Genomic DNA, 230,686 nt, shown 5'->3' on the forward strand with positions numbered 1-230,686 from the left:
GACTGGCATTCGGTAAAAATGTCGTCCCAGTCCGCCTGTGCGTTGAGGTCATAGGTAAAGGTTTCGCTGAACCCCTGAGCCGTCGCGGCGCGGCGTACCGCATCCTGACTTTCTTCCAGCAAAAGAGGCTCATTGCCATAGAGCTGATAGCAAGGGCGCAGCCCCTCCTGGAGCTGCGCCGCTAGCTGTTCAGGGTAGATTCTGATCATTGAGCCGGTACGGCGCCTTCAAGCTGCGCTTCGTCATCGCTCTGATCTTTCCCCGTGGTCTGAACGGTCGCCAGCTTGCGCACCAGCTGTTGGGCCAGCTGTTCACGCATTTCCTGATAGAGCATATCTTGCTCATTATCTTTGGCTAGAGCAGTCAGTGGGTTATCGAAGAAGGAACGGAACGTCTTGGCGCTGATGCGGTAGACACCTTCATTTGGAATAACAATTTGTGCGCTAATGGTCATAGCTATTTGGTATTCAGCCGTAGTACCGGTCTGAAATATAGATACGGTCTCTTGGCTAGCTCCTTCGGTACCTAAGCGGAGAATTGGCAAATCTTTCCGCGTGTTGTCATTTACAATAGTTACGCCGCTCTGACGAAGCTGGCCGCGCACCGCGCGGGACATCGGACCGTAAGGGTCTCCGCCTTCCATAATCAGCGTTTGCAGGCTTTGCGGCACGCTGGTAGTGCCGCGCAGGCTAAATCCGCATCCGGCCGTGACCAGCACGGCGACGGACAGCAGGGCTGCAAGAATAGGATGTCGCATAGTAGCTCCTCGGGTTAACCCACAACCAGGTTTAACAGTTTTCCGGGCACGTAGATAGCCTTGCGGATCGTGACGCCATTCAGGTGCTTCGCCACCAGCGGATCGGCGATAGCCGCAGCCTTGACGTCCTCTTCGCTGATGTCCGCCGCAACGGTGATGCGGGCGCGCACTTTGCCGTTAACCTGAACGACGACCAGCTTGGCGTCTTCAACCATTGCATCTTGGTCGGCAACCGGCCACGGCGCCATGTCGATATCGCCTTCGCCGCCCAGCTCGCGCCACAGAGCGAAGCTGACGTGAGGCGTAAACGGATAAAGCAGACGCACTACGGCCAGCAGGGCTTCCTGCATCAGCGCGCGATCCTGCTCGCTTTCCTGCGGCGCGCGGGTCAGCTTGTTCATCAGCTCCATCACGGCCGCGATAGCGGTGTTGAAGATTTGGCGACGGCCGATATCGTCAGTCACTTTGGCGATAGTCTTGTGAAGTTCACGGCGCAGCACCTTTTGTTCTTCGTTCAGGCTGCTGACGTCCAGATTGCCGGTTGGGCCCTTGGCTAAGTGGTCGTACGCCAAGCGCCAGACGCGCTTGATAAAGCGGTTAGCTCCCTCTACGCCGGACTCCTGCCATTCCAGCGTCATTTCTGCCGGAGAGGCGAACATCATGAACAGGCGAACCGTATCGGCACCGTATTTTTCAACGATGTCCTGCGGGTCGATGCCGTTGTTTTTGGACTTCGACATCTTGGTCATACCGGTATAGACCAGCTCACGGCCTTCTTTATCGAATGCCTTAACGATGCGCTGTTTGTCGTCGCGCTCAACGGTGACGTCTTTAGGCGAAACCCAAATGCGTTCGTTAGTAGGCGAGGTGTAGTAGAACGCATCCGCCAGCACCATACCCTGACATAGCAAACGCTTGGCGGGCTCGTCGGAATTGACCAGACCGGCGTCGCGCATCAGCTTGTGGAAGAAGCGGAAGTACATCAGGTGCATGATGGCGTGCTCAATGCCGCCGACGTACTGATCGACCGGCAGCCAGTAGTTTGCCGCGGCCGGATCCAGCATGCCTTTGTCATACTGCGGGCAGGTGTAGCGCGCGTAGTACCAGGAAGACTCCATGAAGGTGTCAAAGGTATCGGTTTCGCGCAGGGCCGGTTGCCCCTGATAGGTGGTTTTTGCCCAGTTGGGATCGGCCTTGATCGGGCTTGTGATCCCATCCATCGTTACATCTTCCGGCAGGATAACCGGCAGCTCTCCTTCCGGCGTAGGCACTACGGTGCCGTCCGGCAGCGTCACCATCGGGATCGGCGCGCCCCAGTAGCGCTGACGGGAGACGCCCCAGTCGCGCAGGCGATAGTTTATCTTGCGCTCACCGATACCTAATGAAACCAGCTTGTCGGCAATGGCGTTGAACGCTGCGTCAAAGTCCAGTCCGTCGAATTCGCCGGAGTTGAACAGCACGCCTTTTTCCGTATTGGCGCTTTCTGACAGATCCGGCGGAGTACCGTCGGCGGCCAGAATAACCGGCTTGATGGGCAAACTATATTTAGTGGCAAATTCCCAGTCGCGCTGGTCGTGGCCGGGGACTGCCATCACCGCGCCGGTGCCGTAGTCCATCAAGACAAAGTTGGCGACCCAAACAGGCAGCTTTTCGCCATTGAGCGGGTGGATCGCGTACAGGCCGGTCGCGACGCCTTTTTTCTCCATGGTCGCCATGTCGGCTTCGGCAACTTTAGTGTTGCGGCATTCGTCGATAAAGCGGCTCAGCTCGGGGCTGTTTTTGGCCGCCTGAGCGGCCAGCGGGTGGCCGGCGGCGATAGCGACGTAGGAGACGCCCATAAAGGTATCGGGGCGCGTGGTGTAAACGGACAGCGCATCATCGCTGCCGTCAACGGCAAAGGTAATTTCAACCCCTTCAGAGCGGCCAATCCAGTTGCGCTGCATGGTCTTAACCTGCTCTGGCCAGCTTTCAAGCGTGTCCAGATCGTTAAGCAGCTGTTCGGCGTAGGCGGTGATTTTGATAAACCACTGCGGGATCTCTTTACGCTCGATAGGGGTGTCGCAGCGCCAGCAGCAGCCGTCGATAACCTGCTCGTTAGCCAGCACGGTCAGATCGTTCGGGCACCAGTTCACGGCGGAGGTTTTCTTGTAAACCAGGCCTTTTTCGTACAGCTTGGTGAAGAACCATTGCTCCCAACGATAGTAGTCGGGGTCGCAGGTGGCGAATTCGCGGCTCCAATCGTAGCCGAAGCCTAAAAGCTTCAGCTGGTTCTTCATGTAGTCAATATTTTCATAGGTCCAGGGGGCGGGGGCGGTGTTGTTTTTTACCGCTGCGCCCTCGGCCGGCAGGCCGAAAGCATCCCAGCCGATGGGTTGAAGCACGTTTTTGCCCAGCATGCGCTGGTAGCGGGAGATAACGTCGCCAATCGTATAGTTACGTACGTGACCCATGTGAAGTCGCCCAGAAGGGTAGGGCAGCATGGAAAGGCAATAGTATTTTTCTTTGGTCGGGTCTTCAGTGACCTGGAAGGTTTTCTTTTCTTGCCAATGATTTTGTACGTGAGATTCAATATCTTCCGGGCGGTAATGCTCTTGCATGGCGACGCGTCGTCCTTATATTTTATCAAAACCGCCGTCCGGCTATCGGCTGACCCATAGCGACGGCGTTCGTTTACGATATACAGATCGGTATAGGATAGCGGTAAGCATCGGACTCAACAATACTCTAAAGCGACGTAAATGCGCTTTGATGCGATTATTTGTTGGAAAAAGCGCCGGGAAGGTTCTGACGTGTGGGTCATAAAAAAGGCGCCGCTAAGGGCGCCCGTAGGATTAGTGCAGGATTTTTGCGAGGAAGTCTTTCGCACGGTCCGACTGAGGGTTATTGAAGAACTCTTCTTTTCTCGTATCTTCAATGATTTTCCCTTCATCCATAAACAGAATGCGGTGGGCCACCTTTTTGGCGAAACCCATTTCGTGCGTAACGACCATCATAGTCATGCCTTCATAGGCCAGCTCAACCATAACGTCCAGCACTTCGTTGATCATTTCCGGGTCGAGCGCCGAAGTAGGTTCATCAAACAGCATGGCGATAGGGTCCATGCACAGCGCGCGCGCAATGGCGACGCGCTGCTGCTGGCCGCCGGAAAGCTGGCTAGGGAACTTGCTTGCGTGGGCCGCAAGCCCAACGCGCTCAAGCAGCGCCATGGCTTTATGTTCCGCCTCGGCCTTGTTGCGGTTAAGCACCTTAACCTGCGCCAGCGTCAGGTTTTCAATAATGGACAGGTGGGGGAAAAGCTCAAAGTGCTGGAACACCATGCCGACGCGGGCGCGAAGCCGGGCCAGATCGGTTTTCGGGTCGTTAACGACGATGCCGTCAACCGTAATGGTTCCCTGCTGAATAGGCTCAAGTCCGTTTACGGTTTTGATAAGCGTTGACTTGCCTGAACCGGAAGGCCCGCAGACCACCACAACTTCACCTTTTTTTACTTCGGTGGTGCAGTCTGACAGTACTTGAAAACGGTCGTACCATTTGGAAACGTTCTTTAAGGAAATCATTAAACGGTTGTCCTTTTCTTCAAATAAGTAACAAGCATAGAAGCAGATAGGCAGATGACAAAGTAAACGAAACCGGCGAATAACACCATTTCGATTTCGGTTCCCGAGTTTTTACCAATGTTGCTTGCGCTGCGGAAGAAGTCCGCCACCCCGATGATATACACCAGCGAGGTGTCCTGAAACAGAATGATCCCCTGCGTCAGCAGCAGGGGCGTCATGGCTCTGAAGGCCTGCGGCAGAATAACCAGGCGCATGGACTGCCAGGGCGTCATGCCCAACGCCAGCGCGGCCGAGTTTTGGCCACGTGCGACGCTTTGCAGGCCCGCGCGGATAATCTCCGAGTAGTAAGCGGCTTCAAACAGCGAGAAGGCGACCACGGCGGAAATAAAGCGAATATCGGTCTGCGGCGACAGATTGAGATAGGTTTTCAGCACCTGTGGCACGATCAGGTAGAACCACAGCAGCACCATAAACAGCGGCACCGAACGAAAGGTGTTGACGTAGGCGGCGGCGATGTAGCTTATCCAGCGGAACTTGGGCGGCGCCAGGCGGAAAATGGCTAATGCCGTACCCCAGGCTATGCCCACCAAAATCGCGCTGCCGGCGATTTTAAACGTGACCCACATGCCTTCCAAAAGGTAAGGCAGGTTGGGAATTATCGTACTCCAGTCAAATTCGTACATGGCTTATCCTCCGAAAGTGCCCGGTAGACGAAGTTTCTTCTCGACGATTTTCATCACCCTGATAAGCACGGCGTTTATCAGCACGTAGGCAATGGTAACGGCCAGGAATGACTCATAGGCGTAGCCGGAGTAGTCCAGCAGCTTGCTGGCCTGAGCTGACAGCTCAATCAGGCCGATGGTCGAGGCGACGGCGGAGTTTTTTACCATGTTGAGCATTTCAGACGTCAACGGCGGTATCACAATGCGGTAAGCATTGGGCAACAGAACGTAGCGGTAAGCCTGCGGTAGCGTAAGCCCCATCGCCAGCGCCGCGCTTTTCTGGCCGCGCGGCAGCGCCTGAATGGCGGTTCTGACCTGCTCACAGACGCGAGCGCCGGTAAATACGCCCAGACAGCAGATGGAAAGAATAAAGAACTGGATATCGGGATCCAGTTCACCCTTAAACCAGCTGCCGATAGATTCGGGTAACAGTTCAGGAACCAGTAGGTACCAAATAAAAAACTGAACGATAAGGGGAACGTTGCGAAACAGCGCTACGTAAATGGTGCCAAGCGTGGACAAAAAGCGATTGGGCACCGTACGCAAAATGCCAAATAGCGATCCCAGAATGAACGCAATAATCCAGGCGCAAAAAGACAGCGCGATAGTGACCTGAAAGCCGACCCACAACCATCCCAGATAGGTTGTATCCCCGAACGGGGCCTGTTCCAGAAATATTCCCCAATGCCAATTACCAAACATATCTAAGCCCTTCTTTTTTCTTCTTATCAGCGCCCCTCGCCTTATGACGAGGGGCGCTAACCCAGAGACGGTAAGCGGTACGCCTGCCGTTAGTTCAGGGCTTTGTCGTTAGGTGCGCTAAACAGTTTTTTCATGTCGTCAGACAGGTCAAAGTTCAGGTTCAGGCCCTTGGGAGGGATAGGATTTTTGAACCACTTGTCGTAAGACTTTTCCGCCGCGCCGGACTTTTGCGCCTGAGCGATAGTGTCGTCCATCAGCTTTTTAAACTGCGCGTCATCTTTACGCAACATGCAGCCGTAGGCTTCAAAAGACTGAGGCTTGCCGACGATTTCCCACTGATCCGGTTTCTTCGACTTGGCTCTTTCACCGGCCAGCAGGGCGTCGTCGATCATAAAGGCAACGGCGCGGCCGCTTTCAACGGTGCGGAAGGAGTCGCCGTGGTCTTTGGCGCTGATAATGCGCAGATCGAGCTTCTCGGCGTCGTTCATTTTGTTCAGCAGCGCTTCAGAGGTGGTGCCGGAAGTGACAACGACGTTTTTGCCCTTAAGGTCGGCGAAGTCTTTAATTCCGCTGTCCTTGTTAACCAGCAGACGGGTACCGACGATGAACAGGGTATTGGAGAAATCGACCTGCTTTTGACGCTCTGCGTTGTTAGTCGTTGAGCCGCACTCAAAGTCGTAGGTGCCGTTTTGCAGCAGCGGGATACGGTTTTGAGACGTCACCGGAATAAGCTTGACCTGAAGGTTAGGCATATTCAGCTTTTTCTTCACCGCGTCAACGATGAGATTAGAATAGTCCTGTGAATAGCCTACGACGTTTTGCTGATTGTCATAATAAGAGAAAGGTACGGAAGATTCGCGGTGACCTACGGTAATCACGCCGCTGTCTTTGATTTTCTTTAGCGTGCCGTTGAGTTCTTCAGCATGGAGCGAAGTGCTTGTCAGGCCCATTAAAACCAGCGGCAGTACTAACTTGCGTAATTGCATGACTTACTCCTTCATTTTATCAGTGTGGTGTTTTTGCTGTGTTTCACAAGTCGACGAATTTGCCGCAAGTGATGTAATTAAAATGTAGTTTAATGATGCATTTGTGTAAAACGCATAACACTTCATTTACCTACGAAATGCACCAACAGTGAACGATTTCACAACTCTGCTCTTTATTGGTGCAATTCTGCACTTATAGAGTGCGACCCCGCTCAAGAACCATATCCGTTAAGGTTATTTTGGCCTTTTTGTTCAGGTTCATAGAGTATGTAGCAAGGCGTGTGCCAACTCTTATTGGTGTTATTTTCTTGTTAAATTAAGAAGTAAAGGAGCGTGATGGCATAGGGGCGTTAAGCATATAAACCAAAGCCCCTCGCCGAATGACGAAGGGCTTTGGTAGAACGCGCGATATAGGAATAGCTTAGCGGCGGCGAGAAAGCAGGAAAGAACCGCCGATGAATACCGCCGTCAGAAGCCAGACGGGAAGGCTGCCCCAGCGGGCATAAGGCGTAATGCCGGTTGTGGGCGCAACGTTAACTTCCAGCACTTGGCGCTTGAACTGCGGGATCTGCGCGATGACGTCGCCGCTGGCGGAGATCGCTGCCGTCACGCCGTTGTTGGTGCCGCGAAGCATTGGACGGCCAAGTTCCAACGCGCGCATGCGAGCCATCTCTAAATGCTGCCAGGGGCCGATGGAGTCGCCAAACCAGGCGTCGTTTGAAATGGTCAACAGGAAGTCGGTATCGGGCGTCCAGTTGTCTCTGACCTGCTCGCCGAGAATAACCTCATAACAAATGGCGCTGGTGATTTTATACCCGTTAGCCTCAATAGGGGACTGGCGATAGTCGCCGGAGCTGATAGAGGACATGGGCAGATCGAAAAACGCCGCCAGAGGCCGGAGAATGGACTCAAAAGGAACGTACTCGCCGAAGATGACCAAGTGGTGCTTGTTGTATCGATTATCGCCTTCATACCGATAAGGCTGTCGGTTGCCAAGCACGATAAGAGTGTTGTAATAGTTGCCGCCATCGCCGTTTTGGGCAATGCGGTAGTCAATAATGCCGGTTATCAGCGAGGTGTGCCTCTGGCGATAGCCTTCATCCAGCGACTTCAGGAAAGAAGCCTGCCGCATTTCTACATCGGGGATGGCCGCTTCCGGCCAGATAACGATTTTGGCTTTGCCGACGTAGGGTTCAGACGCGTTGACGTAGGCCTCAAGCGTAGGCAGCAGCTGGTTTGGCTTCCATTTTAGCGACTGTTCGATGTTGCCCTGCACCAGCGCCACGTCGGCTGCTCTTTCCGGCTGCTCGGTAAACCACTGAAGCTTTTGCAGCGGCCAGGGCAGGAGCATCAAGGCTACGGCAATAGCCGCCGGAACGATGCGGCGGCGAGAGGCCGCCAGCACCAGCAGACCGCTGACGGCCATCAAAAGGAAGGTTATCGCGTTGACGCCAAACAGCGGAGCTATGCCTTTGAGCGGGCCGTCGATTTGCGCATAGCCAAATTGAAGCCACGGAAAGCCGGTAAACACCCAGCCGCGCAGAAATTCGGTCACCTGCCATAGCGCGGGCGCGGCAAAAACCAGCCGCCATGCGCCGGCCTGCGGCCAAAACTTTGCAAGCAGCCAGGTAAACAGCATTGGGTAGAGCGACAGGTAGGCGGCTAACAGCAGCACCAGCCCTACGCTTGCGGGAAGAGGAAGTTCGCCGAATTGATTGATGCTGACGTAGACCCAGCTGACGCCGCTGCAAAAAAGCCCTAATCCCCAAAAAAAGCCGACGCCCATGGCGGATTTGGGCGAGCGGTTAAGCGTCAGGGCCAGCAGGGCGCAAAGCGCGACCAGAGAGGCTGGCCAGAGGCTAAAGGGGGAGAAGGCTAGCGTTCCGCTGGCGCCAAAAATAAACGCCAGCCCGAGGCGAATCGGGCGGCGGTCAAGAAAAGAGGCGTGAGTCATTTATAGATTAGTCTTCTAAATAGGGCTGCGGCGCTTCGTTGGGGATAGTGACGTGCACCTGAATAATGCGCCGGCTGTCGGCCATGGCGACTTTAAACTGATATCCGTCAACCGTGACGATTTCTCCCCGCGAGGGCAGGTGGCCCAGCGCCTGCATTACCAGACCGCCGATGGTGTCCACCTCTTCATCGCTAAAGCTGGTGGAAAATATGTCGTTGAAGTCTTCAATCGGCGTCAGCGCACGCACGGTAAACGTGTGGCGGCTCAGCTGGCGCACGTCGCGGTCTTCCACGTCGTCGTATTCATCTTCGATTTCGCCGACGATGAGTTCCAGAATGTCCTCAATGGTTACCAGACCGGAAACGCCGCCAAATTCGTCAATAACGATCGCCATGTGGTAGCGCTGTGAGCGAAACTCTTTAAGCATGCGGTCTACCCGCTTGCTTTCAGGGACAACGACGGCAGGACGGAGAACCTTATCAATGCTGAAAGTATCCGCATCCTTATTCATAAACGGCAGAAGGTCCTTGGCCATCAGGATGCCTTCTATATGGTCTTTATCTTCACTGATGACAGGGAAGCGGGAGTGGGCGGAATCAATAATGACCTCCAGACACTCCTCCAGAGACTGATTTTTCTTCAGCGTGATCATCTGGGAACGAGGGATCATGATGTCGCGCACGCGCTGCTCGGCGATGTCCATGACGCCTTCGAGCATATCGCGCGTGTCGGGATCTATCAGATCGTTCTGTTCTGAATCGCGAATCAGCTCGACCAAATCACCGCGGTTTTTAGGCTCGCCGTGAAACAATTGGCCGAGAAGAAGAGAGAAGAAGCCCTTTTTGGGGGCAGGACCTTCATTATTTTGAGAGTGATCGTCGCTCATGCAATATCAATTAGTTGGTTAAAATTCATCTTTTTCTGAGGCATAGGGGTCGGGATAACCCAGGCTCTGCATAATCTCAGTTTCTAAAGATTCCATTTCCTGCGCATCGTCATCGTCGATGTGATCATACCCTAACAGATGGAGGCTACCGTGGACAACCATGTGAGCCCAATGTGCAGTTAAAATTTTGTTTTGCTCTTGTGCTTCTTTTTCAACTACCTGGCGGCATATCACCAGATCGCCGAGCAGAGGCATCTCCATGCCCGGAGGCGCTTCAAAAGGAAAGGACAGCACGTTGGTCGGCTTATCCATTCCTCGGTAGGTATGGTTAAGCTCATGGCTTTCTTCGCTGTCCACCAAGCGTACCGTAACTTCCGCTTCGGCCTGAAAGGGCAGGACGGCGGCGTCCAGCCAGCGCTGAACGTCCGCTTCGTTCGGCAGGCCGTCCTGGCTTTCACAGGCGAGCTGCAGGTCTAAAATGACGTGTTCCATTAAATCTTTCACCTAATTTATTCTGAACCGGCGTTTGAAATGTACTGCTGCTCGCGCTTGCGCTGTTCCGCCAGCGCCTCTTTGCGCTTTTGCTCTTCGCTTTCCCACGCCTCATAGGCGTTAACGATGCGCGCGACGACCGGGTGCCTGACCACGTCTTCGCTGTGGAAGAAGTTAAAGCTTATCTCTTCCACGTTGGAAAGCACCTCAACGGCGTGGCGGAGGCCTGACTTCTGGCTGCGAGGCAGGTCTATCTGCGTGACGTCCCCGGTAATCACCGCTTTGGAGTTAAAGCCGATGCGGGTGAGGAACATTTTCATTTGTTCGATAGTGGTGTTCTGGCTTTCATCAAGAATAATGAAGGCGTCGTTCAGCGTGCGGCCGCGCATATAGGCCAGCGGCGCGACCTCAATCACGTTGCGCTCTATCAGCTTTTCCACTTTCTCAAAGCCGAGCATCTCAAACAGCGCGTCGTACAGCGGGCGCAGGTAGGGGTCAACCTTCTGGCTCAGATCGCCCGGCAGAAAGCCCAATTTTTCTCCCGCTTCGACCGCTGGGCGGGTCAGCAGAATGCGGCGGATGTCCTGACGCTCCAGCGCGTCGACCGCAGCGGCGACCGCCAGATAGGTTTTCCCCGTGCCGGCAGGGCCAATGCCGAAGGTGATGTCGTGGTCGAGAATGTTGGCGATGTACTGCGCCTGATTCGGCGTGCGCGGCTTTATCATTCCACGCTTGGTTTTGATGATCACCGCTTTACCATAGTCGGGAACCGACTCGGCGACCTGCTCCAACACGCCGGACTCTTTGATAGCCAGATGAATTTGGTCAGGTTCGATATCGGTAATGATGCCGCGTACCGGCGCGGTATCCACATAGAGGTTAAGCAGGATCTCTTTGGCGACGTTGACGCAGGAAGCCTTGCCGACCAGCTTGAAGTGATTGTTGCGATGGTTGATTTCGATACCAAGGCGACGCTCAAGCTGCTTGATGTTATCGTCAAACGGGCCGCACAGGCTCTGCAAGCGTTCGTTATCAGAGGGCTCCAGTACAACTTCCAAAGTATCAATCTTCAAATTGAACCTCGTTATGATTAAGAGTGTGAGGCATATCTGCCCTGATTATAGGTAAATAGCCGTCATTATTCATCGGGATTCGTCGAGCGCGCGCGTGGCGCGTTGTGGAAACGAGAGGAGAAGGCCGCATCAGCGGCCTTCCAAGAGGAGAGTTACGGCTGATAGTGGCCAACGCCCAGCTCGTCTTCTTTACGGGTTCTGGCGATCACCGCTTGCGGTGAATCTTGAACGCGCAGCCCCATTTCCGCTTCCGTTCTGACGACCTTGCCTCGTAGAGAGTTGGGGTAAACGTCGACGATTTCAACGTCAACAAACTTGCCCACCATGTCGGGCGTTCCTTCAAAGTTGACGACCCGGTTGTTTTCGGTGCGGCCGGAAAGCTCCATGACGCTCTTGCGGGAAGTGCCTTCCACCAGAATACGCTGAATGGAACCCTGCATGCGGCGGCTGTACTGCATCGCCTGCTGGTTGATGCGCTCTTGCAGAATATACAGGCGCTGCTTCTTCTCCTCTTCACTGACGTCGTCAGCCATATCGGCGGCCGGCGTACCGGGACGAGCGGAGAAGATGAAGCTGTAGCTCATATCAAAGTCGACGTCGGCGATAAGCTTCATGGTCTGTTCGAAATCCTGCTGGGTTTCGCCGGGGAAGCCTACGATAAAGTCGGAGCTGATGTGAATATCCGGACGCGCGGCGCGCAGCTTGCGGATAATTGACTTATATTCCAGCGCGGTGTGGGTACGGCCCATCAGGTTGAGAATTCTGTCCGAGCCGCTTTGTACCGGCAGGTGCAGGAAGCTGACCAGCTCGGGCGTATCTTTATAGACTTCGATAATGTCGTCGGTGAACTCAATCGGATGGCTGGTGGTAAAGCGCACGCGATCAATGCCGTCGATGCTCGCCACCAGGCGAAGCAGTTCGGCAAAAGAGCAAATGCCGCCGTCGAACGACGGGCCGCGGTAGGCGTTGACGTTTTGCCCCAGCAGGTTAACTTCCCTTACGCCCTGAGCGGCAAGCTGGGCTATTTCAAACAGCACGTCGTCGCAGGGCCGGCTGACTTCTTCGCCGCGCGTGTAGGGCACGACGCAGTAAGTGCAGTATTTATTACAGCCTTCCATAATGGAAACAAACGCCGTTGGGCCTTCCGCCTTCGGTTCGGGCAGGCGGTCGAACTTTTCGATCTCCGGGAAGCTGACGTCAACTACCGGGCTGCGGGTGCCGCGGGCGCGGTTTATCATTTCGGGCAGTCGGTGGAGCGTCTGGGGGCCAAAGATCACGTCGACAAAGGGCGCGCGCTGGCGAATGTGGTCGCCTTCCTGGGAGGCGACGCAGCCGCCAACGCCGATAATCAGGTCCGGCTTTCCTTCCTTGAACGTTTTCCAACGACCCAACTGATGAAAAACCTTTTCCTGCGCTTTTTCGCGAATCGAACAGGTATTCAGCAGCAGGACGTCCGCGTCTTCTGCGATTTCCGTCAGCTGATAGCCGTGAGTGCTTGCCAGCAGGTCCGCCATTTTCGATGAATCGTATTCATTCATCTGACAGCCCCAGGTTTTTATGTACAGTTTTTTCGTCATCGGTTTGTTACTCAGTGAAAGGCTTGGCATTAGACTCCTGCGAGCGAGCCGACCAATACGGCGCTAATTTCCGCGCAGGGCGCGTATTGTAATGGTTTGTTGTTCGCCTGACCAGAGATTGACTACATCCGTCACTGAAGCAAGCGTAAAAATCCGGTACACTTCGCAACATGATAGTTCAATGATGGCGTAATGACATGATTAACGATACGGCTAAAACTCATGATGCGATCGTCGTCGGCGGAGGTATGGTTGGCGCCGCGGCGGCCGTAGGGCTTGCGATGAGAGGGCGTTCGGTTGCGGTAATAGAGCATGAGACGCCGAAACCCTTTGTCCCCGACAGCGCGCCGGATATTCGCATATCGGCAATTGGCTGTAGGTCGGTGAATTTGCTCAAGCGGCTGGGCGCATGGGACGGCATTGCGGCGATGCGCACAGCGCCTTACCGCAGGTTAGAAACCTGGGAGTGGGATAACAGCAACGTCGTCTTTGACGCTCAGGCGTTGGCCCTGCCTGAACTGGGCTTTATGGTAGAAAACCGCGTATTGCAGCTGGGGTTATGGCAACAGTTCGAGCGCTATCCAAGCCTGCAGCTATATTGTCCCTCCCGCCTGGCTGACATGGTTCGGCCCGACGCTCAAAAAAGCGGCTGGGAACTTACTCTGGACAGCGGCGAGCGGCTTCGAGCGCCCCTAGTGATTGGCGCCGACGGCGCAAACTCCGCGGTGCGGGAACTGGCGGGGATTGGCGTTACCGGCTGGCAGTATCGTCAATGGTGCATGCTGATTCTGATAAAAACCGATTTGCCCCAGCAGGACGTGACCTGGCAGCGCTTTTACCCTAGCGGCCCGCGCGCATTTTTACCGCTTTCTGGCGGCTACGCGACGCTGGTGTGGTATGACGCGCCGGCGCGAATTCGCCAGCTGCAGGCAATGTCCCATGAGGCGCTGGCCAGAGAGATCCTTGTGGCGTTTCCCGAACGTTTGGGCAACGTTGAGGTACAGGGCGCCGGTTCATTCCCTCTGGTGCGCAGGCACGCCCAGCGTTACGTGAAGCGCGGCGTCGTTCTCATCGGAGACGCCGCGCACACCATTAACCCTCTGGCGGGGCAGGGGGTTAACCTCGGCTATCGCGACGTTGAAACGCTGCTTGACGTCTTGGCGGAAGAGGAAAAGCGTGAGGCAAAGGGTGATTGTGATGAGGCGCTGCGGCGCTACGAGCGTCGGCGCTACCCGGACAACCTGCTGATGCAGACCGGCATGGACGTTTTCTATAACGCGTTTAGCAACGATCTGGCGCCATTGGCTTTGGTGCGCAATCTTGGCCTTATGATGGCCGAGCGTTCAGGAAAGCTAAAGGAGAAGGCCTTGAGGTACGCGCTGGGGTTGTAGTTCTCAGACGGGAAGCCCCGGAAGAAAGACGTAAAAAAGCTCGCGTTAAGCGAGCTTTTTTACGTTTAGGCCAAAGCCTAAAAATATGGCTGGGATACCAGGATTCGAACCTGGGAATGGCGGGATCAAAACCCGCTGCCTTACCGCTTGGCGATATCCCAAAAGATACGATACGCGTTGAAAATAAATGGTGCGGAAGGCGAGACTTGAACTCGCACACCTCGCGGCGCCAGAACCTAAATCTGGTGCGTCTACCAATTTCGCCACTTCCGCAACGTCGTTATTTTCGCAGGAGTAAAAATGGTGGCTACGACGGGATTTGAACCTGTGACCCCATCATTATGAGTGATGTGCTCTAACCAGCTGAGCTACGTAGCCATTACCCTGCTTATCTTCAACAGCGTTGAGGGACGCATTATGCGTATCTCTTTCCCGTTCGTCAAGACGTACGTTGACGCTTGGCGCAGAAAAATGGTTAAAGCTGTTGACGAAAAAGATAAATGGTGAATATTTCACCATACGTATAGCCAAATACAGGATGCTAAACCGGGAAAATATAGAGGGAGCGATGGGAAGGAATGGCTGGGATACCAGGATTCGAACCTGGGAATGGCGGGATCAAAACCCGCTGCCTTACCGCTTGGCGATATCCCAACTTAAGATATATCCAAATACGTTCAACTTATTGAGCGCAAAAAAAATGGCTGGGATACCAGGATTCGAACCTGGGAATGGCGGGATCAAAACCCGCTGCCTTACCGCTTGGCGATATCCCAACTTAAGATACGATATGCGTTGAAGATAAATGGTGCGGGAGGCGAGACTTGAACTCGCACACCTTGCGGCGCCAGAACCTAAATCTGGTGCGTCTACCAATTTCGCCACTCCCGCGAATGGTGGCTACGACGGGATTTGAACCTGTGACCCCATCATTATGAGTGATGTGCTCTAACCAGCTGAGCTACGTAGCCATTCTTTTCGCATTACCTTCAACGGCGTTGCGGGGCGCATTATGCGTATCTCATGCACCATCGTCAACAAGTTTTTTCTCTTAATGGGGGATGTTGCGTCTGATTGTTTGGGTTATAACCGATATGATTATAAAAGAGGCGAATTGGCGCCATTTATTGCTCATTCACGAAGCGGCGGAAGAGGGTATTTCCGGCCTCTTCCGCCGCTTTATTTTCCGAGATTATTGTACTTTGTAGGCTGACTGGTGAACTCCTACGGCACGCCCCGATGGGTCGTCCATTTTCTTAAACGATTCGTCCCATTCAATCGCTTTGGCCGACGAACAGGCGACGGAAGGGCCGCCCGGAACGCACTCGGCGGCGCTGGGAAGGGGGAACAGCTCTTCGAATATTTCCCGATACAAGTAGGCCTCTTTTGAGGTCGGCGTGTTGTAAGGGAAGCGGAAGGCTGCGTTGGCCAACTGCTGGTCGCTGATTTGCTCAGCGGCGACGGCTTTTAGCGTGTCTATCCAGCTGTATCCTACGCCGTCGGAAAACTGCTCTTTCTGACGCCAGGCGACGCTTGCCGGAATGTAGGATTCAAAGCCCTCGCGAATAATGTACTTTTCCATTTTTCCGTTGCCGCACATTTTATCCTTAGGGTTAATGCGCATAGCGACGTCCAGAAACTTCTTGTCCAAAAACGGTACGCGGGCCTCAACGCCCCAGGCGGCCATAGCCTTGTTGGCGCGGGCGCAGTCGTACATATGAAGCGCCAAAAGCTTACGCACCGTCTCTTCGTGGAACTCTTTCGCGTCGGGCGCTTTATGGAAATAGAGGTAGCCGCCGAAGACTTCGTCAGCGCCTTCGCCCGACAGCACCATCTTGATGCCCATAGCCTTGATTTTTCTCGCCATCAGGTACATCGGCGTTGATGCGCGGATGGTCGTGACGTCGTAGGTTTCAATGTGATAAATCACGTCGCGGATGGCGTCCAGGCCTTCTTGCTCGGTGAAGTGGATTTCATGGTGTACGGTGCCCAGATGGCGCGCCACTTCCAGCGAGGCGGCCAGATCCGGCGACCCTTTCAGGCCGACGGCGAAGGAGTGAAGCTGTGGCCACCAGGCTTCGCTCCGCTCATCGTCTTCAATGCGGCGCGCGGCATACTTCTTGGTAATGGCGGAAATCACGGAGGAGTCAAGCCCGCCGGACAGCAGCACGCCGTAGGGCACGTCGGACATCAGGTGGCTTTTGACCGACTCCTCTAGCGCGTTACGCAGCGCATAGGCGTCAGTGACGTTATCTTTCACGCTGTCATAGCTCATCCAGTCGCGCTGATAGTAGCGGCGTATTTCGCCGTCGTCGCTGCAAAGGTAGCTTCCCGCAGGAAATTCTTTCAGGGTTTTACAAACCGGGACCAGCGCCTTCATCTCTGAGGCGACAAAAAAGTTGCCGTACTCATCGTACCCGGTATACATGGGAATGATGCCGATGTGGTCTCGCCCGAGCAGATAGCGGTTGCGTTCGCTGTCGTAAAGGACGAAGGCGAACATGCCCTGAAGGTCGTCAAGGAAGTCGACGCCTTTTTCCTGATAGAGCGCCAGGATCACTTCGCAGTCGGATTCGGTCTGAAATTCGTACTTGTCTTTTAGCTGACGGCGAAGTTCCTGATGGTTATAGATTTCGCCGTTAACGGCCAGAATGTGGGTACGCGCGGCGTTATACAGGGGCTGAGCGCCGTTGTTGACGTCCACGATGGAGAGGCGTTCATGGGCGAGAATCGCGCTGTCCGTTGCGTAAATGCCGGACCAGTCCGGCCCGCGGTGGCGCATCAGGCGAGACATTTCCAGCGCTTTTTTACGCAGCTCAATCGGATCGGACTTAATATCGAGTACACCAAATATTGAACACATAATTTCTCCCTTATTCTGTTGCCGTAATAAAAACTACACTGTTTGATAGTTAAGCAAAAAGCGAGCCAGATGCGCGTTGCGTACTGGAGACAGAGAAAAGCTGAAGCGCTTAATCATAATCATAGCCGCTTTGCACGGTAACGGTGCGTGAGAAGAGCAAAAATAGGGAAAGATGCGCCAAAAAGGGGCGCATCGAAAAGAAAAGGGCGTAGAGGTCGATCAGTCGGCGCTGTCGCCCAGCAGATGCTGAAGCAGGGAGCCGTTTAGCATGGCGCGCTTGACCAGCGCGAAAGAACCGATGGCGGAACAGTGGTCAAGCTGCGACGTCACTACGGGCAAATCCTGCCGGAAGTTGGGCAGAACCTGATGATCGATGCAGCTTTGGACTGCGGCAATCAACACCTTCTGGGCTTCAGTAATGTCTCCCGCGATGACTACCTTCTGCGGATTAAACAGGTTAACCGCCAGCGAAATGGCTTTCCCCAGCTGGTGCCCAACGTCTTCAATCACGTTGACCGCCAGATCGTCACCCCGGTTGGCGGCCTTACAGATAGCGGAAATGCTGCAATCTTCCTGAGTAAGCCGGCTGCTGTAGCCTTGGCTCAGCAGCTGACGCACCCGCTGTTCGATGGCGAGGTTGGAGGCGACGGTCTCAAGGCAGCCGAAGTTACCGCAGTAACAGCGCTCGCCCAGCGGGTTTATTTGGATATGGCCAATCTCGCCGACGTTGCGATTCTTACCGAGGAATATTTGCCCGTTGATAATAAATCCCGCGCCGGTACCCCGGTGGATCCGCACCAGCATGGAATCTTCACAGTCCTTGGTGGCGCCAAAATAGTGTTCCGCAAGCGCCAGGCTGCGAATGTCGTGGCCGATGAAACAGCTGACGCTAAAGCGATCTCGTATGGCCTGACCCAGCTGCCAGTCGCCGATGGAAATATGGGGCATGTATTTGACCACGCCGCTTTCCGGATCGACCAGCCCGGGAAGTGAAACGGCGATGGCGATAAGCTCGCGAATTTTGCTTGAGTAGGCATCGATAAAGCGGGCGATAGCGTCGAGCAGGCTGTCTTCAAGAGCCTGCTGCGTCCGCTCGGGAAGAGAATAGTGCTCTTCGGCCAACGCCTTACCGCCGAGGTTATAAAGGGCGATAGTGGCGTTGTTACGCCCGAGGCGAACGGCGACGCTGTGGAAATGTTTGTGTTCCGAAACGATAGAAACGGCGCGTCGGCCTCCGGTAGAGGCCTGCTGTTCAACTTCTTTAATCAGCCCTCGTTCAAGCAGCTGACGGGTTATTTTCGTGATGCTGGCAGGGGCCAGCTGGCTCAGTTCCGCAATTTGAATGCGGGAGATAGGCCCCTGTTGGTCAATGAGTCGGTAGACGACTGCGCCGTTGAGCTGTTTTACCAGATCGATATTGCCAATTTGACCGCCCGTCGTCATCCTTACCTCTGCTGTTGTTATGACCTGCTTTGGCCCTCGCTGAGACGGCCGTTTACCCAGGTATGCGTTATTTTGAAGTCGTGACTAAATGCGGTGAGGTTTGCGACCTTACCCACTTCGATGCTGCCTAATTGGTCGTCTACGCCGACTGCGCGTGCGGGATACAGCGCCGCCATGCGTAGCGTCTCATCCAGCGCGATCCCTACGTGCTGAACGCTGTTGGCGACGGCTTCAATCATGGTCAATGCCGAACCGCTGAGCGTTCCGTTAGCATCTACACATTTGCCATCGCGATAATATACGGGTTTGCCTGCAAAAATAAAATGGTCGATATCGGCGCCGGCAGGAGCGGTTGCGTCAGTGACTAATACCAAACGATCGCCTTTAAGCTTTTTGGCATTGCGAATGCTTGGCCAGGCGACGTGATAGCCATCCACGATAATGCCGGTATAGACTTCAGGCGTATCAAATATGGCGCCGATAAGGCCAGGCTCACGGCCTGCCAGATAGGGCATGGCGTTGTACAGGTGCGTTGCAAAGCCGATGCCGGCGGCAAAGCCTGCGCGTGCCTGTTCGTAGCTGGCGTTAGAATGCCCGGCGGAAACAACGATGCCCGACGCCTTTAATCTGCGAATAACGCGACCGTCAACCTGCTCGGGGGCCAGCGTAATTTTCGTAATAACGTCTGCGTTGGCGCACAGGTAGTCAATCATGGCGTCATCCGGTTTGCGGATAAAGTCGGGATTGTGGGTGCCCTTTTTAGCGACGTTAATGTAAGGCCCTTCAAGATGAAGGCCCAGCGCCTTGTTTTCATGGCTTTTAAGATAGCTACGCATCACGTCAATGGCGTGCTTCATGTAGTCATCGCTGCAGGTGATAAGCGTCGGAAGATAGCTGGTGCAGCCGGACTTCTCGTTAGCGCTCTGCATTATCTCGAGCGTTTTTTGCGAGATATTCTCCAGTGCGTCGTTAAACTGCACGCCGCCGCAGCCGTTAAGCTGAAGGTCGATGAATCCGGGCGCCAGGATCGCGCCTTTCAAGTCAACGATTTCGATACCGGTCGGAAGTTCGTTTAAAGGACAAACCTGTGCAATAAGGCCGTCGGCGATGACGACGGCGTGATTATCAAGAATATCATGGCCGGTATAAATCCGGCCGTGAGCTAATGCGTACATCGTAACCCCCCTGCAACAGGCTATAGCTTCTTAATGTTTTCAGCTTCCAGTTCACGGAAGTACTTCACGGTTTTCATCTTCAGTTCCATCGTGGCGGGTTCGTCGCAAACCAAAATAGATTTGGGGTGCAGCTGAAGCGCCGATACGGTCCACAGATGGTTGACGCAGCCCTCGACGGCGGCTTCCAGCGCCAGCGCTTTGTTCGGGCCGGTAACCAGAATCATGACCTCTTCTGAATCCAGCAGCGTACCGACGCCAATCGTTAGCGCGTATTTGGGCACCTTGTTCATGTCATTATCAAAAAAGCGCGAGTTGGCGATACGCGTATCTTCCGTTAGGGTTTTGATCCGAGTGCGGGAAGAGAGAGATGAAGCCGGTTCGTTAAACGCAATGTGGCCGTCATTACCTACGCCGCCCATAAACAGGTTTATTTTCCCGTAGGATTTGATTTTGTCTTCATAGCGCTTGCATTCGGCCTGCACGTCCTCGGCGCAGCCGTCCAGCAGGTTGACGTTTTCCGGCTGGATATCGATATGATTGAAAAAGTTTTCATACATAAAAGTGTGATAGCTTTGTGGATGCGCCTCTTTCAGCCCGACGTATTCGTCCATATTAAACGTGACGACGTGTTTAAAACTGACTTCACCCGCTTTATACAGTTCGATTAGGCGTACGTAAGTTTTTAGCGGCGTGCTGCCCGTAGGTAGGCCGAGAACGAAAGGGCGATCTGCGGTCGGCTTGAAGGCGTTAATGCGGTTGACGATATGACGCGCTGACCATAAACCGACATCCTGCGCGCTTTCTAATGGAATAAGTCTCATATAAGAACCTCTTGGCGACGTAACGGGTCTATACTTTTACGTGAAGTCATATGTGAAGATAACGCAACGCGTTGATGAACTGACTATAGCGCCTCTGTACTGATAGCACACGCTCTCACGCCGGTAATTGATATTTTGTATAATAAAATAAGTGGCGATGCATGGCCAGCATATTAGAAAAAATATTGACCAAATTGGTGATGTTTGTCACATAATCGAAGCTTTTAATTTGTGATGCAAAATATATTTTTTACACTATAAATCGGTTATACCTAATAGACCTATTCAGCATCGTCAACGGCGGCTGAATGTGTAATTCAGACCGACGTTGAGTATAAAAATAACGTCTCACTCAGGGTAAGCAGGGGGAAGCAAGGTGAATATACTTGGGTTTTTTCAACGATTAGGCCGATCGCTGCAGTTACCGATCGCCGTACTGCCCGTAGCCGCATTGCTGCTACGATTCGGTCAACCAGACCTGCTGAACCTGCCGTTTATGGCGCAGGCGGGCGGGGCGATTTTCGACAACCTGGCGCTGATCTTCGCCATCGGCGTCGCGGCCACGTGGTCTAAAGACAACGCGGGTTCAGCGGCGCTTGCCGGTGCGGTAGGGTTCTTTATCCTTACTAAAGCGACGGTGACCATTGAGGCCAGCATCAATATGGGCGTATTGGCCGGTATTATCTCCGGTCTTATCGGCGGTATGGTTTATAACCGCTGGAGCGACATCAAGCTGCCCGACTTTTTAACCTTCTTTGGCGGCAAGCGCTTTGTGCCTATCGCTACCGGCTTTTTCTGTCTGATTTTAGCCGGTATTTTTGGTTACGTATGGCCGCCGATTCAGGAAGGGATCCGCATTGGCGGTGAATGGATCGTAGCGCAGGGCGCGCTGGGCTCAGGCATCTTCGGTTTCGTTAACCGTCTGCTGATCCCAACCGGCCTGCACCAGGTTCTTAACACCATCGCCTGGTTCCAGATTGGTGACTTCACCAACGCGGCTGGTCAGGTGTTCCACGGCGACATCAACCGTTTCTATAACGGCGATGCCACCGCGGGGATGTTCATGTCAGGCTTCTTCCCGATCATGATGTTCGGCCTTCCGGGCGCTGCGTTTGCGATGTATCTGGCCGCCAAGCCGGAGCGTCGCCCAGCCGTCGGCGGCCTGCTGATGTCCGTTGCGCTGACCGCGTTCCTGACCGGCGTTACCGAGCCTATCGAGTTCATGTTTATGTTCCTGGCTCCGTTGCTGTATCTGGTCCACGCCATTTTGACCGGTATCAGCCTGTATGTTGCGACAGCGCTGGGCATTCACGCGGGCTTTACCTTCTCCGCAGGCGCTATCGACTATGCGCTGATGTTCAAACTGCCGGCTGCCAGCAGCAACGTTTGGATCCTGTTGGTGATGGGCGTAGTAGCGTTCGTCGTCTACTTTGCACTGTTCTCCGTCATCATCCGCGTGCTGAACCTGAAAACGCCGGGCCGTGAAGACGTTGTGCAGGACGAAACCTCACCGGAAAACAGCAACACTGAAGAAGGGCTGGCCGGACTGGCTAACGCCTATATCGGCGCGATTGGCGGTACCGACAACCTGACCGGCATTGACGCCTGTATTACCCGCCTGCGTCTGACGGTTAAAGACTCAGGGCTGGTCGATTCCGCCGCTGCTAAGCACTTGGGCGCTGCGGGCGTAGTTAAGTTAAATAAACAAAGCATTCAGATCGTCGTAGGCGCCAAGGCGGAATCCATCGCTGACAGCATGCGTAAACTGATTGCCTCCGGTAAAGCGCCGAAGGGTTCCGCAGCTCCCGCTGCCGTTAAGGCGGTAGAGAGCGCACCGGCGCAGGCCGCGGTTAAAAAGGCCGAGTCGACGCGCCTCAGTACGCTTGTTTCTCCGATTACCGGTGAAACCGTCGCCCTGAGCGAAGTGCCGGACGAAGCGTTTGCCAGCGGCGCCGTAGGCGACGGCATAGCCATTCGCCCGACGGATAAAATCGTCGTCGCTCCTGCAAACGGTACTCTGGTGAAGATTTTCGGCACCAACCACGCTTTCTGTCTGGAAACGGAAGACGGCGCGGAAGTGGTTGTCCATATCGGTATCGATACCGTTAAGCTGGAAGGTAAGGGCTTCAAGCGACTGGCGGAAGAGGGCGCGGAAGTGAAGGCCGGCGACCCGGTACTGGAGCTGGATCTGGACTACCTGAGCCTCAATGCGGCTTCCATCATCAGCCCGGTGGTGGTCAGCAACATCGACGATTTCAGCGGTCTGGCGGACGTTGCCAGCGGCCAAGTCGTAGCCGGACAGACTAAGCTCTTTGACGTTAAGGGCTAGTTCGTTACCCTCCGTTTAATGCGGAGTCTGAGCGGGAAGGCGAACCTTCCCGCTTTTTTTTGTTTGCAAAACGCCTGAAAATTTCCGTAGTCGCGTCATTTTTATCAGGAAATGTAACTAACGGTTGTGTCCTGAGGGGCGTTGTTAGATGATATATGGTTATACGTTGTGAGCGCTTTTGCATAGAGGAAAAAATAAATGAGTGAGGCCGAAGTCCGCCCGACTAACTTTATCCGCCATATTATTGATGAAGATTTGGCTTCGGGTAAGCACACTACGGTAGTGACCCGCTTCCCGCCCGAGCCGAACGGTTATCTGCACATTGGCCACGCCAAGTCCATCTGCCTGAACTTCGGCATCGCACAGGACTATCAGGGGCGCTGCAACCTGCGTTTTGACGACACCAATCCGGTTAAAGAAGACGTTGAGTACGTTGAGTCCATTAAAGCCGACGTTGAGTGGCTCGGCTTCCACTGGGACGGCGCGGTGCGCTATTCGTCCGACTACTTTGACCAGCTGCATAGCTACGCCATAGAGCTTATCAATAAGGGGTTGGCCTATGTGGACGAGCTGTCTGCCGAAGAGATGCGCGAATATCGCGGCACGCTGACTCAGCCAGGTAAGAACAGCCCGTATCGCGATCGCAGCGTAGAAGAGAATCTGGCGCTGTTTGAAAAGATGAAAAACGGCGAGTTTGCCGAAGGCGCCGCCTGCCTGCGCGCGAAAATCGATATGGCCTCATCGTTTATCGTTATGCGTGACCCGGTGCTTTACCGCATCAAGTTTGCTGAACACCACCAGACCGGCAATAAGTGGTGCATCTACCCGATGTACGACTTTACCCACTGCATTTCCGATGCGCTGGAAGGGATCACCCACTCGCTGTGTACGCTGGAGTTTCAGGACAACCGCCGCCTGTATGACTGGGTGCTGGATAATATCACCATTCCTTGCCATCCGCGCCAGTACGAGTTTTCTCGCCTGAATCTGGAATACGCCATCATGTCCAAGCGCAAGCTGAACCTGTTGGTGACGGAGAAGGTCGTAGAAGGGTGGGACGATCCGCGCATGCCGACGATTTCCGGCCTGCGTCGCCGCGGCTATACCGCCGCTTCTATCCGCGAATTCTGTCGCCGCATCGGCGTAACCAAGCAGGATAACAACGTAGAAATGGTGGCGTTGGAAACCTGTATCCGCGATGACCTGAACGAAAACGCGCCGCGTGCGATGGCCGTGCTCGATCCGGTGAAGGTCGTTATTGAAACGCTGCCGCAGGGACATCAAGAGAACCTGACCGTCGGCGTTCATCCGAACCGCCCGGAAATGGGCTCCCGCACCGTGCCGTTTAGCAATGAAGTCTATATCGATCGCGCAGACTTCCGCGAAGAGGCTAACAAGCAGTATAAGCGCCTGGTGCTGGGCAAAGAGGTTCGCTTAAGACATGCATACGTGATTAAGGCCGAGCGCGTCGAGAAGGACGCAGAAGGTAATATCACCACGATTTACTGCAGCCACGACGCAGCGACGCTGGGCAAAGATCCTGCGGACGGACGTAAGGTTAAAGGCGTCATCCACTGGGTTTCTGCGGCGCACGCGCTGCCGGCGGAATTCCGCCTTTACGATCGCCTGTTTAGCGTGGCGAACCCGGGCGCAGCGGACGACTTCCTGTCGACTATTAACCCTGAGTCGCTGAAAGTGGTTCACGGATTTGTGGAGCCCTCTCTGAAGTCGGCGAAGCCGGAGTTTGCCTATCAGTTTGAGCGTGAAGGGTACTTCTGTGCCGACAGGCGTCATTCAACGGCCGATGCGCTGGTTTTCAACAAAACCGTCGGGCTGAGAGATACCTGGGGCGCTTCGAACGCGGCCTGATCTCCTAATAAAGACAAAATACCCGCGGTTAACGCGGGTATTTTTTATCTAAAAAAGATTTTTTACGGGCAGAAACAACAACGCCGGCATTAGCCGGCGTTGTTTTTAGAAAGAACAGCTATCAATTCTTTGCGTCATGGGCGCTTTCGTCTTTACGACAGTCGCCGGAGCTGCACTTACCGTAAAGGTAAAGGCTGTGGTTAGTCAGCTTAATGCTGTATTTATCAGCGATTTCGCGCTGGCGCTGCTCGATAAATTCGTCGCTGAATTCGATAACTTTGCCGCAGTCCAAGCAAATCAGGTGATCGTGATGGTGCTTTTGCGTCAGTTCAAAAACGGATTTTCCGCCTTCAAAGCTGTGGCGAGTCACGATACCGGCGTCGTCAAACTGGTTCAATACGCGATAAACCGTCGCTAAACCAATTTCTTCGCCCATATCGATGAGTCTCTTATAGAGATCTTCAGCGCTGACGTGATGATTCTCCGGTTCCTGAAGAATTTCCAGGATCTTAAGGCGAGGAAGCGTCACTTTTAGTCCAGCTTTCTTCAGTGCGGTATTGTTGTCAGTCATGCGAGGTGTCCTAAATTCGGGCGCCGTGATACAGCCAGCGGGTACTTAACAAAAGTATAATGTATCATTATAGAGCCTGAGATGCGAAATGAAAACCTAATGAAAGCGCTGGAAAAACCGATAGTATCAATAGGTTTTACAAATAACTTTTCACCAGATCGCATATTCAACAGTTAAACTGCGTATCGCAATTTTTCATAATACGGCGCTTATGCTGCGAGCCTACCGGGGATAAGCTTCGCTTTGACTCACGCAGGACATAAACTCCCGCTCAAGAGAGTCAATGGGCAAGCTGCGCCCGATGATGACCAGCATGGTCTTACGTGCTTCATCCGCTCGCCATTCGCTGCCGTAGTCAAATCCTACGACGCGGTGTATGCCTTGAACGATAAGCCTACGGGGTTCTCCCGCAACGGCCAGAATGCCCTTATAGCGTAGCATATCGTTGCCGTATTTCTCGATAGCGCCTTCCATAAATGCGCCGATGCGCTTGATATCCACATCGCCAGTTTCAAAAACGTGCGACGTGATGTCGTCATTCCACGAGCGGGAGGCGTCAGACTGCTCCAGAGGACGGAATCGCAGCGGCGTAGCGCTGTTTTTCAATGAAGGCGTGAAGGTAGCGTTCAGGGTAAAACCTTCGTCCAGATTAAACGCCTCAATGCCTATCCACGCCTCTTTTTCCAACCTGCCGCTGCGGGCCTCGCACACTACGGCTCTGGCGTTGATCGCACGCAGGCGTTCAAGCAGCAGGCGTTTGGTTTCTTCATCTATGCGATCGAGCTTGGTTAAAATCAGTCGGTCGGCAAAACCGACTTGAGAAACGGCGACCCGGTGTTCACTAAGCTGTTTTTGCGCATGTTCTGCATCAACCAGAGTAATGACGGCATCGAGCATCAGGCGCTCCCTGAGAACGTCGTCAACGAAAAAGGTTTGTATTATCGGAGCAGGGTCTGCCAGGCCGGTTGTCTCCAGCAGGAGCCGCTCAAAAGAGAGCTTTCCTTCATCTCTCTGGGTCAGCAGGTTTTTTAACGCTTCCGTCAGCTCTCCGCGCACGCTGCAGCACACGCAACCGTTGGTTAATTCAATCACCTCAACGTCACCGCGTCGTTCCAGCAGGCCACCGTCGATGCCGACGGCGCCAAACTCGTTTTCTACAATAGCGATCTTTTCGTTGGGGTAGTTTTTTAACAGATGGTTGATAAGCGTCGTTTTGCCTGAGCCTAAAAAGCCGGTCAGTATCGTTACGGGAAGCGGGGAAAGGGCAGTCATAGCGGTAGTTCTACCTCCGAGTGATAGATTACGGCGGCCTGCATCAGGCCGCGTTCCTTAGCCGTTTGCGCACGTTGGTCATTATTTTAGTATCCGGCCTTGGTCTACATAAACAGCTAAGGAACGCGTCCTAGCAGCAGCGACCGCCTCCGGCGCCATAGCGGGCTTCCTGCCGCTCGCGGAAAAACTCTTCGTAGCTCATGACCTTCTGGTCAGGATGCGTTAAGCGCATGTGCTGAACGTAGGTATCATAGTCAGGTACGCCGACCATCAGGCGGGCTGCCTGTCCCAGATAACGACCTACTTTCGCCAGATCTTCAAACATAGCGTTGCCTTTTTTAGCGCGGGTTTAAGAAAGCAGCCGCAAAACGCACTGCGGCTGCTTTTAGGCTCTTAGTTTACATCAATAGTCAGCTTTGTGTCGCTGAACTTGGCAGAGGTTCGTAGGGCACCTCGTTGGCCGTTGGTTTCGGATTGGCGTTGGCCTTAAAGGCGGTGCGCAGGCCGAACACCACGATGCTTACCGTTATCAGCATAAACAGAATGGTTAATCCGGCATCAAGCTGGTTGTTGAAAATCAGCGCGCTCATCTGATCGAGAGACTTGGCCGGCGCCAGAATCTCGCCTTTATCCAACGAGGCCTGATACTTCTTGGCCAGCGCCAGGAAGCCAACCCGCGGGTTAGCGTCAAACACCTTTTGCCAGCCGGCGGTTAGCGTACATACCAGCAGGAAGATGGTTGGAATGACGGCAACCCAAGCGTATCTCTCGCGCTTCATCTTGAACAGAACGACGGCGCAGAGCGTCAGCGCAATTGCGGCCAACATCTGGTTGGCGATGCCGAACAGCGGCCACAGCGTGTTGATGCCGCCCAGCGGATCGACGACCCCTTGATAGAGGAAGTAACCCCATGCGGCAACGCACAGCGCAGTAGCGGTGACGTTAGCGGGTAAAGAGTCGGTACGCCTCATCGCAGGGACGAACGTGCCCATCAGGTCTTGCAGCATAAAGCGGCCGGCGCGAGTGCCTGCGTCAACGGCGGTCAGGATAAACAGCGCCTCAAACAGAATGGCGAAGTGATACCAGAAGGCCATCATGGCCGGGCCGGTGATTTGGCTTAAAATGTGCGCCATGCCGACGGCCAGAGTAGGAGCGCCGCCCGCGCGGGAGACGATGGACGCTTCGCCGACGTCTTTTGCGTACTGAGTCAGTACGTCAGGCGTAACGGTAAAGCCCCAAGAGCTGACGACCTGCGCGGCGGAATCTACCGTTGGGCCAAGCACCGCCAGAGGACTGTTCATGGCGAAGTAAACGCCTGGGTCGATAACGCACGCGGCGACCAGCGCCATGATGGCGACAAATGATTCCATCAGCATGCCGCCGTAGCCGATAAAGCGGGCGTGCGTTTCGTTTTCCAGCATTTTAGGCGTAGTGCCGGAAGAGATCAGCGCGTGGAAGCCGGAGATCGCGCCGCAGGCAATGGTGATGAACAGGAAGGGGAACAGGTTGCCTGCCCATACCGGGCCGGTGCCGTCGATGAACCGCGTCGTCGCCGGCATTTCCAGCGAAGGCGCAATAAAGACGATGCCGATTGCCAGGCCGACGATGGTGCCTATCTTCAGGAAGGTGGACAGGTAGTCGCGCGGAGCGAGCAGCAGCCAAACCGGCAGAATAGACGCAATGCCGCCATAGATAATCAGCGCCCAGGTCAGCTCCACGCCGTCCAGCGTGAAGTAAGGCGCGATAGAGGGGCTTTTGGCGACTTCGCCGCCGTAAATAATCGCCAGCATCAGCAGAATAAAGCCGATGATAGAGACTTCGCCGATCTTTCCGGGACGAATGTAACGGGTATAGATACCCATAAACAGCGCGATAGGGATGGTCACCGCAACGGTGAAGAATCCCCACGGGCTGTTGATCAGCGCCTTAACCACGATCAGGGCCAAAACGGCCAGGATGATAATCATGATCATAAACGCGCCGAACAGCGCGATAACGCCTGGAACCTGTCCCAGCTCGGCCTTGACCAGGTCGCCAAGAGAGCGGCCGTCGCGGCGGGTGGAAACGAACAGCACCATGAAGTCCTGTACGGCGCCGGCCAAAACGACCCCTGCGAGGATCCAGATCATGCCCGGCAGATAGCCCATTTGTGCCGCAAGCACCGGGCCGACCAGCGGGCCTGCGCCGGCGATGGCGGCAAAGTGGTGACCGTACAGCACATACTTGTTGGTTGGCACATAGTCCAGACCGTCGTTATGGCGATACGCGGGCGTCATGCGCGTGGCGTCAAGGGACAGCACCTTGTCGGCGATGAATTTGCTGTAATAGCGATATGCGATTAAATAAACAGAAACGGCGACTACAACGATCCAAAGCGCATTCACTTTTTCGCCATTATTTAAGGCAATAATAGCGAGCCCGCAGGCGCCAAGAATAGCGAGAGCGAGCCATATAATATGAGACGCTATGCTGCGCATAGGCGCTCCTCCTCATTTTTAATAAAGCGTTAAGGAAAATAAAAAGTAAAACTCGTCGTTACCCTAAATAAAATTTCCCAGCCAAAGACAGCAAATAAATCTATATGAATGCTGTTATAAAGCGGACTACGTTTAATCAAACTCCTCGTTAACCTTAGATAATACCTCCTGCTTTTTAAAGGTTGCTGTTTTGGGCTTAATCCTTTCAGGTCAAGCTTTCATAATAATGTTGTAAAATAAGCTGAACGTACCGTATCTCAAGCAACAGGCGCGGTATCCGCGCCTGTTGGTTTTCCCTAACCAAAATGAGGTAGCCTATAAATATAGACTGTGGTCTTATTTATTTCCTCTGATTTAGATCTAATGCGTGTCTATTATTCCCGTGCCGTTAGGCTTTTAATGATGGGGTAAATTAATACGCTATGTGAAATGAGTGTATCAGCAGTTTGCTAAAGTGATTTTGCACTTGCTCACAGGTTGGATAAATTTTTATTAGCCAATAAGCTGAATGCCCCTGTTTATTATGGGGTATTTCAATTTTTATTGATTAATTCAATTCAGGTAATAAAAGAGGGAATAACCATCCTTTTTGATAAGGATGATTATTCCATTTAGATATTTCGAAGAGGCTGCGTTTTTATCCCGAAACTGAAGGAATTCGCAGGAGTAAATCAGGCAAGATTCATTTCTTCAGAGATCTGCTTTACCCAGGCAGACACGCGTTCAGCGGTTAATTCCGGCTGACGGTCTTCGTCAATAGCCAAACCGATAAAGTGGTCGTCGTCGGCCAGGCCTTTCGATGCTTCAAAGTGATAGCCCGCCGTTGGCCAGTTGCCTACGATCGTCGCGCCGCGCGGCTCGATGAGATCGCGAATGGTGCCCATCGCATCGCAGAAGTACTCTGCATAGTCTTCCTGATCCCCACAGCCAAAGATAGCGACCAGTTTGCCTTCAAAGTCGATCTCTTCCAGCGTTGGGAAAAAGTCGTCCCAGTCGCATTGCGCTTCGCCGTAATACCAGGTGGGAATACCCAGCAGCAGGGTGTCAAAACGTTCGATGTCTTCTTTACTGCTTTTGGCGATATCGTGGATTTCCGCGACGCCTGCACCCAGCTGTTTTTGAATCATTTTGGCAATGTTTTCTGTATTGCCCGTGTCGCTACCAAAGAAAATACCTACGGTTGCCATAGTTGCGTTACACCTTTAAAAGTCAATATTTAAGACAATGTCTTTCGTAATATAACATCGTTGATGCCCATTGGCATCGTTAATCTGTCAGGCTATCAGGGATCGGGAATACACGACAAAAGGGCGCATTAGCGCGCCTGCAGGGACAGCAGGTTCTCTATGATTTCGCTGCGGTTGAGGTCCTGCTCTTGAGCAAGCTTGTCCAGCATCGCAACCGCTTCCTGTGAAAGCTTGAGTTCGACGCGCTTTAACCCTTTCATTCTGTCGCGGCGAAGCTGATTGCGCTTATTTATCCTCAACTGCTCATCGCGAGTCAGCATGCTGGTCTTTGGGCGACCGGGCCTTCTGTCGTCGGCGAAGAGATCGATAGTCGTGCGGTCTAACTGTTCTTTTGCCATAAACCTAACGTTAAAATCGAAATACAAAAGCAAAACGGCGTTTATTTACACAACGCCGCGAGTGAATCATTTTATTGCGACGCATCATAACGCCTGTCGCGCCGTATGCCAATGATTACTCTGAGGGGCCATCGAGCATAAACCGGCGCAGTATGCGCGTAACCTGCTGCGGCTTTTCGGCGTGGACCCAGTGGCCGCTGCCGGCGACGACGTAAGCGCGCGCACTAGGGAACTGGCGCGCAATGGCGTCGCGGGCGCTCTCCCGTATGTAAGGCGACAGCTCGCCGCGAATAAAAATCACCGGGCCGTTCCAGGCAGGGACTTCCTGCCAGCCGATGATGTCATCATAGTGCTGCCAAAGCGCCGGAACGTTGAAACGCCACGCCCCCTGATGAAACGACTTAAGCAAAAACTGGAGGACGCCTTCTTCCAGCCCGGCCGAGCGCATGACGATGGCCGCCTCGGGGCGAGTGGCTACGCCCGATTGAGTAACGGCTTTCAGCGCAGCGAAGACGTCGTCATGGTGGCGCTGTTGATAGGCGACGGGCGCAATATCGATAACGGCCAGTCGCCTGACCCTCTCTGGCGCCAGCGACGTTATCATCATAGCGACCTTGCCGCCCATAGAATGCCCAACCAGTATGACGTCTCTTAGTTCAAGCTGCTCAAGCAGGGCGAGCACGTCTTCGGCCATTGCGCGATAGTTCATGTCTTCCGACCAGGGCGAAAGGCCGTGGTTGCGCAGATCGACTTGTAAAACCTGATATGAGTCCTGCAGGTCTCGGGCCAGCACGCCCAGATTGTCCAGGCTGCCGAACAGCCCGTGAATTAATACGACGGTTTCGCCGCTTCCCTGAAGGCGATAGTTCAATTTCATGACCATTTCACAATTACGTTATTGTTAAGTTGAGCGATATCTCGTCATTCGTCGGCATAACCAAGCATAATTGAGAGTAGTCGCCTAGAGTATCGCGGACTGAATAGGTATAATTTACCGAAATCATTTAAAAAAGATTATAGGATAAAGATGAAAACTATCGAAGTTGACGAGGCGCTTTATCGTTATATCGCCAGCCACACGTTGCACATTGGCGAGAGCGCGTCTGAAATTTTACGCCGTATGCTTAACCTGCCGCCGGCTGATGGCGACGAAGTACCGATGGCAAACGTCGAAGCGCTGCCAGCGGTTTCCATTGAGCCTCCGGCCTCTCGCGAGAGCGCTTTTCGCCAGCGTCTAGCCGAGTGCCAGGCGGGCGAACAGAAAAAGGCAGTGGACCGCTTTCTCTTGATCTTATCCTCGCTGTACGGTCTCGATAAGTCCGGCTTTGCTGAGGCAACCGAGTCCCTTATGGGAAGAACGCGGGTCTATTTTTCTCTTTCTGAAGCGACGCTTTTGAAAAACGGACGTCACACCAAGCCAAAGAGCATTCCCGATACGCCTTACTGGGTGATTACCAATACTAATACTGAACGCAAGCGTAACATGGTTGAGCATATCATGACGGAAATGCGATTCCCGGAGACGTTGACCGGGGAAGTTTGTTCAATGATTTAACCTTTTCATCAGGGAGAGTGTTATGGCCAAGCACCCAAGGGCAGGGCAACCCGCCAGACAGAGTGACCTTATCAACGTGCCGCAGCTCATCGCGCAGTATTACGAACTGCAACCTGATTGCGACGATCCGGCCCAGGCCGTTAAGTTTGGCACCTCTGGGCACCGGGGATCGGCTTCACGTCAAAGCTTTAACGAGCTTCATATTTTGGCTATCGCTCAGGCCATCGCCGAAAGTCGAAAGGCGAACGGCATCCAAGGGCCCTGTTTTGTCGGAAAAGACACCCACGGGCTGTCTGAGCCTGCGTTTATTTCGGTGCTGGAAGTGCTGGCGGCTAACGGTGTTGACGTGATTATTCAGCAGAATAACGGTTTTACGCCGACGCCCGCCGTTTCTCACGCCATTCTTTGTCACAACCGAAGCGAGCGCGCCCTGGCCGACGGCATCGTCATTACTCCGTCCCACAATCCGCCGGAAGACGGCGGCATTAAGTATAATCCACCGAACGGCGGCCCGGCGGATACCAACCTGACTCAGTGGATAGAGCAGCGCGCCAACGATTTGATTCGCAGCGGCTTAAGCGACGTTAAGCGCGTTACGCTGGCGGCGGCGAAGAGAAGCGGCCATATTCACGAGAAGGATCTGGTTCAATCCTACGTCGAGCAGCTGCCGCAGGTAGTGGACATGGCGGCAATTCAGAACTCGAACCTTAAGCTGGGCGTCGATCCTTTGGGCGGCGCGGGCATTGAGTACTGGCAGCGTATCGGCGAGCATTACCGCCTTGACTTAACGCTGGTGAACGACGCTGTCGATCCTTCATTTCGATTTATGCATCTCGACCACGACGGCGTGATTCGGATGGACTGCTCTTCCGAATGCGCAATGGCCGGGCTGCTGGCGATAAAAAACGATTTCAGATTGGCGTTCGCCAACGATCCTGACTACGACCGTCACGGCATCGTCACGCCGAAGGGGTTAATGAATCCTAACCACTACCTTGCCGTTTCCATCGACTATCTCTATCAGCATCGCGCCCAGTGGGGCCGCGACGTCGGCGTTGGAAAAACGCTGGTCTCCAGCGCGATGATTGACCGCGTGGTGGCAAATCTGGGGCGTCGTTTAGTAGAAGTGCCCGTCGGCTTCAAATGGTTTGTCGATGGCCTGTTTGACGGCAGCCTCGGCTTCGGCGGGGAAGAGAGCGCAGGGGCTTCGTTCGTGCGCTTTGACGGCACGCCGTGGTCAACGGACAAGGACGGCATCATCATGTGCCTTTTGGCAGCAGAGATGACCGCCGTCACCGGCAAAGATCCGCAGGAGCACTACGAGCTGTTGGCGCAAAAGTTCGGCGCCCCCAGCTATAACCGAATTCAGGCTCCGGCTACTCACGCTCAAAAAGCCGTGTTGTCCAAGCTTTCTCCTGAAATGGTGAAGGCCGATACGCTGGCGGGAGATAAAATTATCGCTCGCCTGACGAATGCGCCCGGCAACGGCGCCTCGATTGGCGGCCTGAAGGTGATGACCGACAACGGCTGGTTCGCCGCGCGCCCTTCGGGGACTGAGGAGGCGTACAAGATTTACTGCGAAAGCTTCCTCGGCGACGCCCATCGCGAAAAGATTGAGCGAGAAGCCGTTGAGATCGTCAGCGACGTGCTGAGCGGCGCAGGCGCAACGTCGTAAAGGTTAATTATTAACCTTTTTTGCGTTTAATAAAACGGTGGTATTGTGAAAAGCCACCGTTTTATTTTTTCTGTTACTTATTGTTTTTCTCATACCCACCATTTTTATCCCCATAAAATAGTTATCTAATTTGATTTTTATTTTTAAGAAAATATTAGCCTATATTTTTCTTATTAAATATTTTTATCTGCATTTTGTGTTTTTTCATTCTTTGGCCTATATTTAATAAGGGTATTTATTTTATTGATTTATAATGATTTATTTTTAATTTTATTCTGAAATCGCCGTCTTTATTTATTGGTTTCATTTTTTATTCTATTTATTCAATGCTTACCACCTTTTTAAACGTGGTGAGTGATATTTGGGTGGCGAATTTAAGATATTGTTGTCATGGAACAAGGGATGTAAATGATGAAAAAACAATACGGCCGTCATAATCACGGTAGTTCTCTTAATCGGTTAACTAAAGCAATCATTATCGCTTTCCCCATGCTGGCAATAGGAATGGGTATCTCTCATGCCGCCGTGCCTTTAAACGCCGGGCAGGACGTTGCCGCAGCAGGGCTTTCTCTCGGCAATTACGATTTGCTCCTAAACGGTAACGTGACCTGGAATTCGGTGTTCAACGTTAACAGCGCTGCTAAGTCAAATATCAGCATCGACGGCAACGCGTGTACTATCGTTATTGGTAATTCTAATACGCAGCGATTGCTTAATATCACGCAGGCCGCCACTTCCATCAATATCAATAACGCGGTTATCACATCGGGCAGCTTTACCGGGCCGAGAAATGGATTGATTTTGATTAATGCGAATAACGCGACGCTTAACCTCAATTTAGAAAACACCGCGTTTAAAAACATTGGCCCAACGGACAGCGGCACCTACGCCTCTGCCGACTATGGGCCGATTTTAAATACGCGAGGTTCTTCTAATTCCGTGATGAATATCAGCGCTGGTACAGCTGGCGTTCTATTTCAGGGCAACCATGGGTTGGCCGATCAGCCGGGCGCCGTGGGCCTTTACAGCACCAACGCGATGAACTTTACCGGCAAAGTCACCTTTGATAGCAACTGGACCGCCAATTACGGCGGCGCAATCACCGTCTATGAGGCTAACGGCAGCAAGTTAACCTTTGCCGATGAGACGAATTTTATCAATAACCATTCCGCCGTTTTCGGCGGTGCGATTGACTATTGGGGCGGCGCTTCCGACACCAATTTTAACGGCAAGACGCTGTTTCAGGGGAACTACGTTTATGGTTCGCCGAGCACATCAAGCGATTATCCCGCTCACGTGACCGATCAGCACAGCAGGGGGGGCGCTATCAATCTGGGCTATAACGCAGCTGGCGCTAGTGGTCTCAACCTGAATTTTAACGGCGAGACGCAGTTTATCGGTAACTTCGTGGTTGAAGCTAAATCGGCTAAAAATGCCTTGGGTGGTGCGGTTAGTGCCTATGGTAACGGTACCAACCGCTTATATTTTATGAACTTTAACGGACCGACGACCTTCGACGGCAACTACGTCTATTCGACGGCGGCCAACGGCTATGGCTACGGCGGCGCCATTTACTACGACGCCGGTTCTACCGCCAACCTGACGCTGGGCCCCGGCTCCAGGCTTATCAATAACTATGCAAAAACCCTTGGCGGCGCTATCTACTTACAGACGGGTAATATTAATCTTAGCGCCGACGGCGGCGACATTGTTCTGCAAAACAACTATCAAAACGCTTTTTTTACCGATCCCGGCAACGGCTTTTTCAAGCCAGTCAGCGGTACGGGAGATCCTAACGCCGTCTATTTGGGAGGGACAGGAAGCCTGAACCTTTACGCCAGCGAAGGCTACGCCATTCGCTTTTATGACCCGATTGCTTCAGCCGCTTCGGCGTCGATTACGGTAAATAAAACGGGCGACGGCGAGGCGATTTTCTACGGCAACAACGATGCAATCCACAACTCTCTTATTACCACGAACACTACCGTCAGCGCTGGCGCGTTTTCGTTGGTCGACCGCGTCATTTACGGCGATAAAACTAAAGGCGTATTTACCGTTGCCAGCGGCGGTACGGTGAGTGGAAATAACGGCAGCACTCTGCGGGCTAACCTTGTCTCCGTAAACGGGGGCACGATTGCGGCCAGCGGGGGGATTTTTAACCTTGACGTCGGTAGCGGCGTTACCGTTACCGCAGGCCAGTTCAGCGGCTACGGCGCTATTGCTGCGCCGCTGATTTCGCTTGGCGCCAGCGGCAACATATCCAGAGGCAATGCGGACAGCGGTCAAGAGCTGATCCTTGATGCGGTGTTGACCGGCGCCGGCGGGCTTAACAACGTTGGCGACGGGACGTTGACGCTGACAAAAGTTAACGCCTATACCGGTGCGACGACGGTGAGCGCAGGCACGCTGAAGGCGGGTAATACCAACGTCATTCAGACCAGCAGCGGCTTGACGGTTAACGGCGGCGCGTTTGACCTCAGCGGGTTTAATCAAACGGTTAGCAGCCTTGCCGGCCTCGGTGGGCAAGTCATAACAACCGGCGGCAGCCAGCTGACGGTTAACGGTGCGGTGAACACCACCTACGCCGGCGCGATCGTGGGTAACGGCCGGTTGAGCAAGCAGGGAAGCGGCGTTCTGACGCTGACCGGCAGCTCAAGCGTGAACGAGGTAGAGGCGCTGGCGGGCGGTTTGACGATCGGCGGCGGCAGCGTTGTCGTACAAAATGCCGCGACCGTCAATAACGGCGCGGCGCTAACGGTCAGCAGCGCAGGCTCGTTAACGGCGGACGCTCTGTCAGTCGGCGCGTCGAGCGGCTCTTCGTCAATGGCGGCCAGCGGCGGATCTGTACTACAAACGAAACAGGTATCGATTGGTAAAAGCGGCGCCAGCGGCACCGTTACGCTCAGCGCCAGCCGTTGGGAAAACGAGGGCGGCAGCTTCATCGTTGGCGATGCTGGCGTCGGTTCGTTGAGCGTTAACACCGGCGCCAATCTTTCTCACGACGGCGTGCTTAACGTGGGCAGCGGCAGCGCTGGGAGCGGTACGCTAACAGTCGACGGCGCGAATACGCTGGTTCAGGTCAGCGATTTGGTTTTAGGCTCGACGGACGGCGCGGTTGGTCAGCTTAGGCTTGCGGGGAGCGCCGTACTACAAACCGAGAGCATGACGCGCCAGAGCAGCGCCAGCAGCGTCGACTTTAGCGGCGGTACGCTGCGGGCTGCTTCGGATAATAATTCTTTTATCGATGGTTTTACCAGCGGCTCTCTGGTGCTGAATTCCGGCGGCGTTACGCTAGACTCTAACGGCTTTACCATCGCGACCAGCAATATTTTCAGCGGCAGCGGAGGGTTAAACAAGGCGGGAGTGGGAACGCTGACGCTGACCGGCCTAAACGCCTATAGCGGATTAACGTACGTTACCGGCGGAACGCTGCGCCTGACGGATTCAGGCGCGCTGGGCAGCGGCAACGTAACGATCGATGCAGGCGCTGAGTTGTTTATCGATACGCCGACCGGCGGAAGCTACGCCTTCAATAAGCTACTCTCCGGCAGTGGCCTGCTTCATGTCGATCTCTCCAGCATCACCGATGGTTTCAGCTTCGGTAGCGGCGTCGGCAACGGCTTTAGCGGCGTCGTTCAACTCGGCAATAGCCTGTTTACTCTGGCGGGAACCGGAACCTCGGCGCTGACAAACGCCACGCTTCAGCTGGATGCAGGCAACACCACTGACGTCGGCGCCGGCGTGCAGGCTATCGGTGGCCTGAACCTTAACGGCGGCCTGCTGCGATTTAATAACTTTGCCAGCGGCGGCGTAATTTCCACGCAGACCCTGGCGCTCAATTCAGGCACCGTCGCTATCGACCCTGATGCCATCGTTGACTCAACCGGCAATCTGCTGGTTCAGGATGAAGGTCAAAACGTCTATCTGGTGAACGCCGGTAGCGTATCCGGTTCGGCCAGTAATCTGACGCTAACAAACCTCAGCGGCGGCGAGGTGGCCGATTCCGCCAACGTTATACAAGGCGGCGAGCTGGTGGCTGTTGGTGACTACGGCTTCTCGCTTAATAGCGATAGCGCCGGGCTTTATGCACACTACGCGCTGACTCAGCTCAACCTGCAAAGCGGAAAAACGCTGACGCTGTCCGGTGATACGGCAACGCCGAGCGGCGCAAACGAACTGCATGCGAAACTTATTGGCGACGGCGGCCTGCTGGTTAACGCCACCAATACCATCACGCTTAACAATACCGGCAATATCTATACCGGCTTAACGACCGTTGGCAGCGGTACGCTGGCGCTAGGCGCGAACGGGGCGTTAGGCCAGACTTCCGGCCTTGATATTCAAAGCGGCGCGACGGTTGATTTAAACGGATACTCGCAAACCGTTGGTGGGCTCAGCGGCGCTGGCAGCTTAAACGTCAACGCAGGTCAATTGACGACGGCGGGCAGCGGAACGTTCGGCGGTGTCATCAGCGGAACGGGGGCGCTGACGGTGAGCGGCGGTCTTCTTACCCTGACGGGCGGCAATACGTATAGCGGAAACACCACCGTTGCGTCCGGGGCTACTCTTCAAGTCGGCAACGGCGGAACGTCGGGCAGCTACGTCGGCAATATCTTAAACAATGGCGAAGTGATCTTTAACCGTAGCAATACGTCAAGCTATCTGGCGTCAATCGGCGGCAGCGGGAAAGTTACCAAAAGCGGCAGTGGAGCATTAACCCTGAGCGGCGCCAGCGATTATGCCGGAGGCACCACGATTGAATCCGGCCGGATTATCGCAACGCACGGCCAGACGCTGGGCAGCGGCGACGTTGATAACGCCAGCGGCGCGGTGCTGGAGCTCAATTTTGACGCCGATGATACGTTTGACAACGTGCTAAGCGGCGCCGGTGAGTTAATTAAGAGCGGCGATGGTAATGCGACGCTGACGGCGACCGGCTCTTCGCAGGGCATCGTTTCCGTTGAGAGCGGTACGTTAACCGTCGCCCAAAACGTGGCGTTCAACGCAGAAAACGTATACACCGGGGACGACGCGACGCTGGCGCTGTCTTCGGGGGCGACGCTGTCGCTCAGCGATACGCTGACGCAGGGGCCGTCATCAACGTTGGATATCGCTCTGGGCGGTACGACGCCGGTGATTACCGCCAATGAGGCAACGATCGGCGGCACGCTGAAAGTGTCCGGGCTAAGCCTCGGCGCGACGCCTGCAAAGGCCAGCCTGCTGGCTGAGTCTGACGTTACGCTGATTCATACGACGCAGGGCATCGTCGGCGACTTTGACCAATACGACTTCAGCGGTGCAAGCAGCTCCGTTGACTATCTGAGATTGACAGGGAAACTGGCGAACGGCGCGCTGGACTACAACGTCGGCTTCGGCCTCAACTGGCTGGCAGGGACGACGTTGGGCAACGGAATTTTTACTCTGACCAATGCTGCCGACGTCTTTGAGCTGGACGTCGCGCTGGGCAACCAGAGCGTTTCCGCCACCGGCTGGGACGGCAAGAGCCTGACCAAAGCGGGCAGCGGTCAGCTGATACTGTCTGCCGTCAACGGCTATACCGGCGATACGCGAGTGCAGGGCGGTACGCTTAAAACCACGGTGAATAACGCCTTTGTCAACAGCGCCAATGTTTCAGTGAGCAGCGGCGCGACGCTGAACCTGAACAATACTGCCCAGCAGGCTAACAACCTGTCCGGCGCGGGTGATGTGCAGTTGGGCAGCGGCACGCTGACGGTAAACAGCACCAGCGACAGCACGTTTAGCGGGCAGGTAAACGGCGGCGGTCGACTGATTAAAATCGGCACGGCAGCCCTGACGCTGAGCGGCAATAGCGATTATGCCGGCGGTACGTCTATCAGCGCCGGCAGGCTTATCGCCACCAGCGCCGCGGCGCTCGGCGGCGGCGTGATAAGTAACGGTATGAATGGCACGCTACAGCTGGATTTCTCCGGTAGCGGCATGTTGACTAACTGGCTGATTGGCAGCGGCGCGCTGGTAAAAACCGGCGGGGGCGCCGCAATGCTAACCTCAAGCGGCTCTTCGCAGGGCGCCGTCTCCGTGGACGCGGGAACGCTGACCTTCGCCCAAAACGGCGCGTTTAACGCCAACAGCCTGGCGACCAAAAGCGGCGCGACGACCGGGATAGCCGCCGATGCCACGCTGGAGCTCGGCGGCAGCCTGGTTCAAAACAGCGGCGCAACGCTGAACGTTGCTATCGGCAGCGCCCAACCGGCGATAGCGGCCGACAGCGCCCAGCTCGCCGGTAACTTGAACGTCACTGGCTTTAGCGGCAGCGAACCGGCGAGGGCCAGCCAGCTGCTTAACGAAGCCTTTACCGTTATTCATACCACCAACGGCATCACCGGCGATTTTAGCCAGGTTGATTTGGGCGGCGCGAGCAGCCGAGTTGACTATCTGAAGGTGTCCGGCGGGCTGGCTAACGGCGGGCTGGATTACAACGTCGGCTTTGGGCTGACCTGGCTGGCGGGAACGACGTTGGGCAACGGGGTTTTCACCCTGACCAACGCCGCCGACGTCTTTGAGCTGGACGTCGCGCTGAGCAACCAGAGCGTTTCCGCCACCGGCTGGGACGGCAAGAGCCTGACCAAAGCGGGCAGCGGTCAGCTGATACTGTCTGCCGTCAACGGCTATACCGGCGATACGCAGGTACAGGGCGGTATGCTTAAAACTACGGTGAATAACGCCTTCGTCAGCAGCGCCAACGTCTCGGTGAGCAGCGGCGCGACGCTGAACCTGAACAATACCGCCCAGCAGGCTAACAACCTGTCCGGCGCGGGGAGCGTGCAGTTGGGCAGCGGCACGCTGACGGTGAACAGCACCAGCGACAGTGCGTTTAGCGGGCAGATCAGCGGCGGCGGTCAACTGATTAAAACCGGTACGGGCGCCCTGACGCTGAGCGGCAATAACGGCTACAGCGGCGGTACCGCTATTAACGTCGGTAAGCTTATCGCAACTAGCGCATCGGCGCTGGGCGGCGGTTCGGTAAACAACGGCGCGAACGGCACGCTGCAGCTGGACTTCGCCAACGACGGGATGCTTGTCAATCGGCTGAGCGGCACCGGCGCGCTGGTGAAAACCGGCGCGGGCAATGCGGCGTTGACCTCCGCCAACTCCTCGCAGGGGGCGGTTTCGGTCAATGCGGGTTCGTTGACTTTCGCCCAAGGCGGCGCGTTTAACGCCGACAGTTTGACTACTAAGAGCGGCGCGACGACAGCAATAGCTGCCGACGCCACGCTGATTCTAAACGGCGCTCTGACGCAAAACGGCGGCGCAACGCTGAACGTCGCTATCGGCAGCGCTCAGCCGGCCATCGTGGCCGACAGCGCACAGATTGCCGGTACGTTGAACGTCACTGGCTTTAGCGGCAGCGAGCCGGCGAAGGCCAGCCTGCTGCTGGGCGAACTCTTTACCGTGCTTCATACCGCTAACGGCATTACCGGTGACTTCAGCCCGGTAGATTTAGGCGGCGCAAGCAGCCGGGTCGACTACCTGACGATGTCGGGCGGATTGGCCAACGGCGGGCTGGACTACAACGTCGGCTTTGGCCTGACCTGGCTGGCTGGCGCGACGTTGGGCAATGGGAATTTCACGCTGGCCAACGCGACCGACGCTTTCGAGCTGGACGTTGCGCTGAGCGACCAGAGCGCCTCGGCTACCGGCTGGGACGGCAAGAGCCTGACCAAGGCCGGCAGCGGTCAACTGGTGCTGTCCGTGGTTAACGGCTATACCGGCGATACGCGAGTGCAGGGTGGCGAGCTTAAAACTACGGTGAATAACGCCTTTGTCAACAGCGCCAACGTGTTGGTGAACAGCGGTGCGACGCTGAACCTGAACGGCACCGCTCAGCAGGCTAATAACCTGTCCGGCGCGGGCGGCGTATCGTTGGGCAATGGCGCTCTGACGGTGAACAGCGTCAGCGACAGCACGTTTAGCGGACAGATAAGCGGCGACGGTCAGCTGATTAAAACCGGTACGGGCTCCCTGACGCTGAGCGGCAATAACGGCTACGCCGGCGGTACCGCCATCAATATCGGCAAGCTTATCGCAACTAGCGCATCGGCGCTGGGCGGCGGTTCGGTAAATAACGGGGCGAACGGCACGCTGCAGCTGGATTTCGTCGGTGATGGAACGCTGGCCAACCGGCTGAGCGGCGTCGGCGCACTGGTGAAAACCGGCGCGGGAAGTGCGACCTTGACGTCGACCGGCTCTTCGCAGGGCGCGGTTTCCGCGGAGGCTGGCGCGTTGGCCTTTGCCCAAATCGGTGCATTTAACGCCGACAGCTTGACCACCAAGAGCGGCGCGACAACCGCAATAGCCGCCGATGCGACGCTGGAGCTGAACGGCAGTCTGTCTCAGCAAAGCGGCTCAACGCTGGAAATGACGCTGGGTTCAGCCCAGCCTGTGATAGCGGCCAACGCTGCGTCGTTGACCGGAGAGTTAAAGATCGTAGGCATTGACTTTAACCTCGGGAACACGCCGACCAAAGCCAGTGAAATGCCCAATACGCGCTTTACGCTTATTCAGACAACGAACGGCATTACCGGCGACTTTGACGCCGTCGATTTGAACGGCGCGGCGAGTAACGTCGACTTCCTGACCGTCGACGCGAGCAAAAGCGCAGACGGCCTGTCTTATCATGCGGGCCTTGGGTTGACCTGGATTGCGGGAAATACGCTGGGACACGGCGTATTTACGCTGGCGGCGCAGGCCGCGTTTGACCTCGACGTCGCGTTAAGCGATCAAGGCGTTTCGGCGACAGGCTGGGACGGTAAAACGATGAATAAGCAGGGCCAAGGTACGCTGACGGTTTCTGCGGCGCAAAATTATACTGGCGATACGCGAGTGAACGGTGGCGTGCTGAAAACGGCGATTGCGGACGCGTTTACTCAAAGCGCCAACGTCATCGTTGCCAATGCCGCTACGCTTAATCTCGACGGCTTTAGCCAGCGCCTCAATAACCTGTCCGGCTCCGGTAGCATCCTGTTGGGCAACGGCAACCTGACGGTGAATAGCCTGACGGACAGCGCGTTTGACGGCGCGATTTCCGGCAACGGCCAGTTGGTTAAAACGGGCGCGCAGAACTTTACGCTAACCGGCGTTAACTTCTATAGCGGAGGAACGGCAGTTTCGCAGGGGCGGCTTATCGCGACCCAAAGCCAGTCTATCGGCACCGGAAACGTTAACAACAATGCCGAACTGGAGCTGGCGTTCAGCGGAAACGGTACGGTGAACAACGCCCTAAGCGGCAGCGGCGCGCTGATTAAGAGCGGCTCGGGTACGGCATCGCTGACCGCGTCTGGCTCATCTCAGGGCAGCGTGACGGTAAGCGAGGGCACCCTCGGTTTTAGTGAGAACGGCCTGTTTACTGCGGGGAACTATATGACAAACCTGGGTGCGACAACGTCACTGGCGGCGGATTCAAGGCTGAACGTCAGCGGGTTGTTCGATCACCAAGGGACGCTGGATTTAGTCGCAGGCAATAGCCAGAATGCGATTGACGCCATCAGCGCTGATTTAGGCGTAAATTCCGCCTTTAACCTGTCGGGCTATAGCGCGCCAGAGACGACCAGCGCTGCACAGTTGGCCTATTCGACCTTTACCGTCATCCATACCGCTGCGCCGGGCAATCTGACCGGCGCTTTCCAAACGGTAAATCTCGGCGGGGCGACGAGCCCGGTTGATTACCTGTCCGTCTCGGCGAGCAGCGATACGCAGGACTACCGGATCGGCCTCGGGCTGAACTGGTACGCTGCGCATACCATCACGCCGACCAACGCCCACGGTGACTTTACGCTGACCGGCGCGAACGAGTTCTTCGATCTGGATGTGGTGATGGCGGATGAAACCGCCAACGGCGCGGTCTGGGACGGTAAGAGCCTGACCAAGCTCGGCGACGGCACGCTCAAGCTGTCGAAGGCTAATACCTATACCGGGGAGACGCGTATTGACGGCGGCGCATTGATGGCCGGACATACCGATATTATCGCTCAAAGCGAGCGCCTGACGATTTCTCAGGGCGCCACGCTGGATATGAACGACTTCGATCAGTACGTTAACGCGCTGAACGGGGCCGGCAACGTGAAGCTGGGCAGCGCCAGGTTGACGATCAATACGCAGGGCAACGACCTGTTTAGCGGCGTCATCAGCGGCAGCGGCGAGCTGGAGAAAGTCGGCGGCGGCCAGCTACAGTTAACCTCAGACCAAACCTATAGCGGCGTGACCACCGTTGCAGACGGTACGCTCCTGTTGGGTAACGGTGGAGAGAAGGGGCTTGTCGATGGCGATATCGATAACGCCGGATTGGTGGTGTTTGACTTCGGCGTTAACCGTATTTATAGCCATGCTATCAATGGGGCAGGCGACGTTATGCAACAGGGCGACGGCATCCTGACGCTGACCCAAAGCCACGGCTACACCGGTAAAACGACGATCGACGCCGGGGGCATCGTGCTGTTGAACAACGCGCAGCTTAGCGGAACCTCAAACGTTGCCGTCGCGAGCGGCGCGATGTTGGGCGGCTACGGCGGTGTTGGCGGCGATGTCGACAACCAAGGGCTTCTGGCCGTGGCTGACGCAGCGCTCAATGATGCTAACGCGGCGTCGGGGACCTTTACCGTCGGCGGCCGTTTAACCAACGGTGGCGAAATTCGTATGGAAAGCGTACGGCCAACCAGCCGACTGGTTGTTAACGGCGACTACGTTGGTAGTAACGGATTACTGACGCTGAGCACCGTTCTGGAAGGGGATAATGCGGATACCGATCGTCTGGTGGTGTTGGGCAATACGTCGGGCGTAACGCGTGTCGTCGTAAATAACGCCGGCGGCGTGGGGGCGCAAACCGTTAACGGGATTGAAGTCATCAGCGTCGGCGGCCAGTCGGACGGGCAGTTTACGCTCACTAACCGCGTCGTGGCCGGAGCCTACGAATACAGCCTGTATCAGGGGTTGCCAAACGCGATGAACGGCAACTGGTATTTACGTTCGCAGGGCGGCAGTTCAGAGCCGCAGTGGCGGCCTGAAATCGGCGGCTACCTCGGCAATCAGTCAATCGTTGGCGTGATGCAGACTCAAACTCTGTTTGACCGTAAGGGAACGCAGTTCAAGAGCGCCAACGACAGCGCCTGGGGGCGGATCGTCACCGGTAGTCAGGACAGCAAAGCGGCTGGTCACCATGTCGATATGAATACTGACTATACGCTGATTCAGGTAGGCGGCGATTTGCTGACGCTGAGCCTGGGAGACCAAGGGATCAACGTCGGCCTCATGGCGAGCTATGGAGACGCGCAGACGGATTCCACCGGCAACCGCAGCGCTAACGGCGATCGCTACAAGGCTAACGGCTCCGTCGATGGCTATAGCCTGGGAATGTATGCGACCTGGTTTGCCGACGCGAAAGAAGAGCGGGGCGCCTACGTAGACAGCTGGTTACAACACGGCTGGTACAGCAACAGCGTAAACGGGGAGGGGATGTCCAGCGACAGCTATGATTCTCGCCTGTGGACCGCGTCGCTGGAAAGCGGCTATATCTGGGCAATGAATGAAGACAAGTTCTCCCAGTGGAGCCTGGCGCCGCAGGCGCAGGTCGTCTATAGCCACTATTCTGCCGATTCGCTAACGGACGTCAGCGGTACTGAGATAAGCAACCAGAAAGGCGAGTCCTGGACGGTGCGCGTCGGTAGCCGCGTGATGGGCCGCTTAACCGCCGGTGATTCGCTGTTCCACCCTTACGCCGAGCTTAACTGGCTGTATAACCGACAGCCGGCTTCTGTGGCGTTTGACGGCGAGAATGTCCAGATGAACGCGCCGAAAAACCGTGCGGAAGTGAAGGTTGGCGTGCAGAGCGAGTTTGACAGCCGCTGGAGCACGTGGATTCACTTTGATGCTCAAACGGGTGCAGATGACTACCGCCAGTACAGCGGCGGCATAAGCGTTCGCTACAGCTGGTAGTGCGCGTTAAAAGCGGCGCCTCTCTAAGAGGGCGCCGTTTTTTATTTATCCTAGCGCAACCAGCAGTGCGCCGATGGCAATCATGCCGATGCCTATCCCCGCGTACAGCGACACCTTCTCTCCAAACAAAATAACCGCCAGGATAACGGCGAATACGACGCTGAGCTTATCTATGGGCGCTACTTGGGAAACGGTGCCGTATTTGATGGCCATAAAGTAGAAAAGCCAGGAAAGCGCGCCAGCGACCCCGCTGAGCACAATAAAAAGCAGCGCTTTTCTGTCAGCCATAATGTCATTAATTAGCGAAGTCTTTCCCTGCGCCACCACCACGCCAATGAGAAAGACGGCCATCACCACTGAGCGAACCGCAGTGGCCGTATTGGCATCCAGATGCTGCAGGCCTATCTTGCCGAAAATAGCGACCATTGCCGCGGCCAGGGCAGAAAGCAGCGCGTAAATCAGCCAGGTGCTCATATCTTTCCTTGTACGATCTTAATAAATAATAATTGATATTACGACTTATTCTCATTAATGAAAAATTCTTTGGAGGCGTTGCGCACTTTTCTTTTATGGCTCTGGCTGGCTGACCTTTAGATAACTATGTTACTCAAACGGGTAACGTTTAGATAAGCCGCCGACGATAGCGGCAGGGAGAAGAAGGGAACCATGGCGTTAAGTGACGATAGTAGGGAGCCGATGGCGCTGCTTGCCGTTTATCAACAGCTGCATAACGCAACGCTGCTGGCGGCGCTCAGGGGAATGGATGAAGTTAACCGCAGCTATACGGTTAGCCAAAGGGAAGCGCTGGCGACGGAGCATCTGTCATGCCAAGAGCCATAGCGCGTTATTCCCGTCAGGCGCTTGAAGAGTGCGACTATCACTTTTACTACACGCATCAGTTTTTGCGCATGATGTCTGAGGCGGCCAACCGCTCCGACATTACGCGAAGCTGGGTTCGGCGGAAGATTTTATCGGATATTGGCCGCTACCCCTGCCGGGGGCGGCTGCTTCTCAATCGAACGGCGACCAGCAGCGACAACCAGCGCCTAAGGTGGCAGCTGGCTCAGCGCTTTGAGTGCCCGGAGCTTAGAGAGCTGTGCGACGACGGCTGGCTTATTCTTTATCTCAATCGCCTGCCGTCTATTTATCTGTTGGCGCTGATCCCGCTTTCCGTTCCGGGCGCTTCTGGTTTGGAGGAGGTGTGGCAGACGGCAGACTAGGGGCATGCGGCGGTATTTTTTTGTTATACTCGCCTTTCGTTGGTTATACGGCCTGGGCCACGGGGCTTGGCCGCTCGCCCCTATTTTTGCAGGAATCGCTATGCTGAATGTTGAACTGGAAACGTTGATTAATGATGAGTTGAAAACTCGCCGCTTTCGCGACTATGCGCCTAACGGGCTACAGGTTCAGGGGCGTTCGGAAATAAAACGCATCGTGACCGGCGTCACCGCCTGTCAGGCTTTGCTTGACGCTGCGGTAGAAAAGGGCGCGGATGCGGTTCTCGTTCACCACGGCTATTTTTGGAAAAACGACGAACCGGTGATTACCGGTATGCTGCACCGTCGCCTGAAAACGCTGATGACGCACGACATCAACCTTTATGGCTACCATTTGCCGCTGGATGCACATCCAACGATGGGCAACAACGCGCTCTTGGGCAAGTTGCTTGGCATTGAAGACGGAGAGGCGCTGGAACCTGAAGCGTCGGACTGCTTTATCTGGCAGGGCGAATTTTCTACCGATCTGAGCGGCGAAGCGCTGGCCGAACGTATAACAGAACGCCTTGGCCGCACGCCGCTTTACTGCGGCGACGGCGCGCCGAAAAGCATTCGCCGCGTTGCCTGGTGTACCGGCGGCGGGCAGGACTATATAACAACCGCTGCCGAGCGCGGGTTTGACGCCTTTATCACCGGCGAGGTTTCCGAACGGACGATACACATCGCCAGGGAAATGGGGATTCACTTCTATTCTGCCGGGCACCACGCGACCGAGCGCTATGGAATCAAAGCGCTGGGAGAGTGGCTGGCGCAGCGGCATCAGTTTGACGTGACCTTTGTGGATATTGATAATCCGGTTTAACCGTTTTTATCAATGAGGGAGTCAACATGCCGGAAGGACCTGAAATCCGCCGCGCGGCGGACACGCTGGTTAATGCAATTGAGGGAGATACGTTAACCAACGTATGGTTTGCGTTTCCTGCGCTTAAGCCCTATGAGCACCAGCTCGTAGGGCAGAAGATAGATGAAATCGAAACGCGAGGAAAGGCGCTGCTGACCCACTTCTCTAACGGGTTGAGCATGTATAGCCACAACCAGCTTTACGGCGTCTGGAAGGTAGTGAAGTCCGGCGAGCGCCCGGAAACCAAGCGAGAGCTTCGCGTTGCGCTGGAGTCCAGAAAGCAGGGGATCCTGCTGTACAGCGCGTCCGACATTGAGGTTGCGCCGAGAGACGTTATCCTTCAACACCCCTTTTTGCAGCGCATCGGTCCTGACGTGCTGAATCCTTCTCTAACCTGGCAAAGCGTGCGTGAGCGCCTGCTGTCAAAAGGCTTTCGCCAGCGTCAGCTGGGAGGCATGCTGCTCGATCAGGCTTTTTTAGCCGGATTGGGTAACTATCTCCGGGCCGAAATACTGTGGGATGCGATGCTTCTACCTTCTCATAAGCCATCGGGTCTGACGGAAGATGCGCTCACGGCATTGGCAAAATCGCTTCTGGCTATTCCCCGGTTGTCTTACCACACGAGAGGGGAGGCTAACCCGGCGCATCATCACGGCGCGCTGTTTCGGTTTCACGTCTTCGCCAAAGAGGGGCAGCCCTGCGAACGGTGCGGTACGGAGATCGTTAAATGCGCGCTGTCGTCTCGGCCGTTTTTTTATTGCCCGGGTTGCCAGCGTTAGGTCGCCCGTTTATTTAGGTCAACTCGGAATGAAACCAAGGCATACAATAGCTATAGGCATGAGTGATGGAGCAATCACTAAAATTGGCAAATAATTTTTCATTAAATGATATTAATTTCAGTGGATTCAGCGCATCAGAAAGCTGGGCGGGATATTTTGAGATAAATAAGGGCTTTTCATTTTCATTAATTGAAGAAGCAATATCTTTGTTTGAAGGCTTTTTTAAAGAAAAAGATGAAAAAATAATGGTTCTCACCGCCTTATCTTTTGACGACCGGAAAGAAGACGATGAGGAAACCATTAGAAAATATCATTCTCTGTATGAACAAATGAAAGGTAAGCGATTACTCTTGCCAATGACCGAACCTTATGAAGACTATCTTTACGGAGACTCTGTTCTACCCGCCGATTCTCTTAGCATTAGCTTTATCAAAAATGATTTTGTAGAGATGTCAAAATTGATGATGTGTCATGCGGGAGTGATAGGTGAAGTGTGTTTTTATATTAATCCATCATTGAATATCGCCGTATATCCTCATGATGATGTAGGCTTTGGATGTATTGGACTTAACTCGGAAAAAAGTTCGTGTCAGGAGTTTCTACATTATTGTTCTAAAAGTAAGAATTTCAATGTGTTCATAAATAATGGTGAGGGTTTAATCAAGATATAGGTGTATGGAAATAAAAATTGGCACTGTAGGGGAGATTATTGCTGGTGATGAGTGTGGGTAGTACGTCAAGGTATTGGATTATTCTGAAAATACCGGTGGTTTTCTTGTGCTCATTTCTGAACAGTCTGATTTTTCGAACGGTTTTGACTGTTGGGTTGAAAGTCTAGATGCACTTCAAAGTTATTTCTTACAATCTCAATGGATTGTGAAACGGCGTCATATGCAGGGTAACTCCATATATCATGAAAAATTAGCGGCAAACCGAAAATCTTTCTTGTCAGATATGCCATGAACATCAACCTAGATGTATTGCATGCTTATATGCTAATTAAACGTTGAAAAATGCCGTATGGTTTTTCTAGCTATCATGAAGAATATGCTCATTATATAATTTTATTTATCAATAGGTTATATTTTATTTGTGTTCATTGACAGGGGTAAAAAATTTAAAATTAGACATTGATCAATATTTTTGTCTTTATTGGTCATTATAATGACCTTGAATGCCTTGCGATGTGCGAGTAATTTATCTATTGATATTTAAGTCTTTTATACGGGCGGCGGTGTAGTGTCATCTACATGCCAGCAAGAGGAAACCTACATGTCTTCATACAGGATACCTGTCAGAACCTCCAGACAGAAAGTTTACAACCCATTAATTTTACGAGGAAAAAAGTATTGCTGTGAGTGTGGTTTTAGAGGAGTAACCCATGACTAACCATCCTAATAACCAATCCGAAATAGGGCTCGGCAAATATCCATGGCCACAGGTAATAAAGTGGTTATTAGTTATTTTAGTGGTATATGCTATAGGTAGTGTGTTTATATCCAACCCATTCTCCATCTTTGTGGATCGAACTACCCCCGTTGATTACTCAAGAGTGATGTATTTTCACGGTATGACTGTGGGCCTTGCTGGAATAACAGCGCTGATCATCAGTCAGGTTTTTGACCTTGACTGGAAATTTAAAAAAATTATTTTCTTCTGTACAGTCGCCACTGTGTTAATCGGGGTTACTGGTGGAGCTGTTAATCGCTCTATGGAATATACTAAAATTTTTCTCTGGTATCAGATTCTTGCTTTCATCGCACTTGATGTGATTTTATTAACGATGACTTTCGGTTTAATAGCAATTAAGAATGAGGAGCTTAGACGATCAGCTACATATTATTTAGTTTTATCGGCTTCAGCCACTGCTGTAATTGCAGCCTTAATTGGTGATCTTGCGGGATTTATTCTCGATTTTGGCGACTGGCCGGGAGTTCTGGGATGGTACGCCGGGAAAATAGGCTATACATTACAGGAATGGCAGGATAATTTATTAAGGTCTCATTCAGATATGATGGTAGTGGCCGTCATTGGACTAATTTTGTCTGCCATCAGCTGGAAATATGGACGCCGTCTGTCAGGTAGTACGGCAGCAGCTAAAACTGCGGGTGAATGGATGGCCATCACAGGTCTGATTCTGCTAATTATAATCATGGTTGTTTCCGGTTTTGGTGGCTCGGATATGCAGATTCCGCATATTTTCACTGAGAAAGGATTCTATGCTCCTCGGGGTCAGAGTGTCGCGGGCATTGATCTGGCTGACTTCACTATTGGTACGTTCTTTTTGCTTGGCGGTATGTTAATGATTGGCGCCATTTTGTTTGGTAAAAAAATGCCGGAACATGCGCTAAGTAAAACAGCTAAATATACTCTTAGTGGTATTTTTATTACCTGGAGCAGTATTGTAATCACGGTTGCAGGTATGGGATTTCTGCAAGAGTACCGGGCCGATCTTTATAACTCATCTAAGGATGTCCCCCTTGGGGATTATGGATTTGCTTTCAGAATGTTACACCTTGATGTTAGTTTGATTCTGTTTCCTGCAATCATGGTAGTGATGCTGCTTGCACAGCACTTTTTAAGGGATGAAGAGAATAAATTAATTCAGTGGATTTTACGCACAGGTGTGGCGCTCTGTGCTGCTGGTTCGCTGGTCTATATGGTTCTTAACCCGGGGCCATTTGGTCCGGGATACTGGATTGTTGGTGCTGGGTTCCTGATTATTATCATTGCTATAATTTACTTTTTTATCCGTAGTGAGAATAAAGAAAAAGAAAAGTTTAATGATCAGACTATAGTATAAGTTTAATAATAAAATAATGGGTGCTCTAATTTATAAATAATTAAGGCGCCCTAACTAATTAATGATACCTATTATTGTTTCCTTCAATATTATTTGAGCGGAAAAATAATGCCAGTTAAAATAAATTTCCGGTTTGGGATATTTCCCCCTTTTTAACATTAATAATACTGAATTGGATTTTCAACTGAGGGTAAATATAACAAAGTCCATTATATTTATCTTCAGTTAGCATCTCCAGAGAAGTTATTCATATTCCCTCAGAAATCATCTTGTAGGCAGAATCCCAAGACTATTGAAACTGATTCATTCCAACATATTGATTATATTGTACTATTTATGAAATGAATGCTGTTCTTTTACTGTAAAGGCTGTGGGAATCCAACCGTATTGTTCAAAAAAGTCATTATAATGACTTTTTATAGATCATAGTCAAAATAAAAACTTATTTTGATCATTATATTGACCATCAAAAGAGTAGAGGATGCAGCGTAACTGCTGTTTTAAGATTTATTCTTGAGTTTGGATTTCAACCTAACTAACTGATTATGCTGTAAAGAGGGGTGTAAATGTCTTCATATCTAGAAAGGATACATACTTCAAGACGTACCTTGATAAAGAATTCAACTGTATGTGGCCTAGCTGCCATCGCAGGTAACGTGTTTTTGCCATTTACCAGTTTTTCACCAGCCAGAGCAGCAACTGAGCAAACAGCAAGTCTGGACAAAGTCGTTTGGGGGGCTTGTTCTGTCAACTGTGGCAGTAGATGTGCATTGCGCTTTCACGTCAGGAATGACGAGATTTACTGGGTGGAAACAGATAATACCGGCCTGGATGAGTATGGTAATCACCAGGTCAGGGCCTGCCTGAGAGGGCGTTCAATCAGACGGCGAATCAATCATCCTGATCGTCTTAAATATCCGATGAAAAGAGTCGGCAGAAGAGGGGAAGGAAAGTTTGAACGTATTAGTTGGGATGAGGCACTGGATACTATTGCGTCATCAATAAAAAAAGTGAAGAAAGAATATGGCAACGAGGCAATCTATCTTAACTTTTCTACCGGCGTCATTGGTGGAAACATAACCTATTCTGAGCCTTTTGATTCCCTGTTTGCCCGCCTGATGAATTGCTACGGTGGTTTCCTTCGCTATCACGGCGACTACAGTAACGGACAAATAAATACCGCTATGGAGTATACCTATGGCCAAGATATTGGTAACAGCATGTCCGATGTCGAGAATACCCGACTTTTGGTGATGTTTGGTAATAACCCAGCAGAGACGAGGATGAGCGGAGGTGGAGTAACGTATTATCTTGAACAGGCGCGTGAAAAATCAAATGCTAAGATGATAGTTATCGACCCCCGATACACAGATACTGCAGCAGGCCGTGAGGACGAATGGATCCCCATTCGTCCCGGTACAGATGCTGCTCTGGCTGCCAGTCTGGCATGGGTACTTATTACTGAAAACCTGGTCGACCAGAACTTTCTGGATAGGTATTGTGTTGGCTATGATGAGAAAACGCTACCGGATGGCGCCCCCCCCAACGGTCACTATAAGGCTTATATACTGGGTTACGGAGAGGACAATACGGCCAAGACACCTGAATGGGGAGAAGGAATAACCTCTGTTCCGGCCGAGAAAATTATTAAACTTGCTCGCGAGATAGGTGCCGCAAAACCGGCCTTTATTTGTCAGGGATGGGGGCCTCAACGCCAGGCAAATGGCGAACTCAATGCGCGTGCTATCGCCATGCTGGCGATACTTACCGGGAATGTTGGTATTCATGGTGGGAACAGTGGCTCTCGTGAAAGTTCTTACATAATGCCGATTGAACGCATACCTGTTTTTGAAAATCCGGTTACAACTAGTATTCCCTGCTTTAAATGGGCTGATGCGGTTGATCATGGTACTGAAATGACCGAATTAAAAGATGGGGTACGTGGTAAATCTAGGCTTGACGTTCCAATAAAATTTATATGGAACCGTGCCGGGAATATGTTAATTAACCAGCATGGCGATATTAACCGGACACATGAAATTCTTTCTGATGAGAACAAATGTGAAATGATCGTTGTCTCTGAAATATTCATGACAGCCTCTGCTAAATACGCTGATATTTTAATACCGGATCTTATGAGTATTGAGCAGGAAGATTTTATGCCAAATGAATATGCCGGAAATATGGGGTATATCATTCATGTACAGCCTGCAACCAGTGCTAAATTTGAGAGGAAGCCTATCTATTGGACTGTCAGTGAAATTGCTAAAAGATTAGGTAATGATATCTATCAGAAGTTTACAGAAGGTCGGACACAGGAACAATGGCTGGAGTTCTTGTATGCCAAGATGAGAACTGATGATCCTTCACTGCCCTCCTATAAAGAATTCAGGGAAATGGGTATTTATAAACAAAAAGATCCAGCGGGACATTTGGTTGCCTTTAAGGAATTCAGAGAAGATCCTGTAAATAACCCTTTATCAACCCCATCAGGTAAGATTGAAATTTATTCTGAAAGGCTAGCTGAGTTAGCGCAGAAGTGGGAACTTATGGATGATGAGGTAATCAGTCCGCTTCCGGTTTATGCATCAACCTTTGATGGTTGGGATGCTCCTGAGCGAAAATCATTCCCATTACAGATGACCGGATTTCATTTCAAGGGTCGGGCACATTCAAGCTATGGGAATATCGATGTTCTCAAAAGCGCCTGCCCTCAGGAAATATGGATAAACCCACTCGATGCAGAACAAAGGAATATCAGACATGGGGATACTGTCAAGGTATTTAATACCAGGGGGGCGCTCACGATAAAAGCTAAGGTTACTCCAAGGATCATGCCTGGCGTCACAGCTATGGGAGAAGGGGCATGGCATAACGCCGATATGGACGGGGACAAACTTGACCATGGCTCTTGTATTAATACCCTAACCAACCACCGTACATCGCCATTATCTAAAGGTACGGCTCAGCATACAAACCTTGTTGAAATTATAAAATACGAAGGATAAATAAATGTTAACTCAATATGGTTTCTATATAAACAGTGAGCGCTGCACTGGCTGTAAAACTTGTGAACTGGCATGCAAGGATTATAAAAATTTATCTGCCGATATTAATTTTCGAAGGATATATGAATATACAGGTGGTTCATGGTTCAAAGAGGCTGGTGACTGTATCCATAATAATGTTTTTACGTATTATCTTTCAATATCTTGCAATCACTGTGCCGACCCTGCTTGTACAAAAGTCTGCCCCAGTGGAGCCATGCATAAAAGGGAAGACGGTTTTGTTGTTGTCAATGAAGATATTTGTATTGGGTGTAAATACTGCCACATGGCTTGTCCTTATGGTGCCCCGCAGTTTAACGAGGAACTCGGACATATGACAAAATGTGATGGTTGCTATTCACGTATTCATCAGGGAAAAAAGCCAATCTGCGTTGAGTCCTGCCCGCTTCGTGCAATTGATATGGGGCCTATAGACGAACTCAGAAAGAAATATGGTCAGTTAGCTGCAGTTGCACCTTTGCCATCATCGCATTTTACCCAGCCCAGTCTAGTCATTACACCGAATGCAAACAGCCGACCGGTGAATGATCGCACTGGATATCTGGCAAACCCTGAGGAAATTTAAAATGAGTAACGGATGGCATGAATTACCCCTTGTGTTTTTTACTGTGCTGAGTCAATGTGTTGTAGGTGCATTTATCATTTTAGTTTATGGATGGTTTAGTACTAATGATAATCAGGTAAGAAAAACCGTTATTTCCAGAATGTTTTTTCTGTGGGTAATGATGTCTATTGCCTTTGCAGCCTCTACTTTTCATTTGGGTTCTCCATTGCGGGCTCTGAATTCTCTTAACAGAATTGGGCACTCTGCATTAAGTAATGAAATTGCTGCGGGCTCTGTTTTCTTTGGTATTGCTGGTTTATGGTGGATAACATCATGGCTGAATATACTGCCTGTGAAAATAGCAAAGGTTTTTGCTTTGGTCGCGGTGATTTCCGGACTGCTGTTTTTGTATTTGATAACAAAAGTATATTCTTCGGTTCCAACTATTCCTGCATGGAATAATGTCTTTACTCCGCTGTCATTTTATATGACGACTTTAATAGTAAGCCCCGTTCTTGGTGTGGCTCTGTTGTTCTCCAGCGGTATTGAACTGAAAAAAAATGTATTGCATTCTTTTATGGTACTGGTTGTTTTTTTAAGTTTAATGATTACCATTTTGCAATGGAATGATTTGTCACTTATAAGCACCTCGTTACATCGCGGGAATGAAATCCTTCCAGAATTTCCATGGCTGGTTACTTTAAAATATTTTCTTATCACTACAGGTTTATTTATATTTTTCTTTATGACGTCAAGGCGCGTATTCTCGAACTTTGGCTGGCTTTTTCTATCATTTATAATGGTGTTTTCTGGAGAAATAATCGGTCGGTTTATTTTTTATAGTTTACATTTTACTGTCGGGCTTGTGTAGTGTAAGGATAATCTAGCTATGGGAATTTCTATTGCTGACAGATTGGCTTTGATAAAATATAGCGGCAGAATTTTAGGAAGCCTTTTTCTTTACTCTCCTTGTTCTGAGGGGAACAGGGAGATTATTTCTTTTATTGCATCCCACAACTGGATATGTGACTGGCCAGAAAGAAATAAATGTATAGACAGATATGCCTCACGTTTAACCTCCAGCTTGGAATATCAGGGGGAAACTCGGGATGCAGCATACAACCGCCTTTTCATTGGTCCGGGAACGCTTATAGTTCCACCCTGGGGGTCAGTATGGCTTGATAAAGATTGTGTGAATTTTGGATACTCAACATATGAGCTTCGTAACTGGATGGATGTTAAAGGTATTGCATATCCCCGCAAGGATGCTGAACCTGAAGACCATCTGGGGTTGCTTTTACTGCTGGGTTCGTGGCTTGCAGATCAGAATGATGAAACTGGACTAAGTGAACTAATGTCTTTTCACCTTCTTCCGTGGGCGTTTCATTATCTCCATTGCCTGACCATACATGCAAACCACCCTTTTTACTCGTCATTAAGTGAACTGACAAATGAAACACTAAGATTATGGCTGAGAGGAAACCCTGTTCCTGTACGGAACCAGAAAATATACTTTTCTATTCGGGGTGAACGATGAAAATAATATGATTGATGTTGCGTTATCCTTAACACGGTCAAGTTTCGACAGAACCGGCAGACTGCCGGTCCTGTGGGGAGTTATTTTAGTTCCAGTGCTGTAATGACACGGGAAATCTCTGTGATATCGTCTGATGTTAACGGTTGTAAAGGTCGAGGCAGGCAATCTGTATCAGTGAGTCCAAGTACACCTGCAGCAGCAGCGATAACCCTAATGCTTCCGCCATGTTTACGGAACAGCGCCCACAACGGTTCCAGCCGAGTCGTCAATGCAGTAACGCGGGCATGATCGTGTGCTGCTGCTGCCTCTGTGATCTGTTTTGCTGTTTCCGGGAACAAGCCACCGCACACGGAGTACCAGACTTCACAGCCTGCATTTAATCCCAGTCCGGCATAAGCATCGCCACTGATACCGATTGTCACTCCTGGGCGAAGATGTCTGCGTAGTGCATCTACCCGCTCAGTAGCAGATGTCGGGCTATCAGGGACGCCCGGGATCTTAACGGAATGAATCCCACCTAGTGATGAGAGAAGACCATGCAGTTCATCTGTAAAGGTAAAATGAGTAGTGCCTGGATTATCATAGACACAAACCGGTACAGACACGTGCCGGGTCACCGTCTCAAAAAGTGCGAAGACCTCTTCATCGCGGAGTGACTGGTAGCTGACGACTGGAAGCAACAGAGCATCCGCACCTGCTGTTTGCGCATCATCTACCAGATGCAGGATGGCATCGGTACTAACCGCCCCTACACACACCATCACAGGGATATCTCCAGTAAGTTGTTTCGCCAGAGTAGCGATGCGATTGCGTTGTTCTCGGGTCAGGTACGCGTAGCTTCCGGTTGAACCTAGAATACCAATAGAATCAATATGAGCTGCCGCAAGACGGTTTAGAATCTTACTGAATCCCTGTTCATCTACACCACTGGAGGTGACTGGGGTTAACGGAAAAGCGGACAAGCCAGTGAACATACTGTTTCTCCTGAATGATATTATTAGAATTACTCTTCTATGAGAGAAACTTCAAACCATAGGCCCGGCATCATTTTTTCAAGGCCAGCGGTTAGCATCTTCCCGGCTTCATGGAGCTTCTCCAGTGGCATCTGCGGCAGACTCTCCAGAATGAACCACATTTCCTGGGCGTCCACGCTTAAGCGAGTTCTGAATCCCTGTCGCCAGTTCCATCGACGGCAGGTCACTCCGTGATCATCACACCAGATAACTTCGCCTTGCGGAGGATATTCAACAGCAGGAGCACCTTCTTTTACGGTATCAAAAGGTTCTGTACCTTTTGCCAGAATTAAACGTGGTGACCCCTGATAGGCAGAGATGTTTTCACCACCAACCGGAACAGCATAAAACAAGCTGACGGCGTTATAGAGATCCACTACCGGGTCGAGAGTCGGCATTGTGCCATCGCGAAGAACTCGCTTACGCAGTGCATCTGCTGAGCAGGGCGTTCGTTTTGGCTTGGCGCCAAATCTCTGAAATACTTCTGCCCACGCAGTCAGATGGGCTTCAGCCCATTGCGGAGAATCAGTAATTACCGCTTTACAGGCTGTTTTCAGAGCCATTTCCCCAACACGTGGGTTGATTACAGGAGCAGCCTGTACATAAATACTGAGAGCCCGGAAGCCGGGAGCGATACCATAGATCTCAGGGGCAATTGACGGAGAGACTTTGAACACGAGATAATCCTGTAATGGCCAATTTATTTCATGATAGCGATCTATGACCAAAAAAGTCAATTTAGTGACCGATGCCGGTGCAGATGTTAATACTGTTAACGAAGCTGTTTCACACCGGATAAAGCAGTACCGTAAGCAAAAAAAATTATCTCTTGATGAACTATCCAGAAGAGCAAATATCAGTAAAGGTATGCTGGTAGAGATTGAAGGATGTAAGGCTAATCCCAGTATTGCGTTGTTGTGCCGTCTTGCTGCTGCAATGGGGGTATCAGTTGCGGATTTTGTCAACGTCAGTACAAAGCCGGATGTCCACATTATTGCAGACACTGAGATTCCTGAACTCTGGAAGGGAGAAAAAGGGGGAAGTGCCAGGCTTCTTGCTGGATCAGGGGGCCCGGATATGATTGAACTCTGGATGTGGGAAATGATGCCAGGGGAAAAATTTTCTTCGTCAGGGCATCCTTTGGGAACGCTGGAATTACTTTATGTGCAGTCCGGTACGCTTACGCTGGGAGTGAAAGATAGTTTTTTCCAAGTGAAAGCCGGCTATTCCGCGACAGCCAGAACAGATGTACCCCACTTTTATGAAAACCAGGGCGATATCATCCTGAATTTCATCATGACTGTTAACGAAAAATCATCCTGAGGGATGAGTGACAGGTTAAAAATTTTACTTGTCTACTAGGAAAATATGTAACTACATGAAAATAGTGGCAGGGCCGTTAATATCATTGCTGGTGTTGTTCGTGATACTGCTATCTGCGCACTCAAAGCAAACTTGTATTGAGGGCCTTCGGCCCGGTAGCTGCGCCGTATATTTGAAGTAGTCGCGCTCCTTGCTTCACCTGCCTTAAGCTCATCAACCTGCTTATACCGCCCTTTTAGCCAATTCGATGCGACACGATCATATTAGTGAATGATATTAACATTTAACATATTAACCACATTATTATCCAATTTAGTAATATTAACTCTTTCTATATATGGTTTCCTGCGTAATTTATCAGTGAAACTGTCGAACCGGTCAACAAAATCACGAACATAACTCTTTATGATTATCCGAATAACAAAAATAGTCGGAGGATGTGTGAGCATTAATCGTCGTGATTTTATCAAAAGCGTTGGCGTAGGCTGTGCCGGGTACGCCATCGGCAGCTTTGCTCCGGGGGCGCTGGCGCTCCAAAAGCCCGAGATGTTGGATGGGAAGAGCAGCTTAACGCCGAGCCTGTGTGAAATGTGTTCGTTTCGCTGCCCGATAGAGGCTCAGGTCATTAACAATAAAACCGTTTTTATTCAGGGGAATACCCACGCGGAGCATCAGGGCTCCCGAGTGTGCGCGCGGGGCGGCAGCGGCGTCAGCCTGATTAACGATCCGGCGCGGATCGTTCAACCGATGAAGCGCAAGGGGCCTAGAGGCGCCGGAGAGTGGGAAGTCATCACCTGGGAGCAGGCCTATAAAGAAATAGCGGAAAAGCTTAATGCGATAAAGAAGGCCTTCGGGCCTGAAAGCGTTGTATTTTCCTCTAAGTCAGGATCGCTTTCCTCCCACTTATTCCATTTGGCGAGCGCATTTGGCTCTCCCAATACCTTTACTCATGCAACGACTTGCCCGGCGGGGAAAGCCATTGCCGCTCAGGTCATGATGGGCGGCGATTTGGCGATGGATATCGAAAATACCCGCTATATGGTGGCCTTCGGCCACAACCTCTACGAGGGTATTGAAGTCGCCGATACGCACGAAATGATGATGGCGCAGGAGAACGGCGCCAAAGTCGTCAGCTTCGATCCCAGACTGTCGGTGTTTTCCAGCAAGGCCGACGAGTGGCACGCGATCCGGCCGGGCGGCGATTTGCCCGTGCTTCAGGCGATGTGTCACGTATTGATTGAAGAAAACCTGTACGACAAGGCGTTTATCGAACGTTACACGGTCGGCTTCGATCGGCTGTCGGCGTCGCTTAAAGACACCACGCCGGAGTGGGCCGAAAAGCATTCGGACATTTCTGCCGACGTGATTCGCCGCGTTGCGCGTGAAATCGCCGCTGCGGCGCCCCATGTCATCGTTAACCCTGGGCATAGAGCGACCTATAACAAAGAAGAGCTCGACATGCGTCGGATGATTTTCACCATGAACGCGCTGTTGGGCTGCATCGAGCGCCGCGGCGGGATGTATCAGAAGAAGGGGGCAGAGAAGTATAACAAGCTGGCCGGAGAGGCCGTCGCGCCGACGCTGGCGAAGCCCGGCGTAAAAGACATGCCGAAGATTGAGGCCAAGCGAATAGACGCGACTCGGCCCGAGTTTAAATACATCAACAAAGGCGGCGGCATCGTTCAGAGCATCATCGACGCCGTTGAAACGGAAAAGCCCTATGCGGTTAAGGCGTGGATGATGTCTCGCCATAACCCGCTGCAAACCGTCTCCTGCCGTCCGGAGTTAGTTAAAACCATAGAAAAGCTGGAGCTGGTGGTCAGCTGCGACGTCTATTTGAGCGAAAGCGCCGCCTACGCCGACTACCTGCTGCCCGAGTGCACCTATCTGGAACGGGATGAGGAAATTTCCGACGTATCAGGCCTGAATCCGGCCTACGCCGTGCGCCAGCAGGTGGTTAAGCCGATTGGCAACGCCAAGCCAAGCTGGCAAATTTGGCAGGAGCTGGGGAGCGCTCTGGGGTTAGAGAAATACTTCCCCTGGAAGGATATGGCGACCCGCCAACTGTTCCAGGCCAAGGGGGACGAGGATCTCTACAAGAAAATTCATCAAACCGGCTATCTCTCCTACGGCATTCCTCTGCTGCTGCGTGAACCGGATTCCGTCAGCGCGTTCGTTAAGGCTTATCCAAAGGCGGCTGCGGGGCTGTCCGCCGACGGCACCTTTGGCGACGAGCTGAAGTTCAAGTCGCCCAGCGGTTTGATTGAGCTCTATTCCGAAACGCTCGAGGGCCTGGCCGAAGGCTTTGGCGCGCCGCTTTACCGCCAGTTCCCGCTAAAGGAGGACGGCGAACTTTACTTTATTCAGGGCAAGGTGGCCGTTCATACCAACGGCGCGACGCAGTACGTCCCGATGCTGTCGGAGCTCATGTGGGACAACCCGGTGTGGATCCACCCTCAAACGGCAAAAGAGAAGGGGATCAAGACCGGCGACGTGGTCTGGCTAAGCAACAAGATTGGTAAAGAAAAGGGCACGGCGTTGGTTACTCCAGCCATCCGCCCGGACACGCTGTTTGTCTATATGGGCTTTGGCGCCAAGGCGGGGGCTAAAACCGCTGCCACCACCCACGGCGTACACTGCGGCAACCTGTTGCCTCACGAAACGAGCCCGGTTTGCGGCACCAACGTTCACACCGCGGGCGTTCAGCTGAGTCGTGGCTAAGGAGAAAGAGAGATGAGCAATAATCATTACGTCATGCTGCACGACGAAAAGCGCTGCATCGGCTGCCAGGCCTGCACCGTCGCCTGTAAAACGATGAACGATATCCCCGAAGGCTACAGCCGGCTTCAGGTCCAAATTCGGGGGCCGGAAGAGGGCGCGGGCGCAATGCACTTTCAGTTTTTCCGCGTTTCCTGCCAGCACTGTGAAGACGCGCCGTGCATCTCCGTGTGCCCGACCGGCGCATCCTGGAGAGATGAAAACGGCGTCGTTCGCGTCGACGCCAAAAAGTGCCTGGGCTGCGACTACTGCGTTGCGGCCTGTCCTTATCACGTACGCTATCTGAATCCGCAAACTCACGTGGCCGACAAGTGCAACTTCTGCGCCGATACGCGCCTTGCCCAAGGGCTTGAGCCGGCCTGCGTCAGCGTCTGCCCGACGGACGCGCTGCGCTTTGGCCGTGCCGATGAGCCCGCAATCAAGCAGTGGATTTCCCAACACGGCGCCTATCAGTATCACTTGGAAAACGTGGGGAAACCGGCGTTATTCCGTCGTAAAGAGATCCATCAGGGGGATAAAGCATGAACAGCTTATGGGGAGCCGAACTCCACTATACGCCAGACTACTGGCCCGCGTGGTTAATCATCGCCGGCATGCTGGTGGTCGGCCTGTTGGCGGTACTCGCGCTGCACGGTCTGATGCGCTGTTGGCTTGCGCCCAAGTCAACGAGCGGCGGCGTAGAAGAGAAAACCTATCTTTACTCAAAGGCCGTTCGCTTTTGGCACTGGGGGAACGCGCTGCTGTTTATTTTGCTGCTGGTCAGTGGTTTGTTTAACCACTTCTCCATTGGCAACGTTGCGGCTCAGGTCGCGCTGCATGAAATTTGCGGCTATCTGCTGCTGGCGTTCTGGATTGGCTTTGTGGTTATCAACATGATTGGCGGCAACGGCGTTCATTACCGGATCCGAAGCGCCGGGCTTGTCGAACGCAGCCTGCGGCAGGCGCGCTTTTATCTATTTGGCATCATGAAAGGGGAAAGTCATCCGTTCCCGGCAACGGCGCAGGGGAAATTTAATCCTCTGCAACAGCTGGCGTACGTTGGCGTGATGTATCTGCTGGTGCCGCTGCTGCTGCTAACCGGCCTGCTGTGCCTATTCCCTGATATTGTAGGCAACGGCTATTGGATGCTTAAGGCGCATCTAGTACTGGCCATCGCCGGCCTGCTGTTTATCTGCGGCCACTTCTATCTCTGTACGACCGGCGATACGCCGACCCAGACGTTTAGAAGCATGGTGGACGGTTATCACCGCCATCGCCATCAGCGCAATAGCGAATAACGCTTCTCAGGCCTCATGGAATGCATCATGAGGCCTGACTTCAGCTATTCAAACGTTATAGCGCGTATTTTTCCTCGCCAAAATGGATAGCGTTGCCCTTTAGACGCGCGGGCAATTTCAAATGAATGGGGGATCATCATTCCTTGCACCAGACGATAGTCGTTGCGCAGGGCGTATTCACCTGACCCGTGATAGGGAGTAGTAAGATCGCCATCTTCTTCGGAAAAAAACGCTTCCAGGCTTCCATCCGGTCGAAACGTTGCGATAAGCGACGTTTCCATACCGAAACCAGAAACGATAGCTCTGGCGCGAGTGTCGTCAATCGATTCCCAACGAACCGGGCCTCCGGGAAAAAGTGATAGCGGATACAGCGGGCTTTCTAAAAGCCAGCGTCTTAAAGACGTTCTGTTTAGCTCAGGCGTTTCTTTTTCGTCCACTACGGCGATTGCTGAAGCGATCTTGGCCCGCATTTCCATTTTTCCGTTAGCAAAAAAGTCATAGGCCTTAGCCCATAAGCCAAGCTCCATTGATGTCTTAGCGGAAAAGAGCATTGCCGGCTCGCCAATTGCCACCACTAAATTAGCGCTGGTCGGGCTGAATTCAGTCATTAAAGGGCGGCGAAACTGCCCCTCAAGTTCAGCGTTTACCAAGCGATAGGCGGATTGAGGATTAGGAACGGCAAAGCGTAGATATTTTTGCACCGGCGTTGGCAAATGTGCCAGTCCAGCAAATTGTTCCGGCGGTATGTCGTTAGCCATAGCTATTTTGCGAACGCTATCCACATGGATGGCAATGTCTCGTTCCGTTTGGCGAATGGCGCAGGCTATCCAGATGAAAATGACGGCAATAGTTAATCCGACAGCAATTAAAATGCGGCGTTTTGGAAAAAAGGATTTCTGCATAGTGGCTCCTAAGCGTTGGGGCGTAGCGTATGAATAAAGCTCATCATTGTGTCAACCAGCGCCAGCGCTTCGCATTCCACGTCTTTTTCTGAAAGAAGAGGGGCCTGCCCCTGAAGTATGAGCCATGCGCATCCGTGGATGGCGGACCATAGGGTAAAGGCAATGTGGCCCGCATCCCTATCTTTTAAATATCCCTGCTCCTGACATGCCTGAACTGCAATACGTAAGGTTTCCAGACATTCTGAGCCAAGGGGAGTGTCGAATGGATTTTGGGCGCTTTCACTAAAAGTGGTAGGGGAGAACATGAGACGATACAGGTTGGGATATGCAAAGGCGAAGCGTAGATAGGCTTTTCCTCCTTCTCTCAGCCGCTCAAGCGGCCTCTGCTGGTTCGAGACGGCAATGCGCAGTTTTTCACTTAACAATATCTGAAATCCCTTTTGCTGAACGGCATACATAAGGGCGTCTTTATTAGAAAAGTGGTTGTAAAGCGCCGGCGCTTTACATCCGACTTCCTCGGCTACCTGCGCTAGCGTAATTGTTGATGCTTCATGTGTATCAAGCAGCCGTAGAGTAGCTTCAATAGAACATTTCGTGATGTTGATTTGTTCACTTTTATTGGGGCGAGCCATGAGCATTCCCATTTAATTAATTTAATGTCATTAAGTTAATGATATTAAATTAATGGCATTAAGTTTGTCAATATAGGGAGCCAGGCAAACGAAAAGGAATCCGAAGAAAATCGAGCGGAAAAGGAAGGGGCAACGAGTAGCGAAAAATAAAAAGTCCGGGATTTCCCGGACTTTTTACGTTGCAGCAATGCTGAAAAGCTACTCTTTCGCCTTAGGCAGCTGGCTGTGGAACTCGCGTTCGGTATAGCCCATGTAGCGCTGGCGGGGGCGGGCGATGCGAACGCCGTCTTCGTACATTTCGTTCCAGTGGGCGATCCAGCCTATAGTGCGGGCGATGGCGAAGATAACCGTGAACATAGAGGTCGGAATGCCGATAGCCTTCAGGATGATGCCAGAGTAGAAGTCCACGTTCGGGTAGAGCTTCTTCTCGATGAAGTACGGGTCGCTAAGGGCGATTTTTTCCAGCTCCATGGCGATATCCAGCAGCTCGTCATCAAGCTTGAGCTCCTGAAGAACCTCATGGCAGGTTTCGCGCATGACGGTGGCGCGCGGGTCGTAGTTTTTATACACCCGGTGGCCGAAGCCCATCAGACGGAACGGATCGTCCTTATCTTTAGCCTTGGCGATAAATTCGGGAATGCGCTCTACGCTGCCGATTTCTTCCAGCATCTTCAGGCAGGCTTCGTTCGCGCCGCCGTGCGCCGGCCCCCACAGCGAAGCGATGCCGGCCGCGATGCAGGCAAACGGGTTAGCGCCGGAGGAGCCCGCGGTTCTGACCGTCGAGGTTGAGGCGTTTTGTTCGTGATCGGCATGCAGGATGAAGATGCGGTCCATGGCGCGCTCGATAATAGGGTTAACCACGTAGTCTTCGCACGGAGTGGCGAACATCATATGCAGGAAGTTACCCGCATAGGAGAGGTCGTTGCGCGGATACATGAACGGCTGGCCGACGGAGTACTTGTAGCACATCGCCGCTACGGTCGGCATTTTCGACAGCAGGCGGAACGCGGTGATTTCACGGTGGCGCTCGTTGTGAACGTCCAGCGAGTCATGATAGAACGCGGCCAGAGCGCCGGTTACGCCGCACAGCACCGCCATGGGGTGTGAGTCGCGGCGGAAGCCTTGGAACAGGCGGGTGATCTGCTCATGGATCATCGTATGGCGCGTCACGATATCTTTGAAGGTAGCAAACTGCTCTGCGGTAGGGGTTTCGCCGTACAGCAGGATGTAGCAGACCTCCAGATAGGTAGACTCTTTCGCCAGTTGGGCAATGGGAAAACCACGGTGTAATAGAATCCCTTCGTTACCGTCGATAAAGGTGATTTGAGATTCGCAGGACGCAGTGGACAGATAGCCCGGGTCGTAAGTAAACAGCCCCTTTGAGCCCAGAGTTCTTACGTCCAGCACGTCTTCCCCCAGAGTTCCACTTAAGATAGGAAGCTCAATATTTCTGCCGTCATCAAGAACCAGCGTCGCTTTTTTTTCTACAGCCATGATTGTCTCCGTTATATATTCAGTTCAAAGGAGTCTGGCAATGTAAAACCGTGATTGCCTTTCTTGTCATTCTTGCACCCCACCATTCTGGCTGTTTCTTCACCGGCGGGGCTTGTTCGTTACCTACGAAGCTATCCCTCTCATGCCTGCCGCGTCGACGCATCCTGAATAATTTGGTGCATTTATGTCTATTACAGTTGCATAAATTTAGACCATCGTGAAGATTTATTTTACTTTTTTTTTACAATTTTGGGGTTTGTTATCATTTTATTAACAATATAGATGATGCGTTTCACATAAACTTATTGTTTTTAATGGTTTTTTCTCGATTGTGATCGTGCTCACTATTTGGGCAAAAATGTTATAAATCTGTTTTTATTTGAATTGTATTTGTAAAATTAGGCTCTATACTCAAGGGCATCCCAGCCGGAATGTTGCAAGAAGGTTGCTACATTGAGGCGTTTGATGTGGGTTATACCTCATTTATTTAATACCACGACGAACGGTGAATGGCGAGAAAAGCAGCAGCCTTTGTCGTGTAACGGCTTATATTGAAAGCAATTATCTGGTATTAATAAAAGCGAATGTAGTCACGGCGAACGTTTTCCGTGCCGAATAAAGCGAAACAGACAGCATCTTTTATCATTTACCATCAAGGATTGTGGTTTTTACGTAACGACATGTTAAAGACGCTGCTGATTCTGCGACGGCACATACTTAAAGCATGATGCTTAAGAGGTCATAATGCAGAACGGTGCACTGAAGTCTTGGTTAGACTCCTCCTATCTTGCTGGTGCGAACCAGTCCTATATAGAACAACTCTATGAAGACTATCTGACGGACCCTGACTCTATTGACGACAGCTGGCGCAAAATTTTTGACACTCTGCCCGCTGACGTTCTCGGCCCCGAGCAGTTTCACTCTACGACTCGCGACTATTTCCGTCGCTTAGCTAAAGACGCCAAGCGCTATACGTCCAGCGTCAGCGATCCGGAAAAAGACGCCAAGCAGGTAAGAGTCCTGCAGTTGATTAACGCCTTTCGTTTTCGCGGCCACCAAAACGCCAACCTCGATCCGATTAAGCTTCGCTATAAAGAGCCCGTTCAAGAGCTCGACCCCGCGTTTCACAATTTGACCGAAGAGGACATGCAGGAAACCTTCAACGTGGGTTCATACGCCATCGGCAAAGAGACCATGAAGCTGGCCGACCTGTATCAGGCGCTCAAGCAGACCTACTGCGATACCATCGGCGCTGAATATATGCACATCACCAATACCGAAGAAAAGCGCTGGATCCAACAGCGCCTTGAGTCGGTATCCGGTAAGGGCGATTTTAGCCTGGAAGAAAAGAAGCGCTTTTTGCAGGAGCTAACGGCGGCGGAAGGCCTGGAGCGCTATCTTGGCGCCAAATATCCCGGCGCCAAGCGCTTCTCGCTGGAAGGCGGCGATGCGCTGATCCCGATGCTTAAAGAGATGGTCCGCCACGCCGCCCGCAGTGGCGCTAAAGAGGTCGTGCTCGGCATGGCCCACCGCGGCCGCCTCAACGTTTTGGTCAACCTGCTGGGTAAGCGCCCTGGCGATCTGTTTGACGAATTTGCCGGCATTCATAAAGAGCACCTCGGCACCGGCGACGTGAAGTACCACCAAGGCTTCTCCTCCGACTTTGAAACCGAGGGCAATCAGGTTCACCTGACGCTGGCGTTTAACCCTTCTCACCTGGAGATCGTCAGTCCCGTCGTTATCGGCTCCGTGCGCGCCCGCCGCGATCGTCTGGAAGCGGCTGGATTAGGCGAAAGCAACCGGGTGTTGCCGATTACCATCCACGGCGACGCGGCGGTTATTGGCCAGGGCATCGTTCAGGAAACGCTGAACATGTCTCAGGTGCGCGCTTATGAAGTGGGCGGCACGGTGCGTATCGTCATTAACAACCAGATTGGCTTCACTACCTCTTATCCGCAGGACGTGCGTTCTACGGAGTACTGTACCGACATCGCCAAGATGATTCAGGCGCCGATTTTCCACGTCAACGCAGACGACCCGGAAGCGGTAGCCTTTATTACGCGCCTGGCTTTGGACTATCGCAATACCTTCAAGCGGGACGTGATGATCGACCTGCTGTGCTATCGCCGTCACGGCCATAACGAGGCCGATGAGCCGAGCGCGACTCAGCCGATGATGTACACCAAAATCAAAAAGCATCCGACGCCGCGTAAAGTCTATGCCGATCGCCTGATTGAAGGGAAGGCGGCCTCTGCGGAAGAGGTTACCGAAATGGTGAACGTCTATCGCGATGCGCTGGATCGCGGCGACTGCGTGGTGGAAGAGTGGCGTCCGCTCAATACGCAGAACCTGTCGTGGGCGCCGTATCTGAACCACGAGTGGGATGAAGCCTATCCGAACGCGGTGGACATCAAGCGCCTTCAGGATTTAGCTCGTCGTATTACGCAGATCCCTGAAGGCATCGAGCTGCATCCTAGGGTGGCTAAGATTTATGACGACCGCGCGCTGATGGCGGAAGGCGAAAAGCCGTTTGACTGGGGCGCTGCGGAAAACCTGGCCTACGCGACGCTGGTGGATGAAAATACGCCGGTGCGCATTTCCGGCGAGGATTCCGGTCGGGGGACTTTCTTCCATCGCCACTCAGTGGTTCATAATCAGAAAGATGGTTCCTATTATATTCCTTTAGCCAACATCCATAGCGCTCAAAGTGGGTTCCAGGTTTGGGACTCCGTGCTGACGGAGGCGGGCGTATTAGCCTTTGAATACGGCTATGCGACGGCGGATCCGCGCACGCTAACCATCTGGGAAGCGCAGTTCGGCGACTTTGCCAACGGCGCTCAGGTGGTTATTGACCAGTTCATCAGCTCCGGCGAGCAGAAGTGGGGCCGGATGTGCGGTCTGGTTATGCTGCTGCCGCACGGCTACGAAGGCCAAGGGCCCGAGCACTCTTCGGCGCGCCTGGAGCGCTATCTCCAGCTGTGCGCGGAACAGAACATCCAGGTTTGCGTGCCTTCCACGCCGGCGCAGGTTTACCACATGCTGCGCCGTCAGGCGCTGCGGGGAATGCGTCGTCCGCTTATCGTCATGTCGCCTAAGTCGCTGCTGCGCCATCCGTCGGCGATTTCGACGCTGGACGAGCTGGCTAACGGAAGCTTCCTGCCGGCTATCGGTGAAGTTGACAATCTGAATGCGAAAAAAGTTAAACGCGTCGTTCTGTGTTCCGGTAAAGTCTACTATGACCTGCTGGAACAGCGCCGCGCCAACGGCCAGACCAACGTCGCTATTGTACGAATCGAACAGCTCTATCCTTTCCCGCAGCAGGCGGTTTTGAACGCGCTGCACGACTACGCTCACGTGAAGGATTTCGTCTGGTGTCAGGAAGAGCCGCAGAATCAGGGCGCCTGGTACTGCAGCCAGCACCATTTCCGCGAGGTGATGCCGAAGGGCGCCGTACTGAAGTATGCAGGTCGTCCGGCGTCCGCTTCACCGGCGGTAGGCTATACGTCGGTACACCAGGAACAGCAAAAGCAATTAGTCGAAGACGCGCTTAACGTAAAATGAATAAGGACAAATAATGAGTAGCATAGATATTCTCGTTCCGGACCTTCCTGAATCTGTTGCTGATGCGACCGTCGCTACGTGGCACAAGAAACCAGGCGATAGCGTTGAGCGCGATGAAGTGTTGGTTGAAATTGAAACCGATAAAGTGGTGCTGGAAGTTCCCGCGCTGGAGGCTGGCGTTCTGGACGCCATTCTTGAAGACGAAGGCGCTACGGTAACCTCTCGCCAGCTGCTTGGGCGCCTGCGCCCGGCGGATATTACCGGTCATCAGATCACCGAAGCGCCGCAGGCCACCGAGTCTACGCCGGCGCAGCGCCAGACCGCCAGTCTGGAAGAGGGCAGCAACGACGCGCTCAGCCCGGCGGTGCGCCGCCTGATCGCCGAGCACGGCCTTGACCCGAACGCCATTAAGGGCACCGGCGTCGGCGGGCGCATCGTCCGAGAGGACGTCAATCAGCATCTGGCCCAGCAGGCGAACGCCAAGCCTGCCGCGGCTCCCGCGCCGGAGGCTAAAAAGCCTCAGGCCGCCGCCAGCGCGCCGCTTTCTCACCGCAGCGAAAAGCGCGTGCCGATGACGCGTCTGCGCAAGCGTATCGCTGAACGCCTGCTGGAAGCGAAAAACAACACGGCCATGCTCACGACCTTTAATGAAGTGAACATGAAGCCGGTGATGGATCTGCGCAAGCAGTACGGCGACGCGTTTGAAAAGCGCCACGGCGTGCGCCTGGGCTTCATGTCGTTCTACCTGAAGGCGGTGGTTGAAGCGCTTAAACGTTTCCCTGAAATCAACGCCTCTATCGATGGCGACGACGTGGTCTATCACAACTATTTTGATATCAGCATTGCGGTTTCTACGCCGCGCGGCCTGGTGACGCCGGTGTTGCGCGACGTCGACGCGCTGAGCATGGCGGATATCGAAAAAAATATTAAAGATCTCGCCGTGAAAGGGCGCGACGGTAAGCTGACCGTGGAAGATCTCAGCGGCGGTAACTTTACGATTACCAACGGTGGGGTGTTCGGTTCGCTGATGTCCACGCCGATTATTAACCCGCCGCAAAGCGCGATCCTGGGAATGCATGCCATCAAGGATCGCCCGATGGCGGTGGACGGACAGGTAGTGATTTTGCCGATGATGTATCTGGCGCTCTCTTACGATCACCGTCTGATTGACGGTCGTGAATCGGTGAGCTTCCTGGTAGCGGTAAAAGACCTGCTGGAAGACCCTACGCGCCTGCTTTTGGACGTGTAGCGCTCTGACTCTAAACGTCAGGCAACGGACATAGCCGCCGCTGGCGGCGGCTATGTGGCAACGCTGAGATATACGATAGGAAACGTTTCCTCCCCGGGAATGAGAGTACCTATCATAATGAGTGTGTTTTTGCATCGGCCGTCAGTCTGGATGGAACGACGGCCCGAACGCCGAAATACGTTGTTCTTTAATCACACCGACTTGGAAAGAACACATGAACCTACATGAATATCAGGCAAAACAGCTTTTTGCTCGGTATGGGCTACCGGTGCCTGCCGGATATGCCTGCAAAAACGCTCAAGAAGCGCTTGAGGCGGCCGAAAAGCTCGGCGCAGCGCCTTGGGTTTTAAAATGTCAGGTCCACGCGGGCGGACGCGGTAAGTCCGGCGGCGTAATGTTGGCGAAAAGCCAGGAAGACATACTCGGCTTTACTCAACGTTGGTTCGGCCAGCGCTTGGCGACCTACCAAACCGTGCCGGAAGGCCTGCCTGTAGAACAAATCCTCGTTGAGGCGGCAACCGATATCGGACAGGAGCTTTATCTGGGCGCCGTTGTCGATCGCGCTTCTCGTCGGGTCGTATTTATGGCTTCGACGGAGGGCGGGGTAGAAATTGAGAAAGTCGCTCACGAAACCCCGCACCTTATTCATAAGGTCGCCCTCGATCCGCTGGTAGGGCCGATGCCGTATCAGGGGCGCGAGCTGGCGTTCAAGCTGGGCCTGAGCGGCAAGCAAATTAATCAGTTCAGCCAGATTTTCGTCTCGCTGGGCAAGCTATTCCTGGAGTGCGACCTTTCGCTGGTGGAGATAAACCCGCTGGTCGTTACCAAATCGGGCGATCTCATCTGCCTGGACGGCAAGCTGAATATTGACGCTAACGCGCTGTATCGCCAGCCGGAGCTTCGGGCGATGCACGATCCTTCCCAAGAAGACGCCCGAGAAGAGCACGCTGCCCAGTGGGAGCTTAACTATGTCGCGCTGGACGGCAACATCGGCTGTATGGTGAACGGCGCGGGGCTGGCGATGGGAACGATGGACATCGTTAAGCTGCACGGCGGCTCTCCGGCCAACTTCCTTGACGTTGGCGGCGGCGCAACCAAAGAGCGCGTGAGCGAAGCGTTTAAAATCATTCTTTCCGATGAAAAGGTCAAAGCGGTGCTGGTCAACATTTTTGGCGGCATCGTGCGCTGCGACCTGATTGCAGACGGCATCATCAGCGCGGTTGAGGATGTGGGTGTTACGGTTCCGGTCATCGTTCGGCTGGAAGGGAATAACGCGGAGCTTGGCGTCAAGACGCTAAGCGAGAGCGGCCTGAATATCGTCGGCGCGTCAAGCCTGACCGATGCGGCCCAACGTGCGGTGGCGCTTGCCGCCGGGGAGAGAAGCTAATGTCCATTCTGATAGATAAAGATACCAAGGTCATTTGCCAGGGCTTTACCGGCAGCCAGGGTACGTTTCACTCAGAGCAGGCGCTGGAGTACGGCACAAAGATGGTTGGCGGCGTCACGCCCGGTAAGGGCGGTACGGAGCACTTAGGGCTACCGGTGTTCAATACCGTGCGCGAAGCCGTTGAGGCTACCGGCGCGACGGCTTCGGTTATCTACGTCCCCGCGCCGTTTTGCAAAGACTCCATCATTGAGGCCGCCGATGCGGGCATCAAGCTGATTATTTGCATTACCGAAGGCATCCCGGTGCTGGACATGCTGACGGTTAAGGTAAAGCTTGACCAAATGGGCGTGCGGATGATCGGGCCGAACTGCCCGGGCGTGATAACGCCGGGCGCCTGTAAGATCGGCATCATGCCGGGGAATATTCATAAGCCCGGCAACGTCGGCATTGTTTCCCGCTCAGGGACGCTGACCTATGAGGCCGTCAAGCAAACCACCGACGCGGGCCTGGGACAGTCCACCTGCGTGGGTATCGGTGGCGATCCTATCGCCGGTTCCAGCTTTATCGACATCCTTAAGCTGTTTGAGCAGGACCCGCAAACAGAAGCCATCGTGATGATTGGCGAGATTGGCGGCTCTGCTGAAGAAGAGGCGGCCCACTACATCAAGCACCACGTCACGAAGCCCGTGGTTGGCTACATTGCCGGCGTTACGGCGCCGAAGGGTAAGCGCATGGGGCATGCGGGCGCGATTATCGCAGGCGGGAAGGGGACGGCGGACGAGAAGTTCGCCGCGCTGGAAGCCGCCGGCGTTTACACCGTGCGCAGCCTGGCCGATATCGGCGACGCGGTGAAAAAGGCGCTGGCGGGGAAATCCTGTGGCGCTAAGAGGGCTTCGGCCGACGTCAACTAATGAAGCTTAATCCGCCTTTGCGATAGCCATTGGCGGTTATTTCTTCGGGCGCGTTCGTCACGCTGTGACGTATGCGCCCGAACTTTTTTCAGCGTTCATTGATATTAAACTTATTATTGTGGGTATTTTATCTAACGCCTTTAGCTCATTCTATTTCTGACTAAATTACTCAACTATTTTCTACTTTATTCCCATCCGGATTGCTTCGTTTAAAAAACAAACAACTTATTGAATGTGATGTAAACCGCAGCGGCCTGATGCGAGGAGAGGCTGTATTCAACGGCCTGAGCCTGCTTTTCGTCTCAGCATTCTCTATTTTTCTCTTTTTCCAGTTAATAAACATAATTAAATGTTAAATAATTGTATTTATTTTTATGAATTAATTGTTTCAATTGAAGTAAAGAGAGTTATATTTGCTGAGGATGAGTTAAAATAGCAGTTTAAGAGAATTGAAAATTCCTTAATTTATGGTGTAATTGGCTGAAATTGTTTTACATCAATTTTGATTCTTTTATGCGATATACCAATTTTGATTTGAGTTCACAATTCTGATTTTTATATAAAATACCTATTTATTGTAGGGGATTAGAAGCGTAATATTCAATGTGTGGTATTCGGATACGGGCGGCTTGCGCCGCTTGTTCTGTGTGGGAAGCAACGTTTGGCGCATGGCGTATACTAAAAGAGAGTTAATGCGGCAAACTTTGCTTGTAGCTGATAGAAAAAGAATTTTAAGGCATTCACCATTGGTGAGTAATTGGGGGTAAAGCGAACGGCGCGTTAAGTGGCTATCAAAGCGCGTCCGGGGTCTTCCTGAGGAGCAAGGAGTCAAGATGTTTGATATCGTCGAACTATCACGATTACAGTTTGCCCTGACGGCAATGTACCACTTCCTGTTTGTTCCGCTAACGCTGGGTATGGCGTTTTTGCTGGCAGTCATGGAGTCGGTGTATGTGCTGACGGGTAAGCAAATCTATAAAGATATGACCAGGTTCTGGGGCAAGTTATTCGGTATTAACTTTGCGCTGGGCGTGGCCACCGGCTTAACCATGGAATTCCAGTTTGGCACCAACTGGTCTTACTACTCCCACTACGTGGGAGATATTTTTGGCGCCCCGCTCGCCATTGAAGGCCTGATGGCGTTCTTCCTGGAGTCTACGCTGGTCGGCCTGTTCTTCTTCGGATGGGATCGTTTAAGCAAGGTTCAGCACCTGGCGGTGACCTGGTTCGTGGCGTTGGGTTCCAACCTGTCCGCGCTGTGGATCCTTGTGGCCAACGGCTGGATGCAAAACCCGGTCGCCTCGGAGTTCAATTTTGAAACCATGCGTATGGAAATGGTCAGCTTCGCCGAACTGGTGCTTAACCCGGTTGCGCAGGTGAAGTTTGTTCATACCGTCTCTGCTGGTTATGTAACGGGCTCCATGTTCATTTTGGGCGTCAGCGCGTTCTATCTGCTGAAAAAGCGCGATTTGCCTTTCGCCAAGCGTTCGTTTGCTATCGCAGCCTGCTTTGGCCTTGCGGCCACGCTGTCCGTTATCCTGTTAGGGGATGAGTCCGGTCGCGAACTGGGCGACGTGCAGCGCGTGAAGCTGGCGGCCATTGAAGCCGAGTGGGATACGCAGCAGGCGCCCGCCAACTTCAACCTGATCAGTATTCCCGATCAGAAAGCAATGACGAACCACTACTCGATCGAAATCCCTTATGCTCTCGGCATCATCGCGACTCGCTCTCTGGATACCGAAATTACCGGTATTAAAGATCTGTTGGTAGAGAACGAGCAGCGCGTTCGTAACGGCATAACCGCCTACCAGATGTTGGAGAAGCTGCGTTCCGGCAATACCGACCCGACGGTGCGCAGCGCGTTTGAGCAGAGTAAGAAAGATCTGGGCTACGGCATCCTGTTGAGCACGCATGCCAAAGACATGAATAACGCGACGGAAGATGAAATCAAGGCGGCCGCTCAGAGCACTATTCCTGAAGTCGCTCCGCTGTATTACTCTTTCCGTCTGATGGTAGGCTGCGGCTTCCTGATGCTTATCATTGTTCTGTTCTCGGTCTACCACGTGCTGAAAAACCGCATCGGCGAGAAGCCTTGGCTGCTACGTCTGGCGATGTATGGTATTCCGCTGCCGTGGATTGCCTGTGAAGCAGGGTGGTTTGTCGCCGAATACGGTCGTCAACCTTGGGCCATTGCGGACGTTCTGCCCATCGGCGCAGCGACGTCAGCGTTGACCACCGGCGACCTCTGGTTCTCAATCATCCTGATTTGCGGACTGTATACGCTGTTCTTAATCGCTGAAATGTATCTGATGTTTAAATATGCGCGTTTGGGGCCGAGCAGCCTGAAAACCGGACGCTACCATTTTGAACAGAGCAGCGCGGCATTAGCGCAAGACGCACGGTAAACAGGAGTCCAGTCATGTTAGATTACGATACACTACGATTTATCTGGTGGCTGCTGGTCGGCGTGCTGCTGGTTGGCTTTGCCATTACTGACGGTTTTGATATGGGCGTGGGTATTCTGGTTCCTATCATCGGTAAAACCAATACCGAGCGCCGCATCATGATCAACAGCATTGCGCCGCACTGGGACGGAAACCAGGTATGGCTCATCACCGCCGGCGGCGCGCTGTTTGCCGCCTGGCCACAGGCGTATGCGGCCGCGTTCTCCGGCTTCTACGTTGCGATGATTCTGGTGCTGGCGTCATTGTTCTTCCGCCCGGTAGGCTTTGACTATCGCGGAAAGATCGACGATTCGCGCTGGCGCACCCTATGGGATTACGGCATTTTCCTCGGCAGCTTCGTTCCTGCGCTGGTTTTCGGCGTGGCGTTCGGCAACTTGCTGCAGGGCGTGCCGTTCACCATGAACAGCATGTCGCACTTGAGCTATGAAGGTAACTTCTTCCAGCTGCTTAACCCGTTTGCCCTGATTGCCGGCATCGTTAGCCTGATGATGTTGATTACTCAAGGCGCCGCGTGGCTGCAGATGAAGACGACCGCAGAGCTTCGCCTGCGCGCCCGCGCCGCAACGCAAATCTGTGCGTTGGTAGTGCTGGTGGCCTTCGCTGCGGCGGGCGTTTGGGTGGTTTACTATATGGATGGCTATGTGGTGACGTCGGTACTGGATCACACCGCGCCGTCTAACCCGATCAATAAGGAAGTCGCTCATCAGGCAGGCGCTTGGCTGGCGAATTACAACAGCTATCCCATCCTGTGGGCTATCCCCGCTTTGGGCGTTGTACTTCCGCTTCTGACCATCATTGCTTCCCGCATGAACAGCGGCGGCATGGCGTTCCTGTTCTCATCGCTGACGATGGCGTGCGTTATCTTTACGGCTGGGATCACCATGTTCCCGTTCATTATGCCGTCAAGCATTAACCCGAACGTCAGCCTGACGATGTGGGATGCGACTTCCAGCCACCTGACGCTGACCGTGATGACGTTTGTAGCGCTGGTGTTCGTTCCGATCGTACTTATCTATACGCTTTGGAGCTACATCAAGATGTTTGGCCGTCTCGATAAGAAACATATCGAAGACAACCATGCGTCACTGTATTGATACCAACGATAAGGAGCAAAACAATGTGGTATTTCGCCTGGAGTCTCGGTACTTTGTTTGCCTGTGCTTGTGGTATCATCGGTGCAGTATGGTATGAAACCAACAACGGGAATGACGATCAAAAATAATGGGTACTGTGTTCGATAAACTGTACGCTGTTATGGATAAGGGCCCGTTACGGGCTCTTTCTTTAATATTAGCGTTCGCTTTGGCGTTTTGCGTGTTCTGGGATCCGACCCGCTTTGCGGCGAAAACCAGTTCTATTGCTATCTGGCAGAGCTATCTTATTATGTGGGCTATCTGCGCCGGCGTTATTCACGGGGTTGGGTTCAGGCCGCGAAAAACGCGCTGGAAGGCTTTTTTCACGCCGCTTCCCGCAGTTGCGATCTTGATCGCAGGGCTCGCCTACTTTTTGGCATAATCTGCCTCGCAAAATGAGGAAAAATAATTCTCGGCTTTGTTGACTGAGAATTATTTTAGCCTACGCGCTTTCTTCCCATTCCCAAGCGGTTTTCACTTGCGTATAGTATCAACTGTTTAGTGCTACAGTCAGAAACACTGGAAATATCGTGAGTAACTCGCTGTTCCGTTGGCCCGTTCGGGTCTACTTTGAAGACACTGATGCAGGTGGGGTGGTTTATCACGCCCGCTACGTGGCTTTTTATGAAAGAGCGCGCACTGAGATGCTGCGCCAATACAATTATAATCAGCAGCAGTTGCTGAGTGAGCATGTCGCTTTCGCCGTTCGCCGTATGGCCGTTGAGTATCTGTTTCCCGCTCGTCTTGATGACCTGCTGGAAGTTGAAACTGAAATTGTTGCTATCGGTGGCGCATCCCTTACGTTTGCACAACGCATCTTCGACCAGAATGGCAAATTATTAAGCCAGGCCGATGTGCTAGTCGCATGTGTTGATTCACGCCTGATGAAGCCGGCAAAGCTTCCCAGGTCTATTGTCGCGGAGTTAAAGAAGTGACCGACATGAATATTCTTAGCCTGTTTCTTGAGGCTAGCCTGCTCGTAAAAATTGTTATGTTGATTCTGATCGGATTCTCGATTGCCTCTTGGGCCATCATTATTCAGCGCACGCGAATATTGAGCACCGCCCGCCGAGAAGCCGAGGCGTTTGAAGACAAGTTCTGGTCCGGTATCGATCTGTCTCGCCTGTATCAGGAAAGCAACAACCGCCGCGATGAGCTGGCGGGTTCCGAGCAAATTTTCTACTCCGGCTTTAAAGAGTTTGCCCGCCTGCACCGCGCCAATACTCATGCGCCAGAGGCCGCCATTGAGGGCGCGACTCGTGCTATGCGTCTGTCTCTCAACCGCGAGCTTGAAAATCTGGAAAACCACATTCCTTTCTTGGGCGTCGTGGGTTCTATTAGTCCGTATATCGGCCTGTTCGGTACGGTATGGGGCATCATGCACTCGTTTATTGCGCTGGGCGCGGTAAAGCAGGCGACGCTGCAAATGGTGGCGCCGGGTATTGCCGAAGCGCTGATTGCGACGGCAATCGGCCTGTTCGCCGCTATTCCTGCGGTTATGGCCCACAACCGTCTTAGCCTGCGGGTATTTAAGCTCGAGCAGAACTACGACAACTTTATGGAAGAATTTACGACGATTCTCCACCGTCAGGCGTTCTCAACCGAGAATAAATAGGGTTAGGAGGTAAACGTGGCGTATAAACGTTCTTCCCGACGCGGCACGGGTAAACCCGCCGAGATAAATATTGTTCCGCTTTTGGACGTACTGCTTGTGTTGCTGTTGATTTTTATGGCAACAGCACCGATCATAACCCAAAGCGTTGAAGTCGACCTTCCGGAAGCGACCGACTCTAAAACCGTCTCGACGGACAACAAGCCGCCGGTGATTGTCGAAGTGTCAGGCGTAGGGCAGTACACGCTGGTGATTGATAAGGACAGAATGCCTCAGCTTCCGGAGCAGCAGGTCGTAGCCGAAGTCGAGCGCATTCATAAAGAAGATCCGAAAACGGTCTTTTTGATTGGCGGTGCGAAAGAGGTGCCTTACGATGAGGTTATCAAGGCGCTTAATATGCTGCATCGCGCCGGCGTCACGTCCGTTGGGTTGATGACTCAGCCGATATGATTGCGCTGCTAACGTAATTACTCCGCTTTTAAACAACGCCGACGCGATCGGCGTTTGAAAGCAGATGGATTGCGGTTTTTTAATCAGTTTTTTGGAAGCCTCAAGTGGGAAAGAATACAGAGCATAACGATAAGCTAAATCGCTCCGTAATGGCGTCGATCGTTTTGCATATTGTGGTTATCGGCCTGTTGGCCGTAGGCGCATTTATGCAAAAAGATGCGCTGTTTGGCGGCGGAGGCGGCGGTTCTGTTATTGACGCAGTGATGGTCGATCCCAACATGATGGCCCAGCAGGCCGAGCGGGTGCAGCAGCAAAAGCTGGACGCGCAAAGGGCGGAAAAGCTGCGCGATCAGGAGGCTAAACGTCAGGCTGAAGAGCTTAAACAGCAGCAGGCTGCGGAGCAGAAGCGCCTGAAAGAGGCGGAGAAAGATCGTCTGAAGGCGCAGGAAGAGACCAGAAAGCAGCAAGAACAGCAAAAGCTTGCCGAGCAGGAAGCGAAGAAGGCGGAAGCGGCCAAGAAGCAGGCCGAAGCCGACGCCGCTAAGGCAAAGGCTGACGCCGAGGCTCAAAAACAGGCCGCCGCTGCCGCTGAGGCGAAGAAGCAGCAGGCTGAGGCCGACGCGAAGAAGGCTCAAGAGGCTAAGCAAAAGGCTGAAGCGGAAGCTAAGGCAAAAGCCGATGCAGAAGCGAAAGCTAAAGCCGAGGCGGCCGCCAAAGCCAAGGCGGATGCCGAAGCGGCCCAGAAGGTCGACGATATCTTCGGCGGCTTGGCGTCCGATAAGAATGCGCCTTCCGCTAACGGCGCGTCCGGCGGCGGTAACAAGGCAGGGGCCAGCGGGCCTGAAGTCGATGCCTATATGGCGCAGGTTCGCGGCGCTATCATGAACAAATTTATCGATCCTCAGCTGTATAAGGGAAAAACCTGTACGCTGAGGGTTAAGCTGGCGCCGGACGGCACGCTCTTTAGCGTTCAGGCAGAAAGCGGCGACGCAACGCTGTGCCAGGTCGCGATCATGGCGGCCAAGCAGGCCAAGATCCCCAAACCGCCGTCAACGGCGGTTTATGAGAAGTTTAAAAACGCGCTGGTTGATTTTCAGCCGAAATAAGGTTGGTTGAGATAACTGCGACTTGATTTAATGCGCGTTATAACCAATAGTTGATGAGCTTAGCGATATCGCTTTGTTAGTAAACAGCAAATTATCGAGGCCAGGGGCTAAGATAAGGGAGAAAACATGAAGCATGCATTTCGATTAGCGATGGGACTGCTTATTCTATGGACTTCCGTGCTGCACGCGGAAGTCAGGATCCTGATTGACGGTGGCGTAGACTCAGCTCGCCCGATCGGCGTTGTTCCGTTTAAATGGACCGGCAGCGGCTCAATGCCTGAAGACATTGGCGATATCATCGCATCCGACTTACGAAACAGCGGAAAATTCAATCCGCTGCCTGCGTCTAAAAACCCCCAGTCGCCGACCACCGTGTCAGAAGTGACGCCGGCCGCGTGGTCTGCGTTGGGCATTAGCGCCGTAGTGGTGGGGCAGGTTCAGCCAAGCGCCAACGGCGGCTATCTGATTTCTTACCAGCTGGTGGATACCTCTTCTGCTACGCCGACGGTGCTGGTTCAAAGCCAGTTCCCAGTGACCAAGCAGTGGCTGCGCTACGCGGCCCACACCGCCAGCGACGGCATTTTTGAAAAGCTAACCGGCATCAAGGGCGTATTCCGTACGCGTATTGCCTATATCGTACAGAAGAGCGGCGGGCAGTTCCCCTATGAGCTGCAGGTTGCCGACTACGACGGTTTTAACAAGTTTACCGTTCGCCGCGCCTCTCAGCCGTTGATGTCTCCGGCCTGGTCGCCGGACGGCAGCAAAATCGCCTATGTTACCTTTGAAAGCGGACGTTCTGAGCTGGTAGTGCAGACGCTGTCTAACGGCGCTACCCGCAGCATCGCCTCTTTCCCGCGCCACAACGGTGCGCCGGCCTTCTCGCCGGATGGCTCCAAGCTTGCGTTTGCACTATCAAAAGACGGCAGCCTGAACCTGTACGTGATGAATCTGGCTTCCGGGCAGATCTCTCAGGTGACCCGCAGCCGCAGCAACGATACCGAACCTTCATGGTATCCGGATAACCAGACTCTGGCCTATACTTCGGACCAGGGCGGTCGCCCACAAATTTATAAAGTGAATATTAACGGCGGTGCTCCGGCTCGCGTTTCCTGGGAAGGCGCTCAGAACCAAGACACGGACGTGTCACCAGACGGTAAGTTTATGGTGATGGTGAGCTCCGGCGGCGGTCAGCAGCACCTGTCTAAACTGGATCTGGACACGGGGGCGGTGCAAACATTGACCGATACCTTCCTGGATCAAACGCCCAGCATCGCGCCTAACGGTACTATGGTTATTTACAGCGCCTCTGAAGGGCTGAGTAGCGTATTACGTTTAGTTTCGACCGACGGGCGTTTTAAAGCGCGTCTGCCGGCAACCGATGGTCAGGTTAAATTCCCTGCCTGGTCGCCGTACCTGTGATGCTCATATAAAAAAAGTCTGTATTGCAACTTAATCTTGAATAGGATCGAAAATAATGCAATTGAATAAAGTGGTTAAAGGCCTGATGCTTGCTCTTCCGATTATGGCGTTGGCCGCGTGTTCTTCTACCGACAGCAACTCTGACGGCAGCAATGGCAACGGCGGGCTGGGCGGTTACGGCAGCGGCAACGGCGGTTTTGGTTCCGGTGACGAGCAGGCACGCCTGACGCTGCAACAGCTTCAGCAGCAGAACGTGGTTTACTTCGACTACGACCGCTACGACGTTCGCTCTGACTTCGCTCAGATGCTGGACGCTCACGCGGCCTTCCTGCGCTCTAACCCGTCTTATAAAGTGACCATCGAAGGCCACGCGGACGAACGCGGTACGCCGGAATACAACATTGCGCTGGGCGAACGCCGCGCTAACGCCGTGAAGATGTACCTGCAGGGTAAAGGCGTACCGGGCGAGCAGATGTCTATCGTTTCCTACGGTAAAGAAAAGCCGGCAGTGCTGGGCCATGACGAAGCGGCCTATTCTAAGAACCGCCGCGCCGTACTGGTCTACTAAGAGAACGTCATGAACGGTAATTTCAGATGTTGTGTACTCAGTCTGTCGTTACTGGTCGGCATAGCGGCCCCCGTGGCCGCTATCGCCTCGTCAACGGACGACCGCATTACTCAGCTTGAGCGTATTTCCAACGCTCAGGGGCAGCTTCTGACTCAGCTACAGCAGCAGCTGTCTGATTCGCAGCGCGATATCGATACGCTGCGCGGCCAGATCCAGACGAACCAGTATCAGCTTGAACAGATCGTTGAACGTCAGAAGATAATCCTGCAGCAAATTGATGAGCTGGGCAGCAAAGGGGCTTCTTCCTCTGCGTCTACCTCTACTTCCAACGGCAGCGCAGCGAGTTCAGCGTCTACGGGGGCTTCCTCTCCGGCGGCGTCAACCGGCAACGAGAAGCAGGACTACGACAACGCCGTTGCGATGGTGAACGATAAGTCCAAGACCGACAGCGCCATTAGCGCGTTTCAAGACTTTGTTAAGCGCTATCCAAAGTCTAGCTATCAATCCAACGCCAACTATTGGCTGGGGCAGTTGTTTTACAGCAAAGGTAAGAAGGACGATGCGTCTTACTACTATGCAACGGTAGTAAAAAACTATCCGAAATCTCCTAAGGCTTCCGAGTCGATGCTGAAAGTGGGTATTATCATGCAGGAGAAGGGCGATAAGGCCAGCGCCAAGGCGGTTTATCAGCGCGTGGTTTCCCTTTATCCGAATACTGCCATTGCTAAACAGGCTGAAAAGCGTCTGAGCGGGCTCTGATCGCTATATTCTGCCTGATTTTTCGCCATAATTACCACGTTATGGCGGCTAGTGGCCAAATATCGGGCAGTTAAACAAAAAACGGAAAATTTTTGTTGCACACTTTTCTGAAGTCAGTAATATAGGCCGCCGTTGCCGGTGATAACGGCAGCCGTAACGTTTAAGGGTCGTTAGCTCAGTCGGTAGAGCAGTTGGCTTTTAACCAATTGGTCATAGGTTCGAATCCTATACGACCCACCATTCAAACGTTGCACTTAGAATTGAAAGATACTCTCAGCGAGGGTCGTTAGCTCAGTCGGTAGAGCAGTTGGCTTTTAACCAATTGGTCATAGGTTCGAATCCTATACGACCCACCATGCTGAATTGAAGCGCCGTAGGCGCTTTTTTTGTATCCGTATTTCAGTCGCTGTCCTTCTCCTCGTTTCTTATCATTTCTGAAAATAGTTCATTCCTTATGTGACTTATAGTCCGTGGTGCGACTGTTGATAACGCGTCATGCTTATCGCCTTGTTTAATGATAAGGAGGTAATAAGATGAACAACGTTGACTGGCATTCCGCCGACATCATTGCAGCGCTTAAAAAGAAAGGCATGTCGTTGGCGAAAGTGTCCAGACAGGCTGGGCTGGCCTCTTCCACGCTGGCTAACGCGCTGGTGCGCCGCTGGCCGAAGGGAGAACGGCTGATTGCCGAGGCCTTGGGGATGGAGCCGAAGGATATTTGGCCTTCCAGATATATCCAATATCCGCAAGGCTGAGCGCCTGACGGCCTCTTCCATGTCGCCGTTCAAACGTCTTGTGATAAAGTAGCGCCTATATTTCAAAAGGAACCAAACTATGGAAGGTAAAAAAGGCGGAAAGCTTGCCTCATGGCACGTGGCTTTGACGGTCGTGGTCGCGCTGATTGCGTTTGGCAAGCTGGGCGCCAGACTTTATCAGGAACACGTCGTTGAACCCAGGCAAAGGGAAGAGGCCAGGAACAGCGGGATGAATCTGGTTTATCAAATGATGCAGGCCCGCTATGACTACGTAGATTCGGTGCTTGAGAGGGTCAATAAGAAAGTTTCTGGCGAGGATAAAGCCAAAGAGGGAAGCTACATTGAGAGCATCGTTCGAAATGGAGAGGACATTGTCCTAACTTCTGTGCAAATGGAGCCCATGGAGCAAGAGGAACTGGAGCACATTAAGGCTGATTTTGAGAAAGTGAAAAAGAGCACCTTGGAAGAAACGCTGCCTGACGCCTGTAATAAGGAAGGCTTTTTTAGGCGCTTTATTGACGATAAGTTTAATTTAACCATGGTGACTAAGGATAATAATAAGAAAGAAATCATGTCCTACACGATCGCTAAAAGCGACTGCGAAAGATTGGAAAGTGAAGCCGTGGCCGTACCGGAAAAGGGATAAGCGTCTTTCGATATTATAATATTTCCCAACTTCGCAGCGACTTGTTTTTAAGGAATTCAAAGGTGTTCAACGTTCGTATACTGTCCGCATCCTTCCTTTTTCTTTTTAGTATGCACGTCTGGCCACAGCCACTGTCGATGGATGTGCAGTTGAGCCAGATGTCGAGCCAAGAGCTAAGCGCTTTAGCCCGAGCGGGAAACGCTGAGGCCCAGTATTATCTTGGTCGAAGCGCTCACATTGCCGGCGATAACGCTGTGGCTAAAATGTGGCTGGAAGCGGCGGCCAAGAAAAACAACGTCAGCGCGATGCTTCTGCTAAGCGATAGCGCATATTCCCTAACTTCAAAAGATAAGCACCGCTGGTATGAAAAAATCGCGGAATTGGGCGACGCGCAGGGCATGCTGTTTAACGCCATGCAGTACGAAGAGGACGGGGACTATCGCCAGGCCTACGTCTGGTATGTTCTTACTAACCGCGTTTTGTCGGAAAAGCTGACGCTCTGCAAATGGGATGCCCCTGAATGCTACGATCCTACTCATCAGGGGATGATGGAGAAACTGTCCATGCGATTGAATACTGAAGAACGTAAGGCGGCTCAGGTGGAAGCCGATGTGCTTTACCGAGGCATATTTAATAAGTAAGTAACGTTAAAGGAAGGCTGAAATGGAAATCAAAAAACACCTTATCCAACAGGACGGAACTTCCAATAAATTCTGGCAAATAGAAACCGATGGCTGCACGCAGCTTATCCACTGGGGAAGAGTGGATACCAAAGGGCGAAGCTCAGAAAAGGAATTTTCCGACTCGCAAAGCTGCAAGAAGGACGCGGAAAAGCTGATTGCCCAAAAGTTGAAGAAGGGCTACGTGGAAGGCTCCGACGCTCAGCCGATACCGGAAAAGCGTGAACTGACGGAAGAAGAGCAGGGGGAAGCGCTCTTTTGGGACGCCATCAGCAAGTCCAATAAGTGGAAGAAGGCTCACTGGTCGGAATACGACATCGATGAGCATATTGAGAACCTGACGGCGTTGCTGGCTAAGAAAAGCAAAAAGCAGCTGATTCACTTCGAACGCCAGCTGCAGATTAACCTTCACCGGCTTTATACGGCGCAAATTGCCGAACTCAGCATTATTTTAGAAAACAAATTCACCAGAGAAGGCGAGTCGATAACTTTTGACGACTATATCTCCGAAGACGGATTTATCTATTTCAGATGCTGGCTGCTGCTAAAAGGTAAGGCGTTTTTTGACGAGATTTCGCAGGATATCAACGCGTTCATCAACGGAAAATATTCTTTTAACATCGGCGACAGCTGGGCGGAAGGGCTGCTTTACGTTGCCGACGATGCCTATTCGGAAAATCACGATAATCAGAACGACTCTGAAATTCGCGATGCCGTCTACGCGATGGAAGACGTTATGGACTGCGACTCCATGGAGCGCGTGATGGACAGGGAACCGATGTCGGGTAGTGAGCTGCAAAAGGCCTATCCTGAGTTGGTCGCTGCGATTGTGGCGATTCGTTAGTCGATTAGAAAAAGGAACCCTTAATGACCCCGGAAGAATTCGTAAAAGAGTTTTGGTTGCTAAAAGAGTCAGACGTTAATGGCGCATTGGATTTTAACAACCAGCGGCTTACGTCAAAGCTGGTTAAGGACATGGGGCTGACCGACGTCCAACATCGGCAGTTAAGAGAAGTATTAGACGCAGTATTAACGGATGCGCTCTATACCGTACTTTTGGGGCTTGATGGCGAAGCAAATATTGGTGAGCGCCAAATGCCGTATCGAATTTATGATGAAGATAATAATGAACTCACCGGCAGCGGTGATATTGAAGCCTATGCGTATGAATATTTTCAAGAAAAAGGGCGTAGCTAAACGCGTTGTCGAAACTCAATGAAACAAAGACCCTGGAGCAAACTGCAAAAAGAAATCTATCTCCTGATTTCCCCGGACATCAATTTCCAAATCCACTGCGCGGCTTACCCCATGCGCAGCCAGAGCGGCAGCGCCAATCTGCCGCGCTATTGGATTACGCTGGGAAAAGAAATTATCTGGGACTACCCGAAGGACTTCGTTACAGAGGAAGGACTCATTAAAAACTGCGCCGGTGAAGTCACTCAATATTATCCCTATCTGAGCGGCGTTGCCGATATTTCCAATCTTATTCGGGAATATATCGATACGCCGAAAGAGCAGTTGCTCGATAAGCAATTCATGAATGACAAATGGGGATTAGTGAATATCCTTCGAGCGGCCGATCGCAGAATTGGTGCAAGGCGGTTGGATGATTTAAAACGAAAAACGCACAACGTCGCCACGATAAAGGTGATTATGCGGCGACGGGAAAATCAGATAGCGGAGTAAATTTAGTCGCTTAATTCAACGATAGAGCTCCAAAATACGTTGTGGATATTGCCCATAACTTCGTAATAATGGGCGTTTTCAAGCGACTTGGTTTGGGGATTTTGCCATTTACCACGATATTGCTTTTCAAACTGCTCCTTCAAATCCTTTTGCTTACTTGCCGACTCTGCATGAATAAACTGATGATAAATTTTTAATGCATCAGCGAGATTCTGCTGGAGTTCCGGTTCGGAAAAGCGATAGCTCAATTCCGGCTTTTTATAGATGGATTCACGAATTCGGGTGCGGTTGCTATAGTCTTCCGAAGGTGAGAAGTCGGTATTGTAGTAATGGATAAAGTCGTTGACTCGAAAAAGCTTGGTTTTATAGGTGTCCTTACCGTTGGCATAAACCGTTTCAGGTAGGGATTCCGTCGATCCAAAATTCCAGTTTTTATTGAAACTGTCGATAAAGAGTTCACTGCCTAAATCGGTAAACGGCCCGGTAAACGCCTCGCCGTTGATATTAAGCACGTGTACGTCGCCGTTCTCAGTAAAGGGTGTGGCGCCATCGGCCAAGTATTTCTGTATGACGTAAACGTAGCGCGTTCGTGTTGGGTTAATAATTCCCGCTTTTTCCACGTTGCCGTAGGCGCTCAGCACGCTGAACTTCATGTTTTCCCCGTTAGGTAGCGTGATTTGATGTGGCCCGGCGTCTAGAGTAATGTTTGTCATGCCTCCGGCGGGGACGGTGATTTCTTTATTATCGATAGACACTGTCAGCGGCCTGTCGGTAGGATTATCAATAGAAAACTCTTTACTGCCGCCAAAACAGCCGACTAAGCTAATGCACGCGATTAAGACCAGCGCTCCTTTCAACATAAAACTGTCCTTTTTAATGTCTAATTTATAGTGAATATAACAACGGTATTGGCGAGTTACTGCTGCGAATTATACCGTGAGGGAAGAAATATACTGGAAACAAGCGATGAATTAGGTGCATGAAATGCTTAGCGGTGAATCGAGATTTAATCGAATAGGCCGTTTAATTTACGAGCAAATAGGGATGATTAAAATGAAAATAGCCATAATGCTGCCAGAATAGGCAGCTAAGTCCGATATGGTTTGTTTATTTTTACGGGTGATAGCGTATAGCGCTAGCTCAGCCTGTACGGCTGCTCAACAATATACCCGTGCAGCTGTTCGTGCGTCACGCGCTGGGCGTCGAGGCGCTTTTTCAACTCGTTGCCCATAATTCGAAGCGTCATGCGGTTGACTTCCGACTTTTGCTTCTCAGCTTTGCGCAGGTGATAGTCGAGCTCGTAGTCCTCAGAAAAATTAACGAATTCACGCTCGTTAAGTCCCATCGTTGACCCTCCATTAAAAAGCGGTGAATTATGTATAGCCGCTATGCCTTAATATTGCCAATGAAATGAATCAATAATGGCGTACGCAGTTCACACTTTGCGCATATTCTTCAATGACGTATAGATACATTACCGCGCAGATCGCAACGCAGCGGGTGAAAACAAAAATTAGCCAAGCGCAGAGCGCTGACCTGTGTGAAAATAGCGCCCGTTGTTGATACCTACGCTTGGACCCCTGAGATGAAAAAGGAACTGTTATACCTTCTGGCGCCGCTGCTGCTTTCCCTGTCCTTATCCGTACATGCCGCAGCGAAGCCTCAGTGTGAGGATTTGTCCTTCCCGGAAGGCGAAGGGTATGACTTTGGCACGCGCTGCTTTTGGCCTGGATCAACGCTTAGAGCGGTATGGCGAGATTTTTACCAGCGGCAGCAGAGCCAATACTTTGGCAAGACGCTGCGCCAAAATCTTGTTCCCGGTAAAAACGTTACGGATAAACTCCCCGATGATGAAAACGGCTATCCGACGAACCAGTATAAGTGGGCCGGCAAAAAGCATCTGGAGCTGACGCTCTTTTTCGGCGGCGGCGTAACGACCATTACGCTGGACGAAGGAGAGAAGGGTACGACGATTATTGAACACTATTCGCCGGATTAAAGGCTCTGGTTGTGTCCTTCAGCCCATTTGTTGTAGGCTGTACAATTGCGCATTAAATAAAAGAACAGACAGACAAATATACATAGACAAACACACCGGATGGTAAGAAGGACAACCATGAACTATCAGAACGACGATATAAGAATTAAAGAAATTAATGAGCTATTGCCTCCGGTCGCATTGCTGGAAAAATACCCCGCAACGGAAAAAGCGGCGGTGACGGTGGCAAGCGCCCGCGAAGCGATCCACAACATTTTAGCCGGCGACGACGATCGCCTGCTGGTGATTATCGGCCCCTGCTCCATTCACGACATTGACGCCGCGCTAGAGTATGCCGGTCGTTTGAGCGCGCTGCGCAAGAGCCTGAGCAAAGATCTGGAAATCGTTATGCGCGTCTATTTTGAGAAGCCGCGCACCACCGTAGGTTGGAAGGGGTTAATCAACGACCCTTACCTGAATCACAGCTACCAGATTAACGACGGTCTGCGCATCGCCCGTAAGCTGCTGCTGGACATCAACGACGGCGGCATGCCGACGGCGGGCGAGTTTCTGGATATGATCACGCCTCAGTACATGGCGGACCTGATGAGCTGGGGCGCCATCGGCGCACGCACCACCGAGTCTCAGGTTCACCGCGAGCTGGCATCGGGCCTTTCCTGCCCGGTCGGATTTAAGAACGGCACCGACGGTACGATTAAAATCGCCATCGACGCCATCAACGCCGCCAGCGCGCCGCACTGTTTCCTGTCCGTGACCAAGTACGGCCACTCCGCCATTGTGAATACGCGCGGTAACCACGACTGCCATATCATTCTGCGCGGCGGCAAGCAGCCGAACTATAGCGCGGAAGACGTGGCGCTCGTTAAAGAGACGCTGAATAAGGCCAAGCTGCCGCAGAACGTGATGATTGACTTCAGCCACGCTAACAGCAGCAAGCAGTATAAAAAGCAGATGGAAGTATGCGAAAACGTCTGTCAGCAAATCGCCGGCGGCGATACGGCAATCACCGGCGTGATGGTGGAAAGCCATCTGGTTGAAGGCGCGCAAAATCTTGAAGGCGGCTGCCCGCTGATCTACGGCCAAAGCGTGACCGATGCCTGCATCGGCTGGGAGGATACCGAGCTGCTGCTGCAAAATCTTGCCTACGCGGTGCGTGCGCGCCGCGATCGTCACGAAGAAGAGTAAGCTAACGCGAGATAGAAATGCGGGAGAGGGAAGCCTCTCCCGTTCTGCTTTTAGGGCCTGTTTACTTAGCCTTACCTTGATTAGCCACCGCCGCCGCCTTGGCAGCGATCTCGGCGGCGTCGCCCAGATAGTAATGCTTAATCGGATTCATCTTTTCATCAAACTCATACACCAGCGGCACCCCGGTGGGGATGTTGAGCTCCAGAATTTCCTCTTCGCCCATATTGTCCAAAAATTTGACCAGCGCCCGCAGCGAGTTGCCGTGGGCGGCGATAATAACGCGTTCACCGCTGGCTACGCGCGGTTTGATGACGTCATTCCAGTAGGGGATGACGCGCTCAATGGTGGTGGCCAGGCTTTCGGTCACCGGCAGCTCAGAGGGCGTAAGGCTCGCGTAGCGACGATCGTGGCCGGGATAGCGTTCGTCTTCTTTGGTCAGTTCAGGCGGCGTAACGGCGAACCCGCGACGCCAGAGCTTAACCTGCTCATCGCCGTACTTCTGCGCGGTTTCCGCTTTATTCAGCCCTTGCAGCGCGCCGTAGTGGCGCTCGTTGAGCTTCCAGGACTTTTCTACCGGCAGCCACTGGGCGTCCATCTTGTCCAGAATGCCCCAAAGGGTATGAATGGCGCGTTTCAGGACCGAAGTATAGGCAAAATCAAAGACGAATCCTTCCTCCTTCAGCAGTTCGCCCGCCTGAGCCGCTTCGGCGCGCCCTTTGTCGGACAGGTCGACGTCGGTCCAGCCGGTGAAACGGTTTTCTTTGTTCCACTCGCTTTCACCATGCCTGACGAGAACCAGTTTTTTAACGGCCATGATATGCTCCTTACTGCTAGGTTCTATTGATAATAATTATCATTATACTCTTGTTGTGGTAAATGCAAACTGACAGATTAAGAATAGTCGAATTCATTGACGGCGGCGGGAGAGAGGAAGCGGCCCGGCTCGCTTGAACCGGGCTAAGATGCGTTAATTTATAAGGCTGAATTGGTAAACCGTTGTTGAACGGTAGTCTTCTCCCGGCTTAAGCCAGCAGTCGGGCTGCGGCCATTCGGGATGGTTGGGGCTGTCGGGCAGAAACTCGCTTTCCAATGCCAGCCCGGCGAAGCTGCCGTACTCGCCGCCGTCGCGCGAGGGGGTTCTGGCGAGGAAGTTGCCGCTGTAAAACTGGAGCGCCGGCTTGGTGGTGTAGACGCTCATCACCACGCGTTCGTCGGACGACCACAGCCTTGCGGCGGGGATTTTTCCTTCGCGGCAGCGCTCCGACAGCAGATAGGCGTGATCGTAGCCGCTGACCTTACGCTGGCAGTCATCCGCTAAAAAGTCCTGCGCGATGCGCTTGGGCTGGCGGAAGTCCATCCCTCCTACGGTAACCGGCGTCAGGCCCGCGTCGGGAATGCCTTCTTTATCTACCGGCAGGAAATAGTCGGCGTCAATTTGCAGCCTGTGCGTTCGGCAGTCGGCGCTCTTACCGTCCAGATTGAAATAGGCGTGATTGGTGAAGTTCACCGGGCAGAGGCTGTCGACGGTGGCGAAATAGCTGATTTCAACGCGGCCGTCGTCAGTCAGGGTGTAGGTGACCTCTACGCGGAGGTTGCCTGGAAAGCCGTTGTCGCCGTCCGGCGAGTCGAGGCTGAACGTTGCGCTGTTTTCATCATGACGAACGACGCTCCACCGCCGCCTGTCGGGCCCGTTAGCGCCGCCGTGCAGCTGGTGTTCTCCCTGATTGGGAACCAGCGCGAAGCTTTGCTCACCGCGCGTAATGCGCGAGAAGGCGATTCGGTTCGCATAGCGCCCAACCGTGGCGCCAAGATAGGCGGTCTGGCGCAGATAGCCTTCCGGGGATGAGCAGCCCAGCAGCACTTCCCGCATTTCTTCTGCGCCCATAGGCAGCTCGCAGGATAACCAGGTCGCACCCCAGTCCATCAGCGCGACCCGCATTCCCTGGCGGTTTGCCAGGTGAATAATCGTGAAAGGCGCGCCGTCCGGGGCGAGCGAGGGAGAGGCGGTTAACATAGGCTGGCTCCTGCTGAGGCTTTGCATAAGTAAATGGTTTCCGTCATGCCGGTACGAGAGTGGTACTGTTCGCTAACGGCGCGCCTGACGGCGTCGACGTTGGATTCAGGGAGCAGCGCGACGACGCAGCCGCCGAAGCCGCCGCCGGTCATGCGTACGCCGCCGGCTTCTCCGATAACGTCTTTGACGATCTCGACCAGAGTGTCGATAGCAGGGATGGTGATTTCAAAGTCATCGCGCATGGAGGCATGCGACAGCGCCATCAGCTGGCCCATAGTGACCCAGTCACTTTTTGTTAACGCATCGGCTGCCGCCAGCGTTCGGGCATTTTCGGTAATGACGTGGCGGGCGCGGCGAAACACGACCGGGTCCAGCTGGCTTTGCGCCGAAATCAACTGCTCCAGCGTCACGTCGCGCAGGGCCTTCACGCCAAAGAAACGCGCTGCGGTTTCACACTGCTCCCGCCGGACGTTATATTCGCTGCCGACCAGCCCACGCTTGACGTTAGAATTGATAATCATCACCGCCATTTCCGCAGGCATAGGCACCGCACGGGTTTGCAGGCTGCGACAGTCAATCAGCAGCGCGTGACCTTTTTCTCCAAGAGCGGAAATAAGCTGGTCCATAATGCCGCACTGGCAGCCGACGAACTGGTTTTCCGCCTGCTGGCCGTTGAGCGCCAGCGCGGTGCCGTCGAGCGGCAACTGATAGAGCGACTGAAAGGCCTTGCCGACGGCGACCTCCAGCGATGCCGACGAACTCAGGCCCGCGCCCTGAGGCACGTTGCCGCTGATAACCAGATCGGCGCCGTTGAATCCCGGCGAGCGCTGTTGAAGGTAGAGCACGACGCCGCGTACATAGCTGGTCCATATAAAGTTGGCCCGCATAGACTCGGCATGGGGTTCAATGGGTTGCGTCAGGGAAAAGCTGTCCTGCTGATTCTGATAGTCGGCGGCAATAACGCGTACGATGTGGTCGTCACGGGGCGAGGCGCAGATAACGGTCTGGTAGTCGATGGCGCAGGGCAAAACGAAGCCGTCGTTATAATCGGTATGTTCGCCGATAAGGTTGACTCTACCCGGCGCCTGAACGCTCAGGGCAGGGGAAAAGCCAAAGGTATTCTGAAACAGGGACCGGGTGCGGGCAACGAGCGCGTTCATGACAAACTCCTGATTCACTGTAGTTTATCTAGTGTAGCATCAGAAATTTCTCAGTTCTTTGTGCTAATTAACGGAATAGCAGGTTGGGTATTGCTGAAGTTATTTTGAGGCGGTGCCCTTTTAGCCAAAACGGGCCTCTATGGCCCGCTTTGATATATGGCCGTTGGCAGGTTATTCGCCCGCTAAGGCGCGTGGGAACAGCACGTTGTTTTCCAGACTGATGTGGTTCATCAGGTCATCGGTCAGCTCGTTGATGCCGTTATAAAGCGCTTTCCACGTCGTACAGGCTTCCGGCGGCGGCGTCACATTATTGGTGACGTGCCTGATGACTTCCAGCAGCTCGCCCGCCTCGTCGTGTTCGCTTTCCATGACCGAGATCGGGCCTGCGGCCTGGCTACCCATGCCCTGTTTAATCATAGGGAACAGAATGCGCTCTTCTTTCATCATGTGGCTGCTAAGCTCATCGTGCAGCATGGTGAGGTACTTCGTCAGGCCGCGCGGCGCGTTAGGATTGTCGGCATAGACGCGCTCGACTTTGGCCGCCTGCAGCATCAGTTCGGGAAGCTGTTCGCGATGGCGATCGTGATAGCGCACGATGATGCGGTCGATAATGTCGCCCAGCGGCGCGCTTTGCCAGTCTTTTTCCGGCGCTTCGGTAGACAGTGCGGCAAGCTCGGCCTCTATGGCGTCAAGGTCGAGCTCTTTTTTGGTCGCGGCGCGAAGCAGCGTTTGCTTGCCGCCGCAGCAAAAGTCGAGATTGTACTTACGAAATAGCGCAGAAGCGCGAGGAATGCTCAGGGCCAGTTCACCCAGCGGACGATCGCGAAAAGCCATCATAGTTGCCTCTCTCTATAGAATATAAATTGCATTTTAAATGCATCTTTAATAAAAGCCATAACCCATTCGGGTGAGGAAAGCATTTACAGGGAGAAGAGAAGCGCCTCCCACCAAGCGGGAGAGGCCGGAAAACCGTTATGACTCGGCGTAGTGAACGTCGCTCACGGCCCTAAGCCGCTCAGCCGCCTGCTCGGGCGTCAGGTCGCGCTGCGTTTCGGCCAGCATTTCATAACCGACCATGAATTTGCGCACGCTGGCGGAGCGCAACAGAGGCGGATAGAAATGAGCGTGCAGCTGCCAGTGGGCGTTGTCTTGACCGTTAAAGGGCGCACCGTGCCATCCCATCGAGTAGGGGAACGAGCAGGTGAACAGATTGTCGTAGCGGCTGGTGAGCTTTTTCAACGCTACGGCCAGATCGCTGCTTTGCTCTGCGCTAAGCTCCGTCATCTGGCGAACGTGGCGCTTAGGCAGTAGAAGCGTCTCAAACGGCCAGGCCGCCCAATAGGGAACCACGGCCAGCCAGTGGGCGGTTTCCACCACCGTACGGCTGCCGTCGGCCAGCTCGCGATTGACGTAGTCAAGCAGCATCGGCGAACCGTGCCGATTAAACCAGTCACGCTGCAGGCGGTCTTCCTGCTCGGCTTCGTTCGGTAAAAAATCGTTGGCCCACACCTGCCCGTGGGGATGCGGATTTGAGCAGCCCATCGCCGCGCCTTTGTTTTCAAATATCTGAACCCAGGGGTAATCGGCGCCGAGTTCGGTGAGCTGACGCCGCCAGGTGGCGACAATCTCTTCCAACGCGGGCAGAGAAAGTTCCGGCAGCGTCTTTCCGTGGTCGGGAGAAAAGCAGATAACCCGGCTGGTGCCGCGAACGCTTTGGTAGCGCAGCAAGGGGTCGCCTGACGATTCCGCCGTAGGCGTATTCGGCATCAGCGCCGCGAAGTCGTTGGTGAAAACGTAGGTTCCCCGATAGTCGGGATTGACGTCGCCGGTAACCCGTACGTTACCGGCGCAAAGATAGCATGAAGGATCGTGCGACGGCCGCTGGTGGGTATCGGGCGGCTCCTGCTGCCCTTGCCACGGGCGCTTCGCCCGATGGGGAGAGACCAGCACCCACTTATCGGCCAGCGGATTGTAGCGGCGATGCGGGTGATCTAACGGCGTGAACTTACCTTCTGCGTCATCATTCATCGGGATAGCCCTGAGGGTTATTGGACTGCCAGCGCCAGGTATCGACGCACATGTCGTCCAGGCTGCGCTTTACCCGCCAGCCCAGTTCATTGGCGGTTTTGGTCGCATCGGCGTAGAAGCAGGCGATATCGCCCGCTCGGCGGGGTGCGAAGCGATAGGGGATCGACTTACCGTAGGCGCGGCTGAAGGCGTTGACCACGTCAAGGACGCTGTAGCCAGTTCCCGCACCGAGGTTGTAAATATGGGTACCCGGACGATGGGTTAGCGCGTTGAGCGCGACGACGTGGCCATCGGCCACGTCAACGACGTGAATATAGTCGCGCACGCAGGTGCCGTCCGGCGTCGGGTAGTCGTTGCCGAAGATGGACAGGTATTCCCGACGGCCTACCGCGACCTGGGCGATAAACGGCATCAGGTTATTGGGGATGCCCTGAGGATCTTCACCTATCAGGCCTGAAGGGTGTGCGCCGACTGGGTTAAAGTAGCGCAGCAGCGAGATGCTCCAGTCCGGCTCGGCCTTTTGCAAGTCCTTAAGGCACTGCTCGACCATCAGCTTGCTTTGGCCGTAGGGGCTGGTGGGATAGCCTGTAGGCATGCTTTCTACATAAGGGACGCTCGGCTGCTCTCCGTAAACGGTTGCCGACGAGCTGAAGATGAAGTTTTTTACACCGGCTTTACGCATGGCCTTCACCAGCGTTAAAGAGCCGTGAATATTGTTCTCGTAATATTCCAACGGTTTTTGTACCGACTCGCCGACGGCCTTAAGGGCGGCAAAGTGAATAACGGCGTCGATAGCGTGATGGGCGAAAATATTTTCCAGCAGCGCCTCATCGCGAATATCACCCTGATAAAAAACGGGCTCTTGCCCTGTGAGCTGGGCGATGCGAGACAGAACGCTTCTCTTGCTGTTGCACAGGTTATCAATAACGATGGGCGAATGACCCGCCTCAATCAGCTGCACGCAGGTGTGGCTGCCGATGTAGCCCAAACCGCCGGTAATCAGTACATTCATGTTTCTATTCCAAAAGTAAAATCGGCTTAATAATAGCACAGCCGCTTAGCGGGAAGGTGACGGAGGTTAAAAAGTTGAAACGTTAAGGCGAAGGGCGATAGGCAGTGGAATCAACGAGATATAAAAACGCCCGCGGGTAGGCGGGCGCGTTCAGGGAATAATCAATTAGCGGTGTAGCCAGCCTTTAGTGACGGACTTGCTCTTGGTTTTAATGCTGTTTGGCGGCGTGACAAACAGGTAGTCGATGGAGCTATTCAGGCCGATGGCCTTGTATCCGGCCAGCTCGAACTCGTACGGCTCTTCGCTGGTGCTGCCGTAAACGACCGTTTCGAACACCAGCTGGCGGCTGCCGTTATTGATAAGCCAGGACTTATCCATTTTCTTTTCCGGCTCCATGCGAACGGTGGTTCCGTTTACCAGAGTGAAGTCGTTGGACATAATCAGGCCGTATTCGTCGACGCTGTTATCGTCGGTAACAACGTAAACGTGATTAACGAAGAAAAAGTAAACGCCGGCCAGCGCCACCAGCGCTAAGGCAGGGGCGCCTTTTTTCAGCTTGTCGTTTTTACGGAAAACGATAAACAGGGCAATAGCTGCGATAGCGGCAACAACGCCGAAAATGATATAGATGGTATTAATAGGAAACATAGAAAGCGTTTAATCCCTTAAAAAAGCCAATAACAAAAATTTTATTAAAACGAAACCGTCGGTAGTCACCCAGACTGCATACTTGAACTGTATAAAAGGCTCGGTCTTCCTTAACCGTTTCGGCGCCGAGTGTAGCAGTTTATACGGGGGAGCCAAAATCAGAGAGGATAAAAACGGAGCTAATTTTTTAGTTAGCTCCGATATTAAAACTATGACTTGAAAAATACGTCACTGGTAGTGATTTCTGCCATCGGGCGCAGCATATCCATACTTTGTTGATGAAGGTCTGCCGTCGCGGCGGCGCAAAGATCTTCCAGCACCGTGACGCGAAAGCCGAGGTCGTGCGCCTGACGGGCGGTGTTCTGGATAGCCATCGCCGAACTGACGCCCGCCAGCAGAACGTGGTCATAGCCTCTGTCCGTCAGCCAGGATAGCAGCGCATTGCCGGCAAAGGCGGATACGGCCTTTTTTACCACCACTTCATCCTGCGGCTGCACGTCGAGGCCTTCTACCCAGTCGCATCCGGGGTCGCTCAGGCGCAGGGCGCCGTTTTGCTTGGCCGCGTTGAACATTGGCGAATAGGGCGGAATATCGCTGTAGTCGTCGGCGAATCCGACCTTCACCCAAACGATAGGGATGGATTTGGCGCGGGCTGCGGCGACGGCAAGGTTGGTTTTCGCCACCACGTTCCGATCCTTCGTTTGCCCGGCGCTGCCGTTTGAACGGCCGCGTTCGCCGATGATTTCTTCAATGAGGTCGATAACGATGAGTGCACTAGACATGGCGTAATCTCTCTTGATGTAAAAATGCGTTTCTATAATTCGCTGAATACTTTCAATCGTTGATTCATATAATGGGCTATCTGCGCTTGGTTTTGCAGGCGCTCCACAACGCTCCAGCCCCAGTCCGCCAGGATAAGATCCCCCAGCGAAGCGAGCGCGTTGAGCGCCTCAATGCCTTTTTCCAACTCTTCTTGCGTATACGGAACCAGCATCAGCCACAGGTGGTGAATCACGTCGCCGTCGACGTCATAGAAAACGGAGATGTTTTCATTGTAGACGAAGGCGCCCGCGTTTTTACACTCTTCACGGTATGAGCTGTATCCGGTGAGAACGCGGTCATATTTTTTCAGAACGGGGCCAAGCGCCTGTTCAAGGCGCGTGACGGGAATTTTTCGCTCAGCCAGGCTGATGGGATTGTCTTCGCGAATAAATATATCCGTAAAGCCGTCACCGTCCCGGTGAGCTTCGCTAAACCCATCAATCTCGTCCATTTTATTTTTGCAGTATGTCAGGTTTTCGCATGGCAAAATCTCTATTTGGCAATAGTCGTCCTCGTGAAAAAAGGCCGCTTTTTCCATAAAACCGCTCCTTATTTTATTTTCGTTGTCAGGCCGCAGGGCATCGCAGCTGCTCGATTCCGTAGGCATAGCTGTTGCCCGTCGGGATAAAGCTCAATCGATGAGTGATGCAGGCGGGGGCGTCTTGTGCATGATGGGAGACGAACAGCAGCTGGCTTTTACCTTCCTGCATTAAAACGTCAATCCAGCGTCGCACCAGCTGGCGGTTCAGCGGATCGAGCCCTTGAAGCGGCTCGTCCAAAATCAGCAGCCTGGGGTGTTTCACCAGCGCGCGGGCGATGAGCGCCAGCCGCTGTTGCCCCCAGGAAAGCGAGTGAAACGGCGAGTCGGCGATGGCGTCAAAGCCAAGCAGCGTTAGCCAGCGCTGTGTGAGCTTTTGTTGAGTATCCGAAGTGGCCTGATAAACGCCGATCGAGTCCAGATAGCCCGACAGGATAACGTTGCGCACGCTGGCGCTGACCCGGTAATCCTGATGCAGGCTGCTGCTGACGTAGCCGATGTGCTTTTTGATGTCCCAAACGGTTTCGCCGCTGCCGCGCCGACGGCCAAACAGCGTCAGCTCATTACTGTATCCCTGCGGGTGATCGCCGGTAATGAGGCTTAACAGCGTCGATTTCCCCGCGCCGTTGGGGCCGACGATTTGCCAATGCTCCCCTTGATTAACCTGCCAGTTCAGCCCGTTGATAATCGCCCGGTCGTTATAGGTGACGATTCCGTTGTTGAGTTCAATCAGTGGTTCGTCGGGTGGGAAGGGCGCGGTTTCCTTTAACTCTGGCGGCGGGAGCTCAGTGCCCGCCAGCCGCTCGCTTTGCGCCAGCTGTTCAACCAGCGCTTCGGCGAGGATTTCACGCCGCAAGCCTGTTCTGACAAGCTGGCAGTCGGCCAAGATGCCGACGTGGCTGATGAAGTCGGGAATTTCATCAAAGCGATTAAGCACCAAAACGAGCGTAATGCCGCCGCGGGAAAGTTCGAACAGAAGCGCCGCCAGCTGTTGGCGCGACGTCACGTCCAGCCCGTCAAACGGCTCATCTAAAATCAGTAGATCAGGAGAGGATATTAGCGCTTGGCACAGCAGCGTTTTGCGGGTTTCTCCGGTGGAAAGATACTTAAAGCGCCTTTCGAGCAGGTGAGTAATGCCGAACGTTTCGGCGAGTTGCCGACAGGCATTCTCATCTCGATGATTCATTTGGATAATGTCGGCGGTCGTGCGGCCGGTGTCGTCTTCACCTTCGCTAAGCAGGTCGGTGTTGTTGCGCTGCCACTCTTCGGTAATCAACTTTTGCAGCTGTTCGAATGAAAGACGAACGATGTGCGTGAAGTCGGTTTCTCTTACGCCGCCGAGCAACGTAAGTTCATCAGAAAGCGCGCGCGCCAGAGCGGATTTTCCGCTGCCGTTGCTGCCAACGAATGCCCAGCTTTCGCCTTCCTTAAGGCAGATCGTTGGTAAAAGCAGAGTTTTGGTATCGCTTAGCCGAAAGTTTCCCTCTGAAATGGTGAGCTGTTTCATTATGTAGCCTTTCCTGACAATGTATATTCGACATCCTTCAAGCGGCCTCGAGGCATCTTGAGGGATGTCGACTATAGTAACGCTGCGGTTATTGTTATTTTTTAGTTATGACATTTTTCATCATGTCAAACATGCGCTAAAAATGCAGCAACATAACGTGCTGCCAGAATGGGATCCATGAACTGAAAAAAACGTCGGCCGCAGAAATATGCGGCCGACTTAAACGAAGCGGTGACAGAAGTCAGGCTAGCACAGCGTAGCGATAATAACGCTTTCCGCCTGGAAAGTGGCCCAGAGCGCCTGACCTTCCGTAAGCGCCAGCGCCTTTGCCCGTGGGTGGCTGACAGTGGAGCATAGGGTTTCTCCACCTTCCAGCGTTAACAGCACTTCGACGCGCCGCTCGCCTTCGGTAATGGATGCCACGCGCCCCGACAGGCAGTTGTCGGCATCTTTGACTTCAGCATTGTGAAGCTCGATGAGGGGCGCTTTTATCAACGCCAGCACCTCTTTGCCCTGAACGAGGCCGAGCCTTTTAATGCTTTGGTGAGTTAACGAGGCATACAGGCTCGTTTTCCCGTCGGCCAGCAAAACGCGCACGTATCCCGGCGGCGCGGACGTTTCTGCCGGGAGCACGGTACTGAAAAATTGATTGCGGGCGCTGGTCTGCAGCGAGAAGCGGGCGATGGCGCCCAGCAGGCTGTCTAAGGGAATGTCGTCATCCTGCAGGGCGTCAAACGCCTTTTGCTGAATTTTTTCCAACAGGCCGTAAAGCTGAAGCAGGCGTTTGCCGTAGGAGGTCAAATGGGCGCCGCCGCCGCCTTTTCCTCCCGTTGCGCGCTCAACCAGCAGGCTGTCGGTCAACTGGTTCATTTCATTAACGGCATCCCAGGCGCTTTTATAGCTGATGCCGGCCTGCTTGGCCCCTTGGCTTATCGAACCGGTATTGTCGATCTGCTTTAACAGCGTAATGCGTTTAGGATCGGCGAACAGGTGTCCCTGGAGCTTTAATGTCAGTAAAATTTCAGCATTCATCAGACAGGACCCGTATAAAATAGAAAGAAGTTATTGATAACCTTGCCATAGGAAGAGGGGAAGGAACAAGACGCCGTCCTTCACATTTTGATAAATGATACCATTAAGCGGCGTCGTAATGCGGAGAAATGTCACCGCACGGATAGCTGAAACTTGTCGATGGAAACGAAATAAACTGTGCTATCATTATCTACAAGTACGAATGCGGAAAGCGAAGGGCGCTTCCCAGATTTTGGTGGAAGAACGATGTTTGAATTATTGAAAAGCTTAGTAGTTGTGACCTGTCTGGTCCCCGTCGTTATGGCGATCATTCTAGGGCTTATTTACGCTTTCGGCGAGCTGTGCAACTTTATTTCCAGCTTTGGCCATAGCGAATAGCGATTGCATTTCGTTAGCAGTCCGTACCCTCTCTTTTAAAAAACCGGCGCGATTGAATAATATCGCGCCGGTTTTTTTATGTCCGCCGTTTTTATGTTTTTATCGTGAGTAACTCGACTGAGGCAATGACAAGCGAACAATAAGTCGCTATATTATCGATTACATATCGAATCGTTACTGCTTACTTCCTCTCTCATAAAAACGAGGCAACAATGAAAAAGACATTTAAGATGACGGCGTTTATCGCCTTGTTGGCCGCTGGCGTACTGAATTCTGCCGCGGCGGCGGAAAAAATCACCGTATTCGCGGCGGCGTCTTTAACCAATGCGCTGGATGAGATCGCAGCGAAATACCAGAAAGCGTCGGGCGTGGAAATTAAAGCCTCGTACGCCTCCTCTTCCACGCTCGCTCGTCAGATTGAGCAGGGCGCTCCCGCCGATATGTTTATCTCTGCCGATCAGCAGTGGATGGACTACGTGGCGGACAAAAAGCTGATTGAAGAAAAAAGCCGCGTAACGCTTCTGGGCAACGATCTGGTGTTGGTTGCGCCACTGAACAGCCAGTTGAAGCATGTTAACGTCAACAAAGTTACCGACTGGTCATCCCTGCTGAAGGACAGCAGGCTGGCAGTTGGCGATCCGGACCACGTACCGGCCGGTATTTATACCAAGCAGGCGCTGACCTATTTGGGCACCTGGGAGCAGCTGTCCCCGAAAATGGCCCGCGCCAATAACGTTCGCGCCGCTCTGGCTCTGGTTGAGCGGGAAGAAGCCCCGCTGGGCATCGTTTACGGTTCTGACGCTGTCGCCAGCCAGAAAGTGAAGGTAGTCGGCATTTTCCCTGAAGAAAGCCACCTGCCGGTTGAATACCCGATGGCGACGGTAAAAGGCCACTCAACGGCTGCGGTAGAGGCCTTTTCCAAGTATCTGGCGACGCCGGAAGCTTCAGAGGTGTTTACCCGTTACGGCTTTAGCCCGCGTAATAAATAATGCTCTCCGCCTATGAACTAGAAGCCCTGCTGCTGAGCCTGAAGGTGGCCGCAGTAGCGGTGGCCTTCAGCCTGCCTATCGGCATTATGGTCGCCTGGGTTTTGGCGCGCTGTCAGTTTCCCGGCAAGGCGCTCGTTGACAGCATTATTCATCTTCCGCTGGTGCTGCCTCCCGTGGTTATTGGCTATTTGTTGCTTATCGGCATGGGGCGTAAAGGCGTCATTGGCCAGTGGCTTTATGAATGGTTTGGCTTCAGCTTTACCTTTAGCTGGCGCGGCGCGGCCTTGGCGTCTGCGGTGATCGCCTTTCCCTTAATGGTTCGGGCGATTAGGCTGGCGCTTGAAGCGGTGGACGGTCGGCTGGAACAGGCGGCCAGAACGCTGGGCGCCGGCTTTTGGCGCGTGCTGTTCACCGTGACGCTTCCGCTGGCTTTTCCCGGTCTGCTTGCCGGCGTCGTGCTGGCTTTCGCCCGTTCGCTGGGCGAGTTCGGCGCGACGATCACCTTCGTTTCCAACATTCCCGGTGAGACGCGCACCATTCCTCTGGCGATGTATACGCTGATTGAAACGCCCGGCGCCGAGGGCGACGCGGCGCGGCTGTGCCTTATCGCTATTCTGCTCTCTCTGCTGTCGCTTCTGATGTCGGAGTGGCTGGCGCGCTGGAGCCAGCGGAGGCTTAAAAGCTAATGCTTAAACTTGATTTTAAACAGCAGCTGGGAGCGCTGGGGCTGGAAGTTTCCGTTGAGGTGCCAGCCAACGGCATTACTGCCGTTTTCGGCCTGTCAGGCGCGGGAAAGACCTCGCTGATTAACGCCGTGAGCGGCCTGACGAAGCCGGACAGCGGCGTCATTATGCTAAACGATCGTACGCTGGTTGACTGCGGGCGGGGCGTGTTTATACCGCCGGAGAAGCGACGCATCGGCTATGTGTTTCAGGAAGCGCGGCTGTTTCCTCACTACAGCATCCGCGGGAATTTGCAGTACGGAATGAAAGCGCAGATGCGCGGCCAGTTTGATAGCATTGTCGAGCTGTTGGGCATCGGCCACCTGCTTAAGCGTTTTCCGATGACGCTTTCCGGCGGGGAAAAGCAGCGGGTCGCTATTGGCCGCGCGCTGTTAACCGCGCCGGAGCTGCTGCTGATGGATGAACCTTTAGCCTCTCTTGACGTACCGCGTAAGCGTGAGCTGATCCCTTATCTGGAGCGGTTAGCGAAGGACGTCAATATTCCTATTCTGTACGTCACCCACAGCATGGAAGAGATCCTTCGGCTGGCCGAACAGGTGATCGTGCTGGACGCCGGCAAGGTGAGGGCCTCCGGTGAGCTGGAGGCCGTTTGGGCCAGCGACGCCATGCTTCCCTGGCTACAGCAAGAAGAGCAGAGCAGCGTGTGGAGCGTGACGCTGTCACGACAGCACAACGTCTATCCGATGAGCGCATTGGCGCTGGGTGATTATCATCTGTGGGTCAATCGGCTGGACGTGCCGACAGGGCAGCGGGTCAGGGTTCGCATCAGCGCGGCGGACGTCTCGCTCACGCTGAGCCTGCCTGAGCACAGCAGCATCCGCAATATCCTGCCTGCCGAGGTGGTTGAGCTGCATCCCTATGACGACAGGGTAGAAGTAAAGCTTATCGTCGGCCAGCATTTCTTATGGGCAAGGATCACGCCGTGGGCGCGCGACGAGCTGGGCATCGCCATTGGCCAGCGGCTGTTCGCCCAGATAAAAAGCGTCTCTATCAGCCGAGAGGTGTGGTAACAGGCCCGTATAGCGTTCCCTTAACCGCCTGGGCGGCTAAGGGAGCCGTTAGGCGGCCAGTACGTGTTTTCTGATCGTTTCTGCAATGCCCGGCGCTTCGTTTTCCGTCGTAACGACGTCGGCCGCGGCCTTTACTTCGTCGCTGCTGTTTCCCATTGCGACGCCCAAACCCGCCTGAGAAAGCATGCTGATGTCGTTAAGGTTGTCGCCAAAGGCGATGACGTTTTCCATCGACAGCCCCTGCGACGTTACCCATTCCCGCAGGCGGCTGCCCTTGCTGTTGCCTCCCTGCGCCATATCGATTTGGTTATGCCAAGAGCGCTCGCAGGTTAGCCCCAGCTCTTGTTCTATTTGCGCGCTGAATGTGGCCAGAAGCTCTGCGTCATCGCAGACGGTTGCGAACTTCCATACGTTGTCCGCCCGCTCGATAGCGGCCTCATAGCTTTCAACCTGCTCAATCGCAGGGCGCTGATGCTCGGGCAGCCGCCCGGCCCAAGCAAGCCAGCGGCCGATAGCCTCATCGTGGCGCTCGTACTGCATGGCGTTATCGACGTACAGCAGGCTGCGAATGGGAAGGTCGCGAATCCGCTTGGCTACGTGAAGCGCCTGCGCTTTAGTCAGCGGCGTGCCGGAGAGCACCCTTTGGCTTTGATAGTGGTAGGCATACGTACCGTTGCAGCAGATAGCGGGCGTATCCAGCGCCAGCGCCTGATAAAAAGGATGAATGGCAACGTGGTGACGCCCCGTGGCGATGACCACCTTAACGCCCTGACGGCGGGCCTCGGCCAGTGCGCTAAGGGATTCGGGTAAAATCTGTTTTTGCGAGGTAAGCAGCGTGCCGTCTAGATCAAGAGCAATAATTTGATATTTCATCGTTTATCACAGGGCTGGATTGAATGGTAAGAAATGTCCCCATTCGAACACAAAATGGCCGGGCGATCAAAAGATCTGCATACCCTGTCGACAGATAGACGCAATAAGGCCGCTTCGTTGCTCTCCCTTATGGAAGATACTGCGCAATCCGCTGGTTTTTTTATGCGTTCTTTTTGGCGAAAACAGCACAAAAATTTTTTTGTTTGCGGCATTTTTTCTGCGCAAATCAAAGGGGAGGCGATCGCAATGTTGCAGTATTAGTAGGAAAATTTTACTTATCCACTATTCCTGTGGATAACCTTGTGTATTAACGTTAGAAAAATGACTTCAGGCTAGCTGGAATGCGGCTTTTTATGTTTTTGACTGGATTATCATCATTCATTGAAATTCATTTATTATCAATAAATTAATTAAAATCAAGAGGGCCATCGTCCGCACCTTTCATCATTGTTCTGCGTTTGCAGGAAAAATTCCAGAAAACAAAATGTCAATCGCTTTCTGGGGATAAAATAGATTTTTGTTGCTTGACGAATCGCGTTTAGCGTGTCCCTAAACGATGAAGATAATATGCACGCAACAATGAACAAAACGAATGGGTGGGAGGTGGTTTCGCGCTGTTTAAATATACAGTATAATGGCGATGGTAAAAAGTCCTTCTGGTTCACATAATAGAAACTATGATTTCTAACCGTCGGTCATTAACGATGAGAGCAGGTAGTCATTAACCATGAGCAAAACATTTAAGCTGCATTCGGCGTTTGCGCCCGCGGGCGATCAGCCGGAAGCGATCCGCCGCCTGTCTGAAGGTCTGGAAGACGGCCTTGCGCACCAAACTTTGCTGGGTGTGACCGGCTCCGGCAAAACGTTCACCATTGCTAACGTTATTGCCCAGCTTGAACGTCCTACTATGATTTTGGCGCCTAACAAAACGCTGGCGGCTCAGCTCTATGGCGAAATGAAGGCCTTTTTTCCGGAAAACGCCGTCGAATATTTCGTCTCGTACTACGACTACTATCAGCCGGAAGCTTATGTGCCCAGCTCCGACACCTTTATCGAAAAAGACGCCTCCATCAACGAACACATCGAACAGATGCGGCTGTCGGCCACCAAAGCGCTGCTGGAGCGGCGGGACGTCGTACTGGTTGCGTCGGTATCGGCAATTTACGGTCTGGGTGACCCCGACGCCTATCTGAAAATGATGCTGCACCTGACGCGGGGCATGATTATCGATCAGAGGGCGATCCTTCAGCGCCTTGCTGAGCTTCAATACACGCGTAACGATCAGGTCTTCCAGCGCAGCACCTTCCGCGTGCGCGGCGAGGTGATTGATATTTTTCCCGCCGAATCGGATGAGTACGCGTTGCGCATTGAGCTGTTTGACGACGAGGTTGAACGCCTGTCGCTGTTTGACCCGCTGACCGGGCAGGTTCAGCAGGTGGTGCCGCGCTTTACCATTTATCCGAAGACCCACTACGTCACGCCGCGCGAGCGCATCCTTGAGGCTATTGAGGGCATCAAGGAAGAGCTCGCCTCTCGCCGCAGAGTGCTGTTGGCTAACGACAAGCTGGTGGAAGAGCAGCGCCTGTCGCAGCGCACTCAGTTTGATATTGAAATGATGAACGAGCTCGGCTACTGCTCGGGCATTGAAAACTACTCCCGCTATCTTTCCGGGCGCAAAGAAGGGGAACCGCCTCCGACGCTGTTTGATTACCTGCCGCCGGACGGCCTGCTGGTCATCGACGAATCCCACGTAACGGTGCCGCAGATTGGCGGTATGTACCGAGGCGATCGGGCGCGGAAAGAGACGCTGGTGGAGTACGGCTTTCGCCTGCCGTCCGCATTGGACAACCGCCCGCTGCGCTTTGAAGAGTTCGAACAGCTGGCCCCGCAGACGATTTACGTCTCGGCGACGCCGGGCAACTACGAGCTGGACAAATCGGGCGGCGAGGTTATCGATCAGGTGGTGCGCCCGACCGGCCTGCTGGATCCTGAAATTGAAGTTCGCCCGGTGGCGACGCAGGTGGACGATCTGCTGTCGGAAATTCGCCTGCGCGCGGAGAAGAACGAGCGGGTGCTGGTGACGACGCTCACCAAGCGAATGGCGGAAGACCTGACCGAGTATCTGGAAGAACACGGCGAACGGGTGCGCTACCTGCACTCGGATATCGATACCGTCGAGCGGGTCGAGATTATTCGCGATTTGCGTCTGGGCGAGTTTGACGTGCTGGTCGGGATTAACCTGCTGCGAGAGGGGCTGGACATGCCGGAAGTCTCGCTGGTAGCGATTCTGGACGCCGATAAGGAGGGCTTCCTGCGCTCCGAGCGGTCGCTTATTCAGACCATCGGTCGCGCCGCGCGCAACCTCAACGGCAAGGCAATCCTTTACGGCGACAGGATAACCAACTCAATGGCGAAGGCGATTGAAGAAACCGAACGCCGCCGGGCGAAACAGATGGCCTATAACGAGGAGAACGGCATCGTTCCTCAGGGGCTGAATAAGTCGGTCGACGACATCCTAGAGCTGGGGCAGGGATTAGGAACCTTGAAGCACAGCAAGGGGCGCGGCAAGAAGCGAGCGGCGGAACCGACCGCAGACTATCAGGCGCTTACGCCGCAGGCGTTGGACAAAAAGATCCGCGAGCTGGAAGGGCAGATGTATCAGCACGCGCAAAACCTGGAATTCGAAGAGGCGGCGCAGGTTCGCGACGAGCTTCAGCGCCTGCGCGAGCAGTTTATCGCGCAGTCGTAGGGGGCGTTCTTCTAATTGGCAAGAGGCGACGTTGGTCGCCTCTTTGTTTTTCAGCCTGTACGCCTCTGGCCGCTAGCGGAAGTGCCTGAATCCTCCCATATGGCCGTGAAATCCCTGACCGTAGTTGCTGCGGTCAAAACCGTGCAGGTTTTGCAGGCGTTCTCCATTGCCGGAGAGGCGGGGGGCCGTGCCGCTAACGGCAGGGCGAGAGCCGATATCGCGGTGGATCTGTCCTCGCGGCGCGGCGCCTGCCGTCGTATTAGCTGAATTTTGACGCATGGTCTGAAAGTTGTTGCGCACCTGGGTTCGCTGATCGCCTCGGCTACGCGCCAGCTGGTCCTGATGGATACCTGAGCCGGAGGGTGGGGTTACGCTTTTAAACTGACCGTCGGATTGCATCTGCTGCCAGCCGTTGTCTCGGTTATAGCGATAGACGTTGCCGTCTTTGCCCGCATAGATGCCGCCGTCGGTATGCACCACGCCGCCGTGAGTCACCTCGCCCGTGTCGGCGTTATAGTGCACGTAGCCAGAGCCGTGTGCATCGCCCCCGGGGCCTCGGCTATTGAATGCGCCAGCGGCCGTCGCGCCTTCATCGCTTCTCGTTGCGCGATTAACGCTGTCGGTGACCCGGCCCGTACGGGTATTGACCGAGGTTTTAGCGCCGCCGGCGATGCCGTTGCCGGTATCGGGGTTAAAGGCCGCGCCTCCGGTAGCCGCGACGGCGCGACCCGTTTGCGGATTGTAGCGAACGCCGCCGGCTGCGGCGGAATGAACGCCGGTATAGTCGTTCACGTTGCGCCCGGCATAGCCGTAGCCGTGCCCGCCGGTAACGTCATTGTGGAAACTGCCCCTCACGCCGGTGCCATAATTCCCGCTCCAGGGATCGGACCAGGAGACGCGGGTGCCCTGCGCAACGGTGTTTCCCCATCTGGCATAGACGTTATTAACGGCAATAGAAGGGCCATCGTGCCACCAGTCCGGCGGATCGTCATACCACGGTCCCCAGTAAGGGCCGTACCAGGCTGAAGCCCAGGCCATTCCAGAGATAAAGCCGAAGGTCCAGCCGACGTAAGGATCGTAGCCAAAGGCCGCGTTATAGCCGTAGGTGGTCGGGCAGCTATACCAAACGTTGCCGACCCAGGCGTTACAGGGATAGCCGCCACCGTAAACCACCACGCCGTTGCTGACGACGGTGCCGTAATAGCCGGAGGTATAGCCAACGTAGACCACGCTGTCCGTATGGCCGTAGACGTGGACATAAGTCACGTAGTGAACGGGAGAAGAAACGGGGATTGCGTAGATTTCTGCCGGAACGGAAAGCGCTACGCGCCACGGGCCGCTGGGGGAGTCAGCGGTAAACCATACGGCGTTTTGCAGCGCGTAGTAGAGGTTCGGCTTTATCTCAATCACCGGCAGGGCGCTGTTGACCGCATAAGAGAGCGTCGTGCTTTCAATCGGCTTAAAGACCGGTTTGCCTCCGTCATAGCTTACCGTAAGCTTCGCCTTTGCTCTGTCGACGCTGGCGGTTTGGGGGATTGCGTTAGCTATCAGAGATTCTTTGGCTTCCGGCGTACCGGGGATTGATGCCAATACGGCGCCCTTGGGGCTATCGGACGGAATGTGAGCAAAGTCCTCCGGCAGCTTGTCGCCGGGAACATAGCTCCACGGCCCCTGTGTTGAGGTAGCGGTAAACCAGCGGCCGGACAGCAGAACAAACCAGGCGTTGTCGGCGTTGGCGTCAATAAAAACGTCGGCGTTGGTGTTGCTGACGTACATCAGCTTGGTGCCCTCTATCGGTAAGAACTGCGGTTCACCTTCCACTTCTATCAGCTCGGTAGGGTGGGTTGCCGCATAGACGGTAGGGTATTTCCCTTCCGCCAGCCGACGCTTCATTTCGTCGCCGGGGTTGGGCATTACGTCCACGAGATGTGACTTGACCGCCTCGTTCATCGCGCTCTCTACGCCGGAAGGAACCTGGCTGATTGACTGCCAGGGGCCATTTAGCGCAGGCGCATTCATCCATACGTTAGCGAAGCGCAGATACCATCGACCGTCTTTTACCAGCAGGAGTGAGCGGGTGTTGATAACGCGCGATACGCCTTCAGACGCCGTGGCTTTAAGTACCGGATCGCCGTCAACAAGCACCAGTAGGGCGGGCGTAAAGGAAAATTGGACGTGCGGCGGCTCGTTGTTAACGGCGGCGCCGGCCTGCTTGTTTTCCGCCTGGCTGATAGCCAAAGAGGCCTCTAGCTGATCTAAATTCACCGTAAGGGCTTCGCGCGGCAGAGCGCTTTTCATTATTTCTAAGTAGCGGGCGCTGTCTTCCGCCGCCGTTGGAAAATTGACTTTATCCAACGTTATGTCGCTTAAGCGTGCGGTACGCGCCAGCGTGTCCGTTTCAATTCGAGCGGAGAACCAGGCCACGCCATAGCGGGCCGGCGTTGCCTTTCCCTTGTTTTTATTCGACGCTTTTTTATCTGCTTCGCCGTTGCTGTCAATGGATACCGCCAGTCGCCCGGTTAAGCGGTCGCCTTCTAAATTATCCAATTGGGGCTGATAAAACGTGACGGTGTTTCCTTCAATGACGTATTTGTGGGGCCAGGGTGATTCTTTTCCGGGCGGGGTTGCCGCTTGCGTATCGGTTGCCGCCCAGCTTTCGGTCACTGGAATAGCGGTCAGCGAGCCGGTCAGCAGGGCTGCGCAAAAAAGAATAAAGGGAGATGTTTTCATCATCGGCTCTCTTTAGCAGACGGATATTACTTAAGCTTAGGAGGGAGTGCATTAAGGCGCTAGCCAGAGGGTATCTTGCATACTTATTTGTCGATGAGTTTGGCAAGAAGTGGCTTTGTCGTTCGACGTACTGCATTTTCCGCGTTAGCCGCACATGGCTTACCGAATTGGTAATATTCTATGATGAAGAGGCGATGCCCGTTCTTTCTTCGCTTATGAGCAATTTGGCCTGAATGACTGTTTTTCTTCATGCTTTTTGGAAAGTCTTTTTTTAAGTAATATTGTAACAAAGTGTGAATTTGTGGTGGTTTTTTGAGCGCTTTGGACGATTGTCCATTGGTTTTTATTGATTTTCTCCTATTTTCTATAAAATGATCCATTTCGATTTTTATAAAGCGTTGTATTTTTCGCGGGTTTAGATTAGATATCTTTACCCGCAAAAGCGGTGTTTCCTTCGGGTGGTAAAAATATTGCTACGCATTATTGTTAATAAGAACTATTGGCGTTTAGATTTCTCTTATTAATCATAATGATCTTATTTTTGTTCTTCTCTTCATTAGGTTGGGTTTTTGTTTAATATGTATTTAGTTGTTATTTGTTGTATTGCTATATGAGTTGCTTTGTGTTTGTTATTTAAAATATATATATTGATTTTGTGTTTTTATTTCCAAATTTAATTTTTATTTTATCTTTGTTTTTTATTTTTTGTCTATTTGTTATTTTAAATTAATTTTATCCATATATTTCAGTTTGTTAGTTATTTTTAATTTCAATTTTAAATGGGTTGTTGGATTTTTTGATTGATAGTAAAAAATTATTGTTTTTCTGTTTTTGATAGTTTTTTGTGACTTGTTTAATTAATGCGTCTGCCTAATTATCTGCTCGTAGATGTGTGATTTACCAAAACTTCTTATGATGCTCAAAAGAAAGAGTTTTAATTCCTGTTTTTATAATAATGGGGTGGGGCTCTTTGGTTTAAATAGCTTTGAGGCGTTTTCCATTAATACTTTTAATTAAGAAGTGGGTTTTCAAATTAATTTCAATTGTAAATCAATTGGATTAAAAAAATTAACTTAACGGAAATAAAGGATTTTTTAAATCAAGGAGCGGGATCGTGAATAAAATTTATAGAATTATATGGAATCACTCTCTCGGACAATGGGTTGTCGCTTCAGAATTTAGCCGAGGCAAGAAAAAGTCTGCATTATCTGCATTAAAAACCGCGTTGTGCTGTGGCGTTATCGCCGCTTCGCTACCTATCGGGAATGCGTGCGCTGCCGACTACACGTTAACCATCACCAATCAACAAACGTTCAATACGCCGCTGTTACTCACGGGCATTCCCGCGACGCCCTCTGGTTTACTGATCAATGGTGCGGGCGATGCGACGTTTAACGCGCCTCTAACGGTATCAACGTCGGGCGCTTCGGCCTATGCAGTGGCCATTGAGGGGCCAAATGCAATTCTGACGATTAATCAAAATGCCTCACAGAGAAATTTGCTGGAAACGACGGGGATAGGATCGTTTGGCGTTTCGGTAAAAGACGGCGTTCTTAAGCTTTATAATACCGACGTGGTGACTTCCGGCGGCGGAGCGGTGGGCGTTAGCGTCAACGCAGGAAAGGCTACTCTGACGGATGTCTCCATTAAAGCTAACTATTCCGGCACCTCCGCCGAGGGTGCGCTTGCGACTAAGGGTCTGTTGGTGAACAACGGCGGCGAAGCAACGGTGACCGGAGGCGAGATTTCTACCGCGCACTGGTACAGCGACGCAGTAGGGATTGGCGGTTCCGGAGCAACTCAGGCTTCTCACGTTTCCATTACCGATACCGCAATTTCAACGTCGGGCGCTTCTGCGGCGTCAGGCGTACGCCTTTATGACGGCCTTTCCTCCTTTGAAATGAAGGGTGGAAGCATAACGACGACCGGCGCCGGCCAGTCGGCGGGCGTCATCAGCGACGTCGCGGGAAATCGGGTCAGCATCGACGGCACGATTATCCGAGTGAGTGGGGATACTTCTCGAGGCGTTTCCGTGAGCGGAGATGTAACGATTAAAAACGCGGATATTAAAACAACCGGCGCCAGCGGCTATGGCATCTTCTCTGGCAGCGGTTCGCTTAACGTTAGCAATACGAAAATCGAAACGGGAAAAAACGCCATTATCGGCGGGAAACATAACGCTTCGGCCATTTATATCGGGCCAAACGTCCAAACAACGCTGGACAACGTAGAGCTTATTACCAACGGTAAAAACTCGCACGGCGTATGGATAAACGGCACGGCTCCCGGCACGGCGAAGACGGTAGTGACCAACAGCGAATTCAACATGAAAAACGCGGATTCCTACGGTTTTGCCTTGTTCTATGGCAACGTGGAAGTTTCCGATAGCCAGATTACGATAAACTCAACCGGAGGCGGTGGTATTTATGCCACGAACCGTTCTTCGGCCGTGGCGGACAACGTGACCGTTGTCACCAAAGGCGCCTCATCTCACGGCGTTTATGCCAGCTCAAACTCAAGCGTAAACGTTAAAAATTCCGAGGTAACAACGACAGGAAAAGGCGCGTTTGGCGTTTATGCCTCCACAGCGAGTTCTGCCGTGCTTGACGGCGTGGACGTCACCGTAAGCGGAGCCGGCGCGACGGGAAGCCGCGCCGGTGGCGTTGTCGCTAATGGAAGCGGAACAACGGTTTCGACGAAGGGCGGTACGATTACGGTAAGCAGCAATAGCGCAGACGGCGTACGGGCCGAGGCCAGCGCTTCCGCCGTGCTGCGCGGGGGCACGGTAAAAGCCACCGGCGACGATAGCTCTGCGGTTCGTGCAAACGGCGTTGATTCGTCCATTGAGGCCGTTGGCTCGACGTTAGAAACGGCGGGCAGCAACGCGTTCGCCGTTACGGCGATTAACGCGGGTCAGGTGAAACTGGATGGCGCTATCGTCAACACGCAGGGCAATTCGGCTCACGGCGCGGCTGTTTTAGGCGACGGCAGCGCCATTGAGGGCCGCAATCTGTCAGTTGCGACCTATGGTTCAGATGCCGCAGGCATTTTTATCCACGATGCAAGCCTGAGCGCCGGGAAAGTGAACCTAACGGATTCAGCGGTAAACAGCGCTCAGTCTGACGGCGTATTAGTTTCCTCCTCCGTGGGAGATATAACCCTGACGAACGCCAGCGTTAGCGGTAGCGCCAACGCTCTGAACGCCATGGATAATGCGCTGGTTACGCTGACGGCCAAAGGCTCGACCCTTAAGGGCGACCTTCTGACGTCCACTGACAGTACCGCTAACGTCGATTTAAGCGCTCGTTCTTTGCTAAACGGCGCGGCGCACGGCGTAACGTCTCTGCGTATGGACGATAGCCTGTGGCAAATGACCGCCGATTCTGACGTTGACAAGTTCGTTATCAACAGCGCTTCCGTCGTGTTTAATCCGCCGGCCCCCGGCGCATTTAAAACGCTGAAGATCAATACGCTGTCGGGTAACGGCGGTTCGTTTGTGCTTAATACCGTGCTCAACGAAGGCGGTATTAATACACAGACCGATAAAGTCCACGTCACCACCGGCGCGAGCGGCGATCACGTACTTATTATTAAAAATGCGGGAGGCATGGGCGCGCTTACCGTTGGCGACGGCATCGAAGTTGTTCAAATTGATGGCGCTTCCAGCGTTGGTTTTACGCTGGGCAATACGGTCAGCGCGGGCGCCTATGAGTACCTGCTGTATCAGGGGGGCGCCGCCGATGCGGATAACTGGTATTTGCGCTCTTTCTATCAGGCGCCCTCGGTGCCGGATCCAGATGCTGAGCCAACGCCAGCGGAAAACGTTATCTATCGCCCCGAGGTTGCGGGCTATGTAGCGGCGCCGTATCTAAACCAGCAGTACGGTTTTGACATCATAGGCACTTACCACGAGCGGGTCGGCGACACCGTTATTCGTCGCGGGGACCAAAGCTGGGCCAGGATGGGCGGCCAGCACAGAACGAACGACGCCGATCGCTTTAGCTATAAAAGCGACAGCTGGTTTGTTCAGTTTGGCCACGACCTGTATCAAGACGTGAGCGCTGAGGGCACTCAGATTAATGCGGGCGTCATGGCGACGCTTGGCTCTCAGGATACCGATGCCCAGGATCGCACGCGTTCGCTCGACGCCAGGCTGTCTCGCGATACCGGCTCTGTGGTCAGCGACGGATACAGCCTTGGCGGATACTATACCCGCATGGCGCAAGACGGCGGCTATCTCGATCTGGTGGGGCAGGGAACGTTCTATCACAATAAGTATAAAAGCGATCGCGACGCTACGCAGAACGGCTACGGCATCGTAGCGTCAGCCGAGGTTGGCAAGCCGTTCGCTCTGGGTGGCAATATGTCGCTGGAACCACAGCTTCAGCTGATGTATCAGTATCTGTCATTGAAGGATTTTGACGATGACGTTGGCGACGTAGACGGCGTCTCCGCCCATGCTGGGTTAGCCAGAGGCGGCCTGCGTTTAAGTTACGACGCGACGACGGTCAAGCCCTATGTTCTTATGGACGTCGTGCAGCGCTTGGGGGCAGATACGGCGGTGAACGTCGGCGGTACTAACATAAGCGCTGATCTCACCGACGCCTGGTGGCAAACCGGCGCGGGCGTGAGCGTTCAACTGGCGGAAGATACTCAGGTGTACGCAGACGCTAAATACCAGCGAGGCTTTGACGGCAATATGGAGGGCTACGGAGGTCGCCTGGGGATTAAAGTGAGCTTCTGATTGGCGTTAAACCTAACGACGCCGGGTACGCCATTACGCACCCGGCGTTTTTCATATCGCCTGCGCATCCGGATAAATACGCCGGCACGATACTCAGGTGACTCTGAGGCGCCGCGCTGTTACTATGACGCCCCTTACTGCGGCAAATATTATGATACGAGTACATGCACTCTAACGATCCTCTGCACGGCATTACGCTTGAACGTCTGCTTACCGAACTGGTTGAACGACACGGCTGGGCGTTTTTAGCGGACCAGGTAAACATCAACTGTTTCAAAAACGACCCTAGCGTCAAATCCAGCCTGAAGTTCCTGCGCCGTACGCCGTGGGCGCGCAAGCAGGTTGAGGAACTTTATCTGTCCCTGCTCGAAAAGCGCGATGACGATGTTGAGAATCCGTGGGGGAAATGGGGGGAGTAGCCTTTAGCCAGCGTAAGCGGCTAAAACCCATTTTGGCGCTATTTTATAAACACGGTTGTTGCTTCTCGGGGGATTGGTAACCCGACTTTCTATATTTGGTATCTCTCTATCAGCGCCCAATCTTTCTTGTTTATGGGGGCTAGGGGCTTCTCTTCGTTCTCCACGCGTGCCAGAGGACTATACTTATTCTATTCACACCCAATTCGTGTCATGGTTAACGTTTGTTTATGGAATAGATGTCTTGCATCTGGAGGGAGAGTAATGATGAGATCGCCACGATTTTTACGTTCCGCTTTAGCCGTCGGCCTTGTTTTATCCATGGCGGGATGCGCTTCTAATATTTCTTCTGATTCCTATAAAGAAGGGCAGGTCGGGCAGGCGAGTCGGACGCTGGCCGGCGTGATTGTCAGCTCGCGGGTTGTCGACGTCGAGGGCAACAGCAGCGTAGGCGGGCTGGTGGGCTCAGCCGCGGGCGGCGTTGCTGGTTCCGCCATTGGCGGCGGTTTCAGGGCTAACGCGCTGGGGGCTATCGGCGGCGCTTTGCTTGGCGGCATGCTCGGCTCTTCGGTGGAAAAAGGCGCGTCCAAGCAGCAGGCGATTGAGTATGTAATCCAGACCGACAGCAACGGGCTTATCACCGTCGCGCAGGGCACGGATCAGCCGCTGGCCGTTGGGCAGCGCGTGCTGGTAATTGAGGGGAAACAGGCTAGAGTGATCGCCGATACGCGGCCTGACGCGCAGAAATAATCGATGACCTGTCTTCATAGGCGGCTTTTACCGTTTGGAAAAGCCGCTTTTTTATTCGTTTTTAGTCGCTAAACTTTTCCAGCATACGCTCCAGCGCGTTGCGCAGCATATCGCGATCGTGGCGATAGGGGATGTCTTCCGCCTCCAGCGACTGCTGGACGATCGCCTTATCGGTGATATCCATAGTTGGAGTATGCGGCCCGACGATGATGCCGTCTATTTTTCGCCCGCCGAGCGTTTGTTCGATAAAGCTCATCTTCTGCTTGAGGTTGAGCGACGCAGCGGCCGGGCTTAGCTCTTTCGCCAGATTGCCGATGTAGACGATTTTTGCCTTGCTGTGACGCAGCGCATCGGCCAAATCGGCCAACAGCAAGGGGGGAAGCAGGCTGGCCATAAAGCTGCCTGGGCCAATCAGGATAAGCTCGGCTTTGCTAACGGCGATGATGGCTTCCAGAGTCGCGCTCACCGCTGGCTCAAGCCACAGCCTTTCCGGCATTTGGTGAAGGCCATCAACGCTGACCTCGCCGTAGACCACGTTGCCTTCGACGTCCTTGGCCGCCAGATCGACCGGGTGCTCCGACATGGGAATGATGTAGGCGTCGACCTTGAGCAGATTGCGGATAAGATTAATGGCGTCCAGAGGTCTGACGCTCAGGTTGTCCAGCGCTTTGAGCATCAGATTGCCCAGGTTATGCCCGGCCAGTTCGCCGCTGCCCGAGAAGCGATATTCAAACATGGCGGATGCGATGCTCGGTTCGGTAATGAGCTGATTAAGGCAGTTGCGCGTATCGCCCCAGGCGATGCCGCCTTCAGACTTTCGGATCCGTCCGGTAGAACCGCCGTTATCGGTTGTCGTCACGATGCCGGTAAGTCTGGAGCCTAGAGATGAAAGCGCCGACATAACGCGGCCAAGGCCGTGTCCTCCGCCAAGGGCGACAACGTGCTCCAGAGAGCCTAACGTGCGGTTACGCATAAGATTCCTTTTAAAAGCCCGGTTTCGCGGCATAAGTTACCCGATTTTTTCAAAAAAGGCGAAATCTCCGTTGCGTTGCTTGATGTTTATCAAGCTTGACCTGCGTCAATCACTTGGCGGAGGATTTTCAGTATGGTTCTCACAATTGGTAAAGAATAAACGTTATATAAATTATTGCATAACGATAATTTGTTCTGGAAAAGGGCTATTTTAGCCGTTAGTATTAGTGAAATAGGCGGCAACCGTCCGCTTATAAACAAGAAATGAAACTCTGAGCTGCTCCGACCTAAGTCGACTCGATATGGTGCTGCAGCCGTGGCTTTAAGTCACCAGGGTGTAAGGTAGAAATGCCTGCGCCTCCCGAATTGGAAAGGTGTTTTATGCTATCTCAACTGACCGATGCTTTCGATCGCAAGTTCTATTATCTGCGGCTGTCGATTACCGACGTCTGCAACTTCCGCTGTACGTACTGCCTGCCCGACGGCTATAAGCCTCATGACAACACGCGCTTCCTGTCTTTGGACGAGATTCGACGCGTCGGCCGAGCGTTCGCCGAACTCGGTACGGATAAAATCCGGCTAACCGGCGGCGAACCCACCCTGCGCCGCGACTTTGTCGACGTGATTGCCGCGCTGCGCGACAACCCGGCTATCCGCCAGCTTGCGGTAACGACCAACGGCTACCGCATGGCCAGAGACGTGGAAAGCTGGAAAGCGGCGGGGCTGACCTCCATCAACGTCAGCGTCGACAGTCTGGATGCGCGTCAGTTTCACGCCATCACCGGCCAAGACAAGTTCCGCCAAGTGATGGACGGCATCGACGCCGGCTTTGCCGCCGGCTTCAAGAAGATCAAAGTCAACACCGTGCTGATGCGCGACGTTAACGACGCCTCGCTGTCAACCTTCCTTGAGTGGATCCGCATACGGCCGATCCAGCTGCGCTTTATTGAGCTGATGGAAACGGGTGAGGGCTCATCGCTCTTTCGCCAGCATCACGTTTCCGGTGAAGTCATTCGTCGTCAACTGCTGGCCAGCGGCTGGCAGCAGGCGGAACGCAGCCATAGCGACGGCCCGGCGCAGGTGTTTACCCATCCCGACTACCAGGGAGAAATCGGCCTCATCATGCCTTATGAGAAAGATTTCTGCCTGAGCTGCAATCGCCTTCGCGTCTCCGCCGTCGGCAACCTTCACCTTTGCCTGTTTGGCGAGCAGGGCATTTCGTTGCGCGATCTGCTGGCCGACGACGCTCAGCTGGACGATTTAAAAGATCGCATACAGGAAAAACTGCTGATGAAAAAGCAGACCCACTTCCTGCATCAGGGCAACAGCGGCATTACGCAAAACCTGTCATTTATCGGCGGCTAAACGCCGACGGGCGGGCCGCATTCTCGGCCCGAACTGCGATACAAGAACGATAAGGAGTCTTTATGGGACACGCAGCCAGCGAATTTATTCCGGTTTCTCTTGCGGTACTGACCGTTTCCGACTCTCGTGGAGAGGCTGAGGATACCTCCGGCCACTATCTGGTTGAAGCGGCGCAGAGCGCCGGGCACAAGGTTGCCGACAAGCGCATTGTCAAAGACGATATTTACCAGATCCGCGCCGTGGTGTCGGCCTGGATTGCCGATGAGAACGTTCAGGCGGTGGTGATTACCGGCGGCACCGGCTTTACCGCGCGTGATAATACGCCAGAAGCGCTTCTGCCGCTGTTCGACCGCGAAGTGGAAGGGTTTGGCGAACTGTTTCGCATGCTCTCCTATGAAGACATCGGCACCTCGACCATCCAGTCGCGGGCCGTAGCCGGCATCGCCAATCAGACGATCGTTTTCGCCGTACCCGGTTCGACCAACGCCTGCCGCATGGCCTGGGAACGCATCATCGTTGAACAGCTGGACGCGCGCCATCGCCCCTGTAACTTCCTTCCCCATCTGCGTAAAAAATAGAGACGAACCTGCCCATGTCACAGTTAACCCACATCAATGCCGCCGGTGAAGCCCACATGGTCGACGTATCGGCGAAAACGGAAACCGTTAGAGAGGCGCGCGCCGAGGCGTTTGTCACTATGCTGCCGCAGACGCTGGCGATGATCGTTGAAGGCAGCCACCACAAAGGGGACGTCTTCGCCACCGCGCGCATCGCCGGCATTCAGGCCGCCAAGCGCACCTGGGAGCTTATTCCGCTGTGCCATCCCTTGCTTTTGAGCAAAGTGGAAGTCCAGCTGGAGGCGCAGCCGGAGCATAGCCGGGTTCGCGTTGAGTCCTGCTGCCGCCTTACGGGAAAAACCGGCGTTGAAATGGAGGCGCTGACCGCCGCATCCGTAGCGGCGCTGACCATCTACGACATGTGCAAGGCGGTACAGAAAGATATGGTTATCGGCCCCGTCAGGCTGTTGGCCAAAAGCGGCGGGAAGTCCGGCGACTTTCGCGCCGACGACATTTAAGGAACGGATACGTCATGATTAACGTAGTTTTTTTTGCTCAGGTCAGAGAGCTGGTTGGCACCGATACGCTGTCGCTGCCTGCGGAATATGCGACGGTTGAGGCGCTGCGTCAGGCGCTCTGCCAACGAGGCAACCGGTGGCCGCTGGCCCTGGAGCCGGGTAAGCTTTTGATGGCGGTCAATCAGACGCTGGTTACCGCCGATCATCCGCTAAAGGACGGTGACGAAGTCGCGTTCTTCCCGCCGGTCACCGGGGGTTAATATGACGGACAGCAACACCCGTATCGTTGTAGGCGCCGCGCCGTTCTCCGTCGGCGAAGAGTACCAGTGGCTGTCTCAGTGCGATGACGACGGCGCGGTGGTCACCTTTACCGGCAAAGTGCGCAATCACAATCTGGGTGACAGCGTTAGCGCGTTAACGCTGGAGCACTATCCGGGGATGACCGAGAAGTCGCTGGCGGAAATCGTTGTTGCCGCCCGTGAACGCTGGCCCTTACAGCGCGTGAGCGTAAACCACCGCGTCGGCGAGCTGTTTCCCGGCGATGAGATCGTCTTTGTCGGCGTGACCAGCGCCCACCGTGGCTCAGCGTTCGACGCCGCCGAGTTCATCATGGACTACCTGAAGACCAAAGCGCCGTTTTGGAAGCGAGAAGCGACGCAGGAAGGCGACCGCTGGGTCGAGTCTCGCGACAGCGACCGTGAAGCGGCGGAGCGCTGGTAGGACGCCAGCGCGCTCAAATATGGCGTAAATACTCAATAGCGCGGCATAGAGGTTGTTTAAAACGAACGACCCCTATGCCGATAGCCTTCACGACGCGAGATGGTTAGTTAAGAATAAAGGTAGTCATAACGGCGGCATGATCGGACGTTCCGCCCGTTGCGCCCCCGCCGATATTACCCACACAGACAGAATTCTTAACGGACAAGCGGCTTCCCTTGTAATAAATGTAATCAATGCGTCCTGGAGCGATCATCGTAGGCTCTCGGTCGGACCACGTCCGCGGTTTGGGCGCATCGGCAGCCTGCGGTTGCCAGCTTGAGCAAGGGTGAGTCAGCGGGTTTGGATTGGCCTCTCGATAGGAGTCTTTCAGCCCCGCAGCCATAAACACTTTGGATACGGGAAAGGGGATCGCAATACCAAAATGTCCGCTTTTCCATTCTTCCTCCCAGTCCAAATGTGAGAACGAGTTACCGTCACCGGCTAGAATGAACGGCTCTTTGTCTGCATTAGCTAGCAAGGAGCCGCTTTTTTCGACAATTTGTTTTGCTTGATCGGCGCGATGAGCCTCTTTGTCGAGAATTGTTTTAATCGCCTGTTTTTCATCAAGCGTGCTGTCATAGCGAAGCGTTTCTACATTTCGCCTGTCAACATATAGCTGATTGAGGTCTTGCTCTGCGCCCCAGGATGACGTCAGCCAGAAATTCGCTACCCATAATGGCGAGCCTTTTACGTCCAATTTTACTGCGCCATAGTTAAAACGATTAATTTTAGGATTATTGATGGTCGTGTCGGCACTATCAAAAATATGATAGTCGGTAATAGGATAAATAGACCAAATCGTCAGGTTGTCAGCGGAACCATTTCCCAGTCCCATTTCATACTTTCCGGGAAAACAGCTGCCTTGCTCACCGGTAAATTTATGCTGTTTATTCGCAAAACAGGACACGGTATAGCTGAATACGTTTTCCGGTTTAATATTATTTGCCTTCGCAAAGGCCGCTTTAATCGCCGATTGTCGGCTATAGGTTTCCTGAAGCGTCATAACGTTGGGCTGCATGGACTCTATGTCTCGAGTCAGATGGCTATCTTGGGAACCGTGCCAGATATTCCAGGTCAGGAATTTTATTTCCTGCGGCGCAGAAATAGCGCCTGTCGTCCACAGCATAAGCGAAACGGGAAAAAGTACTAAATATTTCATTTATTATCTCCTTGCTATTTATAAGGGGGCGCCTTTTATCCCAGTGTTTGTGATTTTCGCCGATGCGAATATGGCGATGGTGAACGATAACCCAACGTTAACGTGAAAACGTTGAGTTAAACTTTATGCCACCATTTTTGAACTCTTCCGGCAGGGGAAAAGCGTCTGGATAATCAAAAGTCGGTTTAACTCATTTGCACTATTACAATTATTAAGGGCAAAAAAAGTGAGAGTATTAACATAATCAACATGAGTGTTTAAACGTACGATTATTCGCTTCGCTGGAAGTGCGTTAATGAAATGGCTCTATTTTGCATCAGCAACTCTCTTGATTACCTATCTTTACCTACTCAATAACACAATGACGGGAAAAATTGGTATCATCCCCTCCGCCGCTGAGAGCTGTTTAGCGGAAATTGTTTTTTATTAATAGGTTGTAGATGTAATGACCCACATAGTCATGGTTTTTCATAGCGGATATGGACATACGGCAAAGGCGGCGGACGCCGTTGCCAAAGGGATTGGGGAAGTTAACGGCGTACGGCTTGAAGCGTTTGCCATCGATGCCGAGGGCAATCTTTCCGAGCAGGGATGGGCGGCGCTGGCCGCGGCGGACGCCATTGTGTTTGGCAGCCCGACCTATATGAGCGGGCCGTCCTGGCAGTTTAAACGGTTTGCCGATGCGTCGTCCCGCCAATGGGTGGCGCAGCAGTGGAAAGACAAGCTGTTCGCTGGCTTTACCAACTCGGCCAGCATGAACGGCGACAAGCTTAGCACCCTCGACTACCTGTTCCACCTTTCTCAGGAGCACGGCGGCGTTTGGGTTGGCATGGGCATGTTGCCTTCCAATACCAAGGCGGCGACGCGAAACGACGTAAACTACGTCGCCGGCTTTTCGGGGCTGATGACGGTGTCGCCGGCGGACGCATCGGTAGAAGAAGCGCCGCTGCCGGGCGATTTGGAAACCGCGCGCCTGTTTGGGCAACGGGTTGCACAGGCGGCGCTGCGCTGGTCGGGTAGGTCGCAGTAGCGCATTAAAAAGGCTCACGGAGGGAAATTATTTCTTCTCTTCGTTGTCTTAATCTATGGTAACCTAAGTAAAGGTTCGGTGGTTTTTTATACCCTTTGTTTTGGTTCAAATTAAGAAGGACAGACTTAATGGATCCTCGTTATAACGGTACGATTACACAGCGCGCTGAGGGCGGTCTTCAGGCGTTTATGGCTCAGGTCTATGGATGGATGACCTGCGGGCTGCTGTTGACCGGCGTCACCGCATGGATGGTGCCCGGTACGGCGCTGCAGGCGTTTATCTTCTCCAGCAACATCACTTTCTACGGGCTTATCATCGCGCAGCTGGGCGTGGTGTTCTTCCTCTCCGGCATGGTGTCTCGCATTAGCGGCGCGATGGCGACGACGCTGTTTATGCTTTACTCCGTGTTGACGGGGCTGACGCTTTCCAGCGTATTTATCGTTTATACCTCCGCGTCGATCGCCAGTACGTTCTTTATTACCGCCGGCACCTTCGGCGCGATGAGCGTATACGGCTACACCACCAAGCGTGACCTAACTAAGCTGGGCAGCCTGATGGTGATGGGCCTCATCGGCATCCTGCTGGCTTCTATCGTCAACATCTTCTTGAAGAGCGCGCCGCTGTACTGGGCCATCACCTACATCGGCGTTATCGTGTTCGTTGGCCTGACCGCCTATGATACCCAGAAGCTGAAAGCGATTGGCGAATCCGCCTCTATGGACGACCGCGAGTCCTATCGTAAGAACTCCATCATGGGCGCATTGACCCTGTATCTGGACTTCATCAACCTGTTCCTGATGCTGCTGCGCATTTTGGGCGACCGTCGCTAATTTCGAGCGGTGGGCTATTCTTTAAGGGCGCGTTGATGAACGCGCCCTTATCATTTCCGGTAGGGCGCCTCTTCCCGACGCGTCTTTTCGTGACACGCCTCTCAGTTTAGTATACGCTTGCGCGTCCGGCGTACTTTCGGTCTACGCCAGCGTTATTCCCTTATTTGAATGTCTCGTCGGGGCCGTAGCAGACCTGTTGCCATATATGGTGGTCTGCCGGACGGGGCTGGAGCTTTTTTGCATGTCTTTTGATTCTCTTGGCCTAAGCGCCGATATTCTCCGCGCCGTAGAAGAGATGGGCTACCGCCAGCCTACGCCGATCCAACAGCAGGCCATTCCTGTGGTACTTTCCGGCCGCGACCTTATGGCCTGCGCCCAAACCGGCACCGGTAAAACCGCCGGATTTACGCTGCCGCTGCTGCAGCGCTTGATAACGACCTCTCCTGCCGCCAAAGGCGGTCGTCGCCCCGTCAGAGCGCTTATTTTGACGCCGACGCGCGAACTGGCTGCGCAGATAGGGGAAAACGTGAGCGACTATAGCCGCTACCTGAAAATCCGCTCTTTGGTAGTGTTCGGCGGCGTTAGCATTAACCCTCAGATGATGAAGCTTCGCGGCGGCGTTGACGTACTGGTCGCGACGCCGGGCCGCCTGTTGGACTTAGCGCATCAAAACGCGGTTGACCTCTCTCAGGTTGAGATTTTGGTGCTGGACGAAGCCGACCGCATGCTGGACATGGGCTTTATTCACGATATTCGCCGCGTGCTGGCGCGCCTGCCGGCCAAAAGGCAAAACCTGCTGTTTTCCGCGACGTTTTCCAATGACATCAGGGCGCTGGCCTCTACGCTTTTGCATAATCCGGCCTCGGTTGAGGTTGCGCCGCGCAACGCGCCGTCAGAGCTGGTGGACCAAAAAGTGCACTTTGTCGATAAGAAGCGCAAGCGCGAGCTGCTGTCGCACCTGATTGGGCAAGGGCAGTGGCGTCAGGTGCTGGTATTTACCCGCACCAAGCACGGCGCTAACCATCTGTCTGAGCAGTTGAATAAAGACGGCATCAGCGCGATGGCTATTCACGGCAACAAAAGTCAGGGGGCAAGAACGCGCGCTCTTGAAGGCTTCAAGCAGGGAAATATTCGCGTGCTGGTGGCAACCGACATCGCCGCCCGTGGATTAGACATCGAGCAGCTTCCCCACGTCGTCAACTACGAGTTGCCTAACGTGCCGGAAGACTACGTTCACCGCATCGGACGCACCGGTCGCGCGGAATGTAACGGCGAAGCGCTGTCGCTGGTCTGCGTGGATGAGCACAAGCTGCTGCGCGACATCGAGCGACTGCTGAAGTTTGAAATTCCGCGCATGGCGCTGCCGGGCTATGAGCCCGATCCGAGCATTCAGGCTGAGCCTATCGTTAACGGTCGCCAAAACCGCGGCCAGCGCGGCGGTGGTAACGGCGGCGGAGGTCGCGCCCAGCCGTCGGCCAATCGTGCGCCGTCGGCCGAGAGAAGAGGCGAGCGTCAAGGGCAGGGGCAGCGCCGCCGCAAGCCTCAGGCGTCGCGTCGACCGGCGGAAGGTTAATTAGCCTCTTGCGGAAGGGAAGTCGTCTTCCCTGTTGAAATAAGCGTCAACGTTTAAAAGCCTGTGGTTTACATCGCAGGCTTTTTTCTATATTAAGCGCTTTACGCTCCCCTAGAATATGCCAAGAAATATGCAGGCCATCATGGATTATGTTGTTTTATTTTGGTTGCGCACGCGGCGATTGCTATTTTTAATCGCCATCAATTAAAATGGCCGCCGTTTTGTACCATGGACGTTTTCTTTTTATTTTGGCAAGGAGCGCTGAAATGCCCGCTTTATTAATTGTGTTTATTCAAGTCATGTGTGGTATCCATGCCGTAAGAAGTGGGCAGGAGCGATACTGGCTCTATCTGATTATCGGCCTTCCGGGGCTCGGGTGTGCGATTTACGCGCTGGCGGTGATGGTGCCGGACTGGCTCGGCAGCCGCGACGGAAAGCGCCTTATCCGCCACGCTCACGATAAAATTGACCCTGAGCGCCACCTGCGCGCGCTGCGCGAAGAGCTGGAGATCGCAGAAACCAGCCAAAACCACCTTCATCTGGCCGACGAGCTGGCTCGCATTGGGCAACACGAAGAGGCCGCCGTTCACTACGGGAAGGCGCTGAGCGGTATTTTTATTACCGATCCTCACATTATGCTCAAGCTGGCGGCGGCGCAGCTGGCCAGCCGCGATGCGCTCGCCTGTCGCAATACGCTTGATGACCTTATCAAACACAATCCCGACTTTATGTCGCCGGACGGCCACCTGCTGTACGCCCGCGCGCTGACGGCTCAGGGGGAGCTTGATAAGGCAGAGGATGAATATCGCGTGCTGATTGACTACTACTCTGGCCCGGAGGCGCGCTTTCGCTACGCGCAGCTGCTAAAGGATAAAGGCGACTTTGCCGGAGCCAAACACCAGCTGGAGACGATTGCGCTTATCGCCCGCCGGTCAAAGCCCCACTACCGCAAGCTGCACAAGGCCTGGCTGGCCAAGGTTAATCAGGAGCTTAAGGCGCTGTAGTTTTATTTACCGCTATTTTTGCCGGCCTATAAAATAAACGGGCCGGCAAAACTCATCCTTATTGCTAAATCTGGCGCAGGCCGTTTATATATTTCCACGCGAAAAATGTAATAACAGGTTAATTATATTTACACTTTTTTATAACTAGTCCCCCGTCGCGTTAATTGGCTGAATATTATTAACATATCGTGCTGGCCTTTTTTATTTCTTTATTTTCCATTAAAAGAATATGAAATAATTAATTATTCCCGAATCAAGGGTTTCAACAATCACCAAGGAATAATTAATGAAAAAGTCACTTTGTCGCTTAGCCGTCGGCGTTGCGTTATTCACGTCGGCGTCGGCGATGGCTATTAGCGTAAACGGGCAGGTTGGGGAAGATTATTCCAACCTTCAGGTGGGAATGGGAACAGACTCCACGGGCCTGTATTCCACTGTGGACTGGACGCACAACGATGATAACGGCGATATCGTCGGTCTGGGGCTGGGCGTAGGCCTTCCGTTAGGGCCAATGACGATTTCCGTCGGCGGCAAAGGCATGTATTTACGTTCTAAAGACCACAGCGAAGACAGCGACGACTACGCGGCCGCCGTCGGCGGCGGCCTTCGTCTGCCGATTGGCAAGCGTTTTTCTCTACAGGGTTCTGCCTACTACGCGCCGGACTCCCTATCCAGCGGCATCAATTCCTATTCTGAACTGACCGGCGGCGTTCGCTGGGACATCCTGCGGCCCTTTAGCGTTGAAGCCGGCTATCGCTATGTGAATCTGGAAGGAAAGGACGGCAACCGCGATAACGCCATTGTCGACGGCCCGTATGTGGGCGGCAGCGTGCACTTCTAATCCGCTTACGCTAAGCGAAAGGCCTGACGAAACTCCTCCGTCAGGCCTTTTTACTATGGAAAACAACGCCTCGTTAAGAAGACTGCTGCGCCCTGGCCGCTTCATCGGCGGCGCGGATGGCGGCGATCTTTTTGCCGAACGCCAGCTGAAGGATAACCAGCAGCGCAAATGCCGGAAGCAGCGCGCTCAGTGCGGATATGCCGGTCGCACCCTTGATCAGCATCGCGCCGGAGGCTATCAGCAGCAGGAACACCATAACGCGGAACACCTTCACCGAAATGCGCTTGTGAACGTACTGGCCGACGATCGAGCCTAAAATCATGGTCGGAATGCAGAAAATAACCAGCTTAAAGGTCGAAATCGTCAGTATTCCGCTGGTAGCCAGGCCGCCGACGATGGCGATGTTGTTGGCGGTAAAGAAGGCGTTCAGCGTGCCGCGAAACGCGGCTGGCCCGAGGTTTCTCAGCATGCCGTACATCACCACCGGCGGCCCGTTGGTGGAGAAGGCCGCGCCTAGCGCCCCGGCAATGGCGCCCATTGGGGCGGCAATCCATCGGCGATCGTAAATGGGCAGCTTCGGAATAAACAGGCTGTAGAACGAATAGAGAATAAGAAAGCCGCCCAGCCCGATTTTCATCATATGGTCAGGCACGTAGGACAGCGCGTACAGTCCCACGGGTATGCCAAGGAAAGAGAACAGGATGAGCACCGCGGCCGACTTCCAGTCCGTTTCTTTACGCGACAGCCAGGTGGCGTAAAGCGCGGTAGCGGTGCCGACGATGACCGACATCGGCGCCGCCATTTTTAACGGCAGCACCATGGTGATGAGCGGCATTGAGGTTAATCCGCCGCCGAAGCCGGCGCAGATGCCCACAAAGGTATAGAGAAACATCACCGCAATGACGATGAGTATGGCGCTGGTTTCCAGCGCAGCGCCGTCGGGCGTAAACAGGTTGAAAAATTCCATATTCACCTCTTAGTTGAGCGACAGGCCTGCGTCGACGATAAAGTCCTGCCCGGTGCAGCCGCAGGACTCCTCAGCGCCGAGGAATAGCGCCAAGCGCGCGCAGTGGGAACCATCGAGGCGAACCTTCAGCGCCTGAAGCTCCATAAACTGATTAACCGCCGCCGGATCGAGCTTGGCCCACATGGCTTCCTGCTTGGGCGTTTTGATCGCGCCGGGCACCAGGCTGTTAACGCGAATGCCGCGCGCCCCCAGCTCCTGCGCCAGCGTGCGGGTAAAGCCGTGAATGGCCGCCTTCGACAGCGAATAGCAGACGCGGCCGGGGCGCCCGCGCATCCAGTTGATTGACCCCATGTTGATGATGCTGCCGGCGCCTTTTTTCTCCATGCCGGGAATAACCGCCTGAATGGCGAACAGGTGGTGGCGCAGGTTCACGTTGATGCGGTTGTTGAAATACTCTTCCGTCAGGTTGTCGATGGTATGGTGATCGTCGCTGCCGGCGTTGTTGATAAGAATGTCAACGTCGCCCAGGCGATCGGCGATAGTTTCAAAACAGGCCTTAAGCTGAGGAATATTGGTGACGTCGCAGAATAAAAACAGGCAGCCCAGCTCAGTCGCCAGCTTTTCGCCCTCGGCCTGATTGAAGTCGAGAAAGGCGACGCGCGCGCCCTGGGCGACATAGGCGCGGACCAGCTCTTCGCCGATCCCGCTGGCGCCGCCGGTGATGGCGACCACCTTATCTTTAAGAGAGCGATAGGTTACGTTTTCGCTGTAGTTCATTTTTATTGTCCTTATTGGGCGTTAGGCGTTGTTTTTGACGATTTTGAACGTGGCGCAGAAGTCTTCACCGCCGAGGTGAGACTCCAGCCCCTTGTCATAGACGGACTTCACGACGTTGACGCCGGGGAGGTTTAGGCCAGATTCCTCCAGCATTTTCTTCATGATGTTGACGTCTTTGGCCATATTTTGCAGAGAGAAGGCGGTGCGATAGTCTTCGGCAATCAGGCTGTCTATTTTGCTGTCGAGATAAAAGCAGGTCGCGCCGCCGTAGGAGATGGCTTCACGAAATGCCGATTTGGCAATGTCATAGTGTTCTGCGGCCGTGAGCATTTCGTTGACGGCGTTTTGGATGCCCGCCACCTGTACGTTATGCAGCATCTTCATCACCAGCCCGCGGCCGTTCTGGCCCATGTGGATTTGATTGCAACCCATCATAGCGAGAATCGGACGTACGGTTTCCCACGCCGACTTGTCGCCGCCGACGTAGATCCCCAGTTCGCCCTTGACGGCGGCCGGGACCGACTTCACTACCGGCGCGTCGAGCATGACGGCGCCGGTTTTCGCGACTCTGGTGGCCAGCGCTTCGGACACCGAAGGCTCAATGGTGGACATATCGATAGTGATTTGCCCCTCATGCAGATGGGGGAGCATTTGCTCATAAACGGCGATGACGTGCTCAGAGCGGGGAACCATGCTGATGATAACGTCAGCTCGCTTAGCGATATCTTCAACGGACTCCGCCGCCTGAGCGCCGACCGAGGTCAGCTTGGCGACGGCCTGCGGGCTGATGTCGTAAACCAGAACGGGACCGTCAAACTTGGCGACGACGTTTTTTGACATGGCTTCGCCCATAAGGCCAAGCCCGATAAAACCGATGGTTTTCATTATTCTTTCTCTTTAAATTTAGGTTTATAAGCGCCGGCAACGGCGACGTTCAGCGTAAAAATGGCCCCTGACAGAGGGCGTGCGGAGATCTCTTCCTGCGTCATGTTTTCCCGCGTAGTGGTGATATAAAGCGTCTTCATATCCGACCCGCCGAAGCACACCATGGTCGGGCAGCGTACCGGCAGTCGATGTTCCTCAAGCAGTTCGCCTTCAGGAGAGAAGCGGGCGATGCGATAGCCGTCAAACAGCGCGCTCCAGTAGCATCCCTCGACGTCTACCGCCGCGCCATCGGGGCGGCCGTTGCCCGGTTCGAAGATTTTCCATGCCTGCCGCAGGCCCGGTTCGCCCTGATTTAACGGCGTCCGGTAGATAACGTGGTTGGGCGTATCGCTGGTGTACATCCAGTGGCCGTCGGGTGAGAACGCAAGCCCGTTGGCGCCGAGAATGTCGCACTGAACGACGGTGGTTTTCAGCTCAGAATCCACGCGGCAAAGCAGCGCGCCGTTATAGTCTCTGGGCCCCCAGTAGGTACCTGCGTAGAAGCGGCCAAGCGGGTCGGTGCCGCCGTCGTTAAAGCGGGCAAGCTTCGGGTTGTTGGGGTTATCGCAGACCTTCTGCGAAAGCCGCCCGTCAGCGTCGGCAAGCCAGATGCTTGAGCGCATAGCGACGATAAAGCCGCCGCGTTCGCGCAGTGCAAAGCAGCCGACTTCTTCTTCAAACGTCAAAACCGAATGGCGGCCATCCGCAGGCCAGTAGCGGTGGATCTGCTTTTTCAGTATGTCGGTCCAGTAAAGCGACTGGCTGTCGGCGTCCCAGATGGGGCACTCCGGCAGCTCGCCCTGATAATCAAAAAGAACGCGGGGTTCATTCATCGTCGGACATCCTTATGGTCATGCGAAGGCAAAGCGCGTCGCCGGGGTTAACTATGTCCATCGCCCGCTCATCGTCGTCGGAGGAAAACAGGTTGATGGCGTTATTGATGTGGCTTACCGGCTCAATCGCCACGACGTTGCGCCCTGGGCCGGGAATAAAGAAAACCGCGTTACTGACGCCGGGAGCCGTCAGCGTCGCGCTAAAGCCCCGGCTGGGCCAGCGTACGGCAGCTTCGCCGTTCCAGCCGCAAAAGCAGTTGTCGACCGAGCCGTGTACCGGCGTCCTGAACTCTTTATAGTCCCACTTTTCCGGTACGGCGATTTCTTCCTTTGGAAGGCTCGCTTCATCGTTGAGCCAAACGCGCTCAGCAGGAAAGCGCACCTGACTTTCCGCCGCGTTGGCGAAGAAGGGATGAAACCCCAACCCGGCCGGAACCGGGCCTTCGGAAAGGTTCCGGTAGCAGAGCACTATCGTCAGGGCGTCGTCCGTCAGCGTAAACCGCTGCTCGGCGCGCCACGGCCAGGGCCAAGCTTCGGACGCGGCGCGTTCCAGACCGATAACAATGTCGCTGGCCGTTTCTTCCACCACTTCCCACGTAGACTGCCAGCCGATGCCGTGAACGGCGTGCGGGCTGTCGCCAAAGTTCCTGACGAGCCTGTGCCGCTGGCCCGCGAAGGAGAACTGGCCGTCAGCAATGCGGTTTGACCAGGGAACCAGCGGGTAGGTGCCGCACAGGTTGGCGCGCTTTTCGCCCGCCGGGTCGAACGGGCGCAGAACGTCGTGACCGCGCCAGCGCAGCCAGGCGAGTGCGCCGCCCAACTCAGGGGCGACGGCGATGCTGACGTTTCCACGCGAGCGTTCAATCACGCGCGTCATGCTAGTAGACCTCGCCGCCGGCGATGTGCAGTTTCTGGCCGCGTATGGCCGCCAGCTGCTCTTTTGCACGGCTCAGCAGGAAGCTCATGTCGGAGGCCAGCGCGACGTAGGTAAAGCCCATTTGCTGATATTTGTTCGCCAAATCCGGATTGCCGCCGACGATGCCGCAGGGCTTGCCGAGGCGGATACAGGCGTCGAGCCCGCGCTTTATCATGGCCTGAACGTCAGGGTGAGACGGGTTGCCCGGGTGACCCATAGCGGAAGAAAGGTCGCCGGGGCCGATGAAGAAGCCGGTAATGCCGTCAATCGCGGCGATGGCGTCAACGTTGGCGATGGCTTCCGGCGTTTCGAGCTGGAGAATCAGGCACAGTTCGTCGCGGGACTCTTTAACAAAGTCCGGATTACCGCCCCAGCAGGACGCGCGATGCATAGCGGCGAATCCCCGCTTGCCGTAAGGAGGGTAGTAGGCGGACTCTACGGCCTTTTTAGCTTCTTCCACCGTGTTGATAAAGGGGATCATCAAGGACATCGCTCCGCCGTCGAGCGCGCGCTTTATCAGCACCACGTCGTTGCCCGCTAGGCGATACAGCGGCGTTGTCGTTGCGCTGACGCTGCGAACGGCGCGGTCGATGCGGATGGCGTCCAGCGTGTCTACCGCCACGTGCTCCTGATCCAACACCAGAAAGTCAAAGCCGACCGTCGCCATCGCTTCGGCGACGGTGTCGCTGCCCGTCATCATCCAGGTGCCGAGCATGCGCTGGCCGGAGGTAATTGCGCGTTTGAAGTTGTTCATTATTGCTCCTTAAAAAAGGGTTCTTTAAAACAGGTTCTTTAAAACGTTTTTAAAAAATAGGCGGTTCAGGGATGTCGCTGCCTGACTGCAGGAAGTCGAAGTCACAGCCTTCGTTCGCCTGGGTGACGTGCTGTTGATACAGCGCCGCCCACGAACGGCCAAATACCTTATGGGTGACTTTCAGCGCGCTGCGTCGGCGGGCAAGCTCGTGCTCGTCGACCTGCATGTTCAGCGTGCCTGCGTCAATGTTTAGCTCAATCAGATCGCCCGTTTGCACCAGCGCCAGCGGCCCGCCGACGGCGGATTCCGGCGCGACGTGCAGAATGCAGGTGCCGTAGTGAGTGCCGGACATCCGCGCGTCGGAAATGCGCACCATGTCGGTCACTCCCTGCTGCAACAGCTTTTTCGGGATCGGCAGGTTGCCCCATTCCGGCATGCCGGGCGCGCCTACTGGGCCTGCGTTGCGCAGAATGATGATGGTATCTTTGGTGACGTCCAACTCAGGATCGTCGATGCGGTCAGAGAGTTCCTGGTGGGTATCGAAAACCAGCGCCGGGCCCGTATGGTGGCGCAGCTGCGGGCTGGCCGCCGAGGATTTCATCACCGCGCCGTCCGGGCACAGGTTGCCGCGCAGCACTGCCAGAGCACATCCCTGAGACAGGGGAATAATCGGATTATCAAGGTCGCGGATAATGTCATCGTCGTAGCAGTCGGCGTCTTTAATCCACTCTTCGACGGTGTGGTTGGTCACGCCCCGTGCGTTGCGATGCAGGAACCGACCGACCTTTTTCAACTGCGCCATCAGTCCGCCGGCAAAGAAGAAATCGTCCATCAATGCCCTGCCGGAAGGGAACAGGTTAGCCAGCACCGGCACCCTGCGAGCGATGTTTTCCATATCTTCAAGGGTGAGCTGAATGGACGCGCGGTTCGCCATGGCGATCAGGTGAATCGCCGCGTTAGTGGAACCGCCCAGCGCCATATAGGCGACGATGCCGTTAAGGAAGTTTTCTTTCGTTAACCAGCGGGAAGGCTTATGGTCGTACCACACCATGTCGACGATGGTATGGCCGCACTGGGCCGCCATCTGCGGGTGGCGGCAGTCCGCCGCGGGTATTGAGCTTGCGCCGGGCAGCGTGAAACCCATGGCGTCGGCGATAGAGGTCATGGTGGACGCCGTGCCCATCGTATTGCAGGTGCCGATGGAGCGCGTCATTGCGCCTTCCAGCTCAATCCAGTCGTGCGGCGTGATGGAACCGAGGCGAAGCTGGTCCCAAAACTTTTTGGTGTGGGTTCCAGCGCCGGTGATTTGGCCATGCCACTTGCCGGTAGTCATCGGGCCTGCCGGGCAGAAAATGGTGGGGATATCCATCGACAGTGCGCCCATCAGCAGCGCAGGCGTAGACTTGTCGCAGCCGCCGAGCAGCACTACGCCGTCGATGGGGTGCTGTCGGAGAAGCTCTTCGGTTTCCATCGCGAGAAAGTTGCGATACAGCATGGTTGTGGGCTTCACCATCACTTCGCCCATAGAGAGGGCGGGCAGTTCAACGGGGAATCCGCCCGCCGCCCAGACGCCGCGCTTCACTGCTTCAGCTCTTTCGCGCAGGTGGGAGTGGCAGGCGCTCATATCGCTCCAGGTGTTGATGATGCCGATGACCGGTTTGCCCATAAATTCTTCACGTGCAAAGCCCATCTGTTGAGTGCGCTGCCGGTGAGCGAAGGCTCTGATTGTCTCAGGGGCATACCATCGCTGACTGCGCAGCTGAGAGACTTCACGGCGCGTTAAGCTGTCCTTGTTGAACATCGTTGACTACCTTTAATCGGTTTAAATTCACTATTACACTAATATCGTAGCGCTACGATAGTCAACGAAAATGATCCGTGTTATGTGATCGATGTCTTGATTTTCATTTTCGGTCTTCGCTTTTTATCTATCTGCGTCAATTTTTTGAGATATCGGCTCTATTTCCCTATATAAGGCTGTGTAATAGTAAATTAATAACGTATTCATCAAGGGCGTTTGCTATGGAAATGCTGTTTTCTATTGTCACCTTTGTTCTTTTTCTTTTGTTCGTAGCGCTATATTCATATCGAAAGACAAAGGGAATATCGGAATCTGGCGTGGAAGGGTTCTTTCTGGCGGGAAGAGGGCTTAGCGGCTATTTCATCGCCGGTTCTCTGCTGTTGTCTAACCTGTCGGCTGAGCAGCTGGTGGGGCTTAACGGTAACGCTTACCGCTTTGATATCAGCGGGATGGCGTGGGAAAGCACGGCGGCGGTGGCGACGATCGTCATGGCGGTTTTCTTTCTTCCGCGCTTTTTGCGCCGCGGGCTTACGACCATGCCGCAGTTTCTGGAAGAGCGGTTTGACTACAATACCCGTCGGATAGTCAGCGTGATGCTGCTGGTGGGGTACGCGCTGATGGCTAACCCCTGCAGCCTGTATCTCGGGGCGATTACCATGAATCAGCTGTTTGACTTCCAGGCGTTTTTTAACATTCCGGACTGGAGCGCCATCGGCATCCTGGCGTTTGCGATGGGGGCGATTGGCGGGCTTTACGCCACGCTCGGCGGGCTTAAGGCGGTCGCGATATCCGATACTATCAGCGGGCTTATCTTGCTGTTTGCTGCGATGCTGGTGCCGGTTTTGGGGCTTTTTGTACTCGGGGACGGCTCTTTTATGGCGGGAGGGAGAACGCTTTTAAGCCACCCGGAACAGCTTAATGCGATCGGCTCTGAAACCTCTTCCGTTCCCTTCAGCACTATTTTTACCGGCATGCTGTGCGCCAACATGTTTTACTGGTGTACCAACCAGATGATCATTCAGCGCACGCTGGGCGCAAAGTCGCTGGCGGAGAGCCAAAAGGGCGTCCTGCTGGCGGGAAGCATCAAGCTGTTGGTGCCTCTGGCCATGGTGCTGCCGGGGCTTATCGCCTTTAACATGTTTGGCCCCGTTTTTACCAACGCCGACTACGCCTATCCCGCGCTGGTTAAAGCGGTATTGCCATGGTGGCTTATCGGCATGTTCGCCGCCGCGATTTTCGGTACGGTTATCAGCCATTTTAACTCGGTGGTTAACTCAAGCGCGACGCTGTTTGTGATTGATTTATACGGCCCGCTGACGGGATGTCGTGATGAGAAAAAGCTGGTGCGCATGGGGAAGATAGCCTCGTTGGCCATTTCCCTGATTTCCATCGTGATTGCGCCGCTGCTGCTGCACACGCCGAACGGAATTTTTGACCTGATGCGGCGCTTTACCGGCTTCTACAATATTCCGATTATCACTATCGTACTGGTCGGCTTTTTGACGCGGAGCGTCCCTGCGCTGGCGGCAAAATGCGTGCTGATTTTCCACATCGTTGTCTATGGCCTATACACCTTCGCCGGGCTGGACAAATTGATTCCACTACATTTTATTCATATTATGGGGCTCCTGTTCGTTATCGAAGTATTGATGATGCTGCTGATTGGCAGATTTAAGCCTCGTACCGCCTCTGAGCCGGTTCATCCACCGGCCAAGATCCCGATGCAGAAGTGGCGATACGCGGAACCGATTTGCGTTATCATGATGGCGGCGCTAATCAGTATCTACATTACACTGTCTCCGCTTGGCTTGGCCGAAAAGAACGGTATCCCCGAAAGCTTTGGCTATCTCCTGGCGGCCGTTTGGGCCGTGGCGCTGGCCGTGATTTTTGGATTAGCGCGCCGTAGCCGTCGCTTTCAGCAGCGACCCATAGTGGAAAGTATTGAATAGTGCGGAAGATAAATGCGTCAAAGATCGCGCCAGAATGTAAAACTTGATGATGTCGCTCTTAAGGCCGGAGTGTCCCCCTCTACGGTATCGCTCTATATTCGACAGCCTGAGCGCGTATCGGAAAAGACCGGGAAGAAAATCCAGACGGCGATAGACGGCCTTGGCTATGTGCACAATAAAATCGCGAGCCAGTTCACCGGCGGGCGCAGCTGCAACATGGCCGTGGTGGTGCCGTCGCTGGCGAACATTTTCTTTAGCCACGTTATTCAACGCATTGAGTCGACGGTGAGCGAGCGCGGCTTTCAACTTTCTATCGCCTCTCACGACCACAGCCTCGATAAGGAAGAGGAGCAGATCCGCGCCATCCTGCAGTGGTCGCCGGCGGTTATCGCCATCGCCGGCGCCGACCACAAGCCTTCGACTCTCAAAATGCTGCATAACAGCGGAGTACCCGTAGTGCAGATGTGGCAGGTCAACGGCGGCGATTTTGCAGCGCAGGTGGGTAACAACCACGAGCATATCGGTTACTCCGCTGCGCGATATCTGCTTGACACCGGCTGTGCGCAACTGGCCTATTTCACCACCCGATTTGACGACGATATCCGCGCGCGCGTGCGCTATGAGGGATTTTGCCGGGCGCTGGAGGAAGAGGGAAAAAGGGCGCTGCTGGTCGACATTCCCCGCTCGGAAAATATCTGGCAGGCCAGCCGGGAAACGCTGGTAAAAACGCTGGTGAAGGAGCGCGGCATTGACGGTATATTCTGCACTAGCGACGCCATTGCGACGGCGCTGTTGATGGAGGCTCAGGACCGGGGCATTTCCATCCCTGGCCAGCTGAGCGTTCTTGGCTACGGCGACTTCCCGTCCAGCGCCTGGCTGTCGCCGATATCCCTTTCCAGCGTTAACCTGAACGCCGACGTCATCGCAACGCGAACCGCCGACATGATGCTGAAAATGACGCAGGATGCATCGTACCAAGGGGAAATCGTCGACGTCGGATTTGAGATTATGCCGCGGGGGAGTACGCGGCTGCCGTTTTAGCCTTACTGTACGTTCAACTGTAAACAACGTTAGATTAGGAAGATCCGTGATGAAATATGATGATGCATCTTGGCACTACGAGGGAGATTACCCGGCTGACCTGGCGCCGGAACGTGCGGCGGTCCATATCGGGATGTTTCTTAAATGGTGCATACGCAACGGCTTTGCTTCGGATGACCTAAAAGAGGACTGCGAAGAAGAGATCCAAAAGGTGATGCAGGGAGAAATGACGGGCGCCCAGTTTTTAATTGATATCTGCGATGAGAAACTGTTGGATGAAGATCTGTCAGAGACAGGCATCGCGTTTGCCAATGATTACTATGAAGACGGCACTGAGTTTGGAAAGAAATATAGCTATTTCATCGGCGATTTTTGCGACGTATTTAATGAAAAGGCAGAGAAGGGCGGATTTGAGTACGATTCTTTGTATCATGTTGAAGATACGGATGAAAACTATGCGCTGATGGCAAAAAAGATAGACGAACGTTTTCAGCAGTGGGCGGCGTTTAAAAAAGGTTAGATTCCGTGGCTGCAGCTTGTTTATATAGGCGCTAAGAAATAATAAATATCATTAAGCCATGGCCCACTATTACGTCGGGCCATAGCTTCATCGTCCCTCTTTTTACATATTTCCCCATTTCGCGGCTAGGCTTTAAGTTAAAGCCTGTTCTTTAACGGAGTCGCAAGATGGAAAATCCAACCCTGCTGCAGTTCTTTCACTGGTATTACCCCGAAGGCGGCAAGCTGTGGCCGGAAGTGGTCGAGCGCGCCGAGTGGCTGGCGCAGACGGGTATTTCTATGGTGTGGCTACCGCCGCCGTACAAGGGCGGCTCCGGCGGCTATTCGGTAGGGTATGACGCCTATGACCTGTTCGATCTCGGCGAGTTTGACCAACGGGGCTCTGTCGCTACCAAATATGGCGACAGGGCGCAGCTGACTGATGCCGTTTCAGCGCTGAGGGCGCACGGGATCGGCGTTTTGTTGGACGTCGTTCTTAATCACAAAATGGGCGCAGATGAGAAGGAAGCGGTTAGGGTAAACCGCGTGAATCCGGATAATCGGGAAGAGATTGACGACGAAGTCATTGAGGCTGAAGCCTGGACGCGCTTCACGTTTCCCGGCCGCGGGGGAAAGTATTCGCAGTTTGTCTGGGACTATCACTGCTTCAGCGGCGTTGACCATATTGAAAACCCTGATGAAAACGGCGTTTTCAAAATCGTTAACGACTACACGGAGGAAGGCTGGAATACGGAGGTTGATGAAGAGCTGGGCAACTTTGACTATCTGATGGGCGCTAACGTCGATTTCCGTAACTATGCGGTCAGCGAGGAGCTTAAATACTGGGCTCGCTGGGTAATGGAGCAGGTGCCGTGTTCCGGCTTCCGGCTGGATGCGGTCAAGCATATCCCCGCCTGGTTTTATAAAGACTGGATCGAGCACGTTCAGGCGGCGTCAGAGGAGCCTAAGTTCATCGTTGCCGAGTATTGGTCCTTTGAAACCGACAGGCTTCAGCAGTACATCGACCAGGTCGAGGGGAAAACCATGCTGTTTGATGCGCCTCTGCATATCAATTTCCACCAGGCCTCGCTTCAGGGGCGCGACTTCGATTTGTCCACAATCTTTGACGGTTCGCTGGTTGCCGCCGATCCGTGGCACGCCGTGACCATCGTCGCCAACCATGACACTCAGCCGCTGCAGTCTCTTGAAGCGCCGGTGGAACCCTGGTTTAAGCCGTTAGCCTACGCGCTGATCCTGCTGCGCGAGCAGGGGGTACCGACGGTGTTCTATCCCGATCTGTTCGGCGCCAGCTACGAGGGCGCCGGAGGCGATGGCGAAACCTATAAAATTGATATGCCCGTCATCGCCGAGCTGGAAATCCTGATATCGGCGCGGCAGCGCTTCGCTTGGGGCGTGCAGACCGACTATCTGGATCACCCGAACTGTATTGCCTTTACCCGCAGCGGCACGGAGGATAAGCCGGGATGTGTGGTGGTGATGTCCAACGGCGATGACGGGGAGAAAACGATCCCGATGGGGGAGCACTTCTCCGGAAAAAGTTGGTATGACCTGCTGGGACATCGTCAGGAAAAGGTCATTTGCGACGGCGAAGGAAAGGGGGTTTTTACCTGCAATGGCGCCAGCGTGAGCGTGTGGGTGGCGGAGTAGAGCGGAAGCAGAGTTCGTCATATTGGCCCGGCGTAGCGCCGGGCCTTTGCTTTATGGCGCGCGCGCCTTAACGTATCGCTTTGCGTCTGCATCCTTCTGCGTCGGCGGCGCGCAGGGCGGCCAGCACGTTAGCCGGCGTCACTTCATGCGGCTCGTTGTGCATGGTTTCTCCCTGCTGGCAGGAGGCCTGCGCCACTTTCATCAGGTCGTCGTCGCTGACGTTGGCAAGGCCGATGTCAGCCAACGTTGTCGGCAGGCCGACGTCCTGACAGAAGCGGTAAACCGTATCGATAACCTCCGGCTCGCGGTCGGTCAGCATTAGCATCGCCAGCGTGCCGAACGCTACCTTTTCGCCGTGCCAGTAGCCGTGGGTTTGCGGTAAAACGGTCAGGCCGTTGTGGATGGCGTGCGCCGCCGCCAGGCCGCCGCTTTCAAAGCCCAGGCCGGAAAGCAGCGTGTTGGCTTCAATAACGTGCTCCAGCGCCGGGGTGACCTTCTGCTGCTCGCAGGCGGATTTGGCCAACACGCCGTACTGCAACAGCGTATCGTAACAGAGCCGGGCCAGCCCGAAGGCGGACATCGGGCCGGGGCGGCCGGTCATGTTGCCCGCCATTTTTATGCGGCAGTCTTCCGCCTCAAACCAGGTGGCCAGCGCGTCGCCGATGCCGGAGATTAAAAAGCGCACCGGCGCCTGGGCGATAACGGAAGAGTCAACCACCACCACGTCCGGGTTGCGCGGGATCATCAGGTAGCGCTTGAACTGCCCCTGTGCGGTGTAGATAACCACTAAAGAACTACAGGGCGCATCGGTGGACGCCAGCGTCGGCACGATGGCGATGGGGCGCTTGAGCGACGCGCCGGTCGCTTTGGCGGTGTCCAGCGTTTTTCCGCCGCCGATGCCGACGATAACCTCTGCGCCGTAGGACTGCGCCAGCGCTGATATACGCTCGATTTCCTCATCGGAACATTCGCTGTTGAACACTTCAACGCGGTAGTCGATCTTTCCCTGTAGCGCCTTGTCTATGGCCGCGCCCAGCTTTTGGTGAACGACGGGGTCCTGCAACACCAACGCTTTTTTGCCCAATCTCAATAACTCATCGGCCAAAGAGTGCTCTATTGCTCCTGCGCCCTGTACGTAGCGGCCGGGGAAAATGGCGGTCGTGATCATAACGTCTCCTTAAGATTAACTGTAATTCTGTATATGGAACAATTGTTCTGTATGTAGATCTATATTTCACCCTTCATCAGGAAGCGTCAACCGAAAAGGAAAATTTTGCGACAGAGAGCATGTTTTAGAAGTGATATAAAATATTTTCATTTAAATCATCATGTTATGATTTTTAAGAAACAGAATTCCAATATGTTGGATGGATTCAGCGTTTACAGCATGAGGCAGCTCACAGTTATTCAACTTTCCGTTATGCGGTGATTGACACGCGAAAGAGATGAGATGAAGATTGTTTTATATATAGAACGATAGTTCTGTATATGGAACATAATCTCGAAAGGGATAAGACAATGAGTAAAACGATGCGTTTCCCTGTTAAACATTTAGCGGTTGAGCCAAGGAACATTATTAAATGAGCACAGATTCCAATAAACCCGTAGGGAAAGGTCGCTGGATGCACATCATCCCGGCCACCATTCTCGTCTATATCGTTGCCTATATGGACCGCACCAATATCGCGATCGGTATTGCCGGCGGCATGGATAAAGATCTCGGCATGACGGCTTCCTTCGCCGGGCTGGTCGCCGGGATATTCTTTATCGGCTACATTTTCCTGCAAATTCCCGGCGGCCACATCGCCGAACGCTACAGCGCCAAAAAGTTTATCGCCTGGACGATCGTCGCCTGGGGCGGCTTTGCGCTGTTAACCGGTTTCGTACAGAACCAGACCCAGCTTCTGATTATCCGCTTTATCCTCGGCGTCGCGGAAGGTGGCGTGTATCCGGCGATTCTGGCGCTGATAGGTCACTGGTTCCCTAACGAGGAGAGGGCGCGCGCGATTGCCTTCTTCCAGATGAACCTGGCGGTGGCGTCTATTATCACCGGTCCGCTGTCCGGCTGGCTTATCGAGCTGCACGGCTGGCGCGAAATGTTCATCATCGAGGGCGTACTTTCTCTGGCGCTGCTGTTCGTGTGGATGCCGATGGTGTCCGACCACCCCCATCAGGCCAAGTGGCTTGACCCTAAAGAGCGCGAGTGGATTGAGCGTAAGCTGGCGGAAGACAAAGCCAACGCCGCCGTGGACGACAAGGCCAGCATCAGCACCGTCATTCGCAGCGTCAACCTGTGGAAGCTTATCGGCATCTACTTCTTCGTTCAGGTCGGGTTCTACGGCTTTGCCCTGTGGATGCCGAACCTGATTAAAAACCTGACCGGCAGCGGCATGACGATGGTCGGCGTATTGACGGCAGCCCCTTACGTGCTGTGCATCTTCGGCCAGTACTACATCGCCAAATGGTGCGACAAGACGATGAACCGCCGCCTGTATACGGCCATTCCACTGCTGGGCTTCGCCGTCTGCCTGACGCTGTCGCTGGTGATGAAAGACAGCATCTGGGTTTCCTACGGCATCATGGTGCTGTGCGGCTTCTTCCTGCAGGCCTACGCCGGCCCGTTCTGGACGCTGCCGCCTTTACTGTTCCCGTCCAACGTTCTTGGCGGGGTGCGCGGAAGCATCAACGCGCTGGGCAACCTCGGCGGCTTCATCGGCCCGTATCTGGTTGGCCTGTTGACGATGACCGTCAGCCAGAATGCCGGCATGTTCGTACTGGTTGCCGCGCTGCTTATCGCCAGCGGGCTGCTGTTTACCTTACCCGCCATTACGGCGCGCCCGCCCAAGCAGTAGCGGTCGGCCAATAAACACTGTCGTGATTGAATAAATCAGAAAGAAGGAATAGAGCAATGAAACAAAAATGTCAGGGCGCCCGCGACCTCTGGTCCCAATTAGATGCGCTACGCATGGGCATGAACTACAGCAAGGAAGATACGCAAAAGCCGCAGGTGCTGATTGACGACTGCTACGGCGAAAGCCATCCAGGCAGCTTCCATCTGGGCGAGTTAGGGTATGAGGCGGTGCTGGGCGTCCACGAGAGCGGCGGCCGCGCGGTGCGCCACCACGTCACCGACATCTGCGACGGCTGGGGGCAGGGCCACGACGGGATGAACTACATCCTCGCCTCCCGCGAAGCCATCGCCAACATGGTGGAAATCCACGCGTCGGTGGTGCCCTATGACGCCGCGGTGCTGATTTCCAGCTGCGACAAATCCGTGCCGGCGCACCTGATCGCCGCCGCGCGTTTGGACATGCCGCTGGTGCACATTCCGGGCGGCTCCATGCGGCCCGCGCCGAATATGAGCACCTCCGATCTGGGCGGCCTGACCGCCAAGCTAAAGAAGGGGGAGATCGGCGTCAGGCAGGTTGAGGCGCACCAGCAGTGCGGCTGCCCGACCGCAGGCGCCTGCCAGTTTATGGGTACCGCCAGCACCATGCAGTGTATGTCCGAAGCGCTGGGGATGGCCCTGCCGGGCAGCGCCATTATGCCGTCCACCATGTCGGAGATCCGCCGCGTTTCCCGCGCCGCGGGCCATCAGGCCATGTTCCTGGCTGAAAAGGGCATTACCAGCGGCAAGATCCTGACCCCGGCGGCGTTTGAAAACGCCATCAAGGTGCACGCGGCCATCGGCGGCAGCACCAACGCGCTTATCCACCTGCCGGCCATTGCCCACGAGCTGGGCTGGGAGCTTAAGCCGGAAACGTTTGACCGCATTAACCACGACATCCCGTATCTAACCAACATTCAGCCGAGCGGCGAGTACGTCACCGAGCTGTTCTGGTTCGCCGGCGGCGTGCCGATGATCCAGTGGCTGCTGCGCGACAAGCTGGATCTGGACGTGATGACGGTCACCGGCCGTTCTCTGGGGGATAACCTGGAGATGCTGCAACAGTCCGGCTTCTTTGAACGCAACCGCGGCTACCTGGCCAACCACCGCGTAGCGCCGGAAGAGGTGATAAGACACCCGGAGTCCGCAACCAAGAAGGGCTCTATCGCCATTCTGAAGGGCAACATCGCGCCGGACGGCGCGGTTATCAAATACGCCGCCTGCCGCGCCGATATGCATCAGCACACCGGCCCGGCGAGGGTGTTCGATTCGGAAGAGGGCGCACAGCAGGCGATTATCAACAACCGGGTTGAGCCGGGCGACGTGCTGTTCATTCGCTACGAAGGGCCAAAGGGTTCCGGCGCGCCGGAAATGCTGATGACGACCGATGCCATCGTCTATGACGCACGCCTTGACGGCCGCGTAGCGCTGATTACCGACGGGCGCTTCTCCGGCGCGACCAGCGGCCCGTGCGTTGGGCACGTTTCGCCGGAAGCGGCGGACGGCGGGCCGATTGCGCTGGTGGAAGACGGCGATTTGATCGAGATGGACGTTCCCGCGCGCCGCCTGAACGTCGTCGGCGTGAAGGGCGAGCGCAAGACGCCGGAAGAGATTGAGGTCATTCTGGCCGAGCGCCGCACGCGCTGGGTGCAGCCGGACTACTCAAAGCGCAGAGGCATCTATAAGCAGTTTACCCAGCGGGCCGCGTCCCTGATGGCGGGCGCCTATACCAGCTAGTCGACTGGCGATAACAAAGCAGTAAGCGCGGCGCCCCGTCCACTTTCGTGCGGGGCGCCGCAGACCGATTTTTCATGGAGTAAGAAGGTACATAATGGCTGACTTAAGCAAGTTTTGCGGCGTCTATCCGCCGGTTCCTACCGTATTTCATCAGGACGGGCGTCTTGATACCGTTGGTATGGGCAAGCTCATCGATAAACTGGTCAACGAAGGCGTAGACGGTATGCTGATCCTCGGCAGCGGCGGCGAGTTTTGCCACATGCCGAAAGCGCGCCGCTTCGAGGTGGCAGAGTTCGCCGTTAAGCACATCGCCGGGCGAGTGCCGGTGCTGCTGGGCATCAGCAGCCCAAGCACCGAAGAGGTGATTGAGTTCGGCCAGCATGCCGACGCTCTCGGCGTTGACGCCGTGCTGGTATTGAACCCGTACTACGCGCTGCTCAGCGAAGAGTTCATGTATAACCACTTCAGCCGCGTGGCCCGCGCCGTTAAGTCGCCGGTGATTTTGTACAACTTTCCGGCGCTGACCGGGCAGGATATCAGCGTCGGCCTTATCAAGCGCCTGGCGGAAAACGAACCGAATATTATCGGCATCAAGGACACGGTGGACAACATTAGCCACGTGCGCGAAATCATCAATCAGGTTCGCCCGGTGCGCGGCGACTTCGTGGTGTTCTCGGGTTTCGACGAATACATGATGGATACGCTGATTATGGGCGGCAATGGCGGCATTCCGGCGACGGCCAACTTTGCCTCCGACATTACCTGCGGCATCTATCGCGCCTGGAAAGAGAAAGACTATGAGACGATGTTTAACCTGCAGCGCCGCCTTTCTCAGCTGTCGACGGTCTACGGCCTGGAAACGCCGTTCTTCGGCGTCATCAAACAGGCGATTCGCCTGAGCGGGCTGGACATCTCCCCCGAGGTGCTGGCGCCGGTAGAGCGGCTGTCTAACGAGAAGACGCTGAAGCTGGTTGAGGTGATGGAAAGGGCGGGGATTAAGGTTTAGATCCTTCGCGAGAAGTTTGTTTTATGTTTATGAAGCCAGGGAAAACCTGGCTTTTTTCATCCGGTTTCGCCGGTGAGGCATCCGCAAAACTGGCAGCAAGGGCTTTTCATCACGCTACTGATAAGTGATAGTAAAAACCACGGCGCCATTCGCGATTCCGGCTTTTACGTTTGTATCATACTGAACGTAGCGGGCCTTCAGCGGGATAACGTAGGTCGCTCCGTCATCCGTGAGTAAGTTCTGAAGATCGAAGCCGCCGGTCCCATCAAGATTTATAGGATTATCTACACCACCTTCGGACACCTCAATGCCAATACCTTCGGCCGAGTTCGGCCCGCTTTCCAGCTTGGCCAGCAGGGGATTGTTTTCAACAACGCCGTGGGCGCTGTTAAACGCCAGCGCTACGCGGTTAGCGCTGCTTGTACCGGTTGTTAAGCCGCTGGACTCGGTATATCTATACTGGCCGTAGCCATAAAAGGGAGGGCAGTCCTTCAGCGTAATCTCAAACCCTTTCCACTCGGTTGCGCTGCCGACGCCGGTAAAGCTGGCGCGTTGATGCAGGCCAAGGCTGACGTCAATCACCGGCGTAGCCAGCTGGCAGGTTTTCGTATGCGCTGTGATGGCGCCGCTAAAATTCACCGTGACAAATACGCGATCGGTAGCGATCGGGGATTTGGAGCCGGAGGATATTTGAAAGGTGGGAAACGAAGATCCCAAAACCAGCTGAGTACCCGCCGGTATTGGCCCGGTTTTAATCAGCTCTATTTTTACTATTGAAACCTGGCCCAGGCCCTGAGTTGTCGTGCCATACCCTATCTGAAACTCTCTTTCCCAAATAGCGGGATACTGTGCGTTGTTAAAAACCGAGCCCGTCATATAAAAAACGGCACCGACGCCGGGAACGTTTGTCGGATAAACGGACTTATCGCCAGACTGCGTCGGCGCGCCTGACGGCGTGGCGATCGTCTCAATCTTGTTATAAACGTTCATTAACTGCTGGCCTTGCCCGGCCTCCAGATCTTCTACGGTTATCGTGCATTCATAGGAGGTATTTCTGGACGTGCCCATGAACTGGGCGGAATAAATGACTTTTCCAATGGGAGCATCCTCTCCGACCGTTGAAAGACCCGGCCCGATCACCGGGATTGTCAGGTTTTCAGTGAAAAGAGAGGTAAACTCACAGTTCACCGCCTGCGCCTGTAGCGCTACCAGTGCCAAAGCGCCTGATAAAAGTCGGCAGAGCGGCCCTGTATACGTCCTGCGCGCCGTCATTTTCATTATTAAAGTCTCTTAATTTTGCTTATAAAACGTTAACCGGCGCGCGGTCGCGTTAACGCCGATTTTTAGATAACCGTCGGTCAGCGGAACCCTGTCTCTCATCCGTATTCCGTTACTGATAGGTAACGGTAAAAACCACGGCCCCGTTCGCCTTGCCGCCCTTGACGTTGGAATCGTACTGGACGTATCTGGCCCTCAGCGGGTAGACGTAGGTTCCTCCATCGCTGGTGGTTAGGGAAGGAATTGAGTAGGGCGTCATACCGTTAAGGCTGACGTTATAGGTGTAGTCTCCTCTTCTGGCAACCTCAATGCCGATGCCCTCGGCAGAGTCCGGTCCGCTTTCCAGCAGGGCCGTGCGCGCGTTATAAGTGCCGTGGGCGCTGTTAAAGGTGATTGAGACATTGTTGGCTCTGCCGTTGCCCAACGTTCTATCTGTGCTTTCAACGTAAGAATATTCGTAGGCGTTTTCCTGCGAGTAGCCGTGGAACGGCGGGCAGTTTTTCAGAATGATGTCAAAATCCTTCCACTCGGTGCCGCTGCCGACGCCGGTAAAGTCGGCGCGCGGGTGCGAGCCTAACTCTACGTCTATCACCGTCGTTTCCAACTGGCAGGTTTTGGTATGCATGGTCATTGCGCCGCTGAAGCTGAGGGTCATAAAGGGTTGTTCAAACGGGGCGGGCGCGATGGCGCCGACGGAAAGTTGGATTGTAGGAAACGACGAACTTAACACCTGCTGGGTTCCCGCCGTGGCGATGGGGCCGGTTTTGATAAGCTGTACTTTGGTTGACCCCATGTAGCCAAAGTTCCCTATCGTTCCAGCGTAGGTGATAGGGGTAGGGTCCTGATACCAGGTATCGGGATATTTCCAGGTGTTCAGAGCCGCGGGCTGCACGTTGATGGCGACGCCGATGCCGGGAACGTTGGTCGGATACACGGCCTTGTCGCCAAAGAACGTAGGCCCCCCCGACGGCATGGCGATAACGTCGGCCTTAATATAGGTTTCGTAGGTGGTAGGAACGTCCGCCGCTTCTACCTTGCAGTTCCAGCCAATTCTTTTATTGTTGTCGACGGTAAAGTTATAGCTGCCGCTGTAGATAGCCGATCCAACGGTAATATCTTCCCCAATCGTCGATATGTCCGGGCCGATAATCGGCATCGAGAAGTCTTCGTAGTAGGTGGGAACATAGGGCTTACAGGTTGCCGCCTGCGACTGAAATGCCGCCAGTGCCAGCGAGCTGAATAAGAGACAGCCAAGCTGATTTGCATATTTCCCTAGCGTTGGCTTGTGTACCGCAAAGGGGCGTGTCGCTATTTTCATCATCAATGTCCCTTATTTTGCTTATAGAGCGATAACCGACGGTTGACCGTGTTAGCGCTGATTTTTAGATAGGCGCCAATCTTCTCCGGCGCCCAGCCCTGTTCGATGAGTTGACGTATCTGCTCATTTGTCTCAGGGCGATTGCCTCGGTAGTAGTACTGCGTTTGAAACGAACGCCTGCACGCTTTGCAGTGGTAGCGGGGCAGCCCGGAGCTGCCTTTTCCGTGCTTTGTCACTCTGTCGTTTTTACGGCAGTAGGGGCACAGAGGGTTGAATAGGTTTGGCGATCTCATAACGTTACTTCTACTCACAGCGAGAGTTAAACTTAATGGCATTGTCTTTCTCCAGATCCGCATTGGCCGGCAGCATGTAGCGCACCTGGCACTGCTGGTCCGGCGCTTCGCCCCAGACGACCTTGACCTGTCCTTCGGTTGACGGAACGCGGGCGAACAGGCGTCCTCCCTGGCCTACGACGCCGATGCGGCGCCCGTCGGCGTCAAACGCTTCCGCGCCGAACGGCAGCGGCTGGCCGTTGGCCATCGGCGCGCTGATAAGGGCCGGGTAACCTACGGTAGTGTCGTACTTCACTTTCACCACTGCGCCGCTGTACGGCGCGACTTTCTGACTGGTCAGGTTCAGCTCTACGTTGTTCGATAGCCCCTTCGGGCTGATTTCAACCTCGTTAAGCTGATAAGCCGTCAGGTAGGGAACGAGAGCGTAGCCGAAGCCGTCCACCTTGATGCCGGGATAGCTCACCATCTTTGCGCCCTTGGCGCCTTTGGCTTCGATCAGCGCGTAGGTGTCGCCGCTGTAGGGCGAAAGCGTCAGCCCGCCGGAGTGCGCTACCATCGCGCCGCTCAGGCCGGCCGAGTAGGTCTCGTAGTCTTTGCCGCTGCCCGCCAGCGCGCTCATGGTGGTGTACGGCGTGCGCATTGAGCCGTTGACCACCAGGCTGCTGCTGCTTCCACGCCCTTCGCCACCCTGACGGTTGTGGCCCGCCGTGACGTTGTAGCTGTACTGGCGTTCGTCCCCCGCCGTGCCGGAGGCGAACAGCTGTTCATTCATGGTGTTGCCTGGCCCGCGAGTTACCGTGGTGCCCATTTGGCTAAAGCCGAACAGGTTGTCCAGCGGGAGCATCAGGTTAATCATGTAGGTGTTCTGGAACTTGCCGAACGCGTCCTGATTTCGGTTGATGCTCAGGTTGTAGTTGAGCTTTTTGTAGCGGTTGTTGTAGCCGAACTGATACTGCCGATCGGTTCTTTGATCGTTCCAGTACGCCTGCTGCCAGGCGCTGACGTAAAACTGGCCCCAGCCCTGCGGCAGCGGCTGGGAGGCGCTCACCATCAGGCGGTTTTTAGCGCGTCGATACTGCGACTTGCCGTAGTTTTGCGACAGCAGCTCGCGGGTCGACATGGCGGTCATAAAGTCCATATAGCCGTCGGTCGAGAAGCGGTAGGCCGCCACCGACAGGTTACTGCCTGTGGTTTGCACTATCTGGCTGTACTTGAGCTGGTAGCTTTCCCCCGACATCGTTCCCTGATCTACGCCCCAGGCGTCTCCCAGCTTGGTGCGAGCGTGGGTGACGTCCAGCGAGAAGGCGCCGATCGGCGTACCGATAGACGCACCGCCCTGTGCCGCCTGATAGTCGCCGTTGCCCTGCAGGCCGCCGTACAGCGTCAGGGCGTTGTTGACGCCGCGCCGATAGGTGCCCTCCATCAGCGTCGGCTCGCTTCTAAGCTGGGTGGTACGCAGCTTGCCGTAGGTCAGGCTGTAGTGATGGGTGCCCGGGCGCAGCAGGTTGCTGGTTGACGAGTAGGGAATTTGGAAGTTCTGTTGCGAGCCGTCCGCTTCCTCAATAGACACGTCCAGATTGCCGCCGTAGCCGGTGGGGTACAGGTCGGTGATTTCAAACGGGCCGGGCGCGACCGTGCGCTCGTAAATCACGTTGTCCGCCTGGCGAATAACGACCTTAGCGGCCGTACGCGCCGTGCCTCGAACCACCGGCGCATAGCCCCTGACCGAGTTGGGCAGCATCTGTTCTTCATTGGCTATCTGCGCACCGCGAAACGACAGGGTGTCAAACAGCTCGCCCTTGGTGTTGGCATCGCCGACCAGCAGCCGCCCCTGAACGGCGGGAATGTCTCTTTGCAGGTAGGTGTTGATATTGTTGTAGTCGCTGCCGGTATCGGTGGTTTTGGTGTACACGCCGTTGTGGCGGAAGTACCAGCCCTTGAGGTTAAAGCCGCTGTTGATGTTGCCGTAGAGCGTGTCATTGTCCTTGCCGTTAAAGCGGGTGCGGCTGGCGTTAAGGTTGTAGCCCAGCGTCGCCGCCGTGATGCCGGTATCCCACTGTTCGGGGTTAACGTAGCCGCGGGGGCGGCGGACGATATAAATTTCCGGTAGGGTCAGGTTGAGCGACTGCTCGTTGGCGTCAAACGTCACGCTGCCTTCGGGCAGCAGGCGGTTTAGCGCCAGGCACTGGTTCTCTTTGTGGTCGGCGATCTCTTTTTGCGCCTGTGCGCTTAGCCGCTCGACGTTGATGTCCAGCGCGGCGAGCGTAGAGGGTTTGACGCAGAGATCCACTTTGGGCACCCGCTTGCCGTCCACCGTTCTGTCCTGCACGGTGACTTCATCCCGACCGATGCGGCGGCCGTTGACGATAAGCTCTGCGCTGTGCACGCCCGCCGGCGCCAGATCCTGATTGTAGCGCGTCAGGTCGATGCGCTGCTGGCTGCCGGGGCTCATAAAGTAGGGGTTGAACTCAATATCGTCATCCGCAGCGGCCCAGCCGGGGAGGGCTAACAGAACGGCGGCGGTCAGCGGTGACAGTGAACGATGAAAAGAGGACATGTGAATTCCTTTCACTAAAAGCGCCGTAAGGGAACGACGCGATAGTCGATAAAAATGAAACGTTTTTATTTTGGCGCCGGCGCGCGGCGCTCTCTTTGTGTTTTTTAGTCAACGCCTCTTACGGGGAAACCGGCTGCGGCGTTGGATTGATGCCGCCATAGTCGTTGATATAAGAGGGATAGATTGTGCCGAGGCTCTTTTTCAGCGAGAAAAACGTTTTTCCGCCGGGGGCTATCATGCCGCCGTCGCCGATCGGGCGTTTGCCCGCCTTGTCTTCAGCGATGTTTGCCAGAGACACGTAGTAGGGCGTCGGGTTCGTTCCCTCAACGCCGCCTTTGACTCTTTTCCAGGTAACGGACTGTCCTGCCTGGTTAGCGTTGCCCGGCAGGCCGGCCGGACGATAAAAAATCTTGATGCGCGAGCGGAACGCCATCTGTAGCTGATTTTGCTTTTCTTTGTTCAGAGGAGGCACTTCCAGCACGCTGAGCCAGAATACGGACTCTTTGTCGGTGGGCAGCGGCTCGCCGGTATACATCAGGCGCAGCGTTTGGCCCTTTCCCGCGTTGATGCGGTTGACCGGAGGCGTGATGGTGAAGGGGGCCTTGGCCGTTTCCGGCGTGGCTTCCGGGTCGCCGTCATCGACCCAGCTTTGGGCAAGAACGGGCTTATCTCCCCGATTGTCGATTTTCACCGTGACCTCGCGCTCACCGGCCGGGTAAATGACGCGCGTACCGGTGATGACAATCCCGGCCAGCGCGGGCGCGGTCAGGATAAAAGAGAAGACGAGCGCGGCTGCGCTGCGGTAAACGGTGCGGTGGTTCATGAAGGCTTTTCTCCCTGATGCGGGGAGCGGCTGGCCGCCCCCCGTGTAACGCTCATCAATACGATTAATCGGTTATAGCGACCGATTAGAAATAGTTGATGGTGAAGTTAACGGCGCTGGCGACCAGGCCCGGCGTGGCGGCGCCGGTCGCGTAGTACTCAACGGCGTACGGCAGCGTAGCGGAGCCTGAGCTCAGATCGTAGGTGGTGGAAGAGGTGTGCTGATCCGGGCTGCCCACCTTGATGGCGTTGCCGGTCGCGGCGTCAACCAGCTGCAGCTGAACGTTGCTGGCTTCAGTTCCGCCGGTGATGGTGTTGTTCAGACGGTAGCCGACCGGATCGACGGTAGCGCCGTTCTCAAAGAACGCTGCGGCGTTGGTCACAGAGGCGGAGCCAGAACAGTTGCTCAGCTCAATGTTGAAGCCGGTGCGCTTGGCGGTTGCGCCGGCCGCGGCCAGCTGAGTTTTATCAACGGCCTGCAGCACGACGGTCGCCGGGCTGGCGTTACCGTCGATGGTGATATCGCAGGTCTTGTCGATCACTTCACCGGTGAAGTTAACGGTGCCGTTAGACGCGGCCTGAACGGCGGTTGCGCCAAACGTTGCTGCGATAGCGGTAGCTAAAAGATATTTACTGAACTTCATAACAAACTCCATGTTGGTCTTACATCGTCATTTAAAGTTGGAATAATCAACCGTGATATATGAAATATCTTTTAGGCCAATTATTTCCTTCATCACGCGAATCAAGGGGCGAAAAAGGGATAGAGAGACTTTTTTCACATCTGCTCGCGCAAACATTCCCACTTTTAGGTAGAATGAGAATTCTTTGTCAAAAAATAATATATTTAATGTGTTGTTTAATTTTTAGTCTGTATTTTTAGATGGCTAAATTCCCCATGCTAAATGTGTCTTAAGCTGTGGGGTATAGCTCTTATCAAGGAAGGTGAAGGGTGATGGCCGTCTTTTAGGCTCATGCTGCGCCTCATCCTTGACGAGAGATATCCATCTTTTTGTGGATTAAACACGATCTATAATTCTGTGTAAACATTATCAATAAGAATAATATTCTTTAAATGGTATGTCTATCGGCAGTGCATTTTGCTACAGATCTAATGAACGATATCAATGCGATCTATTAGATCTATATTTAGTTGATATCACTTTTTTTAAGCTTTTACTTATATTTTTACGTGGTTTTTGTATCCATATATTATGGTTTTTGTTGTTATTATTTTTATTTAAAGGTGTTGCTTTAATATTGTATGATTGATTTTTGTTTTTAAGCTTCTTACCGTCTGCGGCTGGCAGCTTTAGATTGAGTCTCAAGGCCCATTCTTACGGATACTTTGTAGTTACATTGTCCCCGAGGCTTTGCACCCTGAAATTACTCCCAACGCACGGTTAGGTAGGGAACTGCCGATGAGACAGCTGGTTTCTTTACGCTTATTACTACATATTGGCTAAAGCAACTATAGGAATAGCCTCGTGTCGCGCTACAAAATGATGTGCAGGCTTGACGTTTTCGATCCTCCTTTTAACTTTCTTTCCGTTTAGTCTCTAGGGTTTTCGGAGGATTCTTAATAATTAATCTCATCAATTTTCATTCTTATTTTTTTTGATAGTTAAAATATTTTTTTATGTAATATTATAAAATATTAATGAAAATATTTCATAATATTAGAACTCTATATAATTAGTTTTTATTATAATTAACGTAAGTAAGGTTTTTTTAAATCATCTCACGTTTAAAAATACTAATTTTAAAATTGTTCTTTATCGAATTTTTCGTTTGTATATACAATATAGTGTAAGGGCATTCATCTGTGGCTTGATGCTATCTTGTTGAATGTGTGTGTATTTTTATTATTGATATTTTTTCATGATACTAAGCCCGCTTAACTGAACATTTAAAAGCATTTTGCTGCGCTGATTTTGATAATTATCGCACCCTGTGTTTATGGTATTTTTCTCTGCGCATTTGACGCGTTTTATTCAGAATTTAATAACGTCTTGTGTGTTGGCTAAGCGTATCACGCCTGCCGTCTTATTTTTTAATAGCATCAGGAGAGCGATATATTGAGCAACATTTTTCGATGTAATTCCTCTTGGTAACAGAAAGGTTTCTCAGCCTGTAACCAGGCCAGTCAGATGTTTTAAAAATAGACGTTAGCCAAGTTCTATTACTGTCAGCAATCTTGCTGAAATTAATTAATCTTAAGGAAGACAATGATGAGAATTTATCCCAATATTGAAAATGCCCAGTTACAAAAATGGCATACGGATTTCCTCCAGAACTATAACAATGAGCTGGAAGAGGTGACAAATAAAGCTTTTGACATGTGGAAAAACGTTGAGGCCCAGTCTTATCGCGGATATCCGAATGATGTGAAGACGCTTCATGAATGGCTGCTGCCTATTTACCATCGACTCAACAATGTCTCCAATGACTCGCAGGAGCGTTGGTTAGGGCAGATTTTAACGCTGCTAAGTATCTACCATGCCCACACCAGTCAGGATACTAACCAGCGTAAACAAGTTATGGACGAGTTTACTCATATCGCGGAAGGTATCTATCAGGAAGCCGCAGCGGCAATGAACGACCCAGGCGAATTCGTCATGCGTATGTTTACGCTGCCGATCGGCGCTACGCGCTGGATCGCGGCTGAGGATCTTACGCCGGTCATTCAGCTGGAAATTTTACAGGAATTATTCACCCATAATCCAACGATTGAAAAAGCCGAGCTCTATTTCTACCGGGCTATCGAACTACAAATCGAAATTCAGGAAAGAATATTTGAAGGGCTGCAGTTCCATTGTGCTCAGCAGGAAATGCTCTGGAATGAGGCGAATACGGAAGTGGAGCGTCTGGTCGCGGCGGCTGGCGCGCAAAGAGATCCCTGGGTTCGTCTCAGAACGCTGGGAAGCCAGATGTTTACGAATCACCCGAATAAATATACCTATCGGATTCTGCTGGCATTTCTCAACAAACTGAGCGTGGATGACGGTTTTAGCCGGAAAATTAGTGGGTGGGAGGTTGAGGTTGCAGAACTCGCGAATGCGGAACAGCGCACGGGGCCAACCTCATTTTTCTCACTGCTGAGCCTGCCCGTTTCGCCGGACATTTACTATGCCGACTATTTGTGGGAGGCGTTTGTGGCTCTGCTGGTGAGTAACAATGCCCTGTCGCAGGATGCGTACCCAGGCGCCAGACAGCACGATAAATTACTGGCTGCGGTGGAAGGCATCGAAGTGGCGATATTCGATTTGGTTCCTTTTATGAATCTGGCCGCTGGGTACATTCAGACGCCCCACCTGCCGGCAAATATTCGTCAGGGTATCGATTTGGCTGCGATGGTGGTCGGCGAGTTTATTCCCGGCGGCTCTATAGCGGAAGCGTTAAATGAGGTCGGTAAGACAGTAAGCATTCTCGCAAAAGAAGCAAAGGCTCTGGAAGGGACGCTGGCGACGGAAATCCGAGCGTTGGCGCAAATTCGCAATGAAGCCAAAGCCACAGAGCATATCCCGTTCAGCGGTTACGAGGTGACGCTGAAGAATGTGCGGGAACTGAAGCCGGTAAATGGCTATAGCGGTATTCATGTGGATAACGCGGGAAACTATTACCTTTTCCAGGACGGGCGATATTATGAAGTGTACTGGCACCCTGGTCAGGATCGGTTCCAGTTGTTTAATGGAAACGATTTATTTAAACCGCATTTTGCCATGAAGCAGAGTCCACAGGGGCGTTGGCAGTTCCACCCCATGCTGGCTGAAGAGGTACTGACGGAGGCAAAGAAAACGGCCTCATCGGTCAGCCTGCCGGAAGGATACAGGGTGCTTCCCGAAGGGCCGCTCGATGAGGAAGTGGGGACCGGGATACTGTTTGATGAGGAGGGAAACTGCTATATCAGCCAGTCGGGCGATCTCTATCCGGTCCTTTTTGACATGGGAAATGATACTTGGCGGGTTTATTCAACGGAGGGTAAAAATGTTAAATATCAGTACCCGGTTTTTCTGGATGAAGAGGGGATCTGGCAAACGCATACCGATGTGGGCCTTAAGGGCGGGGGAAAAGATCTTCCATTAACCAAAGAAGAGAGACAGATAGTCATCGATGTGCTACGGGGAAAACAGCAGCGGGGGGAAAAAATTGCTTTCGCTGAGATCTCCAGAGAGTTAAGTTATTTTCGTGGTGGTAAGGGGATTCATCGAACAACGATTTCCAGAATTGCGGCAGAAGAAAAGATTATCTCATCATATAAAGTTGCAGAGGTTGATGAGGAACGGATAAAAACAATGCTGATGAATAAGATGACAAGACAAGAAATTAAAGATGCGTTGGCAAAGGAAAATATATCTGTCGGGGATTCAAAGATTGCAGCCATAAAATCGACGTTGGAAGTGCCAGGCAAGAAGCGAGCGAAAATAGAATTAACGAGTGAACAAGTCGACCTTATTTTTGAACTAAATAGTCAAAAGTTATCAGGACAGGAGATCGCTAGAAGGATGAACGCGGCTTACCCCGGCCTGCGTATATACGGTACTAGAGTTCTTTCTGAATTAAAGAAGAAAGGATTAAGAACGGCCTATTCATCCGGTGCGGAGCCATTTTCCAGATACCCTCAGGAGGTACAAAATAGGATTGTTGAACTCTATAAAACAAAAAGCTCAACAGAAATTGCTATGGAATTAAAGCAGAGTGGAATCACTATAAACTCAAGTTCAGTGCTACGTATACTGAATATTAATAAAGTAATTCCTGCAGAGATCTATAACCGGGGACTTATTCCTAAGGCGGTTGAAGATGCGATAGCACAAAAGCTGACGTTAATGAAAGCGAATAACCAGCCTTTAAAATTTACGCAAGTCGCTCGTGAGATAACGGCTGAGATGAGGTACGTATCACCGAGGACGGTAAGAGATATTGCCCTACGGAGGGGACTGCTCCCAGGTTACGTGCCTAAGAACGAGTTGTTTAACCTTATTGAGCGATATCTTGACGCGGAAAATGAGGGTTTCACGCAGGTGGTTACCGACCTGGCGCAGCGTAATATTGAGACGACGGAAATCGAGTTGAGCCGTAGAACGGTTGAACTGGGCATATCCTCAAACGTGGCGCTGGTTACCCGTGCTCAGGCGAGAAGGATCTTTGATCTGTTCGACGAAGCGGAGAAGCAAGGTAATATTACCAAAAAAGTAAAGATAAATAATATTGCCAAAGAAATGAAGATAGCGCAGCGAAGAGTCCAGGATACGCTGAATCACTATAATACGGAAACGGGTACGCGCGCCTGGTGGCGGGCTGAACCTCAAATACGTACCGGGATCATTAAGGCGCTGGAAGGCGGAGGACAGACAACAACACAGATAGCGAACCATTTTAAAGTGAAAGTAGAAACCGTTCGTGGTATCGCAAACCAGATTCTCTGGGCGCGTAATAAATTGATCGTCGGAAGGCTGGGGCAGGGCAAGACCGTAGAGGAGGTGGCGAAGACGTTCAATATTGATAAATCGGTGGTGACCAGAGTCGCTCAGGACATGCCGCCAAGCACGCACGATATCCACATAACAAAAGCCGAGCAGGAAGAGGTGTGGACATTACTGAACCAGCGTGGAGAGCAGGCGCTCACCAAGCAGGAAATCGCAGATCAAAAAGGCATATCGCTCTGGATGGTGGAGAAGATCCAGCATGAAGAGAGTCAACGCGTGCTGAACGCCATTCCCGTGGACACACTGGATTCGGCCATCTTTATGCTCTGCAACGATTTGGATCCGGATGATATTATTCATAATCTAAAACTTTCAGCGGAAGAGATGGGCGTGATTGAAAGGGAGAATGCGGCGGGAAATATCGCTATCAAGCCGCCACTACCGGGGGCGCTTGCGCCCGTTATCACGGTTATCCCTGAGCTGACCGAAGAATTAAAAATCAAAGCGCTGGCTTTGCTGGCACAAGGGGAGTCGCTTGAAAATGTGGCTAATAAGCTGGGGAAGGATGTTCGTTCGGTAGAGCGTATGTTTGAGAATGTTGGTGCACTGCCGTTGCTAGAGGTAGACGATATAGAAAGCCTGGATATCCCTGCAAAAAGACCCCGCACCGAAGAGCCGGTATCACCCGAGACACCTGAAAGACCCGCATCGCCAGAGGAGGAGCCTCACTATTTCAAGATGGATGATTTGTCACAAGCAGAGAAAGACGACATAGTTGAGCGCTACAGATATGGAGAGACACTGACAAAGCTTGCAGAAGACAATCATGTTGAAAAAGAAGATTTGCGGAGTTTTCTAGCAATTGCGCTGGAAAAACAATTTATCGCAGAGGAGTTTAAAGATTCTATAGGGTGGTAAATAGACGCCAATAAGATGTATTTTTTCTTCTGAAGGAATTCGCCCTTATGGGCGAATTCCCGAAAAGAGTTGACCCGCATATGAATATTTTTTGATAGAACAAATCAAAATCAGACAATTACACAAATTTATGTAAATAAAACCGCATACTAACGAGCCTGCGGTTTGGTTGTTCATCATGTTAGCTCATTAATACTAATGCCAAAATACTTAAATCTGTACAGACCACAAGCAATGTCGACAAGTAAGTTGTAAACCATTCTGTTGTTTGCTCTGAAAAGGTTAAGAACATATTGCTTTCATGTACTGAGATAGCTATTTTTCTGTTTAACATCAACAGAGAATGACTTTTTCTCTCCCTTTATGTGTGATTTGCTTTATTGAGATGTTTTCCTTGTCTACAGTTAAGTATTATTATTTTTTTGACTGGTATAAACTGTATTTATTGGTGATTGTATAACAAATTGAAATTAATGTTTAAAAAGGGTTTGTGAGAAAACTAGCAATCCTTTCTTGAAGTATATGGCCGCTTAACGAAGCGTTTGTTTCCAAATTATTGTTAATAGCAATTGTATTACTATAAAAATGCTATCTTATTCTTTGTACTGGGTCGCAATTTTGCTTGCAAAATGACTAAAACAGGAATTATTTTTTGATTATATTAGTCAGTTAGCTATTATCAAATGATGTATTTTTGTGAATGGGAATATTTTGATTTTTATTACATTGGAATGTGAGGGGAGTAATGAATACTTTTATTAATAAACGATTGCAATATTTCATGATGGCTATGGAAACACAATGTTTAAATAAGGCTGCGGAACAGTTATGTATTACACGCTCCCCACTAGGAAAATCACTGAGTGATTTAGAAAGTATTTTGTCTGAAAGGCTATTTATAAGAAAGTATAATAAGCTTGAGCCCACGGAGATAGCTTTTAAAATTCACAAGAGGCTTCTTCCAATTTACCATGAGTTATTGTCATTAGAGAATGATCTTAATCCAAGGAAACGCGGTAAGAAATTTCATATAATATTTGATCTCTCTGTTCCACATCTTATGGTATGCAACTTCATCAAGCAATTTGACATAGCGAATTTTTCTGTTACATATCACTATGTCTATGTTGCAGCTAAGGAATTTGAGTTTTTATTGGCAAATAAACACACTATCCTTATTTCTTATCGCTCTCACGTCCCCATACCTCATATTAAAAAAATAACTCTTGAACAAGAAAGCGTTGTAATATGTTGTCCTGGAAATATCCATGAAAATGACTTTTCTAGTCGCGAGGTGATGAACAATATTCCAATTCTGATTAGGAAGAAAAGTAATGGTGGAGATGAGCTTAAAGGGATGTTAAGCAACGTAATTGGTAAAACGTATCCCTGTTTCAGAATTGAGGATGTTGATGAGGATATGACGTCAATGCTGCTTAGTGTGATAAATGGTAAAGCTATGCTTATCATGCCAGAACGTATTGCTGGTCTATTCAATATAAAGCATATCAATAAGTATGAGTTTGCCGATCTCAAAGTTAGCTTGTCAATACACTATAACAATGCTATTGGCGATAAAGAAATGAGAGAAGTTATAGGTATGTTTGAACGCTAGCTTTTGCTAAAGCAATCTTGTTGAATTGCTTGCTTCACAAGATTGCCATCTATTTCTATAGGCAGTAGGAAACCTCATTCTCATGAGATTAAGCTGTCGAATCATACCATGAAGTTCAGGTGGATATTATATATTGATGTGAATTATTAAGATTTAATTAACTTAATTAAAGCATCAAAATAATAGCATTCAATACTTATCGCTGAGGGAAATATGGATAATAAAATTCATCGTTGCAATATGATAATGGAAATATTTAATTATGAACATCATAAAATTATGACTCAACATGACTCTTTTTCTCGCTTGTCGTTAAAATATGGCTGTGAAAATATTATACGGGAGGTTGTCGGTGATAATGATGTAGATATTAATATTGGCGCTATCAATATCTGTCTCGACGATTTTTCATACGGCACGTTTGAATTTCAGTTTCGCTCGCGATTTATTGAAACTTTTCGGAAACAGTTAACTGAGCGCTATTTTGAACAGGGAAACATTAAGCGAAACAAGGTAAGCCAAACAACGCTTAGCAATTCGGAACAGGTATTTTCCCGCTATCTGCACAGCGGTTGTTGGCCTTATGCCGATAAATGGCAACTGGATCCCGCAAGCTGGCTGGCGGAACAGCTGATGACTGCTCAGGAGACGTGGTATCCCTTTGTAATGAGCGCATGTTTGCAGGTGCTACCACGCTATCGTCTGTCGCTGCTGTTTGAACAGAATTACGTTCTGCGGCACTGCTACGCATGGCCGAAGTCTGAGGCAAATATGCTACTGTATGCGCTGCGCTATTTTCAGCGTCATCCACATTTACAGGCTAATTACCTGTTGGGCCCCGTAGAGAAACTGCCGCTTTTTGACTGCGCTCAGGCTGAAACAAAGCAGCTGCTGACGCCGCTGCTGGTCGGTGGCCCTTCGATATCGGCTACGGCTTCATCCGCTTTGAGCCTGTGGATAAGCGCGCTGCTTCAACAAAAAGCGGTGCGGAAGCTGGCTGATTGGGTGCATAGCGATAAGGCCGGAGATCTAACTCAACTGTCTTCACAAAATAAGTAGACTTTTGTGAACTAACAAAGCGAATTGAAGTTACGAGAACAAATATTTGCAATATTATTTTTGCTTCCCTGCTGGATGTGGAAGGCGAAAGGATGTGAAAAGTAATGGCAATGCATATCGAGCGGGCCATTCAGCTGAAGTTAGCTAATGTTGGGCGAATAAAATAGTGCAGTTGATCTTGCTTCTTTAGATGGAAATAACCTTAATGCTAATTAGTAATTGTACTATGCCTTAAGTTAGTCCATTGATGCTGAAAGCGTCGCAGTTATTTTCCTGCTTTTTCGTTTGTTGTGCGGAATTTTAAACGCTACGCTGGAATCGTTGATGGCAGCGAGCGGCTGTTTTCTTCATCGTCAGAAATATATATGCAGGAAGTTATTACAAGCGTTAGAAAAAACATTTTGATATCCAAGAGTAAACAAATCCAAAATTTATGTAAACCGGATATATAAATAGAAGGTTATTACTGATAAATATGAATTATGACTTTTTTGGGCGCAGCATATGGTTTTAATTGAACACAATATTATGTGGAAATTGTGTTAGGTTTGTTTTTTAAATTGAAGAGCAGGTTATTGATGAGCGGTTTTATTAAGTTGTAGCTAAGAATTCTATTCTGGAGCTTAGCTGCTTTCTGATTCGAGCGAATAAAGGTGAATCAAGCGGAGGAGTAAATGAACGGTTTCAAATTCAGCAATCGAAGCGAGCGTAATATGAGCGGCGTACACCCTGATTTGGTCAAGGTAGCCCGGAGAGCGTTGGAACTATCCCCGGTTGATTTCGCCATTACCGAAGGGGTACGCAGCATCGAACGCCAAAAGCAATTAGTCGCAGCCGGCAAGAGCCAGACATCAAATAGTCGCCATTTAACGGGTCATGCGGTCGACGTATTTGCCTATCCAACGTCAGCCGGATCCTGGGAGTGGAAATACTACGTGCAAATTGCCAATGCGTTTAAGGCGGCGGCGAATGAATTAAGGATCGTTATTGAATGGGGCGGTGACTGGAAGTCGTTAAAAGACGGGCCTCATTACCAGTTGCCTTGGTCTGAGTACCCTAAATAACGCGCTTCATCATCGGTGGTTTAGCGATGGCCGTGGCGGTGTATTAACTCGATGAACAGGGCTGCATGCCATGAAGCAGAAAGAGTCAATAAGAAAGCCCGCGATCTGTAGAAGGAGGAGAAGGCTTTCTTTAGTTATGGGTGATGAGGGACTGCGCCTGTGTTAGATCCCGCCCCCAAGAGGGGGGGCTATATTTGCATCGAAAGTTGCAACTCCTCTATCTCAACCTTCCCAACAGCTCCTTCCCCGCCAGCATCACTCGCTCCGCTAGCTGTTCGCGTTTATCGTCCGGAATTTGGAACGCCACGCCGGAAACGCTGATGGCGGCGATAACCTGCCCCTGAGGGTTAAACACCGGCACGGCGATGCAGCGCACGCCCTGGCTGTCTTCTTCGTCGTCGTAGGCCCAGCCGCGCTGTCGGATAAGCGCAAGCTGCTTCTTGAGCGTAGGAACGTCGGTGATGGTGGTGTCGGTAAAGCGCGTTAGCGGCAGCTCGTCGCTCAGCAGGTCGTCCACCTCTTCGGGGCTCAGCCACGCCATAATCGCTTTGCCGAGGCCGGAGCTGTGCAGCGAAAGGCGTTTGCCTTCCCAACTGCGGATAACAATTGCCTGTGGGCTTTCCAGCTTGGTGAGGTAAATAGGGGAAGAACCCTGTAAGACGCCCAAGTGGCAGGTCAGGTTGGTATCGTCGCGCAGCGCGGCCAGCACCGGCTGGGCGATTTTCTTAATGTCGTACTGTTCTACGGCCTTATTGCCGAGCTCGTACAGCCGAAGGCCCAGATAGTATTTATCGCCGTCCTGCCGCAGCAGGCCGTGGGTCACCATGGCGCTAAGCAGCGAAGAGGTGCTGCTTTTAGCCATGCCGACGCCTTGATAAATTTGGCTAAAGGTTGCGCCGTTTTTATCGGACAAAAAGTCGCAGACGCGAACAACCTTATCAAGAGCGGGGACAGAGGTAGAGATCGTTTTCATGGCAATCGCTGATTTATGGCCAACCTGGGAGGTATCGCGCAATATTCAAAGTTGTTCATAGTATAACCACAATATTCGTGATTGAAAAAGGGGATAAAATTCGGAAAACCTCGGGTAAATCGCGGGAATAGAGACGAATTTTCGAGCGGTTTGTCGCCGTTGCCCGCCTTCTGTGCAAAAGCCCAAACTCTAAATGTGATATTTGTGATGAAAATGGGCGAACCCTGTGGGGTTAATTTCGCGGCAAGTGGTGATTCATGCTGCATAAAAACGATTTATTGGAATATCCGTCATCGGCTTGTCATCTTGCGGAAAGATGGCGATAATTTCGGTCTTTTTTGTCCGTTCGCCTGCGGGAATATGGGGCGACGAGCGGTGCATTATCAATATCAATAAAAGACGACCGTCATCGGCAGCGACTGAATAACGGCAAGACGTGGATGTGGAGAGCTGCATGACCGAAAGCATACCAATGCTAGTGACCTTTGTGGTCTACATTGTGGGGATGATCGTTATCGGGTTGGCCGCCTACCGTGCGACTAACAACTTTGGCGATTACATTTTAGGAGGCCGCCGTCTGGGCAGCTTTGTCACCGCGCTGTCCGCCGGCGCGTCAGACATGAGCGGCTGGCTGCTGATGGGGCTGCCGGGAGCCGTCTTTCTGTCCGGCATTTCCGAAAGCTGGATTGCCATCGGGCTTACGATAGGCGCCTACCTGAACTGGCGCATCGTCGCCGGTCGCCTGCGGGTGCATACTGAAGTCAACCATAACGCGCTGACGCTGCCGGACTACTTCACCACCCGCTTTGAAGATAAAAGCCGCGTGCTGCGCATTTTCTCCGCCGTGGTTATCCTGATTTTCTTCACCATCTACTGCGCCTCCGGCGTGGTGGCGGGCGCTCGCCTGTTTGAAAGCACTTTCGGCATGGACTACCACACCGCCCTGTGGGTCGGCGCTGCGGCGACCATCGCCTACACTTTCATCGGCGGCTTTTTGGCCGTGAGCTGGACCGACACCGTTCAGGCCTCGCTGATGATTTTCGCGCTGATACTGACGCCGGTGATGGTAATCATCGCCGTCGGCGGCTTTGGCAGCTCGATGGACGTCATTGAGGCGAAAAGCGTCGAATATCTGGATATGTTTAAAGGCCTTAACTGGGTTGCCATTATTTCCCTTATGGGGTGGGGGTTGGGCTACTTCGGGCAGCCGCATATTCTGGCGCGCTTTATGGCCGCGGATTCCCACCACGTGATCCACAAAGCCCGCCGCATCAGCATGACCTGGATGATTTTCTGTCTGGCGGGCGCGGTGGCGGTCGGCTTCTTCGGCATCGCGTTCTTCTCCAACAATCCGCAGCTTGCGGGCAACGTAAGCGAAAACGGCGAACGGGTGTTTATTGAACTTTCCAAACTGCTGTTTAACCCTTGGATCGCCGGCGTGCTGCTGTCGGCCATTCTGGCGGCGGTGATGAGCACCCTGAGCTGCCAACTGCTGGTCTGTTCCAGCGCGCTGACGGAAGACTTCTATAAGGCGTTTTTACGTAAGAACGCCAGCCAGCGCGAGCTGGTGTGGGTAGGGCGCCTGATGGTGCTGCTGGTGGCGGTGATCGCGATCGTTTTGGCCTCTAACCCCGACAACCGCGTTCTGGGGCTGGTCGCGTACGCCTGGGCCGGGTTCGGCGCCGCGTTTGGCCCGGTTATTCTGCTTTCCGTTCTGTGGCGAGGGATGACCCGCAACGGAGCGCTGGCAGGCATGCTGGTTGGGGCGGCAACGGTGCTGATATGGAAACAGTTTGGCTGGTTTAACCTGTACGAGATAATCCCTGGCTTCCTGTTTGGCGCTATCGCTATTGTTGTCTTCAGCCGCGTGGGCGGCAAGCCAAGCGAAAAAATGTTGACTCGCTTTGACGAAGCGGAAGCGGAATATCAGGGCGAGAAGGACTGATAAAAGAGTAATAGAGTGATATTGTAAAAGGCGGAATATAATATTCCGCCTTTCTATTAATAAGGACATGTAATTAAGTATGTAGAACGGTAATTATGAATCTTAACCGTTATACAAATATAAGATGGACTATGTAGCACTTATATTTCATTTGTGTAAACCATATTGATGAATGCCTATTCTACGGCAATGAACAGAGATTTTTCCTTATATATTTAGACGTTAAATATCTGTAAATCATTTAATTAACTATTTGATTTTATTTTGTTTTTTATTGCTTTTCGCATTTTGGATACCGATGTGTCCCTGCAACTCATTAAACTCCTGCCTAAGAAATAGACCTTATTTGGATTAGCCGGATAAGTAATCACCACCTTTATGGATTAACGGTTTCTTATGAAACCATTGGGTTATTAATTAATTCACCACTTTTTTATCATCATGTGTAGCAAAGGGAGCGGCACCGTGCGGCGAGGACTGCTGATAACGTCCATGATATTTTTATCCGGATTAGCCTGGGCGCAAGCCGCGCCTAACGGCGTATCCGCGCCTGCTAATGGTGAAAAAAAGAGCTCTCGGGATGCATCTTTGCCGGAACTCGGAAGCGGTGGAGAAAAGTATTTAAACAAGGACGAGGGGAAGGGCCTGAAAGAGAGCGCCTCTGACTATTTTACCTCTTCCGCCAGTCAGGGATTTGAAAACCTGACGCCTGAAGCGCTGGAGTCTCAGGCGCGGGGCTACGTTAAGAATAAGGTCACGTCGACAACGCAGTCTTACGTTGAAGGCGCTCTGTCTCCGTTCGGCAAGGTGAGAACCAACCTTGCGGTTAGCGAAGACGGGGATTTGGAAGGCAGTTCGCTGGACTATTTCGTCCCTTGGTATGACAACCAGAGCACGCTGCTGTTTAACCAGTTTTCTATACAGCGTAAAGAAGAGCGCACCATTGGCAATATCGGTTTTGGCGTGCGCCAGGACGTTAGCGATTGGCTGCTGGGGGGAAACCTTTTTTACGATCATGACCTGTCTCGCGATCACCGCCGCCTGGGGGTTGGCGCAGAGGCTTGGACGGACTATCTGAAGCTGTCCGCGAACTATTACCATCCGCTTTCTGACTGGAAGGACTCGAAGGACTTCGATTTCTACGAAGAGCGCCCGGCGCGCGGTTGGGACGTGCGCTCGGAAGCCTACTTGCCGTCTTATCCGCAGCTGGGCGGAAAGCTGGTGTATGAACAGTATTACGGCGATGAGGTTGCGCTGTTCGGTAAAGATAACCGACAAAAAGATCCTCATGCGGTGACCTTGGGCCTGAACTATACGCCGGTGCCGCTAGTGACCGTCGGCGCGGACTATAAGGCCGGCACGGGCGACAACAAGAGCATCAACGTCAACGCCGCGCTGACTTACCAGTTTGGCGTACCGCTGAACGATCAGCTCAATCCGGACAAGGTGAAAAGCCAGCGTTCGCTGAAGGGAAGCCGACACGATTTTGTGGATCGCAACAACTTCATCGTCCTTGAATATCGCGAAAAGGACGCATTGGACGTCACGCTGTGGCTGAAGGCGAGCGCGAATAACGAACATCCGGAATGCGTAATTAAAGACACGCCGGAAGCCGGTGAGGGGCTTGAAAGCTGCCGTTGGACGGTCAATGCGTTGATAAGCAGCCGCTACAAGATTGTTTCGGCCAGCTGGCAGGCAAAGAGCCGGGCTAACCAAACGATGGTGATGCCGGTGATAAAGGCCAACGCTCTGACGGAAGGCAACAATAACCGTTGGGATTTGGTGCTTCCGGCCTGGCAGGGCGGCTTGACGGATAAAGAGCGTGCCGACCGGAACACCTGGCTGGTTCGCATTACGATGGAAGACGAAAAGGGGCATCGCGTTAACTCCGATCCGGTTGAGATTGTCGTAAAAGAGGACCGTCGGATTGAGCTGGTGGCAAATAGCGTTAAAGACGCAGACGAAGAGCACAGCCACGAAACGAATGCGCAGGCGAACGGTAAAGACGGCGTCGTGCTGGACCTGCTGGTCAGTGACGCCTTCGGCAGCACGACCGACAGCAAGGGCAATACGCTAGAGGACGACAAAATGGCGCCGGAGCTTTACGACGAAAACGACAAGAAGGTCAAACTGAGCACCACGCCGTGCGATGTGCAGGCCCCCTGCGTTTTTATTCTGGACCGTAACGAAGAAGCCGGCACCGTCACCGTAGCCAGTACGCTGCCGGGCGTGTTCCGCTGGAAGGCTAAAGCGGCGGCTTACGGAGAGAGTAACTACGTTGACGTCGCCTTTGACGATACGTCGTTAAAAGAGCTTAAGCCCGTTATTTATCAGCTTGATTCAGGGCATCCGGTCAACCTGATAGGGAATAACGATCGCCTGGCGCTGAATAAAACCTATCGCTTTATGCTCTGGCGCGACGCAAACGGCGACGGCGCGTTCCAGCTCTCTGAAAGGGTGAGCGATGAAGAGATGGCCGAGTACGAATACAAGTGGGAATTTACCGGTCAGAGCGCACACGGAGAAACGGGCGCTCAGGCTAATACGGAAAATGAAGATCTGGTCATACCGGAAACCAACCATGAGGCGGCCGCCGCTTTCGGCACGCGAGAAGGGGGAGACGGTGTGCAGGGGTATGGGCTTCGCGTGCTGTATCGCAAGAAGTCATCAATAAATTAAATCACGTCAGCGCGGGAAGGGAATAAACGCCCACCGCCGAAACATATAACGCTGGAGTACACAGCAAAGGAGAAGGGAATGAGGCTATCAACAAAGCGGCGTTTAACCAAGGTTGCGTTGGCGTTGGTTGTTGCAGGTTACTGTTCTACGTCGGCAATCGCGGCGGGAAACTTAAAGTCTACGGATACCAACGGTTGGCAGGTCGTGACGCAAAATACGGGCAGCATCGAGGGTACGGTTCCCTGGATCACCCGCAGCGTGACGGAAACCACTGAGGCTGACAAGGGCCACGTCACGGTGACCGTTGACCGCGGCGGCCGTACGGCGTCGACTACCGGCGAGAAGCAGTTCCACATCGGCGATAAGGTCACCGTAAACTGGGCCATTGGCGATACGGAAGGCGACCTGGACAACGATAACACCGCTACCAAGGGGACGGTTGTTTGGCTGCGTTCAAAGAGTCAGGATGGCTCCGACGCGGTGGAAATCAGCGGCTCTGCGGGTAAAGACACTTATACGATCACGAACGATGACGCCGATTACTATCTCGGCATCAAGATTAAACCGACGACGACCACCGGTACGCCCAATCAGGCCGTCGATTTCCTCACGTTGGTTGACCTGTCAACCAACGCCGGCGGCGGTTCTAACGATGACGATATTCCGGAAGGTCCGGTGGTTGACGATAGCGTGAAAGTGGCTATCTACGAAGACGGTAGCAGCACCAACCTGCTGGGTACCTCTACGGCGCTTAAGACGTCGACGACGTATAAAGTACGCCTGTGGAAAGACGCCAATAACAACGATGTGTTTGACGCCGGCGAGACTGACGTTACCGATCAGTACGACTACCGCTGGAAGTTCACCGGAACCAGCCTGCAGCTGCATGCTAACGGCGGCTATGCTAACGAAAGCACCAACAACGCCGCGCTGGCTATCCCGGCCACCAACGCCGAGGCTAAGGCGCAAATCTTTAGCGGCGCCGGCGAGGACGGTGTTCAAGGTTACGGCTTGTCCATCGAATACAAGCGTAAGTAATGTAAACAACGCCGGCCTTCCCTTTAGGGAACGCCGGCTTTTTCTCGTTTTGAAAAGTCGTTTATGACGACGATAGGCTATTTTTCAAAGCATGAAGCGGATAGAGAACCGGACGGATATGAATAGGAACAACCCTTCTTCTGTCAATAAGCGGGAAGGCCTTTCTGGCGCTTTTCTTATCGTATTGACGGCGGCGATTTTGCTGTTCTGTACATTGGCGAACGCCTCTGGCTGGCAGGCGCTGGACGTTTCAACCAGCGCGATTAACGGTACGTCGCCGGTTGCCGACGGGGCCGAGATCCCCATCTATCTGAACGACAAGCTGCTGGATTCAAAAGACGCGGTCAGCGTCGATTTTTCCGTAAAGCCAGGTGAGTTTTCGGCGAACGCGGCGCTTGATGCCGTAACGCTGGCCAATCCTCAGGACGTCGAAGGCGATCTGTTCGCCGTGCCGCCTCAGGTGCGTTGGGAAAACTCGTCCCAGCCCGATTTTTCTCTGGTGTGGGCGGATGCGGCTACGCCAGAGACGCCTCTTAATCCTCAGCCTGCCGCCAATCTCTCTTTCTGTGCGCAAAACCTGGCCGGCCGCAGCCTGGTCGTTTGGCCGCAGATAGAACAGTCTGCGCAAGCGGCCATCCTGAACCTTTTCACTACCACCGGCTCTCCTAACAGCGGGTCGGTGCCGCTGTTGGAACAGCGGGTTATGGTCAACGTCGCGGCGGCAAAAAATGAGCCGATTTCCGTCAAGGCCAACCACTTTGACGCAGGCCTCAATGCGGCCAAGGTCAAAGTCGGGGAGAGCATTACCCTGACGGTAACGACGAAAGACTGCGCGGGGAACGCGATAGGCAATGCACCGTTTGTTATTACCCGTTCGGACGCGCTGAACCGCCAAGGGGGCATAAACAACGCATCGCCGGTTCACGTCGGGGATACGGAGTTGACTTCAAGCACTACCGAATATCATGGCGTTACCGACGCCAGCGGTTCAGCGACCGTGACGGTAACGCAAAACGACGGACCGGGCGTCAAAACGACGCTTCACGTCAGGCCTCAGAACAACGGCGCGCTAAGCGATAGCGTAGACGTCATCTTCACGGTAAAAACCAGCCCGGACACCGACAAAGCGACGATGTGGGGCCATATGGCGGAGAGCGCCTCCGCCAACGGCTATACCTTTTATCGCCCGAAGCTGGCGGCGGAAGCCTCCGGTGCTGATGCTACGATTGTCGATCATAACGAAACCTGGGCTCGGTTCGATTGGTATAGTGCGAAAGGTCAGTGTGACATACTGCCCGACATTCGTCAGTTGGGCGCGCTGATCGTCGCGCAGGGAAGTCATACCGTTCAGGAATCTTTAGGGTGGCCGCTACAGGATAATTATTACTGGTCATCTTCCCCAGGTTTTTCCGGCTATCACGAGATCGTTGACATGCTTAATAAAAGCGCGGAGTCAGCGAAGGATTCGGAAATCCATCTGGCCAGCTGCGTTGACCAAGCGGCGCCGGAAGTCACGCCTAAAATACTGCTAACGTCAAATAACTTTGACAGTACGCTGGAGGCGGCGAAGGCGAAGGTCGGCGAAAGCATTACGATGAAGCTGTCGGTTATCGACAGCGCAACGGGGGAAAAGCTTCCCTATCGCTATTTCACCCTGACTATCGGTAGCGCCACGAACCGCAAAGGGGAAACGAACGCCGAGTGGGAAAAATCGCCCGTTGTCGCTGCGGGAGAGGGCCTGAGGTCGGAAACCAGCCACCGGTATGAGGGGATGACTGACGTTAACGGCGAAGCCACGCTTGTATTTACTCAGAATGAGGGGGCGGGCGTACGCACTCCCATCACGGCCGGGCTGCGTGAAGGCAATCCCAATACTTACACCACGGACGTCATCTTTACCGTCGTCACCAGCCCTGATACTGATAAGGCACGCATGTGGGGGCATATGCAGGGCGTGGTCAACGCAGGCAACATCTATAAGCGGCCAATGCTGGCGGATGAAGCCGAACATAAGACAGGCTTGTTTAGAGAAAATGACGAAGACTGGGCGACCTTTAATTCGCTTGACGCCGCGGTGAGCCAGTGCGGTGTCGGTCAGGTGCCGGACGTCTCCTCTCTGGAGAATCTCTATAGCGCGAACGCCTCTAACCAGATGGAGATCAAGTACGGATGGCCAACCGAAGGATACGACTATCTGGCCGCGGATAACGACGGTTCCAACTTCCATCACGTTGATTTGTCGAACGGAAACGAGAGCGGTTTTAGCGGCGGCCAGCCAAACTATCTTACCTGTTCAGGCAATGAGCTTATTACGGTCATGAGCGTGGAGGCCGAAGGCAGCGAGAAGCGACAGGCGACCGCGAAGGTTGGAGACAATATTATCCTGCCGCTGCGTTCGCTAAACGCGCTGAATAATCAGCCCGTACCTAACGCCAGATTTACCGTAACGGTGTCGCAAGGGGTTAACCGCAAAGGCCTTGTGACCGGGTTTGACGATGCGACCGACGGCAAGCTGGTTATCGACGGGGCGTCGTACGGCGCTTCACAGGCTTCAACGGTGTATAGCGGAATAACGGACGAGCAGGGCTACGCCAGGCTGACGATTGCGCAGCCTCAGGGCGTGGGATTACGCACCCCGTTAAAGATTGAACCGTTAAATTCGCTGATAACGACGCCGATTACCTACAACGTTATTTTTACCGTTCCTACCAGCCCCGATTCGCCCAGCGCCCAGATGTGGGGGCACATGTCCGACGTCATCACGGTTGGAAGCGATGTGTTCAGCCGTCCGAAACTGGCGGATGAGGCGCCTGCGGCAGGCGTAACTCAAAAAGAGAATAATGAAACCTGGGCGCGGGTAAACCACGACGACGCCTCCGGCCGCGTTGACACAGGCGGCTGTGCGCTAAACCACTTGCCGAGGCTCGATCAGCTTAGCGCGCTGTATAGCGCGAATAGCGGCAATAAAATCAATACGGAACACGGCTGGCCGGTGCTGTACGGCTACTGGTCGTCAACGCCTGCGGGAACCTCGACCTGGAAGGAGACCTCTCTGTCAACGGGAAGCGATACTTCTGCGCCGAGCAGCGCAACGGACTATGTGTCCTGCCTCGAGAATGAAAATCCCTCCGGCGCGGTTATTACGATTGAAACCGTGAACGCAGGGCAGTGGAATGAAGGCCTGCAGGCGGCGAAGCTGCAAAAAGGGGAAACCTTGCCGCTGAAAGTGACGGTGAAAGACGGCGCCGGCAACCCTGTTCCGGGTGCCGCGTTTACGATTTCCCGCGGTGACGGCTATACCCGTCAGGGGGAAAAATACACCGCCGACAGCGGTAGCAGCGTCGTTTCGCCGGTAGTTATCGACGGCGAATCGCTAAACGACAGCTCGACAAAAATTGGCGGCCTGACGGGGGCCGACGGCAGCAAAATTATCAACGTCACCCGCCCGGATGCGCCCGGTACAAAAACCGCAATCAGCGTGGCGCTGTATAACGATGCCAGCGTAACGGACAGCATTGACACTATCTTTACCGTGGTGACCAGCCCGGACAGCGACAAGGCCACCATGTGGGGCCACATGCCTGAAACGGTAACGGCGGCGGACGGTACGGTATTTAAGCGTCCTCTTTTGATGGCGGAACTCCCCGAGGGCGTTAGCAAGAACGCATATAAGGAAAACAACGAGGATTGGGCAACGGTAGACTTTGAGGTTATTAAGGATGCCTGCGGCCCTGCCTATGTGCCAACGCTTGACGCCATGCAGTCGCTGTACGACGCCTGGCCCAACGGCGCGATTAACCTGCAAAAGGGGTGGCCCGTTGTCGGCAAAGCCTATCAGACGGGAACAACCGACCTTACCAAGTCTTTTGATAACCGCTATGCCAAGTCTATTAACATGGAAAACGGCAGCGCTAAGACCAGCCTCTGGAATGAAAAGCTCTACTTCGTTTGCCAACAAAGTCCGCACGCGGCGGCGACGCAGTTAACGATTTCCTCAAGTCGATATAAAGAGAGCGACGGCTTCGCTAAGGCGAAGGTAGGTGAAACAATACCTGTAACGATAACGACGCTGGACGCACAGGGCAATCCGGTCGGCAATACTCCGGTTATCTTCAAGCGCGGCGACAGCGTTGGGCGCGCCAACCGGGAGGTAAACGCCTCTCAGGCGGCGGTGATTTACATTAACCATACGGATGGGCGCAACAGCGGCGTTGAGTATTATACCGCCACCGGGCCGGACGGGTCGGTGACTCTGGATATCAGCCAGGACGACGGCGCCGGGTTTGAGACGCCGCTGTCGGCGTCAATAGAGCACTACGGCGCGACAACCGAGCAGACTATGCCGGTTGTTTTCACCGTAGTGACCAGCCCGGATACGCCGAAGGCTAACTACTGGGGCCATATGGCCGACACATTAACCTCCAGCGACGGCCTGGTCTACAAGCGCCCGCTGCTGGCCAGCGAATTCGCCTCTGCGCCGGGCAAGTCGTTCGCCATCACCAACGGCGATTATGACAAGGGCGAAACCTGGGGGCTTATTACCGTAACCAACGCCTGGAACGGCACTAACGACGGCTGCGGGCGCAGCTATTTGCCTACGGCGGCAAACCTTCAGGCGCTGTATAACACCTATCCGGACGGCGCGATGCGCACCGTTAACGGCTGGCCGGTGGTGAATAAAGGCAATGCCTATGTAACCCAGTTCTGGTGGGCGGGCGACTATGCTGCGCCGTCGTCGGAAAGCGCGCAGCTAGCCTATATGACGGTTAACCTGCTGAGCGGCGGCGATATCTCCACCACGACCAGCACGTCGGCTTACTATATGCAGAGTTGCCTGACTTCGCCGAAAAGCCTTGCTGGCAGCCTGATGCTGACGTTCGATAATTGGGATGAAGCAGCGGCAGCGGCGAAGGTAAAAAAGGGTGAAAAAATTTCTGCCACCGTCACCGTCAAGGACTCATCGGGTCAGCCGATGAAGGATCTGCTGGTGAAGATAAGCCGCAGCAATGCGCTTAAGCGCGACGGCGGGGTATATTCTACCTCCGGCGCGGATGACATTACGTTAAGTGACGTCATGCCCGCCGGCACGGCGTCATTCCTGATGGATACTGCTGCTAAGTACCTCTACGCGCTAACCGATGAACAGGGACAGATTACCTTTAAGCTTTCTCAGGACAACACGGCGGGGTTGAAGACGACCATCACCGCCGAAACGACGGACGGCAGCGGACTTCAAGACAGTAAAGACGCTATCTTCACGGTAGTCACCAGCCCGGACAGCGATAAAGCGGCGATGTGGGGACACATGCCGGAGACGTTTACCAACAGCGCGGGCGTTGAGTTCAACCGGCCGCTGCTGAGGGCCGAGCTTTCTTCGACGTCAGATACGTCAGGCCTTTCTGCTAACAATGAGATCTGGTATACGTGGAGCCGTTATCCCAACCTGTATTTTAATTCTGCAAGCCCGTGCGATCGTTTAGGACTGCCGACGATGGACGATCTGCAAACGTTGTATAACGACCATCCGAACGGCGAGCTGGCTACCGAATTTGGCTTACCGGTTGCGTCGGGCGCCTACTGGGGCGCTGGGAATTCTATACCGACCGACGACAGACGGGGCAGCCAGTTCCAGTACATACAGTTAAATAACGGCGCGACGAAAGCTACTGCTGCCAATACGGCAACGGCGCAGCTTTGCCTGACGAAACGCAGAAACCTGACGTTAACGCTAAGCTCCACGGCGTTTGATGCTGCCAAATCTGCGGCGGTGGCGAAAAAAGGCGAAACAATTCCGCTAACGATCGCTGTCGCCAACGATGCGGGCGTACCACAGCCGGATATCACAGTACGGTTAGGCAGAAGTTATTCGACTGGCCGAGCGAGCGGCAGCGATACGACTTCCGCCAGCAGTATGTTATTAACCCCAGTATCACCCGCTTCGGATGCAATAACGTTTGCCTATACCTCTTCGACAGATGCTCGAGGATATTGGTACGGCGTGACGGACGCTAACGGAAAAATCCAGCTAGAACTCGCTCAGAATGACGGTATTGGACTGAAAACGCCGCTACAGGCGATACTGTCTGACGATCCGCCGACTAAAAGCGATTTGGATGCTATTTTCACCGTCATCACCAGCCCGGACAGCGATAAGGCTCAGATGTGGGGCCATATGCCGGAAACGGTCACTAACAGCGCCGGCGTCAAGTTCTATCGACCAATGTTGGTCGGAGAAGCGCCGCTAACCAGCTATTCCTATACCTACAATAACGAAAAATGGCCGTTGATTAACATATCCGGTATACAGCAGGAGGGCGTCACAGCCTGTGATGCCGCCCATCAGCCGCTAATGAGCGATCTGCAAACGCTGTATAGCGATAATCCGAACGGCTCGATTGAGACCGAGTTCGGCTGGCCGGTGAAATCGAATAAATACTGGTGGGCGGCCGACAGGGCGGAAAGCACCGGATACTACCAATATCTTAATTTAAATACCGGCGGCAAGGGTTCAGACAGCTCAACGGGAAGCTACAACGCTCAAGTTTGTCTGGTTGACGCGCACGCTCTGCTACCGGCGACGATTGAGCTGACGTCCAGCGAGTTTAATGAAAGCACTCAGGTAGCTAAAACGAAGAAAGGGGGAGAAATTCCGCTGACCGTAACGGTGAAAGATTCCGCGGGGAATCCTGCGCCGAATGCGGCATTTACGATTTCTCGAGGCGATAGCCTGTCCCGCAGCGGCGTAGTCAAGCAGTCGGATGCTTACGGCGGTACGGATGACATCACGCTGCAAGAGCTCACCCCTGCCGCGGGAACGGCTTCAATGACCACGACCAGCGTTGTGTTTAGCGGCGTTACCGGCGCCGACGGTACGGCAACGTTTAGCCTCAGACAGGATTCGACAATGGGGTTGAAGACGAAGATAACGGCGACGCTTGATAACTATCCTAATCCGACCTCCTCTATTGACACGATATTTACCGTAGTCACCAGCCCGGATACGGACAAGGCACAGTTCTGGGGTCACATGCCTGAAACGGTAATGAGCAGCGACGGCGTTGAATTCCATCGCCCGCTGTTGGCAGCCGAGGTTCAGTCAAAAGACGGTACGTTTAGCTCTCCGGGTGGAAACGAGCTTTGGCCGCTGTTTAACCATAACTGGCCGGGGCTGGCGGAAAAAACGGCCTGCGGCGAGACCTACCAACCAACGCAGGAAGAGCTGAAAACGCTCTATAGCGATCATCCAAACGGCACGCTGGAAACGCTGTACGGCTGGCCGGTGTCGAACGCCAGCGCCGGTTGGTGGGCGCTTCCCGAACCTTACGCGTGGATGTATCCGTACGTTCATCTGAAAACCGGCGCGACCGGCACGAAGAGCTCAACCGATAATCAGGCTTTGGTATGTCTGGTCAATCCGCATCCCGCGACGCCGACCAGTATCACCGTGACTTCACCCGATATGGATACGGCTAAGAACGCAGCGGTGGCCAAGAAAGGCGAAACGATAGACGTGGTGGTGACGGCAAGAGACGCGTCGGGCGACCCCGTCGGCAACGCGCCCTTTGTTCTTAGCCGGGGCGCCAGCGCCGATAGGCAGGGTAGCGAAGAAAAAGACGTTCAACTATCGAAGATAGGGGTACAGCTAGGTACGGCAGCGGTACAAAATATCGTCGTTGGCGACGTATACCAAGGCGTAACCGGCGCGGATGGCTCGGTTACGCTGAAGATAACGCAGGATAATAGTGACGGACTGAGGACGCTGCTTATCGCCCAGCTAAGGGACAACAATACGGTTTGGCAGGAGCTGCCGGTGATTTTCACCGTAGTGACCAGCCCGGATACGGACAAAGCCCGGTATTGGGGCCACATGCCGGAAACGGTGACCAACGGCAACGGCGTCAAGTTCCATCGCCCTCAGCTGTTGGCGGAGATGCCCTCCGACAAAGCAAACTATAGCTCCTACGTATCCAACGGGGAAACGTGGCCAGCCATTGCGGCGTCAAAAGTGGAAAGCGAAGGCATCGTTAACTGTAGCGAAGCCTATCGGCCACTATTCGAAGAGCTGCAGTCGCTGTACGACCGATATCCGGCAGGTGCGCTTAATACCCAGTTCGGCTGGCCGGTCGATGGGCAAGACAACTATTGGTGGGCCGTTGATGCGGACGAGGCGACCCACTTCCGTCAGGCCCTAAACCTGGAGAGCGGCCAGAAGCATACAACCTCTTCGTCGTCTTCAGCCTACAGGCAGGCATGTCTGGTTGATCCGCACGCCTCGACGGCGGCCAGCATTACGCTGACGTCAACGAATATGGATACGGCTAAAGACGCCGCGGTGGCTAAAAAAGGCGAGGCTCTTGCTCTCACCGTAACGGTAAAAGACAGCGCGGGTAATCCTCTGGCCAATCAGGCATTCACGCTGTCGCGCGGCGATTCGCGCAACCGGGCTGGCGAGGTAGTGACTGACGGCAGCGTGGAGGCGGAAAATGGCGCCGACGATCTGGTTCTTCAGGAGCTGACGCCTTCCAGCGCTTCCAGCGCCATGACGGCCAGCGGCAACGTTTTTAGCGGTACGACCGGCGCCGACGGCACGGCGACGTTTACTCTGCATCAGGATAAGAGCCTGGGGCTGAAAACGCCGCTGACGGCCAAGCTGACGAACAACGCTTCAGCGCAGGCCTCGCTGGACGCGACGTTTACGGTATTAACCAGCCCGGATACGGACAAAGCGCTGTACTGGGGCCACATGCCGGATACGGCAACAGCAAACGGTAAGACGCTGCATCGCCCCTTGTTGGTCGCCGAGCTGCCTTCGGGGGCCACGTCGCCTCTACACGTCTTGATGAATAAAGAAACCTGGGCAATGGCCCACACGGTTGACGCGAATACTTGGGATCTTGCCGCGCAGTGCGGCAGCCTGAGTAACGCGCCGGATATTAACGTTCTACAGGCTTTGCATTCAACGTTTAGTTCATTGGGCTGGCCCACGACGACAAGCTATACCTATCTGTCTCGGACGACGAGCAGCAAGTATTACTGTGGCTATAACGAGTCAAGCGGAAGCAGCAGCTGCTATATCGATGCGAAAACGACGGCGGGCTTTGCGGCATGTTTGCAGTAACTTTTTGATAAATAAGCTAGGTGAGCATATTTTTATTTGATAAAATAATGAAATTATATCATAGGTAATTATTTGCTGGCGAAGTGAGGCAAAGGGATTGCATGGGCGCACTTATTGAAAAATTGGGACGGCTATCAGGGAACGTCATTTCCGCAGCGCCAGGAATTGCGCTGTTGCTTTCGGCATTCGCCTATGGAGATACCTGGCATGAGCCCCATTCGTCGACCGGAATGATTAACGGCACTGCGCCTTCAGCCGAGAGCGTCAGTATTCCCGTCGCTCTGAATGAAAGTTTGCTTAATATGGCTGAAGTTAACGCCGTGAGTTACGCTGCTAGACCAGATGACTTCAGTGCTGATACCCGTATTAATTCACTGACCGTGAATAATGCGTACGATGCCGAAGGCGATCTATTTTCTATTCCCCCAGAACTGCATTGGGAAGGTCAGGAGCCCACTATTGCATTGACGTGGGCTAACGCCGATACGCCGGAAACGCCGCTCGATCCGCAGCCAGTCAGCGATAAAAGCTTTTGCGAACAGGGAATGGCGGGGAGCCGCCTTGTCGTTTGGCCTGCCTTGGAACAATCTTCCGAGCCTCTGGCTCTGCTGCTCTTTACGCTTACCGGAGAGCCTAACTTTGGCCCCGTAGCGCTGTTCGGCCCACGCGTCAGGATTGACGTCGCGGCGGCAGCGGCTGCGCCAATTGCTATTGAATCAGACGCCTTTGATGAAGCGTTAAAGGCGGTAAAGGCAAAGGTGGGCGAAAGAATAACACTGACCATCACCACGCTCGGCTGCGACGGCAGCCCTTCTCCGAATACGGCGTTCGTTATTACCCGTAGCGATGCGGTTGACCGTCAGGGAGAGGTAAGTAGTTCTCCCGGCGTCTATATAGATAGCACCCCGCTTACCGGGACGACGAGCAAATATCAGGGCGTAACCGACGCGAACGGCAGGGCGACGGTGACGGTTAAACAGGACAACGGGTATGGCGTAAAAACCACGCTGACGGTAAGACCCAAGGCCAGTGCGAGCGAGGCGCTGCAGGCAAAGATAGACGTTATCTTTACGGTTATTACCAGCCCCGATACGCCGAAGGCGCATTTCTGGGGCCACATGCCGGAGACCATCACGGCCAGCGGCGGTTTGACGTTTGAACGTCCTCGCCTGACGGCGGAATTGCCCTCGCCGGGAGAGGCGGGTTCGGTTTATCTCAGTGGAGAGAATTGGGCGGAATTGACGTTTCCGCAGGCCGAAAAGGGCGTGAACGGCTGTGCCTCCGGCGCGCTGCCCTTTATGAAAGAGCTGAAGGCGCTGTATGATGAATACCCTTCCGGTAAGCTGAAAAAGACGTTTGGCCTGCCAGATCGGGCGTATTGGACTGGGGATGCCAAACGACAAGGGTCTACGGTATCGCGTCAAATTATTCAATTGTCGACGGGGGTAAAGAATACCGTTTCGTTATCCAATAGTAATAGCACGCAATGGATGTTTATGTGCCTACGAGAAGGCTCTCATCCACAGCCTGCGGTTATGGAGGTGACGTCCCCCAGTTGGGATGCGAACAGGTCGGCTATCTATGCCAAGAAAGACGAAGACGTTTCAATAACGGTGACCGTCCGATCTGCTGACGGCAGGCCGGTTGAAGGCGCTCCGTTTGCGATGCAAAGGAGAGAGACAATAACGCGTTCAGGCATCGCGAGCAAGCCGGCTAACCTGTTGGTTACGCCCGTGGCGCCGAGTGGGCAGAGTGCGGGTTTATATTCTTCCCCTTGGTACGGCGTTACCAATGCTAACGGTCAGGCTGAAATATCGATTTCCTTTACTGGGACCAGCGGGTATGCGGGGCTTAAGGATCTTATGGCCTTTACGATGCAGGATGCAGACGGCGTTGAGCAAACGACCAACCTGATTTTTGCGTCGCCAAACAGCCCTGACTCGGATAAGGCAACCTATTGGGGATACATGCCGGATACCGTTGAAATCAATGGAAAGACGTTGCGTCGTCCTCCAATAGTGGCGGAGGCGCAGCTTCCCCCCGCGTGGACCTACGACGGTATTAATGGTGATGAATTCTGGGCCTACAGCTACTACGAGCGAGAGGACAAGCTGAACGCCGTTGCGCAGTGCGGCTCGATTGATAACCTGCCGGATATAGACGATCTGACGGCGCTAAAATCCATTGTCAAAACGCTCCATTGGCCGGACGGCGACTATTTGACTAAAAGTACCAACGATAAGGGTGAGTATTGTACTTACAACAACTATATGAACTGTGGCTCTTCCACGCAGGCTTCTGGCAGAGGCCTGGTAGCCTGCGTGGAAAAATAGACATTTCTTATCTAAAGGCGCTTCGGTAAACGTCAACCGGCGTTGGCAAAAAGGCGGAGGAGCATCCATCGTTCTTCCGCTTGTTCTATATTTTACCGATGAGCGTCGTCTTCGATAGACCTAGAAGGCGGCTTGTTATCCTTTAATCGCCATATAGATATCGGTAATCAGCTCGCTTTCCGGCGTATCGCACGGGTTGTTGAGATAGATTTCAAACGCCGGCAGGTCGGCGCACTCATAGCCGCTGTTGGGCAACCACTGGCCATAAAAGGCGCCGTAGGCCTGTTCCAGCGTAGAGTAGGGGCCGACGTGGCGGTAGCGGGCGTAAAGCCCGGCCGCCAGCTGAATGGTCTGAATTCTTTCATCCTTCGGCGGCTCGGCGAGCGGCGCGTCAAAGGCGACGCAGGCGTCGGAATGGCACTGCGAGGGGAGCGTTACGGTGGGATCGTCATAATAAATGCCGATGCCGGCTCTGGCCCGCTCCTGCAGATTATTCTCCATCACCCACTGCCACAGGGCATTAAATGCGCCGCTGATTTCATTATAGGGGCCGACGTGATGGACGCCGTAGACGGTTTCTTCCTGACGGTTTTCGATAGTGACGTTCACGCTGATAGTCTCCTGATTGATGGGGGGATAGAGCGGGGCGTGCGCCCCGTCGTTTGGCGATTTTCCCGCTTTTCTATACTGAGCGGGCGAGAGGCCGAACTGCGCTTTAAAAGCGCGTGAAAATGACTGCGGCGTTTCATAACCTGACGCCATAGCGATATCGGTGATGCTGCGCGCGCCGGAGGCGACGTAAGACGCCGCGCGGTCTAGCCTTAGGCGGCGGTGAGTGTCGGCAACGGTTTCTCCTACCAGCGAAGTGTAGATGCGGTGAAAGTGGTAGCGGGAAAAGGCGGACTCGCTGGCCAGCGCGTCGATGTTCACCGGCGCGTCCAGCGAGCGGGCAAGCAGCGCGTAAGACTTCCTGATGCGCTTTCGATACGCTTCCCGCGTGGCGGGCTTTTTCATCATGACGTGGCGCCTTCCTTAGTAAATTTATATGGAAGTATAACCAGTACTTTTAACCCAAACTTATCCCGTATTGCGAAAATGTGCGTTTGCTCGCGGTTGAATTTGAAAGGGATGGGTTCTAAGTGGTGGTTAGAAGAGGAGGGCAAACGGAACGTTCGCCCAGCGTGTTATCGGCATAGCTGAATTTGATTGACGAGGTGAAAGGCTTACCCATTATGCGGTCTGCCCGGAGACCCGCGCCATGGCTAACGGCAGCGCGGGAAGCCCCTCAGAAAACGTTCTACCTGCCGTAATACCTAGACGGCCAAATTTCCTCCGGTGCGACTCCCAGTGCCCCGGCAATCAGCCTTTCCCCCTTTGGCCAGCGGCGAGCCAGCGCGTTAGCCAACGTGGTGGACGCCAGCCCCGCGTCGCGAGAGACGGCGGCAAGGGACGTGCCGCGCTTTTTTAATGCTGCGATAACGTCAGCGGAATGCCAGTCCTGCGGTTTCATAGCTCACCTCCATGAACGGGAACGATCCCATTGGCCGTACGCACCCAGCGCGGGGCTTTAAGCTCCGCCGCGAGGTAGCAGACCAGCCCAAACAGCAGGTCCGACAGCGTTTGCTCCACGTCGTGCGGCAACTCCCGGTTGGCCAGAATCTGCGCCAGCGCAAGGCAGTAGTCGCACAGCTGCCCCGTATCGGGCTCAAAGCGAGGATAAGCAAGGGGATAGCTATTAGTAATAAACTGTGATTCCAGATGGCGGGGGATCGGGTCGTTTTGCGTATCTTTGAGCCACGTGAGGCAGGCGATGAGGCGCTCGCAAAACGCGGCGCGCAGCACCGGAAAGTCCAACTCCGCCTGGGCTTCGGCGTACAGTTCGCAGCGGTCGGCCAGGGTGGTGAAATCGACGTTAGGATTTAGAAAGAGAGAAAGTAACGGGTGAGTTTGGGTTGGGGTAGTAGCCATAGGGCAGCCTCTGGTAAGTAGAATATGGAACCACCAACGAAGCGGTCAATCTCGTGGGTGGTGAACTGAACGGGGTTGACCTTACCAGCCTTACCAGACACTGGCGCACCTTACGATGCCCTCGCCCAGCTCACCATAGAGTGAAGAAGCGTGAGTATATCGCTTCCAAAGCTGGACACACGATATAGAAAGACGCAAATGCACCGTCTGTTGCTGATAAGAATGATACAGGAGGTCAATCCCGTGGCCTGATTTTGCAGGCACGACGCGACAATACTGCGGCTAATAATTCGCAGCAATAAAAGGAATTAAATGTCTGGAGATGTCTCGCAAAATAATAGATCGCAGGCAGGTTTTGGGAGTAGCGTCTCCTAATTTAGAATAGCACAAATAACAGAATACCTAATTGGACACAATATGAAGAGTATTTAGCTGCCAGGATGAAACTTGTTTTTAAACTAGGAAAGAGACCCGGTCTTAAATAAAGATTAGAAGAGATGGAGAGAGTTAGACGTGATTACCCTGAGCTACCTCAGGGGAAGAATCCTTTTTGAGGTAATGATATGTGTGAAAAAAATATAAAAAAGATGAACTCGTATGAAGTCCTTAGATTGTATAGGGATGGAATTGATTTTATGTGCCCATATTGTAAGTTACGGTTAGTTTCAATACCCGAAAATATTTCTGATAGGAGAAATGCTTTTGGACTACATTGTCCCAAAAACGATAGTCATTTTTTTATTATAACAAAAAAATAACACATTCAGAGGTGACGATAGCAGAGTCAGAGCAACGAGCGCCACTGGCAGACGTTCCTGTATGAACCGGGAAGCCACCGCCCGCTGGCGCTGATTGACGGCAACAAACTTACCCTGCCGAAATATCTGGAATCGAAAGTCTACTGGTATCACAATGACCACCTCGGCACGCCGCACTGCCTGACGAACATCAACGGCGAAGGGGTGTACCGCTGCCAGTTCGATGCCTACGGCAATCTGGTGGAAGAAGAGACGTCCACCTACTGGCAGACCGGCGAACGGTTGATAAGCTTCTGCAATCCGCTGCGCTTTCAGGGCCAGTACGAGGATGAGGAGTCCGGGCTCTTTTATAATCTGAACAGATATTATCAGCCGGAACTGGGGCGGTATATTACGCCTGACCCGATAGGGCTGATGGGTGGATATAACCCATATGCTTATGTACATAACCCGAATAATTGGATAGATCCGCTTGGACTAGCGACGTGCCCTCCTGTAGGCAATGATGGCTATAAGTTCTCTTTTGGCTCACTTCGCCATATCTTAAGAAGACACTCTCCTCATGTTGGTCCTCCTAAGCAAGAACCATATGCATCAATGAAGCCTAAAAGGCAAAAAAGGTTCGCCATTCCCATCGGAGTGGAGCAATAGAGATATTGCGCATGCTACAGTGGAGGTTGCTAATAACCCTGCAAATCAAGTCATTTCTAATAGGGAAGGGTTCTTTGGTAAGGTATTTGAAGGCACATCGACCCAAAATGGGGTAACACAGAAAATACGTGTTATTAAGACCATGTTGATCCGCATATTGGTGGTACTGGTCCAGGTGTTATTACATCTAGTATTCCAATTAAATAAGAGATGGTTGATGAAATATACTACATGTCAAAATTGTTATTCTAGCTATGAGTCGGATCTGGAAAGATGTCCAGATTGTAATGCATCTCAAGGTGAAAAAGATGATGGGTTAATAGTTTTTACAGAAGAAGCTCGCTCTGAAATATCACGGCTTGGCGGAATTGTGTATGATGTTATCCATCTTCCTGAAGAGCGCTATTTAATTCCATGTGAGTGGGGAGTGCTTCTTTATAATAATGCCAAAAAGTCTTTTTGGCATTACCTCTGTGGAATTGTTGATGCGGTTGTGGTTAATGAATATGTGGAGATCACACATGGAGATAAGAGAGACTATCTGACACTTGATGATGGAAGATTAGTTAAAAGGGAGAATGTTGGCTAACTCTCTTCTGGCGTGGAATGATCCTATCAGGATCATTCCTGCTAATTATTAAATGTCAGTGCACATACAACTCTGTTAAATCTGAATAACCACCTGATCAGGCATCACGCTGATCGCCAGCGGTTGCTCGGTAAGGTTACACTGCGTCAGCCAGTCCCCCGCCAGATACAGCTCACGACCCGTTGGGTCTGACATGTGGAAAGATTGACGGAAATATTGATCCAAAAGATGTTCGATATATGCAAAGTTCTATAAAAAACCAAACGGGGAAATATACCGTTTGAGTATGATGCAGCAGCTGATGCAGCCTATGCCAGAATAAGACTATCCCAAATGGATGATATTCCAACAGTTGCTCAAAATACAGGTTTATCAACAGAGGAAGTTACAACTTTAAAAAAACATATATTCTACGGCAGGCATGAATATCCAATAGCAACCGATGAAGGCCCTTTAATAGTCATAGGAAGATTTGAAGCCGATGATAAAATCGCTTATACCTAGGAAATGGCTCAGAAGCAGGAGTTAACTGATGCTCAAAAATCGTGGTTTAGACAACTTGCCAATCATGAGTTAGGTGAGCGATATTTAATGGGGCAAGGGATTCCATATCGCAGGATTGAATCATGGAACTTAACAATAAAGAGATTCGATACTCCCCCTTCTGGAGCCCAGGATCTGGCACCTACACAGCCAGGTTTTGGTATATATCCTGGATATTCACCAAAATTTTAAGGTATTGATATATGTTTAATAATATGAAAAAAGCAACAATGCGCGCATTGAGAATTGAGCATATAGAAAAATACGATGATATTCCTGATGTTAATTTTTTTCTTATCCGTGAATATTTTCGGCGAGTCGCCATTATGTTCTCTTTTTTAGAGGGGAAACATACCCCATCACCTAGGTTTGATTGCTGCCGTATTCTCGGCATTGAATGCCAGCAAAGTATAGGTATGGAGATAGATAAATTACGTTCGACGTTAATTGAAAAAACAGGTAATGCATATATTGCTGCATATTTAATAGAGTATATAAAGTGGAATTATTTTATTGATTTAAAAAATGCTATTGCAGTTAAAAATAGAGATGTTTTTGAACCCTTGATAAGGATTTTCGAGAATGGTTGTACAATTGGCTTCCACCATGGTGAATTTATGGTTGGTAAATATTCTCTAGGTAAAATAAATGTGGCAAAAGAAATAACGAACAAACCATTTATCTTCACTTAGAATTTACAAAAAAAGTATAGAGGAAGAAGTCTTTAAACAGAGGGTTACCATGAGCGTGAATGATAATATTAGAAAGATGAATTCCTATGAAGTCTTAAGGAAATTTAGATCTGGAGAGGATTTTATATGTCCACTTTGCCGTATACCTTTGCAAACAATACCAGAAAATGCAATTGATAGACAATCTGTTTTGGGGCTTTATTGCCCCAAAAATAGTAACCATTTCTCTATATATACGGAGGGAGATAGAATAAACCAAGGCAGAGAAAATATTAAAAGCATTGTCTCAAATAAAGAAAATAAAAGATAACCATTAACTGGTCGGCACGCCGCACAGCCTGACGAACATCAACGGCGAGGAGGTGTACCGCTGCCAGTTTGATGCCTACGGCAATCTGGTGGAAGAAGATATAGCCACCCACTGGCAGACCGGCGAACGGTTGATAAGCTTCCGCAATCCGCTGCGCTTTCAGGGGCAGTACGAGGATGAGGAGTCCGGGCTCTTTTACAATCTGAACAGGTATTATCAGCCGGACCCGATAGGGCTGAGAGGCGGGTTAAACTTATATGCGTATGCGTCTAATCCACTCTCTTGGATAGATCCATTAGGATTAGCTGGATGTAATGCTCAACAACGCCGCAATATATCTGATTTACGAAATGGTAAAGGTGTCACGGTTAGAAGTGTTGATGAAGCAAGAGCGTTATTAGATAACATGCCGGATCTTAGACCTAATGTTGACAATTTCCCTGCAAGGTCTGGTGAGCTTTATAGTGGTACTAAATTCAGTGATGTATGGAAACAACCAGCGGGAATATATCGGGGTGATTTATATAATATGAAAAATCCATTACACGATAATAATCCGCACTATAATATTATCTTTGGTGATGGTACTAAAGCTGGGATAATTATCGTTCCTTAGTGAGGTTTACATGAGAAATACAATAGATAATAGTATGTTAGGCTCAATACCATTGGTGGAAAGGACCATTGAATCGTCTGGAAACGAACTATTTATTACATATAACATAATTGATGATTTAAATTTCGATATTACACTCAAGAAAACTTATCATTCTTATGAACAATTGGAAAATTCAGTCGTGGTCTTTTTATCTGATGAAAAAAAGCACAATGAAGAGATATTAAAATGGAGTGATGACTTTTCCATTAAGCAGAAGAAAGCAAAAAAAGAATTGTTTTTAAGATTTGATACCGGTCGATTATTCTTGCCCGATAATGGAGAAGGTTTTATTTTTGATGGAGATGTCAATCATATGAGAACGTGGATAGATAAACTATAGAACCTTTTGTACTATTTATTTTCATAAACTGGGGAGATATTAAATCTTCCCGGCTTTTTATTGTTTAATCTCCGTGTAGTCCACTAACCCAGCACATCCTTAATCCCCTTAACCACCTGTTCAGCCTGATAAAGTTGTTCTCTCAGCTCCTGCGCCTCGTTACAGTACTGGCGGGAGGATTAAACCTCCAGGCGTATGTGCAAAAATATATTACCCCAGCTGTTGCTTAACATAGTGGGGGATTTTAGAAAGCAGTCGTTAGTGTTAAAAATTTAAGAAGCAAAGGGACAAGAGCTGGAACTTATGATGCCGATTTCACTCGAAGAGGTGATTAATGAATGAAATACTCATATAGAATAACTAAATATGCTCAAACCGATGAGCTGGATAATTTATGCTCATCTTCGAGCGAATGGACTAGCTTTTATGATATAGGCTGTAAGGTAACAGAGGATGAATATAAAAAAGTTGAAGGGAGATATATTGATTATATTCTGGATGCTTGTAATTTCCTTGGTGTAAAATCACTAAAAATTCAGGGGCTGGAACTGAATAATGATGAATGTCCTTATGTTGAAGGTGGCGCGATACCGCTTGGTGAACTTAAAGCGGTTGTTCAATCGATATTAAGAGAAGATATATGGTGCAAGCTTATATCCGATGAGTGTGAGTTTCATTTTGGTTATGATTTCTACATGTATTTTTTATGTAATACTTGCCCTGAAAAATCTATAGATAAAATAAAAACGGAACTTACTGTTCAAAGATATAAGTCCCCATACTGAAGATAAGAGCCAGGAAACCCCCTTTAAATCTTTGAGGTCTTGCTATCTGATATTATGCCTACGGGAACATGCTGGAAGAACTGCTGTGGTAGGGAGTAAACCATTATCTTTCTATGGTAGCTGTGCAGCATACAAGCACAATACACCTCCTCTAAAACCTTCATCGTCGCACCCCGCCCGGCCTCAAATTCCGCCCCAGCCAGTCGCCCTTTGGGTGCTGAATGGAGCTATGTGAGTAATCGCGGACCAATGTGGCTTGACGGTCCTCATTCCGGGTGCTGACGCATCCACCCCGCGAGATTTACCACCAACCCCTCCCTACAAAAAGCCCCCCAGCTACTTAGGCACAACCGGAAAATAAACCTCCGTCACCAGCGCCTCAGCCGCCGTGGTGCGCGGATTATTCAAATAGACCTCAAACGACGGCATATTGGCGCGCAGGTAGTCGCTTTGCGGCAGCCATTCCTGATAGAACCGTTGATAAACGGGCTCCAGCGCCTCATAGGGGCCAACGTGTCGATACTTGGCGTAGCAGCCGCCGAGCAGCTCGACGGGTTCGATAAGCTCCGACATTTGCTCGTCGGCCAACGGGCCGTCGAGCTGTAGGCAGGCGTCGGAGCGGCAGCGCTCGGGGCGTTCGACCTTTGGATTGTCGTAATAGACAGCAATAGCGCACAGCGTTCGCGACTCCAGCCCTTCGGCCTGAGCCCAGCGCCACAGCTCGTCGAACGCCCTGTATATCTCGTTATAGGGGCCGCAGTGGCGTATGCCATAAACGGTGAGGGTGGTTCGGGTCTCAATCGTGATGTTCACTTGTGCGTTTCCCCAGGGTTCGTTCGAACAGCCGCGTCGAGCATGCGGCCTTCACGGCCTCGCTGAACGGCTTCCAGCAGCCGCTGCCCCAGCGGGCTTTCAAAGGCGCTGGCGAGAGTGGCAGGGAGCCTTCTTCGCCAGTTGAGATATTGGTCGGAGGTGCCCGGTACGTTAACGGGCGTTTCAACGCGCAGCCAGTCTTCCGGCTGCAGGCCGACGAACTGGCTTGAGGTTGAGGCGATAAAGCGGTGCAGAGCGACGTTCAGCTCGTCCGTCATGGCGCCGGGCGGCAGCGGTTTGGCTAAGAAACCGTATTCAAGCAGCATCGCTTCCAACGCCCGCTTGTCGTCGTCGCGAGCCTCATTCAGAGCCGCCAGCACCTCGGCGTCCGGATAGATGCCCAGCGACTCCCCAAGCCGAAGGTCGCCTTTTTGCCAATAGCCGACAAGCGTCGGCAGATCGTGGGTGGTCGGCGTAGCCATCGACTGAGGAAGATAGCGTTCGGGAGGGCGAAAGCCGACTCCTTCCTTTTCAAAGTAGAGCACCTTATAGGAATAGACGCCGGCGTCCCGCAGCTTTTGGACGATCTCCGGCGGCACGATGCCTAAATCTTCTCCGATGACCACGCAGCGATGGCGCTGGCTTTCCAGCGTTAAAATCGCCAGCAGGTCGTCAAGGGGATAGGCCACGTAGCCGCCCGCGTCGGCGTTTTCGCCATAGGGTACCCACCAAAGCCTAAGTAGGGACATCACGTGGTCAATGCGCAGCGCGCCGAAGTAGCGCATGTTGGCGCGCAATACTTCGATAAACGGGCGGTAGGCCCGCTGGCGTAAAACGTGCGGGTCCATCGGCGGCAGCCCCCAGTTTTGCCCCTGCGGCCCGAGCGGGTCGGGAGGGGCGCCTACGGACGCCTTCATGCGGTAGAGAGTTTTGTCGCACCAGGTCTGTACGCCGCCTTCGGCGACGCCGACCGCCAAATCGCCATACAGGCCGACGGCCATGCCCAATCGGCGGGAAAGCGTAAAGCATTCGCTAAGCTGCTGATGGGCGAGCCACTGTAGCCAGGCGTAAAACCGAACGTCGTCGTCATGGCTTTCGGCGAAGCGGCGAACCGTTTCAGAATCATGTCGGCGATAGGCTTCGGGCCAGACCGGCCAGCCCCAGGCGTTTTCCTGACTCTGCGTCAGCGCGTAGTGCAGGGCGTCGAACTCCGCCTGGCGGATAATCGCTTCCCCGCGCTCGGCCAGAAAGCGACGGAAGGCCTGCTTTCGCAGCGGATCGTCGAACGATTGCCACGCCAGCCGCAGCGCCGTCATCTTAAGCGTCATCACCGCTGCATAGTCGACGCTGTCGGTTTGCCGCAGCCGCTGCCGTTCGTTTTGAACGTCGGCGCTTTTCCACCACGCGATGGCCGATTCGCTCGTCTGAAATTCAGCGACGGCCTCGACGTCGATATAGGCGACGTTCAGCGCGGTGCGAGAGGAGGGGCTGTAGGGGCTGGCGTTTTCCGGTACGGCGGGGTACAGCGCGTGCAGAGGGTTGACGCCGACAAAGGCGCCGCCGCGCCGCGCAGTTTCGTACAGCGCCTCTTTCAACGCGCCGAAGTCGCCGATGCCCCAGTCGTTCGCCGAGCGTAGCGTATAGAGCTGCACGCACATGCCCCACAGTCGCTCGTCCGCCGGGCGCGCAAAGCAGCGGCCGGGGGAGATAATGACGCTGGTGTGCCAAAGCGCGTCGTCGGCTCGTAGCGTTAGCCGATAGTATCCGCAGGCAAGGTCGGCGGGCAGGGTGATTTGCTCGTCAGAGGGGGCGATTTGCCCCTCATAAAATCCGCCGCCGTCCGCGGGGGCAAGCGCGTAGTCATCGGGCCGCAGCTTCCACTGATAGAGATTGGGAATTAATAGGGTGACATTGTAACTTTTCCCGGTTGAGAAAACGCACACCGGCGGCAGCGGGGAATTCGGGCTCTCCAGGCCGCTGGCCATGGCGTCATAAATGCGCCGCCGCGCGGTTTCATCGATGGGCTCAATAAGGCCCGCGGCGTTTACGTAGCCGCGAGCAATGCCGACCTCATCGTAGCGGTCTTGCCCGTCGTCGCCCATCGCGGCGTCAGCCGCCTGGCGCATTTTATCCATCTCGTACTCCGCCTACAGCTTGGTCGGCTTTATTTCCCAGATCTCTTCCGCATACTCCTGAATCGTTCGGTCGGAAGAGAAATAGCCCATGTTGGCGATGTTTAGCGCCGCCTTCCGCGCCCAGGTGTTCGGCTTCAGGTACAGCCGGTCGACGCTCTCCTGCGCGTTGAGGTAGGAACGATAGTCGGCCAGCAGCTGGTAGTAGTCGCCGAAGTTGACCAGCGAGTCAAACAGCGGGCCGTAGCGATAGGGCTCTTCCGGGCTGAAGAAGCCGGTCGCGATTTGGCTTAGCACCTGATGAAGCTCGGTGTCCTCTTCGTAGATTTTGCGCGGATCGTAGCCGTTGCGGCGCAGCGCGTTAACCTCTTCGGTGGTGTTGCCGAAGATGAAGATATTCTCCTCGCCCACGTGTTCGCGAATTTCTACGTTGGCTCCGTCCAACGTGCCGATGGTCAGCGCGCCGTTAAGGGCGAACTTCATGTTGCTGGTGCCCGACGCCTCGGTGCCCGCCAGGGAAATCTGTTCCGACAGGTCGGCGGCCGGGACGATAATTTGCGCCAGGCTGACGCTGTAGTTAGGAATAAACACCACCTTCAGCTTGTTTTTAATTCGCTCGTCGTTGTTGATGACCTTGGCTACGTCGTTAATCAACCGAATGATAAGCTTGGCGTTAACGTAGGAAGAGGCGGCCTTGCCGGCAAAAATCACCGTTCTTGGCACCCACGGATCGTCCGGCGCTTTCAGAATGCGGTTGTAGCGGGTGATCACCTGCAGCAGGTTCAGCAGCTGGCGCTTGTACTCGTGAATGCGCTTAATCTGAACGTCAAACAGCGAGTTTGGATTAACGACGACGTTCAGATGCGTAGCGATGTACTCCGCCAGCCTCTTCTTGTTGGCCAGCTTGACCTTTTTAATCTGCTCGATGAACGCCGGGTAGTCTACCATCGCGTTCAGCGCCGACAGCTTGCTCAGGTCGGTGCGCCAGGTCTGATCGATGCTGGCGTCCAGCAGCTCGGCCAGCGGCCGGTTGGCCAGGCCAATCCAGCGCCGCGGTGTTACGCCGTTGGTCTTGTTGCAGAAGTGGTGCGGGAAGATTTTGGCGAAGTCGGCGAACAGCGAAGTTACCATCAGCTCTGAGTGGAGCGCGGATACGCCGTTAACCTTATGGCCGCCGATCACCGCCAGCCAAGCCATTCTTACTCGGCGACCGTTGCTTTCATCAATCAGGGAAACGCGGGTCAACAGGTCAGGATCGTTAGGGAACTGCTCTTTCACCACCTTCAAAAAGTAGTCGTTAATCTCAAAAATAATCTGCAGGTGGCGGGGCAGGATTTTCCCCATCATCTCTACAGGCCAGGTCTCCAGCGCTTCGCTCATCAGCGTGTGGTTGGTATAGGAGAAGATGCGGATTGTCATCTCCCAGGCGTCTTCCCAGGTAAAGTGGTGGTGGTCGATAAGCAGGCGCATCAGCTCGGGGATCGCCAGCACCGGGTGGGTGTCGTTGAGGTGGATGGCTACCTTATCCGCCAGGTTGTCGTAGGTTTCATACGCCCTCCAGTGGCTGTAGAGAATGTCCTGCAGCGTGGCGGATACCAGAAAGTATTCCTGCTTGAGGCGCAGCTCGCGGCCAGAGCTGGTGGCGTCGTTGGGGTAGAGCACGCGCGATACGTTTTCCGAGTTGTTTTTGTCCTCAACGGCGGCAAAGTAGTCGCCTTGGTTAAACTTACCCAGATTGATCTCATTACTGGCCTGCGCCGACCACAGGCGCAGCGTATTGGTCGCATCGGTGTCGAAGCCGGGGATTATCTGGTCGTAGGCGCAGGCCAGCACCTCTTCCGTTTCTACCCAGCGGCACAGTTTGCCTTCCGTCTGCACGCGGCCGCCGAAGAAGACCTTATGGCGCACGTTGTGACGAGGAAACTCCCAGGCGTTGCCGTATTCGAGCCAGTTATCCGGCGACTCCGCCTGCTGGCCGTCGACGATGTTCTGTTTGAACATACCGTACTCGTAGCGAATGCCGTATCCTCGGGCCGGAAGGCCGAGGGTGGCCAGCGAGTCGAGGAAACAGGCGGCCAAGCGGCCCAGGCCGCCGTTGCCGAGGCCGGGATCGTTTTCTTCGTTAATCAACTGCTCGATGCTGAATCCCATGTCGTCCAGCGCTTCGGCAAGCTCGTCGTAAATGCCGAGGTTCAAAAGCGAGTTGGAGAGCGTACGGCCAATCAGGAACTCCATTGACAGGTAAGACACGCGGCGGCCGGATTGGGAAAAGTGGGCGCGGGTTGACCGCAGCCAGCGTTCGACCATCATATCGCGCACGACGAAAGAGGCGGCGTTGAGCCAGTCGTGTTCGGTTGCCAGCGCGGGCTCTTTACCAATAATGAACTTTAACTTTTCCTGAATCGCAGTTTTCAGGTTCATGATGCGTTCAGAGGGCGACTCAAAGTGAAATTGTGACATGTTCTTAATCCGTATATTGACTAGCGGTAAATCTGTGGGAAATCCGTTTCAGCCAGAGAAGCCCGTAGATCGCTGTAAATCATTGTCGCATTGGCGGCGAAAGCCGCCTTTTGCGGTGTTAACGCGGTAGGCGCAGTTAGCCCAGCCGCTGATACATCGCCAGATACTTTTCGGCGGCGTTCCGCCAGCTAAAGTCCTTTTCCATGGCCTGGCGCTGAACGCGGCGCCAGCGGGGCTTATCCGACCACAGGGCAAAGGCGCGGCGGATTGCGCCGCTGAGCTCTTCTACGCTGCTGTCTCGAAATACGAATCCGGTGGCGCTTTTGTCCATCAGGTTTTCCAACGAGCAGTCGGCTACCGTATCCGCCAGGCCGCCGGTGCGGCGCACCAGCGGCAGGGTGCCGTAGCGCAGCCCGTAGAGCTGCGTCAGCCCACAGGGCTCAAAGCGGCTGGGCACCAGTATGACGTCGGCGCTGCCGATAATGCGATGAGCCAGCGTTTCGTCGTAACCGATTTTGACCGCCACCTGACGAATGTGGCGGCGTGCCGTCTCCATAAAGGCTTCCTGCAGGTTCTCATCGCCGCTGCCCAACAGTGCGAGCTGGCCGCCGCGATCGAGAATTTCGGGCAGCGCCTGTAGCAGCAGGTCTAACCCCTTTTGGCTGCTCAAGCGGCTGACGACGGCAAACAGCGGCGCGTCGGGGGAGACGTCCAACCCCATTTGCGACTGGAACAGCGCCTTGTTTTGCGCCTTACCGGTCATCTTCTTGCTGCCGTAGTCGTGAGGCAGCAGTGCGTCCTTCTCCGGGCTCCAGACGTCGTAGTCCACGCCGTTGAGGATACCGACCAGCTTACCGCGCAGCTTTCTCTGGCTGAGCAGGTTCTCCATGCCGAAGCCGTATTCCGGTTGGGTTATCTCTTCGGCATAGGTCGGGCTGACCGCCGTGACCATGTCCGAATAGTACAGGCCCGCCTTCAGGTAAGAGATTTGCCCGTAGAACTCCAGCCCCTCGGGCTGTAAAAAGTGCGTAGGCAGATAAAGCTCGTTCATATGCCGAGCGGAGAACAGCCCTTGATAGGCCAGGTTATGCACGGTAAACACCGAGCGGGCAGGATAGCCGCGCGCGGCCAGATAGGCGCTGGCCAGGCCCGCGTGCCAGTCGTGGGCGTGCACCACGTTCGGCTGCCAAAAGGCATCCAGACCGCAGGCCAGTTCGCAGGCCATCCAGCCGAGCAGGCCGAAGCGCTTATAGTTATCGGCGTATTCGTGCAGCGCTCCGTCGTGATAGGGGCTGCCCGGCCGGTCGTAAAGGTGGGGGGCGTCAATCAGATAAACGCCGATGCCGTTGTAGGTGCCATACCGCAGGACGACCCTGCCGGCGAACGTTTCCACCTCGGCAACCACGGAAGTGGGAAGAATTTGATGCACTAACGCCGGGAACCCCGGCATCAGCAGGCGAACGTCCGCGCCGGCGGCCACCTGCGCGTTGGGCAGCGCGCCGAGCACGTCGGCCAAACCGCCGGTTTTCAACAGCGGAAAAAGTTCAGAACAGGCGTGTAATACTCGCATCCATACCCCTGATTAAAAAACATTCACATTAGTAATCTAAGCACTACTTGGCGGCCCTCGCCAGCGGTGAGGGCCGATGGAAAACGGCTACTTTTCCATCTTCGCCAGCATGTCTTTAGTTATCAGCACAATGCCGCCCGACGAACGGCAGAACCTGCGCTCGTCTTCTTCAACGTTTTCTCCAACGACCAGCCCTTCAGGCAGGTGGCTGCCGCGATCGATAATGCAGCGGCGCAGGCGGCAGGAGCGCCCGATGTGCACGTCCGGCAGAACGACCGCCGAGTCCAGCGTACAGAAAGAGTTGACCCGAACGCGAGGGAACAGCACCGAGTTGAGCACCACCGAGCCAGAAATAATGCAGCCGGCGCCGATCAGCGAGTTCATCGTCATGCCGTGGCTGCCGGAACGGTCCTGCACGAACTTGGCGGGCGGCAGCGGCTCCATGTAGGTGCGGATAGGCCAGGCGGTGTTGTACATGTCCAGCTCCGGCATTACCGAGGCCAGATCGAGGTTGGCGCTCCAGTAGGCGTCAATGGTGCCGACGTCGCGCCAGTAGGGTTTGGCGTTGACGTCCGACGTGACGCAGGAGAGGTCAAACGGATGCGCCCAGGCGACGCCCTGAGAAACCGCCTTGGGGATGAGATCCTTACCGAAGTCGTGGCTGGTTTCGCTGTTCAGGCTCTCTTCTTCCAGCAGCTGGTAGAGGTACTGAGCGTTGAACACGTATACGCCCATGCTGGCCAGCGACATTTCCGGATCGCCCGGCATGGCGGGCGGGTTTTCCGGCTTTTCCAGAAAGTTGACGATCCGGTGGTCTTCGGCGATGTCCATTACGCCAAAGCCCGAAGCCTCAGAGCGCGGAACCGCGATACAGGCGACGGTGCACTGTCCGCCTTTTTCCACGTGGTCCAGCAGCATGCGCGAATAGTCCATTTTGTAGATATGGTCGCCGGCCAGTATGACCACGTATTCGGCCCGGTAGCGTCGGATAATGTCCAGGTTCTGGTAGATAGCGTCGGCAGTGCCGCGATACCACTCTTCGTGATCTTCTCTTTGCTGAGCAGGCAGCAGATCGACGAACTCGTTCATCTCTTCGTTAAGAAACGACCAGCCGCGCTGAATGTGCTGCACCAGCGAGTGGGAGTGGTACTGGGTCAAAACGCCAATGCGGCGAATGCCGGAGTTCATGCAGTTGGACAGGGCAAAGTCGATGATACGGAATTTGCCGCCAAAGTGGACGGCGGGCTTGGCCCGTTTGGAGGTTAAGTCCTTCAGGCGGGAGCCGCGGCCGCCGGCGAGAATCAGCGCGACGGACTGTTTAGGGAGTTGCCTTGCCAGCATGAGTTTGTGATTGGCGTCCGATTTAACCATGTTTCCTCCAAACATCGAAAATTCCTATATAAAGGTTCCTGCATCAGGAACGGCAAAAGTAAGCGCAGCAAAGCTGCCGTTAAGTTTTTTTCTGTAACACGCTGACGCTGCGCGGTTGCGCTACGTAGCGTTGGTTTTGAACTTCAATATCGCCAAGAGAAAAGGGCTCGGCGATGGACCACTGCGCCTCTGAGAGGCCAAGGCGCTGCGGCGTATCGCAGGGATTAACCACCGCGAGCCATTCGTTGGAGAACAACATCAGCAAGACGCCGGGAGGGGACTCCCAGCGCTCGGGCGTCATGGGCTCGGCTTCTGCGGTTAGCCACTGAACGTCCGTCGCGCCATCTCCGCTTTTCCACCAGTTCGGCGCGGCCAATGCCGGAATTTTTCGGCGCAGAGAAATCAGGCCGGACACAAAGTCCGTAAGCGATTCGTCCGCCGACAGCCAGTTGAGCCAGGTCAGGGGCGAATCCTGACAGTAGGCGTTGTTATTGCCCCACTGGGCGTTACCGAGCTCATCCCCGGCCAAAATCTGCGGCGTGCCCTGCGATAGCAGCAGGGTGGCCAGCAGCGAGCGCGAAGACCTCTCGCGCAGCAGCAGGACGTCCGCTGGGGCGTCCAGCCCTTCGTAGCCGTGGTTGTTGCTGTGGTTATCACCGTGTCCGTCGCGGTTTTCTTCACCGTTGAGCCGGTTATGCTTGCGGTCAAAGCTCACCAAGTCTTTTAGGGTGAAGCCGTCGTGAGCGGTAATGTGGTTAATCGACGCGTAGGGGCGCCGGCCGTTTTTGTCGAAGAGGTCGCTGGAGGCGGCCAGGCGGCGGGCGAATTCGCCGAGCCCGACGTCGCCTTCCAGCCAAAAGCGCCTCATCGCGTCGCGAAAGCGATCGTTCCACTCGGCGAACGGCGCGGGAAAGTCCCCCAGCCGGTAACCGCCGGGGCCCAGATCCCAAGGTTCGGCAATCAGCTTTAGCTTCGACAGCTGCGGATCGTTTTGCAGCGCCACCATCAGCGGGGAAGAGGGAGAGAATTCGGGTTCTCTGCCCAGCGCGCAGCCGAGGTCGAATCGAAAGCCGTCCACGCGACACTCGGTCGCCCAAAAGCGCAGGCAGTCGAGCGCATACTGAAGGCCGACGGGGGCGTTAAGGCGCAGCGAGTTACCGCATCCGCTCCAGTTGGCATAGCGGCCGTTCTCTTCCAGCCAGTAGTAGGTGCGGTTGTCGATGCCGCGTAGAGAGAGCGTCGGGCCTGATTCGTCCAGCTCGGCGGTGTGATTGAGCACCACGTCCAGAATTACCTCGATGCCCGCGCGGTGCAGCGTTTTCACCATGTCGCGAAACTCCGACAGCGGGGTGGAGTCGGGGCGCTGCGACCAGTAACGAGGCTCGACGGCGAACGGCGCCAGCACGTTGTAGCCCCAGTAGTTGACCAGCCCCATGCGCTGCAGGCGCGGTTCGTCAATATGGAGCTGCACCGGCATGAGCTCAAGGGTGGTGATGCCAAGCGTAATCAGGTAGTTCACCATCACCGGATGAGAAAGCCCCGCGTAGGTTCCCCGCAGGACGGCAGGGATAGCCGGGTGGGTCTTGGTTAGTCCGCGGACGTGGGCCTCATAAATCACGGTGTCGCGCCAGGCTACTCGGGGGCTTCGGTCGTCCTGCCAGTCGTAAGGTTCGTCAATAACGATGCTCTTGGGAGCAAACGGCGCGCTGTCTTGCTCGTTGGGCCAAGCGCCTTCATCGAGCAGCTCGGGGGCGTCCGGCGCTTTGCCGTCTACGCCTCGGCTGTAAGGGTCGATAACCAGCTTTTGCGGATTGAAGCGAAGCCCGCGCTCGGGCTGCCACGGGCCGTGAACCCGATAGCCATAGCGCTGGCCCGGCAGCCCGTTCGGCAGGTAGCCGTGCCAGACGTTGCCGCTGCGCGAGGGGAGGCTGTAGCGCAGCTCGTTGTCCTCGTCGTCAAACAGGCAAAGCTCTACCCGTTCGGCGTCGGCGGAATAGAGCGCAAAGTTGACGCCGTCGCCGTCGTAATGGCTGCCGAAGGGATAAGGCTTTCCCGCAGTGAGCGCTATCGTCATGCTATCCCTCCCGAACGAAATAGAGGGTAGACAGCGGCGGCAGCGTCAAAGACAGGGAGTAAGGCCTGCCGTGCGAAGGCGCTTCATCGCTGTGGACGCCGCCGAAGTTGCCCGCGTTGCTGCCGCGATAGAGCTGCGAGTCGGTATTGAGCGCTTCACGCCAAAAGCCGGGTTGGGCTACGCCGATGCGGTAGCCTTGCCGCAGCACTGGCGTAAAGTTGCTGACCACCATCACCTCATTACCCTCTTCGTCGCGGCGGATGAAGGCGAACACCGAGTTTTCGCAGTCGTCCACCACGTACCATTCGAACCCTTCTGGCCGATAGTCAAGCCGATAAAGCGGCGGCAGCGCTCTGTAGACGTGATTAAGATCGCGCACCAGATTTTGAACGCCGCTGTGCCAGCCGTCGTTAACGTCGTCAAGCAGGTGCCAGTCGAGGCTCGCATCGTGGTTCCACTCTCTGCCTTGGGCGAATTCGCCGCCCATAAACAGCAGCTTTTTCCCCGGATATCCCCACATGAAGGCGTAGTAGGCGCGCAGGTTGGCGAACTGCTGCCAGGCGTCGCCGGGCATGCGCCCAAGCAGCGAGCGCTTGCCGTGAACCACCTCGTCGTGCGACAGCGGCAGCACGAAGTTTTCTGAATAGGCGTACAGCATGCCGAACGTCATCAGGCCGTGGTGGTGCTTGCGGTAAATCGGGTCAAGGGACATATAGTCGAGCGTGTCGTGCATCCAGCCCAGGTTCCACTTGTAGTGAAAGCCCAGTCCGCCGCTTTCCGGCGGGAGAGTGACGCCGGGAAAGTCGGTGGACTCTTCGGCAATGACCACCGCGCCTTCCCGCTGGGCGCCTACCGTCCTGTTGACGGAGCGCAAAAACTCGATGGCCTCAAGGTTCTCTCGGCCTCCGTGGCGATTGGGGATCCATTCGCCTTCGGCACGGCTGTAGTCTCGATAGAGCATGGAGGCGACCGCATCGACGCGAAGGCCGTCCAGGCCAAAGCGCTCCAGCCAGTAAAGGGCGTTGCCGGTAAGGTAGTTGCGGACCTCGTGCCTGTCGTAGTTATAGATAAGGGTGTCCCAGTCCTGATGAAGGCCTTCGCGAGGGTCGGCGTATTCGTAGAGCTCGGTGCCGTCAAACCGGGCGAGGCCGTGCTCGTCGTTGGGAAAGTGGCCAGGGACCCAGTCCAGCAGAACGCTGATGCCTTCGCGATGAGCGCAGTCGATAAGGAAATGAAAGTCTTCGGGCGAGCCGAATCGGCGGGTCGGCGCATAGAGCCCCACGGGCTGGTAGCCCCAGGAGCCGTCGAAGGGATGTTCATGTATCGGCAGCAGCTCGATGTGGGTAAAGCCCATCGACTTCACGTAGGGAATAAGGCGCTCCGCCAGTTCGCGATAGCTGAGCCAGCTGCCGTCGTCGTGGCGCTGCCAGGAGCCGAGATGAACTTCATAAATCGACATCGGCGAGGAGAACTGGTTTGCATCCCGCCGCCACTGCGGCATGGCCGAACGGTGCGGCGGCAGGGCGGTGCGCGACGCGGTTTCCGGCCGCGCGTCGCCGTCGAAGGCGTAGGGGTCGGCCTTCAGTCGCCGATGGCCGTGAGCGTCGACCAGCTCATATTTGTACAGCTCTCCAATGCCGACATGGGGTAAAAACAGCTCCCATATGCCGCTTTCCGATCTTAGGCGCATAGGGTGGCGGCGGCCGTCCCAGTGGTTAAAGTCGCCCACGATCGAGACGCGCTGCGCGTTGGGCGCCCAGACGGTAAAGGCCATGCCGTCAATATCGTCCAGCCGCATTGGGTGGGCTCCCAACCGTTCATAAGGGCGCAGGTGGGTGCCTTCGGCCAGAAGCCAACTGTCCGTTTCCTGCAGCAGTAGGCCAAAGCGGTAGGGATCTTCGATAACCTGCCGATACCGATCCCATTCGACGGCGAGTTGATAACGATAGGGCGCGTTGCGATGAGGCAGAACGCCTTGAAAGAAGCCGCTATGTTCGCCCGGCGTTAGGGTAAGCAGCGAGGCGCCGCTGTCTTTATCCAAAACGGTAACGCGCGAAGCGTCAGGCAGGAATGCGCTGATGGTGAGTCCGTCTTCCGTTGCGTGAGGGCCCAAAATGGAGAACGGATCCGCGCATTTTCCCAACGACAGTCGTTGGATCACTTTTTCATCGATCGCTGTCGACATCCATATTCTCCCTTTGCGTTTTGTGGCTATAAAAAAAGAATAGCCGAAAAAAATAAACAACGTCCCCATCGCAAAATGCAAAGCGACATTAATGGATTACATAATTAACAATACGCAATTGATAAATGAATTCTGTGAGGCGCTTCTTATATTGTTCTCTCTTTTTAGCCAGATAGCTCAATATGTTACTTGGGTTGTTTTTATTAATTAAATAAAGGCGAGTTTCCGGTCTCTTTGAAATTCAAATCTCATTTTTTCAGCGGAGAAGCCTGTGCGCGGCGGCGCTTGTAGCGGTCATTCAGGGAAGCCGAGTAGGCGCGCAGAATACTGAAAATGAGACTCAAATATTATGTGCTATTAATATTATCGCCGTTGATTTTAAATGAATAAACGAGGTTTGTTATGTGCTATAAGCGTTGTCGGTGCTATTGAAATAGATGGAAGTAGGAAAAATAAAGCGAGGGGATTTATCTTTTTAATTAAAACAGGGTTCCTGTTTAGCAACTGTGACAGTTAGCTCATTTTCTGGAGGAAATAAAAAACCGGCAACAGCCGGTTTTTTATTTTAAAAGTGCAATTACGCCGCTTTTGCTGACGACCTCATTTTCCCGACAAGCATGACGAGCAGCAAAGCGACGGCGCCGGCGACGACGCCGAAGGCCATGTTTAGCAGCGTAGGCGTCAGCGCGTGAATAATGCGCCCGGCGATGCCGGGTACGGCGGCCAGCGCCGAATGGGCAATGCCTTCAATCACGCGGGAAACGGCGGGTATACCATGGGTTAGAATGCCGCCGCCGACCATAAACATCGCCGCCGTGCCGACGACGGAAAGGGTTTTCATCAGGTAGGGGGTGACGTTTACCAGCCCGTTGCCAACGGTGCGCAGCGCGGCGGCCTTTTTCTTAGCCAGATAGAAGCCGACGTCGTCCAGTTTGACAATACCGGCAACCAGGCCATAAACGCCGATGGTCATAATAATGGCGATGCTGGACATCACCGTCAGTTGCTGAGAGAGCGTCGCACCAGCTACCGTACCGAGCGTAATGGCGATAATTTCTGCCGATAGAATAAAATCGGTGCGGACGGCGCCCTTGATCTTCTCCTTCTCATAAGCGGCTATCTCTTCCGGCGTTTTTACCTCTGGTTCGCCGCCTTGGGCGTGCGCCTTGTCATCCTTGTGAAGAAAGCGGTGGGCCAGCTTTTCGACCCCTTCAAAGCAAAGGAAGATGCCGCCGAGCATGAGCAGTGGGGTTACCGCCCAAGGGATAAACGCGCTGATGGCTAACGCCAGCGGGACCAGAATCAGCTTGTTAAGGAAAGAGCCTTTCGCTACCGCCCAGACCACCGGCAGTTCGCGATCGGCCCTGACGCCGGTCACCTGCTGGGCGTTGAGCGCCAAATCGTCGCCCAAAACGCCGGACGTCTTTTTAGCCGCCATTTTGGTCATCAACGCGACGTCGTCAAGCGCGGTGGCGATATCGTCGAGTAGTGCGAGTAAGCTGCTTCCTGCCAAGGGGTATTCTCCTGAGAATAAAAGATTTTTACCGATTATACGCGCAAAGGCTTATCTAAAGCTTAACAAATTATTATCAACCGGAGCATTTTGTTAAATTATCAACGCTGCGTGGTTTCAATAGCCTTCTGGCGACGATACTCCTTCGCCGCTTTGGGCACCGGCGGGGCTTCGCCAGTTTCCATCCACTTGCGCAGGCGGTTGGCGTCGGCGAAGTGGGTGTATTTACCGAAGGCGTCCAGCACCACCAGCGTTACGTCTTTCCCTGCGATAGAGGTGCGCATGGCCAGGCAGTGGCCCGCCTGATTGGTAAAGCCGGTTTTGGTCAGCTGGATTTTCCATTCGTCTTTCGTCACCAGATAGTTGGTATTGCGAAATTCCAGCGTGTAGTCCGGCTGGCGGAAGTGAACCGTTTTTTCGTGCTCGGTCGAATACTTGCTCAGCAGCGGATATTGGCGGGTCGCCAGCAGCAGGCGGGTCAGGTCTTCGGCGGTGGAGACGTTCTGCTCGGACAGCCCGGTAGGCTCGACGTAGTGGGTATTTTTCATGCCCAGCGCCTTCGCCTTGTCGTTCATCGCCTGTATAAACGCCGCATAGCCGCCGGGATAGCTGTGGGCCAGCGCCGCCGCCGCGCGGTTTTCTGACGCCATCAGCGTCATGACCATCATGTCTTCGCGGCTGGCGTGGCTGCCGACTCTGACGCGGGAATAAACGCCCTCAAGCTCCTTGGTTTGATTTATCGTTACGGGGACGACTTCCGTCAGGGGAAGCTTTTTATCCAGCACCACCATAGCGGTCATAATCTTGGTGATAGAAGCGATGGGAACCTGCTTGTTTGGATTAAGGGTATAGATGACCTTTCCCGTTTTGGTGTCGGTGATAAGCGCGCTGCCGGAGGCGATTTCGGGCAGGCTGCTGCGCTGTGCCGCTGTAGCGGCCTCGGCTGCGTTGGTGGGAAGGGCCAGGTTGCCGCCAAGGCCCAATAGGCAAACCAGCGGTAAACTGCGATAAAACCGTTTTTTCATCATCGCTCGCTTTAACATTTAATCTTCCCGCCGCCAGGGGCCGCTGGGTAGTGAAATACGCCGTCTATCCGGTGATAGCGGCCGTGTCGTTAACTCTGTTTGACCTTCTTGGCCTTTTGCTTTTTGGGGCTCTTCTGGTTCTCGGCAATAGGCAGCGGTTTTTGCGTTTCTATCCAGGTTCTCAGCCGGTTGGCGTCGGCAAAATGGGTGTATTTCCCGTAGGCGTCCAGCATGATCAGCGCCATTTCCCGGTGGTTAATGGTGGTTCGCATCGTCAGGCAGCGCCCCGCTTCATCAGTGTAGCCGGTTTTCGTTAGCTGGATGTCCCAACTGCCGTTGCGCAGCAGGTGGTTGGTGTTATGAAACTCCAGCGTATAGGCAGGATGCTCGAACGTCACGGTTTTGCCCTGCGTGGTGCTCAGCTGGCTCAGCATCGGATATTTTTGCGTCGCCAGAATCAGGCGGCTCAGATCGCGCGCGGTAGAGACATTCTTCTCTGAAAGGCCGGTCGGCTCAACGTAGCGGGTATTTTTCATGCCCAGCGACTTCGCCTTGGCGTTCATTGCCTTAATGAAGGCCCGATAGCCGCCCGGATAGTTGTGGGCCAGGCTTGCCGCCGCGCGGTTTTCCGATGACATCAGCGCCAGCAGCAGCATCTCCTTGCGGGTGATTTCACTGCCGACCTTAACGCGGGAATAGACGCCCCTGAGCTCTTTGGTTTCGTTGATTTTTACCGGGATGACCTGTGACATCGGCTGCTTGGCGTCAAGCACCACCATCGCGGTCATCAGCTTGGTGAGCGACGCGATAGGAACAACCTTATCGGGATTATTGGCGTAAATGACTTTGCGGGTTTTAACGTCTACAACCAGCGCGCTCTTTGACGAAAGCGCCGGGCCGGCGGGCGTTTTTTGAGCCGGTTGGGCGTGCGAAGAGGCGCTTTTTGCCTCTGCGGACGCTGTCATCGCAAAACCTGACGTCAATAGCGCCAGGCTCAATAAAGTTAAACGAATTTTTGTACGCATATGAGATGACTTAAATAAGAGACGTAATATTGAACGAAAACGTTCAGCCAGAAAAATTATAAATTTGTATTGGCGTTACGGACAGGGGATTTATGCGTTATTTTTACCATTCAGGAGCGATTATTTGTAATTAATTGTATTGGGCTCAAATTATTATAAATCGTGGAGCAACGCATCGCGGTGCGCAATTGAACCAGTTTGGCTAAATAATAGTCGTTTCGCCATGATGAGACAGGCTTCAGTCGTTTTTATCGGCGGTTGATAAATTGACTCGATATAAAAGAGTTCTTATGATCCCAGCGTCATTTTTTATGCGGCCAACAAGGAAGGCGTGCTCGATGAACTATCAATCAGCAGGAATTTTTGTTTATTCTGCTACCCTGTTTTTTAAGATTATCATAGCGGTAGCGCTGTCATTTATTGGGATAGGCGCGCCGCTGTGCTATTTAGTCATTGTCGGATTAATGCTTCCCGTGGCGCTCTCTTTGCGCCTGCATCAGTTAAAAGAAAAGGGGGTTGCAACCGTTCCGCCCAGCGAGTCAGACTGGACCGTATATACCTACGGCGGCCCGATTCGGGAAAAGCGTTCCACACTGATGAATCCCTGTTTCTTTGATGAAGAAAGCGCACGCCGCTTTTTTCTTTTCGCCTTTATCGCCAAGTTCGCCGTTCAGGTAACGGCGATGGCGTTTCTAGGCATTCAAACCCTACGCATCGGACACTGGGTAATTGATGCCATATCCGCCGTTATCTTTTTAAGCATGCTGTATAGCGCGGTGAAAACGGCCTATGGCCTGTTTGTTTTAATCAAACGGCGTCAGGAAATGGAACTCTATACGTCAGACAGCGGTTCGCAGTGGTATCGAGGATATATTTCGTGGCGCGGCCGCCGCAATAGCCTGCTGGCGCTGATGAACAGCACGCAGTAATCAATCTTCTTGAATAGGGCCGCTTAGGCGGCCAATAAAATGGCTGAAAGCGTTGGCGCGTCCTTCACCGTTCTTATCACCGAAAACAGCTCGTCGGCCTGTGGATAGGCCTTTTTAAGATACCCCAGCCACTGCTTGGTTCTGGCGACGTTATAGTGGCCGGTATCGTGAGGGTTTTCCGTCTGTACGTACTTTTTCAGCAGCGCCAGCGCCTGGGGCCAGGGCAGGGGAGCGGCGCGGTGTTTGACGACGGAGCCCAGGTTCGGCACGTTAAGCGCGCCGCGGCCAACCATCAGATCTTCGCATCCGCTCTGCTCAATGCAGCGCTGCCCGTCTTCGTAGCTCCAGATTTCACCGTTGGCGATAACGGGGATCGTGAGGCGTTCCCGAATATCGCCGATGGCCCGCCAGTCGATCCGCTCTGCTTTGTAGCCGTCCTCTTTGGTTCTGCCGTGGACGACGATTTCATCGGCGCCGCCTTGCTGCACCGCGTCGGCGATGTCGAACCGTCGGTCGATGGAATCCCAACCGAGGCGGACTTTTACCGAAAGCGTCTGGCCTGCCGGTACCGCTGCACGAACGGCTTTTGTGACCTGATAGATGGTTTCCGGCTTTTTCAGCAGGCTGGCGCCGCCGTCGCTGCCGACAACGTTCTTGGCCGGGCAGCCGCAGTTGATATCGATACCGCTGGAACCCAGCTCGACGGCGCGGGCGGCGTTTTCCGCCATCCATTCGGGGGAACTGCCGAGAAGCTGCACGCGAACCGGCGTGCCGGAGGCGGTTTTTCCTCCCCGCAGAAGCTCAGGGCTAAGGCGATAGAAGGTTTTTTTCGGCAACAGCGTATTCACCACGCGCACAAACTCCGTAACGCACAGATCGTAGTCGTTGATGTCAGTCAAAAGCTCCCGTACGAAGGCGTCTAAAACGCCTTCCATAGGGGCCAGCATAACGCGCATGGGATCACCGAAAATGGGTTGGATAAAAAGCGGAGGGCATTCTTACACGTTGGGCGCTGTCTGTCATGCGTTCGTTGTATCGTAAAAAAAGAGTGATGACGATATAAAAGTTGAACGGTATCCAAAGCCCGTTGCTGAATAAGAAAGTCAGGCGATCTTCAACGCGTTGTTCTACGGAGACCGCTGCTGCTGAATACGTTGGCGTTGATACGACGCTATATCTTGTCTCTTGACGCTCGACTCTTATTCGTTTGGTTGGCGGGCGCCGGGGTAGGCTCGCCTATGATAAAAGAGAGAAAATCTCTCGTACAGGCCAAGCAAAGGCATTTGATGCCGCTGTAGTTGCTGCCGAGCCAGTGGCTGTCGGACTTATTGGCGAACGTGGCCTGATACTCTATTTTAGTTCTGCCGGTTTCGACGCTTTCTTCTTCGGCTTCCGTACCGCGATGAATATAGTTTCCACAGCGATCGCATCGATATGATTTTAAATTTGAAGTCATGAAAAAGGGCTTCCTGCTGCCGCTTAACCAAATAAACTCTCAATCTACAATAAAATAGTTTCTTTTAGAAATAGTTTGTTGTTTGTCTAAGTGTTTGATCGCAAATATAAGAGAGAATATGGGGAGGTCGGATGTGTGACGATGTCACTATATGGCCGCCAAGCGCACGTTGTCGCTCGGCGGCCCTTTTATCGGCACCGCATTACTTCCGCCTTTAGGCGGCAGAACATACGGGACAGGCGGGGTCTTTCGGCAGCTTTATTTCTCTAAACTGCATAGTCATCGCATCAATCATCAGCAGGCGGCCGCTCAGGGGCATACCGTAGCCGGTCAACACCTTGATGGTTTCCATTGCCTGCATCGTGCCTACCATTCCAACCAGCGGCGACATAACGCCTGCCTCTACGCAGGTCAGCGCCTCGCTGCCGAACAGTCGGCTCAGGCAGCGGTAGCAGGGTTCCCCCGGGCGGTAAGTAAAGACGCTGACCTGGCCCTCCATGCGGATAGCCGCGCCGGAGACCAGCGGTTTTTTAAGATTAAAGCAGACCTGATTAAGCTGATTGCGGGTTTCTACGTTATCCGTGCAGTCCACAACGATGTCGACGCCGCTGGCCAGCGCCGTCAGCTTGGCGTCGTCGGGCCGCGCGTTAACCTTTTTGAGCGTAACGCCCGGATTGATTTCCGCGAGCGTTGCGGCGGCGGAGTCGACTTTAGGTACGTCAATGCGGTCATCGCGGTGCAGAATTTGTCGCTGCAGGTTGGAGAGGGATACGGTATCGAAGTCCAACAGCGTCATTGAACCGATGCCGGCGGCGGCGAGGTACTGCGTTGCCGCGCAGCCCAGCCCTCCCAGCCCGACGATCAGCGCCGAAGAGGCCTTCAGCTTTTCCTGACCGTCGAAGTCAAAGCCGCGCAGAATAATCTGGCGGTTGTAGCGCAGCATTTCGCGATCGCTTAATTCCGGCAGCATGTTTAGCGCTCCAGCAGGTGGTTAAAGGGCTCAACGGTGACCCACTCACCGGCCGCGACTGCGCCGCGTTCGCGCTCAAGAACGATAAAGCAGTTGCCTTGGCTAAACGAGGTGAAAACGTGAGAACCCTGATGGCCGGTGGTGCTCACCTCAAGCATGCCCTCGGCGTTGACGCTAAGCACGCCGCGCTGGAAGTCCAGTCGGCCCGGCGTTTTTTTAAGCGGCGAGGTGGTCTTGACCTTAAAGCGCTTCGGCGGCTGCCATTGGCTGTAGCCGGAAAGCTTGATAAGCAGCGGCTGAACGAGCTGGTAGAAGGTCAGCGCGGCGGAAACCGGGTTGCCCGGCAGGCCGCAGAACAGGGCGTTGTCCAGCCTGCCGAAGGCAAAGGGCTTACCCGGCTTGATAGCCAGCTTCCAAAAGGCGATTTCACCAAGTTCATCCAGAATCTGCTTGGTGTAGTCCGCTTCGCCCACGGAGACGCCGCCGCTGGTGATCACCACGTCGGCCTGCGCGTCGGCGTCTTTGAACGCCTGGCGCAGCGCCTGCTCGTCGTCGCGGATGATGCCAAAGTCGATAACGTCGCAGCCGAGCTGTTCAAGCATCAGGCGAACGGTAAAGCGGTTGGTGTCGTAGATCTGCCCGTCGGCAAGGGGCTGACCAACGGCCTGCAGCTCATCGCCGGTAGAAAACAGCGCAACCTTCAGGCGGCGATAAACGGTCGCCTGCGCGATGCCAAGAGAGGCTAGAATCGGCAGCTCGGCGACGCCCAGGCGTGAGCCTGCGGGCAGCACTTCAGCGCCGCAGCGAACGTCTTCGCCGGCGCGGCGCACGTTTTGCCCCGGCTTAGGCAGATGGGTAAAGCGTACGCCGTTTTCCAGCACTTCGGCCTGTTCCTGCATAATGACCGCCTCCGTTCCTTCAGGAACCGGCGCGCCCGTCATAATGCGAATGCAGCTGCCGGCGGGCCACTGGCCCTGAAACGGCTGGCCGGCAAAGGCTTTGCCCGCGACAGGCAGTACGGCGTCCAACGTGACGTCCGCCAGGCGAACGGCATAGCCGTCCATCGCCGAATTGTCGAAGGGGGGAACGTTAAGCGGTGAAATCAGAGGTTGGGCGGTAATGCGCCCGACGGCCTGCACGAGGGGGATCTGTTCCGTTTGCGTAATCGCGGCGGATTGAGAAAGAAGTTTTTCTAAAGCCTGTTCCAGAGAAAGCAGCGATGAGGTAGTTGAACAGCAGTCCATTCGACGGCTCCATTACAAACCCGAGGGTTGAGCTGAAAAAAGTGGCCTCTATTATGCCCGATTTACCGGCGGTGAGCACACTCGTTTTATGTCGGTTATTTATCCACAGCGACCGGCGTTAACAAAATTTCTACAGAGGGCTGGATAAAGACGGCGGCCTAAATTACAGTGTTGGGCTGTGATCCCCATCAAACTATTTTCATTTCACGGAGCAAGCCATGTCGTCGCTGAGTCAGGAAGCCATATTAGTCCACGCCGCGCTGGAGGCCAAAGGGCTCGAAACGCCGCTGCGGGGAACGCCCGTGGATGCCGATACGCGCAAGCAGAAAATCGAAGAGCATATGACGGCGATAATGGGGCTGTTGAATCTCGATTTAACCGACGACAGCCTGGCTGAAACCCCTTCGCGCATCGCCAAGATGTACGTTGATGAGGTTTTTTCCGGCCTGGACTACGCCAATTTTCCTAAAATCACGCTGATTGAGAACAAGATGCGGGTCGATGAGATGGTAACGGTGCGCGATATCACCCTGACCAGCACCTGCGAGCACCACTTTGTCACCATCGATGGGAAGGCGACGGTAGCCTACATTCCAAAGGATTACGTGATCGGCCTGTCGAAGATTAACCGCATCGTCAGGTTTTTCTCCCAGCGTCCGCAGGTGCAGGAGCGTTTGACTCAGCAGATCCTGGTTGCGCTGCAAACGCTCTTGGGCACGACCAACGTAGCGGTGTCTATTGACGCCATCCACTACTGCGTAAAATCACGCGGCGTCTGTGACGCAACCAGCTCGACCAGCACCACGTCGCTGGGCGGCATATTCAAAAGCAATCCGAGCACGCGCCAGGAGTTTTTACGCTCGGTTCGCCACGCTCCCCACCACCCCTAATCGATAACCATGCCCGCAGACCCGGTTAAGGCATCCCGCATTCAGGCGCTGGACGGCGCGCGCGGCCTGGCGCTGTTTGGCATTCTTATCCTCAATATCGGCGGTTTTGCGCTGCCGCGCGCCGCCTATATGAACCCCGCTTACGCCGGAATGCCCTCTTTTAGCGACGGCGCGGTTTGGACGATACTTAACGTCGCGGCGCAGGGATCGTTTCTCGCCGCGTTCGCGCTGCTGTTCGGCGCGGGGCTTGAGCTTTTGCACCGACGCGGCTCGTTTTGGAATTTGTCTCGCCTCTGCTGGTTGGCGATGCTGGGCTTTGTTCACGGCGTATGGCTGTGGGAAGGGGACATTCTGCTTACCTATGCGCTGGTTGGCATCGGCGGGGTTTTGGTGATGCGCGCGTCATCGACTGTGAGGGGCTTGTTGAGCACCGGCGTCGTGCTGTTTGCCATAGGCCTGCTGCTGCTTTTCTGGATGGGAACCCTGATGGCAGGGGTAACCAGCGCCGACTGGACGCCCACGGCGACGGACATCGCGCGCGAAGCGGCTTGGAAACTGGCGGGCGGTGAAGCGGCAAGAGGCCAACGTCTGAGCATGACGCTGTCGGTGCTGCTTTCGGTTTTTCTACAGTACGGCTGGCAGCTGCTGGGGCTGATGCTTATCGGCGCGGCGCTGATGAGAAACGGCTGGCTAAAAGGCGAGTGGAGTACGGCGGTTTATCGTCGTCAGGGCTGGTTCTGGCTGCTGGCTTCGTTAGCGATAAAGGCCTTCGCTGTTGCGCTGCAGTGGCGCTTTGAGTGGGATCTGGCCGTAAGCGGCTATTATTTACAGGTTGTTAAAGAGGTGGGCTCCGTTTTGCAGGGGCTGGCCTATCTGGCCCTGTGGTTCGGCTATGGCCAAAGCGCCGGTATGGCCCGCGTTCGCAGCTTACTGTCTCAGGTGGGGCGAATGACGCTCAGCAACTATCTGCTGCAAACGCTGGTTTGCACTACGCTGTTTTATCATTTTGGCGGCTATCGGCACTTCGACAGGCTGACGCTGCTGGCGTTTGTTCCGGCCGTCTGGGGCGTTAATCTGCTTTTTTCTCTTATTTGGCTGAGGTACTTCAGGCAGGGGCCGCTGGAGTGGCTGTGGCGTAAGCTAACGGACGCCGTTGTGCAAAGGCGTGGGGCTTAATGCGCCGCGGAGGCGGAAGCGGGAGACGTTGGGGAAGGCGCACTGGCCGGCGTTTCATCCAGCGTTGAAAGCTGTTCCGGCGATACGGCCGGGTATCCCTGTTCGTCGCTCTTTAAGGTATAGGGCGTGGGAATAGGGATCAGGGGGCCAAGGAAGCGCGGCTCCCGTTCCAGAATGTACAAATCCAACAGTGCGCCCAGCCGGGCGCCCACCTCTCTGGCCCGCACCATAAACATATCCTTTGGCGAGGATACGGCGTAGCACTGCGCCTTGATGCCGCTGTGCATGGCGATAAACAGCGCACGCTCACAGTGGAAGCGCTGGGTGATGATGGTAAAACCGTTGGTGTCGAACACCTTGCGGGTGCGAATTATCGAGTCCAGCGTGCGAAAGCCCGCGTAGTCGAGCACGATGTCGGCGGCAGGGACGCCGGCCTGAATCAGGTCTTTGCGCATCGTAATGGGCTCGTTGTAGTTCATCTGCGCGTTATCGCCGCTGAGAAGCAGATAGCTGACCTTGTTGCCGTTATACAGGTTCAGCGCGCCCTGAATGCGAAACTGATAATACTGATTAACGACGCCGGTGCGGACGTATTTTGACGTGCCTAATACCACGCCGACCTGGCTTGGCGGCAGCTCGTCGATGTTTTCATAGACATAGGGAGCCGTGCGCCAGCTTATCCAGCGGTCAAGCAGCAGTGCGGCGCCAAGTGCGAGAATTAGCAGCGCCAATAGGCTATAAATCAATCGTTTGAATATCAGCATCGTCATTGAGTCTGTTTTAAGGCAGAGACCGATCAAGGCTACTTTACGCCAAGCGTGAAAACAAGAGAGCAAAAGTGAAAAGTTAAGGCGAAAGGTTAAAGATAAGGGGAGCGGTAGGGGATTGTGGTTGAAGAATAAACGCGGCGGAGAGCCTTCCGCCGCGTTGGGTTGGAACGGTTAGAACGAGGTGCGCCTGTAGCGGCGGTACTCCGGCGTCCAGAAGTTGCTGTCGATCTCTTTTTGCAGCGCTTCGTCAGAGGTGACGACCGCGACGCCTTCCAACTGCGCCATCTTCGCAACCTTGAGCGCGATATAGCGGGACACTTCCTGAATGTCATCGACTTCCGGCAGCAGCGCGCCTTCGCCGTGCTTGGCCAGCGGCGAGCAGTCCGCCAATGCGCGGCTGGCCGCCATCAGCATGCCGTCGGTGACACGCGTTGCTTTAGCCGCCAGAACGCCAAGGCCGATGCCAGGGAAGATATAGGAGTTGTTGCACTGGGCGATAGGATAGGTCTTTTCCTTATACATCACCGGCGCGAAGGGGCTGCCGGTGGCAACCAGCGCGGCGCCGTCGGTCCAGTTGATGATGTCTTCCGGACGGCCTTCCACCCTTGAAGTTGGGTTAGACAGCGGCATGACGATTGGGCGCGCGCAGTGGCGGTGCATTTCGCGGATCGCCTCTTCGGTAAACAGCCCGGCCTGGCCGGAAACGCCGATAAGCACCGTTGGCTTGGCGTTGCGGATCACGTCCATCAAAGAGATAGCTTCACTGTCGGTACTCCAGTGGCTCAGCGCATCGTGCTTTTGCACCAGCTTGGCCTGGAAGTCCAGCAGCGTCGGCATCTGATCGGTCAACAGGCCGAAGCGGTCAACCATGAAAATGCGCGCGCGCGCTTCGGTTTCGCTTAGGCCTTCGGCGATCATCTGGGCGATGATTTGCTCGGCGATGCCGCAGCCAGCGGAGCCTGCGCCCAGGAAGACGACGGTCTGATCCTTAAGCTGGCTTTCGGCCGCGCGGCTGGCGGCGATGAGGCTGCCCAGCGTTACGGCGGCGGTGCCCTGGATGTCGTCGTTAAAGCAGCACAGCTCGTCGCGGTAGCGGGTCAGCAGCGGCATGGCGTTCTTTTGCGCGAAGTCTTCAAACTGTAGCAGCACGTTGGGCCAGCGGCGCTTAACGGCGCTGATGAAGGCGTCGACGAATTCGTAGTATTCGTCGCCGGTGATGCGCGGATGGCGCCATCCCATATAGAGCGGGTCGTTCAAGCACTGCTGGTTGTTGGTGCCGACGTCAAGCACCACCGGCAGCGTGTAGGCGGGGCTGATGCCGCCGCAGGCGCAGTAAAGAGAAAGCTTACCGATAGGGATCCCCATACCGCCGATGCCCTGATCGCCAAGGCCAAGAATGCGTTCGCCGTCGGTGACGACGATCACCTTGACGTTTTGCTTGGTGGCGTTTTGCAGCATGTCATCAATGTTGTCTTTGTTCGGATAGGAGATGAACAGGCCGCGATGGCGACGGTAGATATCAGAGAAGTGTTCGCAGGCTTCGCCGACGGTCGGCGTATAGATAACCGGCATCATTTCGCTCAGGTGATCGTCGAGAAGTCGATAAAAGAGCGTTTCGTTGGTGTCCTGAATGTTGCGCAGGTAGATGTGCTTGTTGATGTCGGTTTTGAATTCAATGAACTGCTTGTAGGCCCGTTCGGCCTGCTCTTCAATCGTCTCAATCGCTTCCGGCAACAGCCCGTGCAGGTTGAAGTTGCTGCGCTCCTCGTCGGTAAAGGCGCTGCCTTTATTCAACAGAGGAGTTTCAAGCAGAGCAGGGCCGGAATAAGGGATATAAAGCGGACGTTTACTTTCGTATTCGAGTTCCATGAGGTTGGCTCTTCATATCGGATCAGTGGGGGTATAGTCGGGCATCGCCCTTCGTTGTCCGCTAATTTTAAGAAACTCGGCTCAAATGTACAGGCAATGTTATGAAAATATAGACATTGTGTTGAATATTGAGATCCGTGTGACGTTTTTAGCGGATGTCGTTCGAGCAATTCCCTTGGGTTGCTGAGTATAGCGCAAAGTGTGGCATTCTGCTGCCTGTGCGATGTAAACAAATGCAACGCGGCTTTAACGCCGAAGGGATTTTTCTCCCTTCGGCGCTCACGCAGCGTAAAGATTTAAGAAAACAGCCGGATAATAATGGGAAAGACAAACGGTGCGGCCAGGGAGGTGATAACCCCGCAGATGGCCAGCGCCAGCGAGCTGTAGGCGCCTTCCTGATAGTCTTCCTCTACGCAGCGGGCGGTGCCGAGAGCGTGAGCGGTAGCGCCGATGGATAAGCCGCGCGCGGAAGTGGTCGTGATCCTTAACAGCTTAAGCAACGGGTAGCCGAAAACGGCGCCGAAAATGCCGACCAGCATGACGCAGAGCGCGGTAACGGCGGGAATGCCGCCGATCGCGTGGGACGTCGCCATGGCGATTGGCGTAGTGACGGACTTGGGCAGCACGGAGGCGGCGATATCCGGCGATGCGCCGAGCCAAAGCGCCAGCGCAGCGCCGCTACTCATAGCCAACAGGCTGCCGCCGAGGCAGATGAGCAGAAGGGACTTCCAGCGCGCCCGAATTTGATGCAGCTGCTCGTACAGCGGAAAAGCCAGCGCGACCACGGCCGGTTGAAGCAGGGCGTTTATCGGCGAGCTGCCTTCAAAATAGCTGTCGTAGTCGGTATGGGTCAGCAGCAGAAGCGGAATAATAATCAGCATCGCAATCAGCATTGGATTAAGCAGCGGCGTCTTCAGCTTGATGGCTAAAAAGCGCGCGCCGTAAAATGCGATTGCCGTCAGGGGAATAGCCCACCACATTATGATGACTCCTTTTTGCCGTTCGTCCGCTTTTCTCTATGCACATAGTGGGACGAATAGCCGACGACCAGCATCGTCACGAGGCTGCTTACAATGCAGGAAACGACCAGCGCGCCAAGCTGGCTGACCAGCAGAGGGTAATACTTCATGATGCCGATGCAGACGGGCACGAACAGCAGCGCCATGTGGCGAATAAACAGATAACAGCCGGGTTTTACCCATGCGGAAGGCAGGATTTGCGAACAAAGCAGCACAAACAGGATGATCATGCCGATAATGCTGCCGGGGATTTCAAAAGGAATAACGCTCGCACACAGATTGCCCGCCAGCAGGCAGAGATAAATCAGGGCAAAGGCCCTGACGTACTGCCAGCAGGAGCTCAAAAAGGGAAGCATGGTTTATAACCCTCTATGCCTTGTTCTATTTGTCATACAAATTAAAAATTAGATTGTGCTACCGATCACAAAAATACACCACCCCGGAAATGGTTTCAAAATTTTTCTAAACCGGTCATCCGCGGTGAGAAAAAGTATAGAGAATATGTCAGTAAAAAGGGAAACTTATGCCGCACTTGTTGTTTTTAATTATTTGTTTTTATTGATGTTTTAAAATGTTTCTATAAAAGAAAAAATTATTTTTTTTCACCTATTGGCAAGGGGATAATTGTGGTGCAAAATGCATCCGATATTGAATAACCGGCATAAAAGAATGTCGGTTATTTTTTTGCATCCGGCCAGAGAAAAATGGTTATAAATCTTTAAGTTATAAAGGTTTATAGGGCTTATTCCGAGGTTAATAATTATTCGCTACTACCGATTAAACCGGTAACTTATTGAATAAGGAATAAATATGAAAATATCCATCCTTAAACCACCTCTCTGCGTCGGTAATTCATACCGCCGCAGCGACTATGGAGCCCCCAACGTCCTGCACTTGGCCATCCGATGTTACCCCTCTTCTATTAGCCGCCTAAGTCATTCCCTTGCGGCCTCTCTGCTTTACGTTTCATCGAGTAAAAAAGTTGAGAGCACGGGGGAATGCGGCTATGTCTATTAGTCTATCTGCGACTTCTATACCCGTTACTAATCGCGTCCAGCTCAAGCGTACGCTGAAAATGTGGCAAATCGTTGTCATCGGTTTGGCGTATCTGACGCCCATGACCGTATTTGACTCCTTTGTCATCGTTTCCGGCAAGACGGAAGGGCACGTGCCCAGCGCCTATATGCTTGCGCTGGCGGCGGTGCTGTTTACCGCCATAAGCTACGGTAAGCTGGTGCGCCAGTTCCCTGAGGCGGGCTCGGCCTACACCTATTCGCAAAAGGCGATAAACCCCTACGTTGGGTTCATGGTGGGCTGGCTCTCCCTGATGGACTACATGTTCCTGCCGATGATCAACGTGCTGCTGGCGAAGATTTACCTGACGGCGCTGTTCCCTGACGTGCATTCGTGGATCTGGGTCGTTGGCTGCATCCTGGTCATGACCATCACCAACCTGCGCGGCGTTAACTGGGTCGCTAACCTCAACATGGTGCTGGTGTTTTTTCAGGTCGCCATTCTGGTGGTGTTTATCTATCTGGTGTGGAGCGGACTGAGCCAAGGGGAACCGGGACATGCGGTTGATTTGACCCGCCCGTTCTTCTCAAACGAAGCGCATCTGGTGCCGATTATCGCCGGGGCGACGGTGCTGTGTTTCTCTTTCCTCGGGTTTGACGCGGTCAGCACCCTGTCGGAAGAGACGCCCGATCCCAAGCGCGTTATTCCGCGTGCGATTTTCTTGACCGCGCTGTACGGCGGCATTATCTTCGTGGCGGTTTCCTACTTTATTCAGCTCTATTTTCCCGACTTGACGCTGATTAACGACCCGGACAACGCCACGCCGGAAATCGCGCTGTACGTCGGCGGCAAGCTGTTCCAGTCCGTTCTGCTGTGCTGTACGGTCGTCGGTGCGGTAGCGTCCGGGCTGGCTTCTCACGCGAGCATCGCCCGCCTGCTGTACGTCATGGGGCGCGACAACGTGCTGCCAGAGAAGGTGTTTGGCTACGTGCATCCGAAGTGGAAGACGCCGGTCAGCAATATTCTGATCGTGGGCGTCATTGCGCTGCTGGCGCTGTTTTTAGACCTGGAAAGCGCCATTTCGCTGATTAACTTCGGCGCGCTGGTGGCGTTCAGCTTTGTGAACATCTCGGTGTTCTGGTTCTTCTTTATTCGCCAAAAGCGCAATAAAACGGCCAAAGACGTGTTCAGCTTCCTCGTGCTGCCGCTATTGGGCGCGCTGATGATTGTTATCCTGTGGCTGAACCTGGAGGCGGACTCTCTGCGTCTGGGCCTGGTTTGGGGCGGGCTGGGGATCCTCTATCTGGCGTTTATCACCCGCGGCTTCCGCCGTCCGGTGCCGACGCTCGGCGCCAACCGGGGAAAAGCCCCGGTGCAGGAAGTGCTGCCGGAGCCGCTGAAGGTCGAGTAGCGAACGTCGGCCTAAGCTGAAAATAGAAAACCGCAGCGCCAAACGGCCTGCGGTTTTTTGTTTTATTTGAGCGATTTTTTATTTAAAGTACTAAGAGGATATTATTTATAACTCAAATGGATGGTGAGTGCCTTAACATGTCAAAAACTAAATTCTTACTCTGCTGCATTATCACCTCTTCTACTTTATTCGCCTCAGCGAGTTCAATCGCTGCGTCGTATCGCTACACGCCTGAATTGCCGTTGAGCTGTCGCGCCGTGGCCGAGTTTATGACAGAACCTTTCATGATTGCTGAAGGGGAAAATTTTATTCCTAAAGAGATGAAGGGGAAAAGTCGCGATCAACAGCGGAAGTGGATGGAGAAAACATTGCTTGGCGCAAATAAAAGCGATGAGGACTGCCTCCTATTTTTAACTGGGAGAATAACAAAAGTAGGCCCAGATAAAATGATGCCTTTGGTTTGTCTACAGCACCGAGCGTTATTTAAAGAAAAGCTTGACGCAAAGGGCCGTGGCGATGGTTATACAAACATTCAAATGGAGCACGAGGACGCCATGCTTTATCGACTTAAAGCGATTAAAGGAGAAAAGGTCCTGAAGAATTTCTGTAGCTATGCGGTTTCTACTTGGCAAGCCAACAAACTGCTAACGCTTGATGACTATCGTAAATTGCAATCTGCCTATCCTTTACCCCAGCCGTGCGAAAATAATTTGGCAAAGTTAGAACCAAAGTTATTCGATACGCAAGCGGCTTCTGATAACGATAAAAAGAAGAAAATAGACATGATGTCTGAGATGCTTATTAAGCGAGTTTATAATAATACCCTCTTCGGAAAAGATTCAGAAGCAATGGCGAAAAAGTGTCAGAAAGTAGGTGAATTGATTAACGCTCGCTAAGTGAGAATATAAGCGGAAGTCAATGAAGTTCTATTAGCATGTTTAGCGATCGGGTAAACGATCGCTATTTTAAAATATTATGGGCATGGAATATTACAATTTGAGCCTATTATGGCACCATTATTTGAACCACTATTCACTCAATTTTCTACGTTGATTCTCTATTTTTTGCGTTAATGCTTTTTCTTAATCCACATTGATTGTTATCATCGGTTTTTTCGTAAATTAATAACCAAAATTGGAATGGACAATCCTATGAAAACTAAAAAAGCCTTTGCCCTCTGGAGCGTTGCCGCATCTTCCCTGCTGATTTCCGCCTGTTCGACGACCGGGCAGCACAGTTACGATCCCCGCCTGCCGCAGAGCTGTCGGGTGATGGTCGACTTTATGACCGAGCCGAGCCTGATGCAGGCCGCCGGCGATAAGGTGCCTGCAGAACTGGTGGGGATAGACCGCCGGGCGCAGCAAAAGCTGCTGGAACAGAAGTTTATCAGCGAAAATAAAACGGCCGAAGAATGCGATGAAACCATGTCCCTGAATCAGGATGCGCTAACCGCCCACATCGACAGCCTGGTGCCGCAGATATGCCTTCAGTATCGCGCCTCGTTCCAGGAAAAAATGTCGGCTACGCTAATGGATGAATCCAAGATGTTCAACATGCTCAAGGAAAAGGACAAAGAGCTCTATTTCCTGAAAAGCGTGAAGGGAGAGAAAACGCTGAAGGCCTACTGTGACTATGCGGCTTCGGTTTGGCAAAAAGAGGGCAACCTGAGTAAGGATGACTATCTTAAGGGCAAAGCCGATTATCCGCTGTCGCAGGCGTGTGAGGTTGGGCTTGAAGAATTTGAAACGGTGATGTTTATTGAAAAAGAAAACCTCTCCTTTAACGAGGCCTTCGTGCTTGGCCGAATGAGAAGCAGCGGCCTGCTGCCAATCGCGATGGTAAAGCGCGCCTACTGGAACTACTTCTACGGTAGCGATACGGACGGCATGGCGAAAGAGTGTCAGGATATGATGAAGTAACTTTTTTATCACTATGTCAAAGAGGCGCTGCACATGACTATCGTGTGTAGTTGCCTCACGACTTTTTCTCTTTATTAAAAAACAACAATTTTTCACCGGCTATTGTCAACAATCGCCACCTACGCCAGGCGGTAGGAAAAATATTGGCCGTAAGCTGAGTCTATGTTTGCTTATTCCATTTTTCTCATCTCAACGCCGCCAGCCTTTTGCTCTTCCACTGCCTAACCCACTGGCTAAACATGCCCGAAACGCAAAACAGCAGGCCAATCCAAATCAGGCCGAAGCTGACGCCCTTAACGCTGTCGAACGCCTCGTTGAACAGAAAAATCGCCAGTAAAAACTGTAGCGTGGGCTCGATGTACTGCGCCAGCCCGACGGTAATCAGCGTAGTGCGTCTGACGGCGGCGGCGAAGAACATTAGCGGCAGCAGGGTAACGGGGGCGGTGAGCGCGTAGTAAACGTAGGTCTGCAGGTCGGCGTTCGCCAGCTGGCTTTCGCCATAAATCGGTAGAAGAAGGGTGATTAACAGAGCCAGCGGCACTAGCCACAGGGTTTCGATCGTCAGGGCGGTAATGATGTCAAAGCGGATAAACTTACGGGCAAGGCCGTACAGAGCAAAAGCGCTGCCCATAATGAGCGCCAACGCCGGCAGCTGGCCATATTGGATAAGCTGATAGGCTACGCCGGCTGCGGCAAAGCCGACCGCCAGCTTCTGCGGCAGGCTCATGCGTTCACGCAGAAAAAGCGTTCCGAGCAGGACGGAGCAAAGGGGATTGATAAAATAGCCCAGGCTTGCCGCCAGCACCTGCCCGTGAGTTAAGGCGTAGGTAAAGGTACACCAGGAAACGGCCATGATGGCGGTCGCTAGCAGGCAAAACAGAATGGAGCGTTTGTCACGCCAGGCCTCTTTCCAGCGGGTGCGGTGGGAAAAAAGCGGTCTTACCAGCAGCAGTAGCGGCACGGACCACAGCACTCTCTGCGCTAACATCTCAAGAGGATATGCGCCGGGCAGCAACCGATAGTAAAGCGGCGTAATGCCCCACAGCACGAAGGAAAAGACTGCCAGCGCAGCGCCGGATTTCAACGCGCTCTCCTTTTTATTCAGCATTCACCGCAATCGTCGGAACACGATGCGCGGCGTAATCATATTGGTCTTACCCTACCAGCTTTTGCGCGTAAAGATAGAGCTGTTTGAGCAATGCTATTTTTTCTTCGCTGTCGGTGTGCTGCTCGGCCAGCGCCTCGATTTTCTCCGCATAGGCCAGCAGGCGCTCTTGCGTCAGCACCGCCTGGCGGTGGGCGTGCCAGCGCTGAAGTTCGCCGTCGTCCAGCGTATGCGGATAGTTGCGGGCGCGATAGCGAAACAGCAGCGGGGCAAGCCTGTCATCGTTGAAGCTCAGTTCCAGCGCGGGCAGGTTTTCCGGCTTGGTCTGGCGGATAATGCCGATGGCAGTTCGATCGGCGTCGCTGAAAAAGCCGTCGTACAGGCGGCCGTCAACGTCGCTTATCGGCGGGAACTCCGCCGGTTGGCCAAATACCGCGACCACTTTCTCGCGCACTTCAGGATGCTCTTTTAGCAGTTGCAGGTTCTTCAGACAGCGCTGACGGTCAATGTTCAGACGCTCGGCGTTTTCCGGCAGCAGCGTTTTGGCCGGCGCCAGCACCGGGCACTTGTTGGTATGTATCAGCTTCAGGGGAACCGGCGATTGCCCTGACGGCAGCTCATCGCGGCGGGTATACAGCCGCTCGCGCAGCGTGTCGGCGTCGAGTTCCAGCAGCGGCGACATATCGCCCGCCAGATCGCAGACGATAACTGCGGTTTTCATTTCAGGATGCCAGGCGAGGGGGGCTACCCAGCTGGTATTTCCCCTTTGTGCGCCAAACATGCCGGAAACGTGCACCAGCGGCGCCATGTTGACGATGTCGATCAGCGTTTCTATTTTTCGCTTGCCGCGGTGCTGATAGAGGTAGTCAAACAGCTTGGGCTGCGCCTGCTTGACCAGCTTTGCCATAGCGATAGTGGCGTACACGTCGGACATCGCGTCGTGCGCATGGCTGTGCTCTACGCCGTTGGCCTTGGTCAGGTGCTCCAGGCGAAAGCTGGGCAGCCCGTCTTCGTTTAGCGGCCACTCAATGCCTTCCGGCCTAAGCGCATAGCAGGCGCGCATTACGTCGAGTAAATCCCAGCGCGAGTTGCCCTGCTGCCAGCTGTAGGCGTAAGGGTCGAAGAAGTTGCGATAAAACAGATTGCGGCTGACTTCGTCATCAAAGCGCACGTTGTTATAGCCAACGATGCAGGTATTTGGATGGCTGAACTGGTCGTGAATTTGCTGTGCAAACTCGGCCTCAACCACGCCCTTGCGCTGCGCTTCCTGCGGGGTAATGCCCGTTATCATCACGGCATCGGGGTCGGGAAGGTAGTCGTTGGCGGGTTTGCAGTAGACTATCTGCGGCTCGGCGATAACGTTGAAATCTGCATCGGTGCGAATGCCGGCAAACTGCGCCGGACGGTCGTAGGCCGGGCTGATACCGAAGGTTTCATAATCATGGACATAGAAAGTGGGCTGTGCTTTTTCGTCTTTCATGCTTTTTATTGCCGTGCCGCAGTCGTGAATGGATTGTCTGGGCGTTAGGATAACATTAACGGGAAATTCAAGCCTTTCAATTTTGTTCGGGCAAAAGGGGATGATAGATAATAGGGCTTCATATAAGTGACGACCCCATAGCTTATTTAAGCAGATGCGTTATAGACTACGATATTGATAATTTGGAAAGTGGAGAGCCCATGTCACCTCGCATCAATAGCTACGGTCAGCCCGTCGGCGACGATCTTCCTCAATGGGTGGCGCGTCCAAGGCCTGAACGCATCGCGTTAACCGGAGATTACTGTACCCTGACGCCGTTTAGCGCCAAAGAGCACGGTAAGGCGCTGTTTCACGCCTACTCTCAGGCGCAGGACGGAAGAGATTGGACCTGGTTATCGGTGGGACCATTCTTAGCGGAACAGGACTACCTTGAGTACGCGGCGACGATGGAACAAAGTCAGGATCCGCTGCATTACGCCATCGTCGATAACGCAAGCGGGCTTCCGGTGGGGAGCGTGGCGCTGATGCGCATTGACGTCCGCAACGGCGTCGTCGAGGTTGGGCACGTCACCTATTCTCCGCTGCTAAAAGGCACGCGGGTCGCGACGGAAGCGCAATATCTGCTGATGAAATACGTCTTTGATACCCTGGGGTATCGTCGATACGAATGGAAGTGCGATAACCTCAACGAGCCCTCTCGCCGAGCCGCGCAGCGTCTGGGATTCCAGCCGGAAGGGGTTTTTCGTCAGGCGGTGGTGTACAAGGGGCGCACGCGCGATACGGCGTGGTTCTCGCTGCTTGATAAAGAATGGCCGTCCAATAAAAAGGTGCTGGCGTCCTGGCTGTCAGGCGACAATTTCGATGCAAACGGCTCCCAGCTTCATCCGCTGTCGTTTTTTCGTTCTTGAGGCGTATAGCCGGTAAAGGGAAGGGCGCATTTTTATTTGAATTAAAAATCAATTCATTATTTAATTGCTGGCATATTGTTTCATCGCTATCCGATTGGGCGCGTCCGTCGAGTCTCGCATGGCGTTGAAACCGGTGCTCTCCCATGTCGAAAGCGGGGCGTTTTCGACTTCATAAGCGCTAAGGACCAGCGCTTTGACGTTTTTAGATACAAGGATGTGTTCAATGACTAAAAAAACCTTCTTTTTTGCCTGCGCGATGGTGATCCTGCCGTTAATCAAGTTGATATGCGATCTGGAACTGAGCTTTATCAACTGATCGGATAATGCGTGGCGCAAATGTCGCTGCGAGTTTCAAAACGGGCGAATCTTCATGAAAGCAAAATGTCACCGGCTGTTCCTACCGTTATTATTGGCGTTTACCTGTGCGGCGCATGTGGAAAATGAAATAGGGTCCGAATACGCTAAAGCCGACGTTCAGCCCGTAAAGGTAGAGCGCGTCGCGAATAATCGGATCCGCATAGCCTACCGTATTCCGCCGGAAACTCTGTGGTATAGCGGGGGCGTAAACTATTTAGCCCAAAATGACGTCCTAAAAATCGCCATTGATAAATGCCCTTATAATAAATCGTGTAATCCGATGGCCGTAGGGCATCAGAGCCGCAGCGATTTTTGGGCCGGTGACGTCACGTTGCCTTATCGAGGGGAAAGGGTATTGATGGTTTATTCTGACGTAGAAGAACTGGTTTATCCGTAGTGAATAAACGCATCGTTTTATCAATCCGAAGCCATCTCGTTTTCAAAAAAAAGCCCCGCAGGGGGAGCGGGGCGGCAAGGAAATCATGAAAATACGTTCGCTATGTGTCTATAGCGTTAGTGATACTAATAAATTAACTTATCACCCGCAATGACCATTACCTTTGTTTACATTGAGCGTTCGAGTTTACATTTCTTGATGCTATTTTTCATTTCGAATGCGTGTTGATTAATGCGTTGTTTTTCATTCCTCTTTATCGTTTTGATATCACACTATCCGTTTCGAGTAACGCTACCATTCATAAGATACGCCAGCGCCCAGAGCCAATTCCTGCTGGGTGTTATTGGATAAAGAGGCCTTGGTCACGATATTTCCGTGAATGCGGGTGCTAAATCCGACGGCGATCGCCTGCTCGCTGTCGTAATAGCCAACGCCCGCACCGACGGACAGCGTAGAGCTTTGGCTAACCTGAGGGATATTCGCCATTGCCGCGATGCTGGAGATCCCTGCGGAAGACCTTTTCCTGTTATCGTCAATTCGCCCGTCCAGCTGATTTACTTTCTGGTCCGTATAGGCGTTGGCGCTTTTTAGCGTTTGCGCGTCGCCTTCAGAGCGCAGGCGGCCCTCCTTTTTTATTGCTACGCCGTTCTCACTGGCGTAATCCCAGGCGTCGTCGGCTTGCTGCTGGGCTTTTATCATCGAAGCCTTATCGGCCTTTTGCGCATCCAGCCTGGCAACGTCGGCTGCGTTTGCTTCCGTCTGAGTGATGGCGCTGTTTGCGACGGACTGTACGCCGTCAATGCGCTTCTCCTGCCCAGCCAGAGCCGCGTCGTGTTTGTCATCCGCCTTTTTTCTGTCCGTTGCCTCATCGCTCAGCGATTTATCCCGTTTGGTTAACTCTGCGGATAAGTCGCTCTGATTGGCTTTTTCGCTAATGAGTTGGTCTTGAGTTTTATCTCTGTTTGATTGAGACGATTTATCTTTTGAATAATCCTGATTTTTTACATACGCCGTTGGATCTGTTCCATAATTATTCGAACCGCCGTTACTGGTGAAGACGCTATTTATATCGGCCGCTGAAGAGAACGTTCTTCCATTTCTGACGGCGGCGATCAGTTGGTCAGCTTCACTTGTCGTCAGGCCAAGCCGGCGCTGAGCGACTTCCTGCGCCCGGCTGTAGTTATCGGAAAGGGAGATAAGGAAATCATTCATAGCCGGAGAAAACTGGTCTCCGTTAGCTAATTTTACTTCAGCATGTGCACCGAAAACGCTAAATAACGCAGCTGCAATGAGTACGTTTTTCATTTTTACGCTCTTTCTGTATTAAATAAGTATTAGGAGGTATTGATTATTTAATTCAATACCTGAAATTCCTTTATTTAAAATAAAGGGTGAGACCGTGCGTCCGATGCTTTTTAACGGAAATAACCATGCAAACTATAATGATAAAGGAATGGTTAATTGGGCCAATTAACTATATTAAGATCACTCTGCTAATTATTTGTTTGCGCTGTTAATAGCGGATTATCCTTTGGGTGCCGCATTATATCAATACGGCTATAATTAAAATAAGCTATTTATATGGATAAAATTGCTGATATGTATTTTATTTATTTTGTTGATTTATATGTAAATTATTTTCATCATGCTATGGGTGATTAATTTTCATTTGCAGTTTTCCTGTATTATTAGACGGTTAGATAAAATAAATTAATGTGTTTTATTTATTTAATTAAATTGATACAAAGATATGGGAATTAAAGTTGTAAATTTAAATTAAGTGTATTGTTAATTAATTATTAAATTTATGCGTTGTGACATACTCATCTATTCGCGCAGGGTTTCATATATTGGGATCTAGTCTACTGAAGCTATATCAACGGCTATTTCTCGTGCGGTTTTGATGCCCGCCGTTTTTCCGGTATTGGAGGGACAGGCCGACGATCGTCAATCAGGTGACGAATGGCCAATATGGGATGATGAAGGAGCATTCTGGGCCCCGCCCAGCGCATGACGACTTTGATTTCCTCTCGCTTTTGGGGTTGATAGCAGTGAATAGGGCACTGTTTACAGGCGGGCTTTTGAGCACCAAAGCGACATTTTTCTAAACGCTTGAGCGCATATTGATACAGCCGTTGGTAGCGATCGACGTCCTCCCCCTCGGGCGGGTGCGCGCGGGTATAAAGCTCAATCATTTTTTCGATGGTTTTGGCTTCGCGCTTGAGACGTTTATCCACGGCTGACCCTTTCCTTTGTTACGGCTTCACGGTCAAACGATAATCTTAATTACGCTTGGGGTAAAGAATAAAGTGCATTTATTGTGCATGTTTAATCCATTAAAAGCGCAAAAGAAAAGGGCCCCGGCGTTTACCTGAAGGGCCCTTGGATTAGCGGCGATCAGTAGATAGAACGGTACAGCGCCTTGATTTCTTCCACGTTGGTATCGCGAGGGTTACCGCCGGTACAAACGTCGGCAAATGCGGCGTTCGCCAGCGCGTCAATGTCTTCTTCCCTCATGCCGACGTCGCGAAGCCGGGCGGGAATGCCGACGTCTTTGCTGAGCTGCTTAACGGCCTCGATGGCGGCCTCTCTCGCTTGGGCGATCGGCATGTCGGCGGCTGCGCTTACGCCCATTGCGACGGCTATCTGGCGGAACTTTTCGCCGGTAAAGTCGGCGTTATAGGCCATAATGTGCGGCAGCAAAATGGCGTTTGCAACGCCGTGCGGCGTGTCGTAGAACGCGCCCAGCGGGTGAGCCATGCCGTGCACCAGCCCCAGACCGACGTTGGAAAAGCCCATCCCGGCGACGTACTGGGCAAGCGCCATGTCTTCAACGCCCGTTGGGGAGCCTTTTACCGAAGCGCGAAGAGAGCGGGCGATAATCTCAATCGCCTTCAGGTGCATCATGTCCGTCAGCTCCCAGGCGCCTTTTGTGGTGTAGCCTTCAATGGCGTGGGTCAGGGCGTCGATGCCGGTTGCCGCTTTCAGTGACGGCGGCATGCTGGCCATCATTTCCGAATCGATAATGGCGACGATGGGAATGTCGTGAGGATCGACGCAGACGAACTTACGGCGGTTCTCTTCATCTGTAATCACGTAGTTTATTGTGACCTCGGCTGCGGTTCCCGCCGTTGTCGGGATGGCTATCATCGGTACGCTGGCTTTCTTGGTGGGGGCTACGCCCTCCAGACTTCTGACGTCGGCGTATTCGGGGTTATTGATGATGATGCCGATGGCTTTGCAGGTGTCCTGCGGGGAGCCGCCGCCTACGGCAATCAGGTAGTCCGCGCCGGCGCGCTTGAAGGCCTCTACGCCTTTTGTAACGACGGCGATCGTTGGGTTGGGGACGACGTCGTCAAAAATTTCGTAGGCCAGTCCGGCCTTCTCAAGCAGCGCGCTGACTCTGGTGGCAACGCCGAATTTAATCAGATCTTTATCCGTTACCAGAAGCGCCTTTTTAAAGCCGCGTTTTTGCACTTCATCGACGATGTGGGCGATGGCTCCGGGGCCAAAGTAGGAGGTTTCATTGAGGATCATTCTGTTTGCCATAGGTAAGCTCCATAAACGTGTGAATATTAAAAATGCTGGCTGAGCGTAGGTTTCCACTGTATTGGAATTAACTTCACCATAATGGAGACCAGAGTAGGTTTAGTTACTTTGAAGAACGTTGATGTAGGTTATAAAACGCTGATTTCAGTCTTTTTCTCGTTATTTTGTGAATTGTCGATGATAAATATAAACTGACCGGTCGATAAACAAAATATCAGCCTCTAACAGAATGGAATGGTTGGAAAATACCGGCAGCTGGGGTATGTTTCTCTCTTCGTTTTGTAGCATTGCTTTATTATCTAACCTGTAGAGATTGAGATGAACGTTATCCGCATTACCCGCACCGATGAGCCCCTTTTTGCCCCGCTTCGTGAACTGTACGGCCGCGCCTTTCCCAGGTTTGAGCAGCGAACGTTCGAGCATCAGGCCAAGGGATTAACGGCGGATAACTACTTCCTCTATGCCTATCAGGAAGAGGGCGCTTTTATTGGCTTCGTCGCCTATTGGGCGTTTGACGACTATATCTATATTGAACACTACGCCATCAGCGACGAAGTCCGCGGCAAAGGATACGGCTCTCGCCTGTTGACCGAGCTGCTTTCGAATACGGAAAAGACGGTCATTCTGGAGATTGACCCGGTTGTCGACGACGTTTCCACCAAAAGGTTAAGCTTCTATCGCGGATTGGGATTTGTTGAAAACGGTTATTCCCACGTTCACCCGCCGTATCGCGCTGAATTCGATGGCCATGCCCTAAAGGTGCTTAGCCATGGGCGAGCGCTGGCGCCGCAAGAGTATCAGCGTTTTTACCAGGATCTCTGCGGTGTCGTAATGGCAAAATAGCCATCTTTTCATTTCAAATATTCATTTGATGATCTTATGTTCATTTTTGTTGTGGATGAAAACATTTGTCTTTGACCTGTCCCGCACACGTTTAGGCTATTTTGTTTAAAACATTTAACATTAATGAAAATGTATTGTTGCTAATTCCGTCATTTTGACCAATATGTGAGCTGAATCGTATCCCTTAACTTTAAATCGGCGAAGTGTTTGACCATAAAAAGGGCAAATGGTAATTAATCATTTGTTCTTTATTTGTATCAAATGATCCTTAACGGTAGAGGGACCGATTGACGCTAATGCGGTTTCTCTTCTACTTATAAAAAGAAATCACCTCATCATACCAGTTGTCGATGAAGTTTGACGTACGCGAAAACGTTAGCGGCGAACAGAGGCTTACAGCCGGGTATGTAAAAGGGAGGACGAGACCATGCATGCCGTGAGCCGATACAAGAACGCTGTTATTACCGCGCCAGCCAAAGGCGGTTTCTGCTTATCGCGGCGGTTGGGCGCTGTGGTAGCCCGTTATACCCACTGATTTTTCGTACGTTCGGCCTCTGTACCCGCGGAAGCTGAGCGAATTGTCATTTATACAACAAGATATCACCTCATCATACCAGTTGAAATAAACAATATAGAAGCGGCTGGCAGGATGGGTGATGACAATGAGGTAGCTCAATGAGTCATCAGAATAGCTCCCCCGAGCAGGCCGAGAAGTCGGCCATCAAGAAAATCTCTATGCGTCTGGTGCCGTTCGTGGCCCTGATGTTCTTTATTAACTTTCTGGACAGAACCGCGATTTCGTTTGCCGGGCCAAACGGCATGACGCAGGATCTGGGCCTGACCGCGGCGCAGTTCGGGCTGGCGTCAGGCATTTTCTTTATCGGCTACATTTTGCTTGAAATACCTAGCAACCTGGCGCTGCATCGCTACGGCGCGCGAAAGTGGCTGGCGAGGATCATGGTGTCCTGGGGTATTGTGTCCCTGCTGTTTACCTGGGTCTCCAGCTCGACGGAGCTTTATGCGCTGCGCGTACTGTTGGGGATTGCCGAAGCCGGCTTCTTTCCCGGCGCTATCCTGTACTTAAGCCTGTGGGTGCCGTCCGCCTACCGCAGCAAGATCCTGTCGCTGTTTTATCTGGCGCAGCCCTTGACGACGGTAATCGGCGCGCCGCTGGCCGCGATGATGATCGAACAGCACGGGCTTTTTGACCTGCCGGGCTGGCGGATTATGTTCCTCGGCGTTTCTATCCCCGCCATTCTTGTCGGCATCCTGGCCTGGTTCTATCTGGTGGACAAGCCGGAAGAGGCCAAGTGGCTCAACGAAGACGAAAAGCGCTGGCTGGTAACCGAGCTTAACCGTGAGCATCAGGCCAAGCAGACTCATAAACATCCGACCGTGATGACGGTGATGTTCAACGGCCAGGTATGGATGCTGTGCCTTATCTACTTCGGCTTTATCTACGGCCTGTACGCGCTGGGCTTCTTCCTACCGACCATCATTAACGGTTTCCAACAGCAGTTCCAGGTGACGTTCAACGTCTTCGACAAGGGGCTTATTACCGCCGTTCCGTATTTGCCCGCAGCCGTTGCGCTGTACTTTTGGTCCAAGGATGCGTCGAAGCGGGGCATCCGCAGCTGGCACATCACCATTCCCGCCGTGGCGGGGGCAATTAGCGTACCTCTGGCGCTGTATATGGAATCGCCAACCGCCGTTATTGCCGTGATTACCGTAACGGCCTGCGCCATCTTCTGCGCTTTGCCCAACTTCTGGACGCTGCCGACGCGCTTTTTAACCGGCGCTGCCGCCGCTGCCGCAGTCGCGCTTATCAATACCATCGGCAATATCGCCGGCTTCTCTGCGGGCTACATCACCGGCATGCTGCGCGATGCTACCGGCGGCTACACCGTGCCGATGTTTGTCGTCGGCGGCTTTATGCTGCTTTCCGCCGTGTTGATGACGCTCTTGCAGCGCTACGGCGCGGCGAATGCGCCCGTGCAGTCCGACATGAAAAATACGTTATCACCGGAGGAAAACTAACTATGGGCGTAGGGCTTAGCACTTACTGTTTCTTTTGGCGCGCGTCTGACAGGGTTACGTCCCCGATGGGGCTGCCGCAAATGCTCGAACAGTGCGCAGAGATGGAGGTGAAGCTGTTCCAGATCTGTGACTTTGAGGCCGTGACGAGGATGACGGATGCCGAGCTGGTCGCGCTTCGCAAGCAGGCCGAAGGCTATGGCATTGAGCTGGAGCTGGGCACCAAGGGCGTTTCGGCGGAAGTATTGGATCGCTATTTACATATTGGTCGGCAGCTAAACGTCCGCCTGCTGCGCAGCATGTTCAATTCGCCGACTCATCGCCCAACGACGCAGGAAGCCGAGGCGCTGCTGCGCCGGGCTTTGCCTGAGTTTGAAGCGTCAAATATCCGGCTCTGCCTTGAGACCTACGAACAGGTCAGCAGCCAAACCATGATGTCGGTTATCGACAGCATAAACTCGCCGTGGCTGGGAATATGCCTTGACCCCGCCAACTGCGTCGCCGCGCTGGAGCAGCCTCGCGACGTGATTAACAACACCGCCGACAGGGTGCTGAACCTGCACGTCAAGGACTTCCACTTTACCCGTCAGGCGGGCTGGGTGGGGTTCAATCTGGTCGGCTGCCCGCTGGGGGAAGGGCTTTTAGACTACGACTACATGGTAGAAAAAGTCCGCCCGCAGGAGAGGGGAATTAACCAAATCGTAGAGCACTGGCTGCCGTGGGAGACCAACGCCGTTACCACCTGTCGTTTGGAAAATCAGTGGACGCGCCACAGCCTGAACTACATACGCAATCGTCTTTAAATCAATAAGGAGCACTTGAATGTCTACTGAACTGAAAACCATCACTTTGTTAGGGGCCGGCGGCAAAATGGGGATGCGCATCTCCGACAATCTGCAAAAAAGCGCCTATCAGGTTTACTACTGTGAAAACGCGCCGGCGGGGCAAAAGCGGGTTGAAGACGCCGGTCGTAAAGTGACCGACGCCGATGCGTCCATTCCCAACAGCGACGTGGTGATACTGGCGGTACCGGACATTGCGCTGCAAAAAATCTCTGCCGACGTGGTGCCAAAAATGAAGCAGGGCGCCATTCTGCTGACGCTCGACCCGGCGGCTTCCTACGCCAACCTGATTTTCCAGCGCGAAGGCGTCCAGTACGCGGTAGCGCACCCGTGCCATCCGTCGGTATTCCTTGAGCGCTACACCAAGGAAGAGTATGCCGACGCCTTTGGCGGAGTGGCGGCGGTACAGTCTATCGTGGCGTCGTTTGAGCAGGGCACTGACGCACAGCGCCAAGCGCTGGAGAAGATCGTTCGCCAGATGTATGCACCGGTTGACGACGTTCACTGGATTACCGTCAAGCAGCTGGCCTATCTGGAGCCAACGCTGGTGGAAACCGTCACCTGCATGGTCGGCACGCTGATGAAAGAAGCGCTGGACGAAACCGTGCGCTACAGCGGCGTGCCGGAAGCGGCGGCGAAGGCCATCATGTATGGGCACGTTCAGATTGCGCTGGCCGTCGCCTTCCGCGCTACCAACCCGTTCTCCGACGCCTGTATGATCGCTATCGACTACGGCAAAGAGAAGATTATCAAGCCGGATTGGAAAACCATTTTTGATGAAAAAGAGCTGGATATCGTGCTGGCGCGGATGCTGAAAATTGACGCCATCAAGCGCTAAGATAGGCTACTGAACCTCCTGCTTTAACGGTCGTCCCCAAGGCGGGCCTTCGCGCGATTCGGCGAGCGGTCCGCCTTTTTTGCTTTTGCCGTCCCTCTGTTGTGCCTCCCGGATTATGCCGATAGAATGCCGTCTAACTGATTGTGTTTAATACAGGTGCGTTGATGGCCATTCCCGAAATGAAGTCGCGCGTGATCCAGCGTAAGAAGCTGTCCGACGAAGTGTTTGAGCAGCTGCTTAACCTTATTCGCGAAGAGGATATGCAGCCCGGCGATACGATGCCGACGGAAAGGGAACTGATGGCCCTGTTCGGCGTAGGTCGCCCGGTGGTGCGCGAAGCGATGCAGCGCCTTTCTGGCATGGGCATTATCACCATTCGCCACGGCGAGCGTTCCCGCATTGCTCGGGTGGACATGCATTCGATGATCGAGCAAATCGATCTCACCGCGCGCCACATGCTGTCGAGCTCCAGCCGTAATATCGACTACCTGCTTGAGGCCCGCATCTTCTTTGAATCCGGCATTGCCAAAATCGCGGCGCAGAAGGCTAACGCTATCGACTTAACCCGGCTGCAAAACGAGCTGAACGCCATGCGCGACGCGCCGACCCACGAAGAGTTCGTGCTGTCGGACATGGCCTTTCATCAGGAACTGGCGCGCATTTCGGGCAACCCTATCTACATGGCGGTGTCTGAAGCCGTGTTTCAGTGGATGGCGGACTTCCGGGGCGAAATGCTCAACTTCAAGCCGCGCGACGTAACGCAAAAAGAGCATGAAGAAATCTACCGCTGCGTTGCCGCGCACGATCCCATTGGCGCGGAGAAGGCGATGATTGAGCATCTCGATCACGTGTTGATGAAGTGAGCGCGGGCGCAGAAATAAAAACGCTGTTGGTCGACGTGCTGTTTTACGCCTCCGGGCCTGGCTGCCGCTCAACTGCGCCCGATCTTTCCTGCCGCTTCTATTGTCCCCATCTTATCGTGAAAGGAACGAAGGACTATCTCGGCGTCCGGTTTGTGGACGGCGATACAATTTCGCTGGGCGGCTGGGGAAGCGCCGTGGTTGAAACGATGTATGGCTGCGTGGATTATGGGGCGCTGCTGTTGGAAGACGCTGAGTTTTCTATTGTGGAAGGTGGGAATATCGTTGGGGAAGGGAAGGTTATAGGGAAAAAGTGAATCCTCAACGGCTTTGAACGACTCTTCATTTTTATTAAAAGTCTGATAAAAAAATTTCATTATTTGACTTCATTTATTGACTTCATTTTTTACACCGCTATTATGACTTCACTATATGAAGTCGTGAGGGGTGTATGCAAGGAAAGGTGAAATTGCTAAGGAAGAGGCAATATTCTACCCTGGCGCAAATTTTTAAGACACCTGCTTTGGCAGGGATAAAATGGAAAGAAATTGAGTCGTTGATTATTGCTCTCGGTGGGGAAGTGAAAGAGGGGCGCGGCTCAAGAATAAAGTTCTTTCTGGCTGGCAGCATCGCGCATTTTCATCGTCCGCACCCGTCACCGGATACGGATAAAGGGGCTGTCGTCAACGTTCGTGATTGGCTTATGAGTTTGGGGGTAATGCCATGAATATGAAGAAACAGCCTGATATTAATACGCTTAACACCATGGTTGTAGCCGGTCAGCCGGCGATTATTAGCTTTGTTCCAGAACTGAACGCCTTTCGCGGTCGCTTTCTTGGCCTGTCCGGTTACTGTGAT

At 53.5% G+C, this 230,686-nt stretch carries 188 protein-coding genes, 9 tRNA genes, 2 pseudogenes and 1 riboswitch (2 of these 200 cut by a window edge); of the genes and pseudogenes, 104 read left to right on the plus strand and 95 right to left on the minus strand.

Features of this window, described 5'->3' with window-relative positions; genetic code table 11:
- From holA to miaB, 12 genes are all read right to left on the minus strand, one after another.
- A protein-coding gene (gene holA / locus G544_RS0100600) for a DNA polymerase III subunit delta (protein ID WP_027272794.1) crosses the window boundary here: on the minus strand, positions 1–209 show its beginning. The gene continues 814 nt to the left of window position 1, outside the view; the window shows 209 of its 1,023 coding nt (coding positions 1–209); it begins with the start codon at positions 207–209; its stop codon lies off the left edge, out of view.
- The gene (lptE, locus tag G544_RS0100605; RefSeq protein ID WP_027272795.1) at positions 206–757 is read right to left on the minus strand and encodes an LPS assembly lipoprotein LptE; all 552 of its coding nucleotides are present in this window, start codon (positions 755–757) and stop codon (positions 206–208) included. Before lptE ends, holA begins: the two co-directional genes overlap by 4 nt.
- Before the next feature lie 14 nt (positions 758–771).
- Positions 772–3,354, minus strand: coding sequence for a leucine--tRNA ligase (gene leuS / locus G544_RS0100610; protein WP_027272796.1), 2,583 nt, complete (start codon positions 3,352–3,354; stop codon positions 772–774).
- A gap of 234 nt (positions 3,355–3,588) precedes the next feature.
- Entirely contained in the window at positions 3,589–4,314 is a 726-nt protein-coding gene (locus tag G544_RS0100615; protein WP_027272797.1) for an amino acid ABC transporter ATP-binding protein, read from the minus strand.
- Positions 4,314–4,997 (minus strand): glutamate/aspartate ABC transporter permease GltK, encoded by a 684-nt coding sequence (gltK, locus tag G544_RS0100620; protein WP_027272798.1) that lies wholly within the window; start codon positions 4,995–4,997, stop codon positions 4,314–4,316. Before gltK ends, G544_RS0100615 begins: the two co-directional genes overlap by 1 nt.
- A 3-nt stretch (positions 4,998–5,000) precedes the next feature.
- On the minus strand, positions 5,001–5,738 hold the full coding sequence (locus G544_RS0100625; protein WP_027272799.1) for an amino acid ABC transporter permease: 738 nt from the start codon (positions 5,736–5,738) through the stop codon (positions 5,001–5,003).
- 89 nt (positions 5,739–5,827) lie between these two features.
- Positions 5,828–6,724: a glutamate/aspartate ABC transporter substrate-binding protein gene (locus G544_RS0100630; protein WP_027272800.1), complete on the minus strand. Its 897-nt coding sequence runs from the start codon at positions 6,722–6,724 to the stop codon at positions 5,828–5,830.
- A 421-nt stretch (positions 6,725–7,145) separates the two neighbouring features.
- Positions 7,146–8,678, minus strand: a complete 1,533-nt coding sequence (gene lnt / locus G544_RS0100635; protein WP_027272801.1) for an apolipoprotein N-acyltransferase — start codon at positions 8,676–8,678, stop codon at positions 7,146–7,148.
- Positions 8,679–8,685: 7 nt separating this feature from the next.
- The gene (gene corC, locus G544_RS0100640; protein ID WP_027272802.1) at positions 8,686–9,564 is read right to left on the minus strand and encodes a CNNM family magnesium/cobalt transport protein CorC; all 879 of its coding nucleotides are present in this window, start codon (positions 9,562–9,564) and stop codon (positions 8,686–8,688) included.
- Positions 9,565–9,582: 18 nt separating this feature from the next.
- A complete protein-coding gene (gene ybeY, locus G544_RS0100645; RefSeq protein ID WP_027272803.1) occupies positions 9,583–10,056 on the minus strand; it encodes an rRNA maturation RNase YbeY in 474 nt (157 codons plus the stop codon).
- Between the two features lie 17 nt (positions 10,057–10,073).
- Positions 10,074–11,129, minus strand: a complete 1,056-nt coding sequence (locus G544_RS0100650; protein ID WP_027272804.1) for a PhoH family protein — start codon at positions 11,127–11,129, stop codon at positions 10,074–10,076.
- A 152-nt stretch (positions 11,130–11,281) separates the two neighbouring features.
- Positions 11,282–12,706, minus strand: a complete 1,425-nt coding sequence (gene miaB, locus G544_RS0100655) for a tRNA (N6-isopentenyl adenosine(37)-C2)-methylthiotransferase MiaB (RefSeq protein ID WP_027272805.1) — start codon at positions 12,704–12,706, stop codon at positions 11,282–11,284.
- Between the two features lie 200 nt (positions 12,707–12,906).
- On the opposite strand from miaB, the gene ubiF reads away from it, so the two are divergent.
- Positions 12,907–14,097: a 3-demethoxyubiquinol 3-hydroxylase gene (gene ubiF, locus G544_RS0100660; protein ID WP_027272806.1), complete on the plus strand. Its 1,191-nt coding sequence runs from the start codon at positions 12,907–12,909 to the stop codon at positions 14,095–14,097.
- Positions 14,098–14,183: 86 nt separating this feature from the next.
- Here the strand turns inward: ubiF and G544_RS0100665 are convergent.
- The 11 genes from G544_RS0100665 to nagB all read right to left on the minus strand — a co-directional run bounded on the left by G544_RS0100665 (position 14,184) and on the right by nagB (position 20,399).
- A tRNA-Gln gene (locus G544_RS0100665) sits at positions 14,184–14,258 on the minus strand.
- Between the two features lie 27 nt (positions 14,259–14,285).
- Positions 14,286–14,370 (minus strand) — tRNA-Leu (locus G544_RS0100670).
- Between the two features lie 28 nt (positions 14,371–14,398).
- Positions 14,399–14,475 (minus strand) — tRNA-Met (locus G544_RS0100675).
- A 201-nt stretch (positions 14,476–14,676) separates the two neighbouring features.
- A tRNA-Gln gene (locus tag G544_RS0100685) sits at positions 14,677–14,751 on the minus strand.
- Positions 14,752–14,798: 47 nt separating this feature from the next.
- Positions 14,799–14,873: transfer RNA gene (locus tag G544_RS0100690), tRNA-Gln, on the minus strand.
- A gap of 30 nt (positions 14,874–14,903) precedes the next feature.
- Positions 14,904–14,988 (minus strand) — tRNA-Leu (locus G544_RS0100695).
- A 3-nt stretch (positions 14,989–14,991) separates the two neighbouring features.
- Positions 14,992–15,068, minus strand: a tRNA-Met gene (locus G544_RS0100700).
- A gap of 221 nt (positions 15,069–15,289) precedes the next feature.
- Positions 15,290–16,960 (minus strand): asparagine synthase B, encoded by a 1,671-nt coding sequence (asnB, locus tag G544_RS0100705; protein WP_027272807.1) that lies wholly within the window; start codon positions 16,958–16,960, stop codon positions 15,290–15,292.
- A gap of 219 nt (positions 16,961–17,179) precedes the next feature.
- On the minus strand, positions 17,180–18,403 hold the full coding sequence (gene nagC, locus G544_RS0100715; protein ID WP_027272808.1) for a DNA-binding transcriptional regulator NagC: 1,224 nt from the start codon (positions 18,401–18,403) through the stop codon (positions 17,180–17,182).
- A 17-nt stretch (positions 18,404–18,420) separates the two neighbouring features.
- Positions 18,421–19,578 (minus strand): N-acetylglucosamine-6-phosphate deacetylase, encoded by a 1,158-nt coding sequence (gene nagA / locus G544_RS0100720; protein ID WP_027272809.1) that lies wholly within the window; start codon positions 19,576–19,578, stop codon positions 18,421–18,423.
- A gap of 20 nt (positions 19,579–19,598) precedes the next feature.
- Positions 19,599–20,399 (minus strand): glucosamine-6-phosphate deaminase, encoded by an 801-nt coding sequence (gene nagB / locus G544_RS0100725; RefSeq protein WP_027272810.1) that lies wholly within the window; start codon positions 20,397–20,399, stop codon positions 19,599–19,601.
- 376 nt (positions 20,400–20,775) lie between these two features.
- Here nagB and nagE point away from each other — a divergent pair, with 376 nt between their 5' ends.
- Together nagE and glnS are read left to right on the plus strand one after the other, a co-directional pair.
- Positions 20,776–22,728 (plus strand): PTS N-acetyl glucosamine transporter subunit IIABC, encoded by a 1,953-nt coding sequence (nagE, locus tag G544_RS0100730; RefSeq protein ID WP_027272811.1) that lies wholly within the window; start codon positions 20,776–20,778, stop codon positions 22,726–22,728.
- A 198-nt stretch (positions 22,729–22,926) separates the two neighbouring features.
- The gene (gene glnS / locus G544_RS0100735; RefSeq protein WP_027272812.1) at positions 22,927–24,597 is read left to right on the plus strand and encodes a glutamine--tRNA ligase; all 1,671 of its coding nucleotides are present in this window, start codon (positions 22,927–22,929) and stop codon (positions 24,595–24,597) included.
- A 121-nt stretch (positions 24,598–24,718) separates the two neighbouring features.
- Here glnS and fur read toward each other — a convergent pair whose 3' ends face one another.
- The 7 genes from fur to G544_RS0100770 form a co-directional block, all read right to left on the minus strand.
- Positions 24,719–25,168, minus strand: a complete 450-nt coding sequence (gene fur / locus G544_RS0100740) for a ferric iron uptake transcriptional regulator (RefSeq protein WP_027272813.1) — start codon at positions 25,166–25,168, stop codon at positions 24,719–24,721.
- Positions 25,169–25,390: 222 nt separating this feature from the next.
- Entirely contained in the window at positions 25,391–26,440 is a 1,050-nt protein-coding gene (locus G544_RS0100745) for a CobW family GTP-binding protein (protein WP_027272814.1), read from the minus strand.
- Between the two features lie 130 nt (positions 26,441–26,570).
- Positions 26,571–26,765 (minus strand): YbdD/YjiX family protein, encoded by a 195-nt coding sequence (locus G544_RS0100750; RefSeq protein WP_027272815.1) that lies wholly within the window; start codon positions 26,763–26,765, stop codon positions 26,571–26,573.
- Positions 26,766–26,850: 85 nt separating this feature from the next.
- Positions 26,851–28,917, minus strand: a complete 2,067-nt coding sequence (gene cstA, locus G544_RS0100755) for a pyruvate/proton symporter CstA (protein ID WP_027272816.1) — start codon at positions 28,915–28,917, stop codon at positions 26,851–26,853.
- Positions 28,918–29,588: 671 nt separating this feature from the next.
- A complete protein-coding gene (gene fldA, locus G544_RS0100760; protein WP_027272817.1) occupies positions 29,589–30,104 on the minus strand; it encodes a flavodoxin FldA in 516 nt (171 codons plus the stop codon).
- Positions 30,105–30,232: 128 nt separating this feature from the next.
- The gene (ybfE, locus tag G544_RS0100765; RefSeq protein WP_027272818.1) at positions 30,233–30,502 is read right to left on the minus strand and encodes a LexA regulated protein; all 270 of its coding nucleotides are present in this window, start codon (positions 30,500–30,502) and stop codon (positions 30,233–30,235) included.
- Positions 30,503–30,617: 115 nt separating this feature from the next.
- Positions 30,618–31,379, minus strand: a complete 762-nt coding sequence (locus tag G544_RS0100770; protein ID WP_027272819.1) for an alpha/beta fold hydrolase — start codon at positions 31,377–31,379, stop codon at positions 30,618–30,620.
- Positions 31,380–31,529: 150 nt separating this feature from the next.
- On the opposite strand from G544_RS0100770, the gene seqA reads away from it, so the two are divergent.
- The 3 genes from seqA (at position 31,530) to G544_RS0100785 (ending at position 45,699) form a co-directional block, all read left to right on the plus strand.
- Positions 31,530–32,057: a replication initiation negative regulator SeqA gene (seqA, locus tag G544_RS0100775; RefSeq protein WP_027272820.1), complete on the plus strand. Its 528-nt coding sequence runs from the start codon at positions 31,530–31,532 to the stop codon at positions 32,055–32,057.
- Between the two features lie 22 nt (positions 32,058–32,079).
- A complete protein-coding gene (pgm, locus tag G544_RS0100780; protein ID WP_027272821.1) occupies positions 32,080–33,732 on the plus strand; it encodes a phosphoglucomutase (alpha-D-glucose-1,6-bisphosphate-dependent) in 1,653 nt (550 codons plus the stop codon).
- Between the two features lie 408 nt (positions 33,733–34,140).
- Entirely contained in the window at positions 34,141–45,699 is an 11,559-nt protein-coding gene (locus G544_RS0100785; RefSeq protein ID WP_027272822.1) for an autotransporter outer membrane beta-barrel domain-containing protein, read from the plus strand.
- A gap of 45 nt (positions 45,700–45,744) precedes the next feature.
- On the opposite strand, the gene G544_RS0100790 is transcribed toward G544_RS0100785, so the two are convergent.
- Positions 45,745–46,173 (minus strand): EamA family transporter, encoded by a 429-nt coding sequence (locus G544_RS0100790; protein WP_027272823.1) that lies wholly within the window; start codon positions 46,171–46,173, stop codon positions 45,745–45,747.
- A gap of 192 nt (positions 46,174–46,365) precedes the next feature.
- On the opposite strand from G544_RS0100790, the gene G544_RS22045 reads away from it, so the two are divergent.
- The 10 genes from G544_RS22045 to dmsD all read left to right on the plus strand — a co-directional run bounded on the left by G544_RS22045 (position 46,366) and on the right by dmsD (position 56,548).
- Positions 46,366–46,539, plus strand: coding sequence for a hypothetical protein (locus tag G544_RS22045; protein ID WP_154656323.1), 174 nt, complete (start codon positions 46,366–46,368; stop codon positions 46,537–46,539).
- Positions 46,524–46,919, plus strand: a complete 396-nt coding sequence (locus tag G544_RS0100800) for a hypothetical protein (protein WP_027272824.1) — start codon at positions 46,524–46,526, stop codon at positions 46,917–46,919. The genes G544_RS22045 and G544_RS0100800 overlap by 16 nt, the downstream gene beginning before the upstream one ends.
- A 100-nt stretch (positions 46,920–47,019) precedes the next feature.
- Positions 47,020–47,778: a Nif3-like dinuclear metal center hexameric protein gene (locus G544_RS0100805; RefSeq protein WP_027272825.1), complete on the plus strand. Its 759-nt coding sequence runs from the start codon at positions 47,020–47,022 to the stop codon at positions 47,776–47,778.
- Between the two features lie 26 nt (positions 47,779–47,804).
- Positions 47,805–48,596 (plus strand): endonuclease VIII, encoded by a 792-nt coding sequence (gene nei / locus G544_RS0100810; RefSeq protein ID WP_027272826.1) that lies wholly within the window; start codon positions 47,805–47,807, stop codon positions 48,594–48,596.
- Between the two features lie 65 nt (positions 48,597–48,661).
- Positions 48,662–49,267: a hypothetical protein gene (locus tag G544_RS0100815; protein WP_027272827.1), complete on the plus strand. Its 606-nt coding sequence runs from the start codon at positions 48,662–48,664 to the stop codon at positions 49,265–49,267.
- A 710-nt stretch (positions 49,268–49,977) separates the two neighbouring features.
- Positions 49,978–51,399 (plus strand): hypothetical protein, encoded by a 1,422-nt coding sequence (locus tag G544_RS0100820; RefSeq protein ID WP_027272828.1) that lies wholly within the window; start codon positions 49,978–49,980, stop codon positions 51,397–51,399.
- A 566-nt stretch (positions 51,400–51,965) separates the two neighbouring features.
- Positions 51,966–54,407 (plus strand): DmsA/YnfE/YnfF family dimethyl sulfoxide reductase, encoded by a 2,442-nt coding sequence (locus tag G544_RS0100825; protein ID WP_027272829.1) that lies wholly within the window; start codon positions 51,966–51,968, stop codon positions 54,405–54,407.
- Between the two features lie 4 nt (positions 54,408–54,411).
- Positions 54,412–55,032, plus strand: a complete 621-nt coding sequence (locus G544_RS21495) for a DMSO/selenate family reductase complex B subunit (RefSeq protein WP_071783218.1) — start codon at positions 54,412–54,414, stop codon at positions 55,030–55,032.
- 1 nt (position 55,033) lies between these two features.
- Positions 55,034–55,882 carry a dimethyl sulfoxide reductase anchor subunit family protein gene (locus G544_RS0100835; protein WP_027272831.1) on the plus strand — a complete coding sequence of 283 codons (849 nt, stop codon included), beginning with the start codon at positions 55,034–55,036 and terminating at the stop codon, positions 55,880–55,882.
- An 18-nt stretch (positions 55,883–55,900) separates the two neighbouring features.
- Positions 55,901–56,548: a Tat proofreading chaperone DmsD gene (gene dmsD / locus G544_RS21500; RefSeq protein WP_071783220.1), complete on the plus strand. Its 648-nt coding sequence runs from the start codon at positions 55,901–55,903 to the stop codon at positions 56,546–56,548.
- Between the two features lie 80 nt (positions 56,549–56,628).
- Here dmsD and G544_RS0100840 read toward each other — a convergent pair whose 3' ends face one another.
- Together G544_RS0100840 and G544_RS0100845 are read right to left on the minus strand one after the other, a co-directional pair.
- Complete coding sequence (locus tag G544_RS0100840; RefSeq protein WP_027272832.1) at positions 56,629–57,522, minus strand: dihydrodipicolinate synthase family protein; 894 nt, start codon at positions 57,520–57,522, stop codon at positions 56,629–56,631.
- 29 nt (positions 57,523–57,551) lie between these two features.
- Positions 57,552–58,238: a B3/B4 domain-containing protein gene (locus G544_RS0100845; RefSeq protein ID WP_027272833.1), complete on the minus strand. Its 687-nt coding sequence runs from the start codon at positions 58,236–58,238 to the stop codon at positions 57,552–57,554.
- Positions 58,239–58,281: 43 nt separating this feature from the next.
- Here G544_RS0100845 and G544_RS0100850 point away from each other — a divergent pair, with 43 nt between their 5' ends.
- The 4 genes from G544_RS0100850 (at position 58,282) to phsC (ending at position 62,939) form a co-directional block, all read left to right on the plus strand.
- Complete coding sequence (locus tag G544_RS0100850) at positions 58,282–58,884, plus strand: helix-turn-helix transcriptional regulator (RefSeq protein ID WP_027272834.1); 603 nt, start codon at positions 58,282–58,284, stop codon at positions 58,882–58,884.
- A gap of 441 nt (positions 58,885–59,325) precedes the next feature.
- Entirely contained in the window at positions 59,326–61,605 is a 2,280-nt protein-coding gene (gene phsA, locus G544_RS0100855) for a thiosulfate reductase PhsA (RefSeq protein ID WP_027272835.1), read from the plus strand.
- Positions 61,606–61,617: 12 nt separating this feature from the next.
- Positions 61,618–62,187: a 4Fe-4S dicluster domain-containing protein gene (locus G544_RS0100860; protein ID WP_027272836.1), complete on the plus strand. Its 570-nt coding sequence runs from the start codon at positions 61,618–61,620 to the stop codon at positions 62,185–62,187.
- A complete protein-coding gene (phsC, locus tag G544_RS0100865; RefSeq protein WP_027272837.1) occupies positions 62,184–62,939 on the plus strand; it encodes a thiosulfate reductase cytochrome B subunit in 756 nt (251 codons plus the stop codon). Before G544_RS0100860 ends, phsC begins: the two co-directional genes overlap by 4 nt.
- A 44-nt stretch (positions 62,940–62,983) precedes the next feature.
- Here phsC and G544_RS0100870 read toward each other — a convergent pair whose 3' ends face one another.
- From G544_RS0100870 to G544_RS0100880, 3 genes are all read right to left on the minus strand, one after another.
- A complete protein-coding gene (locus G544_RS0100870) occupies positions 62,984–63,841 on the minus strand; it encodes a DUF6920 family protein (protein WP_027272838.1) in 858 nt (285 codons plus the stop codon).
- Between the two features lie 8 nt (positions 63,842–63,849).
- Positions 63,850–64,473, minus strand: a complete 624-nt coding sequence (locus G544_RS0100875; protein WP_027272839.1) for a TetR/AcrR family transcriptional regulator — start codon at positions 64,471–64,473, stop codon at positions 63,850–63,852.
- A 198-nt stretch (positions 64,474–64,671) separates the two neighbouring features.
- Positions 64,672–65,967: a citrate synthase gene (locus tag G544_RS0100880; protein WP_036023031.1), complete on the minus strand. Its 1,296-nt coding sequence runs from the start codon at positions 65,965–65,967 to the stop codon at positions 64,672–64,674.
- Positions 65,968–66,711: 744 nt separating this feature from the next.
- Here G544_RS0100880 and sucA point away from each other — a divergent pair.
- The 23 genes from sucA (at position 66,712) to G544_RS0100995 (ending at position 86,354) form a co-directional block, all read left to right on the plus strand.
- Positions 66,712–69,528 carry a 2-oxoglutarate dehydrogenase E1 component gene (sucA, locus tag G544_RS0100885; RefSeq protein WP_027272841.1) on the plus strand — a complete coding sequence of 939 codons (2,817 nt, stop codon included), beginning with the start codon at positions 66,712–66,714 and terminating at the stop codon, positions 69,526–69,528.
- A gap of 13 nt (positions 69,529–69,541) precedes the next feature.
- A complete protein-coding gene (gene odhB, locus G544_RS0100890) occupies positions 69,542–70,777 on the plus strand; it encodes a 2-oxoglutarate dehydrogenase complex dihydrolipoyllysine-residue succinyltransferase (RefSeq protein WP_027272842.1) in 1,236 nt (411 codons plus the stop codon).
- 214 nt (positions 70,778–70,991) lie between these two features.
- The gene (sucC, locus tag G544_RS0100895; protein ID WP_027272843.1) at positions 70,992–72,164 is read left to right on the plus strand and encodes an ADP-forming succinate--CoA ligase subunit beta; all 1,173 of its coding nucleotides are present in this window, start codon (positions 70,992–70,994) and stop codon (positions 72,162–72,164) included.
- Entirely contained in the window at positions 72,164–73,075 is a 912-nt protein-coding gene (gene sucD, locus G544_RS19650; RefSeq protein ID WP_051155514.1) for a succinate--CoA ligase subunit alpha, read from the plus strand. Before sucC ends, sucD begins: the two co-directional genes overlap by 1 nt.
- 833 nt (positions 73,076–73,908) lie before the next feature.
- A complete protein-coding gene (cydA, locus tag G544_RS0100905; RefSeq protein ID WP_027272844.1) occupies positions 73,909–75,480 on the plus strand; it encodes a cytochrome ubiquinol oxidase subunit I in 1,572 nt (523 codons plus the stop codon).
- Between the two features lie 14 nt (positions 75,481–75,494).
- The gene (cydB, locus tag G544_RS0100910; RefSeq protein ID WP_027272845.1) at positions 75,495–76,634 is read left to right on the plus strand and encodes a cytochrome d ubiquinol oxidase subunit II; all 1,140 of its coding nucleotides are present in this window, start codon (positions 75,495–75,497) and stop codon (positions 76,632–76,634) included.
- 23 nt (positions 76,635–76,657) lie between these two features.
- Positions 76,658–76,762 carry a cytochrome bd-I oxidase subunit CydX gene (gene cydX / locus G544_RS21505; protein WP_071783221.1) on the plus strand — a complete coding sequence of 35 codons (105 nt, stop codon included), beginning with the start codon at positions 76,658–76,660 and terminating at the stop codon, positions 76,760–76,762.
- Positions 76,762–77,055 carry a cyd operon protein YbgE gene (ybgE, locus tag G544_RS0100920; protein ID WP_027272846.1) on the plus strand — a complete coding sequence of 98 codons (294 nt, stop codon included), beginning with the start codon at positions 76,762–76,764 and terminating at the stop codon, positions 77,053–77,055. Before cydX ends, ybgE begins: the two co-directional genes overlap by 1 nt.
- 148 nt (positions 77,056–77,203) lie before the next feature.
- A complete protein-coding gene (ybgC, locus tag G544_RS0100925; RefSeq protein WP_027272847.1) occupies positions 77,204–77,608 on the plus strand; it encodes a tol-pal system-associated acyl-CoA thioesterase in 405 nt (134 codons plus the stop codon).
- Positions 77,605–78,288 carry a Tol-Pal system protein TolQ gene (gene tolQ / locus G544_RS0100930; protein WP_027272848.1) on the plus strand — a complete coding sequence of 228 codons (684 nt, stop codon included), beginning with the start codon at positions 77,605–77,607 and terminating at the stop codon, positions 78,286–78,288. The genes ybgC and tolQ overlap by 4 nt, the downstream gene beginning before the upstream one ends.
- 15 nt (positions 78,289–78,303) lie before the next feature.
- Complete coding sequence (tolR, locus tag G544_RS0100935) at positions 78,304–78,735, plus strand: colicin uptake protein TolR (protein WP_027272849.1); 432 nt, start codon at positions 78,304–78,306, stop codon at positions 78,733–78,735.
- Positions 78,736–78,839: 104 nt separating this feature from the next.
- Positions 78,840–79,841 (plus strand): cell envelope integrity protein TolA, encoded by a 1,002-nt coding sequence (tolA, locus tag G544_RS0100940; RefSeq protein WP_027272850.1) that lies wholly within the window; start codon positions 78,840–78,842, stop codon positions 79,839–79,841.
- Positions 79,842–79,967: 126 nt separating this feature from the next.
- Positions 79,968–81,260, plus strand: a complete 1,293-nt coding sequence (gene tolB / locus G544_RS0100945; RefSeq protein WP_027272851.1) for a Tol-Pal system beta propeller repeat protein TolB — start codon at positions 79,968–79,970, stop codon at positions 81,258–81,260.
- A 55-nt stretch (positions 81,261–81,315) separates the two neighbouring features.
- A complete protein-coding gene (gene pal / locus G544_RS0100950) occupies positions 81,316–81,828 on the plus strand; it encodes a peptidoglycan-associated lipoprotein Pal (RefSeq protein WP_027272852.1) in 513 nt (170 codons plus the stop codon).
- A gap of 9 nt (positions 81,829–81,837) precedes the next feature.
- Positions 81,838–82,587 (plus strand): tol-pal system protein YbgF, encoded by a 750-nt coding sequence (gene ybgF / locus G544_RS0100955; protein ID WP_027272853.1) that lies wholly within the window; start codon positions 81,838–81,840, stop codon positions 82,585–82,587.
- Between the two features lie 164 nt (positions 82,588–82,751).
- Positions 82,752–82,827, plus strand: a tRNA-Lys gene (locus G544_RS0100960).
- Between the two features lie 40 nt (positions 82,828–82,867).
- A tRNA-Lys gene (locus G544_RS0100965) sits at positions 82,868–82,943 on the plus strand.
- A gap of 177 nt (positions 82,944–83,120) precedes the next feature.
- Positions 83,121–83,342: a helix-turn-helix domain-containing protein gene (locus G544_RS0100970; protein ID WP_027272854.1), complete on the plus strand. Its 222-nt coding sequence runs from the start codon at positions 83,121–83,123 to the stop codon at positions 83,340–83,342.
- 79 nt (positions 83,343–83,421) lie between these two features.
- Positions 83,422–83,988 (plus strand): hypothetical protein, encoded by a 567-nt coding sequence (locus G544_RS0100975; RefSeq protein WP_027272855.1) that lies wholly within the window; start codon positions 83,422–83,424, stop codon positions 83,986–83,988.
- A gap of 62 nt (positions 83,989–84,050) precedes the next feature.
- A complete protein-coding gene (locus G544_RS0100980; RefSeq protein WP_027272856.1) occupies positions 84,051–84,629 on the plus strand; it encodes an SEL1-like repeat protein in 579 nt (192 codons plus the stop codon).
- A 22-nt stretch (positions 84,630–84,651) separates the two neighbouring features.
- A complete protein-coding gene (locus G544_RS19655; protein WP_134389075.1) occupies positions 84,652–85,512 on the plus strand; it encodes a WGR domain-containing protein in 861 nt (286 codons plus the stop codon).
- Between the two features lie 23 nt (positions 85,513–85,535).
- The gene (locus G544_RS0100990) at positions 85,536–85,865 is read left to right on the plus strand and encodes a hypothetical protein (RefSeq protein ID WP_027272858.1); all 330 of its coding nucleotides are present in this window, start codon (positions 85,536–85,538) and stop codon (positions 85,863–85,865) included.
- Between the two features lie 18 nt (positions 85,866–85,883).
- On the plus strand, positions 85,884–86,354 hold the full coding sequence (locus tag G544_RS0100995; RefSeq protein ID WP_027272859.1) for an SF0329 family protein: 471 nt from the start codon (positions 85,884–85,886) through the stop codon (positions 86,352–86,354).
- Between the two features lie 2 nt (positions 86,355–86,356).
- Here the strand turns inward: G544_RS0100995 and G544_RS0101000 are convergent, their stop codons facing one another.
- Both G544_RS0101000 and G544_RS0101005 read right to left on the minus strand, forming a co-directional pair.
- The gene (locus G544_RS0101000; RefSeq protein WP_027272860.1) at positions 86,357–87,214 is read right to left on the minus strand and encodes a cupin domain-containing protein; all 858 of its coding nucleotides are present in this window, start codon (positions 87,212–87,214) and stop codon (positions 86,357–86,359) included.
- A 275-nt stretch (positions 87,215–87,489) separates the two neighbouring features.
- Positions 87,490–87,699 carry an HAD family hydrolase gene (locus G544_RS0101005; RefSeq protein ID WP_027272861.1) on the minus strand — a complete coding sequence of 70 codons (210 nt, stop codon included), beginning with the start codon at positions 87,697–87,699 and terminating at the stop codon, positions 87,490–87,492.
- Positions 87,700–87,939: 240 nt separating this feature from the next.
- Here G544_RS0101005 and G544_RS0101010 point away from each other — a divergent pair, with 240 nt between their 5' ends.
- Entirely contained in the window at positions 87,940–88,353 is a 414-nt protein-coding gene (locus tag G544_RS0101010; protein ID WP_027272862.1) for a hypothetical protein, read from the plus strand.
- 117 nt (positions 88,354–88,470) lie between these two features.
- A complete protein-coding gene (gene aroG, locus G544_RS0101015; protein ID WP_027272863.1) occupies positions 88,471–89,538 on the plus strand; it encodes a 3-deoxy-7-phosphoheptulonate synthase AroG in 1,068 nt (355 codons plus the stop codon).
- Positions 89,539–89,599: 61 nt separating this feature from the next.
- Here aroG and gpmA read toward each other — a convergent pair whose 3' ends face one another.
- From gpmA to modE, 11 genes are all read right to left on the minus strand, one after another.
- Positions 89,600–90,352, minus strand: a complete 753-nt coding sequence (gpmA, locus tag G544_RS0101020) for a 2,3-diphosphoglycerate-dependent phosphoglycerate mutase (RefSeq protein WP_027272864.1) — start codon at positions 90,350–90,352, stop codon at positions 89,600–89,602.
- 153 nt (positions 90,353–90,505) lie between these two features.
- The gene (galM, locus tag G544_RS0101025) at positions 90,506–91,552 is read right to left on the minus strand and encodes a galactose-1-epimerase (protein WP_027272865.1); all 1,047 of its coding nucleotides are present in this window, start codon (positions 91,550–91,552) and stop codon (positions 90,506–90,508) included.
- Positions 91,546–92,712 carry a galactokinase gene (galK, locus tag G544_RS0101030; RefSeq protein ID WP_036023036.1) on the minus strand — a complete coding sequence of 389 codons (1,167 nt, stop codon included), beginning with the start codon at positions 92,710–92,712 and terminating at the stop codon, positions 91,546–91,548. Before galK ends, galM begins: the two co-directional genes overlap by 7 nt.
- A gap of 171 nt (positions 92,713–92,883) precedes the next feature.
- Entirely contained in the window at positions 92,884–93,546 is a 663-nt protein-coding gene (gene ytfE / locus G544_RS0101035; protein WP_027272867.1) for an iron-sulfur cluster repair protein YtfE, read from the minus strand.
- Between the two features lie 138 nt (positions 93,547–93,684).
- A complete protein-coding gene (galT, locus tag G544_RS0101040) occupies positions 93,685–94,740 on the minus strand; it encodes a galactose-1-phosphate uridylyltransferase (RefSeq protein WP_027272868.1) in 1,056 nt (351 codons plus the stop codon).
- A complete protein-coding gene (gene galE / locus G544_RS0101045; protein ID WP_027272869.1) occupies positions 94,733–95,752 on the minus strand; it encodes a UDP-glucose 4-epimerase GalE in 1,020 nt (339 codons plus the stop codon). Before galE ends, galT begins: the two co-directional genes overlap by 8 nt.
- A gap of 165 nt (positions 95,753–95,917) precedes the next feature.
- Complete coding sequence (locus tag G544_RS0101050; protein ID WP_027272870.1) at positions 95,918–96,400, minus strand: hypothetical protein; 483 nt, start codon at positions 96,398–96,400, stop codon at positions 95,918–95,920.
- 209 nt (positions 96,401–96,609) lie between these two features.
- Entirely contained in the window at positions 96,610–97,182 is a 573-nt protein-coding gene (locus G544_RS0101055; protein ID WP_027272871.1) for a cysteine hydrolase family protein, read from the minus strand.
- A gap of 32 nt (positions 97,183–97,214) precedes the next feature.
- Positions 97,215–97,760: a hypothetical protein gene (locus G544_RS0101060; protein WP_027272872.1), complete on the minus strand. Its 546-nt coding sequence runs from the start codon at positions 97,758–97,760 to the stop codon at positions 97,215–97,217.
- Between the two features lie 28 nt (positions 97,761–97,788).
- Entirely contained in the window at positions 97,789–99,267 is a 1,479-nt protein-coding gene (modF, locus tag G544_RS0101065; RefSeq protein ID WP_027272873.1) for a molybdate ABC transporter ATP-binding protein ModF, read from the minus strand.
- A 246-nt stretch (positions 99,268–99,513) separates the two neighbouring features.
- Positions 99,514–100,299, minus strand: coding sequence for a molybdenum-dependent transcriptional regulator (gene modE, locus G544_RS0101070; RefSeq protein WP_027272874.1), 786 nt, complete (start codon positions 100,297–100,299; stop codon positions 99,514–99,516).
- Positions 100,300–100,545: 246 nt separating this feature from the next.
- Between modE and G544_RS21510 the strand changes: the two genes are divergently transcribed.
- The 4 genes from G544_RS21510 to modC all read left to right on the plus strand — a co-directional run bounded on the left by G544_RS21510 (position 100,546) and on the right by modC (position 103,419).
- A complete protein-coding gene (locus G544_RS21510) occupies positions 100,546–100,677 on the plus strand; it encodes an AcrZ family multidrug efflux pump-associated protein (RefSeq protein ID WP_027272875.1) in 132 nt (43 codons plus the stop codon).
- A 212-nt stretch (positions 100,678–100,889) separates the two neighbouring features.
- The gene (gene modA / locus G544_RS0101080) at positions 100,890–101,666 is read left to right on the plus strand and encodes a molybdate ABC transporter substrate-binding protein (protein ID WP_027272876.1); all 777 of its coding nucleotides are present in this window, start codon (positions 100,890–100,892) and stop codon (positions 101,664–101,666) included.
- The gene (gene modB / locus G544_RS0101085) at positions 101,663–102,352 is read left to right on the plus strand and encodes a molybdate ABC transporter permease subunit (protein WP_027272877.1); all 690 of its coding nucleotides are present in this window, start codon (positions 101,663–101,665) and stop codon (positions 102,350–102,352) included. Before modA ends, modB begins: the two co-directional genes overlap by 4 nt.
- On the plus strand, positions 102,352–103,419 hold the full coding sequence (gene modC / locus G544_RS0101090) for a molybdenum ABC transporter ATP-binding protein ModC (protein ID WP_027272878.1): 1,068 nt from the start codon (positions 102,352–102,354) through the stop codon (positions 103,417–103,419). Before modB ends, modC begins: the two co-directional genes overlap by 1 nt.
- 48 nt (positions 103,420–103,467) lie before the next feature.
- Here modC and G544_RS0101095 read toward each other — a convergent pair whose 3' ends face one another.
- Positions 103,468–104,292 (minus strand): pyridoxal phosphatase, encoded by an 825-nt coding sequence (locus G544_RS0101095; RefSeq protein ID WP_027272879.1) that lies wholly within the window; start codon positions 104,290–104,292, stop codon positions 103,468–103,470.
- Positions 104,293–105,019: 727 nt separating this feature from the next.
- Between G544_RS0101095 and uvrB the strand changes: the two genes are divergently transcribed.
- Complete coding sequence (gene uvrB / locus G544_RS0101105) at positions 105,020–107,041, plus strand: excinuclease ABC subunit UvrB (protein ID WP_027272880.1); 2,022 nt, start codon at positions 105,020–105,022, stop codon at positions 107,039–107,041.
- Positions 107,042–107,113: 72 nt separating this feature from the next.
- Here the strand turns inward: uvrB and G544_RS19660 are convergent, their stop codons facing one another.
- Positions 107,114–109,774 (minus strand): hypothetical protein, encoded by a 2,661-nt coding sequence (locus tag G544_RS19660; RefSeq protein ID WP_051155515.1) that lies wholly within the window; start codon positions 109,772–109,774, stop codon positions 107,114–107,116.
- A 1,111-nt stretch (positions 109,775–110,885) separates the two neighbouring features.
- On the opposite strand from G544_RS19660, the gene G544_RS0101120 reads away from it, so the two are divergent.
- From G544_RS0101120 to G544_RS0101130, 3 genes are all read left to right on the plus strand, one after another.
- A complete protein-coding gene (locus G544_RS0101120; protein ID WP_027272882.1) occupies positions 110,886–114,515 on the plus strand; it encodes an autotransporter outer membrane beta-barrel domain-containing protein in 3,630 nt (1,209 codons plus the stop codon).
- Positions 114,516–114,679: 164 nt separating this feature from the next.
- A complete protein-coding gene (locus G544_RS0101125) occupies positions 114,680–114,934 on the plus strand; it encodes a VF530 family protein (RefSeq protein ID WP_027272883.1) in 255 nt (84 codons plus the stop codon).
- A 264-nt stretch (positions 114,935–115,198) separates the two neighbouring features.
- Entirely contained in the window at positions 115,199–115,681 is a 483-nt protein-coding gene (locus G544_RS0101130; RefSeq protein ID WP_027272884.1) for an outer membrane lipoprotein, read from the plus strand.
- A 61-nt stretch (positions 115,682–115,742) separates the two neighbouring features.
- Here G544_RS0101130 and yvcK read toward each other — a convergent pair whose 3' ends face one another.
- Entirely contained in the window at positions 115,743–116,654 is a 912-nt protein-coding gene (gene yvcK, locus G544_RS0101135; RefSeq protein ID WP_027272885.1) for a uridine diphosphate-N-acetylglucosamine-binding protein YvcK, read from the minus strand.
- 257 nt (positions 116,655–116,911) lie between these two features.
- A riboswitch (molybdenum cofactor riboswitch) is annotated at positions 116,912–117,046 on the plus strand.
- Between yvcK and moaA the strand changes: the two genes are divergently transcribed.
- From moaA to moaE, 5 genes are all read left to right on the plus strand, one after another.
- Positions 117,035–118,018, plus strand: coding sequence for a GTP 3',8-cyclase MoaA (gene moaA, locus G544_RS0101140; protein WP_027272886.1), 984 nt, complete (start codon positions 117,035–117,037; stop codon positions 118,016–118,018). Its footprint overlaps the riboswitch before it by 12 nt.
- Before the next feature lie 62 nt (positions 118,019–118,080).
- Positions 118,081–118,596: a molybdenum cofactor biosynthesis protein B gene (gene moaB, locus G544_RS0101145; RefSeq protein WP_027272887.1), complete on the plus strand. Its 516-nt coding sequence runs from the start codon at positions 118,081–118,083 to the stop codon at positions 118,594–118,596.
- A gap of 14 nt (positions 118,597–118,610) precedes the next feature.
- Positions 118,611–119,093 carry a cyclic pyranopterin monophosphate synthase MoaC gene (gene moaC / locus G544_RS0101150; RefSeq protein ID WP_027272888.1) on the plus strand — a complete coding sequence of 161 codons (483 nt, stop codon included), beginning with the start codon at positions 118,611–118,613 and terminating at the stop codon, positions 119,091–119,093.
- A gap of 14 nt (positions 119,094–119,107) precedes the next feature.
- Positions 119,108–119,353: a molybdopterin synthase sulfur carrier subunit gene (moaD, locus tag G544_RS0101155; RefSeq protein ID WP_027272889.1), complete on the plus strand. Its 246-nt coding sequence runs from the start codon at positions 119,108–119,110 to the stop codon at positions 119,351–119,353.
- Position 119,354: 1 nt separating this feature from the next.
- Positions 119,355–119,813, plus strand: a complete 459-nt coding sequence (gene moaE / locus G544_RS0101160; protein ID WP_027272890.1) for a molybdopterin synthase catalytic subunit MoaE — start codon at positions 119,355–119,357, stop codon at positions 119,811–119,813.
- Positions 119,814–119,916: 103 nt separating this feature from the next.
- Here moaE and G544_RS0101165 read toward each other — a convergent pair whose 3' ends face one another.
- Complete coding sequence (locus G544_RS0101165; protein ID WP_027272891.1) at positions 119,917–121,011, minus strand: endonuclease/exonuclease/phosphatase family protein; 1,095 nt, start codon at positions 121,009–121,011, stop codon at positions 119,917–119,919.
- Positions 121,012–121,456: 445 nt separating this feature from the next.
- On the opposite strand from G544_RS0101165, the gene G544_RS0101170 reads away from it, so the two are divergent.
- The 5 genes from G544_RS0101170 (at position 121,457) to G544_RS0101190 (ending at position 126,289) form a co-directional block, all read left to right on the plus strand.
- Positions 121,457–122,041 (plus strand): flavodoxin family protein, encoded by a 585-nt coding sequence (locus G544_RS0101170; RefSeq protein WP_027272892.1) that lies wholly within the window; start codon positions 121,457–121,459, stop codon positions 122,039–122,041.
- Positions 122,042–122,169: 128 nt separating this feature from the next.
- Complete coding sequence (locus G544_RS0101175) at positions 122,170–122,871, plus strand: Bax inhibitor-1/YccA family protein (RefSeq protein WP_027272893.1); 702 nt, start codon at positions 122,170–122,172, stop codon at positions 122,869–122,871.
- Positions 122,872–123,112: 241 nt separating this feature from the next.
- Positions 123,113–124,444: an ATP-dependent RNA helicase RhlE gene (gene rhlE, locus G544_RS0101180; RefSeq protein ID WP_027272894.1), complete on the plus strand. Its 1,332-nt coding sequence runs from the start codon at positions 123,113–123,115 to the stop codon at positions 124,442–124,444.
- Positions 124,445–124,710: 266 nt separating this feature from the next.
- A complete protein-coding gene (locus G544_RS0101185; protein ID WP_027272895.1) occupies positions 124,711–125,448 on the plus strand; it encodes a tetratricopeptide repeat protein in 738 nt (245 codons plus the stop codon).
- 286 nt (positions 125,449–125,734) lie between these two features.
- The gene (locus G544_RS0101190; RefSeq protein WP_027272896.1) at positions 125,735–126,289 is read left to right on the plus strand and encodes a YfaZ family outer membrane protein; all 555 of its coding nucleotides are present in this window, start codon (positions 125,735–125,737) and stop codon (positions 126,287–126,289) included.
- A 73-nt stretch (positions 126,290–126,362) separates the two neighbouring features.
- Here the strand turns inward: G544_RS0101190 and G544_RS0101195 are convergent, their stop codons facing one another.
- Genes G544_RS0101195 through araD form a run of 7 tightly spaced genes read right to left on the minus strand, consistent with a single transcriptional unit; the run spans position 126,363 to position 133,261 of the window.
- Positions 126,363–127,256: a sulfite exporter TauE/SafE family protein gene (locus G544_RS0101195; protein WP_027272897.1), complete on the minus strand. Its 894-nt coding sequence runs from the start codon at positions 127,254–127,256 to the stop codon at positions 126,363–126,365.
- A 9-nt stretch (positions 127,257–127,265) separates the two neighbouring features.
- Entirely contained in the window at positions 127,266–128,033 is a 768-nt protein-coding gene (locus tag G544_RS0101200; RefSeq protein WP_027272898.1) for an SDR family NAD(P)-dependent oxidoreductase, read from the minus strand.
- Positions 128,034–128,054: 21 nt separating this feature from the next.
- The gene (locus G544_RS0101205; protein WP_027272899.1) at positions 128,055–128,918 is read right to left on the minus strand and encodes an NAD(P)-dependent oxidoreductase; all 864 of its coding nucleotides are present in this window, start codon (positions 128,916–128,918) and stop codon (positions 128,055–128,057) included.
- Entirely contained in the window at positions 128,918–129,790 is an 873-nt protein-coding gene (locus G544_RS0101210; RefSeq protein ID WP_027272900.1) for an SMP-30/gluconolactonase/LRE family protein, read from the minus strand. The genes G544_RS0101205 and G544_RS0101210 overlap by 1 nt, the downstream gene beginning before the upstream one ends.
- Positions 129,783–130,667: an aldose 1-epimerase gene (locus G544_RS0101215; RefSeq protein ID WP_027272901.1), complete on the minus strand. Its 885-nt coding sequence runs from the start codon at positions 130,665–130,667 to the stop codon at positions 129,783–129,785. The genes G544_RS0101210 and G544_RS0101215 overlap by 8 nt, the downstream gene beginning before the upstream one ends.
- A 1-nt stretch (position 130,668) precedes the next feature.
- Positions 130,669–131,460: an HpcH/HpaI aldolase family protein gene (locus G544_RS0101220; RefSeq protein WP_027272902.1), complete on the minus strand. Its 792-nt coding sequence runs from the start codon at positions 131,458–131,460 to the stop codon at positions 130,669–130,671.
- 49 nt (positions 131,461–131,509) lie between these two features.
- Positions 131,510–133,261: an L-arabinonate dehydratase gene (gene araD, locus G544_RS0101225; protein ID WP_027272903.1), complete on the minus strand. Its 1,752-nt coding sequence runs from the start codon at positions 133,259–133,261 to the stop codon at positions 131,510–131,512.
- Positions 133,262–133,488: 227 nt separating this feature from the next.
- Here araD and G544_RS0101230 point away from each other — a divergent pair, with 227 nt between their 5' ends.
- The 4 genes from G544_RS0101230 (at position 133,489) to amyA (ending at position 138,417) form a co-directional block, all read left to right on the plus strand.
- Positions 133,489–135,210: a solute:sodium symporter family transporter gene (locus G544_RS0101230; protein ID WP_248616906.1), complete on the plus strand. Its 1,722-nt coding sequence runs from the start codon at positions 133,489–133,491 to the stop codon at positions 135,208–135,210.
- Between the two features lie 12 nt (positions 135,211–135,222).
- The gene (locus G544_RS0101235) at positions 135,223–136,251 is read left to right on the plus strand and encodes a LacI family DNA-binding transcriptional regulator (RefSeq protein WP_027272905.1); all 1,029 of its coding nucleotides are present in this window, start codon (positions 135,223–135,225) and stop codon (positions 136,249–136,251) included.
- Between the two features lie 49 nt (positions 136,252–136,300).
- On the plus strand, positions 136,301–136,771 hold the full coding sequence (locus G544_RS0101240; RefSeq protein ID WP_027272906.1) for a DUF7832 domain-containing protein: 471 nt from the start codon (positions 136,301–136,303) through the stop codon (positions 136,769–136,771).
- A gap of 167 nt (positions 136,772–136,938) precedes the next feature.
- Positions 136,939–138,417: an alpha-amylase gene (gene amyA / locus G544_RS0101245; RefSeq protein WP_027272907.1), complete on the plus strand. Its 1,479-nt coding sequence runs from the start codon at positions 136,939–136,941 to the stop codon at positions 138,415–138,417.
- Between the two features lie 67 nt (positions 138,418–138,484).
- Here amyA and G544_RS0101250 read toward each other — a convergent pair whose 3' ends face one another.
- Positions 138,485–139,585 (minus strand): glycerol dehydrogenase, encoded by a 1,101-nt coding sequence (locus tag G544_RS0101250; protein ID WP_027272908.1) that lies wholly within the window; start codon positions 139,583–139,585, stop codon positions 138,485–138,487.
- Positions 139,586–139,997: 412 nt separating this feature from the next.
- Between G544_RS0101250 and G544_RS19665 the strand changes: the two genes are divergently transcribed.
- From G544_RS19665 to G544_RS0101265, 3 genes are all read left to right on the plus strand, one after another.
- On the plus strand, positions 139,998–141,269 hold the full coding sequence (locus tag G544_RS19665) for an MFS transporter (RefSeq protein ID WP_036023040.1): 1,272 nt from the start codon (positions 139,998–140,000) through the stop codon (positions 141,267–141,269).
- A 56-nt stretch (positions 141,270–141,325) separates the two neighbouring features.
- Positions 141,326–143,041, plus strand: a complete 1,716-nt coding sequence (ilvD, locus tag G544_RS0101260; protein ID WP_027272909.1) for a dihydroxy-acid dehydratase — start codon at positions 141,326–141,328, stop codon at positions 143,039–143,041.
- Between the two features lie 94 nt (positions 143,042–143,135).
- Positions 143,136–144,047, plus strand: a complete 912-nt coding sequence (locus G544_RS0101265) for a dihydrodipicolinate synthase family protein (RefSeq protein ID WP_027272910.1) — start codon at positions 143,136–143,138, stop codon at positions 144,045–144,047.
- A 114-nt stretch (positions 144,048–144,161) separates the two neighbouring features.
- On the opposite strand, the gene G544_RS0101270 is transcribed toward G544_RS0101265, so the two are convergent.
- The 6 genes from G544_RS0101270 to G544_RS0101295 all read right to left on the minus strand — a co-directional run bounded on the left by G544_RS0101270 (position 144,162) and on the right by G544_RS0101295 (position 150,959).
- Positions 144,162–145,265, minus strand: coding sequence for a fimbrial protein (locus G544_RS0101270; protein WP_161624097.1), 1,104 nt, complete (start codon positions 145,263–145,265; stop codon positions 144,162–144,164).
- A 172-nt stretch (positions 145,266–145,437) separates the two neighbouring features.
- Positions 145,438–146,643, minus strand: a complete 1,206-nt coding sequence (locus G544_RS0101280; protein WP_134389069.1) for a fimbrial protein — start codon at positions 146,641–146,643, stop codon at positions 145,438–145,440.
- 2 nt (positions 146,644–146,645) lie between these two features.
- Positions 146,646–146,936 (minus strand): IS1 family transposase, encoded by a 291-nt coding sequence (locus tag G544_RS22050; RefSeq protein WP_134389068.1) that lies wholly within the window; start codon positions 146,934–146,936, stop codon positions 146,646–146,648.
- A 10-nt stretch (positions 146,937–146,946) separates the two neighbouring features.
- Positions 146,947–149,493, minus strand: a complete 2,547-nt coding sequence (locus tag G544_RS0101285; protein WP_036023042.1) for a fimbria/pilus outer membrane usher protein — start codon at positions 149,491–149,493, stop codon at positions 146,947–146,949.
- Positions 149,494–149,611: 118 nt separating this feature from the next.
- Positions 149,612–150,316, minus strand: a complete 705-nt coding sequence (locus G544_RS0101290; RefSeq protein WP_027272914.1) for a fimbrial biogenesis chaperone — start codon at positions 150,314–150,316, stop codon at positions 149,612–149,614.
- 85 nt (positions 150,317–150,401) lie between these two features.
- Positions 150,402–150,959, minus strand: a complete 558-nt coding sequence (locus G544_RS0101295) for a fimbrial protein (protein ID WP_027272915.1) — start codon at positions 150,957–150,959, stop codon at positions 150,402–150,404.
- A 1,584-nt stretch (positions 150,960–152,543) separates the two neighbouring features.
- On the opposite strand from G544_RS0101295, the gene G544_RS0101305 reads away from it, so the two are divergent.
- The 4 genes from G544_RS0101305 to G544_RS0101320 all read left to right on the plus strand — a co-directional run bounded on the left by G544_RS0101305 (position 152,544) and on the right by G544_RS0101320 (position 160,400).
- Positions 152,544–156,662, plus strand: coding sequence for a hypothetical protein (locus G544_RS0101305; protein WP_134389067.1), 4,119 nt, complete (start codon positions 152,544–152,546; stop codon positions 156,660–156,662).
- Positions 156,663–157,407: 745 nt separating this feature from the next.
- Complete coding sequence (locus G544_RS0101310; protein WP_027272917.1) at positions 157,408–158,277, plus strand: LysR family transcriptional regulator; 870 nt, start codon at positions 157,408–157,410, stop codon at positions 158,275–158,277.
- A 213-nt stretch (positions 158,278–158,490) separates the two neighbouring features.
- A complete protein-coding gene (locus tag G544_RS0101315) occupies positions 158,491–159,336 on the plus strand; it encodes a contractile injection system tape measure protein (RefSeq protein ID WP_027272918.1) in 846 nt (281 codons plus the stop codon).
- A gap of 674 nt (positions 159,337–160,010) precedes the next feature.
- Positions 160,011–160,400 carry a M15 family metallopeptidase gene (locus G544_RS0101320; RefSeq protein WP_027272919.1) on the plus strand — a complete coding sequence of 130 codons (390 nt, stop codon included), beginning with the start codon at positions 160,011–160,013 and terminating at the stop codon, positions 160,398–160,400.
- Positions 160,401–160,617: 217 nt separating this feature from the next.
- On the opposite strand, the gene G544_RS0101325 is transcribed toward G544_RS0101320, so the two are convergent.
- Positions 160,618–161,373: an IclR family transcriptional regulator gene (locus tag G544_RS0101325; RefSeq protein WP_027272920.1), complete on the minus strand. Its 756-nt coding sequence runs from the start codon at positions 161,371–161,373 to the stop codon at positions 160,618–160,620.
- 454 nt (positions 161,374–161,827) lie between these two features.
- On the opposite strand from G544_RS0101325, the gene putP reads away from it, so the two are divergent.
- The 5 genes from putP (at position 161,828) to G544_RS0101350 (ending at position 178,486) form a co-directional block, all read left to right on the plus strand.
- A complete protein-coding gene (putP, locus tag G544_RS0101330; protein ID WP_027272921.1) occupies positions 161,828–163,318 on the plus strand; it encodes a sodium/proline symporter PutP in 1,491 nt (496 codons plus the stop codon).
- A gap of 465 nt (positions 163,319–163,783) precedes the next feature.
- Entirely contained in the window at positions 163,784–165,997 is a 2,214-nt protein-coding gene (gene sinH, locus G544_RS0101335; protein ID WP_373876281.1) for an intimin-like inverse autotransporter SinH, read from the plus strand.
- A 78-nt stretch (positions 165,998–166,075) separates the two neighbouring features.
- The gene (locus G544_RS0101340; protein ID WP_027272923.1) at positions 166,076–167,035 is read left to right on the plus strand and encodes a SinI family autotransporter-associated protein; all 960 of its coding nucleotides are present in this window, start codon (positions 166,076–166,078) and stop codon (positions 167,033–167,035) included.
- 118 nt (positions 167,036–167,153) lie between these two features.
- Entirely contained in the window at positions 167,154–176,153 is a 9,000-nt protein-coding gene (locus tag G544_RS19670; RefSeq protein WP_051155517.1) for an adhesion domain-containing protein, read from the plus strand.
- A 101-nt stretch (positions 176,154–176,254) separates the two neighbouring features.
- Positions 176,255–178,486, plus strand: a complete 2,232-nt coding sequence (locus tag G544_RS0101350) for an adhesion domain-containing protein (RefSeq protein ID WP_027272924.1) — start codon at positions 176,255–176,257, stop codon at positions 178,484–178,486.
- A 135-nt stretch (positions 178,487–178,621) separates the two neighbouring features.
- Here G544_RS0101350 and G544_RS19675 read toward each other — a convergent pair whose 3' ends face one another.
- The 3 genes from G544_RS19675 to G544_RS0101365 form a co-directional block, all read right to left on the minus strand.
- The gene (locus tag G544_RS19675) at positions 178,622–179,503 is read right to left on the minus strand and encodes an AraC family transcriptional regulator (RefSeq protein ID WP_051155518.1); all 882 of its coding nucleotides are present in this window, start codon (positions 179,501–179,503) and stop codon (positions 178,622–178,624) included.
- Between the two features lie 280 nt (positions 179,504–179,783).
- Positions 179,784–179,996, minus strand: coding sequence for a helix-turn-helix domain-containing protein (locus G544_RS0101360; RefSeq protein WP_027272925.1), 213 nt, complete (start codon positions 179,994–179,996; stop codon positions 179,784–179,786).
- The gene (locus tag G544_RS0101365; RefSeq protein ID WP_027272926.1) at positions 179,993–180,454 is read right to left on the minus strand and encodes a hypothetical protein; all 462 of its coding nucleotides are present in this window, start codon (positions 180,452–180,454) and stop codon (positions 179,993–179,995) included. The genes G544_RS0101360 and G544_RS0101365 overlap by 4 nt, the downstream gene beginning before the upstream one ends.
- Before the next feature lie 809 nt (positions 180,455–181,263).
- Here G544_RS0101365 and G544_RS21515 point away from each other — a divergent pair.
- A pseudogene (locus G544_RS21515) lies at positions 181,264–181,863 on the plus strand (RHS repeat domain-containing protein); the annotation flags it as partial.
- 217 nt (positions 181,864–182,080) lie between these two features.
- Complete coding sequence (locus G544_RS0101375) at positions 182,081–182,452, plus strand: hypothetical protein (protein ID WP_027272928.1); 372 nt, start codon at positions 182,081–182,083, stop codon at positions 182,450–182,452.
- Between the two features lie 75 nt (positions 182,453–182,527).
- Here G544_RS0101375 and G544_RS21950 read toward each other — a convergent pair whose 3' ends face one another.
- Positions 182,528–182,647: a SymE family type I addiction module toxin gene (locus G544_RS21950; protein ID WP_134389066.1), complete on the minus strand. Its 120-nt coding sequence runs from the start codon at positions 182,645–182,647 to the stop codon at positions 182,528–182,530.
- Between the two features lie 138 nt (positions 182,648–182,785).
- Between G544_RS21950 and G544_RS22055 the strand changes: the two genes are divergently transcribed.
- From G544_RS22055 to G544_RS0101400, 7 genes and pseudogenes are all read left to right on the plus strand, one after another.
- Positions 182,786–182,956, plus strand: a complete 171-nt coding sequence (locus G544_RS22055) for a hypothetical protein (protein WP_154656324.1) — start codon at positions 182,786–182,788, stop codon at positions 182,954–182,956.
- Positions 182,957–183,198: 242 nt separating this feature from the next.
- Positions 183,199–183,687, plus strand: a complete 489-nt coding sequence (locus G544_RS0101385) for a hypothetical protein (protein ID WP_027272929.1) — start codon at positions 183,199–183,201, stop codon at positions 183,685–183,687.
- A 49-nt stretch (positions 183,688–183,736) separates the two neighbouring features.
- Entirely contained in the window at positions 183,737–183,997 is a 261-nt protein-coding gene (locus tag G544_RS22060; protein ID WP_134389065.1) for a hypothetical protein, read from the plus strand.
- Positions 183,998–184,049: 52 nt separating this feature from the next.
- The gene (locus G544_RS21210; RefSeq protein ID WP_027272930.1) at positions 184,050–184,613 is read left to right on the plus strand and encodes an RHS repeat-associated core domain-containing protein; all 564 of its coding nucleotides are present in this window, start codon (positions 184,050–184,052) and stop codon (positions 184,611–184,613) included.
- Positions 184,614–184,623: 10 nt separating this feature from the next.
- Positions 184,624–184,995 (plus strand): hypothetical protein, encoded by a 372-nt coding sequence (locus G544_RS0101395; protein WP_027272931.1) that lies wholly within the window; start codon positions 184,624–184,626, stop codon positions 184,993–184,995.
- A gap of 263 nt (positions 184,996–185,258) precedes the next feature.
- A pseudogene (locus tag G544_RS22655) lies at positions 185,259–185,330 on the plus strand (hypothetical protein); the annotation flags it as partial.
- 3 nt (positions 185,331–185,333) lie between these two features.
- Positions 185,334–185,780: a hypothetical protein gene (locus G544_RS0101400; protein ID WP_027272932.1), complete on the plus strand. Its 447-nt coding sequence runs from the start codon at positions 185,334–185,336 to the stop codon at positions 185,778–185,780.
- 336 nt (positions 185,781–186,116) lie between these two features.
- Here the strand turns inward: G544_RS0101400 and G544_RS19685 are convergent, their stop codons facing one another.
- The 10 genes from G544_RS19685 to pbpG (G544_RS0101455) all read right to left on the minus strand — a co-directional run bounded on the left by G544_RS19685 (position 186,117) and on the right by pbpG (G544_RS0101455) (position 201,948).
- Complete coding sequence (locus G544_RS19685) at positions 186,117–186,593, minus strand: AraC family transcriptional regulator (RefSeq protein WP_051155519.1); 477 nt, start codon at positions 186,591–186,593, stop codon at positions 186,117–186,119.
- Positions 186,590–188,695 carry a 4-alpha-glucanotransferase gene (malQ, locus tag G544_RS19690; protein WP_051155560.1) on the minus strand — a complete coding sequence of 702 codons (2,106 nt, stop codon included), beginning with the start codon at positions 188,693–188,695 and terminating at the stop codon, positions 186,590–186,592. Before malQ ends, G544_RS19685 begins: the two co-directional genes overlap by 4 nt.
- A 45-nt stretch (positions 188,696–188,740) precedes the next feature.
- Positions 188,741–191,185 (minus strand): glycogen phosphorylase, encoded by a 2,445-nt coding sequence (gene glgP / locus G544_RS0101415; RefSeq protein WP_036023045.1) that lies wholly within the window; start codon positions 191,183–191,185, stop codon positions 188,741–188,743.
- A 136-nt stretch (positions 191,186–191,321) separates the two neighbouring features.
- The gene (gene glgA / locus G544_RS0101420; RefSeq protein ID WP_027272934.1) at positions 191,322–192,755 is read right to left on the minus strand and encodes a glycogen synthase GlgA; all 1,434 of its coding nucleotides are present in this window, start codon (positions 192,753–192,755) and stop codon (positions 191,322–191,324) included.
- 87 nt (positions 192,756–192,842) lie between these two features.
- On the minus strand, positions 192,843–194,126 hold the full coding sequence (gene glgC, locus G544_RS0101425; RefSeq protein WP_027272935.1) for a glucose-1-phosphate adenylyltransferase: 1,284 nt from the start codon (positions 194,124–194,126) through the stop codon (positions 192,843–192,845).
- A gap of 79 nt (positions 194,127–194,205) precedes the next feature.
- Complete coding sequence (gene glgX, locus G544_RS0101430; protein WP_027272936.1) at positions 194,206–196,200, minus strand: glycogen debranching protein GlgX; 1,995 nt, start codon at positions 196,198–196,200, stop codon at positions 194,206–194,208.
- 1 nt (position 196,201) lies between these two features.
- Positions 196,202–198,385 carry a 1,4-alpha-glucan branching protein GlgB gene (glgB, locus tag G544_RS0101435; RefSeq protein WP_027272937.1) on the minus strand — a complete coding sequence of 728 codons (2,184 nt, stop codon included), beginning with the start codon at positions 198,383–198,385 and terminating at the stop codon, positions 196,202–196,204.
- A gap of 577 nt (positions 198,386–198,962) precedes the next feature.
- Positions 198,963–199,898 carry a DUF808 domain-containing protein gene (locus G544_RS0101445; protein ID WP_027272938.1) on the minus strand — a complete coding sequence of 312 codons (936 nt, stop codon included), beginning with the start codon at positions 199,896–199,898 and terminating at the stop codon, positions 198,963–198,965.
- Positions 199,899–199,999: 101 nt separating this feature from the next.
- The gene (pbpG, locus tag G544_RS0101450; RefSeq protein ID WP_081650706.1) at positions 200,000–200,923 is read right to left on the minus strand and encodes a D-alanyl-D-alanine endopeptidase; all 924 of its coding nucleotides are present in this window, start codon (positions 200,921–200,923) and stop codon (positions 200,000–200,002) included.
- 89 nt (positions 200,924–201,012) lie between these two features.
- Positions 201,013–201,948, minus strand: coding sequence for a D-alanyl-D-alanine endopeptidase (gene pbpG, locus G544_RS0101455; protein WP_036023049.1), 936 nt, complete (start codon positions 201,946–201,948; stop codon positions 201,013–201,015).
- Between the two features lie 338 nt (positions 201,949–202,286).
- Here pbpG (G544_RS0101455) and G544_RS19695 point away from each other — a divergent pair, with 338 nt between their 5' ends.
- Positions 202,287–202,877 (plus strand): hypothetical protein, encoded by a 591-nt coding sequence (locus tag G544_RS19695; RefSeq protein WP_051155520.1) that lies wholly within the window; start codon positions 202,287–202,289, stop codon positions 202,875–202,877.
- Positions 202,878–202,900: 23 nt separating this feature from the next.
- On the opposite strand, the gene dusC is transcribed toward G544_RS19695, so the two are convergent.
- From dusC to moeA, 4 genes are all read right to left on the minus strand, one after another.
- Positions 202,901–203,833, minus strand: a complete 933-nt coding sequence (dusC, locus tag G544_RS0101465; protein ID WP_027272941.1) for a tRNA dihydrouridine(16) synthase DusC — start codon at positions 203,831–203,833, stop codon at positions 202,901–202,903.
- A gap of 215 nt (positions 203,834–204,048) precedes the next feature.
- On the minus strand, positions 204,049–204,333 hold the full coding sequence (locus G544_RS0101470) for a hypothetical protein (protein WP_027272942.1): 285 nt from the start codon (positions 204,331–204,333) through the stop codon (positions 204,049–204,051).
- A gap of 214 nt (positions 204,334–204,547) precedes the next feature.
- Positions 204,548–205,303, minus strand: coding sequence for a molybdopterin-synthase adenylyltransferase MoeB (gene moeB / locus G544_RS0101475; protein ID WP_027272943.1), 756 nt, complete (start codon positions 205,301–205,303; stop codon positions 204,548–204,550).
- 2 nt (positions 205,304–205,305) lie between these two features.
- A complete protein-coding gene (moeA, locus tag G544_RS0101480; protein WP_027272944.1) occupies positions 205,306–206,547 on the minus strand; it encodes a molybdopterin molybdotransferase MoeA in 1,242 nt (413 codons plus the stop codon).
- A gap of 218 nt (positions 206,548–206,765) precedes the next feature.
- On the opposite strand from moeA, the gene folE reads away from it, so the two are divergent.
- The gene (gene folE / locus G544_RS0101485; protein ID WP_027272945.1) at positions 206,766–207,437 is read left to right on the plus strand and encodes a GTP cyclohydrolase I FolE; all 672 of its coding nucleotides are present in this window, start codon (positions 206,766–206,768) and stop codon (positions 207,435–207,437) included.
- Between the two features lie 9 nt (positions 207,438–207,446).
- Positions 207,447–208,613: a DUF418 domain-containing protein YeiB gene (gene yeiB, locus G544_RS0101490; protein ID WP_027272946.1), complete on the plus strand. Its 1,167-nt coding sequence runs from the start codon at positions 207,447–207,449 to the stop codon at positions 208,611–208,613.
- Here yeiB and sanA read toward each other — a convergent pair.
- The 4 genes from sanA to G544_RS0101510 all read right to left on the minus strand — a co-directional run bounded on the left by sanA (position 208,610) and on the right by G544_RS0101510 (position 212,627).
- Positions 208,610–209,371, minus strand: a complete 762-nt coding sequence (gene sanA / locus G544_RS0101495; RefSeq protein WP_027272947.1) for an outer membrane permeability protein SanA — start codon at positions 209,369–209,371, stop codon at positions 208,610–208,612. The genes yeiB and sanA overlap by 4 nt on opposite strands.
- Positions 209,372–209,554: 183 nt before the next feature.
- Positions 209,555–211,252, minus strand: a complete 1,698-nt coding sequence (locus G544_RS0101500) for an NAD-dependent malic enzyme (RefSeq protein WP_027272948.1) — start codon at positions 211,250–211,252, stop codon at positions 209,555–209,557.
- Positions 211,253–211,548: 296 nt separating this feature from the next.
- Positions 211,549–212,232 carry a CidB/LrgB family autolysis modulator gene (locus G544_RS0101505; protein WP_027272949.1) on the minus strand — a complete coding sequence of 228 codons (684 nt, stop codon included), beginning with the start codon at positions 212,230–212,232 and terminating at the stop codon, positions 211,549–211,551.
- Positions 212,232–212,627, minus strand: a complete 396-nt coding sequence (locus G544_RS0101510; protein WP_027272950.1) for a CidA/LrgA family protein — start codon at positions 212,625–212,627, stop codon at positions 212,232–212,234. Before G544_RS0101510 ends, G544_RS0101505 begins: the two co-directional genes overlap by 1 nt.
- A gap of 650 nt (positions 212,628–213,277) precedes the next feature.
- Between G544_RS0101510 and G544_RS19700 the strand changes: the two genes are divergently transcribed.
- The 3 genes from G544_RS19700 to G544_RS0101525 all read left to right on the plus strand — a co-directional run bounded on the left by G544_RS19700 (position 213,278) and on the right by G544_RS0101525 (position 216,615).
- A complete protein-coding gene (locus G544_RS19700; RefSeq protein WP_081650707.1) occupies positions 213,278–214,696 on the plus strand; it encodes an APC family permease in 1,419 nt (472 codons plus the stop codon).
- A 137-nt stretch (positions 214,697–214,833) separates the two neighbouring features.
- On the plus strand, positions 214,834–215,592 hold the full coding sequence (locus G544_RS0101520; protein WP_147654601.1) for a hypothetical protein: 759 nt from the start codon (positions 214,834–214,836) through the stop codon (positions 215,590–215,592).
- A 255-nt stretch (positions 215,593–215,847) separates the two neighbouring features.
- The gene (locus G544_RS0101525; protein WP_027272952.1) at positions 215,848–216,615 is read left to right on the plus strand and encodes a hypothetical protein; all 768 of its coding nucleotides are present in this window, start codon (positions 215,848–215,850) and stop codon (positions 216,613–216,615) included.
- 184 nt (positions 216,616–216,799) lie between these two features.
- On the opposite strand, the gene rarD is transcribed toward G544_RS0101525, so the two are convergent.
- Positions 216,800–217,723, minus strand: coding sequence for an EamA family transporter RarD (gene rarD / locus G544_RS0101530; protein ID WP_027272953.1), 924 nt, complete (start codon positions 217,721–217,723; stop codon positions 216,800–216,802).
- A 46-nt stretch (positions 217,724–217,769) separates the two neighbouring features.
- Positions 217,770–219,200, minus strand: a complete 1,431-nt coding sequence (sbcB, locus tag G544_RS0101535) for an exodeoxyribonuclease I (protein ID WP_027272954.1) — start codon at positions 219,198–219,200, stop codon at positions 217,770–217,772.
- Between the two features lie 200 nt (positions 219,201–219,400).
- Here sbcB and G544_RS0101540 point away from each other — a divergent pair, with 200 nt between their 5' ends.
- Positions 219,401–220,108, plus strand: coding sequence for a GNAT family N-acetyltransferase (locus G544_RS0101540; protein WP_027272955.1), 708 nt, complete (start codon positions 219,401–219,403; stop codon positions 220,106–220,108).
- Positions 220,109–220,478: 370 nt separating this feature from the next.
- Positions 220,479–220,862 (plus strand): hypothetical protein, encoded by a 384-nt coding sequence (locus G544_RS0101550; RefSeq protein WP_051155521.1) that lies wholly within the window; start codon positions 220,479–220,481, stop codon positions 220,860–220,862.
- Between the two features lie 291 nt (positions 220,863–221,153).
- On the opposite strand, the gene G544_RS22570 is transcribed toward G544_RS0101550, so the two are convergent.
- From G544_RS22570 to fucO, 3 genes are all read right to left on the minus strand, one after another.
- Positions 221,154–222,167 (minus strand): YadA C-terminal domain-containing protein, encoded by a 1,014-nt coding sequence (locus tag G544_RS22570; protein WP_051155522.1) that lies wholly within the window; start codon positions 222,165–222,167, stop codon positions 221,154–221,156.
- 578 nt (positions 222,168–222,745) lie between these two features.
- The gene (locus tag G544_RS0101560; RefSeq protein WP_027272957.1) at positions 222,746–223,099 is read right to left on the minus strand and encodes a nitrous oxide-stimulated promoter family protein; all 354 of its coding nucleotides are present in this window, start codon (positions 223,097–223,099) and stop codon (positions 222,746–222,748) included.
- 160 nt (positions 223,100–223,259) lie between these two features.
- A complete protein-coding gene (gene fucO / locus G544_RS0101565; RefSeq protein ID WP_027272958.1) occupies positions 223,260–224,411 on the minus strand; it encodes a lactaldehyde reductase in 1,152 nt (383 codons plus the stop codon).
- A gap of 318 nt (positions 224,412–224,729) precedes the next feature.
- Here fucO and G544_RS0101570 point away from each other — a divergent pair, with 318 nt between their 5' ends.
- From G544_RS0101570 to G544_RS0101605, 8 genes are all read left to right on the plus strand, one after another.
- Entirely contained in the window at positions 224,730–225,254 is a 525-nt protein-coding gene (locus tag G544_RS0101570; protein ID WP_027272959.1) for a GNAT family N-acetyltransferase, read from the plus strand.
- 675 nt (positions 225,255–225,929) lie between these two features.
- A complete protein-coding gene (locus G544_RS0101575; RefSeq protein ID WP_027272960.1) occupies positions 225,930–227,291 on the plus strand; it encodes an MFS transporter in 1,362 nt (453 codons plus the stop codon).
- Positions 227,292–227,293: 2 nt separating this feature from the next.
- Positions 227,294–228,091, plus strand: a complete 798-nt coding sequence (locus tag G544_RS0101580; RefSeq protein ID WP_027272961.1) for a sugar phosphate isomerase/epimerase family protein — start codon at positions 227,294–227,296, stop codon at positions 228,089–228,091.
- Between the two features lie 19 nt (positions 228,092–228,110).
- Positions 228,111–228,968 carry a phosphogluconate dehydrogenase C-terminal domain-containing protein gene (locus G544_RS0101585; protein ID WP_027272962.1) on the plus strand — a complete coding sequence of 286 codons (858 nt, stop codon included), beginning with the start codon at positions 228,111–228,113 and terminating at the stop codon, positions 228,966–228,968.
- 164 nt (positions 228,969–229,132) lie between these two features.
- Complete coding sequence (nanR, locus tag G544_RS0101590; protein ID WP_211218890.1) at positions 229,133–229,831, plus strand: transcriptional regulator NanR; 699 nt, start codon at positions 229,133–229,135, stop codon at positions 229,829–229,831.
- On the plus strand, positions 229,828–230,145 hold the full coding sequence (locus G544_RS0101595) for a hypothetical protein (RefSeq protein ID WP_027272964.1): 318 nt from the start codon (positions 229,828–229,830) through the stop codon (positions 230,143–230,145). Before nanR ends, G544_RS0101595 begins: the two co-directional genes overlap by 4 nt.
- Before the next feature lie 134 nt (positions 230,146–230,279).
- Positions 230,280–230,555 carry a type II toxin-antitoxin system HicA family toxin gene (locus tag G544_RS0101600; protein ID WP_027272965.1) on the plus strand — a complete coding sequence of 92 codons (276 nt, stop codon included), beginning with the start codon at positions 230,280–230,282 and terminating at the stop codon, positions 230,553–230,555.
- Between the two features lie 38 nt (positions 230,556–230,593).
- A protein-coding gene (locus G544_RS0101605) for a type II toxin-antitoxin system HicB family antitoxin (protein WP_027272966.1) crosses the window boundary here: on the plus strand, positions 230,594–230,686 show its beginning. It continues 240 nt past the right edge of the window; only the first 93 of its 333 coding nucleotides appear in the window; the start codon lies at positions 230,594–230,596; its stop codon lies beyond the right edge, outside the window.

The sequence above is a fragment of the Leminorella grimontii ATCC 33999 = DSM 5078 genome, from assembly GCF_000439085.1.
Classification (GTDB): Bacteria; Pseudomonadota; Gammaproteobacteria; order Enterobacterales; family Enterobacteriaceae; genus Leminorella; species Leminorella grimontii.

Bases quoted from the DNA above. Each gene is read 5' to 3' on its own strand.
- moeA (WP_027272944.1), bottom strand. From the start codon at position 206,547: ATGGACTGCTGTTCAACTACCTCATCGCTGCTTTCTCTGGAACAGGCT.
- G544_RS0100790 (WP_027272823.1), bottom strand. From the start codon at position 46,173: ATGAGCACCTGGCTGATTTACGCGCTGCTTTCTGCCCTGGCCGCGGCA.
- glgA (WP_027272934.1), bottom strand. From the start codon at position 192,755: ATGCGAGTATTACACGCCTGTTCTGAACTTTTTCCGCTGTTGAAAACC.
- modF (WP_027272873.1), bottom strand. From the start codon at position 99,267: ATGAAACAGCTCACCATTTCAGAGGGAAACTTTCGGCTAAGCGATACC.
- G544_RS0100820 (WP_027272828.1), top strand. From the start codon at position 49,978: ATGACTAACCATCCTAATAACCAATCCGAAATAGGGCTCGGCAAATAT.
- ilvD (WP_027272909.1), top strand. From the start codon at position 141,326: ATGAAACAAAAATGTCAGGGCGCCCGCGACCTCTGGTCCCAATTAGAT.
- phsC (WP_027272837.1), top strand. From the start codon at position 62,184: ATGAACAGCTTATGGGGAGCCGAACTCCACTATACGCCAGACTACTGG.
- G544_RS21510 (WP_027272875.1), top strand. From the start codon at position 100,546: ATGTTTGAATTATTGAAAAGCTTAGTAGTTGTGACCTGTCTGGTCCCC.
- G544_RS0101580 (WP_027272961.1), top strand. From the start codon at position 227,294: ATGGGCGTAGGGCTTAGCACTTACTGTTTCTTTTGGCGCGCGTCTGAC.
- gltK (WP_027272798.1), bottom strand. From the start codon at position 4,997: ATGTACGAATTTGACTGGAGTACGATAATTCCCAACCTGCCTTACCTT.
- ybfE (WP_027272818.1), bottom strand. From the start codon at position 30,502: ATGGCAAAAGAACAGTTAGACCGCACGACTATCGATCTCTTCGCCGAC.
- pal (WP_027272852.1), top strand. From the start codon at position 81,316: ATGCAATTGAATAAAGTGGTTAAAGGCCTGATGCTTGCTCTTCCGATT.
- lnt (WP_027272801.1), bottom strand. From the start codon at position 8,678: ATGACTCACGCCTCTTTTCTTGACCGCCGCCCGATTCGCCTCGGGCTG.
- dusC (WP_027272941.1), bottom strand. From the start codon at position 203,833: ATGCGCGTTATGCTGGCCCCTATGGAAGGCGTTTTAGACGCCTTCGTA.
- G544_RS22570 (WP_051155522.1), bottom strand. From the start codon at position 222,167: ATGAAAAACGTACTCATTGCAGCTGCGTTATTTAGCGTTTTCGGTGCA.
- G544_RS19700 (WP_081650707.1), top strand. From the start codon at position 213,278: ATGTCTATTAGTCTATCTGCGACTTCTATACCCGTTACTAATCGCGTC.
- G544_RS0101170 (WP_027272892.1), top strand. From the start codon at position 121,457: ATGACCCACATAGTCATGGTTTTTCATAGCGGATATGGACATACGGCA.
- glnS (WP_027272812.1), top strand. From the start codon at position 22,927: ATGAGTGAGGCCGAAGTCCGCCCGACTAACTTTATCCGCCATATTATT.
- G544_RS0101360 (WP_027272925.1), bottom strand. From the start codon at position 179,996: ATGAAACCGCAGGACTGGCATTCCGCTGACGTTATCGCAGCATTAAAA.
- G544_RS0101315 (WP_027272918.1), top strand. From the start codon at position 158,491: ATGGATAATAAAATTCATCGTTGCAATATGATAATGGAAATATTTAAT.
- G544_RS0101375 (WP_027272928.1), top strand. From the start codon at position 182,081: ATGAAATATACTACATGTCAAAATTGTTATTCTAGCTATGAGTCGGAT.
- G544_RS0100995 (WP_027272859.1), top strand. From the start codon at position 85,884: ATGAAACAAAGACCCTGGAGCAAACTGCAAAAAGAAATCTATCTCCTG.
- asnB (WP_027272807.1), bottom strand. From the start codon at position 16,960: ATGTGTTCAATATTTGGTGTACTCGATATTAAGTCCGATCCGATTGAG.
- glgB (WP_027272937.1), bottom strand. From the start codon at position 198,385: ATGTCGACAGCGATCGATGAAAAAGTGATCCAACGACTGTCGTTGGGA.
- glgX (WP_027272936.1), bottom strand. From the start codon at position 196,200: ATGACGATAGCGCTCACTGCGGGAAAGCCTTATCCCTTCGGCAGCCAT.
- G544_RS22045 (WP_154656323.1), top strand. From the start codon at position 46,366: ATGGCGTTAAGTGACGATAGTAGGGAGCCGATGGCGCTGCTTGCCGTT.
- G544_RS0101215 (WP_027272901.1), bottom strand. From the start codon at position 130,667: ATGACGCGCGTGATTGAACGCTCGCGTGGAAACGTCAGCATCGCCGTC.
- G544_RS0101350 (WP_027272924.1), top strand. From the start codon at position 176,255: ATGGGCGCACTTATTGAAAAATTGGGACGGCTATCAGGGAACGTCATT.
- G544_RS0101570 (WP_027272959.1), top strand. From the start codon at position 224,730: ATGAACGTTATCCGCATTACCCGCACCGATGAGCCCCTTTTTGCCCCG.
- G544_RS0101385 (WP_027272929.1), top strand. From the start codon at position 183,199: ATGTTTAATAATATGAAAAAAGCAACAATGCGCGCATTGAGAATTGAG.
- malQ (WP_051155560.1), bottom strand. From the start codon at position 188,695: ATGGGCGACGACGGGCAAGACCGCTACGATGAGGTCGGCATTGCTCGC.
- pbpG (WP_081650706.1), bottom strand. From the start codon at position 200,923: ATGAAAAAACGGTTTTATCGCAGTTTACCGCTGGTTTGCCTATTGGGC.
- G544_RS0101550 (WP_051155521.1), top strand. From the start codon at position 220,479: ATGAAAGCAAAATGTCACCGGCTGTTCCTACCGTTATTATTGGCGTTT.
- G544_RS0101205 (WP_027272899.1), bottom strand. From the start codon at position 128,918: ATGAAAACCATCGGTTTTATCGGGCTTGGCCTTATGGGCGAAGCCATG.
- G544_RS0101125 (WP_027272883.1), top strand. From the start codon at position 114,680: ATGCACTCTAACGATCCTCTGCACGGCATTACGCTTGAACGTCTGCTT.
- G544_RS0100630 (WP_027272800.1), bottom strand. From the start codon at position 6,724: ATGCAATTACGCAAGTTAGTACTGCCGCTGGTTTTAATGGGCCTGACA.
- G544_RS0101305 (WP_134389067.1), top strand. From the start codon at position 152,544: ATGATGAGAATTTATCCCAATATTGAAAATGCCCAGTTACAAAAATGG.
- G544_RS0101185 (WP_027272895.1), top strand. From the start codon at position 124,711: ATGCCCGCTTTATTAATTGTGTTTATTCAAGTCATGTGTGGTATCCAT.
- G544_RS22060 (WP_134389065.1), top strand. From the start codon at position 183,737: ATGAGCGTGAATGATAATATTAGAAAGATGAATTCCTATGAAGTCTTA.
- G544_RS0100880 (WP_036023031.1), bottom strand. From the start codon at position 65,967: ATGGCTGTAGAAAAAAAAGCGACGCTGGTTCTTGATGACGGCAGAAAT.
- G544_RS0101050 (WP_027272870.1), bottom strand. From the start codon at position 96,400: ATGTTTCCTATTAATACCATCTATATCATTTTCGGCGTTGTTGCCGCT.
- sucC (WP_027272843.1), top strand. From the start codon at position 70,992: ATGAACCTACATGAATATCAGGCAAAACAGCTTTTTGCTCGGTATGGG.
- G544_RS0100805 (WP_027272825.1), top strand. From the start codon at position 47,020: ATGCTGAATGTTGAACTGGAAACGTTGATTAATGATGAGTTGAAAACT.
- cydX (WP_071783221.1), top strand. From the start codon at position 76,658: ATGTGGTATTTCGCCTGGAGTCTCGGTACTTTGTTTGCCTGTGCTTGT.
- G544_RS0101585 (WP_027272962.1), top strand. From the start codon at position 228,111: ATGTCTACTGAACTGAAAACCATCACTTTGTTAGGGGCCGGCGGCAAA.
- araD (WP_027272903.1), bottom strand. From the start codon at position 133,261: ATGTTCAACAAGGACAGCTTAACGCGCCGTGAAGTCTCTCAGCTGCGC.
- moaD (WP_027272889.1), top strand. From the start codon at position 119,108: ATGATTAACGTAGTTTTTTTTGCTCAGGTCAGAGAGCTGGTTGGCACC.
- G544_RS0101310 (WP_027272917.1), top strand. From the start codon at position 157,408: ATGAATACTTTTATTAATAAACGATTGCAATATTTCATGATGGCTATG.
- rarD (WP_027272953.1), bottom strand. From the start codon at position 217,723: ATGCTGAATAAAAAGGAGAGCGCGTTGAAATCCGGCGCTGCGCTGGCA.
- G544_RS0101400 (WP_027272932.1), top strand. From the start codon at position 185,334: ATGAAATACTCATATAGAATAACTAAATATGCTCAAACCGATGAGCTG.
- G544_RS0100815 (WP_027272827.1), top strand. From the start codon at position 48,662: ATGGAGCAATCACTAAAATTGGCAAATAATTTTTCATTAAATGATATT.
- G544_RS0100875 (WP_027272839.1), bottom strand. From the start codon at position 64,473: ATGGCTCGCCCCAATAAAAGTGAACAAATCAACATCACGAAATGTTCT.
- G544_RS0101210 (WP_027272900.1), bottom strand. From the start codon at position 129,790: ATGAATGAACCCCGCGTTCTTTTTGATTATCAGGGCGAGCTGCCGGAG.
- G544_RS0101470 (WP_027272942.1), bottom strand. From the start codon at position 204,333: ATGACTTCAAATTTAAAATCATATCGATGCGATCGCTGTGGAAACTAT.
- G544_RS0101200 (WP_027272898.1), bottom strand. From the start codon at position 128,033: ATGAACTACAGCGAAAACGTAACCTATCGCTCTCTTAAAGATAAGGTG.
- cydB (WP_027272845.1), top strand. From the start codon at position 75,495: ATGTTAGATTACGATACACTACGATTTATCTGGTGGCTGCTGGTCGGC.
- G544_RS0100970 (WP_027272854.1), top strand. From the start codon at position 83,121: ATGAACAACGTTGACTGGCATTCCGCCGACATCATTGCAGCGCTTAAA.
- G544_RS0101230 (WP_248616906.1), top strand. From the start codon at position 133,489: ATGCTGTTTTCTATTGTCACCTTTGTTCTTTTTCTTTTGTTCGTAGCG.
- G544_RS0101095 (WP_027272879.1), bottom strand. From the start codon at position 104,292: ATGAAATATCAAATTATTGCTCTTGATCTAGACGGCACGCTGCTTACC.
- aroG (WP_027272863.1), top strand. From the start codon at position 88,471: ATGAACTATCAGAACGACGATATAAGAATTAAAGAAATTAATGAGCTA.
- ytfE (WP_027272867.1), bottom strand. From the start codon at position 93,546: ATGGCTTTTCGCGATCGTCCGCTGGGTGAACTGGCCCTGAGCATTCCT.
- G544_RS0100785 (WP_027272822.1), top strand. From the start codon at position 34,141: ATGATGAAAAAACAATACGGCCGTCATAATCACGGTAGTTCTCTTAAT.
- G544_RS0100850 (WP_027272834.1), top strand. From the start codon at position 58,282: ATGACCAAAAAAGTCAATTTAGTGACCGATGCCGGTGCAGATGTTAAT.
- yeiB (WP_027272946.1), top strand. From the start codon at position 207,447: ATGCCCGCAGACCCGGTTAAGGCATCCCGCATTCAGGCGCTGGACGGC.
- rhlE (WP_027272894.1), top strand. From the start codon at position 123,113: ATGTCTTTTGATTCTCTTGGCCTAAGCGCCGATATTCTCCGCGCCGTA.
- G544_RS19695 (WP_051155520.1), top strand. From the start codon at position 202,287: ATGAACTATCAATCAGCAGGAATTTTTGTTTATTCTGCTACCCTGTTT.
- sucD (WP_051155514.1), top strand. From the start codon at position 72,164: ATGTCCATTCTGATAGATAAAGATACCAAGGTCATTTGCCAGGGCTTT.
- G544_RS0100745 (WP_027272814.1), bottom strand. From the start codon at position 26,440: ATGACTGCCCTTTCCCCGCTTCCCGTAACGATACTGACCGGCTTTTTA.
- galE (WP_027272869.1), bottom strand. From the start codon at position 95,752: ATGAATGTACTGATTACCGGCGGTTTGGGCTACATCGGCAGCCACACC.
- G544_RS0101600 (WP_027272965.1), top strand. From the start codon at position 230,280: ATGCAAGGAAAGGTGAAATTGCTAAGGAAGAGGCAATATTCTACCCTG.
- G544_RS0100770 (WP_027272819.1), bottom strand. From the start codon at position 31,379: ATGAAATTGAACTATCGCCTTCAGGGAAGCGGCGAAACCGTCGTATTA.
- G544_RS0101325 (WP_027272920.1), bottom strand. From the start codon at position 161,373: ATGAAAACGATCTCTACCTCTGTCCCCGCTCTTGATAAGGTTGTTCGC.
- G544_RS19665 (WP_036023040.1), top strand. From the start codon at position 139,998: ATGAGCACAGATTCCAATAAACCCGTAGGGAAAGGTCGCTGGATGCAC.
- G544_RS0100825 (WP_027272829.1), top strand. From the start codon at position 51,966: ATGTCTTCATATCTAGAAAGGATACATACTTCAAGACGTACCTTGATA.
- G544_RS0101190 (WP_027272896.1), top strand. From the start codon at position 125,735: ATGAAAAAGTCACTTTGTCGCTTAGCCGTCGGCGTTGCGTTATTCACG.
- glgP (WP_036023045.1), bottom strand. From the start codon at position 191,185: ATGTCACAATTTCACTTTGAGTCGCCCTCTGAACGCATCATGAACCTG.
- ybeY (WP_027272803.1), bottom strand. From the start codon at position 10,056: ATGGAACACGTCATTTTAGACCTGCAGCTCGCCTGTGAAAGCCAGGAC.
- G544_RS0101010 (WP_027272862.1), top strand. From the start codon at position 87,940: ATGAAAAAGGAACTGTTATACCTTCTGGCGCCGCTGCTGCTTTCCCTG.
- G544_RS0100835 (WP_027272831.1), top strand. From the start codon at position 55,034: ATGAGTAACGGATGGCATGAATTACCCCTTGTGTTTTTTACTGTGCTG.
- G544_RS0101500 (WP_027272948.1), bottom strand. From the start codon at position 211,252: ATGGAACTCGAATACGAAAGTAAACGTCCGCTTTATATCCCTTATTCC.
- galM (WP_027272865.1), bottom strand. From the start codon at position 91,552: ATGTTAACCGCCTCTCCCTCGCTCGCCCCGGACGGCGCGCCTTTCACG.
- G544_RS0100800 (WP_027272824.1), top strand. From the start codon at position 46,524: ATGCCAAGAGCCATAGCGCGTTATTCCCGTCAGGCGCTTGAAGAGTGC.
- G544_RS0100615 (WP_027272797.1), bottom strand. From the start codon at position 4,314: ATGATTTCCTTAAAGAACGTTTCCAAATGGTACGACCGTTTTCAAGTA.
- cydA (WP_027272844.1), top strand. From the start codon at position 73,909: ATGTTTGATATCGTCGAACTATCACGATTACAGTTTGCCCTGACGGCA.
- cstA (WP_027272816.1), bottom strand. From the start codon at position 28,917: ATGCGCAGCATAGCGTCTCATATTATATGGCTCGCTCTCGCTATTCTT.
- G544_RS0100975 (WP_027272855.1), top strand. From the start codon at position 83,422: ATGGAAGGTAAAAAAGGCGGAAAGCTTGCCTCATGGCACGTGGCTTTG.
- G544_RS22055 (WP_154656324.1), top strand. From the start codon at position 182,786: ATGGATGATATTCCAACAGTTGCTCAAAATACAGGTTTATCAACAGAG.
- G544_RS0101540 (WP_027272955.1), top strand. From the start codon at position 219,401: ATGTCACCTCGCATCAATAGCTACGGTCAGCCCGTCGGCGACGATCTT.
- miaB (WP_027272805.1), bottom strand. From the start codon at position 12,706: ATGACGAAAAAACTGTACATAAAAACCTGGGGCTGTCAGATGAATGAA.
- G544_RS21950 (WP_134389066.1), bottom strand. From the start codon at position 182,647: ATGTCAGACCCAACGGGTCGTGAGCTGTATCTGGCGGGGGACTGGCTG.
- fucO (WP_027272958.1), bottom strand. From the start codon at position 224,411: ATGGCAAACAGAATGATCCTCAATGAAACCTCCTACTTTGGCCCCGGA.
- nanR (WP_211218890.1), top strand. From the start codon at position 229,133: ATGGCCATTCCCGAAATGAAGTCGCGCGTGATCCAGCGTAAGAAGCTG.
- G544_RS0101505 (WP_027272949.1), bottom strand. From the start codon at position 212,232: ATGTGGTGGGCTATTCCCCTGACGGCAATCGCATTTTACGGCGCGCGC.
- yvcK (WP_027272885.1), bottom strand. From the start codon at position 116,654: ATGCGTAACCGCACGTTAGGCTCTCTGGAGCACGTTGTCGCCCTTGGC.
- G544_RS0100840 (WP_027272832.1), bottom strand. From the start codon at position 57,522: ATGTTCACTGGCTTGTCCGCTTTTCCGTTAACCCCAGTCACCTCCAGT.
- G544_RS0101575 (WP_027272960.1), top strand. From the start codon at position 225,930: ATGAGTCATCAGAATAGCTCCCCCGAGCAGGCCGAGAAGTCGGCCATC.
- G544_RS0100625 (WP_027272799.1), bottom strand. From the start codon at position 5,738: ATGTTTGGTAATTGGCATTGGGGAATATTTCTGGAACAGGCCCCGTTC.
- G544_RS0101005 (WP_027272861.1), bottom strand. From the start codon at position 87,699: ATGGGACTTAACGAGCGTGAATTCGTTAATTTTTCTGAGGACTACGAG.
- corC (WP_027272802.1), bottom strand. From the start codon at position 9,564: ATGAGCGACGATCACTCTCAAAATAATGAAGGTCCTGCCCCCAAAAAG.
- G544_RS0101165 (WP_027272891.1), bottom strand. From the start codon at position 121,011: ATGAAATATTTAGTACTTTTTCCCGTTTCGCTTATGCTGTGGACGACA.
- sucA (WP_027272841.1), top strand. From the start codon at position 66,712: ATGCAGAACGGTGCACTGAAGTCTTGGTTAGACTCCTCCTATCTTGCT.
- pbpG (WP_036023049.1), bottom strand. From the start codon at position 201,948: ATGCGTACAAAAATTCGTTTAACTTTATTGAGCCTGGCGCTATTGACG.
- folE (WP_027272945.1), top strand. From the start codon at position 206,766: ATGTCGTCGCTGAGTCAGGAAGCCATATTAGTCCACGCCGCGCTGGAG.
- G544_RS0101000 (WP_027272860.1), bottom strand. From the start codon at position 87,214: ATGTTGAAAGGAGCGCTGGTCTTAATCGCGTGCATTAGCTTAGTCGGC.
- G544_RS0101060 (WP_027272872.1), bottom strand. From the start codon at position 97,760: ATGGAAAAAGCGGCCTTTTTTCACGAGGACGACTATTGCCAAATAGAG.
- fur (WP_027272813.1), bottom strand. From the start codon at position 25,168: ATGACTGACAACAATACCGCACTGAAGAAAGCTGGACTAAAAGTGACG.
- G544_RS0101055 (WP_027272871.1), bottom strand. From the start codon at position 97,182: ATGTCTAGTGCACTCATCGTTATCGACCTCATTGAAGAAATCATCGGC.
- G544_RS0101525 (WP_027272952.1), top strand. From the start codon at position 215,848: ATGAAAACTAAAAAAGCCTTTGCCCTCTGGAGCGTTGCCGCATCTTCC.
- G544_RS0101240 (WP_027272906.1), top strand. From the start codon at position 136,301: ATGAAATATGATGATGCATCTTGGCACTACGAGGGAGATTACCCGGCT.
- G544_RS0101340 (WP_027272923.1), top strand. From the start codon at position 166,076: ATGAGGCTATCAACAAAGCGGCGTTTAACCAAGGTTGCGTTGGCGTTG.
- amyA (WP_027272907.1), top strand. From the start codon at position 136,939: ATGGAAAATCCAACCCTGCTGCAGTTCTTTCACTGGTATTACCCCGAA.
- moaE (WP_027272890.1), top strand. From the start codon at position 119,355: ATGACGGACAGCAACACCCGTATCGTTGTAGGCGCCGCGCCGTTCTCC.
- galK (WP_036023036.1), bottom strand. From the start codon at position 92,712: ATGAACGCGCTCGTTGCCCGCACCCGGTCCCTGTTTCAGAATACCTTT.
- gpmA (WP_027272864.1), bottom strand. From the start codon at position 90,352: ATGGCCGTTAAAAAACTGGTTCTCGTCAGGCATGGTGAAAGCGAGTGG.
- G544_RS0101365 (WP_027272926.1), bottom strand. From the start codon at position 180,454: ATGGCTACTACCCCAACCCAAACTCACCCGTTACTTTCTCTCTTTCTA.
- ybgE (WP_027272846.1), top strand. From the start codon at position 76,762: ATGGGTACTGTGTTCGATAAACTGTACGCTGTTATGGATAAGGGCCCG.
- G544_RS0101280 (WP_134389069.1), bottom strand. From the start codon at position 146,643: ATGAAAATAGCGACACGCCCCTTTGCGGTACACAAGCCAACGCTAGGG.
- G544_RS0100750 (WP_027272815.1), bottom strand. From the start codon at position 26,765: ATGTTTGAAGATCTGGCGAAAGTAGGTCGTTATCTGGGACAGGCAGCC.
- G544_RS0101250 (WP_027272908.1), bottom strand. From the start codon at position 139,585: ATGATCACGACCGCCATTTTCCCCGGCCGCTACGTACAGGGCGCAGGA.
- nagB (WP_027272810.1), bottom strand. From the start codon at position 20,399: ATGAGACTTATTCCATTAGAAAGCGCGCAGGATGTCGGTTTATGGTCA.
- nagC (WP_027272808.1), bottom strand. From the start codon at position 18,403: ATGACGACGGGCGGTCAAATTGGCAATATCGATCTGGTAAAACAGCTC.
- G544_RS21495 (WP_071783218.1), top strand. From the start codon at position 54,412: ATGTTAACTCAATATGGTTTCTATATAAACAGTGAGCGCTGCACTGGC.
- putP (WP_027272921.1), top strand. From the start codon at position 161,828: ATGACCGAAAGCATACCAATGCTAGTGACCTTTGTGGTCTACATTGTG.
- tolB (WP_027272851.1), top strand. From the start codon at position 79,968: ATGAAGCATGCATTTCGATTAGCGATGGGACTGCTTATTCTATGGACT.
- G544_RS19660 (WP_051155515.1), bottom strand. From the start codon at position 109,774: ATGATGAAAACATCTCCCTTTATTCTTTTTTGCGCAGCCCTGCTGACC.
- modC (WP_027272878.1), top strand. From the start codon at position 102,352: ATGCTTAAACTTGATTTTAAACAGCAGCTGGGAGCGCTGGGGCTGGAA.
- G544_RS19655 (WP_134389075.1), top strand. From the start codon at position 84,652: ATGGAAATCAAAAAACACCTTATCCAACAGGACGGAACTTCCAATAAA.
- nagA (WP_027272809.1), bottom strand. From the start codon at position 19,578: ATGTACGCATTAGCTCACGGCCGGATTTATACCGGCCATGATATTCTT.
- G544_RS0100860 (WP_027272836.1), top strand. From the start codon at position 61,618: ATGAGCAATAATCATTACGTCATGCTGCACGACGAAAAGCGCTGCATC.
- G544_RS0101290 (WP_027272914.1), bottom strand. From the start codon at position 150,316: ATGAACCACCGCACCGTTTACCGCAGCGCAGCCGCGCTCGTCTTCTCT.
- nei (WP_027272826.1), top strand. From the start codon at position 47,805: ATGCCGGAAGGACCTGAAATCCGCCGCGCGGCGGACACGCTGGTTAAT.
- G544_RS19675 (WP_051155518.1), bottom strand. From the start codon at position 179,503: ATGATGAAAAAGCCCGCCACGCGGGAAGCGTATCGAAAGCGCATCAGG.
- dmsD (WP_071783220.1), top strand. From the start codon at position 55,901: ATGGGAATTTCTATTGCTGACAGATTGGCTTTGATAAAATATAGCGGC.
- G544_RS22050 (WP_134389068.1), bottom strand. From the start codon at position 146,936: ATGAGATCGCCAAACCTATTCAACCCTCTGTGCCCCTACTGCCGTAAA.
- G544_RS0100870 (WP_027272838.1), bottom strand. From the start codon at position 63,841: ATGCAGAAATCCTTTTTTCCAAAACGCCGCATTTTAATTGCTGTCGGA.
- G544_RS0101130 (WP_027272884.1), top strand. From the start codon at position 115,199: ATGAGATCGCCACGATTTTTACGTTCCGCTTTAGCCGTCGGCCTTGTT.
- moaB (WP_027272887.1), top strand. From the start codon at position 118,081: ATGGGACACGCAGCCAGCGAATTTATTCCGGTTTCTCTTGCGGTACTG.
- galT (WP_027272868.1), bottom strand. From the start codon at position 94,740: ATGAATGATGACGCAGAAGGTAAGTTCACGCCGTTAGATCACCCGCAT.
- fldA (WP_027272817.1), bottom strand. From the start codon at position 30,104: ATGGCAACCGTAGGTATTTTCTTTGGTAGCGACACGGGCAATACAGAA.
- moaA (WP_027272886.1), top strand. From the start codon at position 117,035: ATGCTATCTCAACTGACCGATGCTTTCGATCGCAAGTTCTATTATCTG.
- G544_RS19670 (WP_051155517.1), top strand. From the start codon at position 167,154: ATGAATAGGAACAACCCTTCTTCTGTCAATAAGCGGGAAGGCCTTTCT.
- ybgF (WP_027272853.1), top strand. From the start codon at position 81,838: ATGAACGGTAATTTCAGATGTTGTGTACTCAGTCTGTCGTTACTGGTC.
- G544_RS0101295 (WP_027272915.1), bottom strand. From the start codon at position 150,959: ATGAAGTTCAGTAAATATCTTTTAGCTACCGCTATCGCAGCAACGTTT.
- G544_RS0101235 (WP_027272905.1), top strand. From the start codon at position 135,223: ATGCGTCAAAGATCGCGCCAGAATGTAAAACTTGATGATGTCGCTCTT.
- pgm (WP_027272821.1), top strand. From the start codon at position 32,080: ATGGCCAAGCACCCAAGGGCAGGGCAACCCGCCAGACAGAGTGACCTT.
- G544_RS0101175 (WP_027272893.1), top strand. From the start codon at position 122,170: ATGGATCCTCGTTATAACGGTACGATTACACAGCGCGCTGAGGGCGGT.
- G544_RS0100990 (WP_027272858.1), top strand. From the start codon at position 85,536: ATGACCCCGGAAGAATTCGTAAAAGAGTTTTGGTTGCTAAAAGAGTCA.
- sbcB (WP_027272954.1), bottom strand. From the start codon at position 219,200: ATGAAAGACGAAAAAGCACAGCCCACTTTCTATGTCCATGATTATGAA.
- moaC (WP_027272888.1), top strand. From the start codon at position 118,611: ATGTCACAGTTAACCCACATCAATGCCGCCGGTGAAGCCCACATGGTC.
- leuS (WP_027272796.1), bottom strand. From the start codon at position 3,354: ATGCAAGAGCATTACCGCCCGGAAGATATTGAATCTCACGTACAAAAT.
- modE (WP_027272874.1), bottom strand. From the start codon at position 100,299: ATGAATGCTGAAATTTTACTGACATTAAAGCTCCAGGGACACCTGTTC.
- moeB (WP_027272943.1), bottom strand. From the start codon at position 205,303: ATGCTGCCGGAATTAAGCGATCGCGAAATGCTGCGCTACAACCGCCAG.
- G544_RS0101195 (WP_027272897.1), bottom strand. From the start codon at position 127,256: ATGGAATTTTTCAACCTGTTTACGCCCGACGGCGCTGCGCTGGAAACC.
- G544_RS0101265 (WP_027272910.1), top strand. From the start codon at position 143,136: ATGGCTGACTTAAGCAAGTTTTGCGGCGTCTATCCGCCGGTTCCTACC.
- G544_RS0101395 (WP_027272931.1), top strand. From the start codon at position 184,624: ATGAGAAATACAATAGATAATAGTATGTTAGGCTCAATACCATTGGTG.
- glgC (WP_027272935.1), bottom strand. From the start codon at position 194,126: ATGGTTAAATCGGACGCCAATCACAAACTCATGCTGGCAAGGCAACTC.
- G544_RS0101285 (WP_036023042.1), bottom strand. From the start codon at position 149,493: ATGTCCTCTTTTCATCGTTCACTGTCACCGCTGACCGCCGCCGTTCTG.
- lptE (WP_027272795.1), bottom strand. From the start codon at position 757: ATGCGACATCCTATTCTTGCAGCCCTGCTGTCCGTCGCCGTGCTGGTC.
- seqA (WP_027272820.1), top strand. From the start codon at position 31,530: ATGAAAACTATCGAAGTTGACGAGGCGCTTTATCGTTATATCGCCAGC.
- G544_RS0101220 (WP_027272902.1), bottom strand. From the start codon at position 131,460: ATGAACAACTTCAAACGCGCAATTACCTCCGGCCAGCGCATGCTCGGC.
- modA (WP_027272876.1), top strand. From the start codon at position 100,890: ATGAAAAAGACATTTAAGATGACGGCGTTTATCGCCTTGTTGGCCGCT.
- G544_RS0101510 (WP_027272950.1), bottom strand. From the start codon at position 212,627: ATGCTTCCCTTTTTGAGCTCCTGCTGGCAGTACGTCAGGGCCTTTGCC.
- odhB (WP_027272842.1), top strand. From the start codon at position 69,542: ATGAGTAGCATAGATATTCTCGTTCCGGACCTTCCTGAATCTGTTGCT.
- uvrB (WP_027272880.1), top strand. From the start codon at position 105,020: ATGAGCAAAACATTTAAGCTGCATTCGGCGTTTGCGCCCGCGGGCGAT.
- G544_RS0101520 (WP_147654601.1), top strand. From the start codon at position 214,834: ATGTCAAAAACTAAATTCTTACTCTGCTGCATTATCACCTCTTCTACT.
- G544_RS0101320 (WP_027272919.1), top strand. From the start codon at position 160,011: ATGAACGGTTTCAAATTCAGCAATCGAAGCGAGCGTAATATGAGCGGC.